Below are 225,543 nucleotides of genomic sequence, written 5' to 3' on the forward strand. Positions count from 1 at the left end.
ATGACGATTCGCGTGAGCGCCGGATCGGCTTCGATGGCTTCGTCGGTGAACGGGAACCGCTGCCAGTGCTTCGCCGCGAAAAGACGCGTGGCGTCGCCCGAGCGAGGCGAAGCGGGATCGTCCGATTCCGACGGCGCGAGCATGGTGTCCGCCTCGACGCCCGCCGCGCCGTCGGCCGTGAACGTGACGACCTGCATGTAGCTGTCGCCGTGGCCGTTCGCGTCCATCGAATAACCCTTCGGATCGAGCGGACGCCCCGCGCAGACGACCGTGAAGTAGCCGGCGTTGTCGCAGCCGCCGTAGAGCGGCACGTTCGCGCCATTGCGCGTCGTGTAGAGCAGGTCGCCACGCCGCGAATCCAGCGCGAAACCGTTGAGCCGCAGCGAGAGCGCCGCGCCGCCGAGTGCCTGCCGCAACTCCTGCACGACCTCCGGGCTGTCCGTTTTCAGGCCGCTCGGCGTCGCGAGCGGGCGCGCCGGATCGAAGCGCGTCGCGGCCAGCGTCTCGGGCGCGAGCTTCGTGACGCGCCGCCAGAACTCGTCCCACAGATTCGCGCCGCGGGCGTCGATATCGGCCGTGCCGTTCCAGTTGCGCAGCACGTCGCAGGCGTCGTTGAGCGCGCTCGTCGCGTCGCCGGGCGTGCAGACGGCGTCGAGTACCGGCTGACGATACAACTGCTCGGACAGCGAGTGCGTCTCCAGCACGGCCTGCTCGACCTCGGCCCGCGTCACGCCGCCGGGGTCGCGCTGCAGCCGCGCCGCGAGCAGATGCCCGTAGCGGGTGCGCATGGACTGCTCGTAGCGCGTCGCGCCGAGCACGCGCGCGTAGCCGGTGAGCGGGACGTTCGCGTTCGTGAGCCAGTAACTATCGTTGAAATTGCCGACGTAATCGCCGCGAAGCATGCTGGGTAATTGAGTAACCGGCAATGTGCCCGGCTGCGCGCCCGGCGTCGTGTTAGAGGGATCGCTGCGCCACATGCAGGCGGTTTTCGAGCCGTCGAGGACAGGCACGCCGGGCATCCGGCTCGCCAGCGCGCGGCCCGTCGGCGTCGTGCAGGCGTCGGCGAGCGCATCGGGCACGCCGGGAATCGGGCCGATATCCGCGAACCACGCGCGCGGGTCTCCCCGGCCGATGGCGAACGTGTTGGCCCACGGTATCGCTTTGTACCGCTTCTGTATCGCGATGAAATCGTCGAGCGAGCGAGCCTGGTCCCATGCGAAGAAGTTCTCGAAACTGCGCACGTTGTCCGCGTTGACGTCGGCGAACGCGTAGGCGCGCTGCGCGTTCCAGCCGAGGCCGGCGTTCATGGCCGACAGATCGACGACCGGACCGAAGCGCGTGCGATACAGCGTGCGCGACACCGATTCGAGCGAGCCGTCCGCGCGGCGCACGCGCACGGTGAGCGGCACGGGGGTCATCGCCTGGCTCGCGCCGTCGAAGAGATAATGCGTCGGGTCGGCGGGATCGAGCGTCATTTCGAAGAGGCCGAAGCGGCGGCCCGTCGAAACGGTATGCGTCCACGCGATGTTTTCGTTGAAGCCGAGCACGACGAGCGGCATGCCGAGAAACGACACGCCCGCCACGTTCAGGCGGCCGGGAATGGTCAGTTGCGCCTGATAGAAGCGGTCCGGGCCTTGCCAGGACCAGTGCGGATTGCCGAACAGGATGCTGCGCTTCTCCCGCGTGATCGGCGCGCCGAACGCGAGCGCGTTGCTGCCGAGGCCGGGCATGTCGCCGACGGCATCGCGCCGCTCTCTCCTGTCCAGCGACGCGGCCGGCGGCTGCGCGCCCGGCTTCGGGTGCGCCGCCGCGATGGCCTGCACGAAACGCGCCGATCCGCCCGCCAGATTCGCCGCGATCACGCGACGGTAAATGTCGTCCGGCTCGATGTCCTCGACCCACGGCTGGCTGCGGCAAGCGGCGTGCGCGCCGGGAAACTGGCCGGCTTTCAGATCGGCCAGATAATGGTTGTAGCCGGATGCGAAACCGTCGACGAGATCGCGCAACTCGGGCGGCTGCGCGGCGCGATAACGGTCGACGGCGGCTTGGTCGTCGACTAAGCGGAAGAAGAAATCGGCGTCCAGATTGCGCGGCTGGCCGAACGTCGATCCGCTCGGCAGGCGGGCGTCCGCGCCGAAGTACGCGGACCGCTCGCCGCGATAGGTCACGAAGCCATCGGCGAGCGTGCAGAGCGTGTCTTGCGCCTGCGCATAGCCGTAGCCGAAACCGAGGCTGCCCCAGTCGGCGGCGCGGACGTGCGCAATGCCGGACTGCGTGCGGCGGATTTCGGCGCTGTACGGCGTGTCCTTGCCCGGCGCGGCGCGCGCCCGGTCGGACGCATCCTGCGACGACGCGCAGCCGGCGAGCACCGCGCTCAAGATCGCGCTGAAGATCGCAAGCCTGATGGTCTGATTCATCGAGGGAGTCCTTCGGTCCAGTCGAGTGGGTCGGATGCCGCAACTGCGTTCGCGACGTTCGCGGCAGTATCGCATTGAGCGAATGATGAACCCGCCAAAAGTTAGCGGTTCAGTCGGCGGTGTTGCGGAGGCACGGGTGGCGCTTGCGTCGGATGAACCGGCGGCTCAAGCTCAACTGTCGGCCTGCCAAAACGTGGCGGCCTGCCAACGCACCCGCCAGTCGCGTCCGATGAACCGGCATCCCAGTTCAATGCAGAATCACGATCCCGACGCTTTTCCAGACGACCCACGCCCCACGGCGCCCGAGCGCCCCGCACCGGGCGATTGCTGTCAGAGTGGCTGCAATCCCTGCGTATTCGACATCTATCAGGCGGCGCTCGAACGCTATCAGGCGCAATTGCGGGACTGGGAGGCGCGGCACGCGCGGCCGTAGCCGGCGGTTCGTGCGCAGCGCCGCGCCGGGCGCTATGCTTGTCGCCCATTACTACCCGGACCGCAACGGTCCGCATCACGTCAAGGAGCGCAAGACCATGTCCCTCTCGATGTATCGCGCGTCGATTCCGGTGTTTATCCGCGGGCTGGAAGTCTGCTCGTCGCTATTGGAGAAAGGCGCCGCCTTCGCCGACGGAAAAGGCCTCGCCCACGCCGATGTCATCGCCGCGCGGCTCGCGCCCGACATGCTGCCGCTTTCCGCGCAGATCCAGCGCGCGAGCGATACCGCGAAGCTCTCGGCGCAGCGTCTTTCCGGCGTCGATGCGCCGAAGTTCGAGGACAACGAGGACAGCTTCGCGGCGTTGCAGGAACGCATCGCGAGGACGATCGCTTACTTGAAGAGCATTCAGGAAGCGACGATAGAAGGCAGCGAGACGCGCACCGTCACGCTCAAGTTTCCGGACTTTTCGCCGTCGTTTTCGGGCGTCGATTATCTATTCGGCTTCGGATTGCCGAACTTCTATTTTCATGTCGCGACGACTCACGACATCTTGCGCCACCTCGGCGCGCCGATCGGCAAGCGGGATTATTTGGGGCCGCTGAAGTGAGATCGGCGAGTTCAATCAGGTTGTGCTCGGGATCGCGCACGTGGACCGAGCGCAGCATCTGCGTCGCGCCCGTGCGCTCGACCGGTCCCTTGATGCCACGTTAATACGCGAAAGCCGCTCGATCACCGGGACCAGCGGCACCGCGGCGATTCAACACAGGTCGAGCGCGCCCGATACGGGCAAAAGTGCCTTTGCCTCCAATTCGGCGCCGCACACATGCAGATGAATCTTTGATTGCCAAAACGAAAGGCCATGCGACGTGAGCCGAAGGTTTCGAGTTGCATTTCAACCGTCGACGCAGAAGCGTTTCGTGGCTTCCACGTCGACGCGGTTGAGAACCAAATGGTCGAGGTGATGGTTGAGACATGGCCGGCTCCGTCGAAACCGGCCATCATCGCCTTTGCTTCACGCCGCTTGCTTCGCCGCGATCTGCTTGCGCCAGCCGGCCAGAATACGCCGCGCGAGCGCGTCGTAGTCGCCGCCGAAGTGATGATCGCCCGGCAGCTTCACCACGTCGATGCCCGTCTTCGTCAGCGCCGGGCACAGCGTGTCGTCTTCCTTTTCGCCGTAGATGCACTGGACCATCGCGGGCGGCAGTTGCGCGAGTTCCGGCTTCACCTTGAGCGCCTTGTCGCTCGCCTTCATGCCGAGCCAGCCGGTCACGCGAATCTGGAAATCGGCCTCAGGCGCGAAGCCCATCAGCGAGATATACGAGACCTGGCGCCGCACGTCGTCGGGCAGACGGTTGTACGCGAACGGCATCACGTCCGCGCCGAACGAATAGCCGACGAGCGCCACGTGGCTCGTATGCCAACGCGCGCCGTAGGTGCGCACCACGCGGGCGATATCCGCTGCCGTGCGCTGCGGCGACTTCTCGCTCCAGAAATAGCGCAGCGAATCGATGCCGATCACCGACACGCCGTCGCGCTGAAGGGCGAGCGCCATCGTCTTGTCGAGGTCGCGCCAGCCGCCGTCGCCCGAAATGACGATGGCGAGCAAGTCGGTCGGCTGCGACGCGCGAAGTTCGATGAGCGGCAGGTCGGACACGTCGTTCGCAGCAGGTGCCTCGGGTTTGGTCAGATGCGGCGCGGTCATTGCCACGAGCGCGTCGGCCTTCGTGCGGCCGGGTTGCCACGCGGCGCGCTCCATGAAGCCCGGCAAGCCTTTCATGTGGATGATGGTCGGGTCAGGCGGACACGGCTTGAAGCGCGCGTCGAGCGTGGCTTCCGGCGCGAGCGACACCGCGCCCGCCACCGTGTTGTCCGGCGCCTGGCCGAGCGCGTGTTCCGCGACCGTCGCGCCCTGGCCCGCACCGGCGAAAATCGGCGAGAAATAGCGGCTCGTCTGTACCGTGCGTTCGAGCTGGTGGCTCATGTCCTCCGCATCGCCGACGAGGTTGTGGCACGTCTCCTTCTTCTCGGCGGCAAGGCGCGCGGCGTAGCGCGGCGTATCGACGCCGACGACCATCGCGCCCTTGGCCGCGAGCGCATCGGCGGCTTGCTGGTCCGACTCGCTCCAGCCGCTTTTCTCCGACAACAGTACGACGAAGCCCGTCATCGCGCCAGCCGGTTTCGTCACTGTGACCTGCCCGTAGCGGCCGCCCGAAACGGTGTTCGCGTGCGCCGCGCCGATCAGGGAGACGCCGCAGACGGCGGCCGCCGCGAGCGCCGCCAGTTTCTTGCCAAACTTGTTCATGAACGCCAGCCTCCCGCCAGCAACGAGAGGTCCGCCAAAGTGAAAAACACGCTGACCGAACCGGACGCCGCGAGATAACGCGGCTCCCAGTGCGGCTGAAACTTGCTTTTGAATCCGCGCAGGCCGCGGAAGTTGTAGAAGCGCCCGCCGAAGCGCCATACGAGCCCCGCCAGCCGATGCCAGTGCGATGCGAGCGGCGTCGGCTCCATGCCCGACAGCGGCGCGATGCCGAGCGACAGCGATTTGAACCCCGCCTCCTTCAGATGCAGCGCGAGCTTGGTGAAGAGGTATTCCATCGCATACGACGAGGCTTCCGCCACGTGACGCATCACGCCGACGGTCGCTTCGGTGTTGAGGTCCGTCGTCATGAAGGTGACGAACGCCACCGGCACGCCCTGCTGACGCACGAGCAGCACCGACTGCGCGGCGAGATATTCTTCGTTGAACGCCGCCACCGAGAAGCTTTTCTCACGCGCCGAGCGGCTGTCGAGCCAGTCGTCGGAAATCTCGCGCAGCATCGGCATGCTTTCCGCGATTCGGTCCGGGCCAATCAGTTCCGTATCGAAGCCGTCGCGTTCGCCGCGTTTCAGCGCATAGCGCAAATGCGCGCGGTGCGAGCCCTTCAAATCGAACTCGGACAGCGCGACGTGCGCTTCCTCGCCGAGCTTCATCAGCGTGAGACCGGCGTCGAGATAGAGCGGCAGCGCGTCGGCGCGCACCTGATAGAACGCGGCGCGACCGTTGTGCGAATGCGCGAGTTCGACGAAACGGCGAATCAGCCCCGCCCACTCGCTGCGCGGGCCGACCGGATCGTGCAGCGCGGCCCACGTGCGGCCGTGCTTCGCGTACATGAGAAACGCCTCGCGCGACTCGGAGAACAGAAAGCTCTTGTCGCCCATCATCGCGAGGCCGGCGTCGCTGCGCTCCTGTGCGCGGAAAATGCGCGCGGCATCGGCGAGGTCCTGCGGCGCGGGCATCTCGAAGCGGCCCGCCGCCGGGCGCAGCAATTGCCAGACGGCGAACGCGCACGCGAACACGCCCGCTGCGAGCGTCGCGCGCAGCGCACGCGGCGCGCGCTCGTCGAACGCGAATTGCCACCACAGGTCCGTGTTGTACGGCACGTCGCGGAAGGCGAAGAACATGATCCATACCGCGACCGCCATCACCATGCCGACGGAAACGAGCCACGTCGCCGTGAATCGCTCAGCGAAAAGCGACGCCCGGCGATTGAAGCGCTCGCGCGTCAAGACGAGCAGCGCGATGAGAAACGCGAGAACGCCCGCTTCGATGAATGCGAGCCCCTTCGCCAGCGACAGCGCGAAGTTCGCGACCGCGAGAATCAGCGCGACCCACCACGCGGCGTCGAGCCGGCGCATGAGGCCGCGCGCCACGAAAAGCAGCATGACGCCCATCACGCTGCCGAGCAGTTGCGAGCTTTCCAGCACCCACAGCGGAATCACCGTCTGCAAGAGCGCGATGCGCATTTTGAATGCGGGCGTCGCGCCGGAGATGACGAGCATCGACCCGGCCGCGAACGCGACGATCGCGAGGAACAACGGCGCGAGCGACGACACGCGCCGCGGATGCAGGAACGAAAAGCGGCCTTTGAGCGCGCGGCCTTCGAACGCGGCCATCACGGCCGCCGAGAGAATCAGCGGCAGACCGAAATAAATCGCGCGATAAGCGAGGAGCGCGGCGAGCACGTCCGGCGTCGCGACGTTGCGGCCGAGCGCGAACACCATCGCTGCCTCGAACACGCCGACGCCGCCCGGCGTATGGCCGATCATGCCGAGCAGCATCGCCGTCGAGAACACCGTCATGAATTCGCCGAAGCCGACGTGCGCGCCCGGCAGCATCGCCCAGAGCGCGAGTCCCGCGCCGAGCACGTCGACGACGGCGAGCGCCGTCTGCGCGATGAAGTCGCGGCGCGTCGGCACCGTGAACGCGAGCCACGTCCAGCGCGAACGCAGCGTGCGCTGCTCGCTGCCGCAGAAGACGAGCATCGCGACGAACACCGCGAGCAGCGCCGCGCCGAGCACGCGCAGTATCGCGGGCGAAAGATGCAGCATGCTCGCCACCGTGCCCGCCGAGCACAGCATGCCGAGCGCCGCCATGAACGCGAGCGAAAGCGCGAGCGTCACGCCCGTGAAGATCGACAGCCGGCCGACCTGCGCGGGCGTCACTTCCGCCGCGCCGTAGACGCGGCAGCGCACCGCCCCGCCCGTCAGCGCGCCGAAGCCGGTGACGTTGCCGAGCGCCGAGCCGACCGTTGCGCCGACCCACAGCAGCGAACGCGGCACCGCGACGCCGATGTGCCGCAAGCCGACGGCATCGCGGCCGACGAGCGCGGCGAAACTCAGCGCGGTGGCGAACAGCGCCGCGCCCCACGCTTGCAGCGAGAGCAGCCGCAGCGAGCGCACGACCGACTTGTAATCGACCGTATGCGACAGATGCTGGAACACGACGAGGAGCAGCGCGCACACGAGAACCGTGAGCGCGGGCGCGGCGAACCGTTGGAGATCGAGACGCGCGAAGCAAGAGCGTCCGAACGTGCGAATGGCGCGAAGCGAGGTGAACGACTTTCTGCGAGACATGCGTTTTCTGAACTTGCTCGCGCCGCGATCCGGCGATGACACTGCCGGCTGCGGCGCAAATCGTTGTTATCGGGGGCGGCGCATGATGCACAGTGGGCGCGCCGCGTCGGTATTCGCCTGCGGCTCGCCATACAAAACGGTTTGCGCGTAAGAAACGCCTGTATAACGGCTACGGTTGACCCAACTTGACCGATATTCGGGAAAGCGTCGGGAGCGAAGGCTGCTTCAATACGAGCGCGCCGCGCATCATCGGCGAGAAGACTAAGCGGATTAACACCACCAAAGGCATCGGAAATATGAGAAAAAGTGTCACAAGCACGTTGGCAGTCTGTTTCGCGCTGGCGGTCACCGGCTGCGTCAGCACCGACGACGCGCTGCTGAAAACCGTGCCGATCGGCTCGGGCGCGTCGACGCTCGCGACGTTGGATTTCACGAAGTGCGTCAAGGCGCGGTGGACGCCCATCGCGCCGCGCGTGCGGGAATATGGCCTCGGCCCTGATTCGCTGGCGGTATCGGTTCCAGGACAGGGCGGCTCATCGGCCATTTTGGTGGTCGCGCAGCCGGCGGCGTACGGCACCGGCTACACGATCTACGGCGACAGCGCGGCCGGCAGCCGCTACGTCACGGCCGCGCACGCCTGCGACTGAAGCACGCGGCGTACTTACGACGGCTTGCCGTTGCGCATGTCGACGCCGGCGAGGTGCGTGCCGACGATCCGCCCGATCAGGTATCCGTCCGACGCGCACGCGTTGGTGCGCTCCTTGCCATCCCACTGGATCTTGTACTGATCGTCTTGCGAGTGGATCGCGGACGGGTCGAACTTGCCGAGCTTGGTCTTGAGCGGCTTGCCGCCGTTTTCACGCACGGCCTCGCCGACGAGCCGGTTCCATGTCAGCGCATAGCCGTAGCGCACGCCGTCCGCGAAGGCGGCGTTGTCGCAAACCTGCGCGGGCGGCGTCGTCTTGACGGTCACGCGATACCCGTTCGCCCCGCCGATCAGGATGCGCTGTTCCGTCGGCCCCGAAGGCTGCGCGGCGGCCTTCGCCGCTGCGGCTGCGGAGGCCGCCTGCGCGGCTTGCGCAGCCGATGCAGCCGCGGCCGCGTCGGCGCTCTTCTGCTGATCGGGAAGCGGCGCGCATGCAGCGAGCGCGACCGCCGTTGCCAGCGCGAATGCCGCGCTGACGCCTTTCGTTCCGTAAGTCATCGACCTGCTCTTCACCTGCGCGTTTCCCATCTCAAAATAAACCGGGCTCTACCTTACCATTCCGGTGCGAATCCTCGGAGTTTTGAGAAAAGGGGACGCGGTGCGCGCGCGACGCCGCCGTGCCGCGAAGAACGGCTCAGGACGCCGACGACGTGTTGCCCATCGGCATTTCGATGCCCCGCCGCGCCATTTCGACGATCAGGAAGGTTCGCCGCGTGACATGAAAGCGCGCGAGCAGGTCGCTCGAATATTCCTTGGCCGTGTTCTCGCTGATGTTCATCTTGCGCGCGATGGCCTTGTTCGACAGCCCTTGCAGCAGATAGCGCAGCGTTTCGGTCAGGCGCGGCGGAAGATCGAGCGATTCGATGGTGACGCCCGCATGCGTCGAGACGGGCTTCGGGCTGTGGCCGCCCTTGCCGAGCACGGTGTTCGGCAGATAGACGCGCCCGTTGAGAATGGTCTTCAGGGCTTCGCGAAACACGCTCGCGCCCTGCTCGCTGCCCTTCGAGATGAAACCGCACGCGCCGTTTCGAATGCACTCCAGCACGGTATCGCGGTCGTCCTGAGCGGACAGCATGATGGTCTGAACCTCGCGCTCCTCCTCGCGTATCCAGTTGAGCAGGTCCATGCCGGTGGCCTGGCCGCGCAAGTGATAGTCGAGAAACATGAGATCGTACGAATTCGCCGAGAGCTTCGCTTTCGCCTGCTCGAATCCATCGGCTTCGTCGATCTCGAGCAAGGGCTCGTTCGCGAGGATCAGCGTCTTCATCGCGCTGCGCGTGAGCCCTTCGTCCTCTACCAGCAATACTGTTTTGAAATAGCCGTTTTCCATTGCGAGTCCCCGAGAACGCTTCCGATATTACGCGCGCCCGTCATGGATCGAACCCCTCCATTCGAAGGGATACGTTCGGCAGTCTCCCAGAATCTTCGCCGTTCCCCGCCGCCGCCGGGTGTCGGGCGGCGCGCGGCCGGCCGACACTCGACGCATCCGTCACGAAGAGGAGAACGCGATGCCACCCCGCTCATTCGACAACGAAAGCGAATTCGCCCTGTGGCGCATCAAGCGCGCGCGCCCCGACGACTCCGCGCGGCGCGTGCTGATCGCGCACAAGGACAAGTCCATCGCGGATTCGCTCGCGGTGCAGCTTCGGCTGAAAGGCTTGCAGGTCATCCACGCGCAGGATCTGGCGTCGGTGCGCGCGCTGCTGCATAGCTGGCAGCCGCAGGCGCTCGTGCTCGATACGGCTCTGGACAGCGATCCCGGCTATGTCTTCATTCGCACGCTGCGCATGGACGCCGACGTGACGGGGCGCTTGCTCGTCGCGATGAGCAACGTGTGGCCCGCCGATCCGGTGCAGAAGCTGAAGGACGCCGGTTTCGACGCGCATTGCAGGCGTCCGTGCTCGACATGGCGCATCGTCGATCTGGTCGATGCGTTCTTTACCGCGCCGCTCGCGCGGTGAGCGGCGGGCCGGTTCAGCGCCCCGGTCTCATGGCGAGCGACGCGGACACTTCGCTTCCCGGCGCAATGACGACGACGCCCGTTCCGCCGATACCTTGCGCGTCGAGATTGAAGCCGTCGCTCACATGCGAGACCGGCTCGACGCACAGATACCTGCCGCCTGCCGGGCAATGCACGACCGCATGTTCCAGCGCGCCGTCCGCTTCGAGCGCGAGCGCGCGGCCATCGGCATAGAGAAGCGTCGCGCGGCCGTCCCAGCCGCTCAGATACCGCGTATAGCCGTCCGACTCTTTCACATGACGGCGCGGCGGATGCTCGTCCGATGGTCCCAGCGCGATCTCGGCTTCGTGACGCCAGAGCGTCGCGGCGTCGAGTTCGGCTTCGAGCGCCGCGAAGTACGGATGAAAACCGAAGCCCGTCGGCATCGGATGCGGCGAGCGGTTGACGACGCGCATCGACAACCGTGCGCCGTCGGGGGCCGCTTGAATCGTCTGGATCGCGTCGAACGCCCACGGCCAGCCGTGCTCGCCCTCGCGATGCGTGTAACGCAGTTCGATGCGATCCGCTTCGTGACGTTCGACGCGCCATGCCGCGTACTGGCCGAAGCCATGCAGCGCGTGCGCCATGCCAGGGAACGTCGCCAGTCGGACGCGCTCGCCGCCGGGCGCGGGAAACTGCGCATCGCGCACGCGGTTCGAGAACGGCACGAGCGGATAGCTGCCGCCCTTCGGCCACGCGTCACACGGCCAGCTCGACGCAGTGATCGGCACGAGCCAGTCATGCGCGCCGGTTCCGTCGTGCGTCGTGAAGCGCGTGATGCGCCCGCCAGCGGCCGGCGCGACCTCGATCACATGCGAGCCGTTCGCCATGCGAAGGCGCGGCTCGGCGCGTAATTCGATGACCCCGCGCATCGGCTGCGAAGACGTCATTGCCGCTGCTCTTTCACGCGCGAGACCAGTTGCGTCGGACTCACGAATTGCAGCGCGATCAACACCCAGACGAGCGTGATGGCCATGTAGATCATCGCCATCGCGTCGATGGATTGCGGCGCGCGCACGCCCGTCGAAAACACCGCGTAGTACAGGGCGACGACGAGCGTCTGGGTCGTGGGCCCGGCGGTGAAGAACGTCAGCTCGAACATGCCGATGGTCCGCACCAGCACCAGCAGCCCCGCCGCGAGCATGCCCGGCACGAGCAGCGGCAACAGCACGTAGCGGAAATAGCGCACGGTGTTCGCGCCGAAAATGCGAGCGGCGGATTCCAGATTCGGATCGATCTGCTCGATGAACGGCGTCATCACCAGAATCACGAACGGCAGCGCAGGCACCAGATTCGCGAGAATCACGCCGGTCAGCGTGCCCGCGAGATGGAACTTGTACATGACCGTCGCCATCGGGATGCCGTAGGTCACGGGCGGGACCATCAGCGGCAGCAGGAACGCGAGCATCGCGAAGCGCTTGCCGGGAAACTGCACGCGCGCGAGCGCATACGCTGCAGGCACGCCGAGCACGATGGACAGCAGCACCACCGCGCCCACCACTTCGAGCGTCACGAGCAGCACGCTCGACAACTGGAAGTCGCTCCACGCCTGCGCGTACCAGTGCAGCGTGAAACCCTGCGGCAGCAGCGTGCCGAACCAGCGCGTCGCGACGGAATTCACCGCGACCGTCGCGATGAGAAGCAGCACGTTGAGCAGGAAGAAGCCCATCGTGACCCAGACGAACGCCTTCCACACCCTGTCGCGCAGGCTCGCTTGCTGTTTCATGTTCTTGCCGGAGCGTTGAGTCGGCGCGGGGGCCTGCCAGGCGGGCGCCGCGCGGTTGTCGGTTGCCATTATCCCTTCCCTCCGGTCACCGGGCCGGTGTAGAAGAAGCGGCGCGCGCCGAGCATGCCGCCCACGACCAGCAATTGCACGAAGCCCATCACGATCGCGATCGTCGATGCGAGCGAATAGTCGTAGCTTTCGAACGCAGCTTCGGACGCGGCGATCGAGATCACGCGCGTCGGACCTGCGGGCGCGCCGAGCAGCACCGCCGACGGAAACACCGAAAACGCCTGCACGAACGAAAGACACGCGGTCATCGTGAGACCGGGCAGCAACAGCGGCAGATAGATCTGGCGGAACTGCTGCCACGGACTCGCGCCGAGCGTGGCGGCGGCGCGCGCGAGCGTCGGGTCGATCCCTGTCACGTACGAAAGCGTCAGCAGGAACGCGAACGGAAAGCCCGACACGATCAGCGAAATGAGCACGCCCCAGTAGTTATGCGTGAGCCGCACTTCGTCGCCATAAAGATGAAGCGCCTGAACCGCCTGCGGGAACCAGCCGTTCGGGCTGAAGTACGTGAGCATGCCGTCGGCGATCAGCACGGTGCCGAGCGTCACCGGAATGACGAGCAGCGTGGTCACGAACTTCTGATACGGCGACGAGCGCCGCAACGCGAACGCGACCGGCACCGAAATGCCGACGTTGATGATCGTCGCGGGCACGGCGAGCTTCAGCGTGACGATGATCGTCGGCCACATCGACGTATCGGTGAAGAACGTCACGTAGTTCGCCCATGCGCCGCCGCCGTTCATCGGATTGAACGACAGCATGAGTCCGTACGCGAACGGATAGATGAACAACGCGATGATGAAAACGAGCGCCGGCGCGACGAGCCAGCCCTTCGGGTCGCGCTGCGCTGGAAGCGCGATCATTTTTCTTCTCCGTACACGAGCGCCTTCGCCGGCGACACGCGCAGCACGATTCGCTCGCCTTCCGCGCATTCGCCCGCGATGCGTGCCCACAGCTTGCCGAACGCAGTATTCACGCGAATCAGCGAATCGCGGCCGCCGTATTCGACAGTCTCGACGTGCGCGTCGAACGCGTTCTGATCGCCGGGCGCGGCGCGTTCCATGTCTTCCGGACGCAGCGCGACGCTCACGTTCTTGCTGTCGAAGCCTTCCATCGGCGTGCCGAAGAGACGCACGCCGTTCGCGCTCACGGCGACCGTATCGCCCTGCGTGCCTTCGAGCGTGAACGGCGCGACATTGCGAAAGCCCATGAAACGCGCGACATGCAGGTTCTTCGGCCGCGAATAGACTTCTTTCGGCGGCGCGACTTGCTGCACGACGCCCTCCTTCATCACGACGATGCGATCCGCCATCGAAAGCGCTTCGTCCTGATCGTGCGTCACGTAGATGGTCGCGCGCTCCAGCTTGCCGTGAATGCGGCGGATTTCGGCGCGCATTTCGATGCGCAGCTTCGTGTCGAGATTCGAGAGCGGCTCGTCCATCAACACGAGCGGCGGTTCGATGACGATCGCCCGCGCGATCGCCACGCGCTGCTGCTGGCCGCCCGAGAGCTGGCCGGGGAGCTTCGCGTCGTGGCCCGTGAGTTGCACGAGTTGCAGCGCCGCTTTCGCGCGTTTGACCGCTTCCGCTTTCGACACGCCGCGCATCTTCAGTCCGAAGCCGACGTTATCCAGCACGGACATATGCGGAAAGAGCGCGTAGTTCTGAAAGACCATGCCGAAGCCGCGCTTCTCGGGCGGCAGGACGTCGATACGCTTGTCGTCGAGCCAGATGCCGCCGCCCGTCAGCGGCTGCAATCCGGCGATGCAGTTCAGCGCGGTCGACTTGCCGCAGCCGGACGGCCCGAGCAGCGCGATGAACTCGCCGCGCTGGATGTTGAGATCGAGTCCCTTCAACGCGGCGAGCTGATGTCCCTGCGCGTTGGTGAAGCTGCGCGAGACCGAGTCGAGGCGCAACTGCTCAAAAGTGTGCTTCATGGCGATTTCCCGTTGCGCGAGCGGCGACGCCCCCGAAGGAGCGCCGCCGCCCAAAGCCCTGCGAGTGCGATGTGCTTACTTCGTCTTCTGCGCGCCGATCTCGCGGTCCCACTTCTGGAACGCGGCGACCATTGCCTGCGCATTCAGCGGCACGACGTGCGGCCTGTCAGCCAGCAGCTTCGCGTACTCGGGGCGGCCGAACTTCTGAATCACTTCCTGGCTCTTCGCGGGCGCGGCGGACAGCGGCACGTCCTTGACTGCCGGGCCGGGATAGAAATAGCCGTCGTCGTACGTCAGCGCCTGTTGCGCGGGCTCCAGCATGAAGTTCATCAGCTTGTAGAGCACGTCGAGCTTTTCTTTCGGCACGCCCTTCGGAATGACCATGTAGTGAGCGTCGTTCACCCACGTCATGTTGTCGAACGCCTGCACCTTGAATTCAGCCGGCACGATGCCGAGCGCGCGCGGATTGATGTCCCATCCGGTCACCGTAACGGTCATGTCACGCGTGCCTTCGCCCAGCTCCTTCATCACGGCCGACGTGCCGCCCGGGTAGTAAGGAATGCAGTCGTTCAGCTGCTTGAGGAACGCCCAGGTCTTGTCCCAGCCGTTGACCGGGTCCATCGGATTCTTGTCGCCGAGCACGTACGGCAGGCCCATCAGGAACGTGCGCCCCGGACCGGAGTTGGCCGGACGCGCGTAGATCAGCTTGTTCGGATGCGCCTTGCACCACGCGAGCAACTGATCCGGCGTCTTCGGCGGATCGCTGACCTTGGCCGGGTTGTATTCGAGCAGCGGGCCGGCGGGCATGTAGGTCACTTCGAGACCGTAGCCTTGCGCGATGTCCTGCATCTTGCGCGGACCGGGCGCGTACTTGTCCAGCACGCCGGGGAACACGGCGGCGTGCTCGGGCAGCAGCTTTTCCCACAGGCCCTGCTGGATGCCGGCGGCGAGCGCATCGGTGCCGGTCACGACGAGGTCGATGTCCGAGCGGCCTGCCGCCTGCATCGCCTTGATCTTGCCCGGCAGTTGCGGCGCGGGCGCGTTGGTGAACGTGATGCTGGACACGAGGTCCGGGTACTTCGCCTTGAACGCTTCGAAGCCCTTCTGCGTCAGTTGAAGATTGCCGGCGACGTCCACGATGTTGATCGCCACCGGGTCTGCCGCCTGAGCCGCGCTCGTCGCGAACGCCGCGCTCACGGCGACGCACAGCGCCGCCAGTTTCACTGACAGTCCTGCCTTGAAAGCCATGTTGTCTCCTCACTTCTCTCGCAACCGCTATTGGGACGAGGTCCGGTCGCTTGTCGATTCTGTCGATGAAGTCGATCGCCGGCCTGTTCGTGCTTCGTTCTGATCGTGCTCGGTGCGCTGTCTCTTGGTCTGTCGGTCGGCGCCCTCGCATCGTTATTAGCTCACGAAGCTGAAAAATAGCCAACCGAATCATCGTATGTCAAGCAAATCGGCAGTGGCTTTCCCTGTTTCCTTGCAGCATAGAAAGGCAGTTTCATGCGTGGTGGCGCGGCGTTGCGGCCGGCTGTCGGGATATACCCGGAGCGCGCCGTTACCCCGCTTGTTTTACTTCTTTTAACCGGCGTTTCCTGCCAGCGTGCGGTCGAATGCCAGCAGAGCCCGCGCTTCGCGCTCGACGGCGGGCAGCGCATGCTCAGGCGTTGCGGAAAGGAGCGGCAGGATCGGACCCATGTCCGCGATGCCCGAAAGCGTGACGGCGTCGTGCAGCACGCGTATCAGCGAGATGTCGTCCCGCAGTGTTTCGAGCGGAAGAAAGCGGTCGTAGAGATGCTGCGCTTGGCCCGCCTCTTCGGCCTTCGCGGCGCGCAGCAGCCCCATCACGGCGTGCGGAGCGATGCAACCCGAGCCGGTCGTCCAGGCGGCGAGGCCGAAGTCGCGCGTGTGGAGCAGCGCGGGCCGCTCGCCCATACCGGATATCACTTGCGACGCCGGCACGCTGTCGAGAAGCCGCCGCAGGAACGGATCATCGGACGGGTCGGGACGCACGATCGCATATTTGACGGCGAGCAGCGTGCCGTCGGCGACGAGCGCCGCGAGCGTATCGACGTCGATGTAGTCCTCGCTCTTGATGTAGAGCGTGAACGGCATGCCCGCGATATCAGTCAGCCGCCTGAGGCCCGTTGCGACGCCCTGCGGCGTGGTGAATCCTGCGAGCGGCAGGACCATCGCGGTGCGGTAGTCGGTCTGCGCAAGAATGCGCGCCTGATCGAGCATCTTTCCGTAGTCGGGGCCTATCGCCGGAATGACGCGCGTTTGCGGCCCGGCGATTCGCGCCAGCATGTCGAGCAACTCACGGTATTCGCTCACTGCGACGTGATAGAGGTTGGCATTGCCGCCGTACAGCAGCGCGCGTACGCCGCCAGCTTCGATATGCGCCACCAGCGCGCGGTTCTGAGCCTCGTCGAGCGAATAGTCGCCCCGCCGCGCAAGGGGCGGCACGGCCATGACGCTTTGGGAGAACTCACTGACGGTGATCGGTTCGACTTTCATGAATGACGCCTCGCTTGGCATGGGCTGACCGTGCGTGGAAGCTAGCAAAGGCGGTATCAAGTTGTCAAACAACTTCACGGACCAAAGCGTTAATCAGCGTTTTCCCGCATGCGCCGACGAGAGTCGTATGACATCTAGTTGCCGAACATGCGCTCCAGGGCGCCAGCAAGATGCGTTTTCATCGCCTGACCGGCGCGAGCGGAGTCGCGTGCGCGAATGGCTTCGAGGATATCGCGGTGTTCACGCTGCACGAGCCGCTGCCGTTCGAGCGTCTTCACAAGCGACAGATTGCGCGAGAGATTCATGCTGAAGACAACCTGCTCTTCGATGAACGATATCGCGCTGATGAAGAACTGGTTCTTGGATGCGCGCGCCACTGCGAGATGGAACGCGAAGTCATCGCTCGCGCCGATGCCCTGCTGCGCTTCCACCACGCGCTCCAGTTGATTCCACGCTTGCTCGATGGCGTGAAGATCGTCGTCATCGGCTTTCTGCGCCGCGAGTTCCGCCGCGCCCGCCTCCGTGACGATGCGGAATTCGTAGCAGCGGCGAATGTCGGAGAGCGTTTCGAGCGGGGCGAAGCGCCGCACGTCCGGATCCGGGCGGCGGCCGACGGTCGTGCCCGAGCCGCGCCGCGTCACGATGATGCCGTCGGCGCGCAGACGCGCCAGCGCCTCGCGCACGGTCGGCCGGGAAGTCGCGAAGCGGTCCGCGAGCGCGTGCTCGGTCATGAGCCGGTCGCCTTCCTTGAACTCGCCTTCGATAATGCTGTTGAGAATGTCGCTGTAGATGCGGTCGGCCAAGCCGGGCGACTTACGCTCGTTCATGTTCACGCTGGACAGCTTGTCAGGGTAGACGACGATTGTAAGGCAGATTTTCTGGCAATTGGCTTCCGCGTCGTTGGCATTGAGTCCGGCGAGGCACCCGACGCTCGCGGGCGCCCGCCGTATCTTCAAGCCGTCTCAGCGCGAACCGTTAGAGCGAAAGCAACCGGCGCGCCTCCTTCGCGCTCGCCACCGGACGCCCGTACTCCGCGCACAACGACGCCACCCGGCTCACCAGTTGCGCGTTGCTCTTCGCGAGCGTGTCTTTGTCCCAGCGGACGTTGTCTTCGAGACCGGTCCGGCAGTGGCCGCCCATCTGTAGCGTCCAATGATTCACTTCGAGCTGATGCCGCCCGATGCCCGCCGCCACCCACGTTGCGTCGGGCAAATGCTTCTTCAGTTGCTCGACTTCGAACTCGAGAATCTCGCGCCGCGCCGGCAATGCGTTCTTCACGCCGAGCACGAACTGCACATGGACCGGCCTCTTGAGCAAGCCTTGATTTACCAGATCGACCGTGCTGTACAGCATCGCCAGATCGAAGACTTCGATTTCGGGCTTCACGTTGTGATCGAGCATGAGTTGCGCGAGCGAGCGCACGAAGTCGGGCGGATTCTCGTACACGATCGTCGGAAAGTTCACCGAGCCCGTGGCAAGCGACGCCATATCCGGCTTCAGGTCCAGCATCGCGCCGCGCTGCTCGAACGATCGTCCGCGCCCGCCCGTCGAGAACTGAATGATGATGTCCGGGCAATGCTTGCGGATGCCGTCCTGTAGTTCTTCGAAGCGATGCCGGTCCGAACTCGACCGCTCTTCTTCGTCGCGCACATGCAGGTGCACGAGCGTCGCGCCGGCTTCGTACGCCTCGTGGGTGCTTTCGATCTGCTCGGCAATCGTGATGGGGACCGCCGGATTGTCCTTCTTGCGCGGCACCGACCCCGTAATGGCGACGGAAATGATGCACGGTTCGTTGGTAGTGGCTTGCGTCACGCTTGTCTCCTGTCCGGGGTATCCCCGATTTCGCCGCGAAAACGTCTAACGCCGCCCGGCCGCGTCGGCGAGCAGCTTGCCGAGCTGTTCATCCGTCTGTGCGGGCATGATGTCGAGCGTGAACAGATCGGACCATTCGTACGCCCATCGCGCGACCGGCTCGATGTCGTCGCTCTCTGCCACGCCGAAGCCGTGTATCGACCCGATGCCGTGCCAGCGCCCGAGCAATCGGACGCCGTCCGGCGGCGCGCCGGCGTTCTGAAGAAACCGCTCCGCTGCCCGCTCGCGGACTTCGGGCAGCGCGGTCCAACTGACGATGAACAACATGGCTCGGCCCTCCTTCTGACGATTGCCACGCGACGAACCTAATGCGCCGACGTGGTCCATTCAGTATAGAAGCCGTGGATGCGTCTTCGCAGGCTTGAGCGCAAGCATCGGTCCCGCGTCCGCGCGTTCGCATGGCGCGGGCGAAATGCACTATGCTCATTGCATCGCGGTCAACGCACGACGACCATCGGCGCGGCCACGACCGGCTGCGCATACAAGACGCGCACGGGCGGCGCGTACACGCGGACCGGCGCGCTCACGACCACGACCGGCGGTTTCATCGGCGGCGGCGGCGGCGCGATCACTGCAACCGGCGGCGCGACCGGCACGGCGACGACCGTGCGTGCGGGCACATAGTAGTAAGGCGGCGCGGGCGGCGCGTAGTAGTAGACCGGACGCGGCGGCGGCGCATAGACCACGGCTGGCGCGACGTAGGAGACCTGAACGGCCGTTCCCGCCGACGCGCTCTGCGTGCAGGTCAACGTGAAAGCGGCGGCAGCGGAAAGACTGAGCAGACGGATGTTCATCGTAATGTCCTTTCGTATCGATGGTTTGAATCGCTGAAGGCGCGACCCGAGCAACGATAGCCAAAGGAGAAACGAAAGCGTTAGCGGCAACTTGTGTCGCCGTATGTCGGCGCGGCGCATGACTGCGGACCACGAAATATCTCGACATGATTCGTAGCGCCGCTGTGATTGCCTTCGATGCGCGCCTCAATAAAAATCTCTGTCACCGATTACTTCGCTTTGCATCTCGACAAGGAGAACGTCGTGCAGAAGATTGCCGCTTCAATTGCCTCATTGGCCACATGCCTCGCCCTTCTTTCCGCTCCCGCGTTCGCGCAGACCGCGACGCAGCCGATGGGCGTCTCGCCGCGCGTCGAACGCGGCATGCAGATGCTGCAAACGCGCTTCGCGCAAGCGAACGTCACGCATGACGGCAAGCTCACGCGCGATCAGGCATCCACCGGCATGCCGATGGTCGCGAAGCACTTCGACGAGATCGACGCGCAGAAAAACGGCTACGTGACGCTGCCGCAGATCGAAGCCTTCATGCGCGAGCACGCCGCGCAACGCTGACCGGGGCCATGTCATGGAAACCGCGCCGAAGATCATCGTGCTCGATGACGAAGCCGAACTGCGCAACATGCTTCAGCGGTTTCTCACGTCGCAAGGGTTCGAGGTGCGCGTCGTGGAAAACGGCAAGCGCCTCGACCGTTATCTTCAGCGCGAACCGTACGACCTGCTCGTGCTCGACTGGATGATGGAACCGGAAGACGGCCTCTCCGTGTGCCGCCGCTTGCGCGCCGAAGGCCATACGCTGCCCATCCTCATGCTCACCGCAAAGGGCGATCCGGTCGACAAAGTAGTCGGACTGGAAACCGGCGCGGACGACTATCTGGCCAAGCCGTTTCTGCCGCAAGAACTCGTCGCTCGCGTGCGCGCGCTGCTGCGTCGCCAGAAAATCGCAGCAGGAGATCCGACGTTGACCACGCAAGTCATTCGCTTCGGCGACTTCCGGCTCGATCTCGGCAAGCAACGCCTCTTTCGCGGCGGCCAGCCGTTCGAGATGCACTCGGCGCAGATGCAGTTGCTCAACGCGCTCGGATCGTCGCCGAATCGCGCGGTGAGCCGCGATAACCTCATCGCCCGGACGCGCGGCCGCGAACACGACGCGCTCGACCGCAGCATCGACGTGCAGGTGCTGCGCCTGCGTCAACTGATCGAAGAGGATCCCGCCAAGCCGCGCTTCATCAAGACCGTGTGGGGCGTCGGCTATATGCTGCTCGCGGATATCGAGCCGTGAGCCTCGCGCCGCGCTCGCTTTTCGCGCGCAACGTGCTGCTGCTCGTCGCGCTCGTCGCGGTGAGTCAGGTCTGCGCGCTCGCCGTGCTCCTGCACTTCATCCAGACGCCGCGCATCGAGCGGGCCGCCGCGACGTTCGCCAGTTACATCGAGACACTCGATACGGTGCTGCGCGACATGCCGGCCGGCACGTCACGTCTCGACGCCCGCGCCGATTTGCCTTCGAGCGCGAACACGGAGCCGCCTCGCTCGTGGCTGCGCTTTTATCGGACGTATCAGCGCGATACGTTCGTCGAAAGCCTGCGTCGTCATCTGCCCGCCGACATGCCCGTGCGCTGGCAAGGCGCCGAGACATCCGCCGATGCGCAGCAGCGCTTGTGGATTCGCGTGCACATCGCAGGTGAGCCGCGCTGGATCGCGCTTCCCGTGCCGGAAGCCGCGCATGACGACGGGCTGACCACGACGCTTTTGCTGTCGCTCGGGCTCGGCGCGCTCGCCATCGCGACGGCGTACGCGATCCAACGCCACCTGAACCGCCCGCTTGCCGATCTCGCCGATGCCGCTCGGCGTTTGTCCGCGGGCGGCGAGCCGGGCGTGTTGCCGACCGACGGCCCGACCGAGATTGCGCAGGTGAGCGCCGCGTTCAATCGCATGACAGCGGCGCTCGCCGAAGCCGAGGCCACGCGCGCGCTGATGCTCGCCGGCATCTCGCACGACATCCGCACGCCGATGACCAAGCTGCGCCTCGCCATGGCGATGTCATCGGTGCCGTCGGTGGACGCATCGTTCGCGGCATCGGCGGAAGGCTATCTGGACCAGATCGACACGATCCTCCAGCAGTTCATGGACTACGCGGGCAGCGGCGCGAAAGAGTCGCCTGTCGTCGGCGACATCAATGCGCTGGTCGCGAACCTCGCCGCGGATTTCGCGGGTCTCGGCCACGAGTTCGCGCTGTCGCTCGGGGACATACCGCCGTTCGCGTTCCGTCCCATCGGCATGATGCGCATGCTGATGAATCTGATGCAAAACGCGGTGCTGTATGGCGTCGTCGGGCTCGGCGTGCGCACGTGGATGGACGAAAACACGCGCAGCGTCTGCATCGTCGTGGAGGATCGCGGCAAGGGACTCGGCACGCACGACGCGGAGTCGCTCAAGCAGCCTTTCAAGCGCGGCGGCGGCGAAGGACAGCCCAAGGGCACGGGCCTCGGACTCGCCATTGTGGAGCGCATCGCGCGGCTGCACGGCGGCACGCTCGAACTGCGTCCACGCGAAGGCGGCGGCGCAGAGGCGCGGATCGTCCTGCCGCTGGCCGATGCCGTTGCGAATTGATGCATTCCCGTTGCGCGCGGCGTAGACCATACTGGAAGCGTGGAACTTGCAGGAGAACGGGCATGGTCACCGCTACTGATTCCGCCGACGCGCGTCGGCCCGCCGCCCTGCATGTGCACTTTGCGGACACCGACGGCATCGCGTTTCCGACTCGTTCAGTCGTTCGCGGCGACGCGCTCTATTGCGCCGCCGAGCCGCTTCGAAGCCTCTATACGGTGCAGTCCGGCAGTTTCAAGAGCGTCGCCGTCTGCCTGCCCGCCGCCGACGACACCGCCCCGCGCGCCCAGGTCACCGCTTTTCATTTGGCAGACGAAACGCTCGGGCTCGATGGCATCTGCACCGGCTGTCATCAGAGCGACGCCGTCGCGCTCGAAGATAGCGTCGTGCGCATCATGCCTGTCGGCATTCTCGAGCCGCTGTGCCGTGAATATGCGCGGATGCAGCATGCGCTGCTCGCCATCATGAGCGTGGAAATCGTGCGCGCGGCACGGCTCGCGCTGATGCTCGGCACGTTGCCGGCGCGCGAACGCGTCGGCGCATTCCTGCTCGATTTGTCGTCACGGCTTGCCCCAGACGATTGCGCAGACATGCTGCTACCCATGACGCGCGCCGATATAGCGAGCCATCTCGGACTGGAACTCGAAACGGTGAGCCGGGCGTTGTCGAAGCTGCAACGCGAGCACGCCATCGAACTCACCGGACGGCGTTTGCATATTGTCGACCGGGCGCGGCTCGCGCACGTCTGACGATCGTTCGTTATGCCGTCTATCTTTCGCGAAAGTCCGATTCCGGGCGCGAACCGGACGCAGTGGTGCACGGCGCACTCATCCGGCGCTCGTCTACATAGGGATTTCCACGCGAATATGACGGTTGTCGTCAAAGCGTCAACGGCCGAGACTATGCTTGGAGCACGCGCGCGTGAAGTTTCACGACATCGGCACCGGACTTGCTTTTGATGGCCCGTGAACCCAATGTCTCGCGCATAGTCGAACCCGATTCGAAGCTCCAGCGACGCAACCCACAACACGCCGCTAACGCAGTCAGCGTCCGCCCCGTCGAAACTCGTTTCATGGAGGATGTCATGCGTATTACCGTCAAGCTGGATGGTTTCGAAGGCGCGCCACCCGCCGCCTATGCCATCCTGTGGCTCGACAAGGAAACTCGCCGCTGGTCGCGCGAAGGCCATCTGTCGGTGGATGTGCCGGACTGGGGTGGACTCAGTTCCGCGGCGGACGGCACGCTGATCTGCCATCCGCATGCGCAGCAGCCCGTCTGCAAGCTTGAAGAACTCGATGTGGAAGCGCCCGGCGGCCCGCCCGAAGGCGTCGCCGGGCGCGTGCTGTGGTATGCGGAGGGCGCGTCGAACCCGCGCGTCGGCCGCTGGCATGTGCAGTGCGTCGATCGCGCGCAAATCAAGGCCGAGCACAGCGTATTCGCCGGCGACGAATACTTCTGACGCGGCGCACGCCGAGGTCGGCAAAATTGTCAGGCGTGGTCTTCGGGCATCGGCATCAAGAGGACCGCGAATGACGTGACGCCGATCAGAACGGCGAGCGCGCCGTAATCGAGCGCGGCCTGCCTGTCGAAGACAAGGCCGTGCAACGCGACCATGATGCCCGCGAGCGCCACGAAAACCGCGATCGCCGCCGCGACGATGCGCGCTTCGGCTTTGACCATCGCTTATCTCCACGCCGCCTCGTGCGGCTTCTTCATTCTTATGATGGTCGTTTGCGGCGAGCCGCATTTGACCTGAATCAAGTCGTCCGTTGCGCGATCTGGTGTTTTCCCTTGCCCCATTTCGGACACGTATATTGGTAGTATCAGGAGCCGGCCGCTCGTATTAAAACGGCGGCAAACGGCGCACTGCCGCGTGAAGGCGACGGTCATCGAATCGCGCCCGCGCTTGTCCGAATGAACCTGGGAGGCAAGATGAATCAATCAAAATTCAGCGATCCGTTCAGCCAGTTTGCCGCCATGTTCCAGCAGTATCAGCTACCAGGGTTCGACGTCACCGCCATCATGGAATCGCGGCGCAAGGACGTCGAGGCGCTCGCGGCGACCAATCGCGTCGCGTTCGGCGGCATCGAGGCGTTGCGCGACAAGCAGCTCGAAATCCTGCGCCGCACGCTGGGCGATCTCGAGTCCATCGCGAAGCAGATCGCGTCGTCGTCGGGCAAGCCGCCGTTCAATGCGAACGAGGTCGTGCAGCGCGCGCTGCACAACGCGCTCGCCGACATGCAGGACATCGCGCGCACCACGCAGCAGACGCAGGCCGAAGCCTATGCGCTCGTGAGCAAGCGCATGGAGGAAGCGTTGCAGGAACTGAAGGCTGCGGTCGAGAAGCCGCAAAGCTAACGCTCACTTCTTCGGCTGCGTCGTGATCTGAACGATATCGACGGCCACCCGCTCGCGACCGTAACGGGCCGCGAGCGCGGCGAGCCGCTTGTCGACCGCGCGCAGATACTCGGGCTTCGCCTCGCTGTCGGGGCGCGGGGCGTCGAAAAGCGGCGCGGGCGCGACCGTGAGCACGATCATCTCGGCGCCGAACGGCTTGCCGACCACCCAGTCGCCCATGCTGCCCAGCGTCGCGGTATAGCCGGGCGGCGCCTGATTGTCGCGAGCATGCGCGTTCGGCAGCAGATGCACGACGCTGCCGTCGAGCATGAAGTAATCGACATTCACGTACGAATCGAAGCCGGGAGTCATCAGCTCGACGATCAGCGGATCGCCTTCGGTCAGCCGCGTCTGGTTGGATCGCGTATGCACGGACGCGGGCCGGCCCGATTGCCGGTTGGTCGTCCAGTACGGGCCGAGAACCTTGAGCAGATCGCACTTGTCGTCGGCGACCGGCTGCACGCCGAAGTTCGTCGTCCTGACGCCCGGCACGCGCCCGAGCGCGCCCTTCAACTGCGTCAGGCCGTATTGCTCCGACACGAACCCTTGCACGTCGACGGTCTGGTCGTGAACCGACGCAACGAGCGCCGAGCACGGCACGCTCGCAAGGACCGGCGTGACGGCGGCCATCGTGAGCGTCGGCGTCGTGGCGGCGGGGATAGCGGGCGTGATCGCGGGCTTTTCGGGCGTCGGCATGGGTGTCGGCGGAGCGACCGCGACGGCAGGCGGCGCATTCCCGCCCTTCTTGTGCGCGACGACGTAATACGCTGCTCCTCCGATCAGCGCGAGCGCGACCGCGCCGATCACGGCTGTCGGCAAGCGCGCGGGCATCGCCTTCGGTGATCGCGACGCGGCTGGCAACTCCTCGCTGATCTCATCGAGAAACTGTGCGACAGTCGGCGTGCGCGCTTCGCGCTCGAACGCAAGCGCCGCCTTGAGCGCCTTCCATTGCTTGTTGCCGAGTTGCTCGGGACGCTGCGGCTTCATGCCCGCGCTCTTGGCCTGCGTCGCCGGAACACGGTCGAACGGATGCTTGCCGGTCAGTAGCTCATAGGTGATGCAGGCGAGCGCGTAGATATCGTCGCGCGGGTCGGGCTCGCGATGTTCGAGCATCTCCGGGCTTGCGTACGCGGGCGTGAGCGCACCGAGGCTGCCGGGATCGAACACGGTGGCTTCGCTTTCCTCTTCCGGCCGCTGAATCGCCCGAGCGATGCCGAAGTCGATGACCTTCACTTCCGACGCATCGGTCACGAACACGTTCGCGGGCTTGAAATCGCAATGCACGAAGCCGCGTTCGTGCGCGTAGGCGAGCGCGGTCGCCATGCCCTTGAAGAGCGGAAAGACCTGCTCGAACGGCATGCCCTTATAGTTCGGCGTGCGAAGCATTTTAGACAGCGGCTGACCGGACAGATATTCCATCGTCAGATAGACGATGGCGTTGTCGCGGTCGAAGTCGTACACGGTGACGATATTACGGTGCGCGAGCTGCTGCGCCTTGCGGGCTTCGCGTTGCAGCGCGATCAGCGACTTCGGGTTGCCGCGGAACTGCAGATTCAGCACCTTGATGGCGACATACGGCCGCCTGTCCGACGCCTCCAGCTTGCGCAAATCGAGCGCCTTATAGACGGTGCCCATCCCGCCTATACCGAGACATTCCTCGAGCACGAAGCGATTATTGAGCGTGTCCCCGACGCCCTTCACTTGTTCCGTGTCCGCGAGCACTTGCGTCGCCTGGCCCGATGTCGCGCCGCTCGGGTCGCTGCCCGCGCCCGGGGCGTTGGTCACGCGCGGCGGCAACGGAGGCGGAAAGTCCGGCGGCGCGCGCATGCGCGTTTCGTCATGGCCCGGCTCGAACGCGGTACCGGGTTCGCCTTCGAAGCGCGTGCGCGCCGTGTGCTCGATACGGCGGCGGATGGCGGCATAGATATCCGGCGGCAAAGGATTAGCCGCGTGGGCTTCGTCGAGGATCTGCATGAGCCGCGCGGGCGGGCTGCGCTCGGCGGCCAGTGCGCCGTCGACCCCCGCAAAGAACGCGTCGCGCGACCCGCCTTCGCCCCGGTATGCGCGAAGCGATTCTTGAAAGCTAGTCATCTGTGCGACGCGTTGCGGCTCCGGATGAACGTGGTCGGCCGGCCATGCACTTGTCGTAACAAACGCCGGTGGTTCGTTCGATACTAGCCTTCGTATCCGGCTTAAGCAAATGGCGTTTTATCCGATGCGCGGCATCGCGCACATGTCTTTCGCAGACCGACACAATTCATTCGGCTGTTGGGTTCGGCGCGGCATCGACGAGCCTTCGCCTCCTCGTTTGATGCCCAATTGCTCGACGCGCGATTCTCGCAAAAGCCCATGAAACAAGGCACTTCCAGCGTTTTCTGCCGCGACACACAGCGCTTGGCACACCCTATGCGTTGAACTGGCCCGAGCAGACATGTTGCTCGAATCCGCAACCGAACGCGCCATGCGCACCCAAGGAGAACCGCTATGAAGACGCTGACCATCAAAGACCTGCCCATCGCCGAACAACTCGATCGCCGCGCGATGTCCGCCGTGCGAGGCGGCATGGGCTACTTCGTGCCGAGCTTCGACTTCTCGAAGACGTCGCTCTCGTTCAACACGCAGCAAATGGTGCAGCAAGAGCAGAACACGTCCAGCCAGAACGGCGTGAACGTCGCGTTCGCGAGCGACATCGATGCCAAGGTCAAGCCGGTCCAGACCGCCAGCAACTCGAGCAACATCAACATCGGCGGCGGTCTGGGCATGCTGCGCGCCTGACCTACGAATCTCTTCGCGAGGAGCACCATCATGTCGTCCATCGTCGTACGGGACTTGTCCCACAGCAAGGAGCTGGACTGCCGCGCGATGTCCGCCGTCACGGGCGGGCAAGCCTACGGTCCGTATGCGAACGTCAACGTGAACGTCGGCATTCTGCAGAACATCTCGCAGTTGCAGAACGTGAACGTCAACACGCTCAATGACGTCGGCGTAATCGGCGCGAACTTCGGCGCGCCGTCCATCAACGTCGATCCAAAGCAGTTCGCGAATCTGAAGGCCGCAGTGTTCTGATGCGCCACGTGCATCGCCAACGACAAGCGCCCCCCAAGAGCGTCGGCGGCGAAAGGCTTCGGCCTTTCGTCGCCCGTTGGCTTTTGTTAGACGCAACCACGCGCCCGGTTGCTTCCTATACTCAATGGGACGCGGCACTCATCAAGGAGAAGCAGTCATGGCTGTCATCAAGATCAGGGACCTCGCCGACAGCGTCGAGCTGGACCGGCAAGCGATGGCCAGCATCGCCGGTGGCGCGCGCGAGCGCATGCGTTCGTCGTTCCGCATTCTGCATGCAAACCCGCAGCGCGTGGTCGATTACCCCGGCGTGCCCGTGAAAGACGTGCCCGTGCAGCAGCCGGGACCGTTCGTTCACAGGCTGGTATCGAAGTGATTCAACGCGCTCAGTCGGGAACTGCCATCTGACGCGCGGACGACGTGCCCAACGACCGCGCGCTTCGTTTGACGAGGGCAAGACGCACGCGCTCGCGCATGGGCGCGTCGGCGTCGCCGAAAACATGCGTCTTTCCCGCGATCACCGCGCCGACCGGCACACCATCCAGATAAAGCACGCGGTTGCCCGCCAGCGCCGGCACTTTGTCGCCCGGAAGCAGCGTTCCGGCGAGGTTCAGCGGATCGACCGCGCTCAACGCGACGAATGCGCCCTCCTTTGGCCGCCTGCGCATCTCGCGCAAAAGCGGCACCGCCTCGGGCAGCGCGAACTGCTCGCCCGCGAGTCCCGCCACGAAACGCCCGCCGCGTATCTCGCCACGCGCTTCCAGCCGGTGATAGACGCGCAGCAGCTCCCGCCACGGCGGCAGCCATTGCGCCTCGCGTTCGAGCAGCCGCCAGAACACGACGCCGTAGCGCCGAAGCAAGGTAAGCGCGACGTGCTCGGCATCGCCGCCGTCATGATCGGGGCTCGCGCGATGCAGCAGCGCCCAGCGGCCTGCATCGTCCATTCCGCCGATGAAAAGCCCGCCGCCCGGTCTGCGCGTGCGCCGCGAGATCGCGTTGCGCTTGGCGGCGGGCGCGAGCAACGCGCGCAGGCCCGCGAAGCTGTCGGCGTTTACGAGACCGAGCGCGACGAGTTCGCCGAGCGCGTCCTCCAGTTCGGTGCGCAGCATGCGCGTGTCGGCGAGCAGTTCGTCGAAGAACATCGCGCCGTGCGCCGACAGTGCATCGAAAACGCGCTCGGCACGCGACGACAGCGCGGGCGCTTCGTCCGGGCGCATCAGCGCGTTCCACGCCGCGAGCGCGCGTCGCGGCAGCAGCACGATCGGCGTGCCGCGCACGGGACCACCCGCAGCGCGCATGCGTCCCGCCGGACGCGACCACGTGATCTTGCCCGCGCGGCAAATCTCGTCGAGCCACATGCCGGAATAATCCGCGATGCGCGCGGGCAGAATCTCGTCCTCCCACGCGACGGCGGGCGCCTCGAAGCCTTCGAGCTGTTCGAGCACGGCGAGCAACGCGTCGCGACCCTCGCCACGCGCATCGGGCGCGACGCGCTGCCACTCGAACAGGAAGCGCATGAAGTCTTGCCGCTCGACCGGCTCGATCTCGCGACGCAGCCGCCGCACCGTATAGCGATGAATGCGCGCGAGCAGATGGCGCTCGCACCACTGTTCATCGACGCCGGATGTGCCCGATGCATTCGGCATGAAATGGCCGCGCATCACATAGCCTTCCGATTCGAGGCGCGTTAACGCGACCGCGACGGACGATGCCGGCAGCGCCAGCGGCCGCGCGATCTCCGCCAAGGTCAGCGGGCCGAAGTCTGACAGCCGCGCGCGCACGATTTCCACGAGCGCGTCGTCGGCGGTCCACACCGCGTCGAAGCCGGGCGGCGGCGTGAGGCGCGGGTGCATCGGCGCGCGTTCATAGACGGCGCGCAGCAGCGAGAGTCGCTCGACGGGCGTCCACAAGCCGTCGTGCTCGGCAATCTGCAGGCGCGTCGCGCGGCCGGCGCGGGCCAGCGCGTCGAGCCATGCAGGCCAGCCGTCGCTCGCGGCGGCTTCGGCGTCCGTCACCGCGGCGAGACTCGTCAGCGCCTCGTGCATTTCGTCGGCGCTCGTCACGGTGGGCCACGCTTCTGCCCGCACGCTCGCGATGGCGTCGGCATCGAGCGCGCCGAGATCGTCCGTCGAGTGCGGATCGGTCCAGCGACGCGCGAGCACGGCCTGCGTGCGGCGTTCTTCGAGCGGGGCGTCGTCGAGGAAGGCATACGGCCGCGCCGACAGAATCTCGGCGGCGAGCGGCGATGGCGCAGGCAAGTCGCGCGTGACGAGCCGCACGTCGCCCGCCTCGATGCGCCGCAGGAGCGCGAGCCACGCGTCGCTGTCCATTGCATCGTGCATACAATCGTCGATGGTCTGCTGGACGAGCGGATGCGCCGGCACGTCGCGCTCGCCGACGACGTTTTCCGCGCACGCGACCTGGTCCGGAAACACGGCCGCGAGCAGATCCTCGCTCTTCATCCGCTGCAATTGCGGCGCGACCTTGCGCCCGCCCGCGTAACGCGGCAGCGCGAGCGCGTTGGTCGCGTTCCACCGCCAGCGCACGCCGAAAAGCGGCGCGTCGAGCAGCGCCTGAATCAGCACATGCTCGGCGGTGGCCGATTTCAGATAGCGCCACACGTCGTCGAGCATGAAGCTATGGCTACCGGTCAGCGACAGCACGATCGCGTCCTCGGTCGCCGCCGCCTGTAGCTCGAAATTGAACGTGCGGCAGAACCGCTTGCGCAGGGCGAGTCCCCACGCGCGATTCACGCGGCTGCCGAATGGCGCGTGAATGACGAGTTGCGTGCCACCGGATTCGTCGAAGAACCGCTCCATGACGAGCGTGTCCTGCGTCGGCAGAACGGAAAGCGCCGCGCGCGAGCGGGCCAGATACTCGACGATTTGCCGCGCCGCTTCCGTGCCGATGCCCGTTTCGTCGGCAAGCCAGCGGACCGTGGTATCGACGCGCGTTTCGGCATCTTGCATCTTGCATGCAGCATTAGGCATGCAAGATTCGGCGCGCGCGCTGTCGCCCGATGCGAGGCGCGCATCGATGTCCGCGCGCAATCGCGAGATCGCGAACGAAAGCTCATCGCTGCGGCCCGGCGCTTCACCGAGCCAGAACGGAATGTTCGGCGGCTGGCCGTTCGCGTTCTCGACGCGCACGCGCCCGCCTTCCACGCGCAAGATGCGGTACGACGTATTCCCGAGCTGGAAGATGTCGCCGGCAAGGCTCTCGACGGCGAAGTCCTCGTTGACCGTGCCGACCTGCAAGCCTTGCGGCTCGAGCAACACGGCGAAATCCGCGTTATCGGGAATCGCCCCGCCCGACGTCACGGCCGTGAGCTTGCCGCCGCGCCGGGCGCGCAGCGTGCGGCTGACCGCATCGCGGTGCACGTAAGCGGCGCGCACGCCTTGGCGCCCCGTGTAGCCTTCGGCCAGCGTGCGCAGCACGGCGTCGTAGCGCGAGCGGTCCAGCGTCGCGTACGGATACGCCCGGCGGATACGCTCGAAGAGCGCATCCTCGCCCCACTCGCGGCACGCCACCTCGGCGGTGATCTGCTGCGCGAGCACGTCGAGCGGCGCGCGCGGAACCGTGAGGGCGTCGAGCTCGCCGCGCCGCACGCAGTCGACGAGCGCGGCGCATTCGATGAGGTCATCGCGCGAAGTCGGAAAAAGCCGTCCTTTCGGCACGCCGCCGACATGGTGCCCCGAACGCCCGACGCGCTGCAGAAATGCGCCGATGGAGCCGGGCGAACCGATTTGGCATACAAGATCCACATCGCCGATGTCGATGCCCAGTTCCAGCGAAGCGGTGGCGATCAGCACGCGCAATTCGCCGCGCTTCAGACGCTGTTCCGCGTCGAGCCGATGCTCCCGCGCAAGGCTTCCGTGATGCGCCGCGACGGCCTCCTTGCCGAGCCGGTCCGTCAGATGCCGCGCCGCGCGCTCGGCCATGCGCCGCGTATTCACGAAGACGAGCGTCGTGCGATGCTGCGCGGACAACTCCGCGAGCCGGTCGTAGACGCGCTCCCACATGTCGTTGGACATGATCGCTTCGAGCGGCATCGGCGGAAGTTCGAGCGCGAGATCGCGTGCGCGCGCGTGCCCCACGTCGACGATGTCGCAGGAACGGCCTTCCCCCGCGAGAAACTTCGCGACGAGCTCGATAGGCTTCTGAGTCGCCGAGAGCCCGACGCGCACGGACGGCGCCGCGCCGCGCTCCTCGCACAGCGCGTCGAGCCGCTCCAGGCTCAGGCTCAGGTGCGATCCGCGCTTGCCGCCCGCCACGGCGTGTATTTCGTCGACAATCACGGTGCGCGTGGTCGACAACATGCCGCGGCCGGAGTCGGACGAAAGCAGCACGTAGAGCGATTCCGGCGTCGTCACGAGAATATGCGGCGGTCGCTTCTTCACCGCGTTGCGCTCCTGCTGCGTGGTGTCGCCGGTCCGCACGGCGGCGCGAATCTCCGGCGCGGCCGCGCCCATCTCCCGCAACTCGCGCGCAATGCCCGCAAGCGGCTCTTCGAGGTTCACCCGGATGTCGTTCGACAGAGCCTTAAGCGGCGAGACATAGACGACGCGCGTTTCGTCGGGCAAAACGCCGCCGCCCGCGATGCCGTCGCGCACGAGCTCATCGAGCGCGGCGAGAAAGGCGGTGAGCGTCTTGCCCGAACCAGTGGGCGCTGCGACGAGCGTGGAGCGGCGGGCATGAATGAGCGGCCACGCGCGCGCCTGCGCGGCGGTCGGCGCTGCGAAGTGCGCGCGGAACCAGTTGACGACAGCGGGATGAAAGCCCGCGAGAGCGTCGCCGGGCGATGTGAAGTCGGCGGTCATCGACACATTCTAGGGGTGGTTGCGAAACCGCGTTTTGCATTCTGCATGCCGTTTTCGGACAGATCCCAATCGACCGGGCGTTGATTGCGGCCATCCTACGGCCGTCCCGGCGCGCCTTCCGCCGCTTCTGCCATTTGCATACCGCATTCATGATCGTCATCACCCTGCTTTTCGACCACGCGCCCGGCGCGCTCGCCAATCATCGCCGGTATGCTCGCACGCACGGTTACCGGCATGTGGAGATCGACCTGTCCGAACTGTCCAGCAGCAGCGCGCATGTGCTGTGGATGTTCAAGTATGAAACGCTGCTGCAATGGCTCAACAAAGCCGAACCCGGCGCAATCATCATGCTGTTGACGCAGAACGCCGCGATCATCGGCGCCATGCCCTTGCCCGAGTTACTCGAAGGCCGCGACTGGCTTCTTACCTGCGAGGACTCGCCGCATCCGCAGACCGATATTCAGGTTTGGCGCAACACCGAAGACGTTCGCCGTAAGCTGTATAAGCTGGTGACGCATTGCCGGTTCAGCGTCGAGCTTCCCGCGAAAGAAGGCATGCTGCTGTGTGATTTCGATGCGCTTCCTTTTCCCACCATCATCGGCGGGGTTCATGCGTCCCTGCCCGCTGCGGTCGCGCTCGAAAGCGTGTGGGCGAAGTGGCCCGCTTTCTCCGTATGCATCCGCGAAGAGCCGCAGCATCGGCGGTTTCGCACGGCGCTGTTCGCGCATATCAACGCATGCACGGCGCGGGGCTCGCCGTTCCTGTCCTTCTTCGGCGCAGACACGGACCAAACGTGCGCACAAAGCGTTTATCAGCCCGGCCAGCCCATCGCCGTGGTCACGCTCTATACGCCGAATGTCGCTCGCTACGGGCGCATTGCAGAGGCCAATTTCAGGCGCTATTGCGCGCGCCATGGCTATACGCTGTATGTTCACCGCGAGATCCCGGCGCATCTGAACGACAGCAAGACAGCGGGCAACTGGCTCAAGCCCGCTCTCTTGCGCGAATATCTGCCGCATCACGAATGGGTCTTCTGGGTCGATGCCGACGTGCTCTTCAACGACATGAATCGCACGCTGGAATCCATCATGCAGGGACAGGATGCGCTATTCGCCCGCGATGTCGGCACCTGGACGTTCAACTCCGGCATCATGGGCTTTCGCCGCACGCAAGCCAACTACGACGCGTTCCATCACATTCTGCACGAGTGCTCGCAACTCGACGACAAATCGAGTGTCTATGCGAATAAGGGCGATCAGTACTTCTTCATTCGCGAATACGAACGGCATGCGGACTTCGACGCGACGCGCATCGCGTCCTTCATCGAGTGGAACACGCCGTGGATCTACCGGCGTCCCGACAGCTTCATGGTGCATTACATCGGCGTATGGGAAGACAATAAAGCCTTGCTGATGGATTACGATCTCGCGCAGTCCGCCGTGTAATGAGCCGCGCCTGAGCTTTGTCAAAACTTCGTCGCGAGAACACAAGTATGATGTTGCGCGACGCTTCCATATTCTTCTCGCTTCTCAGGGGCGCGCGCTCGATACGCCCCTGAAATTCACTGCGATCCATCACACGACTCCGACCTAGCCGAATCACTCGCATCAAGCCGCAAGCCGACGCTCGACCCGAACTTTCACCGCAAGGAGAAGCAATTGAACGACGTCCAAGGCAAGACCGCGACGCACACCCCTCTCGCTCCCGACGTGCTGCGTAATATCGACGCCTATTGGCGCGCCTGCAATTACCTCTCGGTCGGCATGATCTACCTGCGCGCCAATCCGTTGCTGCGCGAGCCGCTCAAGCCCGAACATATCAAGCGACGTCTGCTCGGCCATTGGGGCTCCGACCCTGGGCAGTCGTTCGTGTGGGTGCATCTGAACCGCCTCATCAAGCGCGACGATCTCAACGTCATGTTCGTCTCCGGACCCGGCCACGGCGCGCCCGCGACGCTCGCGAACTCGTATCTCGAAGGACATTACTCGGAGATCTATCCGGACCGAAGCCCTGACGAGCGCGGCATGTTGCGGCTCTTTCGCGCGTTCTCGTCGCCGGGCGGCATCGGCTCGCATTGCACGCCGGAAACGCCGGGTTCCATTCACGAAGGCGGCGAACTCGGCTACAGCCTGTCGCATTCTTTCGGCGCGGCCTTCGACAATCCCGACCTAATCGTTGCGACGATGGTAGGCGATGGCGAAGCGGAGACCGGCCCGCTCGCGACCTCGTGGCATTCGAACAAGTTTCTCAATCCCGCGACCGATGGCGCGGTGTTGCCGATCCTTCATTTGAACGGCTATAAGATCGCCAATCCGACCATCCTCGCGCGCATACCGCACGACGAACTCGAAGCATTGTTCACGGGCTATGGCTACGCGCCGTATTTCGTCGAAGGCGATGAGCCTGAGACGATGCATCAGTTGATGGCCGCGACGCTGGAACGCTGCATCGGCGACATTCGCGCGATACAGCAGCGCGCTCGCGAGAACCCTGCCGATGTGACGCGTCCCCGCTGGCCGATGATCGTGCTGCGCTCGCCGAAAGGCTGGACAGGTCCGAAGGAAGTGAATGGTCACAAGGTCGAAGGCTTCTGGCGTTCGCATCAGGTGCCCGTGCTGGATCCGGCGACGAACTACAAGAGTCTTGCTGTACTCGAAGACTGGATGCGAAGCTACAAGCCGGAAGAACTCTTCGATGAAGACGGACGCCTCGTCGAAAGCCTGCGTGAACTGGCTCCCGTGGGCGGCCGGCGTATCAGCGCAAATCCGCACGCAAACGGCGGCTTGCTGCGCCAAGCGCTCGATATGCCGGATATCCGCGATTACGCCTTCAAAGTCGAGAGCGCGGCGAGCGTCTATCATTCGCCGACGATGGTCCTCGCAACCTTTCTGCGCGATGTGATTCGTCGCAACATGCAGAGTTTCCGTCTTTTCGGCCCGGACGAAACGGCAAGCAACAAGCTCGACGGCGTGTATGAAGCATCGGGCAAACGCTGGCTCGCGCAAATAAAGCCCGAAGACGCCGACGGCAGCGCGCTCGCAACAGATGGCCGCGTGATGGAGATGCTTTCCGAGCACACGCTCGAAGGCTGGTTCGAAGGCTACGTATTGACGGGGCGTCACGGCCTCTTCGCGACGTACGAAGCGTTCGTGCATGTTATCGATTCGATGTTCAATCAGCACGCGAAATGGCTGGAAAAAGCGAAGAAGGAGCTCTCGTGGCGCGCGCCTGTGCCGTCCATCAATCTGCTCATCACGTCGCTTGTCTGGCGTCAGGACCATAACGGCTTCACGCATCAAGACCCGGGCTTTCTCGACGTCGTCACCAACAAGAGCCCGGAGGTCGTGCGTATCTATCTGCCGCCGGATGCGAACTGCCTCCTGAGCGTGGCGGATCATTGCCTGCGCTCGCACGACTATGTGAACGTGATCGTCGCGGACAAGCAACCGCACTTGCAGTACCTCAACATGCAGGACGCGATGGTGCATTGCGCGAAAGGCATCGGCATATGGAACTGGGCATCGACCGATCAGAATCACGAACCGGATGTGGTCATTGCATCGGCAGGCGATATCGCGACCATGGAAGCGCTTGCCGCCGTCGAGATTCTCAAGACGCAATGCCCTGACCTGAAGATCCGCTTCGTCAATGTGGTGGATCTGTTCAGACTGATGCCCGACACCGATCATCCGCACGGCTTGTCGAATCGCGATTTCGATTCGCTTTTTACGCGCGACAAGCCCGTGATCTTCAACTTCCATTCGTATGCGTCGCTCGTGCACAAGCTCACGTACAACCGCACGAATCACGACAACATGCACGTGCACGGGTACCGCGAACGCGGCAACATCAATACGCCGTTCGAACTCGCCATCATTAACGGCGTCGATCGCTACAGCCTCGCTATCGATGTGATCGACCGCGTGCCGGGTCTTTCGAGCACGGCGGCGCATACGAAGGAAATGCTCAAGAATCAGATCATTGAGAGCATTCGCTATGCGCACGAGGAAGGCATCGATCGGGACGAGATCCGCGAATGGACGTGGAAGGGTTGATGCGATGACACAGGGCATCGTGGTGTTGAATAGCGGTTCGTCGTCGCTGAAGTTCGGCGTGTTCGTGCCACGCGGTAACGACGAACAGGCATGGCTCACGGGCAGCGCGAAAGGCATCGGGCGCGAGAATGGATCGCTTTCCATGCGCTCGGCGGATGGCAGCATCGATATCTCGCAGGATCATCTGATGGAGTCGCAACACGACGCATTGCAGCGCGTCGCCGATGCCCTTCGCGAGCACTTGCACGAGCCGCTTGCGGCGGTGGGGCATCGCGTCGTGCACGGCGGCCCGCGTGTGCGCGCGCATTGCGAACTGACGCCGGAAGTCAAGCAGCGCCTCAGCGAAGCGGTTGCGTTCGCGCCGCTGCATCTGCCGCAGTCGCTTGCGCTGATCGACGAAGCGCAGCGCATCTTTTCCGGCATGCCGCATTTTGCATGCTTCGATACGGTGTTCCATCGCACGATGCCGGAACGTGCGACGCGCTTCGCGTTACCGCGTGACTATGCGGAACGCGGCGTCGTGCGTTATGGATTTCACGGGCTGTCCTATGAGTACATCGTGAGCACGCTGGGCGACGCGGTGCCCTCGCGCGTCGTGATCGCTCATCTGGGGTCCGGCGCGAGTCTTTGCGCGCTGAAAAACGGCCGTTCCGTCGATACGTCGATGGGCATGACGCCGACAGGCGGCATCCCGATGGCGACGCGCAGCGGCGATATCGACCCGGGCGTGATGATTCATCTGCTGCGCAACGAATCGCTCGACGCCGACGCGTTGGAAGCGCTCGTCAATCGTTCGAGCGGCCTCAAGGCGCTGTCGAATTCCGACGACGACATGCAGACCCTCCTCGCCCGCCGCGATAAGGGCGATGCAGACGCGGCGCTCGCGATCGACGTGTTCTGTGACGCGATCCGAAAGACCATCGGCGCGTATGCGGCCGTGCTCGGCGGGCTCGACCTGATCGTGTTCAGCGGCGGCATTGGCGAGCACAGCGAGGCGATTCGCGCGCAGATACTCGAAGGACTGGCGTTCCTGAATGCGCCGCATCGCGTCGTGCCTACCGATGAGGAAACGCAGATCGCGCGTCATTGCCGGCGCTTGCTTGCCGGCTGACTCTGTGCTGATTGCATGCTGCACGGTGCATCGTGCATGCAGCATGCACGATGCAAAACGCCCGGCGGCAGCGATGCTCGCCGGGCGCTCGCCGTACCGCTTAAGCCTTAACGCGCACTTGCAGCATGGTCTCGCTGCCGCAACGCCTCCGGCAAGCCGAACAGCAACAACAACGCGCAGACGACGCTCATTGCGCCGATTGCATACAGCGCGGGCGTCGTGCTGCCGGTGACATCGCGAATACGACCGACCATCACCGGGCTCACGATTCCGCCCAGCTGCCCAAGTGTGTTGATGAGCGCGATGCCGCCCGCCGCGCCGGCGCCCGTCAGCAGCTTCGGCGGCAATGCCCAGAAGGCGGGGATCGAAGCGATGACGCCCGCGCCCATCACGCCGAGCGCGACGATCAAGAACGTCGTCTGCTTGTCGAATGCGCCTGCCGCGAAGAAACCCGCCGCAGCCATCAGGAGCAGCGCGCAGACGAACTTGCGGCGCTCGCCGGATGTGTCGGACATGCGCCCCACGACGACCATGCACACCGCTCCGCAGATATACGGAACCGCCGTCAACAAGCCGATGATCGTCGGATTATGCGTACCCGCCGCGCGAATCAGATGCGGCGCCCAGAAATTGAGGCCGTACGACGCGATCTGGATCAGAAAGTAGATGAGGCCGAGCATTAGAAAGCCGGGTGTCCGGATCGCGCCGAAGAGCGAATGCCCCGTCGTCGTCGCCTGACTTTGCGTCGCGATCTGGCTCTTGAGCGTGCTCTTCTCCGCGCTGGTGAGCCACGCGGCATCGTCGATGCGGTCCTTCAGCACCTTGAGCACGAGCACGCCCAGCAGCACGCAAGGCAAGCCGCCGAGCAGGAAGAGCCAATGCCATCCCGCGATGCCGAGCACGCCGTTCATATGCCCGAGCACGAGGCCCGACAATGGCGCGCCGACGAGCCCCGAGAACGCGGATGCGAGAAACAGCAAGGACGTGATCCGCCCGCGATAGCTGGCCGGAAACCATAACGTCAGGTAGTAGAGCACGCCGGGCGCGAAGCCGGCTTCCATTGCGCCGATGACGAAGCGCAGGGCATAAAACTGCCATTCGGTCTGCACGAAGACCATGAGCGCGGTCGCGATTCCCCACGAGATCATGATGCGCGCGATCCAGCGCCTCGCCCCGACCTTGTACAGCAACAAATTGCTCGGCACCTCGAATAAGACGTAACCAATCACGAAGAGGCTTGCACCGAGACCGTAGGCGGTGTCGGAAAAGCCGAGCGTGCTTTGCAGTTGGAACTTAGCGAAGCTGATGTTGATACGGTCGAAGAACGCGAACAGATAACACAGCATGATGAGCGGCATGAGCCGCCATGCCACTTTCCGAACGATGTCGCTCGTGTTCTGCAATGCCTGCGGCTTGTCCGCGGCGGATACGCTTAGGTCGCTCATGATTGTCTCCTTGTTTGTCCGTCCGTGATCGGAATTGTTATCGGACCGGCTGCTTCAAATGGCTCGCTGTGATGGGGTACTCAATCGGGCACGGGATGCAGGTCGCTATTGCGCCCGGCCTTCGCCACCTGCCCCGGCACCTCATGGCCGACGAGCGCAGGCAGCGTGCGGGACAGCGCGATCAGTCTCTCCAGATCGATGCCCGTCGGAATGCCCATCTCGTCGCACATGTTCACGAGGTCTTCGGTGCAGATGTTGCCGGATGCGCCGGGCGCGAATGGGCAACCGCCTAGCCCGCCTAACGCGGCATCGAAGCGTCGCGCGCCGGCGTCGTATGCGGCCAGCACGTTGGCGAGTCCCAGACCGCGCGTGTTATGGAAGTGCAGCGTCAACGCGGCAGCCGGAACATGTTCGAGCACTCGTAATACGACGCGCTCGACCTGACGAGGATTCGCCATTCCCGTCGTATCCGCCAGCGTGATTCCCTCGATGCCCATCTCGCGATAGCTGCGGACAATGGACACGACGCGGTCTTCATCGATGTTGCCCTCGAAAGGACAGCCGAAAGACGTGGCCACCGTGCCATTCAGACGTATATTCGTTGTCCTAACTATCTCCGCGAAGCCATCGAGCGATGCTTGGCAACTCATGCGCATGTTCGCGCGATTGTGCGTCTGGCTTGCCGACATCACGAGGTTCAGTTCATCGGCTCCTGCCGCGACCGCGCGCTGCGCGCCCTTCACGTTCGGCACCAGCGCGACGTACACCACGCCTGGCGCGCGTCGGATGCCGTGGAAGACCGCATCGCCATCGCGCAGCGCGGGAATCGCCTTGGGCGAGACGAAAGAGCCCGCCTCGATGCGCGTGAAGCCGCACGCCGAGAGCCCGTCGATCAGCGCGATCTTGTCTGCGGTCTCGACCCATTTCGCCTCGATTTGCAAGCCGTCGCGCGGCGCGACTTCCTGCACGATCAACTGTTCGCTGTAATCGCGCGTCATTGGATGGCTCCTTCGGCGCGCAGGCGTTGCACGTCGCTTTCGTCGAAGCCGAGGGAAGCGAGCACGCTTTCCGTGTGCTCGCCGAGAGCCGGGCCCTGCCAGCGCACTTCGCCCGGCGAGTCGGAGAGCTTGGGCACAATGCCTGGCATCTTCACCGATACGCCGCCCGGCAAGCTGGCCTGCAATAGCATGTCGCGCGCCTGATAATGCGCGTCGCCGATGATGTCAGCGACCGAATAGATACGGCCGGACGGCACGTCCGCGTCTTCGAGCGCGGCCAGCACGTCGTTCATCGCGCGATGCGATGTCCACGCGCCGATCGCTTCATCGAGCATCGCGCTGTGGCGCACGCGGCCATCGTTATGAGCGAGCGCGGGATCGTCGGCGAGATCCGGGCGGCCGATGACCTGCATCAGGCGCTTGTAGATGGGATCGCTGTTGCCCGCGATCACCACGAAGCCGCCGTCTTCCGTGCGGTACGTGTTCGACGGCGCGATACCCGGCAACGCACCGCCGCTACGCTCGCGCACGTGCCCGAGCAAGTCGTACTCGGGAACCAGGCTTTCCATCAGGTTGAACACGCTTTCGACGAGCGATACATCGACGACCTGCCCGTCGCCCTGCCCCGTCTTCACACGCAGCAGGGACATCAACGCGCCGATCACGCCATGAAGCGACGCGAGCGAATCGCCCAGGCTGATGCCGACGCGCGCCGGTGTGCCGTCCGCGTCGCCGGTTGTATACCGAATGCCACCCATCGCCTCGCCGATCGCGCCGAAGCCCGGACGATCGCGGTATGGACCTGTCTGTCCATAGCCGGAGATGCGAACCATCGTGAGTTTCGGGTTTATTGCATGCAAAACGTCCCAGCCGAGCCCGAGTTTTTCTAGCGCGCCGGGCCGCATGTTTTCGATGACGATGTCCGCATCGGCGGCCAGACGCTTGATGACGTCCGCCCCGTCGGGCGACTTGAGATTCACGCAAACGGACTTCTTGTTGCGCGACTGGAGATACCACCAGAGCGACGTGCCCTCGTGGAGTTTTCGCCATTTGCGAAGCGGATCCCCGCCATTGGGCGCCTCGATTTTGATGACTTCCGCGCCGAACTCGGCCAGCATGCGCGCGGCAAACGGTGCGGCAATCAGCGTGCCGATCTCGATGACGCGAATGCCCGTAAGCGGTCCGCTCATGTTGCTTGTCTCCGTGAATGTATCGTTGAAGACAAGCTTATGGGCGGCGCACGCGCCACGTCCAACCGCATTTCGGCAAGCACCGTTCGTCAAACGCGAACGCTCGGCGATCAGCGATCAGCGATCGGCGATCAGCGCTGCGCGGCTTCTATCGAACGAAGATGGTCGTATAGCAGCCGGCTTACCGGGGACAGCGCCGTCGAATCGCGCACGACGATGATGAGACTGCGCGCGGCCCACGCTTCGTCCAGCGGAACGGCCGCGAGTCCGAGCTGCCGCCCCATCGCCTCGAACACTGCGAGCGGCAACACGCCTACGCCCATGCCGGCCTGCACCATGCGGCACACGGCATCGAAGCCGGGCACGTGAATGCGCAGCCGCAGCGGCTTGCCCGCCTGTCGCGCGGCGAGGTGCGTGCGCGCGTTGATGGAACTGGCCGAATGCAGGCCGATGTGATCGAAGTCGAGCGTATCGGCGAAGGACACGCATTCGCGCATGGCAAGCGGATGATCGCCGGGCGTGACGATAATCAGCCGATCATGTCGATAATGCGTGCTTTCGAGGCCGCGCGTATCGGCTTCGCCCGAACAGATGCCGAGATCCACGAGGCTGTCCAGCACGCCATCCACGATGCCGGCGCTCGGCCGCTCTTCGAGATCGATCTTGATCTGGCCGTGCGCGGCGGAGAAGGCCCGCAGGTCTTCCGGCAAGAACTCCACGATGGCCGAGAGGTTCGCCATCATGCGCACGTAGCCGCGCACGCCGCTCGCATGCTCGGCCAGTTCGATGCCAATGTTCTCGACATCGCGCAGCACGCGGCGGGCGTGATGCAGCAGCGTCTCGCCGGCGGGCGTCAGCGCCATGCCGCGCGCCTTGCGTTCGAAGAGCGCGGCGCCGACGGCCTGCTCCAGTTCCAGCAGCCGCTTGCTGGCCGCCGACACCGCGATGGCCTCGCGATCCGCCGCACGGGTGAGCGTGCCTTCCTCGAAGACCGCGACGAAGAGTTGAAGTGTCGTGAGGTCGAGACGCCGCAGCAGGTTCTTGAGCGCCATGACCCTTCAGCGCGCGTACTTGAAGGTTCCCTGCGCGCTCGCGATCATCACGCGATCGTCGACCCACGCCTCGCCGCGCGCAAAGTACACGGAGCGTCCCTTGCGTTCGAGAAAGCCTTTGGCCACGACCTTATCGCCGATGCCGCGATCGAGGTAATTCACCGTGAGCGAGAGCGTGAAGCCGTGAATGGGAGCAGATGCCGTCGTGAAGAGACCGGTGTAGCCGCAGGCGGCATCCAGCAGCGTGGCGATTGCTCCGCCCTGCAAGATGCGCTGGCGGTTGAGATGGCCTGCATGTATCGGCATCGTGAATTCCGCGTAGCCGTCGCGCCACGCGGTGAGTGTCGCGCCGAGTGCTTCGAGGAAAGGATTGTCGAGATCCAGATTCGCCAACTGTGCGCCTCCCTGCGTCAGAGCTTCTTCGTCGCGTCGACTTTTGAGCTTGGGAGGATTGTGCCATCGCAGGGCCGCGCCTGCGCGCGCCGGCCCCGGCAAGGACGACGCAGGTTCAGCGCAGACGAGGTTTCAGATGAAGCGCGATGAGCGTCAGCGTGGCGAGCTTCGTCAGGCATTCGACGGTCGAAAGAATGGCGAGCCACGGCGCATGCCCGAACTCGCCGGGCAGTTCAGGCGCGATGGCGAGCACGCTCGTGACGCACACGAACAACAGCAGATAGCGCGCGAAGCGCCGCCCGCGCAGCGCAAGCCCCGCGATCAGCATCAGGAGCGCCTTGGCCGTCAGCACGGCGGCGATCTGTTGACCGCGGCTGTCCGCATCGATTTCCCACGGCACTTCGAAGAGCGACCACGCGACCATCACGCACGTCGAGGCCGCGAGTGCCCGCCGCAGGCCGTCCGCGTCGTTGCGCGCGTCGATGAACGAGCGTCCGCGCACAGGCGAGTCGATGCGGTGCGCACGGTCGTCGATTTCCGACGAAACAGTGGACAGGGAAGGCGGCAATCGTGGCTCGACTGCCGCGTGTTCATCGACGTGCATCATACGGCGCTCCAGCGACGCGAACGAGACGCGCAAAAAAAAAGGCGCGGTGAGATATATAGGCAGGCACTTTCTGCATACGCCAGCGTAGGCGTTCAGAAAGAAAACGGATTCGAGCGACGCACTGTTTTCTTCTTGCGTCGGCGCAATGCTTTGTAACGATGGAATGTGGCGAACCGACCGCGACGACTGCGCGTCTCTTACGATACGCAGATCCGCCGTTCGGCGCGAATTGCCTTTGGCTATCGATATTCGCTGCGCGCCCATTCTCGAATGCCGAATTGCCGCGCAACGAATCGCAGTGCAAAACGCTTAGTTATATCCGCGAACCACGCAGGACTTTTGTTCCTCTTCTGTTTTTTCTCCCGCGAAACGGCCGCATACGTCGGCAACATATTCCGGTTCGGCGCACACCTGGCTAGAGCGGTGGGAAGCCGTTGCAGTCGAGTCGCCCGGGGCCTGCTGATCGTCCATCCATTCTGCAAAATGCGCGTGTTGCGTATTGGATCGAGCATCCATCTTTGCCTCCTGTTTACACTCGAATAATCGAGACATATTCAGCATGCGCTTCCTCGGGCCAAGTGGCCCTAGTGGATTTCATCGATAGACGCGAGGAAAGACGGTGTCGATCATTTAAAAAGTGCCCGCATAAAGCGTATTCGCGACGTACGAAACAACATTCCCTAAACGACGTTTTTCTCCACAATCGGCCGGCCTTCCATGACACGCGCCCAACCGAGCGGCGCTAGATCGAGTGTCGTATAGCGGCCATTCAGAATCAGTTCGCTGACGCCGCGCCCGGTTGCCGGGCCGTGCTGCAGGCCGTGTCCGCTAAAGCCGCTTGCAAAGATGCAATTGTCGATGGCCGGATGAAAGCCGATTATCGCGTTCTGATCCAGCACGTTGTATTCGTAATAGCCGGACCAGCAGCGCTCGACCCGCAACGCCTCGAACTGCGGCACGCGATGCGCGAGCGTCGGCCAGACCACGTCGTCGAAAAGGGCGTGGTCCACTTCGTCGAGCGGAAGGTCGTCGGGGTCGTTATCCGCCGATGGCGACGTCCCGCAAATATACGTGCGCCCTTCCGGGCGGAAATAGACGCCGGTCGGGTCGATCAGGAGCGGACACGCGTCGAGCTTCGCCGGTGACGACACATTGAAGATGCTGCGTCGCCGCGCGTGTACCGGAAGGTCGATGCCGAGCATCGCCGCAATGGCACGCGACCACGCGCCGGCCGCATTCACGACCATATCGCACGAATATGCTTCGCCGTTCGATGCGCGCACGCGCGTCACGCGCCGCCCTTCACGTTCGATGCCGGTCACGTCTGCCGTCACGTAACGCGCGCCGAGCGACTGCGCCTTGCGTCGCAACGCCTGCACGAGGCCGTAGCCATCGAACCAGCCTTCGCCACGCTCGCCGAATGCGCCCGCCGCCAAGTCGTCCGTATTGAGCCACGGAAAGCGCGCCCGCAACGCGGCGGGATCGAGCAGCGTGATGTCGGCGCCGAGCGCGCGTTGCATCGCATGATTCTCGCGCAACGTGTCTTCGCCGCGCGGCGTCGCGAGAAAGAGATAACCGCCTTCGTGCAAGTCGATGGACGGCCGCTCGCCGTTCACTTCGAGCCGCTCGCCGATGTCGCGCAGGAACTCGATGCCGAACAGCGACATGCGCACGGAGAGCGGCGTCGAGAACTGCTGGCGGATCGATGCCGCCGACAACGCAGACGACGAGCGCGCGTAAGTCGGATCGCGCTCGATCACCGTGACCTGCACGCCCGGGTCCGATGCCCGCAAGAAATACGCGACCGAACTCCCGATCACGCCGCCACCGACGATCACTACCTGTTGAGCCACGCCGCCCCCGTCGCAGTCGTTTGCGCTGAACGCTTCAGCCGAGATTGAAGTCGATGCCCTGCGCGAGCGGCAATTCGGACGAGTAGTTGATCGTGTTGGTCGCGCGGCGCATGTAGGCCTTCCACGCGTCCGAGCCCGATTCGCGTCCGCCGCCCGTTTCCTTTTCGCCGCCGAACGCGCCGCCGATTTCCGCGCCGCTCGGCCCGATGTTCACGTTCGCGATGCCGCAGTCGCTGCCCGACGCGGACAGGAATCGCTCGGCTTCGCGCAGGTCCGTGGTGAACGCGCACGACGACAAGCCATGCACGGCCGCGTTGTTCAGCGCGATGGCTTCGTCGAAAGCGCGGTAGCGCATCACATAGAGAATCGGCGCGAACGTTTCATTTAGGACAACTTCGGTTTGCGCGGGCATCTCGACGAGCGCGGGGCGCACGTAGTAGCCGTTCTCGCAGCCTTCGACCGTCACGCGCTCGCCGCCGAAGACCTTGCCGCCCTCGCCCTTCGCCTGTTCCAGCGCGTCCTGCATGCGCGCGAACGACTGCACGTCGATGAGCGGCCCCATCAACACGCCGTCGTTCAACGGATTGCCGATGGGCACTTTCGCGTACAAGTCCTTGAGACGCGCGACGGTTTCATCGTAGATGCTGTCGTGGACGAAGAGACGCCGCAGCGACGTGCACCGCTGGCCCGCCGTGCCGACCGCCGAAAAGAGGATGCCGCGCAGCGCTAGATCGCGATTGGCCGTCTCTGAAACGATGCCCGCGTTATTGCCACCGAGTTCGAGAATCGAGCGGCCGAAGCGGCGCGCGACCTCAACGCCCACCGCGCGGCCCATTTCCGTGCTGCCCGTCGCACTGACGATATCCGAGCGCTTGTCCGCGACGAGCTGCGTGCCGATGTCGCGGTCGCCGATCACCACTGCCGCGAGTCCCGGTGGCGCGCTGCCGAACTCGTCGAGCGCTTCGCGAAAGATGCGATCCACGGCGAGCGCGGTCAGCGGCGTTTTCTCCGACGGCTTCCAGACGACCGCATTGCCGCACACGAGCGCGAGCGCCGCGTTCCACGACCAGACCGCGACCGGAAAATTGAACGCGGAAATGATGGTGCAGACGCCGAACGGATGCCACGTCTCCGCCATGCGATGCCCCGGTCTTTCCGATGCGATCGTCAGACCGTAAAGCTGCCGCGATAGGCCGACGGCGAAGTCGCAGATGTCGATCATCTCCTGCACTTCGCCGAGTCCTTCCTGCAGGATCTTGCCTGCTTCCAGCGAGACGAGCCGCCCGAGCGCGGTCTTCTTCTCGCGCAAGCGATTGCCGAGCAGCCGCACGAGTTCGCCCCGCCGCGGCGCGGGCACGTTGCGCCAGTGAGCGAACGCGGTGCGCGCCTGAGCGAGCGTGGCGTCGACCTCGGCGGCGGTATGGCGCTTCACGCGCCCGATGACCTGCCCCGTGATCGGCGACGTGACGGCGAGGTCGCCGTCCTCGACGAGCCCTGCAATGCCGAGGTCGGAAAGAATCGATTGAGCGTCCACGGTGGAATCCTCTCGTGCTGCTGCGTTGAACGGTGCGCCGACGTGTTTCTGATCAGAAACTTCGCGCGGTTGCGAGAGACTATACGCGCGGATGCGCCGCGCTACAACGTCGCCAATATACGGGTTCTCACGGGGCGAGGCGGCTGGCAAGCGGGGCCTCGGAAGCTCAGCTCAATGCTATTATCGGAAACAAAATTTCCTCGCATCGTGATGACGAACCTTCCCACTCGCCAGTTGCCCGAGCAGTCCGCCGCCGATCTCGGCCGCCGCGTCAGACAGGCGCGCGTGGCGCAGGACATGACGCTCGACACGGCGAGCCGCTTGTGCGGCGTGTCGCGCTCGGCGCTCTCGAAGATCGAGAACGGGCTGATGTCGCCCACTTTCGATGTGCTTCAAAAAATCGTGCGCGGCTTGCGCATCGATCTGGGCGAACTCTTCGGCAACACGAGCGCGTCGAGCGCGAGCGGACGGCGCGCGCTCACGCGCCGCGATCAGGGCCAGCGCCACGCGTATCGCGGCTATCAGATGGAACTGCTCGCCACCGAACTCGCGCACAAGGCGATGCTGCCGTTTCGCATCCGCATCTCCGCGCACACGCTCGACGCCTTCGACGATTGGGGCCGCCACGAAGGCGAGGAGTTTCTGTATGTGATCAGCGGCAGCGTCTGCCTGTACTCGGAACTCTACGCGCCGACGCATCTGAACGCCGGCGACAGCATCTACTTCGACAGCCGCACCGGGCACGCGGCGATCTCCACGAGCGAAGAGGACGCCGAAGTGCTGTGGATGGCCACCGGAGGCGGCGTGCCTGCCGCGCCAAATGCTCAGTGAGACGCGACGGATCTATCGCGCAATTGAAGCCGCATCGGCATTTCGCTCGGCACCATCGTGAAGGCGCAGACTTCGTGGATGTTCGCCGGATCGGTCGCGAGCCGCGCGACGAAGTTCGCCGTCAGCATCGACACGACGAGCCGCATTTCCACCGACGCGAGATGCCGCCCCGGACACACGCGCGGTCCGGCGCCAAATTGCATCCACGCGCGGGGTTCATGCGTCGGCGCGTCCGAGTCCCCATCTCGCCGACGATCGCGCAGCCAACGCTGCGGGTCGTAGCGCGCGGCGTCGGCGAAATGGCGCGCATCGAGCATGGCGGGGCGATTCAGCATGAACATCTTCGTGCCCGCCGGTAAGCGCACGCCGGACAACTGCACGTCTTCCAGCGGCTCGAACGACAAATACGGCGCGACCGGATGCAGGCGGCCCGCCTCGGTGCAGACGGCTTCGCACGAATCGAGTTCGCGCATGGCGTCATACGTCGGGCACACGGGCGCGTCGCCGAGCGCGTGGCGAGCATCGGTGGCCACGCGCGCCTGAAGCGCATCGTCGGTGCCGAGAAACAGCAGCGCCCAGGCAATCGACGTCGCCGTCGTGTCTTCGCCCGCCACCAGTAGCGTCATCACGTTGGCGGCGACATCGTCGTCGGTGATGTCGGCGCCGGGCGCGTCGCGCAGGGCGAGCATCGCTTCGAGCAGATTGCGTGGCTCCTCCTGTGGCTGCATGCGTTCGCGCGCACGGGCCATGAGCGCGCGAATATAGCGATGCACTTCGGCCATCGCGTGTTCAAAGCGGCGGTCGCGCGGCATCTTCAGATAGCGCCAGTACGCGAAGGGCGCATTCACGCGCGCCATCAGCATCGGCAGAAGAAGCGCGAGGTGCTGCTGGATGAGGTCGCCTTCCCGTTCCAGCGTGTTCGGATCTTCGCCGAAGGCGAGCGCGCTCGTCGCATCGACGGTGAAGCGCTTCAGGTCCGAAATCATGTCGACGACCCTGCCCGAGCGCGCCGCCGCTTCCCAGCGCCGCCGCAGCCGGTCGGTGATGGCCGCGAGCGTCGGATAGAACGCCTTGATGTGCGGAATGGAGAGCGCCTGCATGACGAGGCGGCGTTGCGGCAGCCACGCCGCGCCTTCCACCGAAAAGAGCCCGTTGCAGCCAAACTCCTTCAACACGGCTTCGATCGGCTCGTAACGCCGGTAGCGATGTGGCCGCTCGCGCATCACGGCATGGCTCAGTTCGATGTCCGACCACACCGTGACCGGCGTGCGGCCGAGCCGGAACACGTACGGCGTGCCGAGCTCGGCGGCCCAGCGTTCGAGCGTCAGATGATGCGTCGCGGGCGGCAGCTGATGCAGATTGCCGATGAGCGGCAGACCGCGCGGCGACGGCAAGTCGTGGACTTCACGCGCGGGAGCGATGGCGGTCGCGACTGACATGATCGGCCTCGGAAGGGGCTTGATCTGCAAAGGATAGTGCAGGGTTAGCGGATAGAGGTCGTGTGCTGCTCTGCGTTCGCGCGTGTCGTCATCGTCGCGCACTGCGCAGAGGGCGTCAGCGGCTCGGCCGCCTGCCTGCTTTTGCAGACGCGGTTTTCTGCGTGTGTATTCCTCTTTTAACTAAGCGGAGGCGCAGCGGTTCGACCGTTAGTTGCTTCTCACGATGGACTTCATTGAAGCCCTTTTCAATCTCCACTACAGTTCGCCATCCACGCATTTTTCACATCGACGCACGCGCTTCCCCGCGCGTCCAACGGAGAGACCCGACGCATGGCGCACGACACATCCTTTTCCGCATCGCTCGATGCGGGCCTGAGCGGCGCGACCCGCGTGTATTTCATCGTCGGCGATCCGATCGCGCAGGTGCGCTCGCCCTCCGGCGTCACGGCGGCGATGCGCGCGGCCGGCCGCGACGCGATCGTCGTTCCCGCGCATGTCGCGCCGGGCGATCTCGACGCCTTCTTCGCCGGCGTGACGCCGATGCAGAACGTCGACGGCATCATCATCACGGTGCCGCACAAGTTCAGCGCCGCGCGTTACTGCCGCACGCTCACCGACGAGTCGACGTTCCTGGGCGCGACCAACATGCTCCGACGCAATGCCGACGGTGCGTGGCACGGCGGCATGTCCGACGGCGTCGGCATGGTCGCCGCGCTCGCGGACGCAGGCTGCGAGCCGGCTGGCAAGCGCGCGTTGTTGATCGGCGCGGGCGGCGCGGGCTCGGCCATCGGTCACGCGCTGATCGAGGCCGGCGTGGCGTCGCTCGCCATTCGGGATTTCGATGCCAAGCGCACCGGCGCGCTCGTCTCGCGGCTCGCATCGCTGGGACGCGGCGCAGTGAGCATCGCCGATGACGGCGACGCGGCGACACACGACATCGTCGTGAACGCGTCGCCAGCCGGCATGCGGGCAGGCGATCCGCTGCCCTTCGACGTATCGCGCCTTCCCGCGACCACGTTCGTCGGCGATGTCGTCACCAAGCCGCCCATCACGCCGTTTATCGAAGCCGCCCGAGCTCGCGGGTGTCCGACCGTCACGGGCACGCAGATGTTCGGCCGCGTCTGCGACGCCATCGTGGACTTCCTGTTGCGCGATTGAATCGGCGGCTGGCGGAATCGGAGGAGTCTGGTTCAAATAGGCACGGCGCTGCTGCACCATACCGCGGCGCGCGCGCCTCCCTCAGCCGCGCATGCCGGCTGCCGTCGATACATCGGCTCGCCGCCCTTTTCGGGCGGCATTTTTTTGTCCGATGCTTCGCGGCTCTTGCGGCACAGACGCTCGACGTCGAACGGAGGGTTTTCAGAAGCTCAATGAAGGCTCCAATGAAATTGTATCAACGCATCGTCAAATGCCCGGCGCTGACTGGCGTCGCCGTCGTCGCATGCGCGCTGCTCGCGGCGTGCGCAAGCGGTCCGGGCGCATCCGGCGCGCTTCCCGCCGACGCCCGGCTCGCCAACGCGCGCATCGCGGACAAGCAGTATCTGACCACGGTGGCGACCGGCGCGGCGTCGTCGTCGGGGCCGGCGGTGAGCGTCGGCGGCGGCGGCGTGGGCGGAAGCGGCTGGAGCGGTATCGGCGCGGGCGCGGGACTCAACTTCGATCTGACGAGCCTCTTCGACAAGACGCCGGAGCAAACCGCGAAGGTGTATCGCTACGGCGTACAGACCCGCGACGGCGCGAAGCGGGAAATCGACAGCACGCTCGATGTGCAACCCGGCGCCTGCGTCACGACGATCGATTCGGCGCAGCCCGGCTATCCGCGTCTGATGTCGTCGAACGAGTGCTGATTCGCGTCTAACGCAATCAGCTTCGGCGACGGACACCGATAGAAATGCGCGGATCGCCATAATCCCGCCAACGCGAAACTCAGTGCTACCAAATGCCGGTTGAGTCGGCCATCCGGCCTTGCGATACTCACCTGCATCCAGTTGTCTCCTCACGCGTCCGTTCCCCCATTCGGGACAGTCTCGCAACGGACGCGCTCTCGCCGCCTACCCCGGGCGGCTTTTTTTTGGCCAGCGCAACGAAAACGGGCGGCGTTCAACAAACGCCGCCCGCCTGTCTCGCCGCCGTTTCCGGCGACGCTTACCGCTTACCGCTCATCGCTTATTGCGGCTCATACCACGAGTACGTGGGGAGGGAGCTGACCGGCGAGCCGATCTGGAAAGTGATATCGCGATGCGAGGTCAGCACGATGTCGCGCGGATCGCCGAGGTATCGCCGGACGTCGCCGTTGTCGTTGATATAGACGACGACGTTGCCCTGGACGCCCGCGACGTTCGTCGTCGTCAGCGGCTGGCCCCAGATGTCGAAGAACTGCCCGAGCGTATAGGTCTTCACGTTCGGCGTCTCGATATGGATGATGCCGGTCTGGTCATGCGTGTGCATCTCATAGTTGCAGCTTCCCGGAATGCCGACCTGCTTCGGGAATTGCAGCCACTGACCGTCCTTGATGATCGCGACGTGCGCGTGGACGTGGAACGTCTCCGCCATGCCCGCGCCGCAGACGATGCCGTCGATGGTCGAGCCCGTCGCCGTGCCGCCCACCGGCCAGGCAGCCGTGTCGCCGACGACGCCGCCATACACTAGCGTGACCGGGTTAGTGTTGAACGCGGGCGGATCGATCCACGTGTAGGTGGGGATCTGCGCGGGCGGCGTGCCGATGGCAAGCGTCACTTCGCCGTGCTGCGGCAGGACGAGACTGGCGAGATCGCCCGTGTACTTCTGAAGCGCGCCGCCCGTGTTCACCCACGCGGTGACCGTCCCGGTGAGCCCCGCCACGTTGGTCGACGAAAGCGGCTGCCCCCACACGGCGAAGAACTGGCCGAGCGTGTACGACGCATTGCTCGTTTCGTCCATGCGGATCTTGCCGGTGTTGTCGTCGGTATGCACCGGATAGACGCAGCCCGTCTGCAACGCCAGGCTCGGCGCGACAGTGCCGATACCCGCGGGCAGCGCCAGCTGTTTGCCGTTCTGATAGATGGACAGATGCGAGTAGCTGTACGTATTGCCCGCGACCGCGCAGTTGAGGCTGCTCACCTGCTGGCCCGTGCCGCCGCTCGCGGTCGAGCCGCTTGCCCATTGCGCCGCGCCGATCGCGGTGCCGTCGACCACTTGCGTCGCTGCCGCGAGGGTCGGCGTCACCGTAGTGGAACCGCTCGGCGTACTTGCGCCCGAGCCGCTGCCTGTCGTCGTGGTCGTGCCCGTTCCGTTCGAACTGGTTCCACCGCCACCGCCGCCGCAACCGGCCAGTAAAACTAACGCGGCTGCCGAAGCGAGCGCGCCAATCCAACGAGTATGTTTTCCTTCCATGTCTCAACTCCGCCTATCGTTAAATAAATTCGTTGCGGCATGCGCTTTCAGGCGCACAACGCTCCGCGATGGCATGCGCATGCATGCCTTCTGCGTGAATCGAGCATCAACAAAACGTCGCGCGCGACATGAGACCGGGCGAAACGTGTGTTTCGCTCGGAGGCGCTGGTCTCATGCGCGCAAGTTTTGCCTATATGGCTTTTGCATGCGGTCGAATAAGCCCGACACATGCACTGGCCACAGAATCACGCCTTGAAGGGCGCTATTTGTAGTGGCTCAAGGAATCTGAGCAATAGAAAAACGTCTACCTGCGAATCGGGTAAATCGCTGGTGAAACGAAGCGTAACGTTCAAGCCTATTTGCCGCAAGTGAATTTGTCGGGCTTTTGAACGAGCGTGGTTATCGCGCAGCTATTAATCATTCAAATGACGAGACAAAAAGATTTGGGAAGACAAAACAAAGTATTAATCCGCAATGTCGCGGCTAACGCCAATTGACACTCACTGGCGCCGCGTGAAAGCATCCACGCGCATTGCCTCGCGCAAACCGCGCCGCTCTCTATCGGAGTGCTCACATGATTTTTCACGCGTCCATTCCCGCCCGCGACCCGAAGCACGTCGCGCACGTGCTCGCCGAACTATGGGACGGCTTTGCCGCGCCCTTCTCTCCATTTCCCGATGCCTGGATGGCCGTTGCGGGCGACGAGCGCGGCAGCATCATCGAGGTTTATCCGAGCGATCGCGTGATTACGCCCGGCGGCGGACACGAAACCAGCGTGAGTTACGGCGCGGGCACGGTCGAGCGGCCGCAATACAGCGCGTTCCATATGGCTATCGCGACGCAGCGCAGCGCCGCCGACGTGCTGGCGATCGGCGAGCGCGAAGGCTGGCGTGCCGTGCGTTGCACACGCGGCGACCATTTCTTCGACGTGATCGAGTTCTGGATCGAGAACGCCACGATGCTCGAATTCCTCACGCCCGAGATGCAGGCCGAGTATCTGGCGTTCGCCACGCCCGAGAATTTCAGGGCGATGGCGGCAGCGGCTGCCGCCTGATCTTCAGCGGGCGGCGGCGGGCGCGTTACCGGTCACACGAATGGCGGGAAAGCGGTCGGTCGGTTTCGCGATCTCGTCTTGCGACGCCACGATCTCCAGCTCGTAGCGGCCCGCCTCGTAGGTGGCCTTCACCACGGCGTTGACGGCCGCGAGCGTATGTTCGAGCGCGTTGCGCAGCGAATCGCCGAGCAGCGTGCGCGCGACGAACACCGCGCTCGTGAGATCGCCCACGCCGACCGGCTGCCGCGCAAACGGATACAGCGGTCGCTGAACGAACCACGCTTCATGCGGACTGACGGCGAGCATGTTGAACGTATCGGCGCGGCTGTTGCGATCCAGCAGATGCTTCACGAGGACGACGCGCGGCCCACGCGCGATGACTTCGCGGCAGGCATCGACCGCTTCCTCGACGGTCTCGATGGTCCGCCCCGTGAGCTTCTGAAGCTCGTTGTGATTGGGCATGATCGCATCGGCGACTTCGGGCATCGTCGTGACGAGGAAATCTTCGATGCCGGGCGCGACCGTGCAGCCGCCTTCCACGCCCATCACCGGATCGCAGAAGTAAAGCGCGCGCGGATTCACCGCCTTCACCATCTTCACGATCTCGACGACGGCGCGGCCCTGTTCCGTCGCGCCGAGATACCCGGAGAGCACCGCGTTGCAGCGCGCGAGCACGCCGATCGCGCCGATGCCTTCGATCACGCTTTGCAGTTCCTCGGCATCCACCACGCCGCCGGTCCAGCGGCCGTATTGCGTGTGATTGGAAAACTGCACCGTGTTGAGCGGCCAGACGTTGACGCCGAGCCGCCGCATGGGAAAGACCGCCGCGCTGTTGCCCGCATGCCCGAACACGACGTGCGACTGGATACTCAGGACATTGTTCATGTTGTCATTTCCGGGATTGCGTGAGAGCGGTCAGGATGGATCGGCGGTACGTTCTGTATTGTGCCGCCCCAACGCCCCGCGCGGCATCGCGTGCTCGTTATAAATTGCGGCGCCGCATTTTGTCCAGTCGCGCGCATGCAACAGCGCCGCCGCGTCACACCCCGCGCTTCGCGACACGCGCTCTGGCATGTGCCTTGCTCAGTGCGCTCGACGACCAATGCCTGCCGGCAACAAAAATTCGAACGCCAGCCCCGCAGGATTCGAACGCGCGCCGATAATGCTACGAACATCAACGCGCGCACCGCCCGACGCAGCGGCCGCCAAACCCTCGAGGATCGAAGCACCGCCTAGCATCCACACGACATCAACAGACGCAGGTCAAAATCAGGAGCCGACATGGAGACGCCGTCAAAGAATCGCACCGACTTGCAGAAGTCCACGCTCGCAATCGTCCTCGCGGGCGGTCGCGGCACGCGTCTCGGGCCGCTCACGGACAAACGGGTCAAACCCGCCGTCCACTTCGGCGGCAAATACCGCATCATCGATTTCGCGCTGTCCAATTGCCTGAATTCGGGCATTCGCCGCATCGCGGTGGTCACGCAGTACAAGGCGCATTCGCTGTTGCGCCATCTTCAGCGCGGCTGGGGTTTCCTGCGCGGCGAGTTCAACGAATTCATCGACATCTGGCCGGCGCAGCAGCGCGTCGATTCGAGCTGGTATCGCGGCACGGCCGACGCCGTGTTCCAGAACCTCGACATCATCCGGTCGATCGCGCCGGAATTCATCATCGTGCTCGCGGGCGATCACGTCTACAAGATGGACTACACGCGCATGGTGCTCGACCACGTCGAGAGCGGCGCGGACTGCACGGTCGGCTGCATCGAAGTGCCGCGCATGGAAGCGACGGCCTTCGGCGTGATGCACGTGGACGAGAACCGCCGCGTCACCGCTTTCCTGGAGAAGCCCGCCGATCCGCCCGCCATGCCGGGCAAGCCCGACATCGCGCTCGCGAGCATGGGCATCTACGTGTTCAGCGCGAAGTATCTGTATCACCTGCTCGAAGAGAACATCGCCGCGTCGAGCACGGACCACGATTTCGGCAAGGACATCATTCCGCGCGTCGTGACGAGCGGCCGGGCGATCGCGCATCCGTTCGGCATGTCCTGCGTCACGTCCGACAACGATCCGAACGCGCCCGCCTACTGGCGCGATGTCGGCACCGTCGATGCCTACTGGGCCGCGAATCTCGATCTCGCCTCAACCATTCCGCAACTCGATCTCTACGACCGCAAGTGGCCGATCTGGACCAATCAGGAACAGTTGCCGCCCGGCAAGTTCGTGCGCGACCTGAACGGCCAGCAAGGCGCGATCACGAATCTGCTGGTCTGCGGCGGCTGCGTAATCTCCGGCTCGCAGGTGTCGAAGTCGGTGTTTTCGTCGGCGGTGCGCGTGCACTCGTTCTGTAACATCAATGAGGCAGTCTTGTTGCCTCAGGTGACGGTGGGTCCGAGTTGCCGGTTGCAGCGCGTGGTGATCGACCGGGGCTGCACGGTGCCCGAGGGTCTCGTGATCGGCGAGGATCCCGAAGAAGACGCCGCGCGGTTCTTCCGCACCGAGTCGGGCGTCACGCTCGTCACGCGCGATGCCCTCGCGCGGCTCGCCGAGCGCTGATCGCGAGTCCAGGCCGGACCGGGGGCGGGCGCGCCGCTCGCCCGATAACGCAGTCAACCATAATCGACGGGAGCGCCGATGACCGTATGCGTGCTGCATGTCGCAGCAGAGATGTTTCCGCTTCTGAAAACCGGCGGCCTCGCCGATGTGGTCGGCGCGCTGCCGCCGGCGCAATCGCAACTCGGCGCGGACGTGCGCGTCGTGCTGCCCGGCTTTCCGGCCGTGATCGCCGGGCTCTCCGATATCCAGCCGGTGACGAGCCTCGGCGCGGCATTCGGCGCCGGCGACGTGCGCCTCGAACGCGGCGTGTTACAGCCGCACGGCGTCGTGGTCTATGTGGTGCGGGCCGATCAGTTCTATGATCGGCCGGGCAATCCGTATCTGGACGCGTCGCACAAGCCGTACGCCGACAGCGACCGCCGCTTCGCGCTGCTCGGCTGGAGCGCCGCGCGCATCGCGACGGGCGCCGATCCCGCGTGGCGGCCGCATATCGTCCATGCGCACGACTGGCACGCGGGCCTCGCGCCCGCGTATCTGCGCGCGTTCGAGCGTGGCGGCTCGCCGCGCGTGCCGACCGTCATGACCGTGCACAACCTGGCGTATCAGGGCGTCTTTCCCACGTCGCAATTCGGCGCGCTGCAATTGCCGGCCGATTTCTTCGCGGTCGAGGGCGTCGAATTCTACGGCCAGACGTCGTTTCTCAAAGCCGGCCTGTACTACGCGGACCGCATCACGACTGTCAGCCCGACCTACGCCCGCGAAATCCAGACGCAAGCGCAGGGCGCGGGCCTGCACGGCCTGCTGCAAACGCGCACGCACGACATCAGCGGCATTCTGAACGGCGTCGACTATGCGATCTGGAGCCCCGCTATCGACGACGCGATCGCCACCCGCTATACCGCCGCGAAACCCGCCGGCAAGAGCAAGTGCAAGACGGCGCTACAGGAGCGCATGGGACTCAAACGCGACGACGACGCGCTGCTCTTCGGCGTCGTCAGCCGGCTCACCGAGCAGAAAGGCATCGATCTGCTGCTGTCGGCGGTGCCCGAGATCGTGCAGCGCGGCGGGCAGCTCGTCGTGCTCGGCACCGGCGACCCGGCGCTGGAAACCGGCCTCAAGAACGCCGCGGCGGCGCATCCGGGCGCGGTGGCGGTCGAGCTGGGCTTCGACGAAACGCTCTCGCATTCGATCATCGCGGGCAGCGACGTCGTGATGGTGCCGTCGCGCTTCGAACCCTGCGGGCTCACGCAGTTGTACGCGCTCGCCTACGGTTCGTTGCCGCTCGTGCATTGCGTGGGCGGCCTCGCGGATACGGTCGTCGATTGCTCGCTCGAGAATCTCGCCGACGACACGGCCACCGGCTTCGTTTTCGACCGGTTCCAGCGCGCGGGCATGGTCGCTTCGATTCGCCGTGCGTTTGCGCTGAAGGCGCGGCGCACCGAGTGGAAGACGGTCGTCAAGCGCGCGATGACGCAGAACTTCGGCTGGGAGACGGCGGCGCAACGTTACGCCGAGGTCTACCGGCAACTCCTCGGCGCGTGAGAATGCGTCGCATGTCGGGCGCGCACCTTGCTGCGGCTTCACATCGAATCAACCGACATCAGGAAGGCTCATGCAAAAAGCCCTCGCAGGCCAGATTGCGCTCGTGACCGGCGGCAGCTCCGGCATCGGCGCGGGCGTCGCGAAGGCGCTGGCGGACGCCGGCGCGCACGTCGCCATCAACTATCACTCGCACGCGGAGCCGGCTGAAAAGCTGGCCGACGAGATTGCGGCGCTCGGCGGCGAGGCGTTCGCCGTCGGCGCGGACGTTTCGGACGAGAGAGCCGTCGACGCCATGTTCGACGCCGTCGTGCAACGCTACGGCACGGTGGATATCGTCGTCGCGAATTCGGGATTGCAGCAGGACGCGAAGTTCGTCGACATGACGCTCGATCAGTGGCGCAAGGTCATCGACACGAATCTGACCGGGCAATTCCTGACGGCGCAGCGCGCGGTGCGCGAGTTCGTGCGGCGCGGGCCGCGGCCGGTGTCGAAGGCGCTCGGCAAGATCATCTGCATGAGTTCGGTGCACGAAGTCATTCCGTGGGCGGGGCATGTGAACTACGCTTCGTCCAAGGGCGGCATTCAGATGCTGATGAAGTCGCTCGCGCAGGAGGTCGCGCCGCAGCGCATTCGCGTCAATTCGATCGCACCGGGCGCGATCCGCACGCCGATCAACCAGGACGCGTGGGATTCGAAGGAAGCGCTCGACCGCCTGCTGACACTCGTGCCGTACGGACGGATCGGCGAGGTGGACGACATCGGCCGCGCCGCCGTCTGGCTCGCGTCCGATGACAGCGATTACGTCGTCGGCACGACGCTCTTCGTCGATGGGGGCATGACGCTGTATCCGGGCTTCGCCGACAACGGCTGATCCGCCTATGAACACGATCGAAGTGGATGTCGCCGTGATCGGCGCGGGCACGGCGGGCATGGCCGCGTTTCGCGCGGCGCGCGATGCGGGCGTGAAGGCAGTGCTGATCGAAAGCGGCGAACTCGGAACGACGTGCGCGCGCGTCGGCTGCATGCCGTCGAAGTTGCTGCTCGCCGCCGCGAACGGCCTGCACGACGCCCGCTCGCTCGCGGCGCGCGGCATCGAAGGCACGCACGCCCTCGATGCCGACTCGGCGCGCGTCATGGAGTACGTGCGCGGGGAGCGCGATCACTTCGTGCGCGGCATCGTCGAGGAAATCGACGCGTTCCCGGACGGCTCATTGCTGCGCGGACAGGCGCGCTTCGAAGCGCCGGGGCGTCTGCGCGTCGGCGAAAGCACGCGGGTCGAGGCGAAAAGCGTCGTCATCGCGACGGGCGCGGCGGCCAGCGTGCCCGACGAGCTCAGAGTCTTCGGCGACAAGCTCATCACGAGCGACGATCTCTTCGAACTGCGCAGGCTGCCCAAGCGCATGGCCGTGTTCGGCACCGGTCCGCTTTCGCTGGAATTGGGGCAGGCGCTCGCGAGACTGTCGGTGGAAGTCTTCATGTTCGGCAAGGGCGGCAGCGTGGCGGCGCTCTCCGACACGCCCGTGCGCGAAGCGCTGACGGCTGCGCTCGCCGACGAGTTCTATCTCGATCCGGACGGCCGAATCGAGGATATGTCGTTGCAAGACGGCCGGCCGACGCTGCGCTTCAAGTCACGCGACGGCGCCACGCGCACCGAACAATTCGACCTCGTGCTCGCCGCCACGGGCCGCGCGCCGAATCTGAAGCCGCTCGCGCTGGAACACGCCGGCATCGAACTGAACGAAAAGGGCGTGCCGCGCTTCGACGAATCCACGATGCAGTGCGGCGACAGCGCTATCTTTATCGCCGGTGACTGCGACGGCACGCGTCCGTGGCTCCAGGACGCCGCCGACGAAGGCAAGCTCGCCGGCGAAAACGCCGCGCGTTTCCCCGACGTGCAGCCGGTGAAGCGCAAGATTCCGTTCTCGATCGTGTTCTGCGAGCCGCAAGTCGTGATCGTCGGCGCGTCGTACGAATCGCTCGACAAGCAGATGACGGTGACGGGCGCGGTGTCGTTCGAAACGCAGGGACGCAGCCGCGTCATGCGCCAGAACCGCGGCCTGCTGCACGTCTACGCCGACGCGAAAACCGGCCGACTGCGCGGCGCGCAAGGCTGCGGCCCGGCGCTCGAGCACGTCGGCCATTTGCTCGCCTGGGCGATTCAGCTCGAACTGACGCTCGACGACGCGCTGAAGCTGCCGTTCTATCACCCGGTCGTCGAGGAAGGCTTGCGCACCGCATTGCGCGACGCCAGCAACAAGTGGTACGCCGAACGCGCCGCCAAGCCGCCAAACCTCGCGAGCGCGGCGGGCTGCTAGTACGACGCGCTGCGGAAAAAGACAAAGGCCGGCTGTCGAAACAGCCGGCCTTTGCTTTGTGACGAAAGAAACTACGCCATGGATCAGCTTCCGCTCAACCCATATTGCAGCGCAAGGTCGAAGCCGAGCACGACCATCGAGCAAAACAGCCCAAGCAGCAGATTTGCCAGCCGGTGGCCGACATCTTTATGGCGCGTCAGCACGGCCCCCGCGAGGAACGCGATTTCCACGATAACCTGCATGGCGAACACGGCGATCATCAATGCGAACTCGTAGCCCATCGCATTGAAGTTCATGAAGTTGAAGCCGTTCACCGCAACCCAGGATCCCACTCGCCAGGCTTCGTATGCCAAAAGCAGCAACGGAAAGAAATAGCTGGCTACGTAAGTCGGCATCGTGGCATGCCGGAGTTCCATATTCAAATGACGTGTAACTTGCATCGCGTGCTCCTCATCTGATCGCCCGAAAGACCGGGCTCGTCGCCTGCATCGGAGGCGCGCGCGACACCGTTTCTCCTGGTGTGGAACTGAACGGCACACGCGCGTCGTGCTTTCAGAATAGGACATTTTTTTGGAAAGCGAATCATCGTAATCCCGATGACTCCGTCCAGTAAGCCACAGCGCGAAGCATTGTGCAGTGCAACTTAATAAAGCAGTTATTCCGGCTCTCAGATTCGGCACGCACGTGCGTGCCGAATCCGCTCATAAATGCTTGCCGTATAACTTGATGATGCCTGAAAAATCGAGTCCGCCGAGACCTTGCTGACTCATCGATTGATAGAGTTGCTGCGCGATTGCGCCCATGAAAACAGGCTGCTTTGCGCCGCGCGCCGCATCCACGGCGAGGCCGAGATCCTTCAGCATCAGGTCCGCGCCGAAGCCGCCGCTATAACCGCGCGATGCCGGCGCTGTCTCGACAATACCCGGATACGGATTACACGTATCCGAACTCCAGCACCGCCCCGTCGACGTGTTGATGATCGCAGCCAGCTTCGAAGGATCGATGCCCAGCGTTTCGCCGAGCTTCATCGCTTCGGCGACGCCGATCATCGAGATGCCGAGCAAGAGGTTGTTGCAGATCTTCGCGATCTGTCCGGTGCCCGTCTCGCCGCAGCGCACCATGTTCTTGCCCATGCCCGAAAGCACCGGCCGCAGCGTTTCGAAGAGCGCCTCGTCCGCGCCGACCATGAAGGTGAGCGTGCCCGCCTGCGCGCCGACCACGCCGCCCGACACCGGCGCATCCGCGAACGGATTGCCGTGCGCCGCCGCGGCCTCGCCGATGAGCTTCGCGGTGGCCGGATCGATCGTGCTGCTGTCGATGAGCGGCACGCCCGCGCTTACGCCCGCCAGCACGCCGTCATCGTTCAAATAGACGGCTTTGACGTGCGGCGCGGCGGGCAGCATCGTGATCACGACTTCCGCGCCTTCCGATGCGGCGCGCGGCGAATTGGCGAGCGTCGCGCCCGCCGTTTTGGCCGCGTCGAGCGCGGGCGGCGAGAGATCGAAAGCCGTCACCGCGTGCCCCGCCTTCAGCAGATTCGCGGCCATCGGGCCGCCCATGTGCCCCAGTCCGATAAAACCGATTCGCATCGCGTGTCTCCTTGTCGTTATCGGAGCGAAATGGTCGTGTTGACGCCGTCGTTCACGGTGGCGTCGTCGAACCAGCGCGCCGTGACCGTCTTCGTCTGCGTGTAGAACTGCACGACCTGCTTGCCGTACGGCCCGAGATCGCCGAGCTTGGAGCCGCGCGAACCCGTGAAGCTGAACGACGGCACCGGCACCGGAATCGCAATGTTGATGCCCACTTGTCCGATGTCGATCTCGCTCTGAAACTTGCGCGCCGCCGCCCCGCTCTGCGTGAAGAGACCGACGCCGTTGCCCATCGGATTGCGGTTGACGAGCGCGATGGCGTCGTCGAGCGTGGCCGCTTCGAGCACGCACAGCACCGGCCCGAAGATCTCCGTCTTGTAGATGGCCATGTCGGTGGTCACGTCCGAGAAAATGGTCGGGCCGATGAAGTTGCCGTTCTCGTAGCCGGTCACGGTGATATCGCGGCCGTCGAGCGCAAGCGTCGCGCCCTCTTCCACGCCTTTCGCGATCATGCCGAGAATCCGCTCCTTCGCCGCGCGCGACACGACCGGCCCCAAGTCCGCGCCCGGCTCCGTGCCCGCGTTCACCTTCAGAGACCGCGCGCGTTCGACGAGGTCCGGCAGCCAGTCCTTCGACGCGCCCACGAGCACGACCACCGACGTCGCCATGCAACGCTGTCCCGCCGCGCCGAAGCCCGCGCCGGCCAGCGCGTTGAGCGTCTGCTCCTTGTTCGCGTCCGGGAGCACGACTGCGTGGTTCTTCGCGCCCATCATCGACTGGACGCGCTTGCCGTGCTGGCTCGCGAGGTTGTAGACATGCGTGCCGACCGCCGTGGAGCCGACGAACGACACCGCCTTGATATCCGGATGCGTACAGAGCGCATCGACCACCTCTTTGCCGCCATGCACGACGTTGAGCACGCCCGGCGGCACGCCCGCTTCCATCGCCAGTTCGACCAGTTCCATCGTCGAAAGCGGGTCTTGTTCGGACGGCTTCAGCACGAAGGTGTTGCCGCAGACGATCGCCATCGGGAACATCCAGAGCGGGATCATCGCCGGGAAATTGAACGGCGTGATGCCGGCGCAGACGCCGATCGGCTGGCGCAGCGTGTACGTGTCGACGCCGCCCGCGACGTTCTCCGCGAATTCGCCCATTTGCAGCGTGCCGATGCCGCACGCGTGTTCCACCACTTCGAGGCCGCGGAAGATATCGCCTTCCGCGTCCGCGAGCGTCTTTCCCTGCTCGGCGGTCAGCGTCTGCGCGATGCGCTTCATGTTTTGGCGAATCAGGTCCTGAAAGCGAAGCATGAGCCGCATGCGCGTGCCGAGCGGCGTCGTGCGCCACGTCTCGAACGCCTTCTGCGCGGCGGCGACCGCGGCGTTCACCTCGTCCGTCGTCGCGAACGGCACGCGGCCGACTATTTCCTGCGTCGCCGGATTGACGATGTCCCGCCATTCGCCCGTTGTCGATTCGACGAACGCGCCGTCGATCAGCAGTTTGGCGGTGCGCACGGACGCGCCGGGGCGCGCACCCTGCGCCGGATGTTCAGCAACGATATTCACGGATGACTCCTTCGATTGGAACAGTGCGGAGAAAGGAGCGAAGACGCGCGGGCGTGACGCGGACAAAGCGTCGAGGGGAAAGGCATGTCGTCTCCGTTATAGGTCTCGGCCCGCTATTCAGCACTATTCGGCACTATTCGGCAGGCTCGTGCCTTTGAGTATAGTTATGCAAAAGTCCGCCCTGGCACTAGAAAAACACCCGACCGATATGCAAAAAGGCCCGAAGTTCGACGCCGCGAAACTGAACTGGGACGACCTGCGCTATTTCCTCGAAGTGGCGCGCACGCAGCGCGCGAGCGGCGCGGCCAAGCGCCTGGGCGTGGACTACACGACGGTCGCGCGGCGCGTGCGCGCGCTGGAAGACGCGCTCGGCACGCTGCTCTTCGACAAGTCGCGCAGCGGCGGCTTCGTGCTGACCGCGGAGGGCCAGCGACTGCTCGGCTTCGTCGACGCGATGGAAACCACGGTGCAATCCGCCGCCGAGCAGATCGCCAACACGGGACACGCGCTGTCGGGCCACGTGCGGGTCGGGTCAACGGAAGGCTTCGGCTGCTTCTTTCTCGCGCCGCATCTCGCGCGGTTTCAGGACGCGCATCCGAACATCACCATCGACCTGTTGCCGGTGCCGCACTTCGTGAGCCTCTCGAAGCGCGAGGCGGATATCGCGGTGACGCTCGAACGCCCCGAGCAAGGCCAATACGTCTACACCAAGCTCTGCGACTATCGCCTGAAGCTCTACGCGACGCCCGGCTATCTCGACGCCCACGCGCCGATCCGCGCGAAAGACGATCTGCGCGAGCACCGCTTTGCAAGCTATATCGACGACCTCGCGTTCAGTCACGAACTGCTGTATCTGGAGCGCGCGGTGCCGGGCGCGGTGTCGCGCTGGCGCAGCACGAGCGCGATCGCGCAGTATCACGCCGCGTTGCAGGGACGCGCGCTCGCCATTCTGCCGTGCTTCATGGCGTCGCCGGACGCGCGGCTCGTGCCCGTGCTGCCGGAAGAGATCGTCGTGACGCGCGCGTTCTTCCTGTCGTGTCGCGAAGACTTGCGCCGGCTGAGGCGCATCACCGCCGTCTGGGACTACCTGCGCGCGGCCGCCGAGCTGAACCACGCGTTCCTCTTGGGCGACGCGCCCGAGATCGGCTGGGTGGACATCAAGTCCTCCTGAACATACTTTCGAGATAGGTTCAACCTTTTTGACGTTGTTCGCGCGCCCAGGTGGTTTAATGGCCGCTTTCCGCCGATGCGTTCACGCATCGGCAATCGGCATCATCCGCCGGATTCGTATTAATTTGATTCGCCATCCCGACGAACTGTCGGCGCGCCGGGCACCGTGCGGCATAATCGCCGGCCCGCTTCATCGCGTCGTCCGTCGCGGCGTTGCTATCTCCGTGAATCGATTGAGCTTTCTCCTAATTCAACCCCGTCCGGACGCTCGCGCCGGCTCACTGCGCGCCGTTCGCTGATGTCGTTCGTCATCTGGTCAAGACGCTCCGTGTCGAGCCAGCGCGTGCGCTTCGTCGAGGCGCGCACGGCTCGGACCATCGCCGTCATCGGACTGATTGCGCTTCTGATCGCCGCGCTCGCGCTCGGCATTGCCATCGGCACGACGTTCGCACGCAGTCATCTCGGCGAGGAGCAGGCGTTCGTGTCGCGCCGTTCCTTTGAGATCGAGCAGCTCGGGCGCATCGACGCCGACATCGGCGCGCTCGTGCCGCGCGTCGCGGCGCTCGCGGCTCAGGTCGGCGAGTTGCGCGATTTCGATGCCCGGCTGAAGGCCGCGCCCGGCGCGGGGACGGCCGCCGGCGTGCACGACGTGCCGCCGCTGCCCGACAGCGAAGGCGCCGCCAGCGCGCTCGACGGCGCGGGCGGACCCGAACTGCCGCCGCGTCTTTGCAACGCGGAGCGCGCGCACGACGGCACGCCTTCGCAGCGCCTCAAGGATGCGCAAAAGGTCATCGGCTGCCTGAGCGACACGCTCTCGCAGCTGCAAGGCCAGGCCATCGCGCATTACACCGCGTACATGGCGTTTCCCGGCCGCGATCCCGCGCCCGGCTCGCATTTCGGCTCGCCGTACGGCAACCGCATCGACCCGTTCACCGGACACGTGAGCTTTCATCCGGGACTCGATCTCGTCGCGCCGACCGGCACGCCGATTCTCGCGAGCGCGGGCGGGCGCGTCGTTCAGGCGGGCGAGCGCAACGGCTACGGCAACGCGGTGGATATCCGCCACGGAAACGGCACGGTGACGCGCTACGGCCACGCGTCGCGCATTCTCGTGACCGAAGGCCAGTACGTGATGCCGGGCGACGAGATCGCCGAAGTCGGCTCGACGGGCCGCTCGACCGGGCCGCATCTGCACTTCGAAGTGATCGTGGGCGGCGCGCAGCTCAATCCGAAGCCTTATCTCATGCTCTTCAGGCAGAAACCCAATGCGCAAGGCTGATTCGAAGCGGGTCTCGCTGAAGCTGACCCAACATTCCTATGCGCTCACGCCCAAGCGCAGCACCGCGTATATCCCCGGCGTGATCGCGGCCATCTGCGCGATCGGCGCGCTCGTCGCGGCCGGCTACGCGCTCAAGACCTCGCACGAACAGGCGCGCAAGCTCGACGTGCTCTGCGCGCCGCCCGTCTCCGAGCAAAAACTGCGCGAAGAATTGGCTCATGCGCAGTTCGCGCTGGAACAGCAGACGGCGGCGCGCGCCGCGCTCGAACAGCGCGCCATGCAAAGCGCCGCGCAGATCGAGCGGCTGCAGACCGACCTCGCCTTTTTGAAGAAGCAACGCTAACCCATCCGGCCGACCGAGCACGCAATGGCGCGTGATCGTCGGAAGCCATCCTTTACCGCATCGCAAGGAACCGCCATGTTCTCATCGAAGAAAGATTCGCAAGGCGTCAAGCCGGCCAAGCTCTCCACCCTGATCGCGCAGAATGTCCATATTTCGGGCGACCTCGAATTCAGCGAAGGACTGCGCATGGACGGTCAGGTGACCGGCAACGTGACCGGCCGCGCCGGCGACGAATCGCTGCTCGTCGTGAGCGATCAGGGCGCGATTCACGGCAACGTCAGCGCGTACGACGTCATCATCAACGGCCGCGTGGTCGGCGACGTGATGGTCACGCATTTCGTCGAGCTCCAGTCGAATGCGCATGTGCACGGCAACATCTACTATCAGAAGCTGCGCATGGACGTCGGCGCGACGGTCGAAGGCAAGCTGACCAAGCTCGACGCGATGCAGTCGAACGTACCTGCGCTGCCCGCCGCGGAAGTCGTGCCGCAGCTCGACTACACGGCAAGCTGAACGCCGCGCGCGCGTGCAAATACAGGGCGCGTGGCGCTTCGCGATCCGCTAAGATTTCAGCGATACGGTCCGCGCGCCCGCGCCTGTCGTGCAATCTTGCAAAATGCGCGTGGCCGATTACATCGAGATAACAAGGGCGCCCCATGCTGGTCAATTGCGCGGCTTATCAGAACGGCCGAAAGCTCGCAGACGTACAGATCGACGACATCAATGCGTACCGGGACCTGCCCGACTCGTTCATCTGGGTCGCGTTGAAGGAGCCCGGTCCGGGCGAGCTCGCGCACATGGCGCATCAGTTCGGCCTGCATGAACTGGCCGTCGAGGACGCGCAACACGGGCATCAGCGGCCGAAGATCGAGGAGTACGGCGATTCGCTTTTCGCGGTGTTCCATACCGTCGAATTCGACGAGGAAGGCGAACTGCTCGTCGGCGAGATCAACGTGTTCGTCGGGCGCAACTACGTGATCTCCGTGCGCAACCGCACCACGCAAGGGTTCCAGGAAGTGCGCAAACGCTGCGAGCGCGAGCCGCAGTTGCTCAAGCACGGCCCGGCGTTCGTGATGTACGCGCTGCTCGATGCCGTCGTTGATCGCTATTTCCCCGTGCTGGAATCACTCGGCAACGCGCTCGACGAAGTGGAAGAACGCATCTTCGAGCGTAACGGCTCGGCCGCGTCGCGCGAGATCATCGAAGACCTGTACTCGCTCAAGCGCCGCATGACGCTCATGCAGCATCACACGGCGCCGCTGCTCGAAGCCGTGAGCAAGCTCTACGGCGGGCGGCCGCCCGGCGTGTGCGCGGGCATGCAGGAATATTTTCGGGATGTCTACGACCACCTGCTGCGCATCGTGAAGACGATCGAAGGCCGCCGGGAAATGATCGTGACGGCCATTCAGGTGAACCTCGGCCTGATCGCGTTGGCGGAAAGCGAAGTCACGAAGCGCCTCGGCTCGTTCGCCGCCCTTTTCGCGGTCCCGACGATGATCGCCGGCATCTACGGCATGAACTTCCACCGAATACCGGAACTGGACTGGACGTATGGCTATCCGGCATGCATCGGCGCGATGTTGCTGGTCGATATCGTGCTGTACTGGCGCTTCAAGAAGGCAGGTTGGTTATAATACGGGTTCGATGCGAAGTCATCGCAAGAACACAGCATCACTCGCCGGGCATCGCGCAAGGAACTTTTGCGCGGTTTCCTCTGTCTAAACGGATTCTGTCGCGACGCAGACTCAGTGCTTGGTCACTAGCTTGTCTCAGTAGCTTGTATTTCCGCTTTCTGACCGCACCTGCCAGTCACAGCAGACCCATTCACCGCATCACACCGCACGTCGGCACTCGCGGCATCGCCCTGAATCTCGGTCGAAGCCTCGCAGGGAGCCGGCGTCGCCGTCCCGGTCATGCCGGCCAGGGCTTGCCGCTCGAAGGCGAGTTCCGTCGTTCCGGCCTATGCCGTCAAGCTCGCCACGAGCCTGAAAGCAAGACGCGGCGCGTTCGTCGTTCGAGCGCGCCGGCTCACGCCCGACTTCGCTTCCGACGCGTTGCAGCGGCGATGCGCTCTGCGCACCGTCGCCCGCCAACACTCGCGAATGCCGTTGCGTGGCGTCGAGCGGCGCGGCACCCACTATTACTTGAACAGGAGCTCAAATGGCGAAAGAAGAACTGATCGAACTCGACGGTATCGTTGACGAAGTGCTTCCCGACAGCCGCTATCGCGTGACGCTGGACAATGGCGTCGTCGTCGGCGCGTATGCCTCGGGCCGCATGCGCAAGAACCACATCCGCATTCTGGCCGGCGACCGCGTGACGCTGGAAATGTCGGTGTATGACATGACGAAGGGCCGCATCAACTTCCGTCACAAAGACGAACGCGCAAGCGGCGGCGGTGCAGCCCGCGCGCCGATGCGCCGCCGTTAAACCAGCCATATCACGCTACACGCTACAATCCACGCGCCGACAAGAGCGCGTTGATTCCCACCGCGAAGCCGTCCTCGTCGTTCGTCGACGAGACGAGGCTCGCGCGTCGTTGCACCGCCTCCGACGCCTGTCCCATCGCAATCGACGTCCCCGCGATCTCGAACATCGCGATATCGTTGGTCATGTCGCCGAGCACGGCCACGCGCTCGAGCGGCACGTTCCGGCGCTTCGCCAGTTCGCGCACCGCGTCGCCCTTGTTGGCGAGCAGATGCGTGATGTCGAGGTAATAGCTCTGCGAGCGCGCCGCGTTCGCACGCCCTTCGAGTTGAGTCTGCAACTGCGCTTCGACGCGTTCGAGCAGCGGCGCGTCCGCTGTCGAACCGACGATCTTGTCGACGGCATCGAGATTCACATCGTCGAAACGCTGCACGAGCACGCCGTCATAGCCGACCGTGCGCCGTTCGCGCGGCACATACGCGCCGTCGGGATTGGTCAGATACCACACGTCGCCGACGAACACCCACGCATCCACGCCCGCCGACGCGAGCGCCTCGAGCGACGTCTGCACGGCATCGCGCGGCAGCTTGTGCGCGGCGAGCACTTCCCACGTGCCCGGCTGAACGAGATTGCCGCCGTTATACGACGCATACGGCATGGCGACGCCGAGCGTCTCTACGATATAGCGCATGCCCGCGCCCGGCCGGCTGCTCGCGACGGTGAACTCGACGCCCGCTTGCCGCAGACGCCGCACCGCGTCCTTCGCGGGCTCGCTGATCGATTTGTCGGTGTGAAGCAGCGTGCCGTCGCAGTCCGAGACGACGAGCTGGACGTGCGCGAGCGCCTCGAACGCGGCGGCGGCGTCGCCGCTTATGCTGTGCAAACCGAATTGGCCATTGGCATTCATGAAGGCGCTCCTTCGCGCTGATTGAAGTCGGAGAGTTGGCGAGTCTCGCGAACCGAGCGCGGATGCCACAGCTTCGCGCCGCCCTCGATGCCCGCCGCGTTCGATACGACCGCCACGTTCGGCGGCAACTCGAAGTTCAGATGCGTGGCGTTGCCTCCGCCGATCCAGAGCTTGTCGAAATTGACGAGCGTGTCGAGAATGCCGAGCACCTTCTCGACGCGGCGGTTCCAGCGCTTGTTACCCGCTTTCTCGCGCGCGGCGTTGCCAATGTATTCGTCGTAGGTTCGGCTTTTCGACACCGGATGATGCGCGAGTTCCAGATGCGGCATCAGTTCGCCGTCGCGAAAGAGCGCGGTGCCCGCGCCCGTGCCGAGCGTCAGCACGAACTCCAGACCACGACCTTCGATAGCCGCGAGTCCTTGCATTTCGGCATCGTTGATCATGCGCGCCGGCATGCCGCCCAGACGCTGGGAAATCATGTCCGCGAGCGGCACGCGCTGCCAGTATTCGTTGCCGAGATTCGGCGCGGTCAGCACGACGTTATCGCGCACCACGCCAGGAAAGCCGATCGAGATGTGCGTCGGCGGCTCCGCGAGAATCGGCTGCACGAGCGCGACGAGCGTATCGACGACCACGTCGGGCATCGCGGGCTTGGGCGTCGGCACGCGCACGCGCTCGCTTTTCATCTCGCCGTCTTCGGACAGCACCGCGGCCTTAAGCCCCGTCCCGCCGATGTCGATGGCGAGAATGCGGTCCGCCTTCACCGCGCCCTTCGCGGTGCTCGCACGCTTTCTTTGCTTCGTTCGAGTGTCCGTGCTCACGCTGGTCATTGTCGTTATCCAGATTTCAGTTCTTCTTGCGGTTGTCGGTCAGCGGCCGCCACGCGCGGCCGTCTTCGGCGAGCAGACGGTCCGCCGCCTCCGGGCCGGCACTGCCCGCCGCGTAGCCATGCACCGGCAGTTCGCTCTCCGGATGCAGCACGCGATCCACCGCCGCCCACGCCGTCTCGATGCTGTCCGCGCGCTGAAACAGCGTTTCGTCGCCGAGCATGCAGTCGTAGAGCAGCGTTTCATAGCCCACATTCGCGCGCTCGGCGAAGAAGTCGCCGTAATCGAACGACGAGCGCACCGCGCCCACCTGCATCACAGGACCCGGCACCTTGACGTTGAAGTCGAAGGTCGTGCCGTGCGCCGGGTCGATACGCAGCGTGTAGACGTTCGGCGTCAGCTCGTCGACGGGCGTGTCGCGGAACAGCCGGAACGGAACCGCCTTCAGTTGCACCGATATCTCCGTGCGGCGCTCCGTCAGCCGCTTGCCGGTGCGCAGATAGAACGGCACGCCGGCCCAGCGCCAGTTTTCGATGAAGACGCGCGCCGCCGCATAGGTTTCGGTGCGGCTGTCCTTCGCGACGCCCGGCTCTTCGCGATAGCCCGGTCCCGCCGCGCCGGCTTCATATTGCCCGAACACCACGTCCCGCGCCGAAAGCGGTTTCATCGCGTCGAAGACCTCGGCCTTCTTGTCGCGCACGGCTTCGGCGTCGAAGGAATTCGGCGGTTCCATCGCCACCATGCCGAGCAGCTGGAAGAGATGGTTCGGCACCATGTCGCGGAACGCGCCGGTCTGCTCGTAGAAGCTGCCGCGCCCTTCCACGCCGATGGTCTCCGACGCCGTGATCTGCACGTGATCGATGTATTCGCGCCGCCAGACCGGCTCGAACATGGCGTTCGCGAAGCGCACGGCCAGGATGCTCTGCACGGTGTCCTTGCCGAGAAAATGGTCGATGCGATAAATCTGCGATTCCTTCGCATACGCGAGGATGCAGCTGTTGAGCGCCTGCGCGGAAGCGAGGTCGGTGCCGAACGGCTTTTCGATGACGAGCCGCCTGAAGGCGCCGTCTTGCTCCTCCAGAAGCCCGGCGCGCCCGAGATGTTCTGCGATCGGTGCAAAGAACCGCGCGCTAACCGCGAGATAGAACACGACATTGCGGCTCTTCATCTCGGCGAGACGCGCTTTGAGCCGCTCGAAGGTCCCGTCGTCGTCGAACTCGCCCGCGAAGTATTCGAGCTTGTTCGCGACGCGGTTCCACGCGTCTTCGTTCAACTTCGACGTATGGAAAGTGCTGGCCTTGTCGGCGGCGAACTTGCGCAGCGACTCGGTTAGTTCATCGCGCCACGCAGACGTCTCGCGCTCGCCGTGATTCACGCCGATGATCTGCATGTCGTCGTCGAGCAGACCGTCGGCGGACAGGTTGTAGAGCGCGGGCATCAGAAGCCGCCGCGTGAGATCGCCGCCCGCGCCGAAGATCACGAGCGTGCACGCAGGCGCGCGGCGCTTCGCTGCGGGCGACGCTGAAGACGGCTTCGAAGCACTTGCCTGACTGCTATTGTCTGCATCATTCGGCATGACGTGGGTGTCCTCATCCGTTGAGCGAAAATGGAAAGACCTCCGGCGACGCGGCACAGTTCAATCGCGCATCGCTTCTTACGGCGCCTCGTTACGTTCGTAGGCTATCTGTAATTTTCCGCTTCGCGTGTCGTAGAATGCTTGCGCGACTTCGCAGCACGAGGCCAACACCGACATGACTTCACCCGACACGCTCATCGACCTGCCCGCCTACTTCGCACGCATCGGCTTTAACGGCGGCGACCGCCCCGCGCCCACGCTCGACACGCTGCGCGCGCTGCATCTGCTGCATCCGCAGGCGATACCGTTCGAGAATCTCGACGTGCTGCTCGGCCGGCCGGTACGGATCGATCTCGCCTCGATTCAACGCAAGCTCGTCATGAACCGGCGCGGCGGTTACTGCTACGAACACAATCTGCTTTTCCGCAGCGTACTCGAAGCACTGGGTTTTCGCGTGAAAAGCTACGCGGGCCGCGTGCTGTGGGGCCGCGATGCGTCGGTCATGCCGCCGCGCTCGCACATGCTGCTCGTCGTAGAGCTGGACGAAGGCGCCTTCGTCGCGGATGTCGGCTTCGGCGGCATGACGCTTTCCGCGCCGCTCGCGCTGCAAGGCGGTCTGGAGCAGATCACGCCGCACGGCGCGTTCAGGCTGCAACGCATCGACTGGGATGCGGGCCTGCCGAATTATCGGATGGAAGCGCTGATCGACGGAATGTGGACGGCCATCTACCGCTTCGACTTCGATCCGCAATACGACATCGACTATGAGATGTCGAACTACTTCGTCTCCACGTATCCGCAGTCGATCTTCGTGCATCACCTGCTCGCTGCGCGGCTCGCGCCGGGGCGCCGCTACGGTCTCTTCGACCAGCGTCTGTCGCTGCACGACGAACGCGACGGCACCACGCATCGCGAAGTGGTCGGCGTCGAAGCGCTTCGGCGCGTGTTGAGCGAGGAGCTCGGCATTCGTCTGCCCGATGCGGACGGCTCCATCGCTTCGTCCGATCTCGACGCCGCGCTCGCGCGCCTCGCGCAGTCCGATCCCGCCTGACACATCGCGCCGATGTTCAAGAGCAATAAAACGCGCGGCCGCCGCGAATTCCATACGCATCATCGCAGCGCCATGCTCGCGCAACGGCTGCCCGCGTGGCGTTCGACGTTCGTGCTCGCTGGCGTCACCGCCGCGTTCCTCGCGCTCGCCGGGCGCGCGCTGTGGGTGCAGGTGGTCGACCACGCGTTCTATATCGGCGAAGGACAGAAGCGCTACCAGCGAACGCTTGCGCTCGACGCCACGCGCGGGCGCATCGTCGACAGAAACGGCGCGATGCTCGCGGTCAGCCTCGCCACGTACGAAGTCTGGGCGAGCCCGAAGCGTTTCGACGCCGCCCGCGCCGACGACATCGCCAAGCTGCTCGACTTTCCGGCGAGCGAACTCAGCCGCCGCATCGGCACGGATCGCAGCTTCGTGTTGCTCAAGCGCCAGGTGGAGGCAGAGACGGCCGAGCGCATCGCGGAAATCGGTCGCGCGGGCATCACGCTCGTGCCGGACACCAAACGCTTCTATCCCGAAGGCGAATCGGCGGCGCATGTCGTCGGCTTCACGGACAACGAGGATCGCGGCCAGGAAGGCGTGGAGCTTGCCGCGGACGCGCGCCTCGCCGGTTCGGCCGGGCAGCGCGAAGTCATCCGCGACCGGCTCGGGCGCGTGGTGTCGCAGATCGGCGAAACGGAGATGCCGCAGAACGGCGAAACCATCCACCTGACGATCGACCGGCGCATCCAGCAACTCGCGCATTCGCAACTCAAGGCGGCTGTCGCGAAGCATAGGGCGCGCGCGGGCAGCGTCGTCGTGCTGGACGCGAAGAACGGCGAAGTGCTGGCGCTCGCCAATTACCCGAGCTTCGATCCCAACGACCGCCGCCGTCTCACGGGCGAGCAGCTTCGCAACCGCGCCCTCACGGATACCTTCGAGCCGGGGTCGACCATCAAGCCGCTCGTGGCCGCGCTCGCCATCGACCTGGGTCACGTGCGGCCGGACACGCGCATCGACACGAACCCCGGCACGCTGAAGATCGGGCCGAACGTGATTCACGACACGTCGAATCATGGCGTCATCACGGTGTCGGAGGCCGTGCAGATGTCGAGCAACGTCGCGCTGACGCAGCTCGCGCTGAAGATCCCCGCGCGGACCATCTGGGACAAGTACCGCGAATACGGCATCGGACAGGCGCCGGAACTGACGTTTCCCGGCGCGGCCACGGGACGGCTGCGCGCGCCGGAACGCTGGAAGCCGATCGAGCAGGCGACGATGGCCTACGGCTACGGCCTGTCGCTCTCGCTCTTGCAGATCGCGCAGATCTACACGGCGTATGCCGCGGACGGGCGCTTTCACGCCGCGACGCTCATCCACGGCGAAACGCGCCGCGCGGGCACGCCGGTCGTTAAGCCCGCGACGGCCGCGGCCGTGCGCGACATGCTCGAAGCGGCCACAGGATCGGACGGCACCGGACGCGCCGCCGCGGTCGAAGGTTATCGCGTGGGCGGCAAGACGGGCACCGCGCGCAAGCAAGTCGGGCGGTCGTATGCGGCGAACAAGTATCGCGCGTCGTTCGTCGGCATCGCGCCGATGAGCGATCCGCGCGTGATCGTCGCCGTGATGATCGACGAGCCATCCGGCGGCGCGTACTACGGCGGGACCGTCGCGGGGCCGGTGTTCTCGGGCATCGTCGGAGGGACGTTGCCGCTTCTGGGCGTGCCGCCGGACGCGTGAGCGAGGCGCCGCGCTCAGGCATGAACAGCGCGTGCGGGCGCGGAGGTTGCTGCCATCGACACTGCGCCGAACTGTAAAGACGCTGTGCTCTAATGGAGCGTTCGAATCCACACCCTCATACCGGGAAGATCATGAAGAAACTCGCCGCGGCCCTCGCGCTGCCCCTTCTCATCGCGGCTTGCGGCCGCTTTCATAACGAAGACGCCGGCCAGCCGGAAGTCGAAGCCGCATCGACGCATAACGAAGTTGCGAGCATCGTCCAGTGCATCACCGACGAAGCGAAGAAACACAACGCCACCTACAAGCAGACGGCGATTCCGCAAGGCACCATGCTCGAATTCGGCGATTCGAACGTCGTCAAGGTCCGCTACGACAACGGCGAGACCACCTACCGCTTCTACCCCGGCGAGCGCCACGTGTCGAACATGTGGATCGAAGGCGCGGGCAAGAAGTGCGCGCCGTGAGCGGACGGGCCTAGCAGCATGCGCTCGACACGAGCCATTAGCGCCGTCGAACGGCTCAAGACGCGCAGCGGCAATCCGCATTACGCGGCCGTGAGCATGCCGGGCGGCTACTTCTATCTCGTCGAACGCGCGGCCGAAGGCTCGAAGAAGCTGTGCGACCCATTGCCGATGGATGACTTCATCGCGTTCGTCAACGCACGCGAACCCGCCAAACCGCGCAAGGTCAGCAAGCTCGACGAAGCGCTCGAAGCGCAGATCGGGCGAAGCGGCAAGCGCGCGGAGAAGCCTTCCTCCGACGACGCGGACTAAGCTCGCCGCCCGCCTCTGCATGCCCGGCGTGGCGCGGCGCAGCATCGAAAAACGCGCCAGCCCCTTGATCAGTGTGCGATGACAGACGGAGGCAACAGGCCTCCGTTGCGTACATTTTTGCCAACGGTCGTACCGTTGGCAGCCGCCAAGCAGAACTGCGGATTACGCCTGCCGGTCACGCCCGAACAATTTCCGAAAATGAGCAAGGGCCGCCCGCGACGTTTCAATAGAAAGCGCGCGGGTGAACGGGGTGCCCGTGCGATGGGAGACGCGAGACAGCGTCACGCCGCGCGGCTGAGAGGAAGACCAACAATGAAGAAGAAGAGCGAGACCAAGGGCAGCCTGCTGCCCTCGGCGATGGCGGACGTCGAGTTGCAGCATATCGAACGCGCCGTGGCGCAGCTTCGCGCGATGAAGAGCCAGTCGTCCGGAACGCTCAACGTCGAATACTGGCGCGAGCGGCTCACAGCCGTCGTCAGCGGCTATGCGCTCGTGCCCGCGCAGAAGCAGCGCATTCAGTCGCTGCGGGCCGCACTCGATGCCGTCCACATTCATCCGCGCGACGGCGGCAGCCGCAAAAGGTCGACCAATAGGCTTTGGGCGAAAGCGGCCTGACCGCCGCTTTCGCCACTCGCGCCACGTGCGCGACGCTCATCGCCCGCACGGTCCGGCCGGCGGGCGCGCAGGCTCGCAGCGAGAGCTTCGGGCCGGCACGGCGGAGGCGCTTCTCAGGCATCGTTCGTGCTCGGCTCCTGGCTCACGAACTGCATGGAGACCTCATGTCCGCATCACGCAAACGAATCGCCGCCACGCTGCTCGCGTGCTTCGCCGCCGCAACCAGCGTGTGCGCCAGCGCGCAGATCACGAAGCCGGAAGGCTCGGATCAGCAGGAGAACCGCACGTCCGATTCGACCGCGCGGGCCAATCCGTCCGGCGTCGCAGTGCATGAGACGCAGAAGCCGCAGTCGAAGGACGCGGCGGGCGCATCGCGTGGGAAGACCGTCGGCAAGGAACACTCGACGAACGGCGCCGGCGGCTTTAACAACGGCCTGTACGGCACCGGCGCGGGCAACAACAAGTAGCGCGCCGCGCCGTACGTCGGCTTAGTCCGCTTAGTCCGTTTAGTCCGCGTTCTGCGCCGTGCCGTTGATTTCCGGCGCGATGGCGGCGTGATTCACAATCGCCACGAGCGACACGCCGCCGAGAATATTCCCGATGAGCGTCGGCAGGAGGAACACGAGGAAGTAGTCGGAAAGGCTGGCCGCGCCCGACATCACCCCATAAGCCGCTTCGACGGAGCCCGCGATCACGTGCGAGAGCTTCGCGACCGCGACCGTGTAGGTGACGAGCAGAATCGTGAGCAGACGCGCCGATCTCGCGCTCGGCAGCAGCCAGACCATCAACGCGATCAGCCAGCCCGCGAACAGCGCCCGCGCCACCGTCACGCCGAAGCTGCCAGCATACGGCGCCTTCGCAACTTTTCCGAGCGCTTCGATCACGTCCGGCGAGAACACGCCGGGAAGTTGCAGCAGACTCGCGAAGATCGTCGTCCCGATCAGGTTGAACACCAGCACGATGATCCACAGGCGCAAGGTCTTGGCGACCGTCTTCATGTCGCGGCGCGTGAGCACGGGCAGCACCGCCGTCAGCGTGCTTTCGGTGAACAACTGCTGCCGCCCCAGAATGACGAACACGAAGCCGATGGTATAGCCAAGGCTCGTGACGAGGTGGCTCCACTGCGACTCGGGCACCGCGCTTTCCAGTATGGACTGCACGAGAAACGAGAAGCCCATCGACAGGCCGGCGGCGAGCCCGGACCACATCAGCGCGGCGAAGGTGCGCTCCATCGCGGCCTCGCCTTCCTCCCGCACGATTTCGTGAATGACGAGCGCGTGTGGCGTGGAATGCTCGGCCGCCTGTTCGCGTTGTGCATCGTCGAGATTCGGTGATTCCGCGCCTGCGGAACCCTCGCGCGAGCCGTCCTGCGTATCTGCCATGGTCTGTTCTCCCTGAGAGCCGTTCGATGCCGGAACCGATGAACGGCAGGCGCTCATCGACAGCAGAAACGATGCCCGCATCAGGAAAACGAAAGCTGGCGCGAAGGCGAACGTCGAAGCTAGCGCGCGATGCCCGAGTCGAGCGCGTCGTCGGCGGCATCGTAGCCGCGCCACTTGTAGAGCAGCGCGGAGGCCAGCCAGCATGCGGCGAAGAGGCCGATGACCGCATAGCCGAGCGCGCCGAAGTGGTCCGAGAGACGCGCGGCGACGTCCCACAGCCCGCCCTTGAGTTGCAGCCGATCCGCGAGCAGGCCGAGCGCCTCGACGCTGCCGACGAACACCGCGATCACGACCGAGGCCAGCGTCACCGTGAGGTTGTAGTAGAGCTTGCGCACCGGCTTCATGAAGGCCCAGCCGTACGCGCCGACCATCAGCAGGCTGTCGGCGGTATCGATCAGAGACATGCCGGCTGCGAACAGCACCGGGAACACGAGGATCGACCATACCGGCATGCCGCGCGCCGCCTCCGATGCGGCAATGCCCATCAGCCCGATCTCAGTCGCCGTATCGAAGCCGAGGCCGAACAGGACGCCAAGCGGATACATATGCCAGCTCTTGCCGATCAGCGCAAAGAGCGGCCGCGCGATGCGCGCGAGCGGGCCGCCTCCGACGACGAGCAGGTCGGCATCGTCGTCGTTCAGCACGTCGCCGCGGCGCGCGCGCAGGAAGGCGCGCCACACGCCGCGCAGCACGACCAGATTCATCGCGGCGATGGCGAACAGGAAAAACGCCGACACCGACGTGCCGATGAGCGCGCCGATCTCGCGGAACGCCGCGAAGCGCGCCTGCACGGCGAGCGCGGTGGCGGCGATGAGCGCGGTCGCGAGCATCACGACGGTCGAATGTCCGAGCGAGAAGAACACGCCGACCGAGAGCGGACGCTCGCCGTGCTGCATCAGCTTGCGCGTGACGTTGTCGATGGCGGCGATGTGATCGGCATCGACCGCATGGCGAAGCCCGAGCGAATACGCGAGCAGCGACGTGCCCATGAGCAGCGGATAGTGACGAAACGCGATGAGCGCCCAGAGCCACGCGAGCACGTTGAACGCGATGAGTCCGGCGAAAAGACGCGCGGAGCGGGCGGAATCGGTGGATCGGGTCATAGGGGCGCGTGGCGGCGAAGAACCGGGGACAGCGTCAGAGAATACCTTGGTTCGGCTGGCGGCCAATAATCGCTTGCCGTCACGCGGCCGTCGCAGACGTTCATTTATTCGTCGTCCTATGCATTCCGTCGGAAAAAGAGCGTGGAAAACCCGCTCCAATTCGCTCTGCGCGAAAAACATAGGCGTATTCGTTCGTTGGGCTTGCGTCGGTGCGCGGCTAACATGGCCCTTCGCCATTCAGAGCCCGCCATGCCACGCTATCTCGACGACGCCCAACGCGATGCAATCCAGGATCGGCGCGCGTCGTGGCGCTGGCGCAGCGAATGGCCGACGTGGCTCGTGATCGTCGCGGTGTACGGCGGCTGGTTCGGCGTCGCGACGAGCGCGCGCACGCTCGGCATGCCGCTTGCGCTCGGGCTGCTGGCGGTGCTGTCGTGCTGGTACATGTCGCTCCAGCACGAGCTGTTGCACGGGCATCCGACGCGCTGGCCGCTCGTCAACATGCTCTTCGGACTGGCGCCGCTCGCCGTGTGGTTTCCGTATGCGGTCTATCGCGCGTCGCATCTGCGTCATCACGACGATGCGCATCTGACCGTGCCCGGGCACGATCCCGAAAGCTACTATGTGACGCCCGAACAGTGGGCGAGCGCGGGGGTCGTATTGCGTGGCGCGATCGCTGCGCGGAACACGTTCGTGGGCCGCGTGCTGATCGGGCCGTGGTTCGCGATCGCCGCATCGTGGCGGGAAGCGGCGCAGGCGATTATCGATCGCGACTGGCGGATCGTCGCGAGCTGGGTCGCGCATCTCGCCGCGCTCGTGGCGCTCGCGTGGTGGCTCGACACTCGGTGCGGGGTGCCGTGGCGCGCGTTCGCAGGCGTCGGCTATGCGGCGCTCGCGCTTGCTTCGGTGCGATCGTTCCACGAGCATCGCGCGGCGGGCGCGGAACGTGAGCGAACGGTCATCAACGAGGCCGCGTGGCCGTGGCGGCTGCTTTTTCTGAACAACAACTACCACGCGGTGCACCACGACCTGCCGGGCGTGCCGTGGTTCGCGCTGGCTGCCATCTATCGCGAGCGGCGGGACGCATATCGGGCGAGCAATGGCGGCTTCGTCGTGGAAGGATACGGCGAGTGGTTCCGGCGGTATGCGTTCGCGCGCGCGGTCGCCCCGGTGCATCCGGTCGCGGGCACGGGCGATGACGCAGCAGTGCGAACGTTCGGGCATGCGGAAAGCGCGGAGGCGGCTTCGGGCGGCTTGTGACGCGGGCGACGGCCGGTCCGTTCGGCGGTCTCGACGCTGCATCGCCTGGAGGTTGGACGATAAGCCGTCTGTCACCGCGACGTTCGCCGCGAGTGTTCGTCGACTCGCGCTGAGACCGCGAGAGGCCGGGCCGGCCTGATTGGTCGATGTTCCGGGACGCGCCGCTGCGAATACCGCTACGATGCGACATTCCCCGCCATTCCCCGACGATGCACTGGACCGCCGCCCTGCCGATGTACAACGTCACGCCCGCGCTCGCCGCCGACTGGCGCGCGTTGCTCGATGCCGTGCACGCCCGCCTCGCCGACACGCTGAAGGCCCGCGGCGATACGCTCGGCATGACCGACTCGGTTTCCGACCTGACCGCCTTCTGGCTGCGCGACGACCTGCTGCTGTCGCAGACGTGCGGTTATCCGCTGCTGCATGCGCTCGATGATCGCGTGCAACTCGTCGCCACGCCCGATTTCGATGCGCCCGGCTGCGAAAGCGGCTCCGAAAGCGGCGGCTATCGCAGCGTGCTCGTCGCGGGCGCGCATGTGAACGCGGCGTCGCTCGCGGACTGCCGCGGGCTGCGCGCGGTCTACAACGACGACGATTCGAATAGCGGCATGAACCTCTTCCGTCATGCCGTGGCGCCGTTCGCGCAGGGCTCGCGCTTCTTCGCTTCTGTCGCGAAGAGCGGCGGACATCTCGCGTCGCTGCATGCGGTCGCGATCGATAAAAGCGCGGATATCGCCGCCATCGACTGCGTGACGCTCGCATTCGTGCGCGCGCATCGGCCGGAACTGGCGGCCAGCGTGCGCGAACTGGGCGTGACGGCGAGCGCGCCCGCGCTGCCGTTCATTGCGTCGAAGCGCGTGCCGCGGGATATCGTCGATGCGCTCGCCGCCGCGCTCAGCGATACCGTCGCGCAGGACCCGGCACTCGCCAGCCGGCTGCGGCTCAAAGGCTTCGTGCGCCTCACGCCAGCGGATTACGCGCCGATCCTTCGCTACGAACGCGAAGCGGCCGAGCAGGGCTATCCGGTGCTGGCCTAGCGTCGGCGCAGACTCCGCTCAGAATCCTCGGCTCGCGACCGCTTCGGCAGACTTCGCCGACTTTCGGCACAATCGAATATCCAACGCGTGGCCGCGTCGAGGCCGCTCTGCCCATGCGCATGTCGCGCCGCCACGCCATCACGCTGTAGCACGCCAAACTCGCAATGATCCCCTTCTCGCTGCTGGACCTCTCGCCCATTCCGCTCGGCTCCACCGCCGCCGACGCCTTCGCCCATTCGCTCGATCTCGCGCAGCACGCCGAACGCTGGGGCTACCGGCGCTACTGGCTCGCCGAGCATCACAACATGACGGGCATCGCGAGCGCGGCCACGTCGGTGGTGATCGCGCACATCGCGGCAGGCACCAAGACCATTCGCGTCGGCTCGGGCGGCATCATGCTGCCGAATCACGCGCCACTCGTGATCGCGGAGCAGTTCGGCACGCTCGCCTCGCTGTTTCCGGGCCGCATCGACCTCGGGCTCGGGCGCGCGCCCGGCACCGACCAGACGACCGCCCGCGCGCTGCGCCGCGACCTGCAAGGCAGCGCCGATTCGTTCCCCGACGACGTCGTGGAGCTTCAGCGCTATTTCGCCGATCCCGTGGAAGGCCAGCGCGTGCGCGCGGTGCCCGGCGCGGGACTGCATGTGCCGATCTGGCTGCTCGGCTCGTCGCTCTTTTCCGCGCAGCTGGCGGCGGCGCTCGGCCTGCCGTTCGCGTTCGCGTCCCATTTCGCGCCGGATTATTTGATGACCGCGTTGCACGTCTATCGTTCGCAATTCCGGCCGTCCGCCACGCTGGACAAGCCTTACGCGATGGTCGGCGTCAACGTCTTCGCCGCCGACACCGCCGACGAAGCGCGCTTCCTGTTCACATCGCTGCAACAGCAGTTCATCAATCTTCGACGTGGCACGCCCGGACAACTGCCGCCGCCCGTCGAATCCATCGCGTGGACGCCGGCCGAGCGCGCGGGCGTCGAGCACTCGCTGTCGTGCTCGGTGATCGGCGATCGCAGCGACGTAGAAGCCGGGCTGCGCTCGGTCATCGACCAGACGCAGGCGGACGAACTCATCGTCACGGCACAGATTTTCGATCACGCGGCGCGCCTGCGTTCGTTCGAGATCACAGCGGAGGTCCGCGACGCCATCGCCGCCAACGCCTGAGGGCGGGAACGGCGCAAGCGGGCGCAAGCGGGCGCAAGCGGCTGGAAATCTCGCGCGCTGGACGCCCGCGCATTTGACAGGCAATAATGAGATACCGGAGCGCGCTCGCGCAGGCGCCGCGCTTCGCGTCCGCCGTATCCGCCCTGTTTCGTCTTTGGAGCGCGCACGCCATTCGCTGCGCGCGGCTGGGCGATGCAGCGGAACAACAACAAATGCGTCGCAAGACGGGAGGAAGAATGTCGATGCCGAGAAGCGCAGCCACCGGAGCCATGACGCTCCTGACCGAATTTGACGACACCACCGGCCAGGAAGTGCGCTCGTTGAAGCTCGAACCCGCTGCTGACGGCAAGGCCGTGCTGCTGATCGAGATCGATGAACGCAAACCCGGCATTCATCGCGAAGTCCGTTATGAAATAACGCCGGCGGAACTCATTGCCGCGATTCGCGCGCACGGCGCGGAATTACCGGGAGAACAACATTCGCGTTAAAACTTTTTAAACGCTGCCAAGACCGGCATACAATACAAGTGGAGTGAGCCTTTCGGCCGCCGCTTGGTCGCGGCGGCGCGGCATGCCCCTCTGCGGATCGCGGTTTTCGGCGTGACTTCCCGCGCGCACTCTTGTCGTGCGTCCGTCGCGGTGATCCTCGAGCGAGTGAATGGACCGAACCGGCTCTATTCGGCGAATGCGTCAATGAGTCTGGCGGATTAAAACAGCCTCGCGGTAAATACACCAATTGACGAGCGGCACACACTGCGCCACGCTTGGTAATACATATATTTAAGTCATCGAACCGCCCCGGTCCGCGCGGGGCATGGGTTCGTCTTCTGCAAATCAAAAAGCTGAATCAGGAAAGCCGTGGACGAAAGAAAGCGAGATAGCATCATTGCGTACTTGCGCAGCCGAATGGCCGAATTCGGGATTACCGAAACTGCTCTGGCCGAAGCATTAGCCGAAGCGCAGGCCGCGCCTCCCGTACCGCCCACGTTCACCAGGACCAACGGGAACGCGGCGAATGGCGCGCCGAAACCGCATCGCGCGATGCCGAAATTGCCGTCCGTGCCGGTATCGAACGGCACGGGTCCGGTTTTCCGAAACGCGAGCGGCGACACGTGGGACGGCGTCGGCGACATGCCCGAATGGTTGAAACGCGCGGTACATGCGGGTCAGGATATCGAGTTCTATCGCGTTTGATGTGTCTGCGAGGCTGGGTCTTTCGCGCACGCACTGACGAAATACCGTCCCGTCACTGAGCATCGGCACCTGTCGATACGCGCGTGCGTGCGCCCATAGGCAATTCACGTCGAATATTCAAGCCAAAATATTTTCGGCGACGCGTGTCCATTGCGCCTTAAAACGTTTATTGGTAGCCCACAAGTAGCCGGCCTGGCTTTCGTGGCCGCGCATCCTTTCGCCATTGACCACGCCCGATCGAGTTCCGCAGTCTCCCGACAAGGAGCCACGCATGAACGCATACGGACGCCGTGACGCCGCGCCCGGTCTGAACGCGCCCCGCCCTTGCCCGGCGCCCTCACCGGCGCGCGGCTGCGCCGCCGTGCTGTGCGGCTGACGCACGGCGCAAAGAGCCGCGGACCGCGACCGAGCGACCAGCGCGATGCCGTCCCGCCCCGCCACCCTTCCGAGCGTCGTCCGGCGCATGACCGCCGGGCGCAGACTACTGGAAGGCGCATCGGTGGAGACGGTCGCGGACGAATTGCATCTCTCGGTGCAGACAGTGCGCCGCTACCGGGCCATCGTGTCGGACGGCGGGCTCGACGCGCTTGCGAAAATGGGCGTCGGCGGTCGCACGTCCGTGCTGGACCGGGCAGCGCTCGACTGGATCGCGGCCGCGTTGCAGAATTCCCCGCGCAAACACGGCTTTCCGAGCGACGCGTGGACCAATGCGCGTCTGCGCGAGCTGATCGAGCGGCGCTTCGGCGTGCGCTTCTCGCGCGTGTATGTCTGGCAAATCGCGACGAATCTGGGCCTCGCGCACCGGCTGTCGAAGTCGCGTCGATAGTTAGGGTTGCTTATCGTATGACAATGGCGGAGCGTAGCCGCTCCGCCGCGTCTTTCAGAAATTGAAACGATCGATATTGCTCGCGTCGAACGTGGTCGGCGGCCCGAGAATCACTTCGCCGCTCTTGCCCACCGTACGCTTGCCGAGCTTGCCGGCATCGAACGAATCGCCTTCCTTGCCTGTGATCGTGCCCGACGCAAGGTTCGCCGCAGCAAACGCCGCGAGATAGCCCAACTGGCCCGGGTCCCACAACTGGAACGCCTGGACGGTGCCGTTCTTGATGAACGCCCGCATCTGGTTCGGCGTGCCGAGGCCCGTCACGACGACCTTGCCCTTGGCCGGCGAACTGGAGATATAGCGCGCCGCCGCGGCAATGCCCACCGATGTCGGCGCGACGATGCCCTTCAGATTCGGATACGCCTGCAACAAGCCCTGCGTTTCGACGAACGATTTCTGGTCATCGTCGTTGCCGTACGCGATCTTCACGAGCTTCATCTTCGAATACTCGGGCTTCTTCAACTCCTCCTGCATCCATTTGATCCACGTGTTCTGATTCGTCGCGTTGGGCGTGGCGGAAAGAATCGCGAATTCGCCTTCGCCGCCGATCAGCTTCGAGAGCAGTTGAATCTGCCCGCGCCCGATGGCCTCGGACTCGGCCTGATTCACGAAGATCTGCCGGCCTTCGGGTGCCGTGTCGGAATCGAATGTCACCACCTTGATGCCCTGCGACATCGCTTTCTTGAGGTACGGCACGAGCGCGTTGGCATCGTTGGCCGCGACTACGATGGCGTTCTGGCGCTGCGTGATGAGCGTGTTGATATAGCTGACTTGCGACGACGCCCCCGCGTCCGACGGCCCGACGACCTTGCCATCGCCCTTCATCTCCTTGATCGCGGCCATGCCGCCATCGTCGGCGATCACCTCATACGGGTTGTTGATCTGCTTCGGCACGAACGCGATCTTGAGGCCGCTTTTCACTTCGGCGGCGCTTGCGGTCAACGCCACGGCGACGGCCAGGAAGGCCGCCGCGAGCATCGGGCCGCGTGCGAATCGATAGATCTTTTTCATGTCGGGATGTCTCCTGTCATTGCGCGCAGCCCCTGAAAAACAGGCTTCGGCGCGGGTTGTCAACGCGGGGTATAACGGTTCGTCATAGGGTCTGCGTCATGAGGTCTGCGTCATCAGGCGTTTCTCTCGTACTGCCCGCCAGCGCGCGACGAGATTCGGTATCAGCACCGACGAAAGCAGCAACGCGCCGGTCACGATGGTGAGCGTTTCGCTCGATACGTCCGCGAGCGTCAACGCATTGCGCAGCACGCCGATGATGACGAGCGACAGCAGCACGCCGATCATCGAGCCGCGTCCGCCGAAGATGCTCACGCCGCCGAACAGCACCGCCGCGATGACGGACAACTCGAAGCCTTCGCCATTGTCGCCGCGCGCGCTCGTGAAGCGCAGCGTATAAACAATGCCCGCGAGCGCCGACATCCCGCCCGACATCATGAAGAGCTTGAGCTTCGTCTTGCCGACGTCGATGCCGGAAAACTGCGCGGCTGTCGGGTTCGCGCCGATGGCATAGAGGCTGCGTCCGAAGGGCGTCGCCTGCAATAGAACCGTGAAGACGATGGCGCCCGCGATCACGAGCAGGAACGGCATCGGCAGGAACGTATCGCCGACCGTATTGATGCCGAACGCCGTGTACGACGCAGGAAAATCCGCGATGGCCTGATCGCCGAGCAACACGTACGCGAGGCCGCGAAAGAGCGCGAGCGTGCCGATGGTCACGGCAAGCGAAGGCAAGCCGAAGCGCACGATGACGAGCCCGTTCAAGAGCCCCGCGAGCGTGCCCGCGACGAGTACGATGGCGATGACGAGCGGCATCGGCAATCCCATATGCCAGAGCACGCCCATCAGCGCGCTCGATGCGCCGAGCACCGACGCCACCGACAAGTCGATCTCGGCCGCCACGATGACGAGCGTCATCGGCAGCGCGATCAACGCGATCTCGGTGAAATCGGCCAGCATGTTCGAGAGATTGGCCGACGACAGAAACATCGGCGCGAGCACGCGCCCCGCCACGAGCGAGACGACGAGCACGATGACGAGCATCGCTTCCCACTGCAAATGACGGCGTTTGGCGATGGACAAAGCGGAATCCGGTTTAGCCATGATCGCGTTTCCTCATCATGCGGCGCGCGACGGAACGCGCGAGCAAGGTGTCCAGCGTGATCGCCGCGACGATCAGCGCGCCTTGTATCGCCTGCTGCCAGAAGGGCGACACGCGCAGCACCACCAGCGCGATGTTGATGACGCCGAGCACCAGCGCGCCAAGCGTCGCGCCCGCCACCGTGCCCACGCCGCCCGTGATCGCTACGCTGCCGACAACCGCCGCCGCGACCACTTGCAGTTCGATGCCTTTCGCCGTGCTGGCATCCACCGTGCCGAAGCGCGCGAGCCACAGCACGCCCGCAAGCCCCGCAATCGCGCCCGACAGCAAGAAGCCGATCATCACGCGACGGTCCACGCGAATGCCTGCAAGCCTTGCCGCTTCGGGATTCGAGCCGATCGCGTAATGCTCGCGTCCGCCGCGGTACTGCTTCAGATACACGGACAGCGCGATGAGCACGACGAGCGCGATCAACACGAGATTCGGCACGCCGAGCAACGAGCCGGTCGCGATTCTCGCGAACGCATCGGGCAGGCTCGTCGCGTTGATCTGTCCGCCGTGGACCCATGCGTAATCCGCGCCGCGCACGATGTATAGCGTCGAAAGCGTGGCAACGAGCGACGGCACGCGGCCGAACGTGACGAGCGCGCCGTTCAATGCACCGATCAGGAGTCCGATGCATATTCCGGCGAGCATCGCGACGGCCACGGACATATGCGGAAACATGACGAACAGGCTGCCGACCGCATACGCGCTCACGCCGACGATCGACGCCACCGACAGGTCGATGTGCCGCATCAACATCACGATGGTCATGCCCGCCGTCAGCAAGCCGATGATCGACACGTTGAGCAATACGTCGCGCAGGTTCTGCAAGTTGAGGAAGTCGGGCTTCACGGCCGCCGTCGCGCCGACGAGCGCGAGCAGCACGACGAAGAGCGTCAACTCGCGGCTCTTCGCGATGGATGCCGCGAAGCCGTCGCGCTTGTCCTGCGCGGCGGGCATGGCGGGCAAGCTGGGAGAGTGTCGTGTCATCATGCCGCGTGACCCAATGTATGCGCAGGCGCGCCCAATGCCGCACCCAACGCCGCGCTCATCACGCGCTCCTCGTTCGCATCGGCGCGGGCGATGTCCGCGCTGATACGGCCTTCGTGCATCACGAGCACGCGGTCCGCCATGCCCAGCACTTCGGGCAGTTCGCTCGATATCATCAACACAGCCATGCCCTCCTTCACGAGTTCCGCGAGCGTGCGATACACCTCGGCCTTCGCGCCCACGTCGATGCCGCGCGTCGGCTCGTCGATGATGAGCACCTTCGGGTTCGTCGCGAGCCACTTGCCGAGCACGACCTTCTGCTGATTGCCACCCGATAGCGTGCCGACGGGCGCATCCAGATCGCTGGCTTTCAGGCGAAGGCGCTTGCCCCAGTCAGCGGCGAGCGAGGCTTCGCTACGCGACGAGATCAGACCGTGCCGCATCAATCGCCCGAGCACGGTCAATGACGCATTGCGCGCGATGGACAACTCCATCGCGAGTCCTTGCGCGCGCCGGTCCTCGGGCACGAGCGCGAGCCCGGCGCGCACGGCAGCAGCCGGTCTGCCGAGTTCGATCTTGTCGCCGCCGACCCTGACTTCGCCGCCGTCGACCGGATCGATGCCGAAGATCGCCCGCGCGACCTCGCTTCTTCCCGCGCCGACGAGACCTGCGAGCGCGACGATCTCGCCCGCGCGCACATCGAACGACACGTTCTTGAAGATGCCTTCTCGCGTCAGATTGCGCACCGAAAGACGCACATCCCCCGGCCAAACATCGGCCTTCGGGTAGAACGTGTCGAGATCGCGGCCCACCATCTTGCTCACGATCGAATCGATGGTCATGTCCGCGGTCAGCGCATCGTGAACCTTCATGCCGTCGCGCATGATCGTCATGCGTTGCGTCAGCGCGAAGACTTCATCGAGCCGATGCGTGATGAACAGCACCGCCGCGTTGCGCTCGCGCAGCCCGCGCACGATCGCGAAGAGCCGCTCCACTTCGGGCAGCGACAGCGCGGCGGTCGGCTCGTCCATGATGAGCACGTTCGCATCGAGCGACAGCGCCTTGGCGATTTCGACGACCTGCTGATCCGCAATGGACAACCCCCGCACCAGCCGTTGCGCGCGCATGTTGACGCCGAGCGAGGCAAGCAACGCATCCACTTCGCGATGCATTTCGTCGTAGCGGATACGCCCCAGCCGGTCGCGCGGCTGGCGTCCCATATAGATGTTCTCCGCGATGGAGAGATCCGCGAAGAGCGTCGGCTCTTGATAGATGACCGCGATGCCGGCATTGCGTGCTTCGGCGGGATTCGCGAAACGCCGCGCCACGCCGTCGACCAGCAGCTCGCCCGAATCCGGCTGATAAACGCCCGCGAGCAGCTTGACGAGCGTGGACTTTCCCGCGCCGTTTTCGCCGAGCAGCGCGTGCACCTCGCCGGGGAAGAGCTGCAAGCTCGCATCGCTGAGCGCGCGCACGCGACCGAATGACCTGCTCGCATGCCGCATTTCAAGCCTTGGTGTCATCGAAACTCCTGCCTAGATGCGGTAAATACGTTCTGCATTCCGAACGAATAATGCTTCCTTCTCGCTCGCGCTGGCGTCCTCGACGATGCGCGCATACGCGTTCCATATCGCCGTGTAAGAGCCGAACAAGCGGTCTACCGGAAAGTTCGACGCGAACATGGCGCGCTCGCTGCCGAAGGTGTCGATGGTTTCGAGCACATAAGGACGGAAGCTCTCGACGGTCCATCGATGGTCGAACATCGCGAGACCGCTGATTTTCACCGCGACGTTCGGGCATGCCGCGAGCGCGCGCATCCCTTCACGCCACGCGCGGTAACCCGCCGGTGACGCCCGATCCACGAACATGCCCGCGTGATTGACGATGAACTGCGTGTCGACATGTTCCCGCGCAAGCTGCGCGGCATCGAGCATCTGCGATGGATAAAGCTGCAAGTCGAACGACAAACCGAAGCGCCTCAGCAACGCGAAATGCTTGCGCCATTGCGGCTCGTGCATGTAGTGGCGGCCTACGTAGTCGTAGAGCGGGTTGTCATGCACGTTCAGTATCTGGCGAATGCCACGCGTATTCGCGAACGCCGCGTGCGCTTCGAGCACGCGAGGCGCGTCGTCGCGCGACAGATCCGCGCCCGCGACGATGCCGTTCGGCATGCCGCGCCCTTCGCCGTCCGCGATGCCTTGCAACCAGCGCGTTTCTTCCACCGGATCGGCGGGATCGTGATTCGCATCGACATGCACGAGCTTGAGCACGTCGATGCCTTCTGCATCACGCAGCAAGTCGGCGAGCAGATAGTCGTGCTGCAACTCGCGCGCATCGCCGACGAATGACGTCTGCGGATTGGCGAGCCACGGGTAATGATGCGTGGATAGGTCCCACAGATGAATATGCGGATCGACAACCTGCATGATGGTGTCCTCGCGGCTCGGGCTGATTCACGCAAGATGAAACACGGGCGCAAGCGCAACAGCGACGGGCGCGTTGTCCGCATGCGTCTCCATCAGTTCCGCCATGAAGTCCCACCATTTACGCATGATGGGCAAGTTCGGCAGCGCGTCGGTCGTATGTGTCTCCGCGCGCTTGTATGTCGCGAAGAGATGACCGGTCGCTTCATCCAGAAAGATCCGGTAATCGCGGATGCCGGCCGCATGCAACGCATCGGCCAGTTCGGGCCATAGCTCGCGATGGCGCCGTTCGTACTCCTCGCGCATGCCCGGCTTCAGGGTCATGCGAAAAGCCACTGTCTCCATGGCGGCCGCCTTCTTATGTTCGATGCGCCCTGTCTTTGCGTAGAGGCGCGTTATGGCTGCGACTATAATGCGCCGACCGATAGCACGACAATCCGAAAGCAGGATTGGCCGATCGCAAAACCGTATCAGCGAACATCGTTGCGTTGCATCATGCGGGGCTCTTCAATGAACCAGAACGTCTCACAGCTCGCGCTCGTCAATCGCCTCAAATTCAAGCATCTCGCGCTGCTCGTCGCGCTCGACGACACGCGCAATCTTCATCAGGCCGCGGACAACATCAACGTCGCGCAGCCGAGCGCGAGCCGCATGCTCGCGGATATCGAAGAAGCATTCGGCTTCCAGCTCTTCGATCGCAATGCGCGCGGCATGCATCCGACGCCGCTCGGCACCGCCGCGCTCGCCTACGCGCGCCGCTCGCTTGCGGACCTCACGCGCTTCGCCGACGATCTCGACAACAAGCGGCGCGGCGGTCACGGACAACTGACAGTCGGCGCGATCATGGGCGCGGCGCCCGACGTCCTCGCGATGGCCGTCACCGAACTGAAGTCCGAACGCCCGCTGCTGAACGTGCGCATACTCGGCGAAACGAGCGATCAGGTCGTGCAACTGCTGCATCGCCGCGAAGTGGATCTCGCGCTCGGCCGCCTGACCACGCCGCTACAGCACAACGATTTCGACTTCGAACCGCTTGCTCGCGAAGCGATGCGCCTCGTCGTGCGCGCGAAGCATCCGCTTGCAAGCAAGGCTTCGCTCGCACTGGACACGCTCGTCGGATGGCCCTGGATTCTTCAGCCGATCACGAGTCCCGCGCGCGGTCTCTTCGAAGAAGAACTCGCGCGCGCCGGATTGACTACGCCTGCCGATATTGTCGAATGCGCGTCCATCTTCGCGACGCTGCAACTGCTGCAAAACAGCGACGCCGTCGCGATGCTGCCCGAGTCCGTCGTGCGCGACTATCTGCGCGCGCAATTGCTCGTGGAATTGCCCGTCGAGATCGGCAAAAGCCTGTCTGGCTTCGGCCTGCTGCGCCGCAAGTTCGAAACGCTGAGCGAGCCGGCCGAGTACTTCATCGCGTTACTGCGCAAATACTCGGCCGTCTCGCTCGCCGTCACTGCAAGTTGACGAAGAGCCCGCCATCGACCAAGAGCGACGCGCCCGTTACATAGCGCGCGCGGTCCGACGCGAGAAACACCACGCATTGCGCGACATCGTCCGGCGCGCCGAGACGGCCGAGCGGAATGCGCTTTTCCATGTACGCGCGCTTGTCGGCATCCGACAAGTCTTCGGCGTTCAGGTCCGTCGCGATGGTGCCGGGCATCACTGAATTACACCGGATGCCGTACGGTCCCAGCGCGATGGCGCACGACTGCATGAGCGAATGCACGCCCGCTTTCGTCGGCGTGTAATGCGTCTGCATGCCGCCGCCGACGAGCGCGCTGATCGAACTCGTCGCGACGATCGCGCCGCCCGTGCCTTGCGTCTTCATCTGATTCGCGGCGGCCTGCGTCACATAGAACGCGCCGTTCAGATTCACGGCGACCGTCGTTTCGTACACCGATGACGGCATGTCGAGGAAGGCATGAAACGGACAGATGCCCGCATTGCTCGACAGCACGTCCACGCGTCCGAACGCTTCCACGGTGCGCCGCACCAGTTCGATGCCCGTCTCGCGTTCCGCGACGTTGCCTTCGACGGCAATCGCGCGGCGGCCGAGCGCCTCGATCTCGCCGACGATCGACTCCACCGCCGATGCCTTGCCGTACGACTGATCGTTGTCGCGCCAGTAATTGATCGCGACGTTCGCGCCTTCGCGCGCGCTCGCCAGCGCAATCGCCCGCCCGATGCCGCGCGAGCCGCCCGTCACGATCACGACTTTGTTCTCAAGCAGCATGGGATGCCTCGTCAGTGGGTATAAGGCCGCGCCAGCGCGCATTCGGGATTGAGCCGCACGCCGAAGCCCGGCGTTTCCGGCACCTTCATGCGGCCGTTGACCGGCACGGGCTCGTCGAGCAGCAAGGGCGTGAACATCGGCACGACCTGATCGGCTTGCGGCGCCATCATCAGAAACTCGGCGAACGGCGAGTTGTGCCGCGTCACGACGAAGTGATAGCTGTACACCGACGACCCGTGCGGCACGACGAGCACGTTATGCGCATCCGCCATCGCCGAAATCTTAATCAACTCCGTGATGCCGCCGCACCAGCCCACGTCCGGCTGCACGAGGTCCGCGCAGCCCATCTCGAACAGCATGCGGAAGCCCCAGCGCGTCGCTTCGTGTTCGCCCGTCGTCACCATCATGCCGCGCGGAACGGAGCGGCGCAGTTCGGCGCAGCCCCAATAGTCGTCGGGCGGAAGCGTTTCTTCCAGCCATTTCAGGCCGTATTCGTGCGCGGCCGTGGCGAGCCGCTTCGCGTAGTTGAGATCGAGCGACATCCAGCAGTCGAACATGAGCCAGAAGTCGTCGCCCACTTTCGAGCGCATGTCGGCGAGTTTCGCGATGTTCGCGGCGAGTCCTTCCTCGCCTTCGGCCGGGCCGTGCTGCAACGGCATCTTCCCGCCGATGAAGCCCATCTGCTTCGCGAGGTCCGGCCGCGCGCCCGTCGCGTAGAACTGCAATTCGTCGCGCACCGGGCCGCCGAGCAGCTGAAACACCGGCTCCTTGCGCACCTTCGCGAGCAAATCCCAGAGCGCGAGATCGACGCCCGAAATCGCGTTCAGCACGATGCCCTTGCGCCCGTAGTAGAGCGTCGCGAAGTACATCTGATCCCACATTTTCTCGATGTCCGTCACGCGCTGGCCTTCGATGAAACGCGCGAGATGCTTCTCGACGATGAACGCGCCGATCTCGCCGCCGGTCGTGACCGCGAAGCCGACGGTGCCGTCGCTTGCTTCGATCTCGACGACGAGCGAGCCGAGCACGTTCAGCCCGAACGACTGCCGGCTCTGTCGATACTCGGGGTAGCGCGCCATCGGCGTGGCGATGTGATCGTCGATCCAGTGATCGGCGCCCTGATCGTGATAATCGGCGCCGCCGCCGCGAACCACGAAAGCGCGAACCTGGCGAATAGTGGGCATGGACATGGTTTCGTCTCCGTATGTTGGAATGGTCAGGACGCGTTCGCGGGCTTGGGGCTATCTACGCGAGACTGGGGAGCCGCGCCGCGCGCCGGCACGCGCACGTACATCAAAGAGAAACGGCAGCAGCCGGCGCATCACGCGGGACGTGACAGCGCCTTCCGCCGCGGCGGAATGGTCCATGTCTCTCTCCAGTGAAGCGCGCGGATCAGTAAGTCGCGCGTCCGCCCGACAGGTCGAACACCGCGCCCGTGCTGAATGCGCAGTCCTCGGACGAGAGCCACAGAATGAGCGACGCCGCTTCTTCCGGCATGAGGAAGCGGTTCATCGGGATCTTGGAGAGCATGTAGTCGATGTGCTGCTGCGACATCGAATCGAAGATTTCGGTCTTCGCGGCGGCGGGCGTGACGGCATTCACAAGAATGTTCTTGCCCGCGAGTTCCTTGCCGAGCGATTTCGTCAGCCCGATCAGTCCGGCCTTCGACGCGCTGTAGTGCGAGGCGTTTGGATTGCCTTCCTTGCCCGCGATCGACGCGACATTGACGATGCGGCCGTAGCCGTTCTTCAGCATGTGCGGCACGACGGCGCGGCAGGTCAGATACGGGCCGATCAGATTCACGTCGATCACGCGGCGCCACACGTCGGGCGCCAGTTCCCACGTCGTCCCGTTGCCGCCGGTGATGCCCGCGTTGTTCACGAGCACGTCGATCTTGCCGTGCGCGGCAAGCGTCGATTGCACGGCGGCATCGACGGACGCTTCATCGGTCAGCTCGACGACCGACTCGCTGACGATGCGCTGCTCGTGCTTCGACGCGAGTTCGGCGCGCGTGCGCTGCAGCCGCTCGGCGTCGACATCCCACAGCGCCACGTTCGCGCCCGAAGCCAGCGCCCGCTCGGCGACCGCGAGGCCGATGCCCCGCGCCCCGCCGGTGATGACCACGGTGCGTTCCGCCAGATCGATCTGGTTCATGCGTTGTCTCCTGTTGTGTTGTCGATAGCACTATAGTCGGCCAGCGATAACGGAACAATCCGAATGGGCGATCGTTCGATAACGAAAGCGGATCGGTGGCTTTATGCGTCAGTGGTCGGAGACGGGCCGCTGCGTGGGCTCGAAGCGTATCGGCGCGGGCTTTTGCCGGCTGCCGCGCCGAAACACCTTATCGGCATACAGGGCGAAGGCGAAAAGCGCGGCGACACCGACCGGACAAAGCAACAAGGCAGTAACGAACATGATGAGACTCCTCGAATAAAGTGCGAGGCAGTTTATCCGCGGAACGTCGGCTAACTAACACAAAACTGAAGCATTCGCCGCTTAACATCTCGAAACGCGTTTTCGAAATTCGACGATGGAGCCGGGCATGCACAGATCACGGCGAACAACAGGCACAGACGTTGCTAAATGCTTTGCACCGTCGACCGACCAGGCGCGCGCCGCGCGCACCGACGACCACTTATCCAACAAAAACAGCATGTTCACACCGAAGCCTTGTACCGCTACTTGCGTTCTCGACGGAATGCCCGTCACCCTCACCTACTACCCCGATACCACGCTCTTGCGCATCACCGACGCGACCGGCCGCTGCGTGCGTGAAACGCGCTGGCCCGCGCCGTGGCGCACGCTGCTCGCGACGCTGCGCGAATTCAGCGGCCGCGAGACGGAGAGCCAACTCTCCACGCTGCTCGACGAAATCCCCGCCGAAGCCGCGTTCGCGTGAAGGCGCCTTCAACGATTACTTACCCAAGCGAGATTCGGTCTCGCTCAACGCTGCAGAAGAAGAGGAAATAATGGCAACTGGCACTGTGAAATGGTTCAACGACACGAAGGGCTTCGGGTTCATCAAGCCGGATGACGGCAGCCCTGACGTGTTCGCGCATTTCTCGGAAATCCGGGCGGACGGCTACAAGTCGCTGCAAGAAAATCAGAAGGTGCTGTTCGAAGTGCGCCAGGGTCCCAAGGGCCTGCAAGCCGCGAACATCCAGCCGCAGTAAGCGCGCGTTCCGACGCCAAAGCCGTGAAGCCGTTGCATCGGCTTGGCGGCTTTTTTCTTGGCCCGTCACACGCGTTCCAACAAAGCCGCCGCCGGGCGCAGCGCCAGCCAGTAGACCAGGAAGCGCCCCGCGAAGACTCCCGCGACCACGCCCGAAATCAGCGCGCTGAGCACGGCCCACGTTGACTCGATCCCAGCGCCGGTCGCCAGTTCAAAGCCGATGAAGAATTTCGATGCGAACGTCGCGAGGATAAGCAGCATAGGCACGATGGAACCCGGCACGGTGACGGTGCGCCGCACGCGGTCCACGGCGATAGCGCTGTTCTTCGCCAGCATCGCGCCGATGCCGCTGCCTATTGCGCCGCCGATCAGCCACGTCGCTGCCGGTTCCCAGCCGGCGTCCGGCCCCGTGACGACATGCAGCAAGCCCCACGCGGCGAAGATTGCCGGCACGACCGCGAGCTTCGAGAGCGGCGCCGTGCCGCCTTTCATCGCTTTGAGGCCGCGCGAAATGAGCACCGCCAACAACACCCAGACCCATGCCGGCGTGCCGGCCAAGATTGCTTGAAAGGACATGATCGTTCTCCGTTGAACCGTCAGGAAAGTCACAACACGAATCTTTACGATGGAAACATTGTGCTTTCTGAGCATAGTCGCGTCAACAGATTTTTACATTGTAAAGATTGATCAACCGGCCGGTTTTCATTCCTATGCTGAACATTGGCGGCTGTTTCATCGTTTCGGTTTCGAGCACGCCGAGCGCTGCCCTTTACAATGGGCGGTTCGCTGCGCATTCGCAGCTATTTCCGCCCCGCCTGGCAGCATGGTCTCTGAAACCTCTTCACTGGAATCGCTCGCCGTCGCCGAGCGCGTGCGCGAGCTGATGAGCCGTCACGGCATCGGCAAGCGTCAGCAGACGGCCGAACTGTGCCGCATTCTCGATCTGAGCTTTTCGCAAGGGCACCGCAAGCTGCGCGGCAACAGCCCGTGGACGCTCGCGCAGATTCGCCGCGTCGCCGACGCCTTCGACGAGCCCGCGCTCCAGCTCTTCGACAGCATCGATACGCGCCCCGACGAAACCGAAGGCACCGCCCACGACGCCGTGTTGAAGCTCGGCTCGGTCGAGATTCCATGCACCGCGTGGATCGGCGATGCACTGGACGCGGGCAGCCGGCCCGATTTCATTGCGCAGAAAGTGAACGGCCGCTGGATCGTCACGCGCCACGAGGGCGTGCTGTTGCAGCAAGCGAGCGACGTCCACAAGATCGAGATACAGCCGCGCCGCGCGGATACCGAGAAGCCCGTGATCGCGGTCGTCGATGACGATCACGCGTCGGCCGACAATCTGCACGACTATCTGGAAATGACCGGCTTCACCGCGATGGCCTTCTACGGCCTCGACGCGTTTCTGGAGGCGCTGCAGTCGCAGGTCTTCGATGCCGTGGTGATCGACTGGCTGTTCGGCGCGCACACGTCGGCGGGCGCGATACAGGCGGTGCGGGAGTCCGACAATCCCGACGCGCCGATCTTCGTGCTCACCGGCGAGCTCACGACCGGCAAGGCGAGCGAATCGGAAATCAGCCAGATCATCCGCGATTACAACGTCGCGTGCTTCGAGAAGCCGGCGCGGCTCGGCATTCTGGTGGCCGACCTGTCGAAGCGGCTGTTGCGGAACTAAGCCTCAGGCAGCGCGCCGCCGCGCCGTCGCCGCGCGATGCACGGCCGCCTTCAGCACCTCGAAGCGCACCGGCTTTAGCAGATAGTCGAAGAAGAGCACCGTCGCGGTCGGGTCGACGAGTTCGGGCACGTACGCGCTCACCGCGATGATCGGCACGCTCGCGCCCGGCGCGATCCGCGAGCGGTATTCGTTGGCGAACGAATAGCCGTCCTTGCCGGGCATGTGCAGGTCGAGCAGGATTACGTCGGCGTCGTTGGCGCGCAGCCACGCGAGCGCGCTGTCGACGTCCGGCATGCCCACGGCCCAGTAACCCAGAAGCGTCAGCATCTCGATCAGCGAGTCGCGGATCGACTCGTGATCGTCTATCACCAGCACGCGCGACTTGCGCAAGCCGGAGGCTTCGGCGTCGTCGTCGCGGCGCTCGGGCATCTCGTCGACGGACACCGCCGGCAGGCTCACGCGAAACGCCGCGCCCTGCCCGACCTCGCTCGACACGTCGATGCTGCCGCCGAGCAGATCGACCAAGCCTCGCACGACTGCGAGACCCATCCCCGCGCCGTCGAAACGCCGCGTGCTCGACGAATCGAGTTGAGTGAATTCCTGGAAGATGAGCGGCAGTTGTTCCCGCGCGATGCCGGGCCCCGTGTCGGTCACCGAGATATCGAGCCGCGCCTTGTCGCGCACGAAGCGCACGTCGATGGAACCGGCGTCCGTGTACTTGATCGCGTTCGTGACGAGATTCGTGACGATCTGGCGCACGCGATGCGGGTCCGATTCGAGCAGCCCACGCTCGCCGCTGTATTCGCCGCGCAATTCGAGGCCCTTCGCGGACGCGGCGGGCAGGTTCGCATCGACGATGGAGTCGAGCAGTTCGGCGGGATCGAACGCGGCGAGGCGCAGTTCGAGCTTGCCGGCGCCGAGGCGCGCGTAATCGGTCAGGTCACGCATCTGCGCTTCCAGATGACGCGCGCCGGTTTCGAGCCGCTGAATGATCTTGCGATCCGCCTCGCCGCGCAGATTCAGCCCGAGCAGTTCGATCGAGGAGACGATCGCGTGCAGCGGCGTGCGCAGTTCGTGGCTGATCATGCCGAGGAACGTGTCTTTCGCGACAGCGGTTTCGCGCGCTGCCCGCGTCGCCTGATGCTCGGCTGAGAGCGCGGCGCGTTGCTGCTCGATCAGGCGCGCGCGCCGATACCCGTTGAGCAGAAGCAGCGATGTCGCCGCTGCCGATAGCAAGCCGAGCAAAATGCCGCCATAAAGCAGATAGCGGCGCTTGGCCTCGAAGTCGCGCACGATGTTCTCGCGCTCGGCGGCGTCCATCAGCCGCCTGCCGGTCGCCAGTTCCGCGACGGCGGGCGCGTTTTGCCGCAGCACGCCGATCACCCGCAGCGCGCGGCTTTGCCTGACCGTCAGCCGACTCACGTCGCCTTCGATGGAATCGAGCGCCGTATGCAGCTGGCGCAAGATTTCCTGCTGACGGTTGTGCATCGCGTCGTGACCTTCGGGCGTGCGCGTGGCATCGGAGACGATATCGAGCCGCGCCCTCAAGCGCGCATACGAATCGCGGACCGCGTCGGCATCCTCGTCGATGCCGCTACGAAACAGCAGCACCTGGCTTTCGAAGCGCTCATAGGCAATCTGGAACTGCGCGGCGTCCCAGTACAAGCCCTCGTACGGCACGACCATGCCGTGCGGCTGCCGGGCGAGCAGGCCGGAATACAGCATATAGCCGACCGCGCCGAGCGGCGGCGCGACCGCGAGCGTGATCAGCGCCGCATACCAGAGGCGGCGCAGCCACGGACGCCGGTTCTGCATGAATGGCATGAGACGACTGCGGCGCGGCCTAGCGCAACGCTTCCATCGCGTGCGTCGCGCGTTCGGAGGCGACCACGATGAGCTTCATCGTCGCCCGGGTCGCGCCGACGAACACTTTGCGCGCCGCCTGATCGTCGAGCGTGTCGAAGTCGACTTCGGTGAGGATCACGCACGGCGCGGATTGCCCCTTGAAGCGATAGATCGACTCCAGCAGCACGTCGCCCTCGCGATACTCAGGATTGCCGAAGAGATCGTACGTTCCGGTGAACGCGCGCAGCCGGTGCGGCCCAAGATGATCTACGGCCGTGAGCGCCGAACCCTCGCGCCCGCGAAACGACAGCACCGCGATGTCCTGCTTGCGGAAGCCGAGCGACAGCGCATGCGTGATGGCGCGCTTCGTAGCTTCGATGACTTCGTCCGGATGGCCGTCCTCGTAGGTGGAAACGGTGACGTCCGAGCCGTCGAAAGGACTGCCCGCATCGAGCCGCACATCCGGCCCGACGATCTTGCGGATAAAGCCGAGCAAGTCACGCGGACTGCGATAGTTGGTGGTTTCGCGCAGGATGGTCCAGCCGGGCAGCGGCACCGGCTCGCGCAGATAGAGGTTCTGCATCGGATCTTCGAGCCACCACCACGCCGCATCGGGCTTGAGCAGCCGTTCGAGCGCCTCGACCCACGCGGCCTGAAAATCCTGGCCTTCGTCGACGATCAGCACATCCGTCTTCCAGTGCTCCGGCACGGGCACGGCCGCGAAGCGTTCTTCGAGCGTCGCGAAGACGTTGGGCTGGCTGAAATCCGGCGGGCTGCCGGCATCGCGCGCAACCGCTGCGCTCAGTTGATGATAATTCGCGATCTTCGCGTCTTTCGGCGCGATGGCGCGAATATGGTCCGCGAGCGGCCGATTGAAGCAGACGTACAGCACGCTCTTGCCGGCGGCCAGCGCGTCGCGCATCACGCGCACGGCGAGCTGCGTCTTGCCCGCGCCCGCCGTCGCGATCACGCGCAGACGGAACGGCTTGAATTCGAGGCGCCTCGCCCACGTCGCGAGTCCGCCCGACAGCCGCGTGACGAGCGTGTTCGCCGCGCCGACGAGCGCGTTCGTGTCCGGCGTGAGCGAGAGTTCATCGGCGAGAAAGTGGTGGATGCGCGCGGCGGCTTCGAAGCGCGGCTCGTCGGGCGGCAGAATCTCCAGCACGACGCGCGCAAGCTGCGCCTTACGGCTTGCATCGACGATACGGCCCGGCGGCACGCCCGCGATCGCCGCGTCTTTCACCGTGTAGTCGGGGCAATACAGCAGTTCCTCGATGCGATACGTCCCCGCGCCGAACGCCGCCGTGAAGCGCCGGTGCAGGTTTTCGAGCGTGCGCGCAAGCTGGATGGCGACATTGCGCTCCTTCTGCAGATAGACCTTGACGAGCCCTGCGCCCGTTTCGCGCAGGAAGCCGGCCTTCATCTCGATCATCAGTACGCGGCCCGACGGCGCAACCACGACGAAATCCGCCTCGCCGAAAACCGAGAAGCCTTCGTTGATGCGCGTCCAGTGGACGCCGTGATAGACCGTGTAGTCGTCGGGCAGCTTTTCGAGTTGCGCGAGCGTCTCCAGTTCGCGCGCCGCGGCGCCGGTCGCTTCGAGGTTCTTCCAGTCGTCGGGAACGATTCGGGCCATGCGTTGCCTTTGAGCGTGAGGGACTTGCGACGAAACGCGCGGCTAGGGAAGCGGCGCTTGGTGCGCCTCATTGTACGCACCGCGCGGCGCTTTCCTGCGCGGCCGGCTAGCCTGCGTAGTCGTAGCGGCCGCCGCGCTCCAATGCGCGCCGATAAGCCGGCCGCGCGTGAATGCGTTCGAGAAACGCGCGGATATGCGGCCAATCCTTGGCGCCCGTCCGCTGGCTGCCTGCTTCGAGCGGGAAGCTCATCTGAACGTCGGCGGCGCTGAAGGTATCGCCCGCGAACCACGGCGACTTCGCGAGTTCGCTCTCGATATAGCCGAAATGCAGCTTCAGTTGCGGATCGATAAAACCGCGCTGCAACGTCTCGCCGATGCGCCGGGCAATGGGCCTCGCGAAGAACGGCATCTTCGCCTTGCCGATTCGCGACGCCACGACCTTGAGCAGAAGCGGCGGCATGGCCGAGCCTTCCGCGTAATGCATCCAGTAGTTGTAGCGCACGCGCTCAGGCGCCGCCCCGTGCGGCGGCGCGAATCGCCCTTCGCCGTAGCGGTCCAGCAGATATTCGATGATCGCGCCCGACTCCGCGATGACGAGCGCGCCATCCGTGACGACCGGCGACTTGCCGAGCGGATGCACGGCGCGGAGTTCGGGCGGCGCGAGCATCGTCTTTGGATCGCGCTCGTAGCGCTTCATCTCGTAGGGGACGCCGAGTTCTTCGAGCATCCACAGCACGCGTTGCGAGCGGGAGTTGTTCAGGTGATGGACGGTGAGCATATCTTCGCGTTGTGCCGGACGGTACGACTCTTGCAGGCAAAGGATGGCGCGCGGCAGCGCATTGTGCCTATCCTGACTATTCCGACAAGTAAAAGGAGAACCCGATGACCTTGATCATCTATCTCGTGGGCTGGCTCATTCTGATCGGCGGCGTGTCGTGGGCGCTCGTCGCCATGCACGTGGCGCAACACACCATCGCCATCGTGGCCGTGATTCTGCTGGGAATCGCCGTCATCACGGGCGCCACGCGGGCGCGCAACCGCGACCGTTCGTAGTGTCCTGCAAGGCGAGCGCCGCGCAGCATCGCGCGCGGCGCTTCCTGTCTCAGGTCACGACACGCGCGTTGAGCGCGTCCTGAATCAGCGTGACGAGTTCGTCCGGGTGCGCGGGCTTGGTCATGAAGTGCTGAAAGCCCTCCCCGATGCTACGTAATCGGTACTCGTCGCCGTCGTGCCCGGTGAGCGCGATGGCGACCGAAGGCGGCAGATTCCCGCGTATTTCGTGGTCGCGCAAACGTTGGATAAGGTAGAAACCGTCCATTCCAGGAAGGTCGAGATCGCAGATCACCGCATCGGGCAGCACACGGGTCGCGGTTTCCGCGCCGTCTTCGGCGTCGGCCACGGCGACGACTTGCGCGCCTTCTTCTTCCAGCAACATCTGCAGTGATTCCCTGCTTTCGGGATCGTCTTCGATGAGTACGATCCGCGCATGCCCCAGTCTTGCCACTTCGTTCATCATGTTCTTTTCAACTGCCTAAAACGGAATTCTCGCGCACGGTCTCCACGGCTCGCCGCTTCACTACCTTCTGCCGACCGTCGCGCGCTTGCGTGGCGATTGACAGAAAATCGCGGCGGGAATTCCGGACGCACCGTATTTTTCGCCGCGCGTGCGCCGGTGCTGAACGTCTCGCGGTGTCCGGGCACCCGTCGGCGTGAAATGCTGCCCGGCCGCCGTGTCCCAGCAATTCTTATCGAGCAAAAAACGGACCGACGTACGTTTTAGCCCCGTCAGGCGGCGCATCGCGCGTATTTCGGACGTATTTGCCTGCACCGTTACGGCACATTCGCCGGTAATTCCGGCATGCGCCGCGCCCGTTCTACCGTCAGACGTTTGCATACTGTTCGACGCGCGGCGCGCTTGTCTGCACCAAGGCCCGGTATTCCGTCGGCGTGATGCCGACGGTCGCCTTGAACTGGCGCGTGAAGGCGCTGTGGTCCGTGTAGCCGCAGAGCGCGGCGACATCGGTCACTTTGTCGTGCGTCACCAAGAGCGCGGTGGCGGCATCGAGCCGCGTCTTGAGCAGCACTTGCCGCGGCGTCAGATGGAAGACCTTGTGGAAGTACCGTTCGAGTTGCGCGATGGACATGTCTGCCATCTTCGCGAGGTCGCGCATATTGAGCGGCTGCACGTAATTTTCCTGAATGTGCTGCACGACGGCCGCGAGCCGGCTATACGCCGGGTGCGTGCTTTCGGCCGCCTGCAAGTCGCGCGAAATGCCGGCCAGCCCGACGATACGTCCCTCTGCATCGTGCAGCGGCTGCTTGCAGGTCATGCACCAGCCGGGCTCGCGTCCGGGGTAGAGATGCAGTTCCAGCTGATCGATCAGTTGCACGCCCTGCGCGATGATCGCCTGATCCTGCGCCGTGTAGATCCGCCCGAAGCGGCGCGGAAACACGTCTTCGGCGGTCTTGCCGATGAGCGCGGTCTTGTCGTCCTTGTGGCCGCAGCGCCGCGCGAGCGTGCTGTTGACCATGGCGTAACGCGCTTCGCGGTCCTTCACGAAGAACACGATGTCGGGCATGGCGTCGAACACCGGCGCGAGCAGCGCGAAGTGCGCAAGCATGTCCTGCAAGGCGGAGGCACGGGGCGACGCGATGCCCTCGAACGCGCGAGGCGAGGCGCTGCCGGCAAGGGGTGCGGTCGTGCTCATCGGTGCTTCGGGGCGCGCAAGTCGGAATGGCGCCGATTATAGAGGCGCGAAAACGACGCCAATATTGGCGCTCTCCCCACTATGTTTTCGGTGACGCGGGTCATCGGACGATTGGTCGATGCTTCGGTAGGCGCATCGCGCCGGCTTGCCGTCCGAAGCGGCAGGCGACGTTAGCCCAAGTTGACGCTCCTCGCGTGTGCCGAGGACTGCTGATACGAGGTTCGCTCGCGATGCAGGGTGAACGAATCGGAAGGCGGTATCGCGACGAGTCTTCCGAAAGACTGCATGCCAAGGAGCAAGCGGCTCCGTGCCTTCGGCATACCTCTAGCCGACCTTGTACGAAAGAATTCGCGGCACGCCGTTTTCGACTGCGCCGAGCGGTGCTGCTCGTTGTCATCTGCGTCCCACAAGCTCGTGAGTCGTGCCGGGCGCTCGCGCGGCAGCGAGTGCCTTTACGCCGAGTGGCAAGCGGTCTCGCGGTCTGCGTCGTCGACTGCCATATCGACGATGCACCCGGCACCGCGCGATGCTTAGGGCTCAGCGACGGCCACCTCGCGATGCCCGCCGCCTCAAAGAGCCCTTATTCCCTTCTTCCGGTCTCCCGCGCCGGCTCTCGGCCCTCGGCCGTTGCATGCTCCGACGGCAACTCTCATCGCCCTCATGAAGTGCTAAACGGCTGAGCGCATTGAGAAATTCCGCTCGCGCGAAGGCTCGTGGACACCCTCAGGCCCACGCTTTGCGAGAAGTCAAGCGTTCTGGTGACTATGTGCGCTAGCAGCCGGTCAGGATCGCCGCGATCCGGCCTAATGACGAAAGCAGCAGGCGCACGGACGGGTCACCGTTCGGCCAGCCTGCCCTCCGGGGAAGGTCCCAAGGTCCGTTGAGAACCAAGCAAAAAGGGATTGCCATGACCAAGCACATCAACAAACATTCCGTACCGCGCCGCGAGGCCTTTCGTTGCAGCGGCCAGCAACTCGACGCCATCATGCGCTTCGCCGAAGAGCGCAAGCTCGACGAACGCCCGCTGCAATGGGTCGTCGCTCAGTACTGCCGGGCGCGCGCAAAAGCCGCTTGACGGCGCTCACTACTACTGCCCCGACAGCACGCGCTGTTTGAGCACCCAGATGGCCGTCGGCACCGCGTAGTACGCGCTCACGTTGCCCGTGACCAGCTTGCCCGTAAGCTGAACGCGCGCGTTCTCGCCGGGTTCGGCGTCGATGATCTGCACCGCCGACACATTCGACTGCTGCCGTCCGCCCTGCCCGCTGCCCGCGTTAACGACGCACACCGGACTCGCCAGCGAGAGCACCCACGCAGGCTTTGCCCCCGCGTCGGTCTGATGCGTGGCCTGACGCGCCACCGTGCCTTCGAGCGTCACGATATCGCCGTCGGCGTAGCACTGCGCCGCCCACGCCGGACCCGCGCCCGCTGCCGACAGCACGAAGATCCACGCGCACGCTTTCGCCGTCATTCGGGCCTCGCGAGGGGCGCGCCGCTGGCGGCACGCGGTGTCTGAAAGAAGTTAGACACTTTAGGCGATCCACGTTGGGGTCGCAACCCGGCAAAATTGCCAGTGCGGCGCCGCTCAAAGGTCCGCCCGTGCGGGAACGGCCGTTGCTCCATTCGTCTTACGATCAACACACGCGCACGTATCGCCAGGCGCCGTCGTTCGATCCCGGTCAGCGACGCCCGCCCGCGATAACAGCGCGAACAGGCGGCCTGCGCGTGCGCGGGCCGACGGAGGGCGACGATGCATCAGACGGCAAACCAGACGAATCAGGTAATCGTAGGCGTGTTCGACTCGTATCGCGACGGACACGAGGCGCTGCGCGCGCTGCAAACGGCGGGACTGTCGCGAGACGACGCCCATCTGTATCGCGCGGGCCACGGCGACGCGCAACTCAAAGCGCTCGCGATGCCATCGCATGAAGAAGACGAGGCCGAGTACGTCGCGCATGGCGAACATCAGGGCGTGATCGGCGCGCACAACCGCTTCGCTGCGCGCGAGCCGCTCGCGCCGCGGCCGCCCGCCCCCGCCGCATCCGACGACAGTTGCCGCGAACGCACGCTGCTCATCATCCGTATGACCGACGACATCAAACCCGGCGCGATCGGCGACATGCTGCACGAGCACGGCGCAGTTGCCGTGAAGGACCCGGCCGGTCACTGGCGCTTTTCCCCATACAGGAACCACGCGCGCGCTTAAAGCGCGGCGTCCGTGGCTCTAATGCATGCGCCGGTGCGTGGTTTCGACGCCAGGCGCGCCGGCTTCGCCGGATGACGCCGAATCGGGCTCGGCCTCATCGGCCTCTTCCTCTTCCGCTTCCTGCTGTGCGAGACGCACCGCCTCCTGTGCCGCCGCCGCGCGCAGCGCTCGACATTGCGCGGAACGCCGAAGCGTGGCGAGCAGACGGACCATTTCTCTCGGTCTGGCTCTCATCGTGGCCTCCCCGCCGCAGCGTTGAGAAATTACTTTAAGTGTAGGCGGCAATCCGTGGATGGCAAAGCCTTTCGCGCAAAATAATCGCGTGCGGCGTTCCGCTTTTTTGCAGGCGCAGGCGATCTCAAAATCATTCAGAGTGAACCGTCCAGTACATTTTTTAGTGCCGTGACCTCGGCACAACAGCGGCTCGCGGAAGCTGACTGTCGCCTTGCCAGCTTCTGTCGATGTACGCAGAATGGAAGCAACGGCTTAAAAGCGCCGTCCTGATTCACGGATGACCAACCGGCGAACACTCGATGGCGACCTTAGAGGGCAAAGCACGGTACGCGGTAGCGACGGACAACGCCGGTGCCGGCATCGCGATCATGATTCTGACCACGGCGGCCTTCGCGGCGAGCGATTCCACGGTCAAGCTGATCGGCGCTGCGGTCCCGGTCGTCGCGCTGCTGTGGGTGCGCTATCTGTTTCAGATGATCGTGCTTGGCGTCTGGCAGGCGCGACGCGGCGCGTTCGGCCTCTTTCGCACCTTCCACACCGGCAGTCTCAAACTGCAAATCGTCCGCGCGCTGCTGCTGCTGACGAACTCGGCATGCACGTTTGCCGCCCTGCGCTACTTGCCGCTTCCCGTCACCACGTCCCTTGCGATGCTTGCGCCGCTGATCTCGACGCTGCTCGCCGCGCTCGTCCTGAAGGACCAAGTCTCGCGCGGCAAATGGGCGATGGTCGTGCTCGGTTTCATCGGCATGTTGTTGATCGTGCGGCCGGGCGGCAGCGATTTCACCTGGTCGGTGATCTTGCCGATCGGTTCGGCGACGAGCTTCGCGTGCTTCCAGGTGGTATCGAGCCACCTGTCGCGCGTAGACGACGCCATCACGACGAATTTCCTGACCGCGCTCGTCGCGACGGTCGTGCTGTGCGCGCTGGTCTGGGCCGATCAGGCGCGGCTGCTGCCTGAACTTGCGCACGTCGGCGCCGGCAGTTGGCTGCTCGTCGCGTTCATGGCGACGATGGCAACCGGCGGCCAATTGCTGATGCTTCAGGCCTTGCGGCGCGCGCCGCTCGCGGTGCTCATGCCCTTCTCGTACGCTCAGCTCGCGTTCGCGTCGTGCTTTAGCTGGCTGCTGTTCGGACAAGTGCCCGACGTGTGGATGACGGCCGGCATGTGCGTGATTGCCGCGAGCGGAATCGGCACGGTGCTCATGCACAACCGCAAATAAGCGGCGGACCGACGCCCGCCGGTTCCTAGAAGCAACGTTTCAGGAGACGTGCGTCTGGCCGGTGCAGAGCCAATGCACGTCGACATCGAGCGCATGAGCGATGCGGTTGAATGCGTGAAGCGGCGGCACCGTAATGCCGCGCCGCCAGAACTGCACGTCGTGTTCGCTCGCATCGACCCATTTGGCCGCTTTGGCGGAGCTAACGTTGGCGCGTTGCATCGCGCGGTCGAGTCGCGCGGCCATTGCGCGCCGCAGGGTGTTGTCTTCGTGACTACGTTCAAGGTGTCCGATGGTTTGGGTATGTCGGCCCATGTTGCTTCAACTCTCTCGTTTTATATTTTCGCCGTTCAGCGCCGGCTGATATTCGCGCAGGTCGGAATCATACGAAGTCACGGTGACGGCTCAGTGACAGTGATTCCTCGCTGCGTGCGTGTTCCGAAACGCAGGGCCGAATTCTTTCAAGTGGCCAGGGGAAGCGTCAAGTGGGGAAATAACGCATCGGCGCTTGAGCGCCTCGGTGTTTACCCTTCTCCGACCCTAAACGGTTCTCGTCATTAATACGGACGATCGTGCAATTAAATTGCCTGCGAATTACATCAGCGTTTAATACCGATTAATGTAAGCCGAGTTCACCCGCGCAATTAGGCGATTATCGCGATACCTGAAGATGGGAATTGACAGGCATTATCTTTTCTCTAGAATGAGTCGTTCGCTGCGCTGCACAATCACGTAATTGAAGCAACTTCTAATGGAGTCCAGCATGAGCAGTCTTGCGCCAGAAACCTTTCTCGCGACCCAGCGGGCCGGCTTGGATGCCACCTTCGGATTCGCCACTCAGGCGGTTCAGGGCTTCGAAAAATTAATCGATCTGAACGTTCGCACATTGCGGACCGCTCTCTCGGAGCAGCAGGAATTCATCGGCAAGAGCTTCTCCGTCCGCGATATTCAGGAGTTCTTCGCCGTTCAGAACGCCCGCATGCAAGCGAACGCGCAGCGCGCGCAAGCCTATTGGCAGAACGTCAACGAAATCGCTACCGGCGTGCGCGGCGCCTATATGCAAGCGACGCAGGACCAGTTGGAGAAGTCGCAGCGCAATGCGCAGGCGATCGTCGAAAGCCTCGTCACGAGCGCGCCGCTCGGCAGCGAGGCGGTCGTGTCGGCGTGGAAATCCGTCATCGACTCGGCCACGCAGTCGGCGAACTCGGCCTACGAAGCGGCGCGCACTTCGACGCGCCAGGTCGTGGAAGCCGCGCAGACCGAGGCGAGCGCCACCGCTACCGCCAGTTTGCCGACGCCGCCCGCCGTGCGCGTCGTCTCGAACAAGCCGGCCGGCACGAAGAAGTAAGCATCGAGTAACCATCAACTAAGCATCGCGCGCGAGGCGGACGCGCTCCACTTCGCGCGCTAGCGGGAAAAGGCCGTGAGCACGAGTTCGTGCGAACGGCCGATCCACACCGCCGAATCGCGATGGTCGCGCAGATCGTCGCCCGTGTTCGGATGCATGAACACATCCAGTTCGCCGTGATTCAGCGCGAGCCATTCGAGCATTGCCGTCAGTCGCTCGCTGCCGAATCCGAGCTGAAAAGACCATAGCGGATGAGGTCCGACGGGACGCTCGTGAAAGCGGCCGAGCGTCAGCGCGCCGCTTTCGAGGTCGCCGGCGAACCGCTCCGCGATTACCTGCCGAAACTGCCACGCCGCGTCGCGGCTCGCGGCGTCGAAATAGACATGCGCATGCCAGCCTGATACCGAAGGCGCGTTGTCGGGTGCCATCGTTCGATCCATCCGTCGCGAGTCGAGAGACGTCCGATTCTAATACGCGCCGCCGCCGCCGCTGCTGCTCCCACTGGACGAGCGGTTGTACGACGCGCCGCCGCCGTCCGTCTGACAACCGGCAAGCGCGGCCGTGATGAGCGCCAAAGCCACCACGACGATTCTTGCGAGTTTCATAGATGCCTCCCTTTCGTTGGACGGCAGCCACGATCGACGCCGCATCCACTGAACGCGCCGCCGGAGCCGGTTATTCCGCATGCTAGACTACTGTACATGCGTACAGTTTCCGAGCCCGCCTACACCGTCGCCGTGCGCGCGCTCTGCGAGTTCACCGCGAAGCAAGGCGATCTCGACCTGCGCTTCACACCGACGCCCACGGCGCAAGAAGGCATGGCGGGCCATGTCACCGTCACGAGCCGCCGCCCGGCGGGTTATCTGAAAGAAATTGCGCTGTCCGAAGATTTCGGCCCGTTGCGCGTGCGCGGCCGCGCGGATGGCTACGATCCCGCGCTGAACCGGCTCGAAGAAATCAAGACGTATCGCGGCAAGCTCGATTCGATGCCGCAGAATCATCGGCATTTGCATTGGGCGCAGGCGCGCGTCTACGGCCATCTCATGTGTCGCAAGCTCGGGCTCGAAAGCATCGACATCGCGCTCGTGTATTTCGATATCGTCGATAAGACGGAGACCGCGCTCACGGAGACTGTGACCGCCGAAGCGCTCAAAGAACATTTCAGCGCCCAATGCCAGCGGTTCATCGCGTGGGCGGAGCAGGAAGTGCAGCATCGCGCGGCGCGGGATGCGGCGCTTTCCCAACTTGCGTTTCCGCACGGCGCTTTTCGGCCCGGACAGCGGGCGCTCGCCGAAGCGGTGTATCGCGCGGCGGTGTCCGGCCGATGCGTCGTCGCGGAAGCGCCGACGGGCATCGGCAAGACGATCGGCACGCTCTTTCCGCTGCTCAAGGCATGGCCCGCGCAGCAGCTCGACAAGATCTACTTTCTGACCGCGAAAAGCGCGGGCCGTCAGCTGGCGCTCGACGCCCTCTCGACGCTCGCCGCGTCCGCGCCCAAGTCACTGCGCGTGGTCGAACTCGTCGCGCGCGACAAGGCGTGCGAGCATCCGGACCGCTCGTGTCACGGCGAGTCGTGTCCGCTGGCGCGCGGCTTCTACGATCGCCTGCCGGCTGCCCGCGCCGCCGCGCTGCAACGGGCGCATCTGGATCGCGCGTCGGTGGCGGATGCGGCGCGCGAGCACGCCGTCTGTCCGTACTACCTGAGTCAGGAATTGACGCGCTGGGCGGACGTGATCGTCGGCGACTACAACTATTACTTCGATACGAGTGCCATGCTTTTTGCGCTCGCGGAGGCAAATCGCTGGCGCGTGGCCGTGCTCGTCGACGAGGCGCATAACCTCGTCGAACGGGCGCGCGGCATGTATTCGGCGTCGCTCGATCAGGCCGCTTTCAACGCCATGCGCCGCAGCGCGCCGCCCTTCTTCAAGCGGATGCTGGCGCGCGTCGGCCGCAGTTTCAGCGACGCGAGCCGCGATCAACTGGCGGCGGGCATCGACTACGCGGCGCACGACGAGCCGCCCGCGGCGCTTTTGAGCGCGCTCGGACACGCGATCTCGGCGCTCACGGAGACGATGGCCGAGCAGCCGGACACTTTCACGCCCGAAGTGCTGCGCTTTTATTTCGACGCGCTGCACTTCACGCGCATCGCCGAGCGCTTCGGCGCGCATTCCATCTTCGACATCACGCTGTCCGGCAAAGGCCGCGCGGTGTTGTGCCTGCGCAACGTGATTCCCGGCCCGCATCTCGCGCCGCGCTTCGCCCGCGCCCATAGCGTCGCGCTCTTTTCGGCGACGCTCACGCCCGCGCATTACTACGCCGACACGCTCGGCCTGCCCGCGACGACCGTGCGCATCGACGTCGAATCGCCGTTCACCGCCGATCAGCTCGACGTGCGCGCCGTCGCCGACGTATCGACGCGCTTTCGCGATCGCGAACGCTCCGTCGACCGCATCGCGGACCTGATCGCCGCGCAGTACGTCCGCGCGCCGGGCAACTATCTGAGCTTCTTCAGCAGCTTCGACTATCTGGCGCAGGTGGCGTCGGCGCTCGAACGGCGTCATCCGTCGATCGCGTGCTGGCAACAGTCTCGCGGAATGAGCGAGGCCGACCAGCACGCGTTCCTCGCCCGCTTCGAACCGGACGGGCGCGGCATCGGCTTCGCGGTGCTCGGCGGCGCGTTCGGCGAGGCGATCGATCTGCCAGGAACGCGGCTCATCGGCGCATTTGTCGCGACGCTGGGGCTGCCGCAACTGAACGTGGTGAACGAGCAACTAAAGGCGCGCATGCACGCGGCATTCGGCGACGGCTACGCCTACACCTATCTTTTTCCCGGCTTGCAGAAGGTCGTGCAGGCAGCCGGCCGCGTAATTCGCGGCCCGCAAGACCGCGGCGTGCTGTATCTGATCGACGACCGCTTCGCCCGCGCCGACGTGCGGCGCCTCCTGCCGGCGTGGTGGGACGTCAAGCTGCTGCGCGAGCGGGACTCAGCGGGCATCGCTCTTGCTGATTGACGGCACCCCATGAGCTGCGGCTGTCCGAAGCCCGGCCACACATAAGGAGAAGCCCGATGTCCACCGCACAAGAACCGCTCGACGCGCTCAAGATGCTCGAAGAAGACCATCGCGCTGTCGAACAGTTGTTCGAAGCCTTCGACCGCGCGCCGAAAGACGACCTCGAACGCAAGTCGACGCTCGTTCAGCGCGCCTGCGAGCTGTTGACGATTCACGCGATCGTCGAAGAAGAACTGCTCTATCCGGCCGCGCGCGAAGCCTTCGGCAGCGACGACGAGAAGATCGACGTCGAGGAAGCCTACGTCGAGCACTTTCTTGTCAAGACGCTGATCGAGAAGTTCACGCAACTGAAGGCCGGCGACGAAGGCTTCGACGCGACGTTCCGCGTCCTGAAGGAAAACGTGATGCATCACGTCGAGGAAGAGGAGTCGGAGCTCTTCAAGGAAATCCGCAAGACGAAGCTGGACGTCGCGGCGCTGGGCCAGAAGATCGAGGCGCGCAAGACGGAGCTGCAAAACCGCATCACCGAAGTGGCGACGCCGCGCTGAATGGCGCAGCAAGACCCGGAGTGCGCGGGCGGCGCGTGAGGCGCACAGTGGGCCCTGGCACACGCACATCCGGAGTAACTGCATGAAGGCGATGGACAGCGCGCTCGCGACCGATGCGAGCGCGGACATTCCCGGGCGCATCGACGCGCTCGACTGGAACGATCTCGGCACGCAACTCGACTGCCAGGGCTCGGCCGTTGCGCCGGGCCTTTTTTCGCGCGACGAATGCGCGGCGCTCGCCGCGCTGTACGACGACGACGCGCGCTTTCGCAGCCGCGTCGTCATGGAGCGGCACAGCTTCGGGCGCGGGGAATACAAGTACTTCGCGTATCCGTTGCCCGACGTGCTGGATGCCGTGCGCGACGCAGCCTACCGACATCTCGCGCCGATCGCGAATCGCTGGAACGAGGTCATGCGCATCGAGACGCGCTATCCGGACGAACACGCGGCGTTCATCGAGCGATGCCATCGCGCGGGCCAGACGCGCCCGACGCCGCTGCTCCTTCGCTACGTGCCGGGCGACTACAACTGCCTGCATCAGGACCTATACGGCGAGCATGTCTTCCCGATTCAGATGGCGATTCTGCTCTCCGCGCCGGGACGCGACTTCACCGGCGGCGAGTTCGTGATGACGGAACAGCGGCCGCGCATGCAGTCGCGCGTGGAAGTGGTGCCGCTCGCGCAAGGCGACGCGGTGTTCTTCGCCGTGCATCAACGGCCGGTGAACGGTACGCGCGGCGTGTATCGCGTGAACATGCGGCACGGCGTGAGCCGCCTGCGGTCAGGCAAGCGGCACATGCTGGGCGTGATCTTTCACGACGCGCGTTGAGGCGCGAAGGCGAGCGCGAGCGCTCTATTCGTTCTCGTCGAAGTAATGTCCGAAGCGCGCCTGCTTCGTCTTGATGTAGCGCTCGTTCTCTTCGCGCATCGGAATGGCGAGCGCCACGCGCTCGCTCACGGGGATGTCGTGGCGTAAGAGCGTGTCGAACTTCGACGGGTTATTGCTCATCAGCCGCACCGACTTCACGTTCATCGCGCGCAGGATGGCGGCGGCGGAGTCGTACTCGCGGGCGTCGTCGGGAAGGCCTAAGTGCAGGTTGGCATCGACCGTATCCAGCCCCTGCTCCTGCAACGCATACGCGCGAATCTTGTTCGCGAGGCCGATGCCGCGCCCTTCGTGACCGCGCAGATACAGCAAGATGCCGCGGCTTTCAGCGGCGATATAGCGCAGCGCGAGGTCGAGCTGCTCGCCGCAGTCGCAGCGATACGAGCCGAACACGTCGCCGGTCACGCATTCGGAATGCAGGCGCGTGAGCACCGATTCGCCGTTGCTCACATCGCCCATCACGAACGCGATGTGCTCGACATCCGTCTCCTTCACGCGATAAACGTACGAACCGAAGGTGCCGTAGCGCGTCGGAATGGTGGCGGTCGCGGCCAGTTCGACGTCCGCGCATTCGGCGCATTCGCCGAAGCGGTGATGAGAGTTCTGTACGTCCAGCGAGGGAGAAGCGGTTTTCATAGTCAATCAGCGAGTCCACGATGCCGGGAACGGCGGCAGATGCGCCGCGCAGGCCCGGCATGTCATGGTAAGGCCCATCGGGAAAGTTTGCAGATTGTCGCACGGCGCGCGCCGGCTTTACTCCTTTCCCCTATCGGCAACTCACGCCGGATTCTCGAACGTGCCGGGACTGCGGTCCGTCGCGCGCCATTCGGGTTTGCGCACCGGATCGGCCTTCTTCAGCGCCTCGCGCACGCCGGCTGCGTCGAGGTCCGCCGTGTAGACGGGCGTCGCGGGCTGCTGACGCCACGAGTCGTCGATTTCGCCGTTGTCGACCGCATCGAAGCCGATCTCGTCGATCAGCTTCATCACGATGGTCTTCGCGCGATGGTCGTCGCCCGATACCGGCAGCGCAATGCGCCCCGGCGTGCCCGCCGGCTTGCCGTTCTTGCGCAGATGCGCCGCGTAAATGTTGTTGAACGCCTTTACCACCGGCCGACCGATCTGCTGCTCGACCCAGCGGCTTTCCGGCATGCCCTTCTCGATCTCCTCGATGCGCCCGTCGCGCTGCTGCGGATAGTAGTTGCCGGTATCGACCACGACGACGTTCTCCGGCACGCCCGCGAACAGATTCTTCGGCAGATCCGGCACTTTCGACTCCGGAATCGTCACGACGATGAGTTCCGCGCCCTTCACTGCGTCGCGCACCTCGACGGCGGTCGCGCCCGTGGTCCGCTCGACGTCGCGCAGCGAGTCCGGCCCGCGCGAGTTGGCAATGTTCACGTCATGGCCGCACTTCGTGAAATGCTCGGCCAGAACCTGTCCGATGTTTCCCGCTCCAATGATTCCGATCTTCATGAACACCTCTTGATGGACGATTGAGGCAGACGTCTTCGCAAGCCGGATGCCGCCGGATTCCGCACGGTGGCAACGGGTGGATCGACACAATAGCCCAGATCAATTAGAATGATAAAATCAATCCACTTCCAAGGATTGATAGTTTTAGTTCATAATCCATTCACTCCTTCAACAACACAGCTAGAGGAATCTGCTAAATGCCGATCATCAACAGCCAAGTCAAGCCGTTCAAGGCCACCGCTTATCACAACGGCGATTTCGTGACCATCACCGACGAAAACCTGAAGGGCAAGTGGTCCGTGTTCGTGTTCTATCCGGCCGACTTCACGTTCGTCTGCCCGACGGAACTCGGCGATCTGGCTGATCGTTACGAAGAATTCAAGAAGCTGGGCGTCGAGATCTACGGCGTTTCGACCGATACGCACTTCACGCACAAGGCCTGGCACGACACGTCGGAAACGATCGCCAAGATCCAGTATCCGATGATCGGCGACCCGACGCTCGCGATCTCGCGCAACTTCGACGTGCTGATCGAGGAAGAAGGCCTGGCGCTGCGCGGCACGTTCGTGATCAACCCGGAAGGCGAGATCAAGCTGTGCGAAATCCACGACAACGGCATCGGCCGTGACGCGGGTGAACTGCTGCGCAAGGTGCAGGCGGCGCAATACGTCGCAGCGCACCCGGGCGAAGTCTGCCCCGCCAAGTGGACGCCGGGCGCTGAAACGCTGACGCCGTCGCTGGACCTCATCGGCAAGATCTAAGCCTCGTCATTCGACGAGCGCATCACGGACCTTGTCGCTGAATCGGCGGCAAGGTTAAAGCTCCAAACACGCTTTCGATGCGGCGCTTCGCGCCGTGTCGGAGCGTGTCCGCAACATCCCAAGAACAACGCCACGGAACGGACAACGCCATGCTGGACGCCAACCTCAAAAATCAGTTGAAAGCCTATCTGGAAAAGGTCACCCGGCCGATCGAGCTCGTCGCCTTCCTCGACGACAGCGACAAGTCGCGTGAGCTGAAGGGCCTGCTCGACGAAATCGCTTCGCTGTCGACGCAGATCAGCGTCGTCGAGAAAGGGGACGCCTCCGCGCGTCGTCCGTCGTTCACCATCGGCGAGCCGGGCAAGGGCGCGGGCATCCAGTTCGCGGGCATTCCGATGGGTCACGAATTCACGTCTCTCGTGCTGGCGCTGCTGCAAACCGGCGGCCACCCGATTAAGCTTGATGACGCGACCATCGAACAGATTCGCAATCTCGACGGCGACTATCGCTTCGAGACGTACTTCTCGCTGTCGTGCCAGAACTGCCCGGAAGTCGTGCAGGCGCTGAACGTGATGGCGATCATCAACCCGCGCATCAAGCATGTCGCGATCGACGGCGCGCTCTTCCAGAACGAAGTCGAAGAGCGTCAGGTCATGGCTGTGCCGACGATGTTCCTGAACGGCGAGAGCTTCGGCCAGGGCCGCAGCGGCGTGAAGGAAATCCTCGCGAAGCTGGATAGCGGCTCGGCCGCCCGTGCCGCGAAGGAACTGGAGAAGAAGCCGGTGTTCGACGTGCTGATCGTCGGCGGCGGGCCGGCTGGCGCGGCTGCGGCGATCTACGCGGCGCGCAAGGGCATCGCGACGGGCGTCGTCGCCGAGCGCTTCGGCGGTCAGGTGCTCGACACCATGGCGATCGAGAACTTCGTCTCGGTGCAGGAAACGGAAGGACCGAAGTTCGCCACGGCGCTCGAACAGCACGTGAAGAGCTACGATGTCGACGTGATGGACGTGCAGCGCGCCGAGAAGCTGGTGCCGGGCCGCATCCACGAAGTGCAACTGGCGAGCGGCGCGGTGCTGAAGGCGAAGACGATCGTGCTGGCGACCGGCGCGCGCTGGCGTGAAATCAACGTGCCGGGCGAGCGCGAGTATCGCGGACGCGGCGTGGCGTACTGCCCGCACTGCGACGGCCCGCTCTTCAAGGGCAAGCGCGTTGCCGTCATCGGCGGCGGCAATTCGGGCGTCGAGGCGGCGATCGACCTGGCGGGCGTGGTGGCGGCGGTGACGTTGATCGAATTCGGCGCGGAACTCCGCGCTGACGCGGTGCTGCAGAAGAAGCTGCGCAGCCTGCCGAACGTGACCATCGTCACGAGCGCGCAGACCACGGAAATCACCGGCGACGGCAAGAAGGTCAACGGCCTGAACTACACGGACCGCGCGACGGGCGCGAGCCACCGCGTGGAACTGGAAGGCGTGTTCGTGCAGATCGGTCTCGTGCCGAACACCGAGTGGCTCAAGGGCACGGTGGAACTGTCGAAGCACGGCGAGATCGTCGTCGATGCGAAGGGCGCGACCTCGGTTCCGGGCGTGTTCGCCGCCGGCGACGTGACGACGGTGCCGTTCAAGCAGATCGTGATCGCGGTCGGCGAAGGCGCGAAGGCATCGCTCGGGGCGTTCGATCACCTGATCCGCGCATCGGTGGAAGACGAAGCGCCGGCCGAGGAAGCAGTCGCCGCGTAAGTTAGCGGTCAGCGGTAGTAGTGAACGAAAGGCGAACGGAGCGATCCGTTCGCCTTTTTTACTTTCGTGCGCTCACTCCGCGTTCGTGCTCCTGGGCGTAAGAACAAGCGGAAACGTCACTTCGAACACGCTTCCGTGTCCCTTCGACGAATGGAAGCGCAATTCGCCATCGAGCGTGCGCGTCAGTTCCTTGACGATGGCAAGGCCGAGCCCCGTGCCGGGAATATCGTCCCCGGCGGCGCGCTGGAACTCCTCGAACACGCGCTCCTGATCCGCTTCGCTGATGCCGACGCCCGTATCGGCCACGCGCAGCCGCCAGCGGTCCTCGGGCGCGGCGGTGATCGACAACACGATCTCGCCCGACGACGTGTACTTGACCGCGTTGGACAGCAGATTCAGCGCGACCTGTTTGACCTTCAGCCGGTTCGACACCACGGTGCTCAGCGTGGGATCGACATGCCCGGTCAGCTTGAGCCCTTTCGCCTCGGTGGCGACGCGGCTCGACTGCATCAGTTCGTCGAACAGGCTTGCCAGATCGAAGCTGTCGACGGTCAGCATGGAATCGTCGCTCAGCAGCTTCGAATATTCGACCATCTCGTCGACGAGCGTCGCCATGTCCACCACCTGCCTGTTCGCGAGCCCGAGCGCCGTATCGCGTCTGCCGGGCGAACGCGCGGCCAATTGCAGCGCGGTCGAGAACACATTGAGGAAATTGCGCAGATCATGCGCGACGCGCCGCGTGACCTGCATGCGCGACTCGTAAAGATCGCCGATGAGCTGCTGGCGCAGCGTCAGTTCCTGATTCGCGCGCTCCAGCATGCCGGTGTATTCGTCGATCTTGCGGTCGCGCTCGGTCACCGCTTCGCGAACCGATGCCAGCGTGACGAGGCTCACCACTTCGTCTGTCATGAGGCGCGCGTATTCTTCGTCCGCGCGGCTGAAGTCTTCGTGCGACGCCGCGTAATCGCCGATTGCGGACAACAGAACCTGTCTGAAGAGATCGAGTTCGCGCACCAGTTCGTCGATGCGATAGCCTTGCTGCCAGCGCCATTGACCGTGCTGGCGGGCGTCGTGCTCGAGCGCGCCTTCCTGCCCGCTCAGGTTGCGCGTTTCGAGGACGTTGCAGATTTCTTCGAGGATGCTCGGCAGATGGTCCGCAAGCTGGCGATACGTGAGCTGGTCCGAATGCTCGACTTCCTGATCGCCGAAGACGAGCTTCATCCATCTCTCGGTCAGCGCGGCCTGCTGCGTGCGCAGCGCGGCCACGAGTCCATTCATGCCGTCGGCGGGAATGTCGCGCATGTGCGGTTCTCCGATTTCCGTGCGCCCGAGACGGCGCTAAAGGACCGGCCGTTGGACCGGAAGTGCGACAGTGCGACAGGGCGGCACATACCTCGGCAGTATAGGCCGCCAGAAATGCGTTTAGCGCAAATCCGACCGGTCTGTTCAACCACTTACGTCAAGCTTTACCTGCAGCGCTCGCCTTCATGCTCGCGCGCGGCTGCGTGATCGTGCAAGATTGCATGGTCACGCGTGACGCACTCATGGAAGGAGAGAAAATGACCTCATCGGGCGGCTGGGAAGCGAAGCAGTACAGTGTCTTCGAAGCGGAGCGCACGCGGCCGGTCCGCGATCTCCTTCACGCGGCGCAGGGCGCGACAATTCGCGCGGCGGTGGATCTCGGCTGCGGGCCGGGCAACTCGACCGAGACGCTGCTCGCCTATGCGCCGCAGGCACGCATCGTGGGCATCGACAGTTCGGCCGACATGATCGAGGCCGCCCGCAAGCGTCTGCCGCAGTTGCGCTTCGAGCTGGCGGATATCTCGGCCTGGAACGAAGCCGGCCCCTACGACCTGATACTCGCGAACGCGTCGTTGCAGTGGGTTCCCGATCACGAGACGCTGCTGCCGCGACTCGTCAGCCTGCTCGGGCCCGGCGGACGGCTCGCCGTGCAGATGCCGGACAACCTCGACGAGCCGTCTCACAGGCTCATGCGCGAGGTGGCGGCGAACGGGCCGTGGCGCGAGCGGCTCGCAGGCACCGAGCGCACGCTCCGCCACGATGCGCACTGGTACTACGCGCGACTCACGCCGCACTGCGAGCGCGTCGATGTGTGGCGCACCATCTATCATCATCCGCTCGCAGGCGGCATCGACGCCGTCATCGAATGGTTTAAGGGCAGCGCGTTGCGGCCCATGCTCGCGAAGCTCTCGGCGGATGAACAGACCGCCTTTCTGGACCAGTACCGCGAAGCGCTCAAATCGGCCTATGAGGTTCTCGCCGACGGCACCGTGCTGCTGCCGTTCCCGCGCCTCTTTTTCGTCGCGACGCGTTGATGCAGCGTTACTGCGCCCGTCCGTTGTCCCGCAGCATCTGCACGAACTGGCGCGCGGCTGGCGAAAGCGCGCCGCCCTTTCGCGTCACGATGCCATACGTCTGCGATTTGAGCTTCATGCGTATCGGCAGCACGCGCAGCATGCCGTGGCGCTCGAACACGCGCGCGACGCTCGCCGGCAGAATCGATACGAGTTCGGGACTCTCCTGCAGCAGCGTCACCGTGACGAACGGCGATGCCGTCGAGATAGGATTGGCGGGCATCGGCAGGCCGGCGAGGTCGAGTTCGCGCTCGAGCAGCGCGCTCATCGGCAAATAGCTCGGATACGTCACCCAGCGGCGGTTCGCCAGGTCCGCCAGCGCGGCTTCGCGCGCTTGCCCGTCGCCGCGCGCGCGTCCCGCCACGATGCACAGCGGCTCGTCCGTCAACGGTTGATAGTGATACTTCGACGGCTGCTCGGACACGCTCGCGCGGCCGATCACGAGATCGACGCGGCCGTCGTCCAGCATCGCAAGCATGTTCGCGCTCGTGTCCTCGACGATCTCGACGGCGAGATCCGGATGTTTCGCGTGCATCTCGTTGACCATCGGCGCGACGACGCCCGGCACCGCGCCCATGATCGTGCCGACGGTCAGCCGCCCGCCCGTGCCCGCGCGAATCTGCGCGACTTCCTGACAGAGCGCGGATAAATCGGCGGCGAGCACGCGCGCATAGCGCACCACGCAGCGGCCGAACGGATTCGGGATGAGTCCCGTTTTCGCGCGCTCGAAAAGCGGCGCTTCGAGCATCGACTCCAGTTCGGCGAGCGCCTTGCTCGCGGCGGACTGCGTCATCGCCATAGCGCTCGACGCCTTGTGCAGCGACTTGTGATCGTCCAGCGCGATCAAGAGTTGCAGCTGCTTCATGCGCAGCCGCGACATCAGGACATCGAGAGTCGTCTTCATCGTAAGAAATAAAGCGCCCGTGATTCCAAAAAGCGATCAAGCGATGGAAAGCTTTCACTATACAGGCGCGTTCGCCGGGTCGTATAGTCGGCGCAGCACGACGCTCGCTAAGGAAGCGTCGCGACCCTCTATCACGGAAGGACGAGACACCATGGAACTCACAGGCAACCTGCTCATCGGCCAGCAATCGGTGCGCGGCACGAACGGCACCATTAAGGCCGTCAACGCATCGACGGGCGCAGCCATCGAACCGGGATTCGGCGGCGCAACGCTCGACGATCTGGACCGCGCGTGCGCGCTCGCGTGGGCCGCGTTCGACGTCTATCGCGAAACCGCGCCGGAGGCCCGCGCGAAGTTTCTCGAAGCGATCGCGCAGAACATCCTCGATATCGGCGACGACCTGATCGAACGCTGCATGATCGAAAGCGGCCTGCCGCGCGGGCGTCTGGAAGGCGAGCGCGGCCGCACGGTCGGCCAGTTGCGCATGTTCGCGGATGTCGTGCGCAACGGCGATTACCTCGGCGTGCGCATCGACCCGCCGCAACCCGACCGTAAGCCGATGCCGCGCGTGGATCTGCGCCTGCGTCATATCGGCGTCGGTCCCGTCGCCGTGTTCGGCGCGAGCAACTTCCCGCTGGCGTTCTCCGTCGCGGGCGGCGATACGGCGTCCGCGCTGGCCGCGGGTTGCCCGGTGATCGCGAAGGCGCACTCGGCGCATCCGGGCACGGCGGAACTCGTCGGCCGCGCGGTGCAAAAGGCCGTGAAGGACTGCGGCATGCCGGAAGGCACGTTCTCGCTGCTTTTCGACAGCGGCCGCGACATCGGTCAGGGTCTGGTGAAGGACAATCGCGTGAAGGCGGCCGGTTTCACAGGTTCGCGTGGCGGCGGCACCGCGCTGATGAAGCTCGCGGCCGAACGCGCCGAGCCGATCCCGGTTTACGCGGAAATGAGCAGCATCAACCCGGTTCTGCTGTTCCCGGCAGCGCTCGCGAACCGCACCGAAGCGATCGCGCGTGGTTTCGTGCAGTCGCTCGTGCTGGGCGCGGGCCAGTTCTGCACGAACCCCGGCCTGGTGCTCGCAGTCGACGGCCCGGACCTCGACAAGTTCATCGAAGCGGCATCGGCGGCGCTCAAGGAAACCGCCGCGCAGACGATGCTCACGCCGGGCATCCACAAGGCATACGAAGGCGCGGTCGAGAAGATCGCTTCGCACGACGGCGTCAAGACCGCCGCTCGCGGCCTGCCGGCGCAGGGCGGCAACCAGGGTCAGGCGGCGCTCTTCGTCACGACCGCCGACGCGTTCCGTGAGAACCACGCGCTGCAGGACGAAATTTTCGGGGCGTCGTCGCTCGTCGTGCGCTGCCCGGACCTCGCCACGATGCGCGATCTGATCGAATCGCTCGAAGGCCAACTCACCGCCGCGCTGCAGATCGACGAAGCCGATTACGCCGAGGCGCGCAGCTTCGTGGCTCCGCTCGAACGCCGCACGGGCCGTATTCTGGTGAACGGCTTCGGCACGGGCGTCGAAGTAGGCCACGCGATGGTCCACGGCGGCCCGTATCCGTCGACCGCCGATGGCCGCTCGACGTCGGTCGGCAGCCTCGCCATCAACCGCTTCCTGCGGCCCGTGAGTTATCAGGATCTGCCGGAAGCGCTGCTGCCCGATCCGGTCAAGTCGGATAATCCGCTCGGCCTGAACCGCCGTATCGACGGCAAGCTGCAACTGGCCAGCTGATCGTTGCCACGGAGCGCCCCTCGGGGCGCTTCCGCTTCACTGTCGATGTTCGCGCCTACGCGGTCGACGCGCCGCCGTCTTCGCGCTGCGGGGCGAACGGATCGGCGGAACCGGCGCGGTCGTGCAGCGTCATCGTGAACATGCCGGCCGCCGCCTTGTCGATTGCCGAGATAAGCGCCGGGCCAACATGTCTGTGGTCCGTCAATAGTTCGGAATCCTTGTTATCGACCGCCGTAGCATTCGCCGCGCCCGATGCGATGGAAAAACAACACGGCGCGCGCCCCGGAAGAGCTTTCACATCAGCGGCTTAGCGAGCGGCCGCCGGGCATTGTCGGTTATCGGCTAAAGAATGGCGTCTCGCCACCGCTGCCCCGCGCCCAGAATATCCCGATGAGAGTAGCGAAGCGTGGCGCCCGCGCGCGCACCGGAATGGTGTCGCGGCTGCACCGATTGCGCATTCGCATCCGACGAGGGCCGTCCGCCGCCGCTTCATCGGCAAGCGCGGCGACACGCAGCACGGAGCAAGCGCGCAGCCGCCGCCACCGGGCGGCCCAAGGTAGGTGCGAAACGCAATTGACGTCCGTCGATGGTTGACGCCATATTCGGATTTCGTCTTCCGCCGTCAAGCTTGGCCGGTGGAGGAAACAATACGAAGGATTGCTGCCGCCCGGATGCCCCGGCGTTCATCGCATGGGCCGGGCGCACGGCGGCCACGTTATCGCACATGTCCTTCGAGGGCTTCAGCATGACCACGCGTTTGACGTTTCCCGCATCCATGTTCTCCGTCGTCTGCCAGCGCTGCGGCAGCACGGTGCGCAAGAACGCCGACAGTTGCCCGAACTGCGGCGCCGATCGCAGCGCGGCTTTCGGCCGCAAACGCGGCGGCGCGGCACGTCCGCGCGCCAACATGTTCGAGCAACAGATGTCGAATCCGCCGTTCGTATCGGCGTCCGCTTCCACGCCCGTCGACGACGGCGAACCCGGCATGCATTCCGGCTGGGCCGGCGGCTGGGATCCGAAGCGCGCGAGCGAACGCATCGCGCAGAAGGCCGCCGAGCACCGGGCAAAGCGCGTCGAGGAATCGGCGCGCAACGCTTACGCCGATCCGAGCAACGATCCGGACGCCCTGCCCGGCCCAAGCCGGTGGAACGGCAGCAAGACGCTCATCGCCGGCGCGTGCGCGCTGGCGCTCGTGGCGGGCGGCGTCGCCTATATGCGATACAGCGCGGACGACCACGCGGCTTCAGGCGACCTGAGCGCGTCCGGTGCGATCGACGCGAAACTCGGCCCGTTCGGGCGCGGCGCAACCGATGCATCCAATTCGACCGACACGAGCCCTCCCGCCGACGCGCCCGCGCAACAAGCTCCCGGCGCGGCGAAAGCAGGCGCGTTGACGCTCGCTCCGGGCGACCCGCTGCAAGGCACGCGCGCGGCGCTGGACCAGCACGATCTGACGCTGGCGCGCGCCCGGATGAAGGCGCTGCCGGCTCGCGAGCAGGCGCGCCCCGAATTCGACGCGCTGAAAGACGAGCTCGTCAAACGCGAACAGCAACGCGACGCGGCGCTGCAACTGGCGCGCGCCTGCGAACGCACGTCCGCGTGGGCGTGCGTGCAGCAGAATGCCGCCGAGGCGCTGGCGCTCGATGGCGGCAACGCCGAGTCGCAGGCCATGCTGGAGCGCGTGATCACGCATGCCGGCTGGCTCGTCGCGACGCCGCAAGGCGCAAAGAAAGGCACCACGGCCGGCAGTCCCACCGACGCCCCGAATACCGGCACCGCCGTTGCCGGCAGCGTCACGCCGGCGCCCGCTGCGGCTGCGACGCCGCCCGCTGCCGTTGCTGCGCAGGCAAACGTTGCATCGGCTCCGCAGGCGGACAAGACCGATGTACTGGCCGCGAAGCCCGCGCCCGACAAGCGCAGCGGACAACGCAGCGCGAACGCGGCGGCGGCCGCCGCTGCCGCTGCCGCTGCCCGGCAGGCCGCGCTCGACGACGCCCGCGCCGCCGAATACACATTGCGCGCCGAAAAGATCGCCCGTGCGCAAGCCGCGACGAACGCGATGGTCGCGGCCACGATTCTGCCGCCGTCGCCCAGCGTGGCGGCTCCGACTAAGCCTGCGACGCCGGCAGCGACCGAGCCTGTCGCCGCCGCGCCCGCCGCTCCGGCTGCGGCCAAGCCGTCGACCGCCGCGCCGACGCAGGCTCAGGAGTCCGGCAACGGCATGTACGTCGCGACGAGCCCGCCGAACAGCAACGGCATGTATGTCGCGCCGAGCACCGTGCAGGGCGAGATGTATGTCGCCCCCGCCGCGCCGAACGGCATGTATGTCGCGCCTTCAGCTCGGCCCGCGCCGGCTCCCGCCCCGACCCAGCGCGCGACGCCTTCTGGCCCGCAGTCGTCAGTGCCGCCGCTTCTGCCGCAGGCTGCCGCGATCCAGCCGCAAGCCGCGCACGCATTGCCGTCCGGCTCGCAGGCCGTGCGGCCCGCCAGCATGGAGCGTCCGGCGGTCGCCACGACGACCGCCGCGACCGCCACCGCGAGCACGCTGCCCACGACAACCGTCAGCGGCACCGCGCGCACGGCAACATCCTTCGGGGCGTCGAGCGTGACGGCGCGCATGGACGCCGACAAGACCGACGATGTGGAGCGCGCCATCAAGCAATACGGCTGGAGCAGCGGCAACGAAAGGCCCGCGCCCGCGCGCTGACCGGTTCCCGCATCGCCTCCGCGCTATCGCATCACCGGCATTACCGGCATTACCGCATCACCCGTATCACGCGACGCCCCCGCGTCGCGTGACTTTCAAAGAACCCGTCCAACTCGACTCAAGGGTCAATCATGGTCTCCAGCCAACTCATGCGGAATGCCGCGCGGAGGGCGTTCGCCCTCTGCGCTTTCGTCGGACTCGCCTGTGCCGCGCAAGCCGGCTACGCGGCCGATCCCGTGCCGTACAAAATCACGACCGGGCAGGAACGCGGCACCTATATTCAAATCGGGCAGGATTTGTCGAAGTACGTGGCCGAGCCCGCCGGCATGGACCTCGAAGTGCTGCCGTCAAAAGGATCGGCGGAAAATGTCCAGCGCATGCGCTATGAGCCCGGCGTGAAGTTCGCGCTGGTGCAGTCGGACGTGTATCAGGCTTACCTCGACATGGCGAATTCCGGCAACGCCGAGGCCGGCCGGATCATTCAGCCGCTGCGGCTCATCATGCCGCTCTACGACGAGGAGATTTATTTTGTCGTGCGGTCGGATTCGCCGCTTAAGAACATCAACGAGATCAAGGGCAAGAACATCAGCGTCGGGCCGATCGGCAGCGGCACGGCGCAGTCCGCCGAAACGCTGTACCGGCTGATGTTCGGCGAGCCGATTCCCGATGCCAACGAGCAGCACTACAACAACGAAGACGCGCTTGCCAAGCTCATCGTGCGCAAGATCGACGTCGCGGTGATCGTCGCCGGCCAGCCCGCCAAGCTGTTTCAGGACATGAACCCCGAGCTGCTCCAGCAGATCAAGCTGCTGCGCCTCGACCCGTCCGCGCCTGAAACGGCTCGCGCGAAGCAGACGTATTTTCCCGCGACCATCCGCACGACGAGCTACCCGAACTGGATTCAGGAAGACACGCCGACGCTGACCGTGAAGGCGTTCCTCGTCACGTACGACTACGGTCTGCGCGGCACGGTCGGCGCGCTGTCGAAGTTCGCGGATTCGCTCTGCGCCAATTTCGATACGCTGCAGGCGAGCGGGCATCCGAAGTGGAAGCAGGTCCACCTCGAATTGCCGCCGCTCACGCGCGGCTGGAAATACTATCCGCCGATGGAAAAGCACTTGCGCGCGTGCATCGCGAAGCGCGCGGCGCTCGCGCAGTCGCAGGGCTCGGCGCAGACCGTGTCAGCGCGCGGCACGGACGCCGCCGCGCAGAAGAAGAAGTCCTCCTGCACCGCGCAGGAAAAGCTGCTGCTGCTCTGCGACCAGTAACGCGCGGCGCTAGCTTCGAAGCGACGGCATGAAAGCGGACTCGAACGACGGATATCTGCGATAAGCCGAGATCGAAGTCCATTCGCGTGTCGTCGCGTCGGTGCGGAACTGGCGTTGCGCCGCGAAGCCGCCCTTGCAGGCCGATTTGTGGAGCGCCCGGTGACGCGCCCGCGAACGCGCTTCGAGGCGGCGTTCCAGCGCCGCCGCGCCCGCGAACCAGTGGTCGATGGCGCCGCCGAGCGCCGCGAGGATGCCGACGCCCGCCATCCAGCCGGCCGCCATGCTGTCGAACGCGCAGGTGACACCTGCGCCGCCGCACATCGCCGCGAAGAAGACCAGCATGATCCACGCGAACGGCGGACTTTCCTCGTGCTCCGTGCGGCAAGCGAGCCGCGGGGCGCGTACGGCCGCAGCCTGTCTCATGTCGTAAGTATTCGCTGATCGGTTCATCTTCGTTCTCCATGCGCCGCGGATTCGCGTCCGCAAAAGTTACGCAGATGCAGAGAACAGCGATATAAGACTTCTCCGAACAAAGCGGGCACGCATGGCTAGCGGCTACTTGGCGCCAGCGAACTCCTGCACGTCGGCATCGGCTTCGCCCGCGAGCGGAACGACGCCCGATGGACCCGACGCGCGCGGCTGCAACAACAGCGCAACCAGCCCCGTCCAGCCCGTCTGATGCGACGCGCCGACGCCGCGCCCGTTGTCGCCGTGAAAGTACTCGTGAAAGAGCACGAGATCGCGCGAGCGCGGATCGGCCTGCAACAGCGGATACGCCGCCATCACCGGTCGCTCGCCGTTCTTGTCGAGCAGGAACAGCGTGGTCACGCGGCGCGCGAGTTCGTCGGCGATTTCGGCGAGCGAGAACGTCTGCCCAGAGCCCGTCGGATACTCCACGCGAAAATCGTCGCCGTAATAGCGGTGGAATTCGAGAATGGATTCGATCAGCAGATAGTTCACCGGCATCCACACCGGCCCGCGCCAGTTCGAGTTGCCGCCGAACACGCGCGAGGTCGATTCCGCCGGCTGATACTGCACGCAGAAGCTCTCGCCGTTGTGATAGAAGACGAACGGATTGTCGCGATGCACGCGCGACAACGCCCGCACGCCGTGGTCGGACAGAAACTCGGACTCGTCGAGCATGCGCCTCAGAAGCGCCTTCATGCGATGCCCGCGCAGAAGCGACAGCAGCACGCTATTGCCCTGACCCGCGATATTCCAGCGCGAGACGAGCCGCGACAAATCCAGCCGATGTTCCAGAAACCAGTGCAGGCGCTCGCGCAACTCCGGCAACGCGCGATACACGCTCGGCTCCAGCACATGCACGGCAAAGAGCGGAATCAGTCCGACGATCGACCGCACGCGCATCGGCACGCTGGAGCCGTCCGGCAGGCGCAGCTTGTCGTAGAAGAACTCGTCCTCGCTGTCCCACAGGCCCGTATCGCAGCCGTCCTCGCAGCTGACTGCCTCGGCGATATACAGGAAGTGCTCGAAGAACTTCACCGCGATATCCACGAACACCGGGTTCGCGTACGCGAGTTCCAGCGCGATGCGCATGAGGTCGAGCGCATACGCCGCCATCCACGCGGTGCCGTCGGCCTGATCGATATGACCGCCCGTCGGCAGCGGCGCGGAACGATCGAAGATGCCGACGTTATCCAGCCCGAGAAACCCGCCCTGGAAGATGTTGCGGCCGTCCGCGTCCTTGCGGTTCACCCACCACGAGAAGTTGAGCAGCAGCTTGTGGAAGACGAGTTCCAGAAAGTCGCGATCGCCCTTGCCGGTGATCGCCCGGTCGATCTCGTACACGCGCCACGTCGCCCACGCGTGCACGGGCGGATTGGCGTCGCTGAACGCCCATTCGTACGCCGGCAACTGGCCGTTCGGATGCTGATAGCGGTCCTTCACGAGCAACAGCAACTGCCGCTTCGCAAACGCCGGGTCGATGAGCGCGAACGCCGCCGCATGAAACGCGAGGTCCCACGACGCGTACCACGGGTATTCCCACTTGTCCGGCATCGACACGATGTCCGCGTTGCACAGATGCCGCCAGTCCGCGTTGCGCCCGGTGCGGCGCTGTTTCGGCGGCTTCGGCTGAAGCGGATCGCCGTCGAGCCAGCGCGTGACGTCGAACTGGTAGTACTGCTTCGACCACAGCATGCCCGCGAGCGCCTGCCGCTGCACGAGCCGCTGATCCGCGCCCGCGATGTCATGCTGCAACGCGCCGTAGAACTCGTCGGCTTCCGCGATACGGCGCGCGAACAGCGCATCGGCATCGAGCGGGACCGTGTCCGGCGCGGATTCGGGACGCCAGCGCAGAAACACCGTGGCCCTAGCGTGCGCGTCGAGCGTGAGATGCGCGCGGGCCGCGGCGCGCGTGCCGGCATCGCGGCGAACGGCGTCTTCATCGCCCGCGACGATATAGTCGTTGAAGCCGTCCTTGAACGGGCCCGCGCCTTCCATGCCGAACAGACGCCGCACGTTGGTCTCGTTCTCGCAGAAAATCCACTCGATGCCGTCCGTATCCGGCGACCACGCCGTGACGATCATCGGCTCGTGTCCGTGATGATCGGCCGCGACCTGCGCGACGCCGCGCTCCGTTCGCAGCTTCAGCGACGGTTTGGCTGGCGTCGGCTTCCACGACCACGTGTTGCGCGCCCAGATCTGCGGCAGCACGTCGAGCGTGGCGGGATAGGCCGCGCGGTTTTCGATGGTCACGCGCATCACGATATCGTCGGGCGTGTGCTTCGCGTATTCCACCTGCACGTCGAAGTAACGCTCGTCGTCGAACACGCCGGTATCGAGCACTTCGTACTCGGGCACGTCCGCGCCGCGCCGCGCGTTTTCATCGACGAGATCGGCATAAGGAAACGCCGCATGCGGATACTTGTACAGCATGCGCATATAGGAATGCGTCGGCGTGCCGTCGAGATAGAAGTACAGCTCCTTCACGTCCTCGCCGTGATTGCCTTGCTGATTCGTGAGGCCGAAGAGGCGCTCCTTCAGAATCGGATCGCGTCTGTTCCAAAGCGCGAGCGACACGCACCAGTTGAGCTTGTCGTCGCCGAAGCCTGCGATGCCGTCCTCACCCCAGCGATACGCCCGGCTGCGCGCGTGATCGTGCGGAAAGTACTCCCACGCGGTCCCGAACTCGCTGTAGTCCTCGCGCACGGTGCCCCACTGGCGCTCGCTCAGATACGGCCCCCAACGCTGCCACCGCGGACAGTCGCTCGAATGCAGCCGCGAGCCTTCCACGGTGTCGATCTGATTGACGGTGCGCGTCTTCGCCATGGGCGTCTCCTGTTGCGGCCTTCGGTGCAGCTTGCGGGAAACGGCTAATTTAGCGCGTTTTCACGACAGGACGCACATTTGACGGCCTTCACGCCGCGCGGAGCAGCGTCTCGATGCGCAGCAGTTCCGCGAGCGACCACGCCTGGAACGGCGCGCCGCCCGGCGCGTGCGGCGCGTCGCCGTCCGCGACTTCGCTCACGTGATCCAGCCCGTAGTGGTCCAGATGCGCGTAGAGCGGCGCGAGGAAGCGCTCGCGCACGCCCGCCGCGCCGCGCACGCGCAGCCACGCCTCGACGAACGGTCCTATGAGCCACGGCCAGACGGTGCCCTGATGATAGGCGCCGTCGCGCTCCAGCACGCCGCCTGCGTAATGCGGACGATACGCCGGGTCGGACGGCGCGAGCGTGCGCAGGCCGAGCGGCGTCAGCAGATGCGCTTCGACCTGATCGACCACCGCGCGGGCGATATCGCCCTCGACGAGCGGAAACGGCAACCCGCCGACCGCGAAGATCTGGTTGGGGCGAATCGAGCGGTCGATCTTGCCCGGCTCGTGGTCGGCATCGACGACATCGTAGAGCGCGCGCGTGTCCGGATCGACGAAGCGGGCCGCGAAACTCTGGCGGGCGCGCGCGCACAGCGTCTGCCAGCGCGGGTTCCATGCCGACGCGATGGCCAGCGCATTGATCCACAGCGCTTGAACCTCGACCGGCTTGCCGATGCGCGGCGTCACCACCCAGTCGCCGGCTTTCGCGTCCATCCACGTGAGTTGCACGCTCGGCACGCCCGCGCGCAACAGGCCGTCTTCGTCGGCGGCGATTCGATAGCGCGTGCCGCGAGCATAACTTTCGAGAATCGTATCGACCGCGCGTTGCAGGCGGCTCGCCGTGGCCGCGAGCGCGTGGCCGGTGGCCAAATAGTCGTGGACGGCGATCACGAACCACAGCGACGCATCGACCGAGTTGTACTCCGGCTGTCCGCCGCTGTCGGGGAAACGGTTCGGCAGCATGCCTTCGGAAAGCGCGTCGGTCCATTCGAGCAGAATCGATTCGGCGTCCTGGTGGCGGCCACTCGCGATCAGCAAGCCGCGCATCGAAATGAAGGTATCGCGGCCCCAGTCGGTGAACCACGGAAAGCCCGCGATGATGGTTCGCCCCTGCTTCCGATTGACGACATACGCATCGGCGGAACGGGCGAGGCGCGATTTGAACGCAGCGCGGCGCTCCGACTCGCGGGCCGCGAGCCGCGACGCGTGCGCGAGCGCATCCGCTTCGCGCGGCACGTTGCTGCCCGTATCCGCATGCAGGACCATCACGGCTTCGCGCGCGGTCAGATCGAACGTGAAGACGCCCGGCGTCGCCAGATCTTCGATGAAATCGAGCCCGCGCTCACGCTCGCGCGCATAGCAGAAATTGCGATACCAGTCGGGCGCGTGCCGATACGCGCCGTTCGCCGTCGCGCCGATGGCCGGCAGATCGGCGTACGGCCGCCAGTGAACGCGCTCGCCGTCCGTCGTGGCGTCGAAGCAAAACGCCGGATTCTCGCGATGCAGCGCGTGATAGTCGCGCCCCGACAGCAGCGGGCGCACATGCAGCGTCGCGGAGGGCGGGCGCGCATCGGCTTCGAGGCGCCAGCGCAGCACCGTCTCGCCGCTCTGCTTCGCAACGAACAGCTCGGCCACGACCGTTTGCGCATCGCCGACGCGATGGCGCCATGTCGGCCACGGCGATGTATCGAAGGAAACGAGACTCGCGGTGGCGTCCGGGTACAGCACGTCGGGCGCGTAGTGCTGCATGGTCAACGGGAAGCGCTCGCCGCCTATCTCGACCCACGCCTCGATGCCGTTCACGAGCACCACGCGCCCCGCAGGCGGCTGCGTCGCGGCAAGCAACAGCGCCTGATAACGGCGAGTTCGCATGGTTCCCACCGTGCCGGACGCGAAGCCGCCGTGCGCGTCCGCTTCGATCCATTCGTCTTCCAGCCGCGTCGAGTCGATCGCCGTCATGTCGCCGCCCGTTTGCGGTAGTCGGTGAGCGCGCGTCGCGCCTTCGTGCGGATGGCGCTCTGCATGCGCGGCGTCCAGCCGAACAGCCAGCCCGAGACGCCCAGCGCCTGACGGCTCCAGCGCCAGAGGTCGAACGTATCGGTCTGCTCGGCGATCAGGCCGTCGCGGATGGCGAACTTCGTCGCGATCTCGTTGACCACTGCGCGGCCGGTCGCGGAGTACGTGTAGCGCGCGACGGCGTTCGCGCTCGCGGTCTGTCCGAGCGTGCTGATGCCGTCGAAAGTCAGCGTGAAGTCGGCCGCGCGGCCGAGCAGCATGCGCCACATGTCGCCGACTTCGCGGCCATGCAGTAGCCCGAACGCCGGATCCTGAAAGCGAATATCGGACGCGTAGCAGGCCGCCATGGCGTCGGCGTCGGCGCGCTGAAACGCACGGTAGAAGCGTTCGATGAGTTCGGCGTTCGTGTTCGGCATGGTGGTCCTGGCAGAGAGTCGCGCCGCGCGGAAGTGGGCATTCTCGCGCGACTGCGGCCGGACTGCAGCTTTTCCGCTCGATGTTTTGCTGTCGTGAGAGCGTTTGAGAACTCAGCCGCTTGTTTAGATCATCGCACGTCTATTGGCGTTCGTTTATTAAACAAACCAGTTTTCGATTATCAAGAAACCGGTTTCACCACTTCGACTTTGAGACAGTCTTATTATCTGCAAGAAATGTCTTAATAAACTCGCTTTCAAAAACTTCAGATATTAATTGACGCGGAATTATTCTTAAACTAAATTTCTAGAACGGTCGTTCTAATCCTCATCATTCGACTGTTCGCATATCGTTGCGGCGGCTCTCGTGCGTGCACGCTCCGCCATTTGCCATTACTCTTTTTAGCCCGCGCCCCGCTTAGAGGTCGCACGTCGCGCACATGAAAATCAGGCCTCGAATTAGCACGCTTTCATTGGCGTCTGCGGATTATTTCTTGACGGACTTACGCACCGGCATTATCAGCCGCGCGATTCATCCGCAATCGCCGGATATCATTATTTACGTTTTAAGGACCGAAGACGGTTCGGAGTATTGCGCGCAAGTCGATTATCGGGAGTATCCGGTTCGAAATGCGATTCTCATGGCGGCGCTCGAATTAGGCCTGACGGTCACGGTTCGCGCGGATGCCACGCACCACATCACCGACCTCGCCGCGACGCTGCCGAACGTCGCCCCGCTGCCCGCGCTCGGCTACACGTGGCGCCTGCTGGAAGACGTGCGCACGGGCGCGGTCGTGCAGGTCGAGGATGCCAATCTGCTCGGCAGCATGGCGTACATCATCCGCAGCCCGGACGGCTCGCATCATTGCGTGCAGATGTGCCCGAACGAGCACGGCTACCGGAGCGCCCTGCTGATGGCCGCTTTCAGGGCAAAGCTGCCCGTGACCGTCGCCGGCGACGCCGACTACTATCTCAACGCCGTTTCCGTCGGATCGAGAGCGTTCGGGCCGAACTTCAACTGCGCGCCCGGCTATATTTCGACGACGCCGCGTTCCGGTCTCATCGACGAGATCATCGACACTGAGGCGGCCGAGACGTTGAGCGTCATCGTCAAGACGCCGGAGGCCACGCGCTATCACGCCCGAATCGACAGGCAGGAGCACGCGAACCGGCACCACCTCGCCATGCTGGCATTGCGCGCGGGCTTGCCCGTCACGCTGAGCGGTAACGAAGAGCATTACATCACGGGCATTGCGGTCGGCGCGCTGTCGTCGGACGCGGCGCCTTCCATGATCCTCTTCGGCCAGAAGCTGACCGGCATGCAGAGCGGAACGCTGGTGCGCATCATCGATTCCGACGCGCTCGACCAGATCCGCTACGTGCTGCGCGCATCCGACGGCGCGCACTTCTGCGCCCAGATGAACACCGCGAAACATTCGAGCCGGCATCAGATGCTGATGACCGCGCTGGCGCTGCATCTTCCGGTGAGCGTGACGGCCGACGCGAATTCGAACATCACGGGCGTGTCGGTCGGACTGCCGCATCGGGGCAGCCCGACGTTCCATTGCCAGGCGACGCGTTTTCCGAAGACCGAGACCGGCAGCATCGTCCGCATGATCGATTCGGACGCGCTCGGCCCCGACACCCGTTACGTGCTTCAAACGCCGGGCGGCGACGAATGGGCCGTGCCGGCGTTCGGGCGCGGGCAACCGGGGCGCGGCCCGCTGCTCGCGCTCGCGCTGACGGGCGGGCTTACCGTGACCGTCAACGGCATCGAGGGCAGAGACACGCCGCTGGAAGCCGGCAGCGTGACCGTCGCCCGCAGCTAGTGTCAGAGCGTGAACGTTGTGACTGCGTGAATGAGCAGCCCGACCGCGCCGCCGACGAGCGTGCCGTTCACGCGAATGAACTGGAGGTCGCGCCCGATGTTCAGCTCGACGTCGCGCACCAGCGTGGCGTCGTCCCATTGCTTGACGGTCGCGGCGATGTGCTTCGCAATGCCTTCGCGCAACTCGGGCGCGAGGGCCTTCAGCGCATCGCGCATATGCTCGTTGATCGAATCGCGCAGCAGCGGATCGCCGCCGAGCGCCTGCGCGAAACCCGCCGCGACGGCCACCACTTTCGAGTGCAGCGCGGAATCGGGGCGCTTCAGGTCAGCGGCGAGCCACGCGGTGAACTCGTCCCACAGGCCGTCCACGTAGCCGCGCAGTTCCGGGCGATCGAGCCATTCGCGCTTGTGTTCGTCGATGCGCGCCTTGAACGCGGGATCAGACTTCAGGCGCTCGACAAAGCGTTCCACTGCGGCATCGAAGGCTTTGCGGCGTTCGTGCTCCGGGTCGCTCGTCACGTCGTGCAGCCACTGGTTCGCGCCGCGCACAAGGCCCGCCGCGAACTTGTTGCCGAGATCGCCCGCATCGAGCCCGACGAAGCCGAGCATGCCGATGAGCTTCGGATACTCCTCGCCCGCCACCGCGACGATGCGCGTCGCGAGCATCTCCTGCACCTCGGGCTTGTCGAGCCACGCCGCCATTTGCTTGAGGCCTTCGTCGAGCAGCAGTTGATGACGTCTGTCAGCAGTAAGCGTCGAAAGCAGATTGCCCGCGGCGGCGGAAAGATCGAAGGCCTCGGCGCGGCGGCGGATCGCGTCGTGGAGCATGGACTTGATGCGCGTGTCGTCGATGAAAGCCAGCAACTGGCCGACCGCTCCGACCGCGCGATTGCCGAGCAGCCCGGCGTTTTTCGGCTCCGCGAGCCACACCGACAGGCGGCTTGCCGGATCGAACGCATCGACGCGCGCAATGAGCGCATCCGTGCCGAGAAAGCGGTCGCGCACGAACACGGCGAGGTTGTCGGCCACGCGCGCCTTGTTCGCGGGCAGGATGGCCGTGTGCGGCACCGGCACGCCGAGCGGATGGCGAAACAGCGCGACGACCGCGAACCAGTCCGCGAGTGCGCCGACCATCGCGGCTTCCGCGAACGCGGACACCCACGCCCACGCGCCGGCGTCGTGCTGGCTCTTCGCGATGGCGAACAGCACGCCCGCGCCGACGAGCAACGCGGCGGCGAACCACTTCATCCTTTTCAGGGCTACGGCTTTATCCTGCGTTTCCATCTGCTTGTCGGTATAGAAGTGTGGAAGCGCGCAAGCATATCAACGCCCTTGCTGCAACTTCAAGAGCGCATCCATGGCGCGGCCGGCTGCTTCGACCGGCACGAAGATGTGATCGTGATAGGCCGCTGCCATCACATTGCAGCTGATGCCTGCGTCGCCGAGCGCGCGAGCGAACGCGGCGGTCAGCCCGACCGCGTTCAGGTCCGAGTGCACGGTGAGCGTGATCCACGCTGCGCGAAAGAGCGGCGTGACGCCAGCCGCTTGCGCCGCGCCTTCTTCCATGACAACAGTCAGCCCTTCGCGCTCGCGAAACGTCGCGACGATGCCCGCGCCGCCCGGCGCGGCGTCGTGCGGCAGCGACGCGAACACATAGACGCCGGGCTGAAGCTCCGGCTGCATGGACGCCAGCAGCGTCCGCAGGTCGGAAACCGGCGGCGGCGTCATCAGGCGGCATCCTCGGCAGGCCGCGTTCTGCCGAGCACCGGCCGCAGCGCCGTTCCCGTATGGCTGCGCGGATGACTCGCGAGCGTGTCCGGGTCCGCCGCCGCGACGATGGTCCCGCCGTTCACGCCGCCTTCCGGCCCGAGATCCAGCACCCAGTCGGCTTCCGCGATCACGTCGAGATCGTGCTCGATCACGATCACGCTATGGCCGCCGTCCACCAGCCGGTGCAGCACGCGAATCAGCTTCGCCACGTCCGCCATGTGCAAGCCGACGGTCGGTTCGTCCAGCACATAGAGCGTATGCGGCGGCTTTTGGCCGCGCCGCGTGATGTCGTCGCGCACCTTCGACAACTCGGTGACGAGCTTGATGCGCTGCGCCTCGCCGCCCGAGAGCGTCGGCGACGGCTGGCCGAGCGTCAGATAACCGAGGCCCACGTCCTTCATCAATTGCAGCGGATGCGCGATGCTTGGCATCGACGCGAAAAACTCGACGGCCTCGTCGATCTCCATGGTCAGCACTTCGCCGATGTTCTTGCCGCGCCACGTCACCGCGAGCGTCTCGGGATTGAAGCGCTGGCCGTGACACACGTCGCACGGAACCTTGACGTCCGGCAGGAAGTTCATCGCGATGGTGCGCACGCCTTGCCCTTCGCACGCGGGGCAGCGCCCGTTGCCCGTATTGAACGAGAAGCGCGACGGCGTATAGCCGCGCGCCCGCGCTTCGAGCGTGTCCGCGAAGAGCTTGCGGATGGTGTCCCACATGCCGATGTAGGTCGCCGGGCACGAACGCGGCGTCTTGCCGATCGGCGTCTGATCGACTTCCAGCACGCGGTCGATGGACTCGAAACCGGTAACGCCCGAGCAGCCTTGCCATGCGTGGACCACATCGAACTTCGGGCGCGGCGTTTCGCGGGCGAGCACGCTCGCGCGCGATTTCGCGGCCGGGGCGTCGGCCTGCGCCGCCTTGCGCGCGCGCCGCACCGCCGGCGACGACAGCACCGAGCGGCCGACGGCATCGAGCAGGTTCGTCATGAGCACGTCGCGGGCGAGCGTCGATTTGCCCGAGCCGGAGACGCCCGTGATCGCAACGAGCCGGTTCAGCGGCACGCTGGCGGTCACGTTGCGCAGGTTGTGCAGCGTCGCGTTCTCGACCGTGAGCCATTGCTCCGGCACCGCCGGGCGCTTGCCGACGGCCGCGCGCACTTCGCGGCGCGGCTGCAACGGATGCACGATCGGGTTCGCGAGCATCTGCCCGGTCAGCGACGCCTTGTGCGCCGCGAGATCCGTCACGCTGCCCTGCGCGACCACCGTGCCGCCGCGCTTGCCCGCGCCCGGCCCGATATCGATGATGTGATCCGCGCGCCGGATCGTGTCCTCGTCGTGCTCCACGACGACGAGCGTGTTGCCCTTGTCGTTCAGCTTCTTGAGCGCGCTCAAGAGGATCAGGTTGTCGCGCGGATGCAGGCCGATGGTCGGTTCATCCAGCACATAGCAGACGCCTTGCAGGTTGCTGCCGAGTTGCGCGGCGAGACGGATGCGCTGCGCTTCGCCGCCCGAAAGCGTCGGCGCGGCGCGGTCGAGACTCAGATAACCGAGCCCGACTTCTTCCAGAAACTGAAGGCGCCCTTCGATTTCGCTGACCACGTCGCGGGCGATGTCCGCGTCGCGGCCCGTCAGCTTCAGCGTCGCGATCCACTCGCGCGTGTCCGTCACGGTCCAGCGCCCGACCTCGGTGATCGGATAGTTGCCGAACGTCACCGCGCGCGCGACGTCGTTGAGGCGCGTGCCTTCGCAGTCCGCGCACGGCTGATCGACGATATCGTCCGGTTCCTGATCCACCGAGCCGATGCTCTGCTCGCGGCCGCGATCATCCTGCGCGAACACCGTATCGTCGAACGCGGCGCGCTGCTCGCGCGTCAGCTTGACGCCCGTGCCGACGCACGTATTGCACCAGCCATGCTTGCTGTTGTACGAGAACATGCGCGGGTCGAGTTCCGGATAGCTCGTGCCGCAGACCGGACACGCGCGCTTGGTCGAAAACACGATGCTTTCTTCGCTGCCGCGCCGCTTGCCGCTGGAGAGCGCGCCGTGCAGTTCGTCGAGCGGCGCGCACAGATGCATGACGCCCTTGCCGATTTCGAGCGTCTCGTCGAGCAGACGCCGCAGGTCCGCTTCGTTCTCCGCCGACACGACGAGATCCGCGACCGGCAACTCGATGGTGTGTTCGCGGAAGCGGTCGAGCTTCGGCCACGGATCGACCGGCAGAAAGTCGCCGTCCACGCGCAGATGCGTGTTGCCGCGCGCTTTCGCCCACTTCGCGAGATCGGTATAGACGCCCTTGCGGTTCACCACGAGCGGCGCGAGCAAGCCCACATGCTGCCCCTTGAAGTCGCGCAGAATCTGCGCGGTGATCTGCTCGGAGCTTTGCGCCTGAACCGGCGTGCCGTCGTGAATGCAATGCTGGATGCCGAGCTTCACGTACAAGAGGCGCAGGAAGTGCCAGACTTCCGAAGTCGTCGCGACCGTGCTCTTGCGCCCGCCGCGCGACAGCCGCTGCTCGATGGCAACCGTCGGCGGAATGCCGTAGACCGCATCGACCTCGGGACGGCCCGCCGGCTGCACGATGGAGCGCGCATACGCGTTCAGCGACTCCAGATAACGCCGCTGTCCTTCGTGGAACAGAATATCGAACGCGAGCGTGGACTTGCCCGAGCCGGACACGCCCGTCACCACGTTGAACTTGTTGTGCGGGATGTCGACATCGAGCGACTTCAGGTTGTGCTCGCGCGCATTGACGATGCGCACCACATCCTCGCCCTGCAATGCGCGCCGCGCGCTCGCCACTTCCGCCGCCAGTTGCAGCGGCACGCCCGCGCGCTTTTCCGCCGCGCCGGGCGTCATGGCTTCTTCGTAGTCGAGGAGCGCGCGGCCCGTGTGCGACTGCTCGCAAGCCGCGACGTCATCGGGCGTGCCGACGCACACCACTTGACCGCCGCCGTCGCCGCCTTCCGGACCGAGATCGATGATCCAGTCCGCCGCGCGAATCACGTCGAGATTGTGCTCGATGACGATCAGCGAATGCCCGCGCTCGAGCAGCCTGCGCAACGCCTGCATCAGCTTGGCGATGTCGTCGAAATGCAGGCCCGTGGTCGGTTCGTCGAACATGAAAAGCCGGGCTTTCTGGTTCGGCGACGCCGTTTCCGCGAGAAAGCCGGCGAGCTTCAGGCGCTGGGCTTCGCCGCCCGAGAGCGTCGGCACCGGCTGGCCGAGCTTCACGTATTCGAGACCGACATCGATGATAGGCTGCAGCACGCGCAGCACATCGGCGTCCCCGGCAAAGCACTCGACGGCTTCGCTCACGGTCAGTTCCAGCACGTCCGCGACGCTCAGTTCGCGCCCGCCGCGCTCGATCTTCACATCGAGAATCTCCGCGCGATAACGCCGGCCGTCGCAATCGGGACAGCGCAGGTAGACATCGGAGAGAAACTGCATCTCGACATGCTCGAAGCCCGAGCCGCCGCACGTCGGGCAGCGGCCATCGCCCGAGTTGAAGCTGAACATGCTCGCGCCATAGCCGCGCTGCGCGGCGAGCGGCGCTTTCGCGAACAGCTTGCGGATTTCGTCGAACGCGCCGACATAGCTCGCCGGATTCGAGCGCGCCGTGCGGCCGATCGGCGATTGATCGACGAACACGACGTCGCTCAGTTGATCCGCGCCCCTCAGCGCGCGAAACGCGCCGGGCGCTTCGGTGGCCTTGCCGAAGTGACGCATGAGCGCGGGCGCGAGCACGTCCTGAATCAGCGTCGATTTGCCCGAGCCGGAGACGCCTGTCACGCAGACGAGGCGCTCCAGCGGAATCTCGACCGTCACGTCCCGCAAGTTGTGATCGCTCGCGCCTTCGAGGACCAGACGCGGCGAGTTCGCATCGACCGCGCGGCGCGTCCAGTTCGACGCATGCGCGACGTGCTTGCGGCCGCCGAGGTACGCGCCGGTGAGCGTGTCGCTCGATTGAATATCGTCGGGCGTGCCGTCGTAGACGATCTGCCCGCCGCGCTCGCCCGGCCCCGGTCCCATGTCGATCAGGCGATCCGCCGCGAGCATCACCGAAGGGTCATGCTCCACGACGACGAGCGTATTGCCCGCATCGCGCAGACGGTGCATGGCTTCCACGATGCGGTTCAGATCGCGCGGATGCAGCCCGATGCTCGGCTCGTCCAGCACGAACAGCGTGTTCACGAGCGACGTGCCGAGCGCGGTCGTCAGGTTGATGCGCTGCACTTCGCCGCCCGAGAGCGTGCGGCTCTGGCGATCCAGCGTCAGATAGCCGAGGCCGACGTCGCACAGATATTTGAGGCGCGTGCGCACTTCGGCGTGCAGCAGCTTGAGCGCCTCGTCCAGCAGCGTGGACGGCAGCGTGAGCGAATCGAAGAAGCGGCGGATGCGCTCGATCGGCATCAGCATCAGGTCGTGCACGGTCAGGCCCGGCAACGCTTCGAGCTGATCGCGCGTCCAGTCGACGCCGTTCGGCAAGAAGCGGTCGGCGGGCGTGAGCACCGCGTCGGCTTGCTCCTTGGTGCCGAGGCGCCACAAGAGCGATTCCGTCTTGAGCCGCGCGCCCGCGCAGGCGGGACACGTCGTATAGCTGCGGTACTTGGAAAGCAGCACGCGGATGTGCATCTTGTACGCCTTCGACTCCAGATAGTCGAAGAAACGCTGCACGCCGTACCACTGGCTGCCCCACTTGCCGGTCCAGTCCGGCGATCCGTGGATGACCCAGTCGCGCTCCTTCTGCGTCAGTTCGCTCCAGGGCACGCCGAGCCGGATGCCCGCCTTCGCGCCGTAGCGCACGAGGTCATCCTGATTCTCTTTCCACGCGGGCGTTTGCAGCGTCTTGATCGCGCCTTCGCGCAGCGTCTTTTTCTCGTCCGGAATGACGAGGCCGTAGTCCACGCCGATCACGCGGCCGAAACCGCGACACGTCTCGCACGCGCCGTAAGCCGAGTTGAACGAGAACAGCGCCGGCTGCGGATCGGCATAACGCAAGTCGCTTTCCGGGCTATGCAAGCCGGTCGAAAAGCGCCAGATATCGGGTTCGGTTTCGTCTTTCAGCACATAGACGTTCACGCGCCCGCTGCCGCGCAGCAGCGCGCCTTCGATGGCTTCGAGCGCGCGCGAGCGCTCCGTGCCTTGCAGGCGAAACCGGTCCGCGACGACATCGAGCACTTGCCGCGCGCCCGCTTCCGTCTGTACATGGCGCTTGGCCTGCACGCGGGTGTAGCCGCTCGCGGAAAGCCACTGCGCGACTTCGTCGTCGCTCGTCGTGTCGGGCAGTTCGACCGGAAACGTCACCGCGAGCCGCGGATCGGCATCGCGCGTGCGCTCCAGCAGTTCCGCGTAGATGGTCTCGGGCGTGTCGTGCCGCACGCGATGGGCGGTCTTCCTGTCGAAGAGTTCGGCGGCGCGCGCGTAGAAGAGCTTCAGGTGATCGTTGAGCTCGGTCATCGTGCCGACCGTCGAGCGCGAACTGCGCACCGGGTTCGTCTGGTCGATGGCGATGGCGGGCGGCACGCCGTCCACGCGATCGACCTGCGGCCGGTCCATGCGGTCGAGGAACTGGCGCGCGTACGCGCTGAACGTTTCGACGTACCGGCGCTGGCCTTCGGCGTACAGCGTGTCGAAGACGAGGCTCGACTTGCCCGAACCGGACGGGCCGGTCACCACCGTCATCTGGCCGGTGTGCAAGTCGATATCGAGATTCTTGAGGTTATGTTGACGGGCGCCGCGAATGCGGATTGCGTTGTTCGATGCCAATTTTTCAACCGGTTCAATGTGATGGACGGCCTGTCAGGCCGTGGGCGGCGCCGCGCGGTGGTCCGGCGGCAGGCGCCTGCCGCAGCGACCGGTACTGTACACCCATACAGTACCGGTCGCAAAAAGCGGGCGAAGCGTTCGCCCGGCACTTGCAAGTAGCTCGCCCGCTCGCCGTCAGCGCAGGTGAGCGACGAGCGCATCCGCGACGGCATCGGGCGCTTCGCGTGGCGGAAAGTGCCCCGCGCCGTCGATCACGACGCGCCGATAGCCCGCCGTGAAGCAGCCTTCCTGTCCTTCGGACATCGAGACGTCGTCGCAGAAATCCGAGCCGCCCTGAATCATCAGCGCCGGCACGCCGATGCGCTCGATCGTCGCAAGCCGCTCGTACAACGGTTCGAGCGCCGGGTCCGACGGCTGATCGCTGCGCCAGCGGCGGCGATACGCGTTCAGCGTGATCGGCACCCAGTCCGGATTCTCGAAGGCGCGCGCGGTGGCGGCGAACTCGGCTTCGTCGAACCAGCCGGGCGGCGACCATGTGTTCCACTGGATGCGCGCGAAGCCTTTCGGATCGGCGGCGATCACGTCCGGCGCGTCGTCGAGCGACATGAACCACTGGTACCAGAAGCGCCGCGCCTGCGCGAAATCCCGCGGCAACGTGAACTTGCCGCGCGGCTGAAACGCCAGCGCGATGGCCGCCAAGCGCCGCACGCGCTCGGGGAACAGCGCGGCGAGCGTGTAGGCGGCGCGCGCGCCCCAGTCGTGACCGACCACATCGAAACGAGCGATGCCGAGCGCATCCGCCAGATCGATTGCGTCTTGCGCCAGCGCGACGCCCGAGCCATCGCGGATGGTGCCCGCGCGCAAGAAGCGCGTGCCGCCCGCGCCGCGCAATTCCTGAACGATGGTGCGGTAGCCCGCCGCATTGAGCCGCGCCGCGACGTTCGACCAGGCGCGCGCGGCGTCCGGCCAGCCGTGCAGCAGGAGGACGGGCGGTCCATCGGGCGGGCCGGCGTCGGCGTAGGCGATATCGAGCGTCGGCGTCTCTGCGTGCAGTGCGAAGGTCAGCATGGCTCCTCCATTCGGGAAGCGAAGCGTCAATTCTAGAACCGCGCGCGATTCCCCGCCGGACGGCTGCGGCAATAGTGACACATGATGTCGTATGAGATGCGCCGCATGGGTAATCGCTTCCTTACGGGAAAGTCCCGAGCCTATCGCTCATGTGCATGCCTTGACGCACGGCGCGCGACGTCGCTATTGTCACGACAGGAAAACGGTTTCTTACATGGGCGCTTACGCTTGCGGCTGTCATACGACGTCGTTTGAAGCGCCACATCAAAACCGGTCGATACCGGAATGGAGACAAGCATGAAACAGCGCCCCACCGCCCCCGCTTCTGCCCGCCGTCGCTCGCTGCTGAAATTCGCCGGCGCGTCGGCGAGCGCGCCGCTCATCGGCGGACTCGGCAGTCTGAGCGTGCTCGCCGGCTGCGGAGGCGGCCATCACGATTCGGGCGCCCCGGCCACGCCCGAGGACCCGATCTGGGGTCCGTCCGGTGCCGCGACGCAGATCATCAACGCGCTCAAGAACGTGTCGACGTCGATGGTGCCGAGCCGCCAGTTCCTCGTCACCGACTACGGCGCGAAGCCGTGCACCGTGATTGCCGCGACGAGCCCGTACACCGATCCGTCGAAGTCGCCGCTCAGCACCGGCGCGGACCAGACGCAGGCGCCCGGCTCCTTCGACTCGCGCCCCGCGTTCCTCGCGGCCATCGCGGCGTGCAGCGCGGCGGGCGGCGGGCGCGTGGTCGTGCCGGCCGGCAACTGGTATTGCGCGGGGCCGATCATCCTGCAATCCAACGTCGACTTTCACCTGAGCGCGAATTGCGAGATCTTCTTCAGCCCGAATCCGGCGGACTACGCGAAGGACGGCCCGATCGACTGCGGCGCGAATGGCAAGCTCTACTACAGCCGGTGGCAGGCCAACGACTGCCTGAACTACGGCCCGCCCGTCTACGCGCGCAATCAGACGAACATCGCGATTACCGGCGAAGGCGATACATCGGTCCTCAACGGTCAGGCCATGACGCCGTTCGCCGGCAGCGGCAATACGTCGACGTGCTGGTGGACGTGGAAAGGCAATAGCGGCGCCTACGGCTACGCGGGCTCGTCGACGCCCTCGCAGGCGTACGCCAATCCGAACAACGTCGATCTGAAGACCGCCGTGCCCGGCATTTCGGATGCGCTCTACGCCAAGCTCACCGACCCCGCAACGCCGTGGCAACAGGACCAGAACTATCTGCCCGCGCTGTCGGAAGCCGGCGTGGCGATCGAGAAGCGCATCTTCGGCATCGGACATTATCTGCGGCCGAGCATGGTGGAATTCATCGGGTGTACTAATGTTCTGATGCAAGGCTACCGCACCATCAATACGCCGTTCTGGCAGCATCATCCGACCGATTGCAAGAATGTGGTCATCACCGGCGTGACGGTGGATAGCATCGGCCCGAACAACGACGGCTTCGATCCCGATGCCTGCGACATGGTGCTGTGCGACAGCGTCACGTTCAACACCGGCGACGACTGCATCGCGATCAAGTCGGGCAAGGACCTCGATACGCAATACGGCCCGGCGCAGAATCACGTCATCCAGAACTGCACGATGAACAGCGGCCACGGCGGCATCACGCTCGGCAGCGAGATGGGCGGCGGCGTGCAGAACATCTATGCGCGCAACCTTCAGATGCTCAACAAGTTCTGGGCGACGAACTCGCTCAACATCGCGATTCGCGTGAAGACCAACATGAATCGCGGCGGCTTCGTGAAGAACTTCTATGTCGATAACGTGACGCTGCCCAACGGCGTGAGTCTGACGCCGTCGGGCTACGGCAGCAGCCTGCTCGCGGGCAGCCCGATCAACGCGACGGTGCCGCTCGGCGTGGTCACGGCGAGCGCGGCGAATCCGCCGGCGGCGCAAGGCGGCATCATCACGTTCGATTGCGACTATCAGCCGTCGAAGGACGCCATCCGCACGCGCCCGGCGCTGGTGCAGAACGTCAACATCTCGAACGTGAAGGCCAGCAACGTCACGCTGAACGGCGTCACCGGCTCATGCTTTCAGGCGATCGTCGCGCAAGGCCCCGTTGCGTTCGACTACAACGGACCCGCGCCGACGCCTGCCATTCCCGCCATTGCCGGCGTCACGATCACCAATTGCGATTTCGGCACGCCTGTCGCGGCGGGACCGGCAACGGCGACGACGCCCGGACCGATCTACGCGTACAACGTGCATGACATCGTGCTCAACAATACGGTGATCGCAGGGAAGACGTTGAATCAGACCATCACCGACGCGCGGTAACAATGAGGCGCGTGCCGCGGCATTCACGCCGAGTCACGCGCCGATCAGCACGCCGGTCCTGAACGCCGTTGCACCGGTGATTCGTCCGATCGGCGCGCCGGCGTAGACGAAGCGAATGGCGCGTCGCATGTAGAAGACGCCATCGTTCTTCGTGGTGACGGTGGTCACGGCATCCGTCAGCGGATCGATGATGTCGACGACCGCATCGCCCGCCGTCAGCATCGCGCCGATTGCCGCGCGATACGCGACGATGCCGCTTACCGGCGCCGTCAATTGCTCGCTGCCCGCGAGCGGCGTCGCGGCTTGCGCGAGCGGCGGCGGTTCGCGCGCCTCGCCTTCAACTACACCGCGCGCGATCAGGAAGTCGGCGATGGCTTCTGCATCGCGCTCTGCGTGTTCATAGTCCACGTCCCGCTGGCCGCGATGCTCCACCGTCGCCGCGACGTTCGGCGCGCCGAGCGGCGTGCCCTCGTCCAGCAACGCACGCACTTCGTTCCACAGCAACGCGTGGATTTCGTCGAACGACTGGCCGCCGGAATCAGTCGCGAGCAGCACGCCGTTTGCGCCGAGATAGCGGGCAAGCGGCTCGATGGCGGGCCAGCTCGCGGGACTGGTGTAGAGATGCATCGTCGCTTCCCGCGAGCAATGCAAATCGAGCACGATGTCCGCGTCCGATGCGTGCCTGAGCAGCGCGAGCCGCAACGATTCGAATTCGTTGGCGGCGGTCATTTCGCCGAGCATCTCGCGCACCGCCGCGCGCAGAAGCCGCGTGTTGTGCGTGGCATCCGTGGCCGACAAGCGTGAACGAATGCGTTTGACCAATGCGCTTGCGGGCGGCATCGGAAAGTTGCGGTTGAAGTTGTGCCCGCTGTTGCTCTCGAAGCGCCCGAGGAACTGACCGAATACATGCTGCGCTAAACCGACGGGATTAGCCACCGGCACGAGCACGACTTCGCCGCGCACGCGCCCGCTCGCTTCGAGTTGCTTGAGACGCTGCTTCAGCCGCCACGCCGCGAGCATGGCGGGCGTCTCGTCTGCGTGAAGCGATGCTTGCACGTAGACCTTTTCGTGGGCATGCGGTACGCCGAAGTGAAAGCTGACCAGTTCGCGCGTGGTGCCGAGCGTCGTCGTGACGAGCGGCGTGCGTTCAATGCGCATAGTGAGTGGTTCGTATCGATTGCATTGGCTCGGAGTCGGCGTTGGATCACCGCGACGACCGAGGCCGTGTTCGGCGCGATGCACTGCATCGCGCGCACGGATTATCTCGCGCTCGAACCACTGAGGCTAGCGCTGCAGGCCTGATTCAGCAGGCGCGCTGGCACCCGCGCAAACGCGGCCTCAACGCGATGCGTGACGCGAAGCCGAATGCGACTTCTTGCCCGAAGCGTTCGCGCGCCGCGTGGCCCAACCCTTCTTGGCGGCGGCGGAACGGTCGGCGGCCGAGCGGCGGCTTGCACTCGCGTGCGCCTGCTTCGAGAGCGACTTGTGCGACGCGGCCTTCGAGCTTTCGCGCTTGAGCACGCGCGTGGACGTGGCGGATCGCTTAGCCTTCGACTCGGTGCTCGGACTCTTCGTCTTGCGATGCGCGGCCTTGGTATCCTGCGCGGCTTTCTTGCGCGTGCCTTCGGAGGCTTCGCCCTTCTTCGGCGTCTTGAGCTTGACGCCCGCGCGCCGCGCCTCCGACAACCCGATCGCGATGGCCTGCTTGGCCGACTTCGCGCCGTGCTTGCCTTCGCGTACGTGGTCGATCTGCTCCTTCACGAACGCGCCCGCCTGCGTGCTCGGCGACTTCCCTGCGCGCTTCGCTTTCTCGGCGCGTTCGAGGGTTTTCTTCTCGGGCATGTCGGTGCTCCTTGGGATGTGGAGATGCCGATGGAGCGAGCAACACGCGTGCCCGGCGCCGTCTAGAAAATGCCTGCAATCAAGCGATAGCGCACGCGTTTCGCATACTCGCGATAGGTGTCGTCTTCGGACAAGAGCCGCTCCTCGCGAACGATGCGCGTCACCTGCAACGTCCAGTGCACGACGAGCACGATCACGTTCTGCAACCCGAAATTGGGCAGCAGAAAGCCGATGTCCTTGATGAGATAGCCGAAGTACATCGGATGGCGAATGAGCTTGTACGGCCCGTGCACGACCACGCCGCGGTTCGCCGGCAAGATGCCGAACGAGCGGCGCAGCGAGAGCTTCGCGCTGATCTGCACCGACATGCCGATCACCTGAAGGCAAACTGCCACCCACTCGGGAATCAGATGGATACCGGGCTTGATATCGAAGGCCAGGAAGTAGAACGTCGCGACGCTCGAGACCATCACGGACAGCACGTTCCAGTCTCGCTTGCCCGGCACGCGCGAGAGCAAGGAAAAGACGATGGTCACCACTTCGGAAAGCACCATCAGCAACACCGTAACGCGCGACGGATCGCGCCAGAACTGCACGAGGGAGCCGTAAAGAAAAAGGCCGAGCGTCGCGACGGTGACGATGCGAATGGCCGCTTCCACCAGAACATCGGCATGCGCCTGAAGCCAGGCTGCCACCGGATTCGCGCGGAGTGCTGCATCTATGTTCATCACGTCACCTGCTGCATGAAGTCCAGGAAAAAGTCACGCCCTTCCTTTTTAACGTCACTGAGTCAGTCGGAGCACACCCAGGTTTCCAGCAATCTGCTGAAAAATCTGGTTGAGCGTCGCGTTGTCCGGCGCGTGGTAATAGTTGCCCGGCGTGGCGCACGACTGCATGGTCTGCTGCGCCTTCACGCTGGTGCTGTCGGTGCCGTACTTGCCGAACGTGATCGCATAGATCGTGATGCCGCTGTTCTTCATCGCCGAGCAGACGCCGAGTTGGAAGGTATTGAGATTGTCGGCACTAGAAGTCACTCCGTTAAGTCCGAGCTGCACCGACTTCAAATTTCGGTCGCCTTGCGAGAGCTGGTTGAAGTACGGCATCGGGAACGTGCCGGAGGTCGTGCCGGGATCGTTGACCCCGTCGGTCAGCACGATCGCCACGCGTTGCAGCCCCTGCGTCGTTTCCGGGCGCGGCAGCGTCGTATCGCTCGACGTAGTCCAGCCGTTGTTGCTTCCCGCCACCGCAGGCGACCAGTCCGACGACAACATGCGCCAGCCCCACAACAGCCCGGTCGGAATCATCGTCGAGCCGTAGGCCTTCATCGAGTTGATGGCGGAGGTAAGCGTGTTCTGGTTCTTCGTGAGGAACACGACCGGCTGAATCGAGCACGGCAGGAAGTCGCTGGAACTGCCGTTCTGGTCGTACGTGATGTTGGTGCTCGTCGTCGTCTGCGACCAGCTGCTGGTCGGCGAGGTCGCGGTGCCGCCGCTACACAGCGTCGCCGAGCCGTAACTGCCGCGGTAGTACGAAAGCGGCACGCCTTTGATGACCGCAGGATTCGGATTCACGCTAGTCGACGCGTTGCAACTGCTCGTGTAGTACCTGATCGAGAAACCGGAAGGCGGCACGTTGAAGTACCACGGCGTGAAGCCCGGCAAACTCTTCGGCGCATAGGCCTGCGGCTCGATATGGCCACTCGAATCGTGCGGCTCGACCACGCAGCCGCTCCAATTGGAGATGGTCACGCCGGTGGAGTTGTAGAGCCACTTGCTGGAATCCTGCTGCATCCACGAACCGCTGGTGTTGAGAGAACCCTTGACGTTGACCATCGTCGTGAAAGGCACGAGCCCGATATACGAGTCGTTGCCCGAGACGCCGAGAATCTGACCGATGAGCGTGTTCGCGGCGCTTTGAAGGCCCTGGAGCTTGGTCGACGCGCCTGACGAAGTGGAGGAGCCGTCCGCGGTGTCGGCCATGGAGCCGGTGTTGTCGAGGATCAGCGCGAGTTCCAGCGTGCTCTTCGGCAGACGTAGTGCCGAGTTGCTTGCGCTGATGGTCTGCGTCGTCGGCTGGGTCGTGCCGGAACCGCCGCTGCCGCCGCTCCCCGTCCCGCCGCTGGAACTGCTCGTCGTGCCGAAAATGTACGGCGCGTAGAGCGGCACCGACCCGGAAGCCGCGAGCTGGATAGTCTGCCCCGTCGCTGGCGAGCCGGTCACGGTCGCCGTGAAGTTCGAGTTCGGCATGGTGAGGCCGAGGTAGCCGGTCGGCATGTTGGCGTCGTAATAGGCGCGCGCGTCGGCCTGCCATTGCGCCAGATTCGCGCCGGTCGTCGAACTGAAATGCGCGAGGTCGGCACCCGCCGACAGCGTGGCGACGTCGAGCGCCATCTGCATGCGCGACGACGAGTTCGCCACGTCGATGGTATCGAGCGCGGTGGCGAGCGTGCCGATCATCACGCTCGCGGTGAGCGCGAACATCACAGTGAGCGCGCCCTCTTCGCCCAGGACGAGATTCGCCACCGAGCGCGGCATGCGCGGGCCGCCGAAGTTGGCGAAGAAGGCGGGCTTCGCGTGAGCGCGCGCGCCGGTGCAAGACACGGGCCTGTTTTTCACGATGACGTATTCAGACTAAGCGGCAAACCGTTGCGCGTGCGCACGTAGATGCGTTGATAGATGGTCCGCATGCCGGGCGCGCTGCTCCAGAAGGCGCGCGTCGCGGCCCATGGGTCGTAGTTGTAGAGAATCTCGACGATCACGGCCGAATCGCCCGGACGAAACGGCCAGGTCGTCGGCAGCATGTTGGTCGTGCCGATCTGCGAGACGAGCCCCGAGGCGTTCCAGGGCGCGCCGCGCTGCCAGCTTCTGTATTGCGTGCCCGTCTTCGTGAGATCGGTCTGGTCCGTCGAGCTGACGTCGGAAGTCCCCGGCATCTTGCAACCGCTCGTGCCCTTCAGGTCGCACACGGCGGAGATGAACACCGCGCCGTTCGTCTGAAGGTCGGTCGGCGCGGCGAGCAATGCGGCCGCTGCCCACAGCGCGCCGAGATTGTTGGCGTTCGTCGTCGCGTTGCTGTCGAGCACCTGCGTGAACTGGCCGATCGAATCCGCGAGCGTGAAGGCCGTGTGCTCGAGCGTGCTCGCCGCGCGCATGTACAGATAGATCTCGGCGAAGCCCGACAGCACGAGACACATGAGCGGCGTGATGATGACGAATTCCACCGTCACGCTTCCGACATTGGAGCGCCACAGGCGGACGGAGAAGCGCGCGAGAAGGCGCAGCAGAGGGCGTGCGAAGCTCATTTCTCGTTCTGCACGATGTAGTTGCGCTGGAACACCAGCTGGTTGATGCCGACGAGCTTGGGAATGCCGGTGAAGGGCGGCATCGTCAGCGTGATGTTGTACGACACGACATCGCCGAAACCGCCGAGGCTGCCGTCCGTCGAATTGCTGGTGCCGATGGCCCCGTACGCGCCGTAGCTCACCGTGTCGATGACGATGGTCGCGCCGATGTTCGTCCAGCCGCCGAGAATGGTGTTGATGATCTTCTTGGCCTGATCCGAGCGCGTGCCGCTCGCCGGGTCGACGGTGGTCAACCCCGTGCGCGAGGCCTGCTGCGCCGCGATCTGCACTGTCGCATCGACGCACATGTCGAGCGCGAGCTCCATCGTCATGAGAACGAGGATGAACGACAGCGGCCCGACGATCGCAAATTCGATGGTCGAAATCCCGCGGTCGTCGCGCAGGCAGCGGCGCCAGAACGGACGGCGTGCGGCGCTCATCTCGCGCTCACCGACGTGACGGACGCGTCGCTCATGCCCATGCGCTGACGCTGGATTTCATAGAAGCGCAGATTGTCCTGCACGGTCGACTTGGGCAGATCGCGGCCGAGAATCTCGGCGGCTGCGTCGTCGTTGCCGAGCAGGCCGTACGCGAGCGCCAGATCCTGACGCGCCTGCGGCGGCGCGGCCGGAAAACGCGTCACATCAAGCAACACGTTTGCGCCGTCGCGCGGCTTGCCCGACATCACGAGCGAAAGGCCGAGGTTGATGGACAGCGACGTGTCACCCGGATTGCGCTTCAACGCTTCGTGCAGCACCGTTTGCGCCTCGTCGTGCTTGCCCTGCAAGTCGAGCGCGGCGCCGAGGCCCGCTGCGGCGAGCGGATCGTCGGGGCTTTCCGCGAGCACGCGCTGGTACGTGGCGATTGCATCGTCGAAGCGGCGCTGGCGGATAGCGACGCGCGCCGCGCCGATCAGCGGCGCCGGCGCGGACTTATCGATCGCGCTCGCCTTGTTGTAATAGACGCCGGCGCGCGTGAAGTCGCCCACTGTGTAGAGCGCATTGCCGAGCCCGGTCAGCGCCTCGACCGAGTTCGGATTGTTTTGCAGGATCTTTTCGTAGAGCGTCGTCGCCATGTCCATGTTGCCGGATTCGAGCGCGGACTGCGCAATGCGCAATTCGCTCATCGCGCTGGGCGAGCCGTTCTTGCTGACCGGCCGCAGGTCGGTGGACGCGTGCGTGGTGGTCGTAGTCGTGCAGCCGCCGGCGATCAAAACAAGCGCGGCGCAACCGGCCAGCAGCGAAACGCGTCGGGCGAAGGATCGGGGAGTCTTCATTTGGTCTTGTCGATGAAAGCGAGCAGCTGAATAACGGACGGTCCGGCGGCGATCGCGATAATGGCGGGCAGAATGAAAAGCATCATCGGCACGACCATCTTCGGCGCGAGTTGCGCGGCCTTTTCTTCAAGCGAGGCGATGTGCTGCACGCGCTCCGTGCGCGACAGCGTGCGCAGCGCCTGCGTGATCGGCGTGCCGTAACGCATGGACTGCGTGAGCGTAGAAATCAGCGCGCGGATGGACGGCAAGTCGATGCGCTCCGCGAGCCCGTTGAGTGCGCGCGTGCTGTCGCCGGAGAGCTTCAACTCGTCGGCGGTGAACGCAAATTCATCCGACAGCGGCGGGCAGATCGTCTTCAGTTCGTCCGCGACGCGGCGAATGGAAACGCCGAGACTATTGCCCGCGTTCGTGCAGATCACGAGCAGATCGAGCGCGTCGGGCAGGCAGCTCGCCATCGCGGCGCGGCGGCGGCTCGCCATGAAGCTGACGAGATACTCCGGCACGATCATGCCGACGATGAACGCGAACAGCATCGCCACGCCGCGCACGGCGGGAAAGTGGCCGAGCACCGGAATGCGCGAGCCGAGCATCACGGTGAGCGTCGCGCCGACCAGTCCCACGCAGAACTTCGAAGCGAGCAGCACCGACACCGAGAGGTTGCTGCGGTAGCCGCTTTTGATGAGTTCCTGCTGGAGCTTGAGCCGATACTTCGCGTCGAAGAGCGGCAGCTTGTCGCCGATGCGCGCGAGACGCCGCATCAGGCGCTTGCGAAAGCCGGCGTCTTCCTGCTCGTCGGCGTGGCCCGCGCCCGTGCGCAGGCTCGCGCCCGCAAGCCGCGTGCGCTCGGCGATGCGGCCGCGCTGGCCGCCGTGGCGCGTCATCCACCAGATAGCAAGGCCCGCGAAGAGCGCGAGCAGCATCAGCAGATTGATGAGTGTCTCGACCTGATTCGGCTTCATCGCGACGTATCCAACTTGGAGATCTTGCTGATGACCATGAGGCCGACCACGATCGAAATCGCACCGAAGGTCATCAGCTTCTTGCCCGCTTCGGTATAGAACAGCACCATCGCGTAATCGCGATTCAAAAAGAACATGCTGGCGATGATGCACACCGGCACCGCCGCAAGAATCTTCGTTGTGATGCGCGCCTCGCCCGTAAGCGCCTTGGCCTTCGTGCGAATTTCGCGGCGCGTTCGCACGATGCCCGCCAGGTTTTCGAGCGTCTCGCCAAGCTGCCCGCCGGTTTCGCGCTGAAGCAGCAGGCACACGCAGAAGAACGAAAAGTCCGCGATCTCGATGCGTTCCATCGCCACGACGAGCACTTCTTCGAGGTCGAGACCGACTTGCAGCGAATCGCTCATCAGCTTGAATTCGCTCTTGAGCGGCTCGGGGCACTCGTCGGCGGCCGTGCTGATGACATGCGTCACCGGCACGCCCGCACGCACGGCGCGCACGATCAGGTCGATGACATCGGGAAAGCCGTCGAGGAAGCGGCGGCGAAAGCGCGCTACGAGGAACGCGTAGCTCTTCATCGTCGCGAACACCGGCAGGCCGAGCACGAGGAGCGGCTTCACCGCACTGGGCAGCGGCAGCAACTGGGACATGACGAGCGCGATGACGAGCCCGAGAACGCCGGCGGCCATCACGATGCGCATGCCGTTCGCGCCCGCCACGGCCTTGAGACGCGATACCTTCGGTCCGAAGAAGCGTGTGAACGCGTTATCGCGCTTGTTGACCTTGAAGAGCTCCGTGTCGAACTGCCCGGCTCTGCGGTCGCGCGAGCCGATCACCGCGTGATTGACGAACGACGCCTGCATGCGCGCTTGTATGCGTGCGTGCGGCTGACTTTTGCGCATGTCCTGCATGATGATGAACATGACGCCCGCCAGAATCGCGATCACAAACGTGCAGAGGGTGAGCAGGTTGATGTTCATGCCGGCTTCATCGCCTCGAGCAGCGCCTCTTCCAGGCCGTAGTACTGCGCGCGTTGCGAGAACGCCGGCCGCACGGCGGCGGATTCGTACACGCCCTTCACTTCTTCGCTATAGGCGCTCGCGTCATAGCGAAAGGTGAACAGGTCCTGCGTGATGATGACGTCGCCTTCCATGCCCACGAGTTCCGTGATGCGCGTGACGCGCCGCATGCCGTCGCGCATGCGCTCGATCTGCACGATGAGGTGCACCGCGCTCGCAATCTGGCGGCGAATGGACAAGAGCGGCAGGTTGCCGTTGGCCATCATCACCATCGATTCAAGACGCGTGATGCCGTCGCGCGGCGTGTTCGCGTGGATGGTGGTCATGGAGCCGTCGTGGCCCGTGTTCATCGCCTGGAGCACGTCGAAGGCTTCGGGGCCACGCGTTTCGCCAAGAATGATGCGGTCCGGGCGCATCCGCAGCGCGTTGCGCACGAGATCGCGCTGGGTCACCGCGCCGAGCCCTTCGGCGTTCTCCGGGCGCGTTTCAAGACTGACGACGTGCGGCTGCACGAGCTGCAATTCCGCCGCGTCTTCGATCGTCACCGTGCGCTCGCCGTGTCCGATGAAGTGCGACAGCGCATTGAGCAGCGTCGTCTTGCCGGAACCCGTGCCGCCCGAAACGATGACGTTGAGACGGCAAGTGCTCGCCAGTTTCAGCACGGTCGCCATCGCGGGCGACATGTTGCCCTGCTGCGCCATGCGATGCAGCGTGATATTGCGCTTCGAGAACTTACGAATGGAGATCGACGCGCCGTGAACGGCGAGCGGCGGCAACACGACGTTGACCCGGCTGCCGTCCGCAAGACGCGCATCGACCATCGGCGAGCTTTCATCGACACGCCGCCCCACGCCTGCCGCGATGCGCTGCGCCACGTTGATGACGTGCGCGTTGTCGCGGAATTTGCAGTTGGTCAACTCGAGCCGGCCGTGGCGTTCCACGTAGACCTGATCTGGTCCGTTCACCAACACGTCGGTGATGGTCTCATCGGCCAGCAGCGGCTCGATCGGGCCGAGACCGTACATGTCGTTCAGCAGTTCGCCGACAATCTGCACCTGCTCGGAGATCGTGATGTTCAGCCCTTCGCGCTCGGCGACTTCCATCACGAGCGCCTCGATGCCGGGCTTCATCTGCTCGCGCGACTTGCCGACGACCGCCGAAGCGTTCATCGAAGAGAACACGCCGTTGCGGATCGCCCTGAACAGATCCGAGCGCACGAGGGTGTCGTTGGCATCGGGTGCGGGCGCGGGCGTCGGCACGGGTGCAGGAGACGGCGCTGCCGCCGGCACCGCCGCCACCGGCAGCGGATGCACGTTCTCGGGTTGCGTCTCGAACGTTTGCGGCGGCGTGCGGACGGCCTGCTTCTGGCCAAACATTTCAGCTTCTCCTCAGTCTGAACTTTTGCAGCAGCGAGCGTTCGACCGTCGTCTGCTGCCCGGTGAGGTCGCTGGCAATGCGCACGATGGCCTGATTGAAGCCGTTCGCGGCCTTCTCCTTGGGCGCTTCGCCCAGGTTCTCGGCAGTCGCGAGCGCCTTGTTTTCGAACTGGATCTCGTGCAGCACCGTGCGGCCGACTGCCTGCATGAAATCGGTCACCTGCACCTTGCCCGCGGTCGCCGCATTCGGGTTGTTGAGGAGAAGGGAAGTCGGCGGATTGTTGTCGCGGTCTTCGATGAAACGCAGCAGGCGAATCGTCTCGCGCGTCGCGTGCACGGAACGATCCGTGACGAGATAGACGCGCGACGCCTGATCGAACGCATCCTGGGCGAGCGAATCGCCCGGATTGCCGACATCGATGATCACGTAGTGGAAGCTGTCGCACAGCAGTTCGATGACGCGCTTGAGCGCGCCCGGCGGATGCGCGCGCTGCGTGCCGTATTCGAGATCGGCGGTCAGCAGGAACAGGCGGCCGCCGTTCGCGACGAGCGTGCGTTCCACGTATTGCGGATCGAGCCGGTGCGCGTTCTGCAGGACGTCCACGAGGCCGCCGTTGGTCTGCGCGCCGAGCATGCTGTTGGCCGCGCCGCCCGTCAGGTTCAGATCGACGAACGCAACCCGGCGATGCGTGTCTTCAGCCAAATATCGCGCGAGATTGAGCGCGACCGTCGTCACGCCCACGCCGCCGCGCGTGCCCGCGAACGCGATGGTCTTGCCGGCGCGCGCCAGCGACACCGGGCTCACCTTGCCCTCGGCCACGTTGATGGTGCGCTTGAGCAGTTCCACCGTCAGCGGCTTCACGAGATAGTCGCGCACGCCGATCTTCAGGAGACTGCGGAACAGGCCTACGTCGTTGCGCTCGCCGATGGTGATGACCTGCACCGACGGCTCGCACACTTCGGCGAGGCGGTTGAGGTCGGACAGCGGCATCACGGAGCCTTGCAGGTCCACCAGCAGAAATTGCGGCGAACGCTCGAGACGGCTGACGTACGAAATCGCGTCCTCCAGATTGCCGAGCGCGACATGCGCGTGCGGCATCGCCTGTTCGAGCACGAAGCTCTTCAGGACCTGCTCGGTCTGACGGTCGGAGACGAAGGCGATGAAGTCGGCGGCGCGGACCGAACCCTTGCCCTTGATCAGCGTGAATTCTGTTGTGCTCATGGCGTTCGGAGTCGCTCGTTGGTCACTGTTATCGGTGCGGTTCGCTTACTTGCTGCTGCGGGACGTCGCCGTGTCGAGCGGAATCACCCGGCCGTTCTCGTAGCGGTTGACTGCGCTTGCCGCGACGGCGGCATCGGCCGGGCCGAGCGTCTGCGGATGCACGGCGTCTTCCGGCCGCGCGAGTTGCGCCGCGAGATTCGTGTAGGTGGCGCAGCCCCACTGCATCGCCGGGCGGCGCACGCCAGCATCGGTCAGTAGCGAGGCGCGCTGAAGCTGCTCGCAGTCGGGCGGCACGGCGTTGTGGCCGTCGTAGCCGATCACGCGCGCGTCGGGCATGCTGGCGGGCGGCTTGATGCAGCCCGCGAGCGGCACGGCGAACGCGCAAGCGGCGAGAAGCGAAATGAGACGAAGGTGGTTCATGGCGCGAATCTCAATAGACATAGCCGGCGGCGCCGACCAGACGAGGCTGTCCCGGCCCGGCGCGCGATCCCTCGGCGGCGCCGAATCCGCGGCCGAGCGCGTACTCCACATCGCTTGCGGGTGACACGAGCGATTCGATCGGCGAGCGTAGCTTGGCCGGATCCGTCGGCTCGACGATGTACGGCGTCACCATGATCACGAGCTCGGTTTTGTTGTTCTGGTAGTTCGTCGACGAAAACAGCTTGCCGAGAATCGGCAATGAGCCGATGCCGGGCACCTGCGAAACCACGTCGCTGGTATTGCTCTGCAATAGCCCGCCGATGGCGAAGCTCTGACCGCTCGCCAGTTCCACGGTCGTGTCGGCGCGGCGCACGGACAGACCCGGCACGGTCACGCCGCCAGTCGTGACGCTGGCCGTCGTATCGATCTGGCTCACTTCCGGGCGCACCTTCAGGCTGATGCGGCGGTCGTTCAGCACGGTCGGCGTGAAGTCGAGCTTGACGCCGAACTGCTTGAATTCGACGGAGATCGCGCCGTTCGTCTGCGAGACGGGAATCGGAAACTCGCCGCCCGCGAGAAAGCTCGCCGTCTGTCCGGAGAGCGCGACGAGGTTCGGCTCCGCCAGCACGGTCAGAAGACCTTCCTGATTGAGCGCGTCGATCAGCGCGCGGATATCCGTGTTGTTGGTCCGAAAGCCGGTCAGCAGCGAGAACGCGTTGTTACTCGGGAGGTTCACCGGGTAAGTCACCGAGCCGTTCGAGCCGGTAACGGGGTTGTTATAGTTGTAGATCTGGCGGCCGCTGAAGATACCGCTGTACCAGTTACCCGCGGCATTGCCCATTGCCTGCCAGTTGATACCCCATTGCTGCGTGACGTTGCGATCCACTTCCGTGATACGCACGCGCAGTTGCACCTGCACGGGGCGGGCCACCGTCATGCGGTTGACGAGCACTTCCTTGTCCGCAAGCTGCGAGGACACGGCCTGCACGATCGCGTCGGCATCCATGGAGCTCTGCACTTGACCGGTCAATACGAGCGAGCCTTGCGCTCCGCTCACGTCCACGTCGATAGTCGGAAAGCGCGCCTTCAACATCGCACGGAGCGAAAGCATGTCGCGATTGACGACGACGGTACGCTGGAAGATCGGGCGGTTATTCGCGCCAAGTGCGTACACCGTGGTGGAGCCGGCTTTCTTGCCGAGCACGAACAACGCGCGCGGCGACGGCGCCTGCACGTCGGCGATGGCCGGATCGGCGACGAACACCGACACGGCATCCTCAGGCAGATGAAGCATCGAGCCCTTGCCGGCATCGAGGGCGAGCACGCCTTGCGAGCCGTCGGTCGTGACGACGCCGCGCTGCGCGTTGGCGGCACTGCCTGCGCGCGTGGCGACGCGCACCATGCGCGGCACGGGCCGCGACTGCGACTCCGATGACGGCATCGGCATCGATTGCGGCTCGACGGTCTGGGCGGCCGCTGCGCCGCAAAGCGCCGCGCACGCCAGCGCGCCGAATGCGCCCAATGCACCCGATACGCCCAATGCGCCGCGAGCGACCGGCAGCGCCGGCCTGGCTTTCGCGTTGAACTGCTTCTTCATGACATTCGTTTCCTTGGTCGCCGGCTGCACCGGCCGCTTACGCGATCAGTTGTGCAACACGGGGACAGTCGGCAGCGGCGGCGTGCCGGGGACATTGCCGGCCTGCGCGACGCTCTGGCCATCGCTCTTTTCCGAGCCGCGATAGATGGTCACGGTGCGCGGCATCGGCATCGATGGCGCGACGCTGCCTGCGGACGCGCTCGGTTGCGCTCGGTTGCGCGGCAGGTCACGCACGGCGCGCGAGATGTCGCCCGCCCAGATCGGCGGACGTTCGGCGGCGGTACTGCTTGCGGCGGCGGCAGCCGCCGGATCGCGGGTCGCGGTCGCGAACGAGCGCAACGCGAGCGAGAGGCTGCCCAGCCGCGCGGCAACGGCGACGACTTCGCCCATGCGCGGCGTGACTTCCAGGGTCACGGTGCGCGCTCGGATGCCGGTGTCCGGCGCATCGCTGTTCGCTTTCGGGCGCTTGATTTCGGAGCCGACAGCCAGCACGCGCACGTGCTCGACCACCGTCTCGCTCGATACCGCCATGTCCGGCGAATCCGTGCGGCGGTCCATCTGTTGCGTGAGCAGCAAATCGACGTAGTCGCCCGGCTGAATCAGGCCGGCGTTGCCGGATACATCGTCGACGGCGACCGACACGGCGCGCATCTCGGGCTTGAGCGTCGCGGCGAGAAAGCCCGGCGCGCTCGGCAGAATCACGTCGTCGGCGATCAGCACCGCGCCCTGGTCCACCGGGTGACGCAGCAGCGCGCCCTTCAGCTCCGGCGCATCCGGCGCGCCCGCGACGATGGCGTTGGCCGGGACGTCGTTGGTCGGCATCGACTTCCAGGTAATGTCTTCATCGCGCAAAAGCAGACCTTGAGGCAGCGCGGCGGCGCTGACCAGCACCTTCTCCGTCGTGATGACGGACGTGGATGGCTTGGATGCGCTGGCGACGACCACGCGCACGATCATGGCGATGAGCAAAGCGCCGACGAGCAGCACGGCGAACTTGATGATGTTGGACATGGGAGCGCCGCCTCAATGCGACAGAATCAATGGCAGCGCGGCCGGCAGCACGATCACGAGACCGCCGCCGAGCGCGAGCGCCACACCGTAAGGCACGCCGCGCGCGCCGGAAAACATGGCCAGCGCGCGCATCGGCGCCGAGCGTTGGTCGGCGTTCATGTTGCGCGTCGCAAGACTGATCACAGACACGAAAGTCCCGATCACAGAAATAAGAGTGAGCGCGGGCAGCGACAGGCTCAGGCCCGACCACAGGAAAATGACCGACGCGAGCTTCGCATCGCCGCCGCCGAGCATCTTCGCGGCGAACAGCGCGGCGCAGACCGCGAACACGACGACCGCGAGCGTCAGATGCGAGATGATCTGATCGAGCGTCATCTTGACGATCCATGCGTCGACAAAGAACAGCGCGCCGATCGCCAGAACGATGCCTGTCGGAAGGCGACGCGCACGCACGTCGATGACCGCGAGCACGCAGAGCGCGCATAGCACGCCGAGGCGGATGGCAAGGGAAGCGAGCTGCACTTTTCGAAACCGATTGAATGAGGGTGAACAAGATCCGCGCCGCGCGCGGATCTCGCGTTGCATTAGCCAGCGTTGGTCTTGGCCGTCGTGACCTTCGAGTTCAGGTCGCTGAACCAGCTCTGGATGTTGCTCGAGAAGCCGCTGGCGAGAGCGCCGAGTGCAACGGCGACGATGCCGGCCAGAATCGCGTATTCCATCGCGCTCACGCCGCGCTCGTCGCGGACGAACGCCTTAATGAACTTGCGCATTTGAATTTCCTTAAAGGACGAGTTGAGGTAGGTGTGGGCCCGGCAAAAAAGGAGAACCGGGCAAAGCACATCGTAGCCAAACGAGCCAGAAATAAGTTCGCCTTTTAGAGGGCGAAAGTGGCCTCAATTCGCGGTTTAAGGAAGTCAAAAAGCCGCTGCTATCGGCAGCGGCGCGAGAAACTTTAGGGAGAGAGATTTTGCTTTTTGAGCGAGAGGCAATGAAAATGCCCCGGCACTTTGCGCTTTGGCGGCTAATTGAAAGCTGCAGGAAAGCGTCCGCAAACAAGTGAATTAACAGGTGCCAGACGCACAGCGGCGCTACTTTCGAGCGCGCTGAATCGAGTGCGTCAAGATTACACGGACTTACGTACTTTTGTCACGCGGTTTGGAGAGACACGGGTCATGCGTTCGTCGTAACTTCCCATCTATTCGGCCGGCTCACGCTTTGACGATCGCCCGGACGCACTGTTCAAATCGATCTCGTCGCTCGAAGACGAAATGCTGCCTCGCGCCTCTTCTGCGAGCTTCTCATATCGCTTCCGAAACGCGATCAATTGCTTCTCATCCAACTCCTCCAGATCCAGCAACGCATTATGCGCACGCTCCGTCGCGCGTATGAGTTCATCGAGCTTGATCTGCATGGCCGCCGTGTCGCGGTTCTGCGTGTTCTGAATCAGAAAGACCATCAGAAACGTGACGATGGTCGTCGAGGTATTGATGACGAGTTGCCACGTATCGCTGAAGTGAAAGAGCGGCCCGGAGACTGCCCACGCGATGACCAGCACGACCGCGATGACGAACGTCGACGCCCGGCCCGTGATTTGCGACAGCGCATTGGAGAATCTGAGGAACCAAGACTTTTTCATCGCGCGTCTCCTGTGAGCGTCGTTGATTAGAATGATGCCTGTGAGCCCCAAAATCAAACATCCCTCCATCGACTTCTCCGCCGCATCGGAAGAAGTCGCGCGCCGCCTGATCGGCGCCATCTTCACCGTGGACGGCGTCGGCGGGCGCATCGTCGAAACCGAAGCCTATGACCGCGAAGATCCGGCCTCGCACACGTTCTCCGGCCCCACCCCGCGCAACGCGTCCATGTTCGGGCCGCCCGCGCATGCTTACGTCTATCGGTCGTACGGCATCCACTGGTGCCTGAACTTCGTGTGCCGCGAAGCAGGCCACGGCGCGGGCGTGCTGATTCGCGCGATCGAGCCGCTGACCGGCATCGACGTCATGCGCGAGCGGCGCGGCGTCGAACCGGTCAAGCTGCTGTGTTCGGGGCCGGGGCGGCTCGCGCAGGCGCTCGGCATCACGCACAAGGATAACGGCGCGTCGCTGCTCGAAGCGCCGTTCGATATTCAGCCGCCCGACGAGGCATGCGATGTCGTCACCGGTCCGCGCATCGGCATCAGCAAGGCGATGGATGTGCCGTGGCGCTTCGGGCTTGCCGGATCGAAGTTCGTCAGCAAGCCCTTTCCCAAGGCGTGATCAGTCAGCCGGGCGCAGCTTTCGCACTTCTTCGTCCGAGGGCTGGACGCTCGCGCCGTCGATATAGCGGAACGACGTCATCACGCCCTTGCCGTCCTTCCGCGCCGTGACGCCGACATAAGCGCCCATCGTCGATTGGTTGTCCTGCTTGCGATAGACGATCGGACCGAACGGCGTGTTCACCGGCAAGCCCTTGAACGCGGCGGCGAGCTTGTCCGCGTCCGTGCTGCCTGCTTTCCTGAGGCCATTGGCGAGCGACATCATCGCCGTATATCCGACGACCGAGCCCAGGCGCGGATAGTCGTGATACTTCGCTTGATAAGCCGCGACGAACTGCTTGTTAGCCGGGGTGTCGATGGCATACCACGGGTAGCCCGTGACGATCCAGCCGACCGGCGCTTCCGCCCCGAGCGGATCGAGATAATCGGGCTCGCCGGTCAGCAGCGACACCACCGCGCGATCCTTGAAGAGCCCGCGCGTATTGCCCTCGCGAACGAACTTGCCGAGGTCCGCGCTGAAGAGCACATTGAAGATGGCGTCGGGCTTCGCATCGGCCAGCGCCTGCGTGACGGCGCCTGCATCGACACTGCCGAGCGGCGTCGCCTGTTCCGCGACGAACTCGACATCGGGCTGCGCGGCCTTCAGCAAGCGCTTGAATGTCGCCACGGCCGACTGACCGTACTCGTAGTTCGGATAGACGAGCGCCCAGCGCTTCTTCTTGAGCTTCGCCGCTTCGGGGACGAGCATCGCGACCTGCATATACGTCGATGGCCGAAGGCGATACGTGTATTTGTTGCCGTCCTGCCAGACGATCTTGTCGGTGAGCGGCTCGGCGGCGAGGAAGAAAATGTGGCGCTGCTTCGCGTAGTCCGCGAGCGCGAGGCCCGTGTTCGACAGATAACCGCCGAACAGGAGCTTCACCTGCTCCCGCGAAACGAGTTCCTGCGCGACACGCACGGTATCGCCGGGATTGCCGTTGTCGTCGCGTGAAACGACTTCGAGCTTGTTGCCGTTTATGCCGCCTGCCGCGTTGATCTGTTCGAGCGCGAGATTCCAGCCGTTCCTGTAGGGCATGAGAAACGCGGGTTGCGCCTTATAGCTGTTGATCTCGCCGATCTTGATGCTGTCCGCGTGTGCGGCGCACGTCGCGACGGCCGCAAGCGCTGCCACGCTCGCGCGCAGCACTTTTCCTGCTTGATGAATCATCGATGCTTCTCCTCTAACGATATGCTTCAGGCTCAAACGCCCAGATAAGCGCGGCGAGCGGCATCGTCGCGAACGAACGCCTGCATCGCTCCGGCATGGCGAACCTGGCCTTTCTCCAGCACGACCACGCGGTCGCTGACGAGTTCGGCGAAGTGCAGGTTCTGCTCCGATAACAGGACAGCGAGCCCTTCGCGCTTCAGTCGCAGAATCATATCGGCCATTTGCTCGACGATGACCGGCGCCACGCCTTCCGATGGCTCGTCCAGCAACACGACGCGCGGATTGCCCATCAGCGTGCGCGCCACGGTCAGCATCTGTTGCTCGCCGCCGCTCATGCGGCTCGCGCGACGCTCGCGCATTTCGCCGAGATTCGGAAAGACGCGAAAGAGCGTGTCCGGCGTCCATCGCGGCGCGCCTTCGCGCGGCGGCTGGCGGCCCGTCTCCAGATTCTCCACGACGGTCAGGTCGCCGAAGATGCGGCGATCTTCCGGCACATAACCGAGCCCGCGACGCGCGATGCGATACGGCGCCATGCCCGATATGTTCTCGCCCATGAACATGACTGTGCCGGTCACGCGCGGCAGCAGGCCCATGATGGCTTTCATGGTCGTGGATTTGCCCGCGCCGTTGCGGCCCATCAACGCGACGACTTCGCCCTGCCCCACTTCGAACGCGACGTCGAACAGAATCTGCGCGCGGCCATAGAACGCATTCAGCGCATCGATACGCAAGAGTGTCATCGCGCGGCTCCGTCGATCGAAACAGCGCGCGGCGCATACGATGCCCCCGTGCCCAGATAGACCTCGCGCACGCGGGCGTCGTTGCGGATCGCATCGGCGTCGCCTTCCGCGATCAACTGGCCTCGCGCCAGCACCACCAGCTTATCGGCATGTTCGAACACCACATCCATGCTGTGTTCGGTGAAAAGCACGCCCATGTTGCGCTCTTTGGCAAGACGCGCGGTGAGCGTCATCAGCGCGTTGCGTTCCTCGGGCGCCATGCCCGCCGTGGGCTCGTCCATCAGCAGCAGCTTCGGGCGGTTGGATAGCGCCATCGCCAGTTCCACGCGCTTCACGTCGCCGTAAGCGAGCACCGCGCAACTGCGCCGCGCGTGCGCCGTCATGCCGACGAGATCGAGCAAGGCCATGGCGTCGTCTTCATTCGATGACGCCACGCGAGAGAAGAAGCCGAACGTGCGCCGCTCATGCGAGAGCAACGCCATCTGCATGTTTTCGAGCACCGTCATCGAATTGAACGTAGCGGCCACCTGAAACGTCCTGCCGACGCCCTGCCGCCAGATATCGCGCGGACGTCTTCCCGTGATGTCGTGGCCGTCCAGATGGATGCTGCCCGACGTGGGCTTGAGTTGCCCGTTGATCATGTTGAAGCACGTCGATTTACCGGCTCCGTTAGGGCCGATCAACGCGAGGAGTTGCCCTGCTTCGACGGAGAACGACACGTCGTCGACGGCCTTCACGCCGTCGAAGGACTTGGAGAGCTTGTCGATGCGCAGGAGCGTCATTGCGCCTCCGTGAACCGGTCACGCACGAAGCCTGCGATGCCTTGCGGAAACGCCACGACGAGCACGAGAATGGCGGCCCCGAGCAGCGCTTGCCAATAGTCGGTCTGCCGCGCCACCGTGTCTTGCAACCACGTGAACACCGCCGCGCCGACGATGGGGCCCGCGAGCGTCTGAATGCCGCCGAGCAGCACCATCACGAGACCGTCCACGGAGCGACCGACGCTGATGGCTTCGGGCGAGATGTTGCCTTTGGAGAATGCGTATAGCGAGCCGGCGAGCCCGCATACGAGCGCAGCCGCGACGAAGGCGATCCATTGCACGCGAGCGACATCGATGCCGATGGCTTCCGCGCGCAACGGCGAATCGCGGCCCGCGCGCATCGCGAATCCGAGCGGCGCGAAGAGCAGTCGTCGCAAGAGCCATACGCCGGCTATCGCGGCAACGAGCGTGAGGTAGTAAAACGCAACGGGCGATGACAGCCAAGGCGACGGCCACATGCCGAGAAGGCCGTTGCTGCCGCCCGTGACCGCGTCCCACTGATAGACGATCGACCACACGATCTGCGCGAACGCGAGCGTCAGCATCGCAAGATAGACGCCGGATAACCGCACGCAGAACCATCCGAACACGATTGCGCCGATGCCCGCGACGAGTGGCCCGAGCGCGAGTGCCGCTTCCATCGGCAAGGCCAGCGCCTTCAGAAAAAGCGCCGCGCCATAAGCGCCCAGACCGAAATATGCCGCATGTCCGAACGAATGCATGCCGCCCGGACCCATGATGAAATGCAGGCTCGCGGCGAACAGAACGGCGATCAGGATTTCGACGAGCAATACGGGCAGATACGGAAAAGCGCCGGCCGCCAGAGGCGCGAGCGCGAGCACCAAGACCACGATGGCCCAGCCGAGTTTGACGCGGCGCGTTGCGGGAGAAAGCGGCCTGTCCGCAGGCGCGCCGGTTCGTGCAACGGTCTGTGCGCGCCCGAACAAGCCCCACGGACGAAACACCAATACGACGGCCATCAACGCGAATTCGGCGACGAGCGTGAACTTCGACAGCGAGAACGCGATACCGAAGACCGACACTTGCCCGATGCCGATGCACAGTGCCTTGATCTCCGCGATCAGCAATGCCGCGACGAACGCGCCCGGAATCGAGCCCATGCCGCCGACCACGACGACCACGAACGCATTGCCGATGGTGTCGATATCGAGCGAAAGATTCGCCGGCATCCTCGGTATCTGCAGCGCGCCGCCGAGGCCGGCGAGGCATGCGCCCGCGAAGAAGACACTCGTGAACAGCCACGCCTGATTCACGCCTAGCGCGCCGAGCATTTCGCGATCGGCACTCGCAGCCCGCACCAGCGTGCCCCAGCGCGTTCGAGTGAGCGCGTACCAGAGCACGCTGAGCACGAGCGGACCGGCAACGATCAGCACCAGGTCATAGACCGGCAGCGCATGCCCGAGCAATGGCACGGCGCCCGCGAGATACGGCGCGCGTGGTCCGAACAGATCGTCCGGTCCCCATAGGTACAGCGCGGCGTCGCGCAATATCAGCACCAGCGCGAACGTCGCGAGTAAATGGAACAGCTCGGGCGCGCGATAGATGCGCCTCAGCACGCTGACTTCGATGATCGCGCCCAGCGCGCCGACGATCAGCGCCGCGCCGACAATCGACGCCCAGAATCCCATGACGCTCGCCCCGAACCGGCTCGTCAGGCTATAGGCGACATAGACGCCCACCATGTACAGCGAGCCGTGCGCGAAGTTGACGATGCGCGTGACGCCGAAGATCAGCGAGAGTCCCGAGGCGACGAGAAAGAGCGCGCAGGCATCGGCCAGGCCATTGACGAGTTGAACGAGCAGGTTGGCGAACATCGGGCGCGTGACGAGCTTGATTGCTGAAGGGTTGACGGCTAAGGGAGCAAGCGGCGACGAGGCGACATTATCGGTGAATTGCGCGCCCTCTTCCCTGTACGACAAAAAGCTGGCGCCCCGATGACTCGCGCAGTCCCGTCACAAGCCGTTCTCCACCATCGACAAGAGCCGCGCGGCAAGCGGCTCGACCGACTCCGCGCCCAGCCCTTGCAGCGGTCCTTCGATCAGCAGCAGCGCAAAGCCGTGCACCGCGCTCCACGCGAGATATTCCGCGTCCGGCCGCCGCCGCGTATCGAGCGCGCCTGCTTCCACCATCTCGTCGAGCGCGCGGCTCAAGAGTTGGAACGGGTCCAGACCGCTCGGTCCCACGCCGTACGGTTCATCGTGCTCTCTCCACTCCGCCTGCGCCGCAGCGAACGCCGTGCGGAACAAGCCCGTTTCCGCCTGAGCGAAGCGTAGATAGCCCGCGCCGATCGCGCGCAGTCCGGCACGGGCGGCATCGGCGCGGCGGCGTTTCTTCGGGCGAGCGGCCAGTTCTTCTTCCATCGCTTCGGCCACCGACGACAGCGCCGCCGAGCGCACCGCGGACAACAGCGCGTCCCTGTTCTCGAAGTGCCGGTACGCCGCATTCGGCACGACGCCCGCACGGCGCGTTGCTTCGCGCAAGACGATCGCGTCGGGACCGCCTTCGCGGGCGAGCTGAATGCCCGCGTCGATGAGCGCGCGCCGAAGGTCGCCGTGTCTGTAAGTGTTTCGCGGCTTTGTTTTTGTCATGGGATTGCTTGTTATCTCGACGGTGACGGTCGTATGTGGACACTGTCCATTATCTCTGCTATTTTTTGTGGACGCTGTACACAAGTCGAATTTATCGTCGACGGGAGCCAGCATGAACGACGAGAACGATCGTGCGCGTGACGAAGCGCGTATTCGCGAACTGACGGAAGCCTGGCGGCAAGCCGTGCTGGCAAAAGACGCAGCCGCGCTCGTCGCGCACTACGCGGCCGATGTCGTGGTGTTCGACGTCGTGCCGCCCGCTTCGATGACCGGCGTCGAGCGTTATCGCGAGAACTGGCAACGCTGGTTCGACAGCATCAGCGGCCCGCTCGCGTTCGAGATCGTGGACATGCGTATCGCCGTCAGCGGCGAGCTGGCGTATGCGCACTCGCTCAACCGTGTGGCGGCGGGCGGACGCGACGACATCGTGCGCGCGACCGTGTGTTTCCGGAAGATCAACGGCGACTGGCGCGTGGTGCACGAACACGCGTCCGTGCCGCTCATGATGGACATGGACCCCGACGAAGCATCCTGACCGTCCTCACCCAAGGAGCAGACATGACAGTGCAACCGTATCTGTTTTTCGAAGGCCGCTGCGAAGAAGCCGTGTCGTTTTATCGCGAGCATCTGGGCGCGCAGGTGCTGATGACCATGCGTTACCGGGACAATCCCGATGCGGGCAAGCAAGGCGGCAGGGAAGCGGCGAGTGGCTGCAGCATGCCGCCCGGCTCAGAAGACAAGATCATGCATACCGCGTTCACCATCGGCGATTCCACCGTGATGGCGTCCGACGGCATGTGCAGCGGCAAGCCGAATTTTCAGGGCGTTTCACTCTCGCTCACGGCAAACGACGAGCAACAGGCCGAGAAGTACTTCAATGCGCTCGCCAAGGGCGGGCAGGTTCCGATGCCGATGACGCAGACCTTTTTCGCGAAACGCTTCGGCATGGTTCAGGACATGTTCGGCGTGTCGTGGATGGTGCTGGGCGGCGTGGAGCACCAGCCCGCGTGATGGTCGGCGAAAGATGCGGGGCGTAACAGCCTGAAACACCTGACGCGCATAAGGGCATTCGAAAACGTGGAACAATGTCGGCTGATATCCGAACACAGACCGACAGGAGCTTTCATGAGCGCCCCGCACACCCATCATCTCACCGGCTCGGACATGCCCGCTGAATCAGCCGATCGTCCGACGCGCGAGGAAGCCGAAGCCGCCGTGCGCGTGCTCCTGCGCTGGGCCGGCGACGATCCGCGCCGCGAGGGTCTTCTCGACACGCCGGCGCGCGTCGTCCGTTCCTACGAGGAGTTTTTCGCAGGCTACGCCGAGAACCCGCACGAGATTCTCGCGCGTACGTTTTCCGAAGTGCAGGGCTACGACGAGATGATCGTGCTCAAGGACATTCGCTTCGAGAGCTATTGCGAGCATCACATGGTGCCGATCATCGGCCGCGCGCACGTCGCCTATCTGCCGAACAAGCGCGTCGTCGGCATCTCGAAGCTCGCGCGTCTCGTCGACGCTTTCGCCAAGCGCCTGCAGATTCAGGAGAAGATGACCGCGCAGATAGCCGATACGCTCGAAGAAGTGCTGCAACCGCTCGGCGTCGGCGTGATTCTGGAAGCCGCGCATCAGTGCATGTCCACGCGCGGCGTGCATAAGGCAGGCGTCTCGATGGTGACCTCGCGCATGCTCGGCTCGTTCCGCGACGACCCTTCCACGCGGCGCGAGTTTCTCGCCATCGTCGGACAGCAGTCGGGCTTCAGCGTGTCGAATACCTGAAGAGGCTAACGAAAACGCAAAAGGGCCGCGTCGCGGCCCTTTTGCGTTTCATGCGCCGAAGCCGTTGCGCGGCGCATCGGCGCCCGTGCCTTCGCGCACCTTGCCTTGCGACACGTTGCTGCCCGGCGGAACGCTATGCGTCAGCCAGACGTTGCCGCCGATCACCGAACCTTTGCCGATAGTGACGCGCCCGAGAATGGTCGCGCCCGCGTAGATCACGACATCGTCCTCGACGATAGGATGGCGCGCGTTGCCCTTCACGAGCATGCCGTCGCCACCGGCGGGAAAGCTCTTCGCGCCGAGCGTCACGGCCTGATAGACGCGCACGCGCTCGCCGATGATCGCCGTCTCGCCGATCACCACGCCCGTGCCGTGATCGATGAAGAAGCTCGGGCCGATGGTCGCGCCCGGGTGAATGTCGATGCCCGTCAGCGAATGCGCGATCTCGTTGATGAAGCGCGCGAGCAGCGGCACGCCCAGACGATGCAGCGCATGCGCGAGCCGATGATGCATCATGGCCCACACGCCGGGATAGCACAGCAGAATCTCGGTGATGTGCTGCGCGGCCGGATCGCCCGAAAACGCGGCCAGTATGTCCGACACGAGCAGCGCCCGGATTGCGGGCAGCTGCGCGCCGAATTCTCGCGCGGTTTCGAACGCCTTCGCGCTCAGTTCGGCGTCGCTCGTCTCGCGATGTTCCGGCAGAAAGCGCAAGGCGCGGCGAATCTGCTCGTGCAGCAGGCGCAACGTGGTTTCGAGCGTCTGGCCGACGTAGTAGTCCACGCTTTCGTCGGTGAGATCGGGCGTGCCGTAATGCGTCGGAAAAAGCGCGGAGCGCAGCCCGTTGACGATCTTCACGATGGCGTCGCGCGACGGCAGCTCGCGGATGCCGAGCGGATGGCGCGTGCGATGCAGTTGCTCGCGCGACTCGCGCAACTCCGCCACGATGCGCGACAAGCCCCATTCGCGCGGTGCGGGAGCGGTGACGGCGCCGGATGATTCGGGCGAAGTGCCGGGCGGCACGGATCTGCTGGGCGAAGCCATGTTCTGCGTATCAATCCCTGAGCGATGGTGACAACCGCCGCGAAGCGCGCGGCGGACGAACGCCAAGCGTACCCGGTTTCGACCGACCGTGCCGCAACACGCGCGGGCCACATCCGACACCAATCGCGCGCAATCGTTTGCTCGTCATCGCGCGGCTCCGGGCGCTACACCGTGACGTGGCTCGCGTCGATCCAGCGCACGGCCCAGTCGCGCGCGTGCGCGATGGCCTCGTCCTCGCTGCGAAAGCGCAGGTCCGCGGGAAAGAAGCGGTTCGCGACCAGTTCGCCGTCACTTGATCGCGAGATCACCACGTAAGGTTGGTACGTGCCTTCTGCCGTCCGTGCGGGCGCGCAGTTCAGCAGATAGCCTCTATGCGAAAAGGCGGCATCGTGTTGCATGAGTCACCCGTCTTAAAGTGCCCTGCTCGTTCGAATGGCATTGCTGTCACGCCGGCAGGTGTCCTGAACGCGCCCTCCTGAATTGCTCGCGTTGCGCCTATTGCGCTTTGCCGGCGACAAGCTACAAATAATACTGGTAGTGAAAGCCCTTAGTCTCGAAAATCGCCCGCGAAATTTTGGGCGGCCGGGACCATGTCCATCGGATGAGGGCGGCCGTTCCGTCGCTAAATAACCGGAACGACTCTTGCCGAAGCCCTTCTTTGTTTGCAGGAGGAACGCGAGATGAACAACGCCGAATCCAACGAGCCGCAAGACAGGCAAGCCGGCCGCGCGGCCGACAGTCCCATCAAGACGCCGTCGACGGAGACGGCGCACATCCGCGTGAACGATGCCAAAGCGGCGGAGTCCGGCCGCGACGCGCGTCCGCAAGCGGCGCAAGGCGAGCCAGCGGCGGCGGCGACGGATGCCGCGCAGCGCCGCCCGCGTGGCGTCGATGTGCTCAATGACGACACGCTCGACGACACCGTCGATACCGACGCGAAGAACATTCACGCGAAACGCGAAGCGGAAATGCTCGCGCGCGAACCCGACGCCGTGATCTTTTCGAATGCCACGCTATCGAATCATGTGCCCGAGGCGAGCGGCGTTCTGGCCGGTTTCGATAGCCGCCCGGGGCAAAAGGGGTTCGCGCTCGCGGTGGCGAACGGCTATCGCGTCATCGATCGGGGAATGGTCGCGCCCGCGGTGCCGGACGTCGAGGAACATCTGCGCTTCGTCGCGCGTGATGCGCACGGCCATACGCTGGAGGGGCGCACGCACTATGCGCTGAACCACTTGCGGCCGTCGCGGCTGATCGTGATTGAGCGGTCCTGAACGGCTTCGAAAAACTGGGCGGCCGCGCGGGGCCGCCCTCGCAGCGCTTACTTCTTCTCGTCCTTCTCGTCTTCGGACTCGATGCGCGTCACGCCGCCCGTCGCAGGCGGATCGCTGGCCGGAAACGTGTCTTCCACGGCCTTGTCGACCGTGTCTTCATCGCGCTCGGAAGTCGGGTTCTGCTCTTTCGTGTTGCTCATCGTCGGCTCCTTTTGTCGTGACGTCGACAGCACCGCAGCAAAGATCATTCCGAACCCGGCGCGAGGCAGGCACAACGATTGCGCTATGCCTTCTGCTCTGATACGAGCAAGACGAAAGACAAGAATCCGGGACCGCATACATTCGAATAAAGGGGAAGGCGATGACCACGAGTCAGACCTACGACGGCCTAAACGCCACGGATGACACCGGCAACGACGACGCACTGCGCGAAGCGCGTCCGGCCGCACCCGAGCGCAGCGCGGCGCAACAACGCTTCAAGTCGGCGCTCGCGTGCCTCGGGGCGGCGTACGCGCTGTCGTGGGCGGAACTCGGGCTGGCCCTCGCCATGGGTTTCCCGGGCGATGCGGCCAGCCATCCGGTCGCGGCATCGATCGTGTCGCGCGTGCTCGTCGGCCTGCTGTATGTGTGCGTCGCCTCTCGCCTGCAATGGGCTCGCTGGCTGACCGTCGCGCTCGGCTTCGTCACGGTGGCGCTAGTCGCGCCGACGCTCGCGCTGCAATGGCACGTGTTCCCCGCAGCGGCCGTCGTTTCGGGGCTGACGCTCGCGTGCCGTCTCGCCGCGTCGCTGTTCCTGCTCTCGCCGATGCCCGCGCGCCGGGCGGCCTGACGCCACTTCTCGCCGCGGCTTTTCATCGCGCCTTCGCGCGGGCACAATGCGTTGCCGTTCTCCCACTGCAACGCTTGCGAGGCTGCTCATGAAAATCGCTGTCATCGGCGCGACCGGCACGGTAGGCCGGGCCGTCTGCGCCGAATTCCAACCGCGTCATGAAGTCATCGAGATCGGCGCGACGCGTGGCGCGCATCGCGTCAATCTGCTCGATCTGGACAGCATCAAGCGTCTTTTCGATGCCATCGGTCGGGTCGATGCGATTGTCGCCACGGCCGGTCATGTCTACTTCGGCGAGCTCGTCAAGATGACGCCCGAGCAGTTTCGCCTGGGCCTCGACGACAAGCTCATGGGCCAGGTCAACCTCGTGCTCACGGCGCGCGACTATCTCAACGACGGCGGCTCCTTCACGCTGACGAGCGGCATCGTCGGGGCGGAGCCGATCCGGCAAGGCTCGAGCGCGGCAGCCGTCAACGGCGCGATCGAAGGCTTCGTGCGCGGCGCGGCGATCGAACTGCCGCGCGGCCTGCGCATCAACGCCGTGAGCCCGACCATGCTCGAAGAAGCGCGCGAGAGCTTCGGGCCGTATTTCCGCGGCTTCGAGGCGGCGAGCGGCGCGCGCGTGGCATTGGCCTATAGCCGCAGCGTGGAAGGCGCGGAAACCGGCCGCGTGTATGCCGTGCATTGAGCGCGTCGTTCGCTTGAGCTCGGCGCTTGCGTAAAGAGGAGCAGCGCGATGGAATGGACTCGTGGCGAATGGCGCGTGACGACGGACGTCGCTTCGTTCGACTTCGACGTGATTCACCGCTATCTGAGCGAAGTGGCGTACTGGTCGCCGGGCGTCGCGCGGGAAACCGTCGAGCGCGCGGCGCGTCATTCGCTCGCGTTCGGCCTCTTCGAAGGCGCGCGGCAGATCGGCTATGCACGCATGGTTACCGATACCGCGACCTTCGCCTATCTCGCGGACGTTTTCGTGCTGCCCGAGCGTCAGGGCGCGGGCCTCGGCAAGTGGATGATCGAATGCGTGATGGCGCATCCCGACTTGCAGGGCTTGCGCCGCATGATGCTCGTCACGTCCGACGCGCACGGGCTCTATACGCGCTTCGGCTTTCGCGCGAGCGCCCATCCCGAGCGGATCATGGAGAAGATCGCGAAGGCTTAACCGCCCTTCGCCCCTTGCGTGTTCACATAAAGCGAATAAAGCCCGTGGCTCGCCGCCATGAAGAGCCGGTTGCGATGCCGTCCGCCGAAGCACACGTTCGCGCACCGCTCGGGCAGGTCGATGTGGCCGATCGCCTCGCCTTGCGGCGTGAAGACGCGCACGCCGTCGAGCTCGGCGTCGCCCATGCCCCAGCCGCACCACAGATTGCCGTGAATGTCGACGCGAAAGCCATCGGGCGTGCCGGGACCCGCGTCGATGACTTCGCGCCGCTTGCCGAGCGCGCGGCCGCCGTCGAGCACATCGAACGCGATGATCTTGCGCGGCGTCGAGCGCGACTCCACCACGTACAGCACCGATTCGTCGGGTGAAAACGCGAGTCCGTTGGGGCCGATGAAGTCGTCGATCATCACGGTGATCTCGCCGGTCTGGCCGTCGACGCGGTACACGCACGGCTTCAGTTCCGAGGGCTGCTTCTCGCCTTCGTAGAAGCCGTCGATGCCGAAGGTCGGATCGCTGAACCAGATCGAGCCGTCCGACTTCACGACGACATCGTTCGGCGAATTGAGCGGCTTGCCGTCATAGCGATCCGCGAGCACGGTGATGGAGCCGTCGTACTCCGTGCGCGTCACGCGCCGCGTGAGATGCTCGCAGGTCACGAGCCGCCCTTCGCGGTCGCGCGTGTTGCCGTTCGCGTTGTTCGACGGCTTGCGGAACACGCTGACCTGCCCGCTTTCCTCGTCCCACCGCAGGATGCGGTTGTTCGGTATGTCGCTCCACAAGAGATACCGCCCGTCGCCGAACCACACCGGCCCTTCCGACCAGCGCGCGCCCTGATAGAGACACTCGACCGACGCCGATGCGATGCGCAGCGCGTTGAAACGCGGATCGAGCACGCGCACGGCGGGGTCGGGATAGCGGCGGTCGGAAAGGGTCATCTGTTTGAGTTTTCGTTGAAGGTTGGACGAGATGTAGCGGGAAGCGCGGCGGCATCGCGCTCTTGCGCGGCTTCGATTACGCCATCGATCGCAACGCGAGCGCCGCCGCCGCGCCGTGAATCGCCGAGCCGGCGGCGGTCAGAAGTGCCGTAACGGCGGTGTCAGTTCGGCCCCAGTTCGCCATCGCGCAGGCGCCAGAGATTCAGCGGGTTTTCGTCGGCGAGCGCCTGGGGCAAGAGCGCCGCCGGCAAGTCCTGATAGCACACCGGCCGCAGAAAACGCTCGATCGCCATCGCGCCGACCGATGTCGAGCGGCCATCGGATGTCGCCGGATACGGGCCGCCGTGAACCATCGCGTACGACACCTCGACGCCCGTCGGAAAGCCGTTCGCCAGAATCCGCCCGGCCTTGCGTTCGAGCACCGGCAACAGACGCCGCGCGAAGTCGATGTCGTCGTTATCCATCAGCAGCGTCGCCGTCAGCTGGCCTTCGAGCTGACGCGCCACCGCGATCATCTGGTCCTCGTCCTCGCACGCGACGATCACGGACGTCGGCCCGAAGATCTCGTCGGCGAGATGCGGCGTCGCGAGAAACTGCTCCGCGCTCACCCGATACAGCGCCGGCAGCGCGCCGCTCGCCGCCTCTGTCTCCTTTCCCGTCGCGACGCGCTGCGCGCCCGAATCGTCGCGATGCCGGATGCCGTCCTCGTACGCCGCCGCGATGCCTGCGGTGAGCATGGTCTGCGCGTCCTTCTTTTCGAGCGCGGCTGTCGCGTGATCTACGAAAGCGTCGAGCTTCGCGTCCGCGAGCGCGAACACGAGGCCCGGGTTCGTGCAGAACTGTCCGACGCCGAGCGTCACCGAGTCGATGTAGCCCGCCGCAAGCGACTCGCCGCGCGTGGCGAGCGCGCCCGGCAGCGCGAACATCGGGTTGACGCTGCTCATTTCCGCGAAGACCGGGATCGGCTCAGAGCGCTTCGCTGCGATTTCCATCAGCGCCAGCCCGCCGCGCCGCGAGCCCGTGAAACCGACCGCCTTGATGGCCGGATGCGCGACGAGCGCCTCGCCGATGGCATTGCCCGCCCCGACGACGAGCGAGAACACGCCTTCATGCAGGCCCGTCTCGGCGACGGCCTTCTGCACCGCGCGCCCGACCATCTCGGAGGTGCCGAGATGCGCCGGATGCGACTTCACGACGACCGGACAGCCCGCTGCCAGCGCAGCCGCCGTGTCGCCGCCCGCCACCGAAAACGCCAGCGGGAAATTGCTCGCGCCGAACACGGCGACCGGTCCGACCGGGATCTTCTGCAAGCGCAGGTCCGGGCGCGGCGCGGGCTTGCGCTCCGGCTGCGCGGAATCGAGCGTCGCCGCGAGCCAGCGCCCTTCGCGCACGAGCGACGCAAAGAGCCGCAACTGCGCGACGGTGCGGGCGCGTTCGCCTTCGAGCCGCGCCTTCGCCAGCGCGGATTCGGCCTGCGCGCGCTCGATGAGCGCATCGCCCATTCCGAGGATGTTGTCCGCGATCGCTTCCAGCAGTTGCGCGCGCGTCTCCAGCGGCGCCTGGCGGTACGGATCGAACGCGGCGTCGGCCAGTTCGCACGCGCGCCCGACTTCCGCCGCCCCGCCGCCGCCGAACACGGGTTCGAGATCGACGTTGCGCGCCGGGTCGAAGGCGCGCAGCGAGGCGTCCGTGCCCCGCACGGCCGTCGCGCCGATGAGCATGTCTCCGGTGATCATCATGGTGATTTCTCCGTGCTGGTGCTGCCGCCCGTCAGGGGCGCCAACGAGTGTGAACGTGCCGCGCACGCATGACGCGTGCCGCTCAGCCCTTGCCGGCCCGCCGGAACGTGATATGCCCGATGCGCCGCACGAGGAGCGCCGCGACGAGCGCGGCCACGCCCGTCAGCATGACGCCGATGTGCACCGACTGCACGAGCGCATCGCGGGCAGCGTCGAAGAGCGCGGGCGCGTCGAGCCCCGCCGCCGTCAGCTCGCGCAGCACGGTGTCGCGCAACGCTTCGTCGACGAGAATACGCGGGTCGGCGAAACGCGGCTGCCACTGCGCCGCCGCCCCCGCGCCGAGCACGCTGATCGTGCGCGTCACGACGTTCGCGTAATGATGCGCGACGATCGTCCCCACGATGCTCGTGCCGAGCATGCCGCCCACCATGCGCGTCGATTGCAGCAGCGCCGTCGTGATGCCGAAGCGCTCGCGGCCCGCTATTTCCTGGCCGAACACGTTCATGTTGTTGAGCACGAAGCCCAGGCCGATGCCGACCGCGGCCATCGGCAATTCGATCCACACGTGCGGCGTCGTGGCGCGCGCAAACGCCAGCGCAACCGACGCCACCAGCAAGAGCGAAAAGCCGATGGTCAGAATCTTCGTCGGCTTGCGCAGATGGATCACGATGCGCGTGTTCACGAAGCTGCCGATGGCGATGCACGCGGCAATCGGCGTCGCGAGCAGACCGGCTTCCTGCGGCGACAGCCCGAAGCCGCCCTGCAACAGCAGCGGCGCGAAGAAGATCAGCGAGAACATCACGAAGCCCGCGAGAAACGACAGCGTGAACAGCGTGACCAGATGCGGATCGCGGAAGATGTCGAGCGGCAGGATCGGATGCGTCGCGCGCCGTTCGCAGACCAAGAGCGCCGCCGCGCCCGCCACGACCACGCAGCCGAGCGCGATGTTGCCGCCCGAGAGGCCGCTTTTCGGCACGGACTCGATCAGCGACTGAAACCCGCCGAGCACGAGCGCGACGAGCGCCGCGCCGAGCCAGTCGATCTTCACGCCGCCTTCGCGCGGCCGGTGCAGATTCGGCAGATGCGCCCAGATGAAGTACAGCGCCGCCGCGCCGACCGGCAGATTGACGAGGAAGGTCGAACGCCAGCCCCAGTGCTGGCTCATCCAGCCGCCGAGCGACGGTCCCGCCGCCGTGCCGATGCCGTAGGCCGCCGCGAGCACCACTTGCCAGCGCACGCGCGTGCGCGGATCGGGGAACAGATCGGGAATCGCGGCGAACGCGGTGCCGACCATCATGCCGCCGCCGACGCCTTGCAGCCCGCGCGCCAGCGCGAGAAACAGCATGTTCGGCGCGAGCCCGCACAGCACGGACGCCACGGTGAACGTGATCACCGCCGCGATGACGAAGCGCTTGCGCCCGAAGTAGTCGCCGAGCCGCCCGAACACGGGCACCGTGACGACGGAGGCCAGCAGATAGGCACTCGCGATCCACGCGTAATACTCGAAGCCGTGCAGTTCCGCGACGATGGACGGCAGCGCCGTGCTGACCACGGTCTGATCCAGCGCGACCAGCATGTTGACGAGGCCGATGCCGAGCATCGCGTAAAGAGCCGTGCGGAACGCAAGTGCGTGCGGAGGGGCGTCGGTCATGCGGGCGTCGGTCATGCGGTCGGGTGTTAAGCGGGCGCTTAGTCGGTGGAAAGACGAATTGTACGGCGTTGCATGCGGCGGATCGACTCATCTCAGAAATGCGCGAGCCATATGCGGAATGCGCGCGCTATCCTGCCCGTGCGTTCGGCCGCGCCCACGCGCCGGGCCGCAGCGAGACGCCGCCTCGCATTCGACATCGATCCACGGAGCACACGCCATGTTCAAACGCATCCTCGTCGCCATCGACGGCAGCCGCACGTCGCAACGCGCCTTCCAGACGGCGCTCGATCTCGCGGTCAAGCACGAGGCCGTCATGCAGCCGTTTTACGTCGTCGAAAGCGGGCCGCTCTACATGGACGTGCCCGGCTACGATCCGTCGCCGCTGCAGGCGGGGCTCGCCGAGCAAGGCGCGACGCTCGCCCGCGAGGCCGGCTACGCGATGAAAGCGCGCGGCATTGCCGGCAGCGTCGTGACCGCCGACGCCACCGCGAGCGACGACGTCGCCTCGCTGATTCTCTCGGCTGCCAGCACGTTCAATGCCGACCTGCTCGTGATGGGCACGCACGGCCGCAAGGGCATGCAACGGCTGATTCTCGGCAGCGTGGCCGAGCGTTGTCTGCGTCAGGCCACGCTGCCGGTGCTGTTGATTCCCTCGGCGGCAGGCGTTCCAAACGTTCCGGACGCCGCGGATAACCCATGATGTAAGCATTCGGCAAGGCGCCGGGGCGCGGCATTTTTTCGCGGTGTCGGCAACGTCTGCTATGGGACAATCGTTTTGTCATTTATCAAGAAACGAAGTCCGCCATGTCCGATTCGACTTCCATGCGGCGCCGAGCCGCGCATTGTTCGAGCTGCGCCATGCGCCATCTTTGCATGCCCGAAGGGCTGTGCGCGAACGACGTCTCGCGGCTGGAGAACATCATCTCCGTCACGCGCAAGATACGGCGCGGCGAGGCGCTATTCCGCACGGGCGACCCGTTCGATTCGCTCTACGCCGTGCGCTCGGGCTCGCTCAAGACGCTCGTCACGCATGACGGCAGCCGCGACGGCGGCCGCGAGCGCGTCACCGGGCTGTTACTCGCGGGCGACGCGCTGGGCCTCGACGGCATCGGCGACGGGCGGCACACGTGCGACGCGGTGGCGCTGGAAGACAGCACGGTCTGCGTCGTGCCGTACGCGCTTTTCGAGCGCATGTGCCGCGAAACGGACGCGCTTCAGCGGCGCATGCACCGCATGATGAGCCAGGCGATCAACCGCGAATCGGACCATGTCGTGCGACTCGGCATGCTGCGCGCCGACGAACGCGTCGCGCGCCTTCTGCTCGACATGTCGGCGCGGCTCGCGCGGCGCGGCTATGCGGCGACGGAGTTCACCATGCGCATGACGCGCGACGACATCGGCAGCTATCTCGGCATGACGCTCGAAACCGTGAGCCGCACGCTGTCGCGCTTCGACAAGCTCGGGCTCATCGAGGCGCACGGCAAATCCATCCGTATTCGCGATTTCGAGCGCCTGCGCAGTATCTGACCGCTGTATCTAATCGCAGTATCTGACCGCATACCTGACAATCTGCCTGCCGCCCCGCCCCGCGTGGCTTCGCGCCGGATTCTTCGCCACGCCCGAACAAACGCGGGCCATTATCGGCTTGGCACGCGCCTCGCTTCGCATTAGTCTTTTGTGATTTCCAGGGCACAGCCTTGGCCTGCCACGGAGACCGAGCGACATGAATCGCGAACCATCCCTGCGTCATCCGCTGCTCGACCGCCTCGCCGAAGCGCGCCGCGTCACGGACGAACTCTTCGATATCGTCAAGCGCGAGCATCTGTACGACCGGCCGATCGCCGAGCGGCACCGTATCGTGTTCTATATCGGCCATCTCGAGGCGTTCGACCGCAATCTCTTCGACCAGCGCCTCTTCCATCTGCCGAACGCCCAGCCTGCCTACGACCAGCTCTTCGCGTTCGGCATCGATCCGGTGGATGGCGGCCTGCCGACCGACGAGCCCGGCGACTGGCCCTCGCTCGACGAAGTGCACGCGTACCGTGCGCGAGTGCGCGCGGACATCGACGCGCGCTTCGATCCCATCACGCTCGTCGCGCAACCCGTTTCCACCGACGACTCGCCCGCGAAGCTGCTGGAAGTCGCGATCGAGCATCGGCTCATGCACGCGGAAACGCTCGCGTACATGTTGCACCAATTACCGGTCGACAGGAAAAAAGCACCGGCCGATGCCGCGTCCGAGCGCACGTCGGACCGCGTCCTTTCGCATGAGACCGTGCACGTGCCGGCCGGCAGCGTGACGCTCGGTCTCTCGCGCGAAAGCCAGCGCTTCGGCTGGGACAACGAATTCGGCGAAATGCGCGTGGACGTGCCTGCATTCGAGATCGACCGCTATATGGTGACGAACGGCGACTATCTGCGCTTCATCGACGCGGGCGGCTACTGGAACCGCGAACTATGGAACGACGCCGACTGGGCGTGGAAAGAGGCGCAGCGCATCGCGCATCCGGCGTTCTGGGTGCGCGGCGACGAAGGCGCCGACAGCCAGCGCCGAACCGACTCGGGCTGGAAGCTGCGCACGATGTTCGAAGAGATCGCGCTGCCGCTCGACTGGCCCGTCTACGTGAGTTATGCCGAAGCGAATGCCTATGCTCGCTGGGTGGGCAAGCGCCTGCCGACAGAAGCGGAGTGGCAGCGCGCGGCCATCGGCGCGCCGCACGTCGCGGAAGGCAACTTCGACTTCCGCCGCTGGGACCCGACGCCCGTGCAGGCGCATCCGGACAACCGCAGCGACTTCGGCGTGGAAGGGCAATACGGCAACGGCTGGGAGTGGACATCGACGACCTTCGGCCCGCTCAAAGGCTTCGAGCCGTTTCCGTTCTATCTCGGCTATTCCGCCAACTTCTTCGACGGCAAGCACTTCGTCATCAAGGGCGGCTCTCCCCGAACGGCCGCATGCATGCTGCGCCCGAGCTTTCGCAACTGGTTTCAGGGGCACTATCAATATGTCTATGCAGGCTTTCGCTGCGTGAACGCCCGCTGACCTCAACGGGTAAGCGCAGAACATTCGTTCGTTGAACGTATCGTTCCACCGCTTACCCGCTCCATTGACCGACAACGACGATGCTACCCGTCGATTCGTGCGACGAATGAAGCGCTTCCCGCGGCCACGCAGTGAGTGCATTTCCATTTTCGATGGTCTACCATCGGCAGGACGAACGACGAGCGAGTGCATGACTGCAACGATGTGACGTGCTTCACCGCGTGCATCGCAAGTCAGACGACTGCACTACGCTCGACGCGACCACATCACCGAGGGTAGCCGATGCGAATTGCATTCATCGTCGACAAGTTGCCGGTTCCTTCCGAAACGTTCGTTCTCCGTCAGATGCAGGGCTTCGCCGAGCGCGGTCACGAGGTGTTCGTGCTGGCGGCGAAGTACGACGACTCCGCGGTGGATCCCACGCGCGGCCATGTGGAGTTGCGTGTATTTCGACAAGACGTCAGCATGCTGCGTCACTCGGTGTCGTGCGCGAAACTCGGCGCGCTAGCTTGCATCGACGACAAGCGGCGCAAGCGGCTGTCCGTCGCCCTGCGCGCGGCGGCGACCGGATGTCGTTCGGCGTTCATCGATATCGTTTCGGGCGGCGACACGGCGGGCATCGACTTCGACGTGGTGATCGCGCACTTCGGGCCGATCGGCGTGCGCGCGATGTATTTGCAGGAAGCCGGGCTGTTGACCGGGCCCATCGTCACCGTCTTTCATGGTTCGGACATGAGCGAACAGGCCGTGATCGAACGATGGCTGCCGCATTATCGACGCCTCTTTCGCCTGAGCCCGCTGCTGCTGCCGATCAGTAATCTGTGGCGGAACCGGCTCATCGAATGGGGCGCGCCCGAATCGAGAACCAAGGTTCACCATGTGGGCGTGGAAACGCACCGGCTGACGCCACAGGCGAGCAACCGGCCTTTGCATCGCCCGCTGAAGGTGCTGAGCGTGGCCCGATTCACCGAGAAGAAGGGACTCGCGTACGCGATCGAAGGCGTGCGCAGTTGCCGGCATCCGGTGCAGCTGAATCTCATCGGCTTCGGGCCGCTCGAAGACACGCTGCGCCGCGCGGCGTCGTCCAGTACGAACGAGATCAACTTTCTCGGCAAGTGCCCGCACGAGCGCGTGTTCGAAGAGCTGAAGAGCGCCGACGTGTTCCTGCTGCCCTCGGTCGTGGCGAGCAACGGCGATATGGAAGGCATTCCGGTCTCGATCATGGAAGCGATGGCAACCGGCGTGCTGGTCGTCGCGACGCGGCATAGCGGCATACCGGAACTCGTGACGCACGGCGTGACCGGCCTGCTCGTGGAGGAGCGCTCCGCAAGCGGCATTGCCGAGGCGCTTTCCGCAATCGTCGAAGGGAAAGTCGATGTGGAGGCGATCCGCACGAACGCCCGTCGCAAAGTGGAGAACGAGTTCAACGGCCAAGCGCTCGATGCGGATCTGGAAAGACTGCTTGTCCGGACGCTCGGATACGCGACTCCCGCCAATGGACAAGACCGCGAATATCACGGCGACGAGGTGGCGGTTGGTTGCAACCGTCCGCCCACCTAGCGCCTGCATGCTCGTTTGACCGTTCGGGCGTCGGGCTCCCCTGTCGAGCTACGTCGCGTCCACAATCCGCAGCTTGTCATCGCGCGTTTCGAACCGGACTCAGCGAGCGTCCGGAGCGACCGCTGATGATGGAGGCAAACGAATGACCGCCAGACAAATGCTCATCCACGGTCTCAAGTATTGCTTGCCCGACAAGGTGTTGTTGAGCCTCTATCATCGTCGCAGGATCGGCCGGTTTCCGAATCTGCGCCATCCGGCCACGTTCAACGAGAAGGTTCTGCAGCGGTGCCTCGCGCCGGACCCGCGCTATGCCGATCTTTCCGACAAGCTGAAGGTTCGCGCCTATGTGGCGGACAAGATCGGCGACAAGTATCTGATTCCGTTGATCGCTGCGCCGTCCTCCTTCACGCGGCGCGACTTCGACGCGCTTCCTTCCGCCTTCGTAATGAAAGCGAATCACGGTTGCGGGTTCGTGAAGCTCGTCCGCGACAAGCGCGAGACTTCGTTCGAGACGTTGAACGAGCTGGCGCAGCGCTGGTTATCGACGAACTTCTTCACGGTGGCGAGGGAGCGGCATTATCAGGCTATCGAACGACGCATCCTGTTCGAGAGGCTCCTTCTGGGCCCGGACAACAAGGTGCCGCCCGATATCAAGATCCATGTCTTCAACAGAAACGCCGACAATCCGCAGATTTTCATTCTCGTCATTTCGGATCGCTTCGAGGGGCATCCACGCGGGGATATCTACGACGCGCATTGGAACCGGCTCGACATCAAGATGGGGCATTACGCGCGCAGCGACAAACCCGCTCCGCGTCCAGACAACCTCGACGAAATACTATGGGTAGCGCGCACCTTGGCGAGCGATTTCGACTTCGTGCGCGTGGACCTCTATAACGTCGAGAATCATATTTATTTCGGTGAACTGACGTTCACGCCGGGCGCGGGTCTTTTCCCCTTGACGCCCGATAGCGTCGATTACGAGTGGGGCAGCCTGATGTAAGCGGGATTCAGCCACACCGCCTAGCGCTCACGTCGGGCGGCGACCTCAGGGTCTTCGAGAAAAGCCGCGCACGCTTCTCGACGCGGCAGTGCGCATGATCGAATTCACATGCGACGCCTTAAGACCGTCCAACCACGACGAGCCCATTAACCGGCGACTCGAGCAGGCAAGTAATTAGTTCCGCCTAGGGTCGATCAGGATGAAATAAGACCCGACGCGCATGGTTCGGGCACATTAACGAGATGGTACACTGCCGCCGCCGTGGAGGCCGATGCGCGTCATCGGGTGGTGACGCGGAGACGCTTGTCCAGCTTACGTTCAACGCTCGCGCGCGAGACACGCGGAATCTCCCGTTCGCGACGCTGCATTCGCCGAACTGACAGAAACAACAGCTAGTCTTTCCACTGGCGAAAAAAACTGCATTGAAGTAAGTTCTGGCGGGTAATAGCGACTGGACAAACGTCTGGATCAGTGCTCGCACGCTAAAGAAATCTCCCGCGAGGACGAAAACGAGATCGAGCCACCACGCGCGGTAGCTCACGCCTGCCTAACAAAAAACATGGCCGCTATCTTCGATTATCTGTTGGACAGTCAAATATCCCGGCAATGGCGCGGCATGCTGGCCGCGCTCGCGGATGAGTTCGAGGCGCAAATCGGACATGGCGAGCTGCGCGAGCTGATGCATCGCGTGGGCAGCCGTTTTGCGAAGGCGCATGCGCTGCCGCCCTGCGATTCGACCTCCGCGCTCGCCGACGCGCTCAACGCGCTGTGGCGAGACACCGACTGGGGCTTCGTCGAACTGTCCGACGAGCGCGACCACCTGAGCATCGTGCATTACTGCGCGCCATTGCCGGCTTTCGGCGAGAGCGCCCTCGCGTGGACGCCGGCGTTTCTCGAAGGCGCGTATCAGCAGTGGCTCGCCGGCCTGGGCGCGCAAGGGCTCGCTGTCCGACAGGCAAGCGAATTCGGCGGCGACGCCGCCATCGAGTTCAGGCTCGCGCGCGCCGCAGCCTGAATTCGGCATTTCGAATACCGGTGACCGCCGCCTCGACGCGGCGGCATCGACCGCCCGGTTCGGCGGACCACAACGAGCAGTACCGGCCACGCATCACGTAAGGCACGACGAGGAAGCGGCATCATGAGTACTTCGCGCGATATCCAGAAGCTGTTCGATCATTTCGGCGGCAATGCAGGCGATTACCAGGAAATTGGCCGGGAGAACGAGGCGCAGTCGGCGCGCACCCGCTGGCCGTTGCTCGCGACGCTCGACTTCGCGCAGCCCGCCATCCCCGACATCGCGCCGCGTCGCGAGGCGCCGATGCCTTCGAGCGAGCCGTCCGACGCGCAACCCACGGGCATGCCGATCAATCGCGGCAAGCGCCAGCTCTTCATGCGCGCGCATCGCCGCGCGATTCCGCCGGTCAATCCGCCCGCCGCAGAATTGCTGAGCGCGTCGCGCTTTTCGGCGATGGGCGATTCGGCGTCGCAAGAGACCGAAACGATTCCGCATTCGCCCGTTGCCGCCGCTCCCGCCGCTGCATCGGTTTCGCCGGTCGCCAACGCGGCCGCAGCGCCGAAGCCGGAACCGGCGCGCCGCGCCCCCGCACAAGTGCCTGAAAGCGCCACGAGCGCGCCTGCGCCCCAGTCCATCCTCGGCAAGCTCTTCAAGCCGCAAGCGCAGCCGGCGACGACCGCACCCGCGGATTCACTCAACGTCCTGTTCGAACGTCTGCGGCACGCCGGCCGCCCGGAGAGCGAACCCACGAATACGCGCGCCGGCCGCCTTCCCCGCTTATGAGAGTCATCACGGTAGTTTCCGCGAAAGGCGGCGTCGGCAAGACGACGCTCGCCGCCAATCTGGCCTCGGTGCTGGCCGCGCGCAACCGCCGCGTGATCGTGCTCGATCTCGATCCGCAGAACGCGCTGCGCCTGCATTTCGGCATTCCGCTCGACAGCATCGACGGCATCTCGCGCGCGACGCTGAGCCGCGAGCCGTGGCAGTCGGTGATGTTCGACGGCGTCGATGGCGTCACCGTGCTGCCCTACGGCGCCGTGACCGAGGACGACCGCCGCCGCTTCGAGGCGCTCGTCGACAGCGATCCGTCGTGGCTCGCGCGCTCGCTCGACGCGCTCGCGCTGGATGCGAACGACATCGTGATCGTCGACACGCCGCCGGGCTCGTCCGTCTACACGCGCACCGCGCTGACGGCCGCGAACTTCGCGCTGAACGTGGTATTGGCCGACGCCGCCTCTTACGCCGCGATTCCCGGCATGGAGCGCATGGTCGATGCCTACGCCGCGCCGCGACAGGACTTCGCGGGCCAGGGCTACGTCGTCAATCAGGTCGATCAGTCGCGCCAGTTGAGCAAGGACGTGCTCAAGGTGCTGCGCAACATGCTAGGCGCGAAGCTGTTCCCGGGCGTGATCCATCAGGACGAAGGCGTCTCCGAAGCGCTCGCGTGCGACACTACGCTCATTCACTACGATCCGCTCGCGCAAGCCGCCGCCGATCTGCGCGCGTGCGGCGACTGGCTGCTCGCCGCCATCGATGCGATGGCCGCTTCGTCGAGGAAGCTCGCATGAGTTCGGCCAAGATCCCGTCGCCCGAGACGGAGGTCAGCGTCGCGACCTCACGCCTCGAACGTTTCGTCGATGCAAGCATCTGGGGCAGCCGCATCGTCGTCGTTCTCCTCACGATGTTCGCCGCGTTCGCGCTGTACTTCGTCGTCACGGTGCCGCTCGCGTTCGGCCAGCAGCTTGCGTTCGCGAGCATCTGCTTCGTCTGCGCGCTCGGATTCCGGCGTCTGCAAGGACAATACGCGACGCTCGTGATGATCATGCTGTCCATCGTCGCGTCGGGCCGCTACATGTTCTGGCGGCTCACCGAAACCACATACTGGGAACGCCCGCTCGACGCCGCGTGGGGCCTTTTGCTCGTCGCGGCCGAAGTCTACGCGGCGCTCGTGCTGCTGCTCGGCTACTTCCAGACCGCGTGGCCGCTCAAGCGCAAGCCGCTGCCGCTGCCCGCTGACCGCAGCCAGTGGCCGACCGTCGACGTCTTCATTCCGACCTACAACGAGCCGCTCTCGGTCGTGAAGCCGACCATCTACGCCGCGCTCGCGCTCGACTATCCGACCGACAAGCTCGCCATTCACGTGCTAGACGACGGCCGCCGTCCCGAATTCAAGACGTTCTGCGAGGAAGTCGGCGTCAACTGGACGATCCGCACGCATAACCGCCACGCGAAGGCGGGCAACATTAACGAGGCGCTGAAGGTCACGACGGGCGAATACCTCGCGATCTTCGACTGCGATCACATTCCGACGCGCTCGTTCCTGCAGGTCTGCCTCGGCTGGTTCCTGCGCGACAAGCTGCTTTCGATGCTGCAGACGCCGCACCATTTCTTTTCGCCCGATCCGTTCGAGCGCAATCTCGGCACGTTCCGCAAGGTGCCGAACGAAGGCGAACTGTTCTACGGCCTCGTGCAGGACGGCAACGACCTTTGGAACGCGACGTTCTTCTGCGGCTCGTGCGCGGTGTTGCGCCGCACGATGGTCGAAGAGATCGGCGGCATCGCGGTCGAAACCGTCACGGAAGACGCGCATACGGCGCTCAAGCTGCATCGGCTCGGCTATACGACCGCGTATCTCGCGATTCCGCAGGCGGCGGGTCTCGCGACCGAAAGCCTGTCGAGCCATATCGGGCAGCGCATTCGCTGGGCGCGCGGCATGACGCAGATTTTCCGCATCGACAATCCGCTCACCGGCAAGGGACTGAAGATCGGCCAGCGGCTTTGTTATCTCAACGGCATGCTGCACTTCTTCTATGGCGTGCCGCGTCTCGTGTTTCTCACCGCGCCGCTCTCGTATCTCTTCTTCGGCGCGCACGTGATCGAAGCGGCGGCGAGCACCATCGCCATCTTCGCGCTGCCGCACATGATGCACGCGAGCATCACCAATTCGCGCATGCAGCGCAGCTTCCGCCATTCGTTCTGGGCCGAAGTGTACGAGTCGGTGCTCGCGTCGTACATCACCGCGCCGACGCTGCTCGCGGTCATCAACCCGAAGCTCGGTAAGTTCAACGTGACGGCCAAAGGCGGCCAGATCGCGAAGGACTACTTCGACTGGACCATCTCGCGGCCGTATCTGTTCCTGCTGCTCTTGAACCTGCTCGGCTTCGTCGCGGGCATCGTGCATATCGGCATGAACTGGCACGTGCGCAGCGAAGTGAACACGACGCTGCTCAACCTGTGCTGGACGGTCTACAACATGCTGATTCTCGGCGCGTCGGTGGCGGCGGCGAGCGAGCGCAAGCAGGTGCGCGCGACGCATCGCGTGTCGATGAAGATGCCCGTCATGCTCAAGTTCTCGACCGGGCGCACGCTCGCCTGCGAGACCATCGACTATTCGGAAGGCGGCGTGGGCGTCGCGCTGCCGGGCAAGATCGCCGTGCCGATGCACGAGCGCGTCACCGTCTCGCTCTTTCGCGGCGACGAGGAATACGCGTTCCCCGCGACCGTCGGCTATACCGAGCCGGGCCGCGTCGGCCTGCGCTTCTCCGAGCTCACGCGCGAGCAGGAATACGACTTCGTGAAGACGACGTTCGCGCGCGCCGATGCCTGGACCGGCTGGTCCGAAGGACGCCGCCCGGATACGCCGCTGCGCGGGCTGTCGCACGTGCTGCTGGTCGGCACGCGCGGCATCGCGGGATTGTTCGAGCATTTGTACAGTGACCTTCGTACCTGGATGAACAAGCGCCCGGTCGATGTGAACAAGCTGAAAACCAAAGACCGATAATGGGCATGGGTATGTCGAACTTGCGCGTTGAACAACAAACGGGCGAGCGCGCGCCGCGTTTTTGCGAACGACCTTTGGCGCGTGCATTGGCCGTCTTCGTGGCCTTGCAGACCGCGTTCGCCGCGCCGTTCGCGTCCATCGCGGCGGCGGCAGAGAGCTCGCCACAGGCAAATGGCGCGCAGCAGGCCACGGGCGTGGGCGCCGTGCCCGCGCCGGGTCCGGCCGTCGTCTACAACCCCGCCGCGATCCAGCAGCCGGCGCTCGCGATGCCGGTACCCGCCTTCTCCGGCAAGCCGGACAAGCCGCTCACCTCGCGCATTCCGACGACCGCCGATCCCGGCACGCTGGTGCCCGGCGGCCGCCGCCAGACGCTGACCTTCGCCGATTACGGCGCGCTCGATCCGCTGCAACTGCGCGGCACCGACGGCCAGAACGGCATCGCGTTCTCGGTGCGCGGCGACGAAGTCGTGACCGGCGCGGTGCTGCATCTGATCTACAGCTATTCGCCGTCGCTGTTGCCGTCCATTTCGCAACTGAAGGTGCTCATCAACGGCGAGGTCGCCGCGACGCTGCCCGTGCCGCGCGATCAGGCGGGCACGCTCGTCGCCCGCGACGTGGCGATCGATCCGCGCTTCATCACCGAGTTCAACCACCTCAACGTGCAGTTGATCGGCCATTACACGCAGCAGTGCGAGGACCCGTCCAATTCGACGCTGTGGGCGACCGTCAGCAACGCGAGTTCGCTCGACCTCACGTATGCGTCGATTGCCAGCAAGCCCGACCTCGCCGCGCTGCCGCTGCCCTTCTTCGACCGCCGCGACGTGCGCCGCCTCGAACTGCCGTTCGTATTCGCGGGCAAGCCGAGCCCGCCTGCGCTCGAAGCGGCGGGAACAGTCGCGTCGTATTTCGGCTCGCTCGCGGGCTATCGCGGCGCGGTCTTCCCGGCGCAGACCGACAACGTGCCGCTGTCGGGCAATGCCGTCGTCTTCGCCGTCGGCGATGCGAAAGTCGCGGGCGTCGCTATTCCGCCGGTGTCCGGTCCGACCATCGCGCTCGTCGAACGCGATGCGAACGCGCGCGGGCGTCTGTTGCTCGTGCTGGGCCGCGACGACAACGAACTGAAGACCGCTGCGAAGGCGCTGGGCGTCGGCCGCAACGCGCTGTCGGGCACGAGCGCGACCATCACGCAGTTCAACGACCTGCAACCGCGCCGCCCCTATGACGCGCCGAACTGGCTGCCGGCCGACCGCCCCGTGCGCTTCGGCGAACTGGCCGAAGCGCAGGACCTGACCGCGCACGGCTACGACGCCGACGCGGTGCGCGTGAACCTGCGCGTGCCGCCCGATCTCTTCATGTGGCAGACGAAGGGCGTGCCGGTGGACCTGCGCTATCGCTACACGGTGCGCCCCGCGCCCGACCGTTCGTCGCTCAATATCAGCGTGAACAACGGCTTCGTGCAGTCGCTGCGCATTCCGGCGGTGTCCACCTCGACGTTCGATCTCGGCACGTACTTCAGCCGCGTGCTGCCGGACAAGACGGTCGCCGCGCGCCGCGAGATCTATCTGCCGCCGCTGCTCATCACGCCGCGCGCGCAACTGCGCCTGCACTTCTACTACGACATTCCGAAGACCGGCGAATGCCAGGGCCGCGTGCTGGACAACGTCGTCGGCGCGGTGGATCCGAATTCGACCATCGACCTCTCCGGCTTCCCACACTACATGGCGCTGCCCGATCTGGCCGCGTTCGCGAACGGCGGCTTTCCGTTCACGCGCATGGCGGACCTTTCAGAGACGGCGGTCGTGCTGCCGAACGAGCCGAATTCGGCCGACTACAGCCTGTATCTGCTGGAAATGGGCCGCATGGGCGCATCGACGGGTTATCCGGTGACGGGCGTGACCGTGACGAGCGCGAACGATGTGGACCGCTTCGCGGACAAGGACCTGCTGATCCTCGGCTCGCCGGGACGCCAGCCCTTGCTGCAACGCTGGGCGAAGCAGATGCCTTTTTCCGGCGATGGCGACGCGCGCACCTTCCAGCTTTCCGATGTGGCGTTCAAGCTCGTCGACTGGTGGCATGGCGAGCAAGGTCCGGAACGCTCGCCTGCGCGCGCGGACCTCTCGCTCGTAAGTTCGAGCGGCGATGCGCTCCTGACCGGCTTCGAGTCGCCGCTCAAGAGCGGACGCAGCGCGGTGGCGCTCATCAGCGCGGCGGGGCAGTCGGACGCCGATCTGTCCGCCGCCCTGCTCGACAACGATCTGCTGCCGTCGATTCAAGGCGCGATGGCCGTGATCCACGGCCGCACGGTGACGGTCACGTCGAACGGCGAAGCGTATTACGTCGGCCATCTCTCGCCGATGCATTACATGCGCTGGGCGCTGTCGTCGCATCCGTTCCTGCTGGTGATCGCGGGCGTGCTCGCCTCGCTCATCATCGCTGCCCTGTTCTATCGCGCGCTGCGTTCCATCGCCGCGCGGCGTCTGAGGGACTGACATGCGGCTATCGACCGCCACACTCTTCGCCGGCGCGATGCTCGCGGCGGCCGCCCCCGGCGCGCACGCCGCGCAGCAGTGCGACTGGCCCGCGTATCGCCTTTTCGTCGAGCGTGTCGTGCAGGCCGACGGCCGCGTGATCGACCGCTCGACAGACACGCAGCAAACCACCTCCGAAGGCCAGTCGTACGCAATGTTCTTCGCGCTCGTCGCGAACGACCGCGCGACCTTCGACCGCGTGCTCAACTGGACGCGCACGAACCTCTCGGCCAATCAGTTCGACGCGGCGAGCCTGCGCCTACCCGCGTGGCTATGGGGCAAGCGGCAGGACGGCTCGTTCGGCGTGATGGACGCGAACTCGGCTTCGGACTCCGATGTGTGGATCGCCTACGACTTGTTTCAGGCCGGGCGTCTCTGGAAAGAGCCGGCGTACACGAAGCTCGCCTACGCGCTCGCGACGCAGATCGTGAAGCAGGAAGTCGCCGATCTGCCGAACCTCGGTCTCATGTTGTTGCCGGGTCCGCAAGGCTTTCGCACCGGCCAGGTCACGCGTCTGAATCCGAGCTATCTGCCGTTACCGGTCTTGCGCGGCCTCGCGCAGGAGATGCCGGACGGGCCGTGGACGAAGCTCGCGCAGAACGCCGCGAAGATGATCAGGATCACCTCGCCGCGCGGCTACGCGCCGGACTGGGCCGCCTATCAGGCGAGCGGCAACGGCCAGTTCGTCGTCGACCCGAAGAACGGCGATGTCGGCAGCTACGACGCGATTCGCGTCTATCTGTGGGCCGGCATGGCGTCGCCGGGCGATCCGCTCGCGCGTCCGTGGCTCGACGCGCTCGGCGGCATGCGCGCGAGCGTCGCGCAAACGGGATTTCCGCCCGAGAAAGTCTCGACCATGAGCGGCGCGGCGAGCGGCGAAGGCCCGCTCTCGTACTGGGGCGCGCTCGCGCCGTACTTCAAGGCGCTGAACGACGAACGCGGCCTCGGCCTCGCGCGCGCGCGTCTCGAAGCGCTGGCCGCGCCGCCCGTCGCGGGCCGCGAGCCGGTCTATTACGACCGCGTGCTCGGCCTTTTCGGCGGCGGTTTCATCGACGGGCGTTTTCGCTTCGATGACACGGGCCGCCTCGTGCCGACGTGGAGAAGCGCATGCTGATCCCGACTCGCAAACGCGTGATCGCGGCGCTCTTGTGCGCCGCGCCGGCGATGGCCTTGGCGCAGGCCGCGACGACCGATCCGCTCACGGTGCTCATCGATCAGGGCAAGTACTGGCAGTCGCACCGGCGCGGCGACCTCGCGGAACAGGCGTGGCAGAAAGTGCTGCGCGTGAATCCGAAGCAGCCGGACGCGCTCTTCGGCATGGGCATGGTGCTCGCCGATCGCAAGGACGGCAGCGGCGCGCAGCAGTATCTCGCGCAGTTGCGTCAGGTCGCGCCGAACTATCCGAATATCGACGAACTCGGCCGGCGTCTCGGCGAGACCAGTTCGCGCGATCAGACCGTGAACGACGCGCGGCGTCTCGCGCAAAGCGGACAGAGCGCGTCGGCGGTGCAGGAATACAAGCGCGCGATCGACGGCAAGCCCGCGACGCCCGCGTTGCAACTCGAGTACTACCAGGCGCTCGCCGCCACGCCGCAAGGCTGGGACGAAGCGCGCCGCGGCCTCGAACAACTGGCGCGTCAGAATCCGGACGATCCGCGCTATCAGCTCGCGTATGCGCAGCATCTGACGTATCGCGATGCCACGCGGCGCGACGGCATCGCGCGGCTCGCGAAGCTGTCGGGCGACAGCGCGGTCGGCGCGGACGCGAAAAAAAGCTGGCGGCAGGCGCTTCTGTGGCTCGGCGCGCGGGCATCGGATGCGCCGCTTTATCAGGCGTATCTGCAAGCCTCGCCGGACGACGCCGCCGTGCAGGCCCGCTTCGATTCGATGGTGCAGCAGGACAAGGCCGCGCGCGAACGCTCGCAGGCCGACGCCGCCGTCGATGCGCGCGGCCGCACCGTCGCGGAAGGTTTCGCCGCGCTGGATCACGGCGATCTGGCGGCGGCGCGCGCGCGCTTTTCGTCGGTGCTCGCGAGCAATCCTAACGACGCGGATGCGCTTGGCGGCATGGGCGTCGCGGCGCTGAAGCACGAGCGTTTCGCGGAGGCCCGCACGTATCTCGAACGCGCGTCGCGGGCCGGCAACCCGGCGCGCTGGAAAGACGCGCTCACGAGCGCGACGTACTGGACTTATACGAGCGATGCCATCGGCGCGCGCAGCAACGGCCAGATTGCGCAGGCGAAGGCGCTTTTCGAACGCGCCATCGCGATCGATCCGTCCGATGTCACGGCGCAAGTGCTGCTCGGCGAAATGCTGCTCGCCAACGGCGATCCGCGCGGCGCGGAAGCCGCGTATCGCATGGCGCTGCGCCGTCAGGCCGACAATCCGGATGCGATCCGCGGGCTCGTCGGCGCGCTCGCCGCGCAGGGCCGCGGCGACGAGGCGCTCGCCTTCGCCAACAAGCTCAACACGGAGCAGCAGGCGAAAGCCGGCGGCATCAACACGCTGCGCGGCCAGGCGCAGGCCGCGCAGGCGCGCGCCGCCGAAGCACGCGGCGATCTCGGCGCGGCGCGCAGTCTCTTCGAAGACGCGCTGCTCAACATGCCGGACGATCCGTGGCTGCGGCTGGACCTCGCGCGCATCTACGTCCGTCAGGGCGCGGTGGGCAATGCGCGCAGCATGATGGACGGCCTGCTCGCGACGCATCCCGACATGACCGACGCGCTGTACGCGAGCGCGCTCCTTTCCGCCGAAACGCAGGACTGGTCGGCCGGTCTCGCGCAACTGGACCGCGTTCCGCAGGCGAAGCGCACGTCCGCGATGACGGCGTTGCAGCATCGCTTGTGGGTGCATCAGCAGGCGGAACTCGCGACGCGCGCCGCCGCTGCCGGCCAGAACCCGCAGGCGTTCGCGATCCTGCGCCGCGCCGAGCCGGTCGCGTCGGGCAACGCGGAACTCATGGGCGCCATCGCCTCGGCGTATGTGAATGCGGGCGATCCGGCGCGCGCGCTGTCGCTGATTCGCGGCGCGGTCGCCAATGCGCCGAACGATGTCGGCTTGCAACTGCAATACGCGGGCATTCTCTCCGCGACGCATCAGGATGCCGAACTCGGCTCCGTCATGCGGCGTCTTTCCTCGACGCAGCTCACCACGCAGCAGCGTCGCGACTTCGACAATCTGAACGTGGGAATCGTGATCGCGCAGGCGGATGCGGTGCGCAAGCAAGGCGACCTCGCCGCCGCTTACGACGTGATCTCGCCGTGGCTCGCCGCGATGCCCGACAACGCCGACCTGCAGGCGGCGCTCGGCCGCATGTACACCTCGGCGGGCGATGACCGCAACGCGTTGTCGTGTTACCGCGCGGCGCTCTCGCGCCGTCCCGACGACGTGGGTTTGCAGACGGCGGCGATGTCGGCGGCGAGCGGCGTGCGCGATTTCAAGCTGGCCGAATCGCTCGCGAAGCAGGCCTACGAGGCCGCGCCGAACGATCCGGGCGTGCTCGCGGGCATCGGCCGGATGTATCGCGCAGAAGGCAAGCTGGACCTCGCCGCGCAGTTCCTGCAACGCTCGCTCGTCGCCGCGAATACGCCTGCGATGGCGAACGCGTCCGGGCAAAGCAACCGCGTGCCGCGCGACTGGCAAAGCGCAATGCAACGCATCGCTTCGATGCCGCTGCCGGGCACCAATCCGTTCGAAGGCAAGACCGCGGTCGATACGGCCGCGGCGTCGCCTTCATCGTCGAGTGTGAATAATGCGGGCGCGTATCGGCCCGTCACCCTACCGAACAATCAGCAAGCCGTGCCGTCCTATCCGCCACCTAGTCTGCCTGGTGCAGCGCCTTATTCTGTGCCTTATTCCGCTCCCTATTCGGCTCCGTCGATGGCTCCCGGCGCGCCGCGCGCGGCGGCGAGCGGCGGTTACGGCGGTGTGGCGGATGGGACGGGGCAAGCGGGCGGGCGGGCTGTGCGGGGCGGCTATGCTCCCGATGCTTATCGATCGGTGCAGACGGGCGGCTACGGCGGCGCTTCTGACGGCACGGAGCAATCAGGCAGTCGGCGCGAACTTGGCGGCTATGGTGGCGACGCTTTCGGGTCGGCGCAATCGGGCGGTTATGGCGGCGCTGCCGATGCAACGGCGCGAGCCGGCGGTCCGCGCGAGTTCGGCGGCTATGGTGGCGATGCCTATGGGTCGGCGCAATCAGGCAGTCACCTTTCGCCTCGCGCACGAGCCGATGGCGCAGCGCCATCCGTCGCTTACCCCGCGCCGGCTCGTGCCTATAGCTACGGATCGGACAGCTACCGTCCGGCGCAACGCGGCGGTTATGCCGCGCCGCCGGCACCGGCTTACGCCAGCGGCTACGGTCCCGACACGTACGGCGCGGCGCAATCGGGCGCGCCGCTTCAGCCGTATCCCGGACAGGATGCGAACGGTTATCCCGCGCAGGGCTATCAGCCGTATCCGCAACAGCAGCCGTATGCGCAGCAGGCTCCGGCTTACCCGCCGGCATCCGATGGTGACGACAGCTCGCCCTGGCCGATGTCGCCCGCCGCCCGCGATGCGCAAGCCAACGCCTACGCACCGCAACCCGCGGCGAGCGCGCCGGCCGGCAAACGTACGGCAACGCGCAAGAGCGCAGCGCAGAAGGCGCGTTCGGCTGATTCGTATGCGTACGGGCAGCAGGATTATCAACAGCAGCCGTACCAGCAGCAGTCGTATGCGCAGCAAGGGTACGCACAGCAGCCGTACGCGCAGCAACCGTATCCGCAGCAGCCGTATGCACAGCAGCCGTATGCGCAGCAGGCGTATCCGCAGCAGGCCCATACACAGCAGCCGTATCCGCAGCAGCGGTACCCGCAACAACAATACGCGCCGCAGCCCTACATTCCGCAGCCGCCCGCCGGCTACGCGCAGCCCTACTACTCGACGCAGCCGCAAGGCGCGCAGCGCGCGGCGACGGCGGCATCGATGAGTACATCGGGCTTGCCGGCGCCGGCCGCAAATCCTCAAATCGTTGGCGTCGCGGAAGAACTGGCGGCGATCAACCGCGAGCAGGCCAGCACCATCACGGGCGGCGTGCTGTTTCGCAATCGCGATGGCGAGAACGGCCTGTCGAATCTCACCGACATCGAAGCGCCGATCGAAGGCCGCATCAAGGCGGGCAACGGCCATATCGTGCTGCGCGCCACGCCCGTCACGCTCGATGCCGGCACCGCGAGCGGCACCAACAACACGCTCGCGCGATTCGGCGCGGGCGCGAGCAACAATCCGGCAAGCCTGACCAACGACTTCGGCTCGCAGACGGCGACGGGCGTCGGCCTGTCCGTCGGCTATGAAAACCGCAACATCCAGGCCGATGTCGGCACGACGCCGCTCGGGTTTCGCGAAACCAACGTCGTCGGCGGACTGCAATATCAGAACGCCATCACGGACAAGGTGTCGTACTCGCTCGCCATCGCGCGACGCGCCGTCACCGACAGCCTGCTGTCCTACGCCGGCGCGCGCGATGCAGGCGCGGGCCTCGAATGGGGCGGCGTCACTTCGAGCGGCGCGCGCGCCGCGCTCGGCTGGGACGACAGCACGAACGGCGTCTACGTGAACGCGGCGTACCAGTTCCTCGACGGCAAGCACGTCGCAACGAACAACGCGGTGAAGGGCGGCGGCGGCATTTATACGCGTCTCATCAAGGATGCGGATCAGACGCTCACCGTGGGCGCGAACACCACGCTGATGCACTACGACAAGAACCTCTCGTACTTCACGTACGGCCAGGGCGGTTACTTCAGCCCGCAGCAGTACGTGATCCTGAATTTTCCGGTCGAATACATGGGACGGCTCGGGATGTTCAGCTACGACGTGAAGGGATCGATCGGCGTGCAGCATTACCGGCAGGATGCGTCGAACTACTTCCCGACTGACAGCACGCGTCAGTCCGCAGCCGCGAGTTCCCCGCTCAGTCCGGACGCGGGCGCGGTCTACCCGGGGTCGAGCAAGACGGGCGTTTCATACTCGCTCAACGCGACCGGCGAATACCAACTCGCGCCGCAGCTCGCGTTCGGCGCGACGGCATCGTTCGGCAACGCGTATCAGTATCGCGAATGGCTCGCCGCCGTGTATGTGCGCTATAGCTTCACGCGCCAAGGCAGCGTGCAGGCGGTGTTTCCGCCGCAGGCGTTCAGTTCGCCGTATTTGTCGCTGGCGAATTGAGGCGGTGCAGCGACGCGCGGGAGAGCGGTTGACGCGGGTGCTCCCCGCCCCCGCTATTCCACTTCCCCGTCGTCGCTGTCCGCGGTCTTCGCATCGCGCTCATGGCTCATCGCAGCGTTCGCGAGCGTCGCCGCCACGGCCGGCGCTTTCTCCTTCCGCTCGCTATAGCGGTCCGTCAGGTACTCGGAGCGGTCGCGCACGAGCAGCGTGAACTTGTACAGCTCCTCCATCACATCGACGACGCGGTCATAGTACGACGACGGCTTCATGCGCCCGTTCGCATCGAATTCCTGATACGCCTTCGCCACCGACGACTGGTTCGGGATCGTCACCATGCGCATCCAGCGGCCGAGCACGCGCAGCGCGTTGACCGCATTGAACGACTGCGATCCGCCGCAGACCTGCATCACGGCGAGCGTGCGGCCCTGCGTCGGACGAACGCCGCCGAGTTCGAGCGGCAGCCAGTCGATCTGATTCTTGAACACGGCGGTCAGCGTGCCGTGGCGCTCCGGACTGCACCAGACTTGTCCCTCGGACCACTCCGACAGCTTGCGAAGCTCGACGACCTTCGGATGATCGGCCGGAACGCTGTCGGCGATCGGCAGGTCATGTGGATCGAAGACCTTCGTTTCAGCGCCGAAGTGCCGGAGAATGCGCTCGGCTTCGAGCGTCAACAAGCGGCTGTACGACGTGGGACGCAGCGAGCCATAGAGCAGCAGGATGCGCGGCGCGTGCGTCGAGACGGCGCGCGGCGCGAGCTTGTCGATGTCCGGCGTGTCGAGTAAGGGCAGCGTGACGTTGGGTAGATCGGAAGACATCAGCGCGTGCTCCGGCCGTTATAGTTAGTGGTACTCATCTATTTTTCCTCGGTGTGAGCGCTGCGTTCAATTGTGAAGGCCTGTTCATGCCTTGTCGCGCAGACAGGTGAGCGATGCGTGAGGCAAGCAGTCCGCGCCCGCGCAACAGTTCTCGGTGAGAAAGCCGATGAGGCCGTTCATCGCATCGAAATTGGCGGAGTAGAAAATGAATCTGCCCGACTGTCTCGCCTTGACGAGTTCCGCGTGCGACAGGTCCTTCAGATGGAAAGAAAGGCTCGAAGGCGATAAGCCGAGCTGCTGTGCGATGTCACCCGCCGGCAAGCCTTCGGGCCCGGCCGCGACGAGCGCGCGAAAGATCGCAAGCCGCGATTCATGTGCGAGGGCGCTGAGCGCGCGAACAGCGAGATTCGAATCCATGACCGCGATATTAGGCCCTCCGCGCGGTCATTTCAAGATTCCTTGAAATGACATCATTCAGAGATGCGCTTGAAGCTCGCGTAGTAATCGTCGGTGTAATAGCACTCGCTCGTCTGTCTTCGGGCGCCGCCGCATACGATGCGCCGTTGCCCGCGATCCGTCGAACCCGGCGTGCGGACAGTGTAGGCGTGGTAGTAGCCGCGCGGCTGCTGCGGCAACAACCCCGCGCTATTGCGAAACAGGACGCCGTCGTCCCGATACGGAAAAGGGCCGCCCGCCTTGATTAGACGCAGTGTGTCGGCAGCTTCGCCCGGCAACTGCGCCCGGGCGACGGAAGGTAACGCACCGCGCTCTTGCGCGCCCGAAGCGGCCGAGATACCACTGGCCGCGCTCGCCTGCGCCGGCGTTTGACTCGCGGCTGCGCCCGCTTCCTGATTCGCGTCCTTCGAGCCGCTCTTGTTGCATCCGCAAAGCACCGCGCTCAAGGCGAACAAGCAGGGGTAGATCCATGCGCGCTTGACCAAGCCGTTGTCTCCGGTTGACTTGCATTCGACCATCGCGAACGGTTCAAGCATATCGCGAGCGACGAGGGGCATCAATGCGAGGCGCGGATTTGTTTCAGCGCTCATCGTCCTGCGGAATCGTCGCGGCATACGAAGAAATTCGCGATACGCTGGCACAATCGACGAGACAACAAAGGAGCGAGACGATGCTGTCGAAACAAACCAGTTACGAAGCCGCGGTCGATAGCTTTCGCTGGGCCATTCCCGAGCATTACAACATCGGCGTGGACGTCTGCGACAAATGGGCCGCCTCCCGTCCCGACGACACCGCGTTGATCCACGAACATCGCGACGGCAGCATCGAACGGATGACCTTCGCGGAGTTGCGAAGCCAGAGCAATCGCGCCGCCAACTGCTTTCGGGCGCATGGCATCGTGCAAGGCAGCCGGCTCGCGATCCTGATCGCGCAATCGCCGCAGACGGCCATCGCGCATATCGCCGCGTTCAAACTCGGCGCGATCTCGGTGCCGCTCTTCGCGCTCTTCGGCGAGGAAGCGCTCGAGTTTCGCCTGCGCGACAGCGGAGCCAGCGTGCTCGTGACCGATGCCGCGGGCGCGCGAAAGATCGCAGGCATCCGTGACCGCTTGCCCGCGCTGCGCACGGTCTTCGTGACAGGCGCGCAGCCCGAAGCGAGCGGCGCAATCGAAAACTTCGACACGGCGCTCGCCGCGCAGATCGACACATTCGATCCCGTGGCGACAAGAGCCGATGACCCCGCCGTCATCATCTATACGTCCGGCACCACCGGCAAGCCGAAGGGCGCGTTGCATGCGCAGCGCGTGCTGCTCGGCCATTTGCCGGGCGTCGAGATGTCGCATGGCGGGTCGATCAGCCAGACCGACACGTTCTGGACGCCCGCGGACTGGGCATGGATCGGCGGTCTGCTCGATGTTCTTCTGCCTGCGCTGCACCACGGCGCGACCGTTGTCTCGCATCGCTTCGACAAGTTCAGTGCAAGCGCGGCGTTCGATCTGATGAGCCGCCACAACGTGACGCACGTATTCCTGCCGCCGACGGCGCTCAAGATGCTGCGCACCGAAAAGTCGCCGCGCGAGCGATGGAATTTGCGGCTGCGCTCCGTCGCAAGCGGAGGCGAATCCTTAGGCACCGAGCTTCTGACCTGGGGCCGCGAAGCACTCGGCATCACCATCAACGAGTTCTACGGGCAGACCGAATGCAACATGGTCGTCTCCTCATGCGGCAACTGGTTTCCGGCCCGGCCCGGCGCAATCGGACGCGCGGCGCCGGGGCATGACGTGCGCGTGGTGAACGACCACGGCGTCGTGCAGCCGGTGGATGACATCGGCAACATCGCGATCAAAGCGCCGGACCCCGTCATGTTCCTGGGCTACTGGAACAATCCTGCGGCGACAGCCGAGAAATTCGCGGGCGATTACCTGCTCACGGGCGATCTGGGCCGCATGGACAGCGACGGTTTCATCCACTACGTGGGCCGCAACGACGACGTCATCACGAGCGCGGGCTATCGCATCGGGCCGGGACCGATCGAAGATTGCTTGCTGGGGCATCCCGCCGTTCGGCTCGTGGCGGTCGTCGGCGTGCCGGATGCCGAGCGCACCGAGATCGTCAAAGCGTGCGTCGTTCTGAGCGACGGTTTCTCGCCCAGCGACGAACTGACTCGCGATCTGCAGGACCATGTGCGCACGCGTCTCGCGGCGCACGAATATCCACGCTTGATCGAATATCGTGAATCGCTCCCGATGACATCGACCGGAAAGCTCATCCGGCGCGAGTTGAGAAGCAGCTAGCGGTTGACGCGACGAGGACGGCACGATGCATCGGCGTCGGCGCTCCGCTAAGCGCGCCGCTTGCCGCGCGCAGCCGCCTTGGCTTGCGGCGAAAGCCAGGCCGGTTCCGCGAGATGCGCAGCAAGAAAATCGGACAGCGCCGTCACTCTCGCCGGACGCGCCCGCGCCGATGGCGTGACGAAGTACAGCCCACCTCGGGTCAGGTGCCAGTCGGTCAGAATAGCTTCCAGCCGCCCGTCGGCGAGGTATTCGCCTGCGATGAACTCGGGCAGTTCCGCAATGGCGAGTCCATCGAGCAAAGTGGGCAGTAGCGCATCCGAATTCGTGACGCGCAAGGGGCCGACGGGCGTGACCGGTTCCTCGTCGCCGGCGTCGTTCACGAAGCGCCAGACTTCGGTGCCCGCGCGGTAGGCATACGAGAGGCACGGCCGGCCGATCAGGTCGCGCGGATGCGTCGGCCGGCCGAATCGTTCGATGTATTCCGGCGATGCGACGAGCAACTGCGAGACCGCGCACAGCCGCCTTGCGACGAGCGAGGAATCGGGCAACGCGGCGATTCTGAGCGCCGCATCGAAGCCCTGCGCGACGATATCGACCGTCGCATCCGACAAATGCAGGTCCAGCGATATGTCCGGAAACGCGCGCAGGAACTCGGGCAGCAACGGCGCGAGCCAGCGCACGCCGAACGACATGGGCACGGCCACGCGAATGAGCCCGCGCGGCTGCACCGACATCTCTCTCGCGGCGTTCTCGGCCTCCTCGGCTTGCCGATAGATGTCGCCCGCTCTCTCCGCGATGGTGCCGCCGAATTCCGTCAGCGCGAGCTGGCGCGACGTTCGGTTGAAAAGCCGCGCCCCGAGCCGCTCCTCGAGCCTCGCCACGCCGCGCGAGACCGTGGCGACGGACACGCCCATCGCCCGCGCCGCCGCCGCGAACGAGCCCTCCTCGGCCACCTTCGCGAACATCGCCAGCCCTTCGAAATCGGGGAGCTTCGTCATTTCATTCCTGCAATGATGGTTTGCAGGCCAGTCTATTTCGAAACGACGCAGGCGTCGATATTCTCCTCACATCGTTCAACGAAAATGGATAGGGAAAGAATCATGGCACGCAAGCTCGAAGGCAAGATCGCTCTCGTTACCGGCGCAACCAGCGGCATCGGCCTCGCCACCGCCAAACGCTTTGCCGCCGAAGGCGCCCACGTCTATATCACCGGCCGCCGTCAGGCGGAACTCGACGCGGCAGTCGCCGCGATCGACAACGCCACGGGCGTTCGCGTCGATTCGTCGAAGCTGGATCAGCTCGACGCACTGTATGAGCAGATTCGCGGCGAAAAAGGCCGGCTCGACGTGCTGTTCGCCAACGCAGGCGGCGGCTCGATGTTGCCGCTCGGCGAGATCACCGAGGAGCACTATCACGACACATTCGACCGCAACGTGAAGGGCACGCTCTTCACGGTGCAGAAGGCGCTGCCGTTGTTGTCGAAGGGCGCATCGGTGATTCTGACCGGCTCGACCGCAGGCACCGAAGGCACGGCGGCATTCAGCGTCTATTCGGCGTCGAAGGCGGCGATCCGCAACTTCGCCCGCAGCTGGATTCTCGACCTGAAGGACCGCGGTATCCGCGTGAACACCATCAGCCCCGGCGCGACGAAGACGCCCGGCCTCGTCGACCTCGCGGGTCCGGATGCCGCGCAGCAGCAAGGCTTGCTGGACTATCTGGCGTCGCGCATCCCGATGGGCCGCGTCGGTGACCCGAACGAAATCGCTGCGGCTGCGCTCTTCCTCGCGTCGGACGATGCGAGCTTCGTCAACGGCGCCGAACTCTTCGTCGACGGCGGACAGGCGCAAGTGTGAGTGTGAGCGAGCGCGACGGGGCCGCCGTCGCGCTTCGCTCTCCACGAGTCGCTATCACTTCTCCAGCGCGTGAAGCAGCCGCGTCAGGTTCTGCGGCTGGATGCGTATGATCCCGCCACGAGGACTGTCGATGTCGGCAATCAACGTGAGGGACAAGGAAATGGTCACGGGAAGAATCGTCATGAGCAGCACCGTGCGGCGCTTGCCTTTCGCGCCATAGCCCTGAACGGCGCATCCGAGAAGCGCGATCAGGATCATCAGGACCCATACGCCTAGCGGAATATGATTGATTCTGGCGGCTTCCGAATAGTCTTGCGAGTTGAGCGCGTCGTTCATGCCCGCCACCACGAGCGACCCGATAGGCGTCGGCTGAGCCTTCGCGACCTGCGCTGCCAGTTGCCACAACTCGGACTGAACCGCCGCCGTTTCGGCATCGAGGCGGCTGCGCGCGTCGCGGTCACGCGTCTGGAATTCGGTCAGGCGCAAGCGTGCATAACGGATTAATGCAGCCCTCATCATGGCGCCGATATGCGGATCGGCCAAATCGGCTCGCACGTATTCAGTGCCGATCGCATTCGCCTCGGCTTCTTCGAGCGTCTTTCGCTGGTCATAGCGGCTGACCGCCATCGACATACTGAAACCGATGAGCAAGGCCAATAAAGTGAGCGTCGCGCCCTGTACGATATTGAAATCATCGCGTTCATCTTCGCGCAGCGGCGCAATGCGGCGAAGAACGAATACACCCAACGCGATCGAGACGATAAATACGGCCAGCAAAACGACAAAGAGTATTGCGGGGTGATCGACGAGTGACGCCATGCAATCTCTCCGTTCGGTCTTTATCGTGTCACTCGACATCGCGTGAATATCGCTTGAAAGCTAGTTATAGGCGTGAATTCGCGTGCATGCCAGAAGACGCTCGCGGAGAACGGCGCCCTTTCCATGGTTTGGAGTTCGCGTATCGCGAACAGCGCGCGACGCTTGCGGCGCAGCCGAAACGGCGGCGTTAATCAGCGTCTACAGTCGAACGACCGCATCGCCTGATGAATGAACAAACGCCGGCGTCGCCTCAGGCAATCTGGCGACACCGGCGCATGGAGGCTAATGCCACTTCGCGTTCTTATGACGCCTGCGGCCGACGGCGTCCCATAGCTTCCTGGCTTGCTTTTGCACGGAGCCTGAATGATCCTCGTGATGAGGCTCCGCGTCTCCGGCGTGACCGACCGTGACGCCCCGCCTGGCGCGCCTGAACAGTTCGACGAATTTCATCGCGACCTCCTTTCGCGGCAAAGACACCGCAAATAAAGTGTACTCGGCTGCGAATGGCTTTGAAATGCGTGAACACGCGGTATCGGCCGACCGTGACTTCAAGTCAAAAAGAGCGATGCGCTACTATCACGCGTGGCGCATGACGTTGCGCCTCACGCTCGCGCATGCAGCGCACGATGCTGTCCTTTCACGAACGCCCGTACACATTCAGGGGAAGCCAGTCGATGCGACGTGTCGTCTTCAATCAAAAGGGTGGCGTAGGCAAGTCCACTATCGTCTGTAATCTGGCGGCGATCAGCGCCTCGCGCGGTTTGCGCACGCTCGTCGTCGATCTGGATCCGCAAGGCAACGCGAGCCAGTATCTGCTCGGCGCCGCGGCGCACGACGCGCATCCGAATCTCGCGAGCTTCTTCGAATCGGCGCTGAGTTACAGCTTTCGCGAGCCCGCGTTCGACTCGTTCATTCATGCGACGCCGTTCGAGAATCTGGATATCGTGCCGTCGCATCCCAGTCTCGACACGCTGCAAAGCAAGCTGGAATCGCGCTACAAGATTTACAAGCTGCGCGACGCGCTCAAGGGTCTCTCGAATTACGACGCCGTTTATATCGACACGCCGCCCGCGCTCAATTTCTTCACGCGCTCGGCGCTGATTGCGGTCGAACGCTGTCTCGTTCCGTTCGATTGCGACGACTTCTCGCGTCGCGCGCTGTATTCCGTGCTGGAAAACGTGCAGGAAATCCGCCACGACCACAATCCCGATCTGAAGGTCGAAGGCATCGTCATTAACCAGTTTCAGCCGCGCGCCAGTCTGCCGCAAAAGCTCGTCGATGAACTGCGCGCCGAAGATCTGCCCGTGCTCGCGTCGCACATTTCGTCGTCGGTGAAGATTCGCGAGAGCCATCAGCACGCGCGGCCGATGATCTACCTCGAACCGCGCCACAAGCTCGCGCAGGAATACGTCGCGCTGCACGACGAACTGAACGGCTGACGCGCAAGCGGCAGCCGCAGGCTCACGCGGTATGCGGCACCGCCCCGGCGTCTTGCGTGACGACCGATGCAACATTGCCTTCCGCACCGCTTCCCACGATAGAGAGCCCAAAAACCTGCTCGGGCGCGACGGGCTTGCTCAACAGATAGCCCTGCACGAAATCGCATTGCGCGTCGCGCAGCAGCCGCAACTGCGGCGGATACTCCACGCCCTCGGCGGTCGCGGTCAGGCCGAGCGCATGCGAAAGCTGAATGATGCCGCGCACGATCTTGTGAATGGCGAAGTCGCTCTCCAGCCGCGCGATGAACGAGCGGTCGATCTTGAGCGTATCGGGCGAGAAATCCGCGAGGTAACGCAAGCTCGAATAGCCGGTCCCGAAATCGTCGATGGCGATGCGCACGCCCAGTTCCTTCAGCGCCCGCAGCGTGCGTTGCGCGAGCTCGGGATTCTCCATTAATGCGCTCTCGGTCAGTTCGAGCTGGAGACTCGACGCCGGCAGCCCGTGCCGTCGCAGCGCGGTATTGACGACATCGACGATCGCCGCGTCGCGCAACTGACGCGCGGACACGTTGACCGACACGCCGAGCCCCTGCGCGCCGCTTTGGCGCCATTGCGCAAGCTGCCGCAACGCCTCGTCCATCACCCACGCGCCGACCTCGTTGATAAAGCCGCTTTCTTCGAGGATTGGAATGAACACGTCGGGCGGCACGAGCCCGTGCGCGGGATGCCGCCAGCGGATCAGCGCCTCGACGCTGCACATTTCGAGCGAATGTGGCTGATAAATCGGCTGGTAATGCAGCACGAACTGCTTGGCGGCGAGCGCAGCGGGCACGTCGCGCTCCAGCCTGAAATCGACGATCCGCCCCGTCGCGACCTGATCGGCGAACCGGAAACCGTTGCGCCCGGCTTTCTTGGCCGCATACATCGCAATGTCGGCGCTCGTCAGCAGCGTCTCGTGGTCCGCGCCGTTCTCCGGGAACACCGAAATGCCGATGGATGCCGTGACGAAGGTGCCCGCGGGCGTCGGCTCGCCCGTCTGCCGCAACGCGCCGAGAATGCTTTTCGCGATGCCGGCGAGATGATCCTTGTCTTGCGCGTCGTCGATCAGCACGGCGAACTCGTCGCCGCCGAGCCGCGCGAGGAAAGCGCCCGCCGGCAGCGACGCCTGAATGTCCTCGCTCAGCGATTTCAGCAGCCGGTCGGCCGCCGTATGACCGAGCGTATCGTTGAGCACCTTGAAGCGGTCCAGATCCACGAACATCAACGCGAAGCTCGTGTCCTGCCGGCAACGCTCCTCGATGCCGCGCACCAGCGCGGCGCGGTTGGCGAGCCCGGTAAGCGAATCGGTGTAGGCGAGCCGATCCAGTTCGACGAGCCGCTCCTGCTCCGCCGTAACGTCCTCCGTCACGCCGATCACGCGCGCGACTTTGCCGGCTGCGTCGAGAATCGGATACGCGGTGCTCTGAACCCAGCGGATCGCGCCGCCGTTCGCGCGAATGCGGTACTGCGTGCGCCCACCGACCGATGTCTCGGCGATCCGCTGCATCGCCGCCTGAACAATCGGCCGGTCCTCGGGCAGCACGACGTCCATCCAGGCTTCCGGGCGCTCGCGCAGCGTCGACGCCGAGAGGCCGAACACGGACGCGCAGCCCGCGCTGATGTGATGGAAATAGCTGAAGTCCGCGCTGTACGAGTAGAAACAAAGCCCGATATGCGCTTCCATTTCGGACATGAGGGCTTCTTTCGCCCGCAAGTCAGCGGCGAGTTCGGCTTCCTTCGTCACGTCGAGCGACGCGCACAGCACGCCGTAGATGCCCCCGCCGCTCCTTTCGACCGGTATGAGCCGCGATTGCCAGACCTTCGGCTCGCCGGCGGTCGTCGGGCACGTCCCCGTGAACGATGTCCGCGATCCTTGCAGCGCGCCTTCGAAGGCGTCGCGCGCGGCGATTGCCTCGCTGCCGCTCCAGAAGTCGAGCCAATCGGCGCCGGCCAATTGATCCGGGCCGGCCGCGCGCATGAGTTCGGCGCCGTACTCGGAGATGCGGAGCAGGCGGCCATTCGGGTCGAGCAGCTTCAGACATTCGCGATTGGCATCGAGCAGCGCCTTGACGAGCGCCACGGTCGCGTCATGGCGCGCGGTCGTGCCGAGCGCGCGGCGCAAGGCGAGCGTGCCGACGACGACGGCGGCCACCGCCCCGACGCACATCGCGCCGAGCGCCGAGACGGACGCAAGCGACAGATGGACGAGCGCATACGCGCCCACGGCCGCAAGAAGAGGCGCGACGGCGTCACGCCAGGAGACGCCCGCGTGCTTCGCGCAGGCATGCAGGAAGAACGACAGGAAACCCTGGTTCTGCGCGGAGCCTTGGTTCGTTCGCGGCGCGCCGGTGGAGCCAGGGGCAGTTTGATGAGACATTGGCGTCACGAAGCGAGGGCGTGAATGTACGAGCGACTGACGAGGCCGCGATAGAGAGGACTTAGCTCTTGTTTACGTCTGGCCGCGAAAATGCTTTAGCGCGGTGCGCTCCGCTCGTCTTCGGGGCGAGAAGATTTCGAACCGCCGGGCTTGTGCATCGCGGCGAGGGTCTCTATAATGCGCGGCTCCACAGGCTCGTAGCTCAGCTGGTTAGAGCACCACCTTGACATGGTGGGGGTCGTTGGTTCGAGTCCAATCGAGCCTACCAACGCATCTGCATCAAACAAAAACGCCGCGTTCATCGCGGCGTTTTTGTTTTCTCGCTTCGTTTGATCATTCATCCGTCAATCGAAACGCTAGTCCCACATGTTCCGGAACGCCACGGCGGCAATCACGGGCACCGTGAGCACGAGCGGAATCGCGAAGTACGGCACTTCCAGATCCACCGTCCAGCTATAAACCAGCCAGCCGACGCCGAGCACGAGCGTGGCAATCCCGACCAGTGCAGACAGCACATTGAGCGATCGCTTTGACAGGCGCCTGCGAGGCGCTTCCTTACTCGAAGTCGGTTCCATGATTCACAGGCTGCTATGCGCGCGAGGCGGGTACTTCTGATTTTATACCGTCCACGGTCGCGCGGCGGTGGCACCGAACGGCTCCGAAGGGTTGGAGCCGGGACGAGGCTTGCCCGCCGCAACGGACATCAAGAAGCGGCCGACTGCCCGCGCCCTGCCCGCGCGTTGGCTGCGGCGGAATGGCGGCGCGCCGCGCGCTTGCGCATCCAGATGATGAGGCCCGTGGCGCTCAACACCGCCACCGCGATCCCGACCGCGCTGATCGCGATGCGTCCCGCCACGCCGATGATGCGCCCCGAATGCAGCGGAAACTGCGCCTGCATGAAGATGTCGCCTGCAGAGCCGCGCCCCGGTATCGACGAGCCCGCGAGCGTGCCTGTGGTGCCGTTGTAGTAGAGCCAGGCGTTGCCGAGCCCGCCGTCGCCGTGGTCCTGTCCCGGCGCGAAGAAGCCGACGCCGTACGCTTCGAGCGTCGGCACGTAGTACAGCGCGCCCATCGGCGCGGCGATGTGCTCGCGCTTCGCGTCGCTCGCAGCGGCGGCCAGAATCTGCTCGCGCGTCGCGGGGGCGCGTCCCGCCGGACCCGCACGCACGAGCGCGGTGTTTTTGGCGAACGACGGCGAGAGCGTCGAGAACAGCGAGACCACCGGACGAACGACAGGATCGCTCAGATTCATCGAAACGGACGTGAGCGCGACCATCACGAGCAGCGCCCAGATCCACACGCCGCCGGAGCGATGCAGGTCGAACGTCAGCGCGTATCCGCCGCGCCTGAAACGAAACGCGAGCGACTTGCGCCACGCCTTCACGCTCGGAAACGACAGCACGAGCGCAATGCCGCTATCGAAGAACCACACGATGCCGACGATGCCGAGCAGCCACGTGCCGATATCGAAGCCGCCCACGACCGGCAAATGCAGCGTGTAGTGCAGCTTGTAGAGGAACGGCATCAGGTCGATGCGCGCCAGCGACACCGCGCCCCACATCCGTCGCCCTTGCACCGCGCCCGTCGCGGGATCGACGGCGATCTGGTTGAAATCGATGGCATACGGCGCAGCGGTCGACGGATTCGTGCGCGGCACGACCATCAGCTGCGCCGTGCGGCCCGGCTCGACGCCGAGCGGCAGATACGTCACCTGAATGCGCGGATCGGCGGCCTCCACGCGCCGAGCCAGTTCGAGCGGCGCAAGCGGCGCGGCCCGAGTTTGCGCATGGAAGAAGGCGGGGTTGAGCCAAGCGTCGATTTCGTGATCCCACGCGATGATGGCGCCGGTCAACCCCGAGACGAACAGAAACAGCGCGGTCGCCACGCCGAACCAGCGATGCAGCCGCACGAGCACGCGCCTCATGCGGACGGCGCCTCGATAACGGATGAGCGTGTGGCTTCGGGCATGGCTCGCGCGTGAGTAAATAGGAATTGTTCGCAATTGTAGCGGCGATGTGATGGCCGGGCAAGCCTTCAACGTCACGACAGCGCATGACATCTCGCGACACAAGTTGCGCGTGGTTTTTAACGAGGTCCATCGCTACAGTGCGCACATGCCTAACCACTCACGGCGTAAATCATGGAAGCGATCGGAAAGTTATCGGTGTATGTGCTCGTCATCGTGCTTGCGGCGTCGATGATCGAAGCAGTCTGGCTGAGCCGCAAACACAAGGGCACCGACAAGGCCTTCGCCTGGCACGAGGTGTGGATCTCGCTCGCCGATCTGGTCGGCCGCAAGCTGCTCGCCTTCGTGCCGCTCTCGCTCGCCACGCCGTTCTTCGCGTTCGCGTGGCAGCACCGCATTCACACGGTCACGAGCAACACGCCGCTGACCGTCTTCCTGCTCTTCATCGGCATGGAGTTCTGCTATTACTGGTATCACCGCGCGTCGCACACGGTGCGCTTCTTTTGGGCGACGCATGCGGTCCATCATTCGCCGAACCAGTTGACGCTTTCATCGGCGTATCGGCTCGGCTGGACCTCGAAGATCACCGGCGCAGCGCTGTTCTTCACGCCGCTCGTGTGGTTCGGCCTCAAGCCGGAAGTGGTGCTCGCCGCGCTCTCGATCAACCTGCTCTACCAGTTCTGGCTGCACGCCACCTGGATCCCGAAGCTCGGCTGGCTGGAATATGTGTTCAACACGCCGTCTGCGCACCGCGTGCATCATGCATCGAACGCGGCGTATCTCGATGCGAACTTCGGAGGCGTGCTGGTCATCTTCGACCGGCTGTTCGGCACGTATGTCGAGGAACGCGCCGACGAGCCGTGCCGCTACGGCCTCACGACGCCCACCACGTCGCGCAATCCGGTCGTCGTTCAGATGGAGCACTGGGTGAGCCTCACGAAAGACGTATTTCACGCGAAGAGCATCTCTCAGGCGATCGGCTTTCTGCTTCGCCCGCCCGGCTGGCGTCCCGACGGCGAAGGGGAGACGACCGAAGCATTGCAGAAGCGCGCGAGAGGCGCCGGCAAGGCGATAGAGGCATCCTGAGTAAGCGACGCTATAGAAGCACGAAGGCGAATCCACGGCGCGCCTTCGTGCTTCGTGCAATCAGAACGTGACGGTCTGATTAATGACTTGCTGGCCGTTCACCGTGATGACGGACGTGGCCGTGCCGGTCTGCGTGCTGGTGCCGCCGGACGGCAGCGTCGAGCCCCCGGCCGGGCAGGTTGCGCCGCTGCCGCCGGTGGTTTTTGCGGCGCCGCCGGCAAGCTGTGCGTGAGCGAGTGCGTCGCGGTCGATTGTGTACATGTTGGCTATCCTCTTTCGATTGAGATGCACCGGTCACCGTGCGCAGGACGCGAGCGATTTCGCGTGTGCCGATTGCGCGGAGCCGGTGAATGTCATCATATGTCGGCGGAGGTCTTGCGCGCTTCGTCAAACGTCCTAATTATATTTTCCGAAAGGCATCGATTAGTCGAGCACACACTCGTATGAGCGCGATCGCTGACTTCGGGCATGGTTCGCGGCCTGCATCGGGCAGAAGACGCGTTAGGGTCGCACCCAGAGGCATCCGCTTTGCTCCGCCTGCCAGCACACTTGATGAAGGACGACCGCCATGAAACTCCTGCCGATGCTTCCCGCACTTGCCTGCCTGCTCGCGAGCTGCGCCGCCAGCGGCCCGCGGACCAACGCCGCGCATCTGAGTCCGACGCAATGCCGCGACCTCGCCGCGCTTCGGAGCAATGCGCCTCCGACCCGCCAGCGCAACGCAAGCGAACTGACGGCGTTGAGGCAAGCGGGCTACGACCCGTCGAGATGGTACGACCCGTACTATCCGGAGGATCTGCAAGCGGCGCAGCGTCAGGTGGATGCCTGGTTCCGGGCGGACTGCCAGACGAACCCGCAGCAAGCCGAATGACCTGCATCCAGCGATGGCCGAACGCAAGCGCACAGCCGCCGCGATCACCCGGCTGGCGCATGCCCGAGCGAATCGGGGTCCAGCACGAGTTGACGCAGCGGCGCGAGGCGCTTCTCGGCTTCGTCGGCCTGCTCGCGATACGCGGCCGCGTCGAGCGCGGAGCCGGCCCGTTCAGCGAGATCGGCCATCTGGCGCAGCAGCATGATTCTCTCTTCGATCGCGCGCAGCGTGGTCCATAAGCCGCCGTCGATGGCTTCGTCGATTTCTGCGATCAGCGTCTGGATCGAGAACGCGTGGCCGGTGTGGCATCTGAATCTGACGATCGGTCCTTCTTCTATCTGCATGAGCACGCCGTTGCAGTCCGGACATGTGTATCGCGAAATGTTGCCGAGCTTCATGAAACTCGCCTCCCCGCCATCTCCGGTCTCCGAAATTTTGTTCTCGATGGCAGCGTACGCGCGCGCGGACACGCGATGCGTCGGGCTGCCAGCGGGCGTAACCACCGTACTCAGGATCTTGTCCGCCAGTGCGTCGAGGTCGCCGACGAAATCCACCTCGACGTGCGCGATCGCGCTTTCCGGCATCGACGGATGGTCGGCTGTCAGCGGGTCCTGCACGAACGCCAGTCCGCCGTGGTCCTTGACCGCCCAGAGTCCGGCCGTGCCGTCGTCGAGCGCGCCGGTCAGTATCACGCCGATCACGCGCTCGCCGTATGTCACCGCCGCCGAGCGGAACAGCACGTCCACGGCCGGGCGCGCGCGACATTCCTTCGGGCCGCGCGTGATTCGGACGCCCTCTTTCGAGAGCATGAGATGCCGGTCCGTGGTCGCGACGAAGACCGTGCCGTGCGCGAGAGGCGCGTTGTCGGTCGCCGCGACGACCCGCAGGTTCGTCGTGCGCGCCAGAATGGTGTGCAGCGCGCTCGGTCCGTAGGGCGAGATGTGCATGACGATGAGGAGCGTCGCCGGCAACTGTGCCGGCAGACGGGCGAGCAGTCCGCCGAGCGCAGGCACGCCGCCCGCGGACGCCCCGATGACCACGATGTCCCGCTGAATTCGCGCGTCCATTGTTGTCCCCTGTGACAGGATCGGCGGCCGTCGCGGTTGCGACGAGACGTCGACCATTACGTCCATTCGGTACAGTCTACGCGCTTACGCCGCGCGGCCCGCATCCCGCGCGCGGCAACCGCTCGCCCAGCGCTCGAGAACAGCGCACCGAGCCTCGCACAACCGTGCATATCCTTAGCGAAAATGATGCGTTCCAGAGCGCCCGACCACTGGCTATGATGATCGGTCCGACGGTTCGCACCGTTCACATTGAAGGAGCATTGAACTTGACCCGAACCGAAACATCGCGCCGTCCGCTCGTGGTCGGAATCGGCGGCACGACGCGGCCTGCGTCATCGACAGAACGCGCGCTCGCTTTCGCGCTCAAGGGCGCGCAAGAATCCGGCGCGAGCGTGCAGTTGTTCGGCGGCGCGTTCCTGCATAGCTTGCCGCACTATGCGCCCGAATCGCGCGTGCTCACCGACGAGCAGCACGAACTCATCGAAGCCGTGCGCGCCGCCGATGCGCTCGTCATCGCCACGCCCGGCTATCACGGCGGCATTTCGGGTCTCGTGAAGAACGCGCTCGATACGCTCGAAGAACTGCGCTCCGACGAGCGTCCGTATCTCGACGGCCGCGCGGTCGGCAGCATCGTCACCGCGTATGGCTGGCAGGCGGCGGGCACCGTGCTGACGTCGTTGCGCTCCATCGTGCATGCGCTGCGCGGCTGGCCGACGCCGTTCGGCGCGGCGGTCAACACGCTTGAGACGCGTTTCGAATCGGCCGATACCTGCTCGGACCCGAAGGTCGTCGCGCAGCTTCGCACGGTCGGTCAGCAGGCCGCGAGTTTCGCGCACGCGTTCGGCGCGCATCGGCCGGACGCATGGCATGTCGTGGAGAACAAGGTGGCGGTGGCGCAGAGCTAGCGCCACGCTGGGACTCAAGCCGGACGCAGCACGCGCGACAGCACGCGTTCTTCGAGTTCGGCGAACTCTTTGGCGGTCCGCGAACGCGGCCGCGACAACGACACCGGCGTATCCAGCGTAATACGCCCCTGCTCGATCAGCACGATGCGATCGCCGAGCGAGACGGCTTCCTGCACGTCATGCGTGACGAGCAGCGCGGTGAACCCGTGCTCGCGCCGCAACCGCTCGATCAAGCCCTGCATCTCGATGCGCGTCAACGCGTCGAGCGCGCCGAGCGGTTCATCGAGCAACAGCAGGTCCGGGCGATGCACCAGCGCGCGCGCCAGCGCCACGCGCTGCCGCTGACCGCCCGAGAGTCGCGTCGGCCACTCCTTCTCGCGCTCGGACAACCCCACTTCGGCGAGCGTCGCGCGGGCTTCTTCGCGCCGATTGCGTCTGTCACGCGGCAGGCCGATCGTCACGTTGTCGAGCACGCTTTTCCACGGCAAGAGCCGCGCATCCTGAAACATGATGCGAACCTGCAACTCGCCGCCGGGCGTCGCGGCATGGCGCTCGACCACGCCGCCCGACGCTTCGTCGAGCCCTGCAATGAGCCGCAGCAAGGTGGATTTGCCGCAGCCGCTGCGACCGACGATCGACACGAAACTGCCGCGCTCGATCGAGAAGTCGAGGTCAGCCAGCACGCGACGCTCGCCGAAGCGCTTCTCGACGCCGCGCAGCGACACGGCGACATCGCGGCTCACAGACGTTCGGGCGAGCGGCTCCGCGGCGCGCGATGCGGGCCTTTGAAGATCCAGGGTATCGAGAGAAATCAGAGTCACGACTGCGCCTCGTGTTGATAAGCGGGATGCCAGCGCAGGCTCGCGCGTTCGATGGCGCGGGCGGCCATGTCCGCGAGCTTGCCGAGCGCTGCGTACAGCAGAATGCCGAGCACGACCACGTCCGTTTGCATGAACTCGCGCGCGTTCATCGTCATGTAGCCGATGCCCGACTGTGCCGAGATGGTCTCCGCGACGATCAGCATCACCCACATCAGGCCGAGCGCGAAGCGCACGCCGACGAGAATGGACGGCAACGCGCCGGGCAAGATCACATGTCGATACAGCGCGAAGCCCGAGAGGCCATAGCTGCGAGACATCTCGATCAGATCGCGGTCCACGGAACGAATGCCGTGATACGTGTTCACGTACACCGGGAAAAACACGCCGAGCGCGACGAGCACGAGCTTCGCCTCTTCACCGATGCCGAACCAGAGAATGAGGAGCGGGATCATCGCGAGCGCGGGGATGTTGCGGATCATCTGGACGGTCGAATCGAGCAGAATCTCGGCGGGTCTAAAGAGCCCCGTCGCGAGCCCGAGCACGAAGCCGATGCCGCCGCCGACCGCGAAGCCGGCGAACGCGCGCCACGCGCTGATTCTCACGTCGGCCCACAATTCGCCCGACTGCCACACGGACCACGCGGCCTTCGCGACCGCGAGCGGTTCGGGCAACACGCGCGCAGACAGTCCGCCCGAGCGCGCGGCCGCCTCCCACGCGAGCAGAATCAGCAACGGGACGATCCAGGGCAAGACGCGCGCGCCGGCACGCCGTAGCGTTTGGTTTGGCTTCATCGCGGTGTTCAACCTTGCGCGGCCTTCGGCAGCTCCGACGTACCGATCACTTCGCCGAACGGCCCCGACAGCGGCCCTGACGCGGACGCCTTCTGCGTGCGCGGCAGCAGCGGAAACACGAGCTCCGCGAAGCGGTACGACTCCTCCAGATGCGGGTAACCGGACAGGATGAACGTGTCGATCCCGAGTTCGGCATATTGCTTCATCAGCCCGGCGACCTGCTGCGGGTTGCCGACGAGCGCGGTGCCCGCGCCGCCGCGCACGAGCCCGACGCCCGCCCACAGATGCGGATACACCTCCAACTTGTCGCGCTTGCCGCCATGCAGCGCGGCCATGCGCCGCTGCCCTTCGGAGTCCATCTTCGAGAACTGCGCCTGCGCGCGCTGGATGGTCTCGTCGTCGAGCTTGCTGATGAGCTTGTCCGCATCGGCCCAGGCTTCGGCTTCCGTTTCGCGCACGATTACATGCAGGCGAATGCCGAAGCGGATGCTGCGCCCTTCTGCCTCGGCGCGGCGGCGAATGTCGGCGAGCTTCTTCTCGACTTCGGCAGGCGGCTCGCCCCAGGTGAGATACGTGTCGATATGCTTCGCCGCGATTTCGTGCGCCGCCGCCGACGATCCGCCGAACCACAACGGCGGATGCGGTCGCTGCACAGGCGGATACAGCACCTTGCCGCCTTCCGTGCGCAAATGCTTGCCCGCGAAGTCGTAACTACCCTTCTCGTGCGAGCTTTCCAGCAGGCCGCGCCAGATGCTCAGAAACTCATCGGTGATTTCATAGCGCGTGTCGTGGCTTTCAAAAACGCCGTCGCCGGCGAGTTCGTTCGGATCGCCGCCTGTGACGACGTTGATGAGCAGGCGCCCGTTCGAAAGCCGGTCGAACGTGGACGCCATGCGCGCGGAGAGTCCCGGTGAACTGAGGCCCGGCCGGATCGCGACCAGGAATTTGAGGCGGCGCGTCGCGGGAATGAGGCTCGATGCGACCACCCACGCGTCCTCGCACGAGCGGCCCGTCGGCAGCAGCACGCCTTCGTAGCCGAGCGTGTCGGCGGCGACGGCGATCTGACGGAAGTAATCGTAGTCGGCGGCACGCGCGCCTTGCGACGTGCCCAGATAGCGGCTGTCGCCGTGAGTCGGAATGAACCAGAAGACATTCATGCTAGGGCGTTTCTCGTATTGGTAGGTTCGTTAGTATCGCGAATCGTATTACGCGACGTTCCAGCGCGCCTCGGTCACGTCGAGCTTCTTCGGGATCAGCCGAAGATTGGTGAACGTATCGGCAATCTGCTGCTGATACGCGAGCGTCGCGGGCGATATGGCTTCGATGCCGTACGCGGTGCGCTGCAACGCGTGCTCGATGGTCGCGGTATCCAGCCCGACGAGCGGCGAGAGTTGCGCCGCGACGGCCGGTACGTTGTCGCGCGCCCAGCGATCGACATGATCGAGTTCTTCCAGCACTGCGCGCACGATCTGCGGCTGGCCGGCGGCGAACTTGCGCGTCGCGACGTAGAACTGGACGTTGCGCACGAGCCCGGTGCCGTCTGCGAGTTGCCGCGCGTTCGCCTGGCGCTCGATAGCGGCGAGATACGGGTCCCAGATCACCCATGCATCGACGCTGCCCTGCACGAAGGCCGCGCGCGCATCGGCGGGCGCGAGATAGACCGGCTGAACGTCCGCGTACGAAAGCCCCGCTTTCTTGAGCGCCTCGACGAAGAGGTAATGCACATTCGAGCCCTTGTTCAAGGCGATTTTCTTGCCGCGCAGTTGCGCGACCGAGCGGATGTTCGAATCTTTCGGCACGACGATGGCTTCGGCGCGCGGCGCGGGCGGCTCGCTGCCGACATAGACGAAATCGACGCCTGCTGCCTGCGCGAAAATAGGCGGCGTCTCGCCGACCGTGCCGATATCGACGGCGCCGGCATTGAGTCCTTCGAGCAGTTGCGGCCCGGCCGGAAACTCGAGCCATTGCACCGTGACGCCTTGCGGCGCGAGGCGCTTTTCTAGCGTGCCGCGCGCTCTTAGCACGACGAAGTTGCCGTATTTCTGATAGCCGATTCGCAGGGTCTTGCCGGCATCGTCGGCACGGGCGACATTCGGTGCAAGCGCGCTCGCGCCCAGCGCGGCAAGCGTGACGAGCGCGCGTCTGCGAGTCGATGACGGCGGCGCGTTTTCATATGACATTCGTGGTTCCTCGGGCGATGAGCGATGGCATCGTCGATGCCGCATTCCCGGTCATCGTAACAACGCTCGCCGCGCGGCCTAAGCGAGAAATCGTGATAAGCATTGCAGCCTGCGCGCGCAATATGCATAGCGTTCGATATTGTTTGCGGCGACGTATGCGCGCCCCTAGCATCACGTCTCTTTCCACTGACGACGTCGCTTATATGAAGACTTTCACGCCATTCAAATCCGCTCTCTTCTCGGTTCTGCTCGCATGGGGCGTGGCAGGGTTGCAACCGGTTCAGGCTGCTGGCCAGACGGTCCGCGTCGGCATCATGTCGGGCGAGGACGAGGATGTCTGGCGCGCGGTCGCGGCCAACGCAGCGAAGCACGGCATCACGGTGAAGGTCACGACCTTCTCCGACTACACGCAGCCCAACGAGGCGCTCGCGCAACACGATCTCGACGCAAACTCGTTTCAGCACAAGCCGTATCTCGATGCGCAGATTCAGGCGCGTCACTATGCGATCGTGCCTGTCGGCTTCACGTATGTGCAGCCCATCGGCCTCTATTCGCGCAAGGTGAAATCAGTCGCGGATCTGCCGCAGAACGCGGCGATCGGCGTACCCAACGATCCGAGTAACGAAGGCCGCGCGCTTCTGCTGTTGCAGGCGAACGGCGTCATCAAGCTGCGCGATAACGTCGGTCTCTTGCCGACCGCTCGCGACATCGCGGAAAACCCGAAGCACGTGCAGATCAAGGAACTCGATGCGGGCATCGTCGGTCGCGCCATCGGCGATCTGGATGCCGCGGTCGTCAACACCGACTGGGCGATCAAGGCGGGCATTCAGATTCCGAAGGAGCGCATTGCGCAGGAGAAAGTGCCGGGCAATCCGTATCGCAACTTTATCGCGGTGAATGCGAAGGACGCTCAGGCGCCGTGGGCCAAGACGCTCGTCGAGAGCTATCAGCAGGCGAATGTCGCGTCGACCATTCTCGCCGTGTATCACGGGGCGACACTGCCGGCATGGGAGGGCGCGCCGCAGCATTGATCGCATGTGCGGCCGCTCCGCCCGCGGCCGCGCATATTAGGGGCCGGCACGGACGTTGCGAGGACTAAGGTTCGTCCAAGCAAAAAGCGACGCAGCCTATCGTGCGTCACCCTGCCTATGGCTTCGCCATCATTATTCGAAGAAATATTCAACACCGCCCCTGTCGGCAGCTACCTGCTCTCTCCCACGCCCGAGGCTATCGTTCTCGCGGTCAACGATGCCTTCCTGAAGGTCTCGACGCTGCGTCGCGAAGACATGGTGGGCAAGAGCCTCTTCGACATCTTTCCTCATAACGAATCCGATCCGAACGATACGGGTGTCGAAGCGTTGCGCCAATCCATCGCGCGTGCAAGAGAAAGCGGCCGCGCCGATCATATGCCGCTACAGCGCTTCCCGCTGTGGGTCAGCGCCGAAGACGGCAGCATGCGCTATGAGGAACGATTCTGGAGCGCGGTCAACACGCCGATCTTCAACGCGGAAGGCACGCTGATCTGCGTCTCGCACACGACCACGGATGTCACTGCCGCGCATCTGACGCAAAAAGCGCTGGCCGCGAGCGAACAACGGTTCCGCACGCTTTTCGATGCGATCAATCAGGGCTTTTGCGTGGTGGAGATGGCATTCGATGATCGCGGCGAACCCGTCGATTACCGGTTTCTCGCGACGAACCCCGCATTCGAAGCGCAGACCAGCGTGGTCAACGCCGTGGGAAGGAGCATGTCGGAACTCGTGCCCGGCCACGACCGGCATTTCTTCGAAATCTACGGTTCGGTTGCGAAGAACGGCGTGCCGATTCACGTTCAGGTGAGGGCGTCGAAGCTGCATCGCTGGTTCGACATCTATGCGTTCCGCCCCGACGCGTCGATGCCGAATCAGGTCGGCGTGCTGTTCTCCAATATTACCGAGCAGCGCAAAAGCGAGGAGCGTCTTCTCGCGAGCGAGCAAAGCGCGCGCGCCGCCGCGCGCAAGGCACTGGACGCCACGCGCCGTCTCGACGCGGTGCTGGAAGCGGCGCCTATCGGCATCGTCGTGTGCGATCAGCATGGCGGCATCGAGCGTGTGAATCGCTCTTTCGTTCAGCTTTGGGGCGAAGCGCATCCGCGCCCCGCGACCATCGACGATTTCGCGCAATGGAAAGGACGCTGGGCCGATCATTCCGACAAGCACGGTCAAACGCTGAACGCGCACGACTGGACGATTGCCCGCGTGCTCAAGGGCATCGGACCGACGACGGACATTGTCTCGATCGAGAGCTTCGACGATCCGCCAAACCGGCGCACGCTGTTGAGCACCGGCGCGCCGATACGCGACGAGCACGGCGCCGTGGTCGGCGCGGTCGTCGCTCAACTGGACATCACGGACCGCATCAACGCGGAAGAGGAACTGCGCCTTGCAGACAAGCGCAAGGACGAGTTTCTCGCGATGCTGTCGCATGAACTGCGCAATCCGCTTTCGCCGATAGCGAGCGCCGCGCAACTGATGCGCGCCGCGCCCAGCGACGCGCGGCGGGTCAGCAAATCGTGCGAGATCATCTCGCGGCAAGTGAAGCACATGACCGGTCTGATCGACGATCTGCTCGACGTGTCGCGCGTGACGCAGGGGCTCATCAAGCTCGACATGGAAGTGCTCGATGCTAACCGCATCGCGGCTGACGCCATCGAGCAGGTCAGGCCGATCATCGATCGAAAAAAGCATCGGCTGTCGCTGCTCACGTTGCCGTCCGCTGCGCTGGTTCGGGCCGATGAAAAGCGGCTGACGCAGATCTTCGTCAACCTGCTCAACAACGCGGCGAAATACACGCCTGAAAAGGGCGATATCCAGTTCTCGGTCGCGGCCGAAGGCAAGTTCATCAAGGTGACGGTCACGGACAACGGCATCGGCATGACGCCCGACGTCGCGGCGCATGCCTTCGATCTGTTCGCGCAAGCCGAGCGCAGTTCCGACCGCACGCAAGGAGGACTCGGCATAGGGCTCGCGCTCGTTCGAAGCCTGGTCGCGCTTCATGGCGGCACGGTGAGAGCCTATAGCGCGGGACCCGGCAAAGGCAGCACGTTCGTTGTGTGTCTTCCCCATGCCGAGATGACGAAGACGCAGAGAAAGATCGAGCAGGACGACACACGTGAAGCGCCGTTCCTGACGCGGCTGCGCGTTCTGATCGTCGACGACAATACCGATGCCGCCGAGACGCTCGCCATGTTGATGGAGACGCTCGGCAACGAGGTTCGAGTGGCCGCGAGCGGGACCACCGCGTTGCAGGAAACCGAGCAGTGGATACCGCACGTGTGTCTTCTCGATATCGGCTTGCCGGATATGGACGGGTATCAATTGGCAACGCTATTGAGGAATCAGCCGCGCACGGCCGATGCCGTTCTCGTCGCCGTGACCGGATACGGGTTGCAACAGGACAGAGACAAGGCGCTGTCGGCCGGTTTCGATCACCACTTCGTCAAACCGCTCGACGTCGGCAAGCTGTTCTCACTGCTCGGCGAAATCGCGTCGCGGCAGCGACAGGAATGAGTTTCACGTCGGCCCGCGCAGCCCTCGCTGTCGCCGGGCCGGACAGCGCGCGCGGCGGCACCCGTTAGAATGAACCGTACTGACCGCGTTCATGCTTCGAAACCGCCCTTCATGCAAGTTGCTCCCCTGCCCGACGACGAAACCGAACGCCTGCGCGTATTGCGCAGTCTGCACATTCTGGACACGCCCGCCGAAGAAGCGTTCGATCGCGTGACGCGCGTGCTGGCGCGCGTGCTCAGCGTGCCGATCGCGCTCGTGTCGCTCGTCGACGAGCATCGGCAATGGTTCAAGTCGCGGCTCGGAATGGAAGGGTGCGAGACATCGCGCGATGTGTCTTTCTGCTCGCACGCGCTTTTCGAAGCGGACATGCTGGTCGTGGAAGATGCGCGCAACGATTCTCGTTTCGCCGACAACCCGTTCGTCGCGGGTCCGCCGTTCGTGCGTTTTTACGCGGGCGTGCCGCTGCGTTCGAGCGACGGTCATGCCATCGGCACGCTGTGCGCGATCGATACGGTGCCGCGCGTGCTGTCGCCCGAAGATGCCGCGGTCATGCGTGATCTCGCTGCCATCGTCGAGCGCGAACTGCTGTCGCGCGAAAGCACGTATTCGGCGCGCGTGCTGCATCACGCGGACACGCAGGCCATACGCCTCTCGGAAACGCGATTCCGCACGATTTTCGAACAGACGCCGACGGGCGCCGCGATCGTCGCGCCGGATGGGCGCTTCGTCGAAGTGAATGCGCGACTGTGCGACATGCTCGGCTACAGCGCCGACGAACTCGTGACGCTGACGTTCCAGCAGATCACGTTCGTTGAAGACCTCGAGAGCGATCTGCAGAACTTGCGTGAGCTGCTCGCGGGACACATTCCGACCTACGCGATGGAAAAGCGGTATCTGCGCCGCGACGGTTCGCACCTGTGGGTTCAGCTTCACGTCGCGCTCGTGCGCCAGGCCAACGGCGAGCCGCTCCATTTCATTGCGATCGTGGAGGACATCGCGGCGCGCAAGGAAAACGAGCGGCTGCAGCGCGAGCACCGCGCGGCACTGGAAGAGCAAGTGAACGAGCGCACGGCCGAACTGCGCGCGACCAACATGCGGCTGCGCGGCGAAGTGGCGCGGCGCGAGACGATCGAAGCGACGCTGCGCACGCAGAACGAGCATCTTCAGGCGGTCATCGACAACGCGCAGGACGCGTATGTCGCGGTAGACCGCGAAGGCAACATCACCGAATGGAACGACGCCGCCGAACACATGTTCGGCTGGGGCCGCCACGAAGTCATGGGGCTGCCGATGGCCGAGACCATCGTTCCGCCCGCGTGGCGCACCGCGCACGACGCAGGCATGCGCCGCTTCATTCGCACCGGCGTGGCCACGATTCTTTCGAAAGCCACGGAAGTCACCGCGCAGCGCCGCTCGGGAGAGTTCTTCCCGGCCGAGCTGCGCATTTCGACCGCCGCGACGCCGGACGGCGAGACGCTCTTCGCATTCATCACGGACGTCAGCGAGCGCAAGCGCGTGCAGGCGGAGATCATCGAAAGCCGCGAAGCGATTCAGAAGGTCACGGACAGCTTGCCCGTGCTGATCGCCTACGTCGACCGGGACCTGCGCTATCAGTTCAACAACGACGGCTACCGGCGGCTGCTCGGGCGCGACACCGCGTCCATGCGCGGCAAGCCAGTCGAATCGGCGATGCCCGCTGCCATGTATCGAACGCTTGCGCCTTCGTTTCGGCGCGCGCTCGCGGGCGAGCGGCTGCAACACGACGATGTGGAAGATCACGAGGCAAACCCGCGCACGTGGAGCGTGTCGCTTGTGCCCGACATGCGCGGGCGCGAAGTGATCGGCTTCTACATGATGGCGCAGGACGTGACGTCCCGCAGGCAGGCCGAGCGGCAGCTACGGGCGCAAGCGATGCGCGACGCGCTCACCGGGCTGCCGAACCGGCGCGCGTTGCTGCTGCATCTCACGCAGAACATCGCGTCCGACAGCGCGACGCGCCAGGCGCTCGCGGTGTTCTTTCTGGATCTCGACCAGTTCAAGCCCGTGAACGACGCATACGGTCACGAGGCGGGCGACGAGCTGTTGCGGCTGGTCGGCTCTCGGCTCGCGGAGACCGTGCGGCATAGCGATTTCACGAGCCGTCTGGCGGGCGACGAGTTCGTGATCGTCAGTCACGGCGTGGCGGATGAAGCCACCGCGGCGCGCATCGCGGACGCCATTTGCAGCGCCATGAACCGCCCGTTCATGCTGGCTGGCACCGAAGTGAGGATCGCGACGAGCGTAGGCGTCGTCGTCTGCAACGCGCGGGCGCGAACGACGCCCGATGCGCTGCTCGCCGCCGCCGACAGCGCCATGTACGAGGCAAAGCGCGAAGGCAGGAACCGTTACCGGCTGGCGGCGCGCATCGTGGAATAGCGCGTAAAGGCGTGTTAATTGAGCGAGCCGTCCAGCGCCCCGGCGGTCCGGCCGCGTGTGGCGACGCCGAACCACGTCTGCCCGACGCGGTATTCGGCAATCGCGCCGAGCGCGAGCACGGCCGAGCCGAGTTCGAGCAAATGCGCCGGAGACATCGCGCTCGACAGCCACCAGAATGCGAGCAGCGAGCCCATGCGCATGACGAGCATCACGAGATCTCGCGCGACGATGCGGTCGACGAGTTCGCCGCGAATGTCGAGCGCGCGTTGATTGAGCACATGCTCGCTCGCGTTGAGGAACGGCCCCGCCGCCGCGCGCAGGATCGAATGGGCGACGAACAGCGCCGGAAGCCACGCGCTGAACCCGAGCAGCACGAACGAAATGGCGACGGCGAGGCACGACCAGCCGAGCCAGCCCGCGCGGTTATGCACGCCGCGGCTCTTGCGCGTCATGTACAGCGCGACCGCGCCCGCCAGTCCCGCGACCGTGGACACCCAGCCGAGGTCGCTCGCCGAACCGAGCGACATGGCGGCGCCGACCGACCCGACCGCGCCGCCGACGCCGAGCAGTCCCGACTCGACGAAAAAGAGCGGCAAACACGCGCGAAACTCCGGTTGCGCGATGACGCCGAGCGGATTCGTCGCGGGGACCATCGGCGCTTCGGAGACATGGCGACCCAGCGCAAGACCGGCGACCACGCACACGACGCCATACGCCACGTACAGCACGTGACTGCTGTTGTCCGTCTTCGCGAGGCAGAGCGTGGCGATGAGCGTCGCGATGATGCCGCCCGCGACGGCGAGCGCGCCGGAGCGCGAGGCGTAGCTATCGCGTTCGGTGTCGGTCAGCACGCTCATTTCGAGCCAGTAACGCGCGCTCCACGTGAGTCCGAGAAAGAAGCCGTACACGGCTGCCATCACCGGAATGGAGTCGCCGCCGCAGAGAAGCAGCGCGCCGGGCACGAGAAAACTGAGGCGCATCAGCCGCCGCCCGGTGAGTCCCAGGCGCGGGCCGAGCAAATAGACGAAAAGCGCTGCGCCGCTCGCGTCGCACAGCATGTAGGCGGTGAAACGAAACATGGCGTCGGTATCATCGACCCCGACGACGAAATAGCCGATAAAACCGGCCAGCGTCCCGATTGCTCCCTGCAGGGAGACAAAGAGGAGCATTTCCTGCTCGTGCTTCGACATGGTCTTGCGTTGAATGATCGATGCCCGGCACCGCGCATTGCAGTGTCGGACTGGCACCGGGCCAGACAGTGATGCTCGGTGCATCGTCGCTGTTCGAGGCGACGATTCGATCGTCCTCGGTAAGGAATGCCGATTTCACTTCCACCGCGATGGCCATACCCGGAAATTCCATCGCGGCGAAAGTGTAGTGTTAATCGGCGCTTACCTGCAAGACAAAACCACCCTAAAAACCACGGTAAAACATACCTTCCTAATGCGTGAAAGAATCAGACGGTAGCGACCTCGGCGCGAGTCCGGAATCCTTCCGCCGTGGCGATGCGCTCGACAAGACTCAACGCCTGAGCCACGACCTGATCCATGTTGTAGTAGCGGTAGCTTCCGAGCCGGCCCGCGAAGATGACTTCCGGATGCGCCTCCGCGAGCGCCTCGTAGCGTTTGAACAACTCCGCATTCGCGGGCCGCGGAATCGGGTAATAAGGGTCGCCTTCATCGCTCGGATATTCGTAGGTAATGCTCGTTTTCGCGTGCTCCTGACCCGTCAGATACTTGTACTCGGTGATGCGCGTAAAAGGCACTTTCTCGGCCGGATAATTCACCACCGCCAGCGATTGAAAGTGCTCTTGATTGAGCGTTTCGTGCCGGAACGCGAGCGAGCGATAAGGCAGTTTCCCGAGACAGTGATCGAAGTACTCGTCGATGGGCCCCGTATAAACGAGCTTGCGATAAGTCACCTCGTCGCGGACCTCGCGATAGTCCGTATTGAGCATGACCTTGATGTTCGGATGCGCCAGCATTTTCTGGAACATGCGTGTATATCCTTCGAGCGGCATGCACTGATACTCGTCGTTGAAGTAGCCGTCATCGGCTGTCGTGCGCACCGGCACGCGAGACGTCACTGATCGATCCAGTTCCGACGGGTCCATGCCCCATTGCTTGCGCGTGTATCCGCGAAAGAACTTCTCGTACAGTTCGCGGCCGATCTTGCTCACTACCACATCTTCAGACGTCCTTATTTCTGCGAGCGGTTCGGCGCGCGCCGCGAGAAACGCCTCGGCCTGCTGCGGCGAAAGGTCGAGCGAATAAAGGCGATTGAGCGTGGTCAGATTGATCGGCACCGGCACCAGCATGCCGTCGACGGATGCGAGCACGCGATGCCGGTACGGGCGCCATGCCGTGAATCGCGACAAATAGTCGAGTACGCGTCGCGCGTTCGTATGAAAGATGTGCGGTCCGTAACGATGAACGAGAATGCCGTCCGCGTTGTACTCGTCGTAGGCATTGCCTGCAATATGCGGGCGCCGGTCGATGAGCAGCACGCGCTGGCCGTACTCGCTCGCGAGCCGCTCGGCCATCACGCTGCCCGCGAAACCCGCGCCGACGATCAGGTAATCGAAGCCTTTGCGGTGCTGTGCGCGCGCATCGGTCTGTGACGGATGACCGCTCGATCCGGAATTGGACGATCCGTTTGCTGTCGTTTCTACGATGCGCATTTTTTCACCTCGGCGACCATTGCGGCGCACGTGTTGTCCCACGAAGTTCCGGCCAGCACCGCTTCGACGCGGCCGATGAATGCTGCGCGGTCCTGTCCGTCTTCGAGCGCGCTTTCGATGGCTCGCTCGAACGAGACCGCGTCATCGGCGATGCGGACCACGCCGCTCTCGCCGTAGCGCGACACCACATCGGCAATGGGCGTCGACACCACGGGGCGGCCTGCCGCGAGATATTCCGGCGTCTTTGTCGGGCTGATATAGCGCGTGGCCTCGTTGATCGCGAAAGGCATCAGCGCGACGTCCCAGCCAGCGAGATAGCGTGGCAGGTCGTCATAGGACTTCTGGCCGAGATAATGAATGTTCGGTGCTTGCGGCAGATCAGCGGGCCGGATCTTCGCCAAAGGACCGAGCATGACGAACTGCCAGTCCGGTCTCGCGGCGGCGAGCGCGCCGATCAGCGCGGCGTCGAAGCGCTCGTCGAGCACGCCATAGAAGCCGAGACGCGGGCGCGGTATCGGCGTCTGATCGTCTGGCTCGGAGAGAGGCCCGCGCGCCTTTTCGAAGTGCGCAACATCGACACTGCTCGGAAACGCATGCACGTTATGGTGAAAACGCCGCTTCGACTCATAGAGGCTCTGGCCACCCGTAAAGACGACATCCGCCTTACGCATGAGCCGCGTTTCGCGCTCCGTGAGTTGCCGCGGCGCGTTCTTGAAAGCGGACAGCTCGTCCATGCAGTCATACACGATGAGCCTGGCATCGAGATGATCGGTAAAAGCGAGCGTCATCGGCGAGTAGTACCAGAGACCGAGGTCCCATGTGCGCGTGTCCGCCAGATACGCGTCGAGCAGCGCGCGTTGCGCGCGCTCGTCCTCTTCCTGCGTGAAGCCGGAAGGAAGGCACGGCGTCAGTACCCGAATGCCTTCATCAGTAGTCCGAACATCAAGCGACGGCGCGGCGTTATCCGTTCGTCGAGGCTCTTCGAAGAAGAGGACTTCCGCCTGCTTCGCGATGCGCGACAGCAAGTGCTGCGGCCGCTGATACACGAAGTTCCAGCGAAGGTGCGAGAGGCAAAGGAACGTCCATGGCAGGCCCGATCGCGCGATTGAGATGCGCGGGCGAACGTGCGTCGACGGACTGTCTGCGGACCCGGCCGCGCTGGCGGCTGCGGGTTCTGATCGGGCTTGAGTCTCGCGCAAGAGAGTGCCTCCGGAAGTCACTGCCGGGCGGAAATCCGCCCGGACATTCATCCATTGCGTCGGTGAGATCCGAAGCTCGGCTGTTTTCGCCTCGCGTTGAAGCCGGGTGACGCTACGCATCGCGCACGCGGCGGCCCGCACGCAGAGTCCGGCAAGGCACTCATGCGCGTGTCGTCGCGCTTGCTGACAAATCTGCCACATGAGCGGCAATCGTTGTTCCAGCGCGAGCGTGCTCGGGGCAAACACTGATCGCGCAGGGCGACGGCATACCGAGTGCTTGAATGCGTCGTGGAACGCTCTCACGTCGTACTAATTTTTAGGATGCTGGACATGGATGATCGGCTGGTGCTGTGGGGAGGACTGGAATGCACGGTCAACCGGGTGCGGGATACGTTCTTCAGCCAGTTAGACCGTAACGGACATGCGACGCGGGAAGACGATCTCCAGCGCTTCGCCTCGCTGGGCATACGGGCGCTGCGGTATCCGGTGCTGTGGGAAAGAACGGCGCCGTCGAGTATCGACGAAGCCGACTGGTCATGGCTCGATGCTCGCTTGCCGACGCTTCGCGCATTGGGCGTCGAGCCGATAGCGGGCCTCCTGCATCATGGAAGCGGGCCGCTGCCCGGCGGACTGCTCGACCCGCACTTCGCGAGCAGGCTCGCGGAATTCGCACGAGCGGTCGCTGAGCGCTATCCGTGGCTTTCGTACTACACGCCGGTCAACGAGCCGAACACCACCGCGCGATTCAGCGGGCTTTACGGCGTATGGCATCCGCATGGCACGAATGACCGGACGTATCTCGAAGCGCTGATCAATCAGTGCAAGGCGACGGTGCATGCGATGCGCGAAGTGCGGAAGGTCAACCCGCACGCGAAGCTCGTGCAAACCGACGATCTCGGCAAGACGCAAGGCACGCCGGCGATGGCCGGGCTCGTCAACTTTTACAACGAGCGGCGCTGGCTTTCGTGGGATCTGCTGTGCGGCAAGGTGACACGGCAACATGCGTTGTGGCGATACTTCATGGATGCGGGCGTCGCGGAAGAAGACGTGCTGTGGTTCGTCGACAATCCGTGTCCGCCGGATATCGTCGGCATCAACTACTACATCACGAGCGAGCGCTGGCTCGATCACCGGACGCATCAGTATCCGCAGGCGTACCGGTGCGAATGGTACGGTCATCGACTCGCCGACATCGAAGCGGCGCGCGCGCTCGCGCATCCGCCGCAGGGCATACGGACCGTGATCGACGAAGCGTGGCAGCGGTATCGCTTGCCGCTCGCAGTCACGGAAGCGCATATCGACTCGACGCGTCAGGACCAGTTGCGCTGGCTGCACGAGATATGGACCGCCGCGAGCGAAGCACGCCAAGAAGGCGCTGACGTGCGTGCCGTGACAGTGTGGGCGCTGCTCGGCTCGTACGACTGGAACTGCCTCGTCAC

209 protein-coding genes, 1 tRNA gene and 1 pseudogene (2 of these 211 running past the window's edge) are annotated in these 225,543 nt (G+C 64.9%); 93 read left to right on the forward strand and 118 right to left on the reverse strand.

Annotation, left to right across the window (positions count from 1 at the left end):
* On the reverse strand, positions 1-2,417 hold the 5' portion of the coding sequence (locus JYK05_RS17150) for a penicillin acylase family protein (RefSeq protein WP_206468386.1). Its footprint begins 16 nt before the window's first position; 2,417 of the gene's 2,433 nt are visible here — the first part of the coding sequence; the start codon lies at positions 2,415-2,417; its stop codon lies beyond the left edge, outside the window.
* A 34-nt stretch (positions 2,418-2,451) separates the two neighbouring features.
* Between JYK05_RS17150 and JYK05_RS26745 the strand changes: the two genes are divergently transcribed.
* Both JYK05_RS26745 and JYK05_RS17160 read left to right on the forward strand, forming a co-directional pair.
* The gene (locus tag JYK05_RS26745) at positions 2,452-2,850 is read left to right on the forward strand and encodes an oxidoreductase-like domain-containing protein (RefSeq protein ID WP_371826428.1); all 399 of its coding nucleotides are present in this window, start codon (positions 2,452-2,454) and stop codon (positions 2,848-2,850) included.
* A 97-nt stretch (positions 2,851-2,947) separates the two neighbouring features.
* Positions 2,948-3,457, forward strand: coding sequence for a DUF1993 family protein (locus tag JYK05_RS17160; RefSeq protein ID WP_206469627.1), 510 nt, complete (start codon positions 2,948-2,950; stop codon positions 3,455-3,457).
* On the opposite strand, the pseudogene JYK05_RS26395 reads toward JYK05_RS17160, so the two are convergent.
* The 3 genes and pseudogenes from JYK05_RS26395 to mprF form a co-directional block, all read right to left on the reverse strand.
* Positions 3,456-3,799, reverse strand: a pseudogene (locus tag JYK05_RS26395) (VOC family protein); the annotation flags it as partial. The gene JYK05_RS17160 and the pseudogene JYK05_RS26395 overlap by 2 nt on opposite strands.
* Before the next feature lie 63 nt (positions 3,800-3,862).
* Complete coding sequence (locus JYK05_RS17165) at positions 3,863-5,152, reverse strand: virulence factor family protein (protein WP_206468387.1); 1,290 nt, start codon at positions 5,150-5,152, stop codon at positions 3,863-3,865.
* Complete coding sequence (gene mprF, locus JYK05_RS17170; RefSeq protein ID WP_206468388.1) at positions 5,149-7,746, reverse strand: bifunctional lysylphosphatidylglycerol flippase/synthetase MprF; 2,598 nt, start codon at positions 7,744-7,746, stop codon at positions 5,149-5,151. The genes JYK05_RS17165 and mprF overlap by 4 nt, the downstream gene beginning before the upstream one ends.
* Positions 7,747-7,931: 185 nt before the next feature.
* Between mprF and JYK05_RS17175 the strand changes: the two genes are divergently transcribed.
* Positions 7,932-8,393 (forward strand): hypothetical protein, encoded by a 462-nt coding sequence (locus JYK05_RS17175; RefSeq protein WP_241269931.1) that lies wholly within the window; start codon positions 7,932-7,934, stop codon positions 8,391-8,393.
* A gap of 14 nt (positions 8,394-8,407) precedes the next feature.
* Here JYK05_RS17175 and JYK05_RS17180 read toward each other — a convergent pair whose 3' ends face one another.
* Positions 8,408-8,950, reverse strand: coding sequence for a hypothetical protein (locus JYK05_RS17180; protein WP_206468389.1), 543 nt, complete (start codon positions 8,948-8,950; stop codon positions 8,408-8,410).
* Between the two features lie 136 nt (positions 8,951-9,086).
* Entirely contained in the window at positions 9,087-9,782 is a 696-nt protein-coding gene (locus JYK05_RS17185; protein ID WP_175941781.1) for a response regulator transcription factor, read from the reverse strand.
* Positions 9,783-9,960: 178 nt separating this feature from the next.
* Here JYK05_RS17185 and JYK05_RS17190 point away from each other — a divergent pair, with 178 nt between their 5' ends.
* Positions 9,961-10,413, forward strand: coding sequence for a histidine kinase (locus tag JYK05_RS17190; RefSeq protein WP_206468390.1), 453 nt, complete (start codon positions 9,961-9,963; stop codon positions 10,411-10,413).
* Positions 10,414-10,426: 13 nt separating this feature from the next.
* On the opposite strand, the gene JYK05_RS17195 is transcribed toward JYK05_RS17190, so the two are convergent.
* From JYK05_RS17195 to JYK05_RS17240, 10 genes are all read right to left on the reverse strand, one after another.
* A complete protein-coding gene (locus JYK05_RS17195) occupies positions 10,427-11,341 on the reverse strand; it encodes an aldose epimerase (RefSeq protein ID WP_241269932.1) in 915 nt (304 codons plus the stop codon).
* Complete coding sequence (locus JYK05_RS17200) at positions 11,338-12,177, reverse strand: ABC transporter permease (RefSeq protein WP_371826453.1); 840 nt, start codon at positions 12,175-12,177, stop codon at positions 11,338-11,340. The genes JYK05_RS17195 and JYK05_RS17200 overlap by 4 nt, the downstream gene beginning before the upstream one ends.
* A gap of 68 nt (positions 12,178-12,245) precedes the next feature.
* Positions 12,246-13,109 carry an ABC transporter permease gene (locus JYK05_RS17205; RefSeq protein WP_206468392.1) on the reverse strand — a complete coding sequence of 288 codons (864 nt, stop codon included), beginning with the start codon at positions 13,107-13,109 and terminating at the stop codon, positions 12,246-12,248.
* Complete coding sequence (locus JYK05_RS17210) at positions 13,106-14,182, reverse strand: ABC transporter ATP-binding protein (RefSeq protein WP_175941791.1); 1,077 nt, start codon at positions 14,180-14,182, stop codon at positions 13,106-13,108. The genes JYK05_RS17205 and JYK05_RS17210 overlap by 4 nt, the downstream gene beginning before the upstream one ends.
* Before the next feature lie 75 nt (positions 14,183-14,257).
* Positions 14,258-15,430 (reverse strand): ABC transporter substrate-binding protein, encoded by a 1,173-nt coding sequence (locus tag JYK05_RS17215; RefSeq protein ID WP_206468393.1) that lies wholly within the window; start codon positions 15,428-15,430, stop codon positions 14,258-14,260.
* A gap of 333 nt (positions 15,431-15,763) precedes the next feature.
* Entirely contained in the window at positions 15,764-16,699 is a 936-nt protein-coding gene (locus tag JYK05_RS17220; RefSeq protein WP_206468394.1) for a dihydrodipicolinate synthase family protein, read from the reverse strand.
* A 134-nt stretch (positions 16,700-16,833) separates the two neighbouring features.
* Positions 16,834-17,526 (reverse strand): FadR/GntR family transcriptional regulator, encoded by a 693-nt coding sequence (locus JYK05_RS17225; protein WP_206468395.1) that lies wholly within the window; start codon positions 17,524-17,526, stop codon positions 16,834-16,836.
* A 148-nt stretch (positions 17,527-17,674) separates the two neighbouring features.
* Positions 17,675-18,511 (reverse strand): 3-keto-5-aminohexanoate cleavage protein, encoded by an 837-nt coding sequence (locus JYK05_RS17230; RefSeq protein ID WP_175941799.1) that lies wholly within the window; start codon positions 18,509-18,511, stop codon positions 17,675-17,677.
* Positions 18,512-18,556: 45 nt separating this feature from the next.
* On the reverse strand, positions 18,557-18,838 hold the full coding sequence (locus JYK05_RS17235; RefSeq protein ID WP_206468396.1) for a DUF3303 domain-containing protein: 282 nt from the start codon (positions 18,836-18,838) through the stop codon (positions 18,557-18,559).
* Positions 18,839-19,008: 170 nt separating this feature from the next.
* Positions 19,009-19,365 carry a hypothetical protein gene (locus JYK05_RS17240; RefSeq protein ID WP_206468397.1) on the reverse strand — a complete coding sequence of 119 codons (357 nt, stop codon included), beginning with the start codon at positions 19,363-19,365 and terminating at the stop codon, positions 19,009-19,011.
* 243 nt (positions 19,366-19,608) lie between these two features.
* Between JYK05_RS17240 and JYK05_RS17245 the strand changes: the two genes are divergently transcribed.
* The 5 genes from JYK05_RS17245 (at position 19,609) to JYK05_RS17265 (ending at position 23,428) form a co-directional block, all read left to right on the forward strand.
* Positions 19,609-19,917 (forward strand): EF-hand domain-containing protein, encoded by a 309-nt coding sequence (locus JYK05_RS17245; protein ID WP_371826429.1) that lies wholly within the window; start codon positions 19,609-19,611, stop codon positions 19,915-19,917.
* A 13-nt stretch (positions 19,918-19,930) separates the two neighbouring features.
* Positions 19,931-20,644 (forward strand): response regulator, encoded by a 714-nt coding sequence (locus JYK05_RS17250; RefSeq protein ID WP_206468398.1) that lies wholly within the window; start codon positions 19,931-19,933, stop codon positions 20,642-20,644.
* On the forward strand, positions 20,641-21,972 hold the full coding sequence (locus tag JYK05_RS17255) for an ATP-binding protein (RefSeq protein ID WP_206468399.1): 1,332 nt from the start codon (positions 20,641-20,643) through the stop codon (positions 21,970-21,972). The genes JYK05_RS17250 and JYK05_RS17255 overlap by 4 nt, the downstream gene beginning before the upstream one ends.
* A gap of 62 nt (positions 21,973-22,034) precedes the next feature.
* A complete protein-coding gene (locus JYK05_RS17260) occupies positions 22,035-22,718 on the forward strand; it encodes a Crp/Fnr family transcriptional regulator (RefSeq protein ID WP_206468400.1) in 684 nt (227 codons plus the stop codon).
* A gap of 209 nt (positions 22,719-22,927) precedes the next feature.
* Entirely contained in the window at positions 22,928-23,428 is a 501-nt protein-coding gene (locus tag JYK05_RS17265) for a DUF3564 family protein (protein WP_371826430.1), read from the forward strand.
* Positions 23,429-23,457: 29 nt separating this feature from the next.
* Here the strand turns inward: JYK05_RS17265 and JYK05_RS17270 are convergent, their stop codons facing one another.
* On the reverse strand, positions 23,458-23,649 hold the full coding sequence (locus JYK05_RS17270) for a DUF2964 family protein (protein WP_175941813.1): 192 nt from the start codon (positions 23,647-23,649) through the stop codon (positions 23,458-23,460).
* A 252-nt stretch (positions 23,650-23,901) separates the two neighbouring features.
* Here JYK05_RS17270 and JYK05_RS17275 point away from each other — a divergent pair, with 252 nt between their 5' ends.
* Complete coding sequence (locus JYK05_RS17275) at positions 23,902-24,327, forward strand: phasin family protein (RefSeq protein ID WP_175941815.1); 426 nt, start codon at positions 23,902-23,904, stop codon at positions 24,325-24,327.
* Positions 24,328-24,330: 3 nt separating this feature from the next.
* Here JYK05_RS17275 and JYK05_RS17280 read toward each other — a convergent pair whose 3' ends face one another.
* Positions 24,331-26,457 carry a serine/threonine-protein kinase gene (locus JYK05_RS17280; protein WP_206468401.1) on the reverse strand — a complete coding sequence of 709 codons (2,127 nt, stop codon included), beginning with the start codon at positions 26,455-26,457 and terminating at the stop codon, positions 24,331-24,333.
* 393 nt (positions 26,458-26,850) lie between these two features.
* Between JYK05_RS17280 and JYK05_RS17285 the strand changes: the two genes are divergently transcribed.
* The 3 genes from JYK05_RS17285 to JYK05_RS17295 all read left to right on the forward strand — a co-directional run bounded on the left by JYK05_RS17285 (position 26,851) and on the right by JYK05_RS17295 (position 27,805).
* Positions 26,851-27,141 carry a hypothetical protein gene (locus JYK05_RS17285; RefSeq protein WP_206468402.1) on the forward strand — a complete coding sequence of 97 codons (291 nt, stop codon included), beginning with the start codon at positions 26,851-26,853 and terminating at the stop codon, positions 27,139-27,141.
* A gap of 30 nt (positions 27,142-27,171) precedes the next feature.
* Positions 27,172-27,432: a hypothetical protein gene (locus tag JYK05_RS17290; RefSeq protein WP_206468403.1), complete on the forward strand. Its 261-nt coding sequence runs from the start codon at positions 27,172-27,174 to the stop codon at positions 27,430-27,432.
* 157 nt (positions 27,433-27,589) lie between these two features.
* Positions 27,590-27,805, forward strand: coding sequence for a hypothetical protein (locus JYK05_RS17295; RefSeq protein WP_206468405.1), 216 nt, complete (start codon positions 27,590-27,592; stop codon positions 27,803-27,805).
* A 10-nt stretch (positions 27,806-27,815) separates the two neighbouring features.
* Here the strand turns inward: JYK05_RS17295 and JYK05_RS17300 are convergent, their stop codons facing one another.
* The gene (locus JYK05_RS17300; RefSeq protein WP_206468408.1) at positions 27,816-32,249 is read right to left on the reverse strand and encodes a DEAD/DEAH box helicase; all 4,434 of its coding nucleotides are present in this window, start codon (positions 32,247-32,249) and stop codon (positions 27,816-27,818) included.
* Between the two features lie 149 nt (positions 32,250-32,398).
* Between JYK05_RS17300 and JYK05_RS17305 the strand changes: the two genes are divergently transcribed.
* From JYK05_RS17305 to JYK05_RS17315, 3 genes are all read left to right on the forward strand, one after another.
* On the forward strand, positions 32,399-33,694 hold the full coding sequence (locus JYK05_RS17305; RefSeq protein WP_206468412.1) for a hypothetical protein: 1,296 nt from the start codon (positions 32,399-32,401) through the stop codon (positions 33,692-33,694).
* 213 nt (positions 33,695-33,907) lie between these two features.
* Positions 33,908-36,304, forward strand: a complete 2,397-nt coding sequence (locus JYK05_RS17310) for a phosphoketolase (protein WP_206468415.1) — start codon at positions 33,908-33,910, stop codon at positions 36,302-36,304.
* Positions 36,305-36,308: 4 nt separating this feature from the next.
* Complete coding sequence (locus JYK05_RS17315; RefSeq protein WP_206468417.1) at positions 36,309-37,415, forward strand: acetate/propionate family kinase; 1,107 nt, start codon at positions 36,309-36,311, stop codon at positions 37,413-37,415.
* 107 nt (positions 37,416-37,522) lie between these two features.
* On the opposite strand, the gene JYK05_RS17320 is transcribed toward JYK05_RS17315, so the two are convergent.
* The 9 genes from JYK05_RS17320 to JYK05_RS17360 form a co-directional block, all read right to left on the reverse strand.
* Positions 37,523-38,860, reverse strand: a complete 1,338-nt coding sequence (locus tag JYK05_RS17320) for an MFS transporter (RefSeq protein WP_206468420.1) — start codon at positions 38,858-38,860, stop codon at positions 37,523-37,525.
* Between the two features lie 80 nt (positions 38,861-38,940).
* Complete coding sequence (locus tag JYK05_RS17325; RefSeq protein ID WP_206468423.1) at positions 38,941-39,858, reverse strand: hydroxymethylglutaryl-CoA lyase; 918 nt, start codon at positions 39,856-39,858, stop codon at positions 38,941-38,943.
* A complete protein-coding gene (locus tag JYK05_RS17330; protein WP_206468426.1) occupies positions 39,855-41,048 on the reverse strand; it encodes a CaiB/BaiF CoA-transferase family protein in 1,194 nt (397 codons plus the stop codon). Before JYK05_RS17330 ends, JYK05_RS17325 begins: the two co-directional genes overlap by 4 nt.
* Before the next feature lie 131 nt (positions 41,049-41,179).
* Entirely contained in the window at positions 41,180-42,100 is a 921-nt protein-coding gene (locus JYK05_RS17335; RefSeq protein ID WP_206468428.1) for a LysR family transcriptional regulator, read from the reverse strand.
* Between the two features lie 6 nt (positions 42,101-42,106).
* A complete protein-coding gene (locus JYK05_RS17340; protein ID WP_206468431.1) occupies positions 42,107-42,493 on the reverse strand; it encodes a PaaI family thioesterase in 387 nt (128 codons plus the stop codon).
* A gap of 115 nt (positions 42,494-42,608) precedes the next feature.
* Positions 42,609-43,100, reverse strand: a complete 492-nt coding sequence (locus tag JYK05_RS17345) for a hypothetical protein (protein ID WP_206468434.1) — start codon at positions 43,098-43,100, stop codon at positions 42,609-42,611.
* A 309-nt stretch (positions 43,101-43,409) separates the two neighbouring features.
* On the reverse strand, positions 43,410-43,616 hold the full coding sequence (locus JYK05_RS17350) for a hypothetical protein (RefSeq protein ID WP_175940671.1): 207 nt from the start codon (positions 43,614-43,616) through the stop codon (positions 43,410-43,412).
* A 164-nt stretch (positions 43,617-43,780) separates the two neighbouring features.
* Positions 43,781-44,953 (reverse strand): FAD-binding oxidoreductase, encoded by a 1,173-nt coding sequence (locus tag JYK05_RS17355; RefSeq protein WP_206468437.1) that lies wholly within the window; start codon positions 44,951-44,953, stop codon positions 43,781-43,783.
* Positions 44,954-44,987: 34 nt separating this feature from the next.
* Positions 44,988-46,487: an aldehyde dehydrogenase family protein gene (locus JYK05_RS17360; protein ID WP_206468439.1), complete on the reverse strand. Its 1,500-nt coding sequence runs from the start codon at positions 46,485-46,487 to the stop codon at positions 44,988-44,990.
* Positions 46,488-46,697: 210 nt separating this feature from the next.
* Between JYK05_RS17360 and JYK05_RS17365 the strand changes: the two genes are divergently transcribed.
* Positions 46,698-47,318, forward strand: a complete 621-nt coding sequence (locus JYK05_RS17365; protein ID WP_206468442.1) for a helix-turn-helix domain-containing protein — start codon at positions 46,698-46,700, stop codon at positions 47,316-47,318.
* On the opposite strand, the gene JYK05_RS17370 is transcribed toward JYK05_RS17365, so the two are convergent.
* Entirely contained in the window at positions 47,312-48,757 is a 1,446-nt protein-coding gene (locus JYK05_RS17370) for a cytochrome P450 (RefSeq protein WP_206468446.1), read from the reverse strand. The two genes, JYK05_RS17365 and JYK05_RS17370, sit on opposite strands and share 7 nt — an antisense overlap.
* Before the next feature lie 330 nt (positions 48,758-49,087).
* On the opposite strand from JYK05_RS17370, the gene JYK05_RS17375 reads away from it, so the two are divergent.
* Positions 49,088-49,915 carry a shikimate dehydrogenase gene (locus JYK05_RS17375; protein ID WP_206468449.1) on the forward strand — a complete coding sequence of 276 codons (828 nt, stop codon included), beginning with the start codon at positions 49,088-49,090 and terminating at the stop codon, positions 49,913-49,915.
* Positions 49,916-50,139: 224 nt separating this feature from the next.
* Entirely contained in the window at positions 50,140-50,604 is a 465-nt protein-coding gene (locus tag JYK05_RS17380) for a hypothetical protein (RefSeq protein WP_206468452.1), read from the forward strand.
* A gap of 319 nt (positions 50,605-50,923) precedes the next feature.
* Here the strand turns inward: JYK05_RS17380 and JYK05_RS17385 are convergent, their stop codons facing one another.
* Entirely contained in the window at positions 50,924-52,129 is a 1,206-nt protein-coding gene (locus JYK05_RS17385; protein WP_175941857.1) for a hypothetical protein, read from the reverse strand.
* A gap of 574 nt (positions 52,130-52,703) precedes the next feature.
* On the opposite strand from JYK05_RS17385, the gene JYK05_RS17390 reads away from it, so the two are divergent.
* Positions 52,704-53,183, forward strand: a complete 480-nt coding sequence (locus tag JYK05_RS17390; RefSeq protein WP_206468455.1) for a hypothetical protein — start codon at positions 52,704-52,706, stop codon at positions 53,181-53,183.
* A gap of 3 nt (positions 53,184-53,186) precedes the next feature.
* Here the strand turns inward: JYK05_RS17390 and pdxY are convergent, their stop codons facing one another.
* Positions 53,187-54,068: a pyridoxal kinase PdxY gene (pdxY, locus tag JYK05_RS17395; protein ID WP_206468457.1), complete on the reverse strand. Its 882-nt coding sequence runs from the start codon at positions 54,066-54,068 to the stop codon at positions 53,187-53,189.
* Positions 54,069-54,464: 396 nt separating this feature from the next.
* On the opposite strand from pdxY, the gene glgC reads away from it, so the two are divergent.
* The 4 genes from glgC (at position 54,465) to JYK05_RS17415 (ending at position 59,596) form a co-directional block, all read left to right on the forward strand.
* Positions 54,465-55,739 carry a glucose-1-phosphate adenylyltransferase gene (glgC, locus tag JYK05_RS17400; protein WP_206468459.1) on the forward strand — a complete coding sequence of 425 codons (1,275 nt, stop codon included), beginning with the start codon at positions 54,465-54,467 and terminating at the stop codon, positions 55,737-55,739.
* A 78-nt stretch (positions 55,740-55,817) separates the two neighbouring features.
* Positions 55,818-57,281, forward strand: a complete 1,464-nt coding sequence (gene glgA, locus JYK05_RS17405) for a glycogen synthase GlgA (RefSeq protein WP_206468461.1) — start codon at positions 55,818-55,820, stop codon at positions 57,279-57,281.
* A 70-nt stretch (positions 57,282-57,351) separates the two neighbouring features.
* The gene (locus tag JYK05_RS17410) at positions 57,352-58,152 is read left to right on the forward strand and encodes an SDR family oxidoreductase (RefSeq protein WP_206468463.1); all 801 of its coding nucleotides are present in this window, start codon (positions 57,352-57,354) and stop codon (positions 58,150-58,152) included.
* Between the two features lie 7 nt (positions 58,153-58,159).
* Positions 58,160-59,596 (forward strand): dihydrolipoyl dehydrogenase, encoded by a 1,437-nt coding sequence (locus JYK05_RS17415; protein ID WP_206468465.1) that lies wholly within the window; start codon positions 58,160-58,162, stop codon positions 59,594-59,596.
* Between the two features lie 83 nt (positions 59,597-59,679).
* On the opposite strand, the gene JYK05_RS17420 is transcribed toward JYK05_RS17415, so the two are convergent.
* The 3 genes from JYK05_RS17420 to JYK05_RS17430 all read right to left on the reverse strand — a co-directional run bounded on the left by JYK05_RS17420 (position 59,680) and on the right by JYK05_RS17430 (position 62,747).
* Positions 59,680-60,036 (reverse strand): hypothetical protein, encoded by a 357-nt coding sequence (locus JYK05_RS17420; protein WP_206468467.1) that lies wholly within the window; start codon positions 60,034-60,036, stop codon positions 59,680-59,682.
* A 261-nt stretch (positions 60,037-60,297) separates the two neighbouring features.
* Positions 60,298-61,185: a 3-hydroxyisobutyrate dehydrogenase gene (gene mmsB / locus JYK05_RS17425; RefSeq protein WP_206468469.1), complete on the reverse strand. Its 888-nt coding sequence runs from the start codon at positions 61,183-61,185 to the stop codon at positions 60,298-60,300.
* Between the two features lie 17 nt (positions 61,186-61,202).
* On the reverse strand, positions 61,203-62,747 hold the full coding sequence (locus JYK05_RS17430) for a CoA-acylating methylmalonate-semialdehyde dehydrogenase (RefSeq protein WP_206468471.1): 1,545 nt from the start codon (positions 62,745-62,747) through the stop codon (positions 61,203-61,205).
* Between the two features lie 208 nt (positions 62,748-62,955).
* On the opposite strand from JYK05_RS17430, the gene JYK05_RS17435 reads away from it, so the two are divergent.
* The 6 genes from JYK05_RS17435 (at position 62,956) to infA (ending at position 67,969) form a co-directional block, all read left to right on the forward strand.
* Positions 62,956-63,918, forward strand: a complete 963-nt coding sequence (locus JYK05_RS17435; RefSeq protein WP_206468473.1) for a LysR family transcriptional regulator — start codon at positions 62,956-62,958, stop codon at positions 63,916-63,918.
* Positions 63,919-64,215: 297 nt separating this feature from the next.
* Positions 64,216-65,196: a M23 family metallopeptidase gene (locus JYK05_RS17440; protein WP_206468475.1), complete on the forward strand. Its 981-nt coding sequence runs from the start codon at positions 64,216-64,218 to the stop codon at positions 65,194-65,196.
* Complete coding sequence (locus JYK05_RS17445; RefSeq protein ID WP_206468477.1) at positions 65,183-65,539, forward strand: hypothetical protein; 357 nt, start codon at positions 65,183-65,185, stop codon at positions 65,537-65,539. The genes JYK05_RS17440 and JYK05_RS17445 overlap by 14 nt, the downstream gene beginning before the upstream one ends.
* A gap of 75 nt (positions 65,540-65,614) precedes the next feature.
* Positions 65,615-66,052, forward strand: a complete 438-nt coding sequence (locus JYK05_RS17450) for a polymer-forming cytoskeletal protein (protein WP_206468479.1) — start codon at positions 65,615-65,617, stop codon at positions 66,050-66,052.
* 143 nt (positions 66,053-66,195) lie between these two features.
* Positions 66,196-67,173, forward strand: coding sequence for a magnesium/cobalt transporter CorA (corA, locus tag JYK05_RS17455; RefSeq protein WP_206468481.1), 978 nt, complete (start codon positions 66,196-66,198; stop codon positions 67,171-67,173).
* Positions 67,174-67,699: 526 nt separating this feature from the next.
* Positions 67,700-67,969, forward strand: coding sequence for a translation initiation factor IF-1 (infA, locus tag JYK05_RS17460; RefSeq protein ID WP_175941889.1), 270 nt, complete (start codon positions 67,700-67,702; stop codon positions 67,967-67,969).
* 22 nt (positions 67,970-67,991) lie between these two features.
* On the opposite strand, the gene JYK05_RS17465 is transcribed toward infA, so the two are convergent.
* The 3 genes from JYK05_RS17465 to zwf are packed head-to-tail and all read right to left on the reverse strand — an operon-like array spanning position 67,992 to position 71,276.
* Positions 67,992-68,873: an HAD family hydrolase gene (locus JYK05_RS17465; protein WP_206468483.1), complete on the reverse strand. Its 882-nt coding sequence runs from the start codon at positions 68,871-68,873 to the stop codon at positions 67,992-67,994.
* The gene (locus JYK05_RS17470) at positions 68,870-69,703 is read right to left on the reverse strand and encodes an ROK family protein (RefSeq protein WP_206468485.1); all 834 of its coding nucleotides are present in this window, start codon (positions 69,701-69,703) and stop codon (positions 68,870-68,872) included. The genes JYK05_RS17465 and JYK05_RS17470 overlap by 4 nt, the downstream gene beginning before the upstream one ends.
* Positions 69,704-69,719: 16 nt before the next feature.
* Complete coding sequence (gene zwf / locus JYK05_RS17475) at positions 69,720-71,276, reverse strand: glucose-6-phosphate dehydrogenase (protein WP_206468487.1); 1,557 nt, start codon at positions 71,274-71,276, stop codon at positions 69,720-69,722.
* Between the two features lie 175 nt (positions 71,277-71,451).
* Between zwf and JYK05_RS17480 the strand changes: the two genes are divergently transcribed.
* The 6 genes from JYK05_RS17480 (at position 71,452) to JYK05_RS17505 (ending at position 75,901) form a co-directional block, all read left to right on the forward strand.
* On the forward strand, positions 71,452-72,327 hold the full coding sequence (locus tag JYK05_RS17480) for an arylamine N-acetyltransferase (protein WP_206468489.1): 876 nt from the start codon (positions 71,452-71,454) through the stop codon (positions 72,325-72,327).
* Between the two features lie 12 nt (positions 72,328-72,339).
* Complete coding sequence (locus tag JYK05_RS17485) at positions 72,340-74,046, forward strand: penicillin-binding protein 2 (RefSeq protein ID WP_206468491.1); 1,707 nt, start codon at positions 72,340-72,342, stop codon at positions 74,044-74,046.
* Between the two features lie 131 nt (positions 74,047-74,177).
* A complete protein-coding gene (locus JYK05_RS17490) occupies positions 74,178-74,510 on the forward strand; it encodes a hypothetical protein (protein WP_175941900.1) in 333 nt (110 codons plus the stop codon).
* Between the two features lie 18 nt (positions 74,511-74,528).
* On the forward strand, positions 74,529-74,819 hold the full coding sequence (locus tag JYK05_RS17495; protein WP_206468493.1) for a hypothetical protein: 291 nt from the start codon (positions 74,529-74,531) through the stop codon (positions 74,817-74,819).
* A gap of 312 nt (positions 74,820-75,131) precedes the next feature.
* A complete protein-coding gene (locus JYK05_RS17500; protein ID WP_206468494.1) occupies positions 75,132-75,434 on the forward strand; it encodes a hypothetical protein in 303 nt (100 codons plus the stop codon).
* 164 nt (positions 75,435-75,598) lie between these two features.
* The gene (locus tag JYK05_RS17505) at positions 75,599-75,901 is read left to right on the forward strand and encodes a beta-xylosidase (RefSeq protein ID WP_175941906.1); all 303 of its coding nucleotides are present in this window, start codon (positions 75,599-75,601) and stop codon (positions 75,899-75,901) included.
* A gap of 39 nt (positions 75,902-75,940) precedes the next feature.
* Here JYK05_RS17505 and JYK05_RS17510 read toward each other — a convergent pair whose 3' ends face one another.
* Both JYK05_RS17510 and JYK05_RS17515 read right to left on the reverse strand, forming a co-directional pair.
* Positions 75,941-76,816: a formate/nitrite transporter family protein gene (locus JYK05_RS17510; protein WP_206468495.1), complete on the reverse strand. Its 876-nt coding sequence runs from the start codon at positions 76,814-76,816 to the stop codon at positions 75,941-75,943.
* 119 nt (positions 76,817-76,935) lie between these two features.
* On the reverse strand, positions 76,936-77,979 hold the full coding sequence (locus JYK05_RS17515; RefSeq protein WP_206468496.1) for a HoxN/HupN/NixA family nickel/cobalt transporter: 1,044 nt from the start codon (positions 77,977-77,979) through the stop codon (positions 76,936-76,938).
* Between the two features lie 249 nt (positions 77,980-78,228).
* Here JYK05_RS17515 and JYK05_RS17520 point away from each other — a divergent pair, with 249 nt between their 5' ends.
* The 4 genes from JYK05_RS17520 to JYK05_RS17535 all read left to right on the forward strand — a co-directional run bounded on the left by JYK05_RS17520 (position 78,229) and on the right by JYK05_RS17535 (position 81,924).
* Complete coding sequence (locus JYK05_RS17520; protein ID WP_206468497.1) at positions 78,229-79,239, forward strand: fatty acid desaturase; 1,011 nt, start codon at positions 78,229-78,231, stop codon at positions 79,237-79,239.
* A gap of 209 nt (positions 79,240-79,448) precedes the next feature.
* Complete coding sequence (locus JYK05_RS17525) at positions 79,449-80,276, forward strand: phosphate/phosphite/phosphonate ABC transporter substrate-binding protein (RefSeq protein ID WP_206468498.1); 828 nt, start codon at positions 79,449-79,451, stop codon at positions 80,274-80,276.
* A 164-nt stretch (positions 80,277-80,440) separates the two neighbouring features.
* Positions 80,441-81,436, forward strand: a complete 996-nt coding sequence (locus tag JYK05_RS17530) for a luciferase-like monooxygenase (protein ID WP_206468499.1) — start codon at positions 80,441-80,443, stop codon at positions 81,434-81,436.
* 242 nt (positions 81,437-81,678) lie between these two features.
* On the forward strand, positions 81,679-81,924 hold the full coding sequence (locus JYK05_RS17535) for a hypothetical protein (RefSeq protein ID WP_175941917.1): 246 nt from the start codon (positions 81,679-81,681) through the stop codon (positions 81,922-81,924).
* A gap of 296 nt (positions 81,925-82,220) precedes the next feature.
* On the opposite strand, the gene JYK05_RS26750 is transcribed toward JYK05_RS17535, so the two are convergent.
* The gene (locus JYK05_RS26750; protein WP_371826431.1) at positions 82,221-82,568 is read right to left on the reverse strand and encodes a hypothetical protein; all 348 of its coding nucleotides are present in this window, start codon (positions 82,566-82,568) and stop codon (positions 82,221-82,223) included.
* Positions 82,569-83,050: 482 nt separating this feature from the next.
* Between JYK05_RS26750 and JYK05_RS17545 the strand changes: the two genes are divergently transcribed.
* Positions 83,051-83,455 carry a helix-turn-helix domain-containing protein gene (locus tag JYK05_RS17545; RefSeq protein WP_175941921.1) on the forward strand — a complete coding sequence of 135 codons (405 nt, stop codon included), beginning with the start codon at positions 83,051-83,053 and terminating at the stop codon, positions 83,453-83,455.
* A 54-nt stretch (positions 83,456-83,509) separates the two neighbouring features.
* On the opposite strand, the gene rhaS is transcribed toward JYK05_RS17545, so the two are convergent.
* The 6 genes from rhaS to rhaM form a co-directional block, all read right to left on the reverse strand.
* Positions 83,510-84,523, reverse strand: coding sequence for a rhamnose ABC transporter substrate-binding protein (gene rhaS / locus JYK05_RS17550; protein WP_206468501.1), 1,014 nt, complete (start codon positions 84,521-84,523; stop codon positions 83,510-83,512).
* Positions 84,524-84,619: 96 nt separating this feature from the next.
* Positions 84,620-85,624, reverse strand: a complete 1,005-nt coding sequence (locus JYK05_RS17555) for an ABC transporter permease (RefSeq protein ID WP_175941925.1) — start codon at positions 85,622-85,624, stop codon at positions 84,620-84,622.
* Positions 85,617-86,657: an ABC transporter permease gene (locus tag JYK05_RS17560; protein ID WP_371826454.1), complete on the reverse strand. Its 1,041-nt coding sequence runs from the start codon at positions 86,655-86,657 to the stop codon at positions 85,617-85,619. The genes JYK05_RS17555 and JYK05_RS17560 overlap by 8 nt, the downstream gene beginning before the upstream one ends.
* The gene (locus JYK05_RS17565) at positions 86,657-88,180 is read right to left on the reverse strand and encodes a sugar ABC transporter ATP-binding protein (protein ID WP_175941928.1); all 1,524 of its coding nucleotides are present in this window, start codon (positions 88,178-88,180) and stop codon (positions 86,657-86,659) included. The genes JYK05_RS17560 and JYK05_RS17565 overlap by 1 nt, the downstream gene beginning before the upstream one ends.
* Before the next feature lie 12 nt (positions 88,181-88,192).
* Entirely contained in the window at positions 88,193-89,083 is an 891-nt protein-coding gene (locus tag JYK05_RS17570; RefSeq protein WP_206468503.1) for an amidohydrolase, read from the reverse strand.
* A 27-nt stretch (positions 89,084-89,110) separates the two neighbouring features.
* On the reverse strand, positions 89,111-89,425 hold the full coding sequence (gene rhaM, locus JYK05_RS17575; protein ID WP_175941932.1) for an L-rhamnose mutarotase: 315 nt from the start codon (positions 89,423-89,425) through the stop codon (positions 89,111-89,113).
* Between the two features lie 165 nt (positions 89,426-89,590).
* On the opposite strand from rhaM, the gene JYK05_RS17580 reads away from it, so the two are divergent.
* Positions 89,591-90,547: a LysR family transcriptional regulator gene (locus JYK05_RS17580; RefSeq protein ID WP_175941934.1), complete on the forward strand. Its 957-nt coding sequence runs from the start codon at positions 89,591-89,593 to the stop codon at positions 90,545-90,547.
* Here the strand turns inward: JYK05_RS17580 and JYK05_RS17585 are convergent.
* The 4 genes from JYK05_RS17585 to JYK05_RS17600 all read right to left on the reverse strand — a co-directional run bounded on the left by JYK05_RS17585 (position 90,534) and on the right by JYK05_RS17600 (position 93,731).
* On the reverse strand, positions 90,534-91,316 hold the full coding sequence (locus JYK05_RS17585; RefSeq protein ID WP_175941936.1) for an SDR family NAD(P)-dependent oxidoreductase: 783 nt from the start codon (positions 91,314-91,316) through the stop codon (positions 90,534-90,536). The two genes, JYK05_RS17580 and JYK05_RS17585, sit on opposite strands and share 14 nt — an antisense overlap.
* Before the next feature lie 11 nt (positions 91,317-91,327).
* Positions 91,328-92,506 (reverse strand): L-rhamnonate dehydratase, encoded by a 1,179-nt coding sequence (gene rhmD, locus JYK05_RS17590; RefSeq protein WP_206468505.1) that lies wholly within the window; start codon positions 92,504-92,506, stop codon positions 91,328-91,330.
* 202 nt (positions 92,507-92,708) lie between these two features.
* A complete protein-coding gene (locus JYK05_RS17595; RefSeq protein ID WP_175941940.1) occupies positions 92,709-93,470 on the reverse strand; it encodes an SDR family NAD(P)-dependent oxidoreductase in 762 nt (253 codons plus the stop codon).
* A gap of 108 nt (positions 93,471-93,578) precedes the next feature.
* The gene (locus JYK05_RS17600) at positions 93,579-93,731 is read right to left on the reverse strand and encodes a hypothetical protein (RefSeq protein ID WP_175941942.1); all 153 of its coding nucleotides are present in this window, start codon (positions 93,729-93,731) and stop codon (positions 93,579-93,581) included.
* 283 nt (positions 93,732-94,014) lie between these two features.
* Between JYK05_RS17600 and JYK05_RS17605 the strand changes: the two genes are divergently transcribed.
* Positions 94,015-94,215 carry a hypothetical protein gene (locus tag JYK05_RS17605; RefSeq protein ID WP_175941944.1) on the forward strand — a complete coding sequence of 67 codons (201 nt, stop codon included), beginning with the start codon at positions 94,015-94,017 and terminating at the stop codon, positions 94,213-94,215.
* A 70-nt stretch (positions 94,216-94,285) separates the two neighbouring features.
* Positions 94,286-94,489: a cold-shock protein gene (locus JYK05_RS17610; RefSeq protein ID WP_175941946.1), complete on the forward strand. Its 204-nt coding sequence runs from the start codon at positions 94,286-94,288 to the stop codon at positions 94,487-94,489.
* Positions 94,490-94,554: 65 nt separating this feature from the next.
* Here JYK05_RS17610 and JYK05_RS17615 read toward each other — a convergent pair whose 3' ends face one another.
* Entirely contained in the window at positions 94,555-95,064 is a 510-nt protein-coding gene (locus tag JYK05_RS17615) for a DUF6622 family protein (RefSeq protein WP_206468507.1), read from the reverse strand.
* A gap of 247 nt (positions 95,065-95,311) precedes the next feature.
* Between JYK05_RS17615 and JYK05_RS17620 the strand changes: the two genes are divergently transcribed.
* The gene (locus JYK05_RS17620) at positions 95,312-96,166 is read left to right on the forward strand and encodes a helix-turn-helix domain-containing protein (RefSeq protein ID WP_175941949.1); all 855 of its coding nucleotides are present in this window, start codon (positions 95,312-95,314) and stop codon (positions 96,164-96,166) included.
* Between the two features lie 3 nt (positions 96,167-96,169).
* Here the strand turns inward: JYK05_RS17620 and JYK05_RS17625 are convergent, their stop codons facing one another.
* The 3 genes from JYK05_RS17625 to JYK05_RS17635 all read right to left on the reverse strand — a co-directional run bounded on the left by JYK05_RS17625 (position 96,170) and on the right by JYK05_RS17635 (position 100,425).
* Positions 96,170-97,990, reverse strand: coding sequence for an ATP-binding protein (locus tag JYK05_RS17625; protein WP_241269934.1), 1,821 nt, complete (start codon positions 97,988-97,990; stop codon positions 96,170-96,172).
* A 19-nt stretch (positions 97,991-98,009) separates the two neighbouring features.
* Positions 98,010-99,647 carry an ATP-binding domain-containing protein gene (locus tag JYK05_RS17630; protein WP_206468509.1) on the reverse strand — a complete coding sequence of 546 codons (1,638 nt, stop codon included), beginning with the start codon at positions 99,645-99,647 and terminating at the stop codon, positions 98,010-98,012.
* Positions 99,648-99,753: 106 nt separating this feature from the next.
* Positions 99,754-100,425: a glutathione S-transferase family protein gene (locus tag JYK05_RS17635; RefSeq protein WP_206468511.1), complete on the reverse strand. Its 672-nt coding sequence runs from the start codon at positions 100,423-100,425 to the stop codon at positions 99,754-99,756.
* A gap of 104 nt (positions 100,426-100,529) precedes the next feature.
* Here JYK05_RS17635 and JYK05_RS17640 point away from each other — a divergent pair, with 104 nt between their 5' ends.
* Positions 100,530-100,700 carry a hypothetical protein gene (locus tag JYK05_RS17640; protein WP_175941955.1) on the forward strand — a complete coding sequence of 57 codons (171 nt, stop codon included), beginning with the start codon at positions 100,530-100,532 and terminating at the stop codon, positions 100,698-100,700.
* Between the two features lie 49 nt (positions 100,701-100,749).
* Here the strand turns inward: JYK05_RS17640 and JYK05_RS17645 are convergent, their stop codons facing one another.
* Both JYK05_RS17645 and JYK05_RS17650 read right to left on the reverse strand, forming a co-directional pair.
* Positions 100,750-101,163 (reverse strand): response regulator, encoded by a 414-nt coding sequence (locus JYK05_RS17645; protein ID WP_175941956.1) that lies wholly within the window; start codon positions 101,161-101,163, stop codon positions 100,750-100,752.
* 364 nt (positions 101,164-101,527) lie between these two features.
* Complete coding sequence (locus tag JYK05_RS17650) at positions 101,528-102,355, reverse strand: helix-turn-helix domain-containing protein (RefSeq protein WP_371826432.1); 828 nt, start codon at positions 102,353-102,355, stop codon at positions 101,528-101,530.
* 907 nt (positions 102,356-103,262) lie between these two features.
* On the opposite strand from JYK05_RS17650, the gene JYK05_RS17655 reads away from it, so the two are divergent.
* Positions 103,263-103,430: a hypothetical protein gene (locus JYK05_RS17655; RefSeq protein ID WP_175941958.1), complete on the forward strand. Its 168-nt coding sequence runs from the start codon at positions 103,263-103,265 to the stop codon at positions 103,428-103,430.
* Positions 103,431-103,442: 12 nt separating this feature from the next.
* Here JYK05_RS17655 and JYK05_RS17660 read toward each other — a convergent pair whose 3' ends face one another.
* Entirely contained in the window at positions 103,443-103,826 is a 384-nt protein-coding gene (locus JYK05_RS17660; protein ID WP_206468513.1) for a hypothetical protein, read from the reverse strand.
* A gap of 279 nt (positions 103,827-104,105) precedes the next feature.
* Between JYK05_RS17660 and JYK05_RS17665 the strand changes: the two genes are divergently transcribed.
* Entirely contained in the window at positions 104,106-104,561 is a 456-nt protein-coding gene (locus JYK05_RS17665; protein WP_206468515.1) for a hypothetical protein, read from the forward strand.
* Between the two features lie 18 nt (positions 104,562-104,579).
* Here the strand turns inward: JYK05_RS17665 and JYK05_RS17670 are convergent, their stop codons facing one another.
* Complete coding sequence (locus tag JYK05_RS17670) at positions 104,580-104,795, reverse strand: hypothetical protein (protein ID WP_206468516.1); 216 nt, start codon at positions 104,793-104,795, stop codon at positions 104,580-104,582.
* 299 nt (positions 104,796-105,094) lie between these two features.
* Between JYK05_RS17670 and JYK05_RS17675 the strand changes: the two genes are divergently transcribed.
* From JYK05_RS17675 to JYK05_RS17685, 3 genes are all read left to right on the forward strand, one after another.
* Positions 105,095-106,015, forward strand: coding sequence for a DMT family transporter (locus JYK05_RS17675; protein ID WP_206468518.1), 921 nt, complete (start codon positions 105,095-105,097; stop codon positions 106,013-106,015).
* A gap of 72 nt (positions 106,016-106,087) precedes the next feature.
* On the forward strand, positions 106,088-106,573 hold the full coding sequence (locus tag JYK05_RS17680; RefSeq protein ID WP_206468519.1) for a hypothetical protein: 486 nt from the start codon (positions 106,088-106,090) through the stop codon (positions 106,571-106,573).
* A gap of 202 nt (positions 106,574-106,775) precedes the next feature.
* The gene (locus tag JYK05_RS17685) at positions 106,776-107,360 is read left to right on the forward strand and encodes a phasin family protein (protein WP_241269935.1); all 585 of its coding nucleotides are present in this window, start codon (positions 106,776-106,778) and stop codon (positions 107,358-107,360) included.
* Positions 107,361-107,419: 59 nt separating this feature from the next.
* Here JYK05_RS17685 and JYK05_RS17690 read toward each other — a convergent pair whose 3' ends face one another.
* Positions 107,420-107,788, reverse strand: a complete 369-nt coding sequence (locus JYK05_RS17690) for a DOPA 4,5-dioxygenase family protein (protein WP_206468521.1) — start codon at positions 107,786-107,788, stop codon at positions 107,420-107,422.
* Between the two features lie 39 nt (positions 107,789-107,827).
* Entirely contained in the window at positions 107,828-107,965 is a 138-nt protein-coding gene (locus JYK05_RS17695; protein ID WP_206468522.1) for a hypothetical protein, read from the reverse strand.
* A gap of 96 nt (positions 107,966-108,061) precedes the next feature.
* Between JYK05_RS17695 and JYK05_RS17700 the strand changes: the two genes are divergently transcribed.
* The 3 genes from JYK05_RS17700 to JYK05_RS17710 all read left to right on the forward strand — a co-directional run bounded on the left by JYK05_RS17700 (position 108,062) and on the right by JYK05_RS17710 (position 111,748).
* Complete coding sequence (locus tag JYK05_RS17700) at positions 108,062-110,371, forward strand: ATP-dependent DNA helicase (protein WP_206468523.1); 2,310 nt, start codon at positions 108,062-108,064, stop codon at positions 110,369-110,371.
* A 56-nt stretch (positions 110,372-110,427) separates the two neighbouring features.
* Positions 110,428-110,919, forward strand: coding sequence for a hemerythrin domain-containing protein (locus JYK05_RS17705; protein WP_241269936.1), 492 nt, complete (start codon positions 110,428-110,430; stop codon positions 110,917-110,919).
* A 91-nt stretch (positions 110,920-111,010) separates the two neighbouring features.
* Positions 111,011-111,748 carry a 2OG-Fe(II) oxygenase gene (locus tag JYK05_RS17710; protein WP_371826455.1) on the forward strand — a complete coding sequence of 246 codons (738 nt, stop codon included), beginning with the start codon at positions 111,011-111,013 and terminating at the stop codon, positions 111,746-111,748.
* Positions 111,749-111,772: 24 nt separating this feature from the next.
* On the opposite strand, the gene ribA is transcribed toward JYK05_RS17710, so the two are convergent.
* Both ribA and JYK05_RS17720 read right to left on the reverse strand, forming a co-directional pair.
* A complete protein-coding gene (gene ribA, locus JYK05_RS17715; RefSeq protein WP_241269937.1) occupies positions 111,773-112,441 on the reverse strand; it encodes a GTP cyclohydrolase II in 669 nt (222 codons plus the stop codon).
* 141 nt (positions 112,442-112,582) lie between these two features.
* Entirely contained in the window at positions 112,583-113,278 is a 696-nt protein-coding gene (locus JYK05_RS17720; protein WP_175941978.1) for an NADPH-dependent F420 reductase, read from the reverse strand.
* 197 nt (positions 113,279-113,475) lie between these two features.
* Here JYK05_RS17720 and ahpC point away from each other — a divergent pair, with 197 nt between their 5' ends.
* Together ahpC and ahpF are read left to right on the forward strand one after the other, a co-directional pair.
* Positions 113,476-114,039 (forward strand): alkyl hydroperoxide reductase subunit C, encoded by a 564-nt coding sequence (ahpC, locus tag JYK05_RS17725; RefSeq protein ID WP_175941980.1) that lies wholly within the window; start codon positions 113,476-113,478, stop codon positions 114,037-114,039.
* Positions 114,040-114,188: 149 nt separating this feature from the next.
* A complete protein-coding gene (gene ahpF / locus JYK05_RS17730; protein WP_206468527.1) occupies positions 114,189-115,775 on the forward strand; it encodes an alkyl hydroperoxide reductase subunit F in 1,587 nt (528 codons plus the stop codon).
* A gap of 72 nt (positions 115,776-115,847) precedes the next feature.
* Here ahpF and JYK05_RS17735 read toward each other — a convergent pair whose 3' ends face one another.
* A complete protein-coding gene (locus JYK05_RS17735) occupies positions 115,848-117,077 on the reverse strand; it encodes a sensor histidine kinase (RefSeq protein WP_206468544.1) in 1,230 nt (409 codons plus the stop codon).
* Between the two features lie 257 nt (positions 117,078-117,334).
* Between JYK05_RS17735 and tam the strand changes: the two genes are divergently transcribed.
* Positions 117,335-118,111 carry a trans-aconitate 2-methyltransferase gene (gene tam, locus JYK05_RS17740; RefSeq protein WP_206468546.1) on the forward strand — a complete coding sequence of 259 codons (777 nt, stop codon included), beginning with the start codon at positions 117,335-117,337 and terminating at the stop codon, positions 118,109-118,111.
* 7 nt (positions 118,112-118,118) lie between these two features.
* Here the strand turns inward: tam and JYK05_RS17745 are convergent, their stop codons facing one another.
* Positions 118,119-119,054 (reverse strand): LysR family transcriptional regulator, encoded by a 936-nt coding sequence (locus JYK05_RS17745; RefSeq protein WP_206468548.1) that lies wholly within the window; start codon positions 119,052-119,054, stop codon positions 118,119-118,121.
* A gap of 151 nt (positions 119,055-119,205) precedes the next feature.
* On the opposite strand from JYK05_RS17745, the gene JYK05_RS17750 reads away from it, so the two are divergent.
* Positions 119,206-120,789, forward strand: coding sequence for an aldehyde dehydrogenase (NADP(+)) (locus JYK05_RS17750; RefSeq protein ID WP_206468550.1), 1,584 nt, complete (start codon positions 119,206-119,208; stop codon positions 120,787-120,789).
* A gap of 55 nt (positions 120,790-120,844) precedes the next feature.
* Here the strand turns inward: JYK05_RS17750 and JYK05_RS17755 are convergent, their stop codons facing one another.
* A complete protein-coding gene (locus JYK05_RS17755; protein WP_206468554.1) occupies positions 120,845-120,994 on the reverse strand; it encodes a hypothetical protein in 150 nt (49 codons plus the stop codon).
* Between the two features lie 540 nt (positions 120,995-121,534).
* On the opposite strand from JYK05_RS17755, the gene JYK05_RS17760 reads away from it, so the two are divergent.
* Positions 121,535-123,496, forward strand: coding sequence for a zinc ribbon domain-containing protein (locus JYK05_RS17760; RefSeq protein WP_206468556.1), 1,962 nt, complete (start codon positions 121,535-121,537; stop codon positions 123,494-123,496).
* Positions 123,497-123,627: 131 nt separating this feature from the next.
* Positions 123,628-124,764, forward strand: coding sequence for a TAXI family TRAP transporter solute-binding subunit (locus JYK05_RS17765; protein WP_206468558.1), 1,137 nt, complete (start codon positions 123,628-123,630; stop codon positions 124,762-124,764).
* Between the two features lie 9 nt (positions 124,765-124,773).
* Here the strand turns inward: JYK05_RS17765 and JYK05_RS17770 are convergent, their stop codons facing one another.
* The 4 genes from JYK05_RS17770 to JYK05_RS17785 all read right to left on the reverse strand — a co-directional run bounded on the left by JYK05_RS17770 (position 124,774) and on the right by JYK05_RS17785 (position 130,530).
* Complete coding sequence (locus JYK05_RS17770; protein WP_206468560.1) at positions 124,774-125,214, reverse strand: hypothetical protein; 441 nt, start codon at positions 125,212-125,214, stop codon at positions 124,774-124,776.
* A 105-nt stretch (positions 125,215-125,319) separates the two neighbouring features.
* Complete coding sequence (locus JYK05_RS17775) at positions 125,320-128,055, reverse strand: glucosidase (protein ID WP_206468562.1); 2,736 nt, start codon at positions 128,053-128,055, stop codon at positions 125,320-125,322.
* Positions 128,056-128,143: 88 nt separating this feature from the next.
* Entirely contained in the window at positions 128,144-130,057 is a 1,914-nt protein-coding gene (locus JYK05_RS17780) for an amylo-alpha-1,6-glucosidase (protein WP_206468564.1), read from the reverse strand.
* Positions 130,054-130,530 (reverse strand): nuclear transport factor 2 family protein, encoded by a 477-nt coding sequence (locus JYK05_RS17785; protein ID WP_175942000.1) that lies wholly within the window; start codon positions 130,528-130,530, stop codon positions 130,054-130,056. The genes JYK05_RS17780 and JYK05_RS17785 overlap by 4 nt, the downstream gene beginning before the upstream one ends.
* 491 nt (positions 130,531-131,021) lie before the next feature.
* Here JYK05_RS17785 and JYK05_RS17790 point away from each other — a divergent pair, with 491 nt between their 5' ends.
* On the forward strand, positions 131,022-132,356 hold the full coding sequence (locus JYK05_RS17790; RefSeq protein ID WP_206468567.1) for a hypothetical protein: 1,335 nt from the start codon (positions 131,022-131,024) through the stop codon (positions 132,354-132,356).
* Positions 132,357-132,358: 2 nt separating this feature from the next.
* Here the strand turns inward: JYK05_RS17790 and JYK05_RS17795 are convergent, their stop codons facing one another.
* The 4 genes from JYK05_RS17795 to JYK05_RS17810 form a co-directional block, all read right to left on the reverse strand.
* Entirely contained in the window at positions 132,359-133,639 is a 1,281-nt protein-coding gene (locus tag JYK05_RS17795) for a DUF445 domain-containing protein (protein WP_206468569.1), read from the reverse strand.
* Between the two features lie 39 nt (positions 133,640-133,678).
* On the reverse strand, positions 133,679-134,083 hold the full coding sequence (locus tag JYK05_RS17800; protein WP_206468571.1) for an ACT domain-containing protein: 405 nt from the start codon (positions 134,081-134,083) through the stop codon (positions 133,679-133,681).
* A complete protein-coding gene (uvrA, locus tag JYK05_RS17805) occupies positions 134,083-139,893 on the reverse strand; it encodes an excinuclease ABC subunit UvrA (protein ID WP_206468573.1) in 5,811 nt (1,936 codons plus the stop codon). Before uvrA ends, JYK05_RS17800 begins: the two co-directional genes overlap by 1 nt.
* A gap of 174 nt (positions 139,894-140,067) precedes the next feature.
* Positions 140,068-140,961 carry an alpha/beta fold hydrolase gene (locus JYK05_RS17810; protein ID WP_206468577.1) on the reverse strand — a complete coding sequence of 298 codons (894 nt, stop codon included), beginning with the start codon at positions 140,959-140,961 and terminating at the stop codon, positions 140,068-140,070.
* 297 nt (positions 140,962-141,258) lie between these two features.
* On the opposite strand from JYK05_RS17810, the gene JYK05_RS17815 reads away from it, so the two are divergent.
* Positions 141,259-143,250, forward strand: a complete 1,992-nt coding sequence (locus tag JYK05_RS17815; protein WP_206468579.1) for a glycoside hydrolase family 28 protein — start codon at positions 141,259-141,261, stop codon at positions 143,248-143,250.
* Positions 143,251-143,283: 33 nt separating this feature from the next.
* Here the strand turns inward: JYK05_RS17815 and JYK05_RS17820 are convergent, their stop codons facing one another.
* From JYK05_RS17820 to JYK05_RS17900, 17 genes are all read right to left on the reverse strand, one after another.
* A complete protein-coding gene (locus JYK05_RS17820) occupies positions 143,284-144,408 on the reverse strand; it encodes a succinylglutamate desuccinylase/aspartoacylase family protein (protein ID WP_206468581.1) in 1,125 nt (374 codons plus the stop codon).
* Between the two features lie 180 nt (positions 144,409-144,588).
* Positions 144,589-145,092: a DUF6496 domain-containing protein gene (locus tag JYK05_RS17825; protein ID WP_206468584.1), complete on the reverse strand. Its 504-nt coding sequence runs from the start codon at positions 145,090-145,092 to the stop codon at positions 144,589-144,591.
* A gap of 62 nt (positions 145,093-145,154) precedes the next feature.
* Positions 145,155-145,820, reverse strand: a complete 666-nt coding sequence (locus tag JYK05_RS17830; RefSeq protein ID WP_206468589.1) for an isoprenylcysteine carboxylmethyltransferase family protein — start codon at positions 145,818-145,820, stop codon at positions 145,155-145,157.
* A gap of 54 nt (positions 145,821-145,874) precedes the next feature.
* Complete coding sequence (locus JYK05_RS17835) at positions 145,875-147,707, reverse strand: VWA domain-containing protein (RefSeq protein WP_241269938.1); 1,833 nt, start codon at positions 147,705-147,707, stop codon at positions 145,875-145,877.
* Positions 147,704-148,393 carry a TadE/TadG family type IV pilus assembly protein gene (locus JYK05_RS17840; protein WP_175942019.1) on the reverse strand — a complete coding sequence of 230 codons (690 nt, stop codon included), beginning with the start codon at positions 148,391-148,393 and terminating at the stop codon, positions 147,704-147,706. The genes JYK05_RS17835 and JYK05_RS17840 overlap by 4 nt, the downstream gene beginning before the upstream one ends.
* A complete protein-coding gene (locus JYK05_RS17845; protein WP_175942021.1) occupies positions 148,390-148,872 on the reverse strand; it encodes a TadE/TadG family type IV pilus assembly protein in 483 nt (160 codons plus the stop codon). The genes JYK05_RS17840 and JYK05_RS17845 overlap by 4 nt, the downstream gene beginning before the upstream one ends.
* Positions 148,869-149,708 (reverse strand): lipopolysaccharide assembly protein LapB, encoded by an 840-nt coding sequence (locus JYK05_RS17850; RefSeq protein ID WP_175942023.1) that lies wholly within the window; start codon positions 149,706-149,708, stop codon positions 148,869-148,871. Before JYK05_RS17850 ends, JYK05_RS17845 begins: the two co-directional genes overlap by 4 nt.
* Complete coding sequence (locus JYK05_RS17855) at positions 149,705-150,667, reverse strand: type II secretion system F family protein (RefSeq protein ID WP_175942024.1); 963 nt, start codon at positions 150,665-150,667, stop codon at positions 149,705-149,707. Before JYK05_RS17855 ends, JYK05_RS17850 begins: the two co-directional genes overlap by 4 nt.
* Complete coding sequence (locus JYK05_RS17860) at positions 150,664-151,644, reverse strand: type II secretion system F family protein (RefSeq protein WP_206468594.1); 981 nt, start codon at positions 151,642-151,644, stop codon at positions 150,664-150,666. The genes JYK05_RS17855 and JYK05_RS17860 overlap by 4 nt, the downstream gene beginning before the upstream one ends.
* Positions 151,641-153,059 carry a CpaF family protein gene (locus JYK05_RS17865; protein ID WP_206468596.1) on the reverse strand — a complete coding sequence of 473 codons (1,419 nt, stop codon included), beginning with the start codon at positions 153,057-153,059 and terminating at the stop codon, positions 151,641-151,643. Before JYK05_RS17865 ends, JYK05_RS17860 begins: the two co-directional genes overlap by 4 nt.
* 1 nt (position 153,060) lies before the next feature.
* The gene (locus tag JYK05_RS17870) at positions 153,061-154,281 is read right to left on the reverse strand and encodes an AAA family ATPase (RefSeq protein ID WP_175942030.1); all 1,221 of its coding nucleotides are present in this window, start codon (positions 154,279-154,281) and stop codon (positions 153,061-153,063) included.
* 45 nt (positions 154,282-154,326) lie between these two features.
* Positions 154,327-154,701, reverse strand: coding sequence for a CpaD family pilus assembly lipoprotein (locus JYK05_RS17875; protein ID WP_206468598.1), 375 nt, complete (start codon positions 154,699-154,701; stop codon positions 154,327-154,329).
* 10 nt (positions 154,702-154,711) lie between these two features.
* Entirely contained in the window at positions 154,712-156,112 is a 1,401-nt protein-coding gene (locus JYK05_RS17880; protein WP_371826456.1) for a type II and III secretion system protein family protein, read from the reverse strand.
* Positions 156,113-156,343: 231 nt separating this feature from the next.
* Positions 156,344-157,309, reverse strand: coding sequence for a Flp pilus assembly protein CpaB (gene cpaB, locus JYK05_RS17885; protein ID WP_206468600.1), 966 nt, complete (start codon positions 157,307-157,309; stop codon positions 156,344-156,346).
* Between the two features lie 12 nt (positions 157,310-157,321).
* Complete coding sequence (locus JYK05_RS17890) at positions 157,322-157,831, reverse strand: prepilin peptidase (protein ID WP_175942458.1); 510 nt, start codon at positions 157,829-157,831, stop codon at positions 157,322-157,324.
* Positions 157,832-157,893: 62 nt separating this feature from the next.
* Positions 157,894-158,079 carry a Flp family type IVb pilin gene (locus JYK05_RS17895; protein WP_206468602.1) on the reverse strand — a complete coding sequence of 62 codons (186 nt, stop codon included), beginning with the start codon at positions 158,077-158,079 and terminating at the stop codon, positions 157,894-157,896.
* A gap of 425 nt (positions 158,080-158,504) precedes the next feature.
* Positions 158,505-158,945: a low affinity iron permease family protein gene (locus JYK05_RS17900; protein ID WP_206468604.1), complete on the reverse strand. Its 441-nt coding sequence runs from the start codon at positions 158,943-158,945 to the stop codon at positions 158,505-158,507.
* 34 nt (positions 158,946-158,979) lie between these two features.
* Between JYK05_RS17900 and JYK05_RS17905 the strand changes: the two genes are divergently transcribed.
* A complete protein-coding gene (locus JYK05_RS17905) occupies positions 158,980-159,564 on the forward strand; it encodes a DNA-3-methyladenine glycosylase (RefSeq protein WP_206469644.1) in 585 nt (194 codons plus the stop codon).
* Here the strand turns inward: JYK05_RS17905 and JYK05_RS17910 are convergent, their stop codons facing one another.
* The 5 genes from JYK05_RS17910 to JYK05_RS17930 all read right to left on the reverse strand — a co-directional run bounded on the left by JYK05_RS17910 (position 159,565) and on the right by JYK05_RS17930 (position 164,940).
* Positions 159,565-160,770: an ABC transporter substrate-binding protein gene (locus tag JYK05_RS17910; protein WP_206468606.1), complete on the reverse strand. Its 1,206-nt coding sequence runs from the start codon at positions 160,768-160,770 to the stop codon at positions 159,565-159,567.
* A 32-nt stretch (positions 160,771-160,802) separates the two neighbouring features.
* A complete protein-coding gene (locus tag JYK05_RS17915; protein WP_206468608.1) occupies positions 160,803-161,510 on the reverse strand; it encodes an ABC transporter ATP-binding protein in 708 nt (235 codons plus the stop codon).
* Positions 161,507-162,292, reverse strand: a complete 786-nt coding sequence (locus JYK05_RS17920) for an ABC transporter ATP-binding protein (protein WP_206468610.1) — start codon at positions 162,290-162,292, stop codon at positions 161,507-161,509. Before JYK05_RS17920 ends, JYK05_RS17915 begins: the two co-directional genes overlap by 4 nt.
* Positions 162,289-164,166 carry an ABC transporter permease gene (locus tag JYK05_RS17925; protein WP_206468612.1) on the reverse strand — a complete coding sequence of 626 codons (1,878 nt, stop codon included), beginning with the start codon at positions 164,164-164,166 and terminating at the stop codon, positions 162,289-162,291. The genes JYK05_RS17920 and JYK05_RS17925 overlap by 4 nt, the downstream gene beginning before the upstream one ends.
* A gap of 138 nt (positions 164,167-164,304) precedes the next feature.
* Entirely contained in the window at positions 164,305-164,940 is a 636-nt protein-coding gene (locus JYK05_RS17930) for a TetR/AcrR family transcriptional regulator (RefSeq protein ID WP_206468613.1), read from the reverse strand.
* Between the two features lie 112 nt (positions 164,941-165,052).
* Here JYK05_RS17930 and JYK05_RS17935 point away from each other — a divergent pair, with 112 nt between their 5' ends.
* The 3 genes from JYK05_RS17935 (at position 165,053) to folE (ending at position 166,716) form a co-directional block, all read left to right on the forward strand.
* Positions 165,053-165,475 (forward strand): nuclear transport factor 2 family protein, encoded by a 423-nt coding sequence (locus JYK05_RS17935; RefSeq protein ID WP_206468614.1) that lies wholly within the window; start codon positions 165,053-165,055, stop codon positions 165,473-165,475.
* 23 nt (positions 165,476-165,498) lie between these two features.
* Positions 165,499-165,951, forward strand: coding sequence for a VOC family protein (locus JYK05_RS17940; RefSeq protein ID WP_206468615.1), 453 nt, complete (start codon positions 165,499-165,501; stop codon positions 165,949-165,951).
* 114 nt (positions 165,952-166,065) lie between these two features.
* Positions 166,066-166,716, forward strand: coding sequence for a GTP cyclohydrolase I FolE (gene folE / locus JYK05_RS17945; RefSeq protein WP_206468616.1), 651 nt, complete (start codon positions 166,066-166,068; stop codon positions 166,714-166,716).
* A gap of 48 nt (positions 166,717-166,764) precedes the next feature.
* Here folE and epsC read toward each other — a convergent pair whose 3' ends face one another.
* Together epsC and JYK05_RS17955 are read right to left on the reverse strand one after the other, a co-directional pair.
* Complete coding sequence (gene epsC / locus JYK05_RS17950) at positions 166,765-167,760, reverse strand: serine O-acetyltransferase EpsC (protein WP_241269940.1); 996 nt, start codon at positions 167,758-167,760, stop codon at positions 166,765-166,767.
* A gap of 164 nt (positions 167,761-167,924) precedes the next feature.
* The gene (locus tag JYK05_RS17955) at positions 167,925-168,158 is read right to left on the reverse strand and encodes a hypothetical protein (RefSeq protein WP_175942044.1); all 234 of its coding nucleotides are present in this window, start codon (positions 168,156-168,158) and stop codon (positions 167,925-167,927) included.
* A gap of 282 nt (positions 168,159-168,440) precedes the next feature.
* Here JYK05_RS17955 and JYK05_RS17960 point away from each other — a divergent pair, with 282 nt between their 5' ends.
* Entirely contained in the window at positions 168,441-169,031 is a 591-nt protein-coding gene (locus JYK05_RS17960; RefSeq protein ID WP_206468617.1) for a DUF3005 domain-containing protein, read from the forward strand.
* Positions 169,032-169,078: 47 nt separating this feature from the next.
* On the opposite strand, the gene JYK05_RS17965 is transcribed toward JYK05_RS17960, so the two are convergent.
* Positions 169,079-169,231: a hypothetical protein gene (locus JYK05_RS17965; RefSeq protein WP_175942046.1), complete on the reverse strand. Its 153-nt coding sequence runs from the start codon at positions 169,229-169,231 to the stop codon at positions 169,079-169,081.
* Positions 169,232-169,392: 161 nt separating this feature from the next.
* Between JYK05_RS17965 and JYK05_RS17970 the strand changes: the two genes are divergently transcribed.
* From JYK05_RS17970 to JYK05_RS17980, 3 genes are all read left to right on the forward strand, one after another.
* On the forward strand, positions 169,393-169,860 hold the full coding sequence (locus tag JYK05_RS17970) for a hypothetical protein (protein ID WP_241269941.1): 468 nt from the start codon (positions 169,393-169,395) through the stop codon (positions 169,858-169,860).
* Between the two features lie 88 nt (positions 169,861-169,948).
* Positions 169,949-170,548: a short chain dehydrogenase gene (locus JYK05_RS17975; RefSeq protein WP_206468619.1), complete on the forward strand. Its 600-nt coding sequence runs from the start codon at positions 169,949-169,951 to the stop codon at positions 170,546-170,548.
* A gap of 48 nt (positions 170,549-170,596) precedes the next feature.
* Positions 170,597-171,022, forward strand: a complete 426-nt coding sequence (locus JYK05_RS17980) for a GNAT family N-acetyltransferase (protein WP_206468621.1) — start codon at positions 170,597-170,599, stop codon at positions 171,020-171,022.
* On the opposite strand, the gene JYK05_RS17985 is transcribed toward JYK05_RS17980, so the two are convergent.
* The 3 genes from JYK05_RS17985 to JYK05_RS17995 all read right to left on the reverse strand — a co-directional run bounded on the left by JYK05_RS17985 (position 171,019) and on the right by JYK05_RS17995 (position 175,296).
* Positions 171,019-171,957, reverse strand: coding sequence for an SMP-30/gluconolactonase/LRE family protein (locus JYK05_RS17985; protein ID WP_206468623.1), 939 nt, complete (start codon positions 171,955-171,957; stop codon positions 171,019-171,021). The two genes, JYK05_RS17980 and JYK05_RS17985, sit on opposite strands and share 4 nt — an antisense overlap.
* Before the next feature lie 161 nt (positions 171,958-172,118).
* Positions 172,119-173,696: an aldehyde dehydrogenase (NADP(+)) gene (locus tag JYK05_RS17990; RefSeq protein ID WP_206468625.1), complete on the reverse strand. Its 1,578-nt coding sequence runs from the start codon at positions 173,694-173,696 to the stop codon at positions 172,119-172,121.
* Between the two features lie 82 nt (positions 173,697-173,778).
* A complete protein-coding gene (locus JYK05_RS17995; protein ID WP_206469646.1) occupies positions 173,779-175,296 on the reverse strand; it encodes an MFS transporter in 1,518 nt (505 codons plus the stop codon).
* Between the two features lie 268 nt (positions 175,297-175,564).
* Between JYK05_RS17995 and JYK05_RS18000 the strand changes: the two genes are divergently transcribed.
* The 12 genes from JYK05_RS18000 (at position 175,565) to JYK05_RS18055 (ending at position 194,481) form a co-directional block, all read left to right on the forward strand.
* Positions 175,565-176,047 (forward strand): universal stress protein, encoded by a 483-nt coding sequence (locus JYK05_RS18000; RefSeq protein ID WP_206468627.1) that lies wholly within the window; start codon positions 175,565-175,567, stop codon positions 176,045-176,047.
* A 104-nt stretch (positions 176,048-176,151) separates the two neighbouring features.
* Positions 176,152-176,874, forward strand: coding sequence for a helix-turn-helix domain-containing protein (locus JYK05_RS18005; protein WP_206468629.1), 723 nt, complete (start codon positions 176,152-176,154; stop codon positions 176,872-176,874).
* 196 nt (positions 176,875-177,070) lie between these two features.
* A complete protein-coding gene (locus JYK05_RS18010) occupies positions 177,071-178,390 on the forward strand; it encodes an SUMF1/EgtB/PvdO family nonheme iron enzyme (protein WP_206468631.1) in 1,320 nt (439 codons plus the stop codon).
* A 282-nt stretch (positions 178,391-178,672) separates the two neighbouring features.
* Positions 178,673-179,950, forward strand: a complete 1,278-nt coding sequence (locus tag JYK05_RS18015; RefSeq protein WP_206468632.1) for a glycosyltransferase — start codon at positions 178,673-178,675, stop codon at positions 179,948-179,950.
* 142 nt (positions 179,951-180,092) lie between these two features.
* Positions 180,093-180,953, forward strand: a complete 861-nt coding sequence (locus JYK05_RS18020) for an ATP-grasp fold amidoligase family protein (RefSeq protein WP_206468634.1) — start codon at positions 180,093-180,095, stop codon at positions 180,951-180,953.
* 559 nt (positions 180,954-181,512) lie between these two features.
* Complete coding sequence (gene bcsD, locus JYK05_RS18025; RefSeq protein ID WP_175942060.1) at positions 181,513-181,968, forward strand: cellulose biosynthesis protein BcsD; 456 nt, start codon at positions 181,513-181,515, stop codon at positions 181,966-181,968.
* A 123-nt stretch (positions 181,969-182,091) separates the two neighbouring features.
* Positions 182,092-182,751 (forward strand): cellulose biosynthesis protein BcsP, encoded by a 660-nt coding sequence (gene bcsP, locus JYK05_RS18030; protein WP_206468636.1) that lies wholly within the window; start codon positions 182,092-182,094, stop codon positions 182,749-182,751.
* Positions 182,748-183,536, forward strand: coding sequence for a cellulose biosynthesis protein BcsQ (bcsQ, locus tag JYK05_RS18035; protein ID WP_206468638.1), 789 nt, complete (start codon positions 182,748-182,750; stop codon positions 183,534-183,536). Before bcsP ends, bcsQ begins: the two co-directional genes overlap by 4 nt.
* Complete coding sequence (bcsA, locus tag JYK05_RS18040; protein WP_371826457.1) at positions 183,482-185,749, forward strand: UDP-forming cellulose synthase catalytic subunit; 2,268 nt, start codon at positions 183,482-183,484, stop codon at positions 185,747-185,749. Before bcsQ ends, bcsA begins: the two co-directional genes overlap by 55 nt.
* Complete coding sequence (gene bcsB, locus JYK05_RS18045; protein ID WP_206468642.1) at positions 185,749-188,238, forward strand: cellulose biosynthesis cyclic di-GMP-binding regulatory protein BcsB; 2,490 nt, start codon at positions 185,749-185,751, stop codon at positions 188,236-188,238. Before bcsA ends, bcsB begins: the two co-directional genes overlap by 1 nt.
* 1 nt (position 188,239) lies before the next feature.
* Entirely contained in the window at positions 188,240-189,391 is a 1,152-nt protein-coding gene (gene bcsZ / locus JYK05_RS18050; RefSeq protein ID WP_206468644.1) for a cellulose synthase complex periplasmic endoglucanase BcsZ, read from the forward strand.
* A complete protein-coding gene (locus JYK05_RS18055; RefSeq protein WP_206468646.1) occupies positions 189,385-194,481 on the forward strand; it encodes a cellulose synthase subunit BcsC-related outer membrane protein in 5,097 nt (1,698 codons plus the stop codon). The genes bcsZ and JYK05_RS18055 overlap by 7 nt, the downstream gene beginning before the upstream one ends.
* Positions 194,482-194,534: 53 nt before the next feature.
* On the opposite strand, the gene arsH is transcribed toward JYK05_RS18055, so the two are convergent.
* The 3 genes from arsH to JYK05_RS18070 form a co-directional block, all read right to left on the reverse strand.
* Positions 194,535-195,299 (reverse strand): arsenical resistance protein ArsH, encoded by a 765-nt coding sequence (gene arsH / locus JYK05_RS18060; protein ID WP_175942074.1) that lies wholly within the window; start codon positions 195,297-195,299, stop codon positions 194,535-194,537.
* Positions 195,300-195,383: 84 nt separating this feature from the next.
* Complete coding sequence (locus JYK05_RS18065; protein WP_175942076.1) at positions 195,384-195,716, reverse strand: helix-turn-helix transcriptional regulator; 333 nt, start codon at positions 195,714-195,716, stop codon at positions 195,384-195,386.
* Between the two features lie 53 nt (positions 195,717-195,769).
* Complete coding sequence (locus JYK05_RS18070; RefSeq protein ID WP_175942466.1) at positions 195,770-196,273, reverse strand: ribonuclease; 504 nt, start codon at positions 196,271-196,273, stop codon at positions 195,770-195,772.
* Between the two features lie 152 nt (positions 196,274-196,425).
* On the opposite strand from JYK05_RS18070, the gene JYK05_RS18075 reads away from it, so the two are divergent.
* Positions 196,426-198,048 carry an acyl-CoA synthetase gene (locus tag JYK05_RS18075; RefSeq protein WP_206468648.1) on the forward strand — a complete coding sequence of 541 codons (1,623 nt, stop codon included), beginning with the start codon at positions 196,426-196,428 and terminating at the stop codon, positions 198,046-198,048.
* A gap of 47 nt (positions 198,049-198,095) precedes the next feature.
* On the opposite strand, the gene JYK05_RS18080 is transcribed toward JYK05_RS18075, so the two are convergent.
* Positions 198,096-199,046 (reverse strand): LysR family transcriptional regulator, encoded by a 951-nt coding sequence (locus JYK05_RS18080; RefSeq protein WP_206468651.1) that lies wholly within the window; start codon positions 199,044-199,046, stop codon positions 198,096-198,098.
* 102 nt (positions 199,047-199,148) lie between these two features.
* On the opposite strand from JYK05_RS18080, the gene JYK05_RS18085 reads away from it, so the two are divergent.
* A complete protein-coding gene (locus JYK05_RS18085) occupies positions 199,149-199,901 on the forward strand; it encodes an SDR family NAD(P)-dependent oxidoreductase (RefSeq protein ID WP_206468653.1) in 753 nt (250 codons plus the stop codon).
* Positions 199,902-199,955: 54 nt separating this feature from the next.
* Here the strand turns inward: JYK05_RS18085 and JYK05_RS18090 are convergent, their stop codons facing one another.
* On the reverse strand, positions 199,956-200,720 hold the full coding sequence (locus JYK05_RS18090) for a hypothetical protein (protein WP_206468654.1): 765 nt from the start codon (positions 200,718-200,720) through the stop codon (positions 199,956-199,958).
* A gap of 674 nt (positions 200,721-201,394) precedes the next feature.
* On the opposite strand from JYK05_RS18090, the gene JYK05_RS18095 reads away from it, so the two are divergent.
* Entirely contained in the window at positions 201,395-202,159 is a 765-nt protein-coding gene (locus JYK05_RS18095) for a ParA family protein (protein WP_206469648.1), read from the forward strand.
* A gap of 22 nt (positions 202,160-202,181) precedes the next feature.
* Here the strand turns inward: JYK05_RS18095 and JYK05_RS18100 are convergent, their stop codons facing one another.
* Positions 202,182-204,575 (reverse strand): bifunctional diguanylate cyclase/phosphodiesterase, encoded by a 2,394-nt coding sequence (locus tag JYK05_RS18100; protein WP_206468655.1) that lies wholly within the window; start codon positions 204,573-204,575, stop codon positions 202,182-202,184.
* Positions 204,576-204,766: 191 nt separating this feature from the next.
* On the opposite strand from JYK05_RS18100, the gene JYK05_RS18105 reads away from it, so the two are divergent.
* Positions 204,767-204,843, forward strand: a tRNA-Val gene (locus JYK05_RS18105).
* Positions 204,844-204,931: 88 nt separating this feature from the next.
* Here the strand turns inward: JYK05_RS18105 and JYK05_RS18110 are convergent.
* Together JYK05_RS18110 and JYK05_RS18115 are read right to left on the reverse strand one after the other, a co-directional pair.
* Positions 204,932-205,090, reverse strand: coding sequence for a hypothetical protein (locus tag JYK05_RS18110; RefSeq protein ID WP_347879160.1), 159 nt, complete (start codon positions 205,088-205,090; stop codon positions 204,932-204,934).
* A 188-nt stretch (positions 205,091-205,278) separates the two neighbouring features.
* Positions 205,279-206,499 (reverse strand): PepSY domain-containing protein, encoded by a 1,221-nt coding sequence (locus JYK05_RS18115; protein ID WP_206468656.1) that lies wholly within the window; start codon positions 206,497-206,499, stop codon positions 205,279-205,281.
* 216 nt (positions 206,500-206,715) lie between these two features.
* Between JYK05_RS18115 and JYK05_RS18120 the strand changes: the two genes are divergently transcribed.
* A complete protein-coding gene (locus tag JYK05_RS18120) occupies positions 206,716-207,627 on the forward strand; it encodes a sterol desaturase family protein (protein WP_206468657.1) in 912 nt (303 codons plus the stop codon).
* A gap of 60 nt (positions 207,628-207,687) precedes the next feature.
* Here the strand turns inward: JYK05_RS18120 and JYK05_RS18125 are convergent, their stop codons facing one another.
* On the reverse strand, positions 207,688-207,888 hold the full coding sequence (locus JYK05_RS18125; RefSeq protein ID WP_206468658.1) for a hypothetical protein: 201 nt from the start codon (positions 207,886-207,888) through the stop codon (positions 207,688-207,690).
* A gap of 307 nt (positions 207,889-208,195) precedes the next feature.
* On the opposite strand from JYK05_RS18125, the gene JYK05_RS18130 reads away from it, so the two are divergent.
* Entirely contained in the window at positions 208,196-208,498 is a 303-nt protein-coding gene (locus JYK05_RS18130) for a DUF4148 domain-containing protein (protein WP_206468659.1), read from the forward strand.
* A gap of 44 nt (positions 208,499-208,542) precedes the next feature.
* Here JYK05_RS18130 and JYK05_RS18135 read toward each other — a convergent pair whose 3' ends face one another.
* The gene (locus JYK05_RS18135; protein ID WP_175942097.1) at positions 208,543-209,565 is read right to left on the reverse strand and encodes a chemotaxis protein CheB; all 1,023 of its coding nucleotides are present in this window, start codon (positions 209,563-209,565) and stop codon (positions 208,543-208,545) included.
* A gap of 218 nt (positions 209,566-209,783) precedes the next feature.
* Between JYK05_RS18135 and JYK05_RS18140 the strand changes: the two genes are divergently transcribed.
* Positions 209,784-210,470 carry an NADPH-dependent FMN reductase gene (locus tag JYK05_RS18140; RefSeq protein WP_175942470.1) on the forward strand — a complete coding sequence of 229 codons (687 nt, stop codon included), beginning with the start codon at positions 209,784-209,786 and terminating at the stop codon, positions 210,468-210,470.
* Positions 210,471-210,484: 14 nt separating this feature from the next.
* Here the strand turns inward: JYK05_RS18140 and JYK05_RS18145 are convergent, their stop codons facing one another.
* The 4 genes from JYK05_RS18145 to JYK05_RS18160 are packed head-to-tail and all read right to left on the reverse strand — an operon-like array spanning position 210,485 to position 214,262.
* On the reverse strand, positions 210,485-211,291 hold the full coding sequence (locus tag JYK05_RS18145) for an ATP-binding cassette domain-containing protein (protein ID WP_371826433.1): 807 nt from the start codon (positions 211,289-211,291) through the stop codon (positions 210,485-210,487).
* Complete coding sequence (gene ssuC / locus JYK05_RS18150; RefSeq protein WP_206468661.1) at positions 211,288-212,082, reverse strand: aliphatic sulfonate ABC transporter permease SsuC; 795 nt, start codon at positions 212,080-212,082, stop codon at positions 211,288-211,290. The genes JYK05_RS18145 and ssuC overlap by 4 nt, the downstream gene beginning before the upstream one ends.
* A gap of 8 nt (positions 212,083-212,090) precedes the next feature.
* The gene (gene ssuD, locus JYK05_RS18155) at positions 212,091-213,239 is read right to left on the reverse strand and encodes an FMNH2-dependent alkanesulfonate monooxygenase (protein ID WP_206468662.1); all 1,149 of its coding nucleotides are present in this window, start codon (positions 213,237-213,239) and stop codon (positions 212,091-212,093) included.
* 48 nt (positions 213,240-213,287) lie between these two features.
* The gene (locus JYK05_RS18160) at positions 213,288-214,262 is read right to left on the reverse strand and encodes a sulfonate ABC transporter substrate-binding protein (protein ID WP_206468664.1); all 975 of its coding nucleotides are present in this window, start codon (positions 214,260-214,262) and stop codon (positions 213,288-213,290) included.
* A 203-nt stretch (positions 214,263-214,465) separates the two neighbouring features.
* Here JYK05_RS18160 and JYK05_RS18165 point away from each other — a divergent pair, with 203 nt between their 5' ends.
* The 3 genes from JYK05_RS18165 (at position 214,466) to JYK05_RS18175 (ending at position 220,225) form a co-directional block, all read left to right on the forward strand.
* Positions 214,466-215,293 carry a MetQ/NlpA family lipoprotein gene (locus tag JYK05_RS18165; RefSeq protein ID WP_206468666.1) on the forward strand — a complete coding sequence of 276 codons (828 nt, stop codon included), beginning with the start codon at positions 214,466-214,468 and terminating at the stop codon, positions 215,291-215,293.
* A gap of 117 nt (positions 215,294-215,410) precedes the next feature.
* On the forward strand, positions 215,411-217,810 hold the full coding sequence (locus JYK05_RS18170) for an ATP-binding protein (protein WP_206468668.1): 2,400 nt from the start codon (positions 215,411-215,413) through the stop codon (positions 217,808-217,810).
* Positions 217,811-217,921: 111 nt separating this feature from the next.
* Positions 217,922-220,225, forward strand: a complete 2,304-nt coding sequence (locus JYK05_RS18175) for a PAS domain S-box protein (protein WP_206468669.1) — start codon at positions 217,922-217,924, stop codon at positions 220,223-220,225.
* A 14-nt stretch (positions 220,226-220,239) separates the two neighbouring features.
* Here the strand turns inward: JYK05_RS18175 and JYK05_RS18180 are convergent, their stop codons facing one another.
* The 3 genes from JYK05_RS18180 to JYK05_RS18190 all read right to left on the reverse strand — a co-directional run bounded on the left by JYK05_RS18180 (position 220,240) and on the right by JYK05_RS18190 (position 224,155).
* Complete coding sequence (locus JYK05_RS18180) at positions 220,240-221,415, reverse strand: hypothetical protein (protein WP_206468671.1); 1,176 nt, start codon at positions 221,413-221,415, stop codon at positions 220,240-220,242.
* 266 nt (positions 221,416-221,681) lie between these two features.
* On the reverse strand, positions 221,682-222,905 hold the full coding sequence (glf, locus tag JYK05_RS18185; RefSeq protein WP_206468673.1) for a UDP-galactopyranose mutase: 1,224 nt from the start codon (positions 222,903-222,905) through the stop codon (positions 221,682-221,684).
* The gene (locus tag JYK05_RS18190; protein ID WP_206468675.1) at positions 222,893-224,155 is read right to left on the reverse strand and encodes a glycosyltransferase family 1 protein; all 1,263 of its coding nucleotides are present in this window, start codon (positions 224,153-224,155) and stop codon (positions 222,893-222,895) included. The genes glf and JYK05_RS18190 overlap by 13 nt, the downstream gene beginning before the upstream one ends.
* A 279-nt stretch (positions 224,156-224,434) precedes the next feature.
* Here JYK05_RS18190 and JYK05_RS18195 point away from each other — a divergent pair, with 279 nt between their 5' ends.
* Positions 224,435-225,543: the 5' portion of a family 1 glycosylhydrolase gene (locus JYK05_RS18195; RefSeq protein ID WP_241269944.1), read on the forward strand. It continues 1,105 nt past the right edge of the window; only the first 1,109 of its 2,214 coding nucleotides appear in the window; it begins with the start codon at positions 224,435-224,437; its stop codon lies beyond the right edge, outside the window.

This window comes from Caballeronia sp. M1242 (genome assembly GCF_017220215.1).
In the GTDB taxonomy this organism is placed as follows: Bacteria; Pseudomonadota; Gammaproteobacteria; order Burkholderiales; family Burkholderiaceae; genus Caballeronia.

Excerpts from the sequence above, each read along its gene's own strand:
- JYK05_RS26745 (WP_371826428.1), top strand. The coding sequence starts at position 2,452 with ATGCCGCAACTGCGTTCGCGACGTTCGCGGCAGTATCGCATTGAGCGA.
- JYK05_RS17160 (WP_206469627.1), top strand. The coding sequence starts at position 2,948 with ATGTCCCTCTCGATGTATCGCGCGTCGATTCCGGTGTTTATCCGCGGG.
- JYK05_RS17165 (WP_206468387.1), bottom strand. The coding sequence starts at position 5,152 with ATGAACAAGTTTGGCAAGAAACTGGCGGCGCTCGCGGCGGCCGCCGTC.
- mprF (WP_206468388.1), bottom strand. The coding sequence starts at position 7,746 with ATGTCTCGCAGAAAGTCGTTCACCTCGCTTCGCGCCATTCGCACGTTC.
- JYK05_RS17180 (WP_206468389.1), bottom strand. The coding sequence starts at position 8,950 with ATGACTTACGGAACGAAAGGCGTCAGCGCGGCATTCGCGCTGGCAACG.
- JYK05_RS17185 (WP_175941781.1), bottom strand. The coding sequence starts at position 9,782 with ATGGAAAACGGCTATTTCAAAACAGTATTGCTGGTAGAGGACGAAGGG.
- JYK05_RS17190 (WP_206468390.1), top strand. The coding sequence starts at position 9,961 with ATGCCACCCCGCTCATTCGACAACGAAAGCGAATTCGCCCTGTGGCGC.
- JYK05_RS17195 (WP_241269932.1), bottom strand. The coding sequence starts at position 11,341 with ATGACGTCTTCGCAGCCGATGCGCGGGGTCATCGAATTACGCGCCGAG.
- JYK05_RS17200 (WP_371826453.1), bottom strand. The coding sequence starts at position 12,177 with ATGAAACAGCAAGCGAGCCTGCGCGACAGGGTGTGGAAGGCGTTCGTC.
- JYK05_RS17205 (WP_206468392.1), bottom strand. The coding sequence starts at position 13,109 with ATGATCGCGCTTCCAGCGCAGCGCGACCCGAAGGGCTGGCTCGTCGCG.
- JYK05_RS17210 (WP_175941791.1), bottom strand. The coding sequence starts at position 14,182 with ATGAAGCACACTTTTGAGCAGTTGCGCCTCGACTCGGTCTCGCGCAGC.
- JYK05_RS17215 (WP_206468393.1), bottom strand. The coding sequence starts at position 15,430 with ATGGCTTTCAAGGCAGGACTGTCAGTGAAACTGGCGGCGCTGTGCGTC.
- JYK05_RS17220 (WP_206468394.1), bottom strand. The coding sequence starts at position 16,699 with ATGAAAGTCGAACCGATCACCGTCAGTGAGTTCTCCCAAAGCGTCATG.
- JYK05_RS17225 (WP_206468395.1), bottom strand. The coding sequence starts at position 17,526 with ATGAACGAGCGTAAGTCGCCCGGCTTGGCCGACCGCATCTACAGCGAC.
- JYK05_RS17235 (WP_206468396.1), bottom strand. The coding sequence starts at position 18,838 with ATGTTGTTCATCGTCAGTTGGACCGCGCTGCCCGAAGTCCGCGAGCGG.
- JYK05_RS17240 (WP_206468397.1), bottom strand. The coding sequence starts at position 19,365 with ATGAACATCCGTCTGCTCAGTCTTTCCGCTGCCGCCGCTTTCACGTTG.
- JYK05_RS17250 (WP_206468398.1), top strand. The coding sequence starts at position 19,931 with ATGGAAACCGCGCCGAAGATCATCGTGCTCGATGACGAAGCCGAACTG.
- JYK05_RS17260 (WP_206468400.1), top strand. The coding sequence starts at position 22,035 with ATGGTCACCGCTACTGATTCCGCCGACGCGCGTCGGCCCGCCGCCCTG.
- JYK05_RS17265 (WP_371826430.1), top strand. The coding sequence starts at position 22,928 with ATGGCCCGTGAACCCAATGTCTCGCGCATAGTCGAACCCGATTCGAAG.
- JYK05_RS17270 (WP_175941813.1), bottom strand. The coding sequence starts at position 23,649 with ATGGTCAAAGCCGAAGCGCGCATCGTCGCGGCGGCGATCGCGGTTTTC.
- JYK05_RS17275 (WP_175941815.1), top strand. The coding sequence starts at position 23,902 with ATGAATCAATCAAAATTCAGCGATCCGTTCAGCCAGTTTGCCGCCATG.
- JYK05_RS17280 (WP_206468401.1), bottom strand. The coding sequence starts at position 26,457 with ATGACTAGCTTTCAAGAATCGCTTCGCGCATACCGGGGCGAAGGCGGG.
- JYK05_RS17285 (WP_206468402.1), top strand. The coding sequence starts at position 26,851 with ATGAAGACGCTGACCATCAAAGACCTGCCCATCGCCGAACAACTCGAT.
- JYK05_RS17290 (WP_206468403.1), top strand. The coding sequence starts at position 27,172 with ATGTCGTCCATCGTCGTACGGGACTTGTCCCACAGCAAGGAGCTGGAC.
- JYK05_RS17295 (WP_206468405.1), top strand. The coding sequence starts at position 27,590 with ATGGCTGTCATCAAGATCAGGGACCTCGCCGACAGCGTCGAGCTGGAC.
- JYK05_RS17300 (WP_206468408.1), bottom strand. The coding sequence starts at position 32,249 with ATGACCGCCGACTTCACATCGCCCGGCGACGCTCTCGCGGGCTTTCAT.
- JYK05_RS17305 (WP_206468412.1), top strand. The coding sequence starts at position 32,399 with ATGATCGTCATCACCCTGCTTTTCGACCACGCGCCCGGCGCGCTCGCC.
- JYK05_RS17315 (WP_206468417.1), top strand. The coding sequence starts at position 36,309 with ATGACACAGGGCATCGTGGTGTTGAATAGCGGTTCGTCGTCGCTGAAG.
- JYK05_RS17320 (WP_206468420.1), bottom strand. The coding sequence starts at position 38,860 with ATGAGCGACCTAAGCGTATCCGCCGCGGACAAGCCGCAGGCATTGCAG.
- JYK05_RS17325 (WP_206468423.1), bottom strand. The coding sequence starts at position 39,858 with ATGACGCGCGATTACAGCGAACAGTTGATCGTGCAGGAAGTCGCGCCG.
- JYK05_RS17330 (WP_206468426.1), bottom strand. The coding sequence starts at position 41,048 with ATGAGCGGACCGCTTACGGGCATTCGCGTCATCGAGATCGGCACGCTG.
- JYK05_RS17335 (WP_206468428.1), bottom strand. The coding sequence starts at position 42,100 with ATGGCGCTCAAGAACCTGCTGCGGCGTCTCGACCTCACGACACTTCAA.
- JYK05_RS17345 (WP_206468434.1), bottom strand. The coding sequence starts at position 43,100 with ATGATGCACGTCGATGAACACGCGGCAGTCGAGCCACGATTGCCGCCT.
- JYK05_RS17350 (WP_175940671.1), bottom strand. The coding sequence starts at position 43,616 with ATGGATGCTCGATCCAATACGCAACACGCGCATTTTGCAGAATGGATG.
- JYK05_RS17365 (WP_206468442.1), top strand. The coding sequence starts at position 46,698 with ATGACGAACCTTCCCACTCGCCAGTTGCCCGAGCAGTCCGCCGCCGAT.
- JYK05_RS17370 (WP_206468446.1), bottom strand. The coding sequence starts at position 48,757 with ATGTCAGTCGCGACCGCCATCGCTCCCGCGCGTGAAGTCCACGACTTG.
- JYK05_RS17375 (WP_206468449.1), top strand. The coding sequence starts at position 49,088 with ATGGCGCACGACACATCCTTTTCCGCATCGCTCGATGCGGGCCTGAGC.
- JYK05_RS17380 (WP_206468452.1), top strand. The coding sequence starts at position 50,140 with ATGAAATTGTATCAACGCATCGTCAAATGCCCGGCGCTGACTGGCGTC.
- JYK05_RS17385 (WP_175941857.1), bottom strand. The coding sequence starts at position 52,129 with ATGGAAGGAAAACATACTCGTTGGATTGGCGCGCTCGCTTCGGCAGCC.
- JYK05_RS17390 (WP_206468455.1), top strand. The coding sequence starts at position 52,704 with ATGATTTTTCACGCGTCCATTCCCGCCCGCGACCCGAAGCACGTCGCG.
- pdxY (WP_206468457.1), bottom strand. The coding sequence starts at position 54,068 with ATGAACAATGTCCTGAGTATCCAGTCGCACGTCGTGTTCGGGCATGCG.
- glgC (WP_206468459.1), top strand. The coding sequence starts at position 54,465 with ATGGAGACGCCGTCAAAGAATCGCACCGACTTGCAGAAGTCCACGCTC.
- glgA (WP_206468461.1), top strand. The coding sequence starts at position 55,818 with ATGACCGTATGCGTGCTGCATGTCGCAGCAGAGATGTTTCCGCTTCTG.
- JYK05_RS17410 (WP_206468463.1), top strand. The coding sequence starts at position 57,352 with ATGCAAAAAGCCCTCGCAGGCCAGATTGCGCTCGTGACCGGCGGCAGC.
- JYK05_RS17415 (WP_206468465.1), top strand. The coding sequence starts at position 58,160 with ATGAACACGATCGAAGTGGATGTCGCCGTGATCGGCGCGGGCACGGCG.
- JYK05_RS17420 (WP_206468467.1), bottom strand. The coding sequence starts at position 60,036 with ATGCAAGTTACACGTCATTTGAATATGGAACTCCGGCATGCCACGATG.
- mmsB (WP_206468469.1), bottom strand. The coding sequence starts at position 61,185 with ATGCGAATCGGTTTTATCGGACTGGGGCACATGGGCGGCCCGATGGCC.
- JYK05_RS17435 (WP_206468473.1), top strand. The coding sequence starts at position 62,956 with ATGCAAAAAGGCCCGAAGTTCGACGCCGCGAAACTGAACTGGGACGAC.
- JYK05_RS17440 (WP_206468475.1), top strand. The coding sequence starts at position 64,216 with ATGTCGTTCGTCATCTGGTCAAGACGCTCCGTGTCGAGCCAGCGCGTG.
- JYK05_RS17445 (WP_206468477.1), top strand. The coding sequence starts at position 65,183 with ATGCGCAAGGCTGATTCGAAGCGGGTCTCGCTGAAGCTGACCCAACAT.
- JYK05_RS17450 (WP_206468479.1), top strand. The coding sequence starts at position 65,615 with ATGTTCTCATCGAAGAAAGATTCGCAAGGCGTCAAGCCGGCCAAGCTC.
- corA (WP_206468481.1), top strand. The coding sequence starts at position 66,196 with ATGCTGGTCAATTGCGCGGCTTATCAGAACGGCCGAAAGCTCGCAGAC.
- infA (WP_175941889.1), top strand. The coding sequence starts at position 67,700 with ATGGCGAAAGAAGAACTGATCGAACTCGACGGTATCGTTGACGAAGTG.
- JYK05_RS17465 (WP_206468483.1), bottom strand. The coding sequence starts at position 68,873 with ATGAATGCCAATGGCCAATTCGGTTTGCACAGCATAAGCGGCGACGCC.
- JYK05_RS17470 (WP_206468485.1), bottom strand. The coding sequence starts at position 69,703 with ATGACCAGCGTGAGCACGGACACTCGAACGAAGCAAAGAAAGCGTGCG.
- zwf (WP_206468487.1), bottom strand. The coding sequence starts at position 71,276 with ATGCCGAATGATGCAGACAATAGCAGTCAGGCAAGTGCTTCGAAGCCG.
- JYK05_RS17480 (WP_206468489.1), top strand. The coding sequence starts at position 71,452 with ATGACTTCACCCGACACGCTCATCGACCTGCCCGCCTACTTCGCACGC.
- JYK05_RS17485 (WP_206468491.1), top strand. The coding sequence starts at position 72,340 with ATGTTCAAGAGCAATAAAACGCGCGGCCGCCGCGAATTCCATACGCAT.
- JYK05_RS17490 (WP_175941900.1), top strand. The coding sequence starts at position 74,178 with ATGAAGAAACTCGCCGCGGCCCTCGCGCTGCCCCTTCTCATCGCGGCT.
- JYK05_RS17495 (WP_206468493.1), top strand. The coding sequence starts at position 74,529 with ATGCGCTCGACACGAGCCATTAGCGCCGTCGAACGGCTCAAGACGCGC.
- JYK05_RS17500 (WP_206468494.1), top strand. The coding sequence starts at position 75,132 with ATGAAGAAGAAGAGCGAGACCAAGGGCAGCCTGCTGCCCTCGGCGATG.
- JYK05_RS17505 (WP_175941906.1), top strand. The coding sequence starts at position 75,599 with ATGTCCGCATCACGCAAACGAATCGCCGCCACGCTGCTCGCGTGCTTC.
- JYK05_RS17510 (WP_206468495.1), bottom strand. The coding sequence starts at position 76,816 with ATGGCAGATACGCAGGACGGCTCGCGCGAGGGTTCCGCAGGCGCGGAA.
- JYK05_RS17515 (WP_206468496.1), bottom strand. The coding sequence starts at position 77,979 with ATGACCCGATCCACCGATTCCGCCCGCTCCGCGCGTCTTTTCGCCGGA.
- JYK05_RS17520 (WP_206468497.1), top strand. The coding sequence starts at position 78,229 with ATGCCACGCTATCTCGACGACGCCCAACGCGATGCAATCCAGGATCGG.
- JYK05_RS17525 (WP_206468498.1), top strand. The coding sequence starts at position 79,449 with ATGCACTGGACCGCCGCCCTGCCGATGTACAACGTCACGCCCGCGCTC.
- JYK05_RS17530 (WP_206468499.1), top strand. The coding sequence starts at position 80,441 with ATGATCCCCTTCTCGCTGCTGGACCTCTCGCCCATTCCGCTCGGCTCC.
- JYK05_RS17535 (WP_175941917.1), top strand. The coding sequence starts at position 81,679 with ATGCCGAGAAGCGCAGCCACCGGAGCCATGACGCTCCTGACCGAATTT.
- JYK05_RS26750 (WP_371826431.1), bottom strand. The coding sequence starts at position 82,568 with ATGTCGCCGACGCCGTCCCACGTGTCGCCGCTCGCGTTTCGGAAAACC.
- JYK05_RS17545 (WP_175941921.1), top strand. The coding sequence starts at position 83,051 with ATGCCGTCCCGCCCCGCCACCCTTCCGAGCGTCGTCCGGCGCATGACC.
- rhaS (WP_206468501.1), bottom strand. The coding sequence starts at position 84,523 with ATGAAAAAGATCTATCGATTCGCACGCGGCCCGATGCTCGCGGCGGCC.
- JYK05_RS17555 (WP_175941925.1), bottom strand. The coding sequence starts at position 85,624 with ATGGCTAAACCGGATTCCGCTTTGTCCATCGCCAAACGCCGTCATTTG.
- JYK05_RS17560 (WP_371826454.1), bottom strand. The coding sequence starts at position 86,657 with ATGACACGACACTCTCCCAGCTTGCCCGCCATGCCCGCCGCGCAGGAC.
- JYK05_RS17565 (WP_175941928.1), bottom strand. The coding sequence starts at position 88,180 with ATGACACCAAGGCTTGAAATGCGGCATGCGAGCAGGTCATTCGGTCGC.
- JYK05_RS17570 (WP_206468503.1), bottom strand. The coding sequence starts at position 89,083 with ATGCAGGTTGTCGATCCGCATATTCATCTGTGGGACCTATCCACGCAT.
- rhaM (WP_175941932.1), bottom strand. The coding sequence starts at position 89,425 with ATGGAGACAGTGGCTTTTCGCATGACCCTGAAGCCGGGCATGCGCGAG.
- JYK05_RS17580 (WP_175941934.1), top strand. The coding sequence starts at position 89,591 with ATGAACCAGAACGTCTCACAGCTCGCGCTCGTCAATCGCCTCAAATTC.
- JYK05_RS17585 (WP_175941936.1), bottom strand. The coding sequence starts at position 91,316 with ATGCTGCTTGAGAACAAAGTCGTGATCGTGACGGGCGGCTCGCGCGGC.
- rhmD (WP_206468505.1), bottom strand. The coding sequence starts at position 92,506 with ATGTCCATGCCCACTATTCGCCAGGTTCGCGCTTTCGTGGTTCGCGGC.
- JYK05_RS17595 (WP_175941940.1), bottom strand. The coding sequence starts at position 93,470 with ATGAACCAGATCGATCTGGCGGAACGCACCGTGGTCATCACCGGCGGG.
- JYK05_RS17600 (WP_175941942.1), bottom strand. The coding sequence starts at position 93,731 with ATGTTCGTTACTGCCTTGTTGCTTTGTCCGGTCGGTGTCGCCGCGCTT.
- JYK05_RS17605 (WP_175941944.1), top strand. The coding sequence starts at position 94,015 with ATGCCCGTCACCCTCACCTACTACCCCGATACCACGCTCTTGCGCATC.
- JYK05_RS17610 (WP_175941946.1), top strand. The coding sequence starts at position 94,286 with ATGGCAACTGGCACTGTGAAATGGTTCAACGACACGAAGGGCTTCGGG.
- JYK05_RS17615 (WP_206468507.1), bottom strand. The coding sequence starts at position 95,064 with ATGTCCTTTCAAGCAATCTTGGCCGGCACGCCGGCATGGGTCTGGGTG.
- JYK05_RS17620 (WP_175941949.1), top strand. The coding sequence starts at position 95,312 with ATGGTCTCTGAAACCTCTTCACTGGAATCGCTCGCCGTCGCCGAGCGC.
- JYK05_RS17625 (WP_241269934.1), bottom strand. The coding sequence starts at position 97,990 with ATGCCATTCATGCAGAACCGGCGTCCGTGGCTGCGCCGCCTCTGGTAT.
- JYK05_RS17630 (WP_206468509.1), bottom strand. The coding sequence starts at position 99,647 with ATGGCCCGAATCGTTCCCGACGACTGGAAGAACCTCGAAGCGACCGGC.
- JYK05_RS17635 (WP_206468511.1), bottom strand. The coding sequence starts at position 100,425 with ATGCTCACCGTCCATCACCTGAACAACTCCCGCTCGCAACGCGTGCTG.
- JYK05_RS17640 (WP_175941955.1), top strand. The coding sequence starts at position 100,530 with ATGACCTTGATCATCTATCTCGTGGGCTGGCTCATTCTGATCGGCGGC.
- JYK05_RS17645 (WP_175941956.1), bottom strand. The coding sequence starts at position 101,163 with ATGATGAACGAAGTGGCAAGACTGGGGCATGCGCGGATCGTACTCATC.
- JYK05_RS17650 (WP_371826432.1), bottom strand. The coding sequence starts at position 102,355 with ATGAGCACGACCGCACCCCTTGCCGGCAGCGCCTCGCCTCGCGCGTTC.
- JYK05_RS17655 (WP_175941958.1), top strand. The coding sequence starts at position 103,263 with ATGACCAAGCACATCAACAAACATTCCGTACCGCGCCGCGAGGCCTTT.
- JYK05_RS17660 (WP_206468513.1), bottom strand. The coding sequence starts at position 103,826 with ATGACGGCGAAAGCGTGCGCGTGGATCTTCGTGCTGTCGGCAGCGGGC.
- JYK05_RS17665 (WP_206468515.1), top strand. The coding sequence starts at position 104,106 with ATGCATCAGACGGCAAACCAGACGAATCAGGTAATCGTAGGCGTGTTC.
- JYK05_RS17670 (WP_206468516.1), bottom strand. The coding sequence starts at position 104,795 with ATGAGAGCCAGACCGAGAGAAATGGTCCGTCTGCTCGCCACGCTTCGG.
- JYK05_RS17675 (WP_206468518.1), top strand. The coding sequence starts at position 105,095 with ATGGCGACCTTAGAGGGCAAAGCACGGTACGCGGTAGCGACGGACAAC.
- JYK05_RS17680 (WP_206468519.1), top strand. The coding sequence starts at position 106,088 with ATGCACGTCGACATCGAGCGCATGAGCGATGCGGTTGAATGCGTGAAG.
- JYK05_RS17685 (WP_241269935.1), top strand. The coding sequence starts at position 106,776 with ATGAGCAGTCTTGCGCCAGAAACCTTTCTCGCGACCCAGCGGGCCGGC.
- JYK05_RS17690 (WP_206468521.1), bottom strand. The coding sequence starts at position 107,788 with ATGGCACCCGACAACGCGCCTTCGGTATCAGGCTGGCATGCGCATGTC.
- JYK05_RS17695 (WP_206468522.1), bottom strand. The coding sequence starts at position 107,965 with ATGAAACTCGCAAGAATCGTCGTGGTGGCTTTGGCGCTCATCACGGCC.
- JYK05_RS17700 (WP_206468523.1), top strand. The coding sequence starts at position 108,062 with ATGCGTACAGTTTCCGAGCCCGCCTACACCGTCGCCGTGCGCGCGCTC.
- JYK05_RS17705 (WP_241269936.1), top strand. The coding sequence starts at position 110,428 with ATGTCCACCGCACAAGAACCGCTCGACGCGCTCAAGATGCTCGAAGAA.
- JYK05_RS17710 (WP_371826455.1), top strand. The coding sequence starts at position 111,011 with ATGGACAGCGCGCTCGCGACCGATGCGAGCGCGGACATTCCCGGGCGC.
- ribA (WP_241269937.1), bottom strand. The coding sequence starts at position 112,441 with ATGAAAACCGCTTCTCCCTCGCTGGACGTACAGAACTCTCATCACCGC.
- JYK05_RS17720 (WP_175941978.1), bottom strand. The coding sequence starts at position 113,278 with ATGAAGATCGGAATCATTGGAGCGGGAAACATCGGACAGGTTCTGGCC.
- ahpC (WP_175941980.1), top strand. The coding sequence starts at position 113,476 with ATGCCGATCATCAACAGCCAAGTCAAGCCGTTCAAGGCCACCGCTTAT.
- ahpF (WP_206468527.1), top strand. The coding sequence starts at position 114,189 with ATGCTGGACGCCAACCTCAAAAATCAGTTGAAAGCCTATCTGGAAAAG.
- JYK05_RS17735 (WP_206468544.1), bottom strand. The coding sequence starts at position 117,077 with ATGCGCGACATTCCCGCCGACGGCATGAATGGACTCGTGGCCGCGCTG.
- tam (WP_206468546.1), top strand. The coding sequence starts at position 117,335 with ATGACCTCATCGGGCGGCTGGGAAGCGAAGCAGTACAGTGTCTTCGAA.
- JYK05_RS17745 (WP_206468548.1), bottom strand. The coding sequence starts at position 119,054 with ATGAAGACGACTCTCGATGTCCTGATGTCGCGGCTGCGCATGAAGCAG.
- JYK05_RS17750 (WP_206468550.1), top strand. The coding sequence starts at position 119,206 with ATGGAACTCACAGGCAACCTGCTCATCGGCCAGCAATCGGTGCGCGGC.
- JYK05_RS17760 (WP_206468556.1), top strand. The coding sequence starts at position 121,535 with ATGACCACGCGTTTGACGTTTCCCGCATCCATGTTCTCCGTCGTCTGC.
- JYK05_RS17765 (WP_206468558.1), top strand. The coding sequence starts at position 123,628 with ATGGTCTCCAGCCAACTCATGCGGAATGCCGCGCGGAGGGCGTTCGCC.
- JYK05_RS17770 (WP_206468560.1), bottom strand. The coding sequence starts at position 125,214 with ATGAACCGATCAGCGAATACTTACGACATGAGACAGGCTGCGGCCGTA.
- JYK05_RS17775 (WP_206468562.1), bottom strand. The coding sequence starts at position 128,055 with ATGGCGAAGACGCGCACCGTCAATCAGATCGACACCGTGGAAGGCTCG.
- JYK05_RS17780 (WP_206468564.1), bottom strand. The coding sequence starts at position 130,057 with ATGACGGCGATCGACTCGACGCGGCTGGAAGACGAATGGATCGAAGCG.
- JYK05_RS17785 (WP_175942000.1), bottom strand. The coding sequence starts at position 130,530 with ATGCCGAACACGAACGCCGAACTCATCGAACGCTTCTACCGTGCGTTT.
- JYK05_RS17795 (WP_206468569.1), bottom strand. The coding sequence starts at position 133,639 with ATGGAAACGCAGGATAAAGCCGTAGCCCTGAAAAGGATGAAGTGGTTC.
- JYK05_RS17800 (WP_206468571.1), bottom strand. The coding sequence starts at position 134,083 with ATGACGCCGCCGCCGGTTTCCGACCTGCGGACGCTGCTGGCGTCCATG.
- JYK05_RS17810 (WP_206468577.1), bottom strand. The coding sequence starts at position 140,961 with ATGCTGACCTTCGCACTGCACGCAGAGACGCCGACGCTCGATATCGCC.
- JYK05_RS17815 (WP_206468579.1), top strand. The coding sequence starts at position 141,259 with ATGAAACAGCGCCCCACCGCCCCCGCTTCTGCCCGCCGTCGCTCGCTG.
- JYK05_RS17820 (WP_206468581.1), bottom strand. The coding sequence starts at position 144,408 with ATGCGCATTGAACGCACGCCGCTCGTCACGACGACGCTCGGCACCACG.
- JYK05_RS17825 (WP_206468584.1), bottom strand. The coding sequence starts at position 145,092 with ATGCCCGAGAAGAAAACCCTCGAACGCGCCGAGAAAGCGAAGCGCGCA.
- JYK05_RS17830 (WP_206468589.1), bottom strand. The coding sequence starts at position 145,820 with ATGAACATAGATGCAGCACTCCGCGCGAATCCGGTGGCAGCCTGGCTT.
- JYK05_RS17840 (WP_175942019.1), bottom strand. The coding sequence starts at position 148,393 with ATGAGCTTCGCACGCCCTCTGCTGCGCCTTCTCGCGCGCTTCTCCGTC.
- JYK05_RS17845 (WP_175942021.1), bottom strand. The coding sequence starts at position 148,872 with ATGAGCGCCGCACGCCGTCCGTTCTGGCGCCGCTGCCTGCGCGACGAC.
- JYK05_RS17850 (WP_175942023.1), bottom strand. The coding sequence starts at position 149,708 with ATGAAGACTCCCCGATCCTTCGCCCGACGCGTTTCGCTGCTGGCCGGT.
- JYK05_RS17855 (WP_175942024.1), bottom strand. The coding sequence starts at position 150,667 with ATGAAGCCGAATCAGGTCGAGACACTCATCAATCTGCTGATGCTGCTC.
- JYK05_RS17860 (WP_206468594.1), bottom strand. The coding sequence starts at position 151,644 with ATGAACATCAACCTGCTCACCCTCTGCACGTTTGTGATCGCGATTCTG.
- JYK05_RS17865 (WP_206468596.1), bottom strand. The coding sequence starts at position 153,059 with ATGTTTGGCCAGAAGCAGGCCGTCCGCACGCCGCCGCAAACGTTCGAG.
- JYK05_RS17870 (WP_175942030.1), bottom strand. The coding sequence starts at position 154,281 with ATGAGCACAACAGAATTCACGCTGATCAAGGGCAAGGGTTCGGTCCGC.
- JYK05_RS17875 (WP_206468598.1), bottom strand. The coding sequence starts at position 154,701 with ATGAACCACCTTCGTCTCATTTCGCTTCTCGCCGCTTGCGCGTTCGCC.
- cpaB (WP_206468600.1), bottom strand. The coding sequence starts at position 157,309 with ATGTCCAACATCATCAAGTTCGCCGTGCTGCTCGTCGGCGCTTTGCTC.
- JYK05_RS17895 (WP_206468602.1), bottom strand. The coding sequence starts at position 158,079 with ATGCGCAAGTTCATTAAGGCGTTCGTCCGCGACGAGCGCGGCGTGAGC.
- JYK05_RS17900 (WP_206468604.1), bottom strand. The coding sequence starts at position 158,945 with ATGAAAAAGTCTTGGTTCCTCAGATTCTCCAATGCGCTGTCGCAAATC.
- JYK05_RS17905 (WP_206469644.1), top strand. The coding sequence starts at position 158,980 with ATGCCTGTGAGCCCCAAAATCAAACATCCCTCCATCGACTTCTCCGCC.
- JYK05_RS17910 (WP_206468606.1), bottom strand. The coding sequence starts at position 160,770 with ATGATTCATCAAGCAGGAAAAGTGCTGCGCGCGAGCGTGGCAGCGCTT.
- JYK05_RS17915 (WP_206468608.1), bottom strand. The coding sequence starts at position 161,510 with ATGACACTCTTGCGTATCGATGCGCTGAATGCGTTCTATGGCCGCGCG.
- JYK05_RS17920 (WP_206468610.1), bottom strand. The coding sequence starts at position 162,292 with ATGACGCTCCTGCGCATCGACAAGCTCTCCAAGTCCTTCGACGGCGTG.
- JYK05_RS17925 (WP_206468612.1), bottom strand. The coding sequence starts at position 164,166 with ATGTTCGCCAACCTGCTCGTTCAACTCGTCAATGGCCTGGCCGATGCC.
- JYK05_RS17930 (WP_206468613.1), bottom strand. The coding sequence starts at position 164,940 with ATGACAAAAACAAAGCCGCGAAACACTTACAGACACGGCGACCTTCGG.
- JYK05_RS17935 (WP_206468614.1), top strand. The coding sequence starts at position 165,053 with ATGAACGACGAGAACGATCGTGCGCGTGACGAAGCGCGTATTCGCGAA.
- JYK05_RS17940 (WP_206468615.1), top strand. The coding sequence starts at position 165,499 with ATGACAGTGCAACCGTATCTGTTTTTCGAAGGCCGCTGCGAAGAAGCC.
- folE (WP_206468616.1), top strand. The coding sequence starts at position 166,066 with ATGAGCGCCCCGCACACCCATCATCTCACCGGCTCGGACATGCCCGCT.
- epsC (WP_241269940.1), bottom strand. The coding sequence starts at position 167,760 with ATGGCTTCGCCCAGCAGATCCGTGCCGCCCGGCACTTCGCCCGAATCA.
- JYK05_RS17955 (WP_175942044.1), bottom strand. The coding sequence starts at position 168,158 with ATGCAACACGATGCCGCCTTTTCGCATAGAGGCTATCTGCTGAACTGC.
- JYK05_RS17960 (WP_206468617.1), top strand. The coding sequence starts at position 168,441 with ATGAACAACGCCGAATCCAACGAGCCGCAAGACAGGCAAGCCGGCCGC.
- JYK05_RS17965 (WP_175942046.1), bottom strand. The coding sequence starts at position 169,231 with ATGAGCAACACGAAAGAGCAGAACCCGACTTCCGAGCGCGATGAAGAC.
- JYK05_RS17970 (WP_241269941.1), top strand. The coding sequence starts at position 169,393 with ATGACCACGAGTCAGACCTACGACGGCCTAAACGCCACGGATGACACC.
- JYK05_RS17975 (WP_206468619.1), top strand. The coding sequence starts at position 169,949 with ATGAAAATCGCTGTCATCGGCGCGACCGGCACGGTAGGCCGGGCCGTC.
- JYK05_RS17980 (WP_206468621.1), top strand. The coding sequence starts at position 170,597 with ATGGAATGGACTCGTGGCGAATGGCGCGTGACGACGGACGTCGCTTCG.
- JYK05_RS17985 (WP_206468623.1), bottom strand. The coding sequence starts at position 171,957 with ATGACCCTTTCCGACCGCCGCTATCCCGACCCCGCCGTGCGCGTGCTC.
- JYK05_RS17990 (WP_206468625.1), bottom strand. The coding sequence starts at position 173,696 with ATGATGATCACCGGAGACATGCTCATCGGCGCGACGGCCGTGCGGGGC.
- JYK05_RS17995 (WP_206469646.1), bottom strand. The coding sequence starts at position 175,296 with ATGCTCGGCATCGGCCTCGTCAACATGCTGGTCGCGCTGGATCAGACC.
- JYK05_RS18000 (WP_206468627.1), top strand. The coding sequence starts at position 175,565 with ATGTTCAAACGCATCCTCGTCGCCATCGACGGCAGCCGCACGTCGCAA.
- JYK05_RS18005 (WP_206468629.1), top strand. The coding sequence starts at position 176,152 with ATGTCCGATTCGACTTCCATGCGGCGCCGAGCCGCGCATTGTTCGAGC.
- JYK05_RS18010 (WP_206468631.1), top strand. The coding sequence starts at position 177,071 with ATGAATCGCGAACCATCCCTGCGTCATCCGCTGCTCGACCGCCTCGCC.
- JYK05_RS18015 (WP_206468632.1), top strand. The coding sequence starts at position 178,673 with ATGCGAATTGCATTCATCGTCGACAAGTTGCCGGTTCCTTCCGAAACG.
- JYK05_RS18020 (WP_206468634.1), top strand. The coding sequence starts at position 180,093 with ATGACCGCCAGACAAATGCTCATCCACGGTCTCAAGTATTGCTTGCCC.
- bcsD (WP_175942060.1), top strand. The coding sequence starts at position 181,513 with ATGGCCGCTATCTTCGATTATCTGTTGGACAGTCAAATATCCCGGCAA.
- bcsP (WP_206468636.1), top strand. The coding sequence starts at position 182,092 with ATGAGTACTTCGCGCGATATCCAGAAGCTGTTCGATCATTTCGGCGGC.
- bcsQ (WP_206468638.1), top strand. The coding sequence starts at position 182,748 with ATGAGAGTCATCACGGTAGTTTCCGCGAAAGGCGGCGTCGGCAAGACG.
- bcsB (WP_206468642.1), top strand. The coding sequence starts at position 185,749 with ATGGGCATGGGTATGTCGAACTTGCGCGTTGAACAACAAACGGGCGAG.
- bcsZ (WP_206468644.1), top strand. The coding sequence starts at position 188,240 with ATGCGGCTATCGACCGCCACACTCTTCGCCGGCGCGATGCTCGCGGCG.
- JYK05_RS18055 (WP_206468646.1), top strand. The coding sequence starts at position 189,385 with ATGCTGATCCCGACTCGCAAACGCGTGATCGCGGCGCTCTTGTGCGCC.
- arsH (WP_175942074.1), bottom strand. The coding sequence starts at position 195,299 with ATGTCTTCCGATCTACCCAACGTCACGCTGCCCTTACTCGACACGCCG.
- JYK05_RS18065 (WP_175942076.1), bottom strand. The coding sequence starts at position 195,716 with ATGGATTCGAATCTCGCTGTTCGCGCGCTCAGCGCCCTCGCACATGAA.
- JYK05_RS18070 (WP_175942466.1), bottom strand. The coding sequence starts at position 196,273 with ATGGTCGAATGCAAGTCAACCGGAGACAACGGCTTGGTCAAGCGCGCA.
- JYK05_RS18075 (WP_206468648.1), top strand. The coding sequence starts at position 196,426 with ATGCTGTCGAAACAAACCAGTTACGAAGCCGCGGTCGATAGCTTTCGC.
- JYK05_RS18080 (WP_206468651.1), bottom strand. The coding sequence starts at position 199,046 with ATGACGAAGCTCCCCGATTTCGAAGGGCTGGCGATGTTCGCGAAGGTG.
- JYK05_RS18085 (WP_206468653.1), top strand. The coding sequence starts at position 199,149 with ATGGCACGCAAGCTCGAAGGCAAGATCGCTCTCGTTACCGGCGCAACC.
- JYK05_RS18090 (WP_206468654.1), bottom strand. The coding sequence starts at position 200,720 with ATGGCGTCACTCGTCGATCACCCCGCAATACTCTTTGTCGTTTTGCTG.
- JYK05_RS18095 (WP_206469648.1), top strand. The coding sequence starts at position 201,395 with ATGCGACGTGTCGTCTTCAATCAAAAGGGTGGCGTAGGCAAGTCCACT.
- JYK05_RS18100 (WP_206468655.1), bottom strand. The coding sequence starts at position 204,575 with ATGTCTCATCAAACTGCCCCTGGCTCCACCGGCGCGCCGCGAACGAAC.
- JYK05_RS18115 (WP_206468656.1), bottom strand. The coding sequence starts at position 206,499 with ATGAGGCGCGTGCTCGTGCGGCTGCATCGCTGGTTCGGCGTGGCGACC.
- JYK05_RS18120 (WP_206468657.1), top strand. The coding sequence starts at position 206,716 with ATGGAAGCGATCGGAAAGTTATCGGTGTATGTGCTCGTCATCGTGCTT.
- JYK05_RS18125 (WP_206468658.1), bottom strand. The coding sequence starts at position 207,888 with ATGTACACAATCGACCGCGACGCACTCGCTCACGCACAGCTTGCCGGC.
- JYK05_RS18130 (WP_206468659.1), top strand. The coding sequence starts at position 208,196 with ATGAAACTCCTGCCGATGCTTCCCGCACTTGCCTGCCTGCTCGCGAGC.
- JYK05_RS18135 (WP_175942097.1), bottom strand. The coding sequence starts at position 209,565 with ATGGACGCGCGAATTCAGCGGGACATCGTGGTCATCGGGGCGTCCGCG.
- JYK05_RS18140 (WP_175942470.1), top strand. The coding sequence starts at position 209,784 with ATGATCGGTCCGACGGTTCGCACCGTTCACATTGAAGGAGCATTGAAC.
- ssuC (WP_206468661.1), bottom strand. The coding sequence starts at position 212,082 with ATGAAGCCAAACCAAACGCTACGGCGTGCCGGCGCGCGCGTCTTGCCC.
- ssuD (WP_206468662.1), bottom strand. The coding sequence starts at position 213,239 with ATGAATGTCTTCTGGTTCATTCCGACTCACGGCGACAGCCGCTATCTG.
- JYK05_RS18160 (WP_206468664.1), bottom strand. The coding sequence starts at position 214,262 with ATGTCATATGAAAACGCGCCGCCGTCATCGACTCGCAGACGCGCGCTC.
- JYK05_RS18165 (WP_206468666.1), top strand. The coding sequence starts at position 214,466 with ATGAAGACTTTCACGCCATTCAAATCCGCTCTCTTCTCGGTTCTGCTC.
- JYK05_RS18170 (WP_206468668.1), top strand. The coding sequence starts at position 215,411 with ATGGCTTCGCCATCATTATTCGAAGAAATATTCAACACCGCCCCTGTC.
- JYK05_RS18175 (WP_206468669.1), top strand. The coding sequence starts at position 217,922 with ATGCAAGTTGCTCCCCTGCCCGACGACGAAACCGAACGCCTGCGCGTA.
- JYK05_RS18180 (WP_206468671.1), bottom strand. The coding sequence starts at position 221,415 with ATGTCGAAGCACGAGCAGGAAATGCTCCTCTTTGTCTCCCTGCAGGGA.
- glf (WP_206468673.1), bottom strand. The coding sequence starts at position 222,905 with ATGCGCATCGTAGAAACGACAGCAAACGGATCGTCCAATTCCGGATCG.
- JYK05_RS18190 (WP_206468675.1), bottom strand. The coding sequence starts at position 224,155 with ATGAATGTCCGGGCGGATTTCCGCCCGGCAGTGACTTCCGGAGGCACT.